This is a genomic window from Acholeplasma hippikon, from assembly GCF_900660755.1.
GTDB classification, from domain to species: Bacteria; Bacillota_I; Bacilli_A; order Acholeplasmatales; family Acholeplasmataceae; genus Acholeplasma; species Acholeplasma hippikon.
In genome coordinates this window covers 1,211,100-1,441,785 of record NZ_LR215050.1, presented here as the reverse complement: position 1 = coordinate 1,441,785, position 230,686 = coordinate 1,211,100, and the positions used below count along the sequence as shown (strand labels likewise).

The window sequence follows — 230,686 nt, the reverse complement described above, 5'->3', positions numbered from 1 at the left end:
ATCATTTTGAAGTTTTTGTAGTTCAACTTCGTATTGTTTCTTTAAATTAACTTTATAGTCTATTAGTTCTTTTTGTTCTTCTTTTTCTAACTTTCTAACTAAATCATTAATCTCTTGTGTAGTTTTCTTTCTTAAGTTTGCTAATTCAGTATCCTTAAGTTTATTTGTTTTTAGTTTAAGTTCTAATGCGTTTTTACGTTTAGTTGCTAGTTTTCTTTCATGTTTTAATGATTCAACTGAACGGACCTTTTTACTAGTTAATAGTTTGTTTTGTTTAGATGCATCAATTAGCTTCTTATCTAGTTTTGCAATCTTTGTTAACATACGCTTTTCTAAGCGAAGTGCATCATTATAATCAACTTCTTTAACTTCTCTAATCATTTTAGCTACTAAAGCTTTTTCTTTAGCTTCTCTTAATTCAACAACTGGGTCTTGATCTTTAATTAGACGTTTGAAGATGTCATCTTCTTCATCCATTTCAAAGAATGACTCATAAAGTGAATTAGTGATTTGAAGTGTATCTCTTAAAGCTCTTTTTAAAGATGTTTCATATGTTTTTGCTTGTGCTTCATGATAGATTAAACTCTTTTTAAAGTAACTCTTAAATTGTTTTAAATAATATTCATTTAATGTGTGATCTTCAACTTCAAAATCATCTGGATTATTAATCACACTATCTGCTAAACGTCTGATTACTTTAATACTTGGTCTTACATATTTTCTAGGCTTAATCGCATCATAAACTTCTTTTCTGTTTTCTTGGTTATATAAAACAGTTGCGAAGTATACGAGTGTTGATTGATATACTTCTTGTAGATAGTTTTGATCAAATGTTAAGTCTTTTTCTTTAATATCTAAATCAAATGCTAATGTATTATATCTATCTAAGAATAACCATAACATGTAGGCATTTTTATAATCAACATTCTTTAAAATAACGTTAGATTTTATGATTGGAGGATAAACTTTCTTTTGTCCTTCCATCATTCTCATAAAACTACCTGTTTTAAGCGATGTTACTAACTTATCTAAATGTTCTACACGTTGTAGTAAGTTTTGGTTATATTCATTAATTTCTTTGTTATCTAAATCTTCTTTTAAGACAATATCAATGTTAATCTTTGCATCTTTATCTTGGAACTTGAAGTCTCCCGCTAGGTTAAAGTGTTTCTTTTGGAAAGATTCAACATTGTTTTTAATAATTTCATATCGGTGACGAACAAAGTGGAATAATTTATCAATTAACGTCATCACCATTCTATTTTCATAAGTTCCGTATTCTACTTCAGCAAATGTAGTTAGAATTTTCTTTGGAATTACCCTGCCATCTTCAGTAACTTCTTTAATGTTATGGGTATTTGATGCTAAGTGACGAATTGATTGGCTATTTACTTTTCTTGCCTTTTCAACTGCAACAACTTCTTCATCATAACGTAAGACTGATTTAGGATCTAAAGCAATCTTATTTAATGATGGGAAGTATGATTCAACTGTTCTAATCCATTCTTCATCGAATGTCTTTGTTTCTTCAATATTCTTTTGGTAAATGGTTGCCTTACCAGCTAAGAATAAATCATAGAAATATTCTGGAAACGTATGATTGGCTTCAATTTCTTTAAAAGATTCTTGGTATGCTTGGTAAAATGATTGAAATATATCTTTAGTTTCCATAAATTACTCCTTAAATTTGTTTTCTTAAATCATTAATGAAGTTAATTGCTTCAGCAAATTGACCTTTACCGAATAATTTGTCTAATAATACTAATAATTCTTGTAATTCATCTTGTAGGAATGGAAGGTTTAAACTTTCAAACTTTCTTAAGATTTTTCTAGTCACAATATAATCTAGACCTTCTGTTTCATTACCACCACATGCCACAAATACAGGAACGAATAGTTTGATTTGTTTCATGATACGGTTACCGAATGTGATCTTAAATTTCTTAGCGATAAATTGGTCTAATTTATCTAAGTTTACTAATGCTGAAGGACTTAACGGATGATTTTGATGTGCTTCTTTAAATAATTTTTCTAAATAGTCATAAGACATTGTGATGTTATTTGTAGGCGGTGCATCCACGTATTCAGCACGTGAATTCATTTCAATTGAAGTTGCACGGTCATATACTTTATCAGTGATTGTAAATGTTGAGTCATCCTTATTGGCTGTACCAATGAACCAAACATTTTGTGGAAGGGTAATTTTACCTTCAATTAAATGTTTAGGGTCCCCTGGTTGTGTATCTGGAACAATATCAATCTTCCAGTCTGCTGTATTAGGCATTTCCATTACAGATAAGAATTCTGCAAAGTAATACTCAATGCGCGCTAAGTTTAACTCATCTAGTACGATAAAGTTCAAGTCTTCTCTATAAGTTGTTTCATATAATTCTTTTAAGAAATCAGTCTCATTGAATTTCTTAGTGAATTCATTTAAATAACCAATCATTTCACTACGATCACGCCAAGATGGCTGAACAGAAACGATTGCTGAATCATTATTAAAGAATTTACCCATTGCATAAGGTAAAGATGTTTTACCTGTACCAGAGATACCTTCTAAAATAAGAATCTTAGATGTTGCCATACCAGCAAAGTAAGTAGCTACAACTTTTTTATTGTAGTAAAGTTTTAACTTATAAGCTGCAAAGTTGATGAAACGGTCCACTAATTCTGGTAATGTAACCAAATCGGATTCAGGCATTGTTACAGTTGTAACTGCACCTTTATACTGCTCATCAACAGCAATTAACTTAACAAAACGAGAAGGAACTTGAGCTTTAACTTCAGCTTCAGCATTTTCATCTTTAGCTTGGAATAAATCTGGATTCATTCCAAATGATTCCATTTTTAAAGCTAAAATCTTGTTCTTTTCATCAGTTAATTCAACTGCTCTTTGACTAAGTAACGCAACTTCTTCTAATAAGTATTCTTTCTCAACTTCGGTTCTAACAAACTTAATGTATTTTTTAAGCAGTTGGTATAAACGAATGACAAGAAAGGTAATGAATGCGGTATTGATAAGAATAACAAATATTGACGCAATCCAATCTAATCCGTTAAAATACTTACTTTGTGCTGCAAAACTATTAAAATAATTGACGATGTCATTAAAAAATAAATCGGCAAATGCCTGGAATATTCTCCCAAAGAATTTGCCGATATTTGAGAACAATTCTTTAATGAAATCGATGTAATATCTAGCGAATTCAAACATTCGTTTCTACCTCGAGTTCTTAAAAATTAGTTTACTTTTTTTCTTTTTTTAATTCTTCTAATAATTCTTGTCTCATTCTTTCTTTTTCAGCTTCTAACTCAGCTTGAGCTTTCGCTTTTTCTTCAGCATGTTGTTGAATTAGTTTTTCTTTCTTAATGGCAAATACTGCAGATAGTACTTTATAACCTTGATATACTAACACTAAGAAAATTGGGAGTAAAACTAATAATGCAAAGCCTGTTTGTGATTGAATGAATAGAACGAATCCACCTAAACCTTTTGCTTTACCTGTGTAAACCGCAACGATGTCTTCTGCTTCTAATAAATAGAAATCAGGTTCATTCGTGTTATCACCTTGTGTACGGTAATAATTACCAATGATTTCTACGATACGGTGGGTATTTAATTCTCCACGTTTAGCTGGATCTTTAAAGGTCACCACTTGACCTACTTGAAATTCTTTTTCTGATTCTTTAAGAATTTTCACAAAAATTAAATCATTCTTAGAGAATGAATCCGGATTAGTTCCTTCCATAGATTCAGATTTTACTGCAAGGAAGCCATTTCCGAAAATATTTGGAATGTTATTTTCATTTCCTCTTGAAGCAATTACGATAACAGAATATAAGAGTAATGTTGCAATAATTAAATAGAATAGGACATTAAAGATGATCTTAGCAACTTTAACCCCTGTTGGTTGTTTTTTTACTTGTTCCACAAATTTTATCTCCCATCTATAGATGATAATACGCCTTTATTTCATTATATGATATTTTTGTGTGAAAATCTAACATTTATATTCTAAATATCGATTTTTGTCTTCATAGAGAGTAAGAGGCTCATATAATGAGCTTATACAAGCCTCTTGTCTACTTTATATATTTTTTATTTTAAGTAAGATTAAGCGTTTGGAGTGAAATCAAATGTTAATGCTAATCCTAATTGTGATTCAAAAATTGCGTTATACGCTTGTGCATCCCAACCTTCAACCCATACTCTTACTTTAATTGATTGAGAAACACCTGAAGCCAGAGTTAATACTGATAATGCATTTGCTCCACCAGTTGGGAAAGTTTGTGATGTTGAAGGTAATTCGATATTTCCTAATTCAGTAGTTAAAAGTGATTCATAGTCTGATGGATTAGTCACTTTTGAAATACCTAATAATGCATTACCTTTTTCTACAAAGTATGAATGTGCGCCAGCAAATGTTGGAGCATTTGTAGCGTTTGTTAATGTATTTGTTGTTGAAGCCGCTGATTCATAAACTGTTACATTAGCACCATATTCAAAACTTACTCTAATTGCATCTAATACTGATGTTATAACTTGAGTTCCTGAATGATCTTCTGCTTCTGGATCATATGATGTAACTGTATATGATCCAGAATTATTAATTGCAAGGAATGTTTGATCAGCGTTAAAAGTTCCTGGATTTGATGTTAATGCTAAATTTGATAATTTAACGACACCAGCTTGATTTGATCTAAAATGTAATTCAAAATAAATGAAACCTTCTGTTAAGTAATCTTCATCAAGAGCAGGTGATGTGGAAGCATCCACTTTTACATCATTTGGACTAAGAATTGATTTTCCATCTTTAGAAGTTAATGCTCTAAATGTGAAGTCTGGAGCTCCAGTAAATAAGAATGAGTTAATTTCAGCTGATGAAATATTGCTCTTCCAATTTGAACCATCTAATGAAATATCTAAACCTTCTGCAGATTGTACGTTTGCATCGATACGACCTACTTGTGCTTGGTTACCTAATGTGAACCACGCGAATGTTGTTGCAGCGAATGCACCAACCGTTACGATTAATGTTAATACTGATATAAATAATTTTTTTGTTAATGAACTCATTTTATATATTCTCCCTTTTTCATTTAACTTTTTTTAATTTTATTTTTAGGAACTAATACATCTCCCAAATATATTAGTTCTTGATACCTATAACTGATTTGAACTGGAATTGCATCTTTACCTGATCTCCAAATACTGCATCAAATAAATCCGCATCCCAACCTTCTACCCAAATATTCATTGTCACTTTTCCTTCATATAAGCGAAGACCACTATCGGCATGATGGCCATCGTACTTAAGTGTAAGTATATGACTACGATTATCTAGTGCATAAGGATTTTCTTTGTCGAAGTCTGATAATTTATAAATTGTATCAGGAACTTCACTTGGAAGTTGAAGTGTGCCTTTTAATGCTTCATAGTAAGCTACTGCACCATAAGGTTTTCCATAACCTCTTTCTTCATTTCCACTTAAATCAAATATTTTAACTTTACCATTATCTGAGTGTTCAACAAATGAAACTCTCATTGCATCACTCACATAATAGGTTTTAGTAACTGAACCATCGATATATTCATCAGGACCATACTGGAACCCTACATTAGATATCCAAGTTCTTCCTTTTGAAACGATATAGGTTCCAACCCTTCCCTCATTATAAGTCACCTCGTTTGAAATATTATTTGTTAAGAACACTTCATGGTAATAAGGTGAAACTGTTCTGAAGAAAAAGTCTATCGATATGTAATCTTTGTTTTTAATTGCTTCAAATTTATCATTTCTAACACCATAACTGAACTTTTTACCATCCATACTAGTGATATCTGTGAATACTAAATTTTGAATTAAACCTAATACTTCTTCACTTGGTAAGCTCGTATAGTAATTAACACCATCAACTGAGATTTCTAATTGATCTCCGTTATGTGTATTTAACCCTAAACCTTGAACGGCATTTGATGTTGCCATCGATAACCAAGCGTAGGTTGCTGTTGTGGTTGCTATGATCGCCAATGAAAAGGCAATAATTGATATATATAATTTCTTAATCATCTTATTCCACCACCGCGTTTAAGATTGAATAAGCCATATCTAATTTGATACCTCCACCAAACATTGATGCATCTGTATACTCGCCATCGAACCACATAAAGATGGTGATTTTTTTTACTGCACCTTCACTAAATCGTTCTAAGACTTCATCAATGATATATGGGTTATCACCCTTTTTCATGTAAGTCTTATCCCTTATTTCTCCGGTATCTAAATCTTCTACGATATATCTTATTTTAACTGCCTTATCTACACCCTTATAACTATCTATCACTCTTAATCGGTAACTAATGTTTACCATTTCTTTACCTGAGTTTCTTAGGTAGTATGTATAGGCGATATAATATGGAATTCGTTCATCATAGAATTGTCCATCAACATTTCTTGCTGCATCAACATCAATATCTGATTCGAGCATATCACCAATTTCATTCATCGGCTCAATTGATAATGTTGACTTTGGTTCTAAAAAATCACGTGTTACTGATAACTCAATCCCCTTATCCATTGCATCCCGCTGCATGGTTAGGGTGAATAAACCAGTAAACTGTCCATAGAATGTTACGATTGCTATCAGTCCTGATATTAAACCTGTGATTCCTGCACCAAAGAGAAAGAATTTCTTGGTCATTTTTCTAACAGGTTTAGTTGTTGAACTGACGAATACATCAGATATTCTCAAGAATACTCTCCCCTTTCTTGATTTTTGGAAACAAAAAAGCCAATTGTCATCCGAAATGACAACTGGCTACCAAATTTCATTAATTAGGCCCTATAGCTTTGCGTCACTAGGTTTCCCTAGTTTTGCCTTTAACATGTGTATTTTATTGATACGCAATAGATTGTATGTGATTAAACATGGTTTGTCAATACAAATGCTTTTAATTTAAGTTACCGAATTTTTCCATGAATTTATCGGTATAATCTTGTAACTCAATAAATGGCATCGGTGTTCCAAAATAATAACCTTGAAATAGTTCAACACCTAATTTAGCAATCTTTTTAACTTCATCTAGTGCTTCTACACCTTCTGCAACGACTAATTTACCGTTTGTTTTAACATAGTTTAAGAGTAGTTCTAAGTACTTACCATTGGTTTCGTTTTCAGTAATTGTCTTTTGTCGCATTTTGATCATATCCATATTGATTCTAGATAGTCTGTTAATAGTTGCTAAATCAATACTGAATCCATCAACAGCAATTGAGAATCCAACTTCACTTAATTTAACTAGGTTCTCAAAGATTTGTTCTTGTTTTTCAAATAACGCAAACTCTCCAACCTCTAAAATAATATTTTTAGGATTCCCCTTTAATTTTTTTACAGCTTTCGCAAAGTCAGATGCAATGGTTTCACTTAATAACTGTTTAGGACTTAAGTTGATACTGATTTTTACATCATCATACATTGAATGAATGCCACGTAATTCATAACTTGTCTTAATAATTGATTCAATACCCCAACGACCAACCCAGTGAATATCTCCTGTTTGTTCCATGATATTAATAAACTTGTCAGGTCCTAACACACCTAAAGTTGGATGGTTCCAACGCAAGAGTGCTTCATAACCATAAATCTTTTTATTTGTATAATCGATCATCGGTTGATAATATAGTTGGAACTCATGACGTTCAATAGCGTGTTTAATTTGATAATAGTACTCAATTGATTCTTCTTGATCTTTTAATTCTTCAGAATAAATCTTAAGTGAGTTTCCACCATTTTTCTTTGCTTGATAAATGGCAATCTTTAATGAATCCATTAAATTCTTTAAACTATTACCATGCATTGGGTAATAACATACGGCAACAGATGCTGTTAAATCAATTTCAGTACCACCCGCTACTTTTGTTTTATTACGTAGTTCATATAAAATCTTATACCCATATTCAGTCACTTGTTTTTGACTGTACTGGTTATTTAAAAAGATTAAAAACTCATCTCCAGTGTATCTAGCAATTTTTGCTGATGTTGGTAATAATTTTTTAATACGTTTCGCAATATTTTCTAAGATATTCTTAGATTCTTTTTCACCGAAAGCTTCACTTAAGTCACCAAATTTATCTAAATCAATATAGATTAAAGAAAATGTTGTACCCTTAGCAATTCTTGTGATATATGAAGTAATCACACTGTTAATATCAGAGCGCGTTAAAATACCGTCAATTAAAAGTGACTTTTCATCTTTTGCTGATTTAATTTCAAAAATAACTTTTCTTGCAATAAAGTATGTAATTGTAACCATGACTGCCAGTAATGCAATCATCATTAATGTTTCTAACATAATGAATTCCCCCTATTTCTTTGGCTTCTCATTATATTTGTCTAATAATAAGAGTGCTTCTTCATATGGTACTGCTTTTGAGATTAACCAACCCTGAATAATTGAAACCCCTGCTTTATTAACAGCTTGTTTTTGGGCCTCAGTTTCAACACCCTCAGCAATCACATCCACACCAATATTCTTACTTAATGAAACAATTGTATTAACAATTACTTTAGAATATTTATCGGTTGTGATTTGATCAATAAATGATTTATCAATCTTAATCATATTAATAGGTAAATCTTTTAAGTATAGAAGTGATGAATACCCCATACCAAAATCATCTAAATGAATATCAATACCTAAATTTTGAAGTAACTTTAATTTTTCACTCATTAACTGCATTGAGTTAACCATAAATGTTTCAGTTACCTCTAATGCAATCGCATGTGGATTAATTTGATATTTATCTAAAATATCTTTTAATTGATTCACAAATCCTTTTTGAATCATCTGCACAGGTGAGATGTTCATCGCGATTGTGACATGATATTTTTCTAACTTTTTAGCAAGTTTAGCAGTTTCTTCCATCACAATTTGTCCAATACGAACAATTAAATTATTTTCTTCTGCTAAACGAATAAATTCTTGTGGACTAATATGGTTATATCTTGGATTATTCCAACGAATTAATGCTTCAAATGAAACAATTCTCCCTCTGTTTGTATCCAATTGAGGTTGAAGATGCATCACGAATTCTCGTTTTTCAATTGCCTCAATTAAACTACTTTCTAAACGCTGACGTTGTGAGACAAAGTCACGTAATGTCATATCATAAACTGCATATTTAGAAGTAGTCGCTTGATTTGCATGTTTTAAGGCAATCATTACACGGTCAAATATAATTTCTGCGTTTAAATCCTCAGATACAACATTAATCAATTCATAAATACCAGCTCTTAAGTTTAATTGTAATGTTGTTCCCGCTAAGCTTGTTGATGCCTCTAAATAGGTAATTAATGTTTCTAACCAATCAAAGACTTCATCCATTTTTTCTACTTCATTAATAACTACAATGAAGTTATCCACATAGGTATTAAACATTTCATATTTAAAACCTTTAAGTGATTTTTTCACTGTACTTACAAACTCAACTAATGTTTCATTTGCTACTTTTTCACCAACTAATTTATTAATACTTCTAAAGTCTAGTAAGTTCATTCCAACCACAACATGACGCTGTTTACTAAAGTCTGTTTTTTCTAGTAATTCCTTCATGTATTGTTGGTAGAAGTTATAGTTAGGTAACTTGGTATTGGTATTTAATAGTGCTAGTGATTCGTATTCTCTTAATAACATATCATCTTTTGTTAAGTTATCTCCAACTAAGACATAATGAATTCCCATTCTTAAAGGTAAGAACATAACAAAACTTGATCCATCTACTGTGTCCAATTCCACAGTAAATGAGTATCCTCTTTTCACTCTTTCAAATAAAAGTGATGCTTCTTCTAACTGATTTGACTTAAAGTCTTTAATACGTTTAAACTTTCGATAATTTAAGATTGTTTTTCTAAATACTCGGTTGTAGTTAACAATTTTACCTTTATGATTCATTGTTATGATTAAACGTTTATTTAAGTAAATCTTTAATCTAGCATTCTCAATATCAGTAAATCTTACAAACGATGTATAGAACGTAAATAAATTAGCAATTAAAAAGGCAATTCCTATAGAAACTAATGCAGCTGATAAATATAGATTAACATTTGTAAATGAACTAATTAAATCATTCATCTTATAGAATGTTAAATAATAGATTGGTAAATCCTTTACTTGTGTAAATGAAATTAAATATTCATCGTTTTGAATGTAAATGATCTGTTTTCCTGATTTACCTTCAGAAATATAATCACTAAACAATTGTGTTGTACTTGATGAAACATAGTCATTTAAGATGATGGCTGATGTTTCTTTATAACTCTTTAAGATAAATCCATTTTGACGAATTATCATTGAATTACTTGCATGAAGTGGTAATAAATTAACCATATACTTATCAGCATCAATTAAACCAATGACATCCTGATAGATAAATGCACCATATAACGTATCATCAATTATGCCAACTAAGACATCATCTAATCTTAAAAATGATAAATTAGATTCATAATTCTTTTCAAAGAATACTTGGTCTTTGAATGGATAAGTTGTTCCATTAATCTCAATGCCAATATCATTTATTTGATAGAATCCAACAAAATCAATATCTCTACTATCAATTGAATCTAAATCTGTATTCAATTGTAATAAGGTTTTACTATCTACTAATGAGCTAAAATAAGCATAGTCTTCACTATACTTCATTTCTAAGTTATTTAAATAGATTTCATGTTGTTGATAACCTAAATCACTTGCATAGTCCTTTTCAAATGATGCGTTATACCATGTAAACATCATTAAAATTACGCTAGCTACAAATGCATAGATTACCGCAAAGATGATAAAAGACTTAATAACGTAATTTCTCATTTTAGATAACCTCTTAATTCAATTGTATCAAAATTTAAGCAATAAGGAAGAAAAAAGAAAAATGCGCGTATATGCGCATATTTCACATATCATACATTAAATTAAGTGACAATGCACGTTCTTTTACAATAAATAATTCACCTTCTGGTAAGATTGTAAATTCATTTACATCTTTACTTAATAAAGCAACTTTATTCTTTTTTATTTGATATTTTTTACCATTTAATACAATTGTTACATCACGTTTTCTAGCATATAAAATGGTATATAAATCTGTTCCATTTTTAACATACACTTCACTTTTTGGTATTACTTTATCCACAGTAAAATACTTGTTTTCAACTAAACGTTCAACATCTCCGTATTTTTTTAATTCAATTAAAGGACGTTTAACATCAAAGTCAATCACATCTAAACTTTCTTTAATATGCAGTTCACGTTTTTTACCGTTTTGATCAACTCTATCAAAATCATATAAACGATAGGTTACATCACTTGATTGTTGAATTTCTAAAATTTCAATACCTCCACCAATCGCGTGAATCGTTCCCACAGGCACATTATAAAAATCGTCCTTCTTCACAGGGACATAGTTTAAAACTTCATCCCATTTTTGATTATCAATTGCATCTTTAAAATCAGTTTTAGAGCGAACCTTTTGCCCGTAGATGATATTCGCTCCTTTTTTAGCACTTAAGATATACCAACATTCATTTTTTCCATAATCATGATGATGCTTCATCGCGTATTCATCATTTGGATGGACTTGAACACTTAACATCTTTTGTGCATCTAAAATCTTTATTAAAAGTGGAAACTTCTCATAGTTTGATGCACCAAAAAGTTGTTTTTCATTTAAATATAGGTCATTTAATGTTCTACCTTTAAAGCTCCCATTTTTAACAACACTTTCACCTTCACTATGTCCTGATAAAATCCATGCTTCACCAATTAATTTATCTGATTTTTTGCCATAGCGACTAGCAAGCTTATTTCCACCCCAAAGTCTTTCTTTTAAAACCACTGAAAAAAACAAAATATCTTGCATAATAATATCCCCTTTATTATGATTCATGATTCTTTAATATATGCTTTAAGTACTTCTGTAATTTTTTCGTATCCAATGTCATTAACGTGTAACCCATCATATGTATAAAGTGGATTAAGCATGCCATCTAAAACTAATTGACTAAACATATCAACATAAACTACATCTTTAATTTCTTTTAATAATTCGTTTAATTTAACAATATCAACATTTCTTCTTGGACGTTTTTCTACATGTTTTTTTGGCTCTATGACCGGATATACTGACTGTAATATGATTTTTGTTTCCTTTGAATGTTGTTTTATTTCTTTAACAATTTCACCAATTCGAAATGCGATTTCTTGAATTGTTGTATCTAATAGGCTTAAGTCATTAGTTCCAATTAATAAGACAACAACCTTAGGCTTTAAAACATAAACTGAACACTCTAATCTGGTTAGTAATCCAACAGTTGTGTCTCCACCAATTCCCCTGTTATAACAGTCATGATCTTTAAAATATTCATAGACATTATAGTTTTGCGTAATACTATCACCAAGAAAGACAACTCCACCTGGTTTAACATAGTTATTTTGAACTTTAAATTGATTAATTCTTTGTTCAAAACCACTTGCGATAATACTCATTAAAAAGTCATTGGCTCCTTTTTTTAAGCCAAACTTATATAGATGTAATGCGACATAAATGAGTAAAAGAACAATAATTAATAAGACAATTTCTAATGTACTCATACGCGTACCTTCGCTGTTATGATCATTGCTTCTTCATTTGGGTCTAAGGATTCAATCATAAATTCACTAACCCCTGCCGGAATGATAAAGGTTTCTGCATAATGCACCTCATATGGTTTAAAGACATTTGTAGGCGATGAAATTAAAGCTGCTTTACCTTCAACTAAATTAGCCATCATCACAGTCCCATCATTTTCAATTTTGATAGGTTTTTTAAAACGATATCTTATTGTGCTTAAAAACTCTCTTTCATGTAGTCCAGTTTTTTCACTAAATTCATTTAATTTAACAAATGGATTTACTAAGTTTTCTTTTACCCATGAAGTTGTTCTATCATATTGAAGGTTTTTAAATCCATGTTCTAAATGAACGGGTCTTGGTTTACCATCTAAACCTAAACGTCCCCAGTCCCAAAGTTTAAAGGTAAATATATAGTTACACGCTGAAATCTCTAAGACCATGGTGTTTTTACCACTACAGTGAATGGTTCCAGCAGGTATCGAATAGTGATCATGCTTTTTAGCGACAAATTTATTAATATACTTTTTATCATCTAAAATGGCTTTACCTTCATTTGCATCTATTAATGCTTGTTCAAATTCATCTTTTTTCACACCTTCTTTAAAGCCTAAATAAACAACCCCATCATCTTTCGTATCTAAAATATAGTAAGATTCATCTTGGGTATAAGTCATGCCAAATTTATCAAAGATATACTCGGTTAATGGGTGAACTTGTAAGCTTAAGTTCCCACCTTCCATTGTATCCAATAGGTCAAATCGAATTGGAAACATCTTACCAAATCTTGCGTGTACGCGTGAACCCATTAATTCTTTTGGATAAAATTGAACTAAGTCTTGTGCCGGCATATGAATTGTTTTAGAACCAAAAGTTAACTTTAAAGAATTTTCTTCTGGTACGCCATCAAAACTCCATGCATAGTTACTGTTGTTTTCATCTAAGTTACAAACTTCTTTCATCCATTGTCCTCCCCATACACCTGGGTCAAAATAAGGCACCATTCTAAAAGGACGGTAAGTTAATAACTTAAGTGTTGCTAAATATGTTTCTTTTTTAATCATTAATGGATTGTTTAAATCGTTATAATCAATAAAATATTTAAATTCATTTAAGTATGTTTCTTTAATTCTGTCTGCAATTCGCCATTCAATAAAGAATGCACGTTTATATTTTCTTAAAATATCATCATTTTCATTATTGGCTTTAAAGTTACCTAATCCACGACGGAAACGTAATTGAATTTCCCAACGTGTCAATCCAACATGAATTAAAAATCCTTTGATTAAAGATGCGCCAAATCCATAAACAACAGTTACGCCATCATTCTTATGAATCGCTTCTCTAAGCGATTTTATTTTCTCTTCATCATAAAAAACATCAACCGTATGATGTGAATAAACGCCAAATACTCTATCATCTGTAATGTTGTATTTTAATATTTCATTTATCTCTTTACTTGATTTCGTATAGTCTTCTATATGAATTAAATGTGTTGGTTTAAGTTTTAATAAAATATCTTTCTTTAATACTTCTTCATCAACACCTGGATAAGTTTCAAAGACTAAAACTTTTTCTTTTAGGTTCTTTAATTCTTCTACTAAACCTTTTTTATCAAACAATGCTTCACTATCTGTGATGTGAATTTTTGGATCTTTATCGTATAAAGATTTAAAGTTTAAATAACTCATAATCGTCTCCTTTATATTCAGATGTTTTTAATTTTTCAACATATGGGTTTAATGCATTTTTTAAGTGGAATGCAACTAAAAAACCATAAAGCGGTATTAAGACTAAAATAAAGACATTTGGTAAATATAGTATGCCTAAGATAATAATTGCTAAACTACCAATTAATTTAAGGTTAGTTAGTAAATGTCTGTTTTGAATAAGTATCGTATTTTTTAAGGTTTCAAAAATTGAATTCGATTTAAAAATTGCAATAATCGGAAATACATAGGTAAATAACATCACCACATGATATAGACAAACCATTGATGCAACTAATAAAAATAAATTTGTTTGATTAATCGCATAAAAAGTCATAAAAATAAGTGGTGTAACAATCAGTATTAAGATGAGCCACACAATGGTAGACTCTTTAAATTCTTTTACAAATGTTTCAAAGAATAACTTTGTCACTTGTGTAGGCTCATCTTTTTTAAATACTTGGAAAATCACTTTATATAGTGCTGTTGTTGCAGCACCAAAGGTAATAAGCACACCTAAAAAACTTGTTAATATCCACAAGAAATGTACATAAATCACATCAGTTACTTGACGATAAAAGTCTTTTAAGGTGTTTTCCATAATTACTCCTTATACGCTTCTTTTCTTTAACATGAAGAAGGCTAAAACGCCACCAACAACTAAGATACTACCTGCAGTAATACCAACCACAGCAAGTGTACTCATACCTGATTTAATTTCGCCTTTTCCTTTTGCTGTAAAACTTTCTGATTCAACAAAGATAACCTTACCTGTCTTACCATCAGCTTCAACACCATTTGGATCATAATGTCTTAATTCTTCAAACTTGCCATCACCAACTTGAATTTTAACGTTTGCTAAAACCCAAATATCAACTTTAGTGACATAACCAGCTAAGTCTTGTGCATCATATAAATCTTTATAAATCCCTTCTACAGCCCAGTCTAATGAAGCCTCAACTAAGACTTTAGATTCAGTGAATGTAATGTCTTTCATAGAACCACTACCTTCAACCTTAAATGTAGGTAATTCAGTTTCATCAAAATCATCCCAAGAAATTGAAGGTGATAAATTAACTAATTGTTTATACTTAGCTAAGAAATCTTCAAAACTTGTAAAATCAAATGACATCTTGAAGTAGCGATGTACACCATCTGTTGTCATTGGATGCACTGTCATAAAATCTGGTGCATTAGCTTCTAACCAATCTTGGATTTTTGATAATCCACCTTTGATGTGTTTGTCATTTACAACTGGACCTTTATCTTCGTCTTGTTCTGGGTCATCAGGGTTAATAATTGGTGTTTGCGATAACGTATCGTCCATGATGTCAATCACAAATACTCTTGTGCCAGAGCCATCAGCGTTAAATGTCGTTTCAACGCCTACTTCAGCTGGCCAACACGCTGTCAGCATAAATACTGAAACTAGCGTGATGATAACTAATAAAATCTTCTTCATTTTTCTTCCCCTTTTTTTAATTTTCTTCCCCTAAATAAACAACGTATTTATTTAGTTTCAAGGCTATTGCAGTGAACACTAATACGATAACTAGTAAAATCCATGCCATGGCAGATGCCATACCCATGTTTTGGTCAGCCATCATTAAGTCATATAAATAGTATGCGAAGTAATAAGTCGAACGACTCGGGCCACCACCAGTCATAATGTATGCTAGTGTGAAAACTTGGAACCCACCAATGATCCCCATAATGAAGTTAAAGAACATTGAAGGTGTCATTAATGGTAAAGTAATATATCTAATTTTTTGAAACCAGTTTGCTCCATCAATTTCTGCCGATTCATAAAGTGCTGTTGGTATATCTTGCATCTGTGCTAGATAGACAACCATTGACCCCCCCGCACTCCATAACCCCATAATAATTAAGGTTAGCTTAGATAAATCAGGGTCGGCATACCATCTTAATGGATTCATCCCAAATAATTTATAAACCGGTTTTAAGACTTCATTAATTATTCCAAAATTTGGATTAAATAACCAAAGCCATAAGAGTGACATTGCTACAATACTCACAACATTTGGTAAATAAAATAACGTACGATAAACACTAATACCTTTAAGTTTATTGTTAAGTAATAGCGCTAATCCAACCCCAACAATCATGCCTAATGGAATTGCGATTGCAACGTGATAAATCGTATTACCTAAACTTTGCCAAAAGATATTATCGTTAAATAGTAAAATTCTGTAGTTTTCTATACCAATAAATCGTGGAGATGCAATCATGTCATAAGAAGTAAAACTGATGTATAAGGATGCTAAAATTGGGAATGCTCCAAATACGATAAGTCCGAACATCCATGGGAAGGCAAATAAGTATCCCATGAGATTTTCTTGTTTCTTCAGTTTACTCAAAGAACCTGCTTTTTGCATAAAGCCACCTTCTTTTAATTATTTGTTAGTTGTTTCCCAGTTTTGTTTCTTTTGTAGATAATGTGCTCTTGCATCTGCAAGTGCTTGTTCAACAGTTTTCGTTCCTTCTAATGCTTGTGTATAGAAAGGTTGCCAATCATTACCATGCCAGCTTGGTGCATATGGTACATAAACTTTATCCATTGCATAATCAACTTCTGCTAATAGTTTCTTTAAGATTGGTTTATCAGCAGTGTATTCAACCATTGCTGATTTATGGCTCATTAACCAACCGTTCGCTTTTGCTAATTTAATTTGCGTTTCTTTACTCATTAAGAATTTTAAAAATTCAAATGCTGCTTCTTTTCTTGCAGTATCATTCTTACCGTTGTCATACATTTCAATTGAGAATCCACTTCCCCAGTTCACATGTATTCCGTTTTCATCTGGAACAGGAATTGGAGCAACTGAATATCTAAATGTACCGCCAGCATCTTTAATCTTTTGGTCTAAACCATCATCATGCACAATCATCGCAACTCTTTGTGCAGCAAATGGATCAATACCTAAAATATTATTGGATTCACCAAATGTTTGAAGTTGCGCTCTGGTAAACTCACTGTTAAAGTTTTTAATCCAATTTAAGACCATCACATGTGTTGCTGTGTTTAAAGTTGGATTTAATTCTTCATCAAAGAAGTCTTCACCTGTTTGCCATAACCATCCATGATAAGTCGCATTACCATAAGTAGGGTCAAATCCTAAACGAACGATTTCACCATTTTGAACTTTATCAAACTCTTTAGCAAATGCTTTTAATTCACTCCAAGTGGTAGGAATATCATCTTCGTCATATCCTTTTTCAGCTAAGATATCTAAGTTATAATAAAGCGCTCTTGCAGTTGCAGTGAATGGTAATGCGTATAAACTACCTTCATATCTAGCAAACTCTAATTGACTTTCTCTAAATTCATCTAAATCAATGTTGTTTTCTGATTCATCGTTTTCGATTAACTCAGAGATGTTATATAAAACTTTACCCTTTGCACGACCATAAACATCATCAATTGTTGATAACCCTAAGTCTGGTGCTGTTCTACCTGAAATAGAAAGACTAATTTTATCCCAGTAATCCCAAAAAGAAAAACCAGTCCCTTTCACAAAATATTTATCTTGTGAATCATTAAATTCATTAATTATTTGTTTCATTGGTGAAAAAGATGGTGACCCTACAGGGCTCATGTGCCAAAAATCAATGACAACTTTGCCTTCCATATCTTTATCTTTACAACTAGCTAACATAAAGATCATTGGAATGAGCGTAATAAATATAAATAACTTTTTCATAGACCCTCCTTTTATCCTTTTATTCCTGTAAATGAAATACCTTCTATAAATTGTTTCTGTGCTGCAAAGAAAATAATTAATGTTGGCATCATAATGAGAATACTTGCTGCCATCATTAAGTCATAACGCCCACCATATTGGGTTTGAAATGATCGTAGGCCTAAAGCTAAGGTCCATTGATCTGGATCTGTTAAGAAAATTAATGGTCCAAAATAATCATTCCAAGTTGCCATAAATACGAATAAGGCGACTGTAATCAATGCTGGTTTTGATAAAGGTAACATAATGTGCCAGAAAATCTTGAAGTGGCTGGCACCATCGATAATCGCAGACTCCGACAAGTCTTTGGGGATATTCTTAAAGAATTGTCGGAGCATGAATATGTAGAATGCGGCTCCGCCACCGAAGAACGCAGGAACTACCATCGGTAAAATGGTTCCTAACCAGCCAATTTGCACATACATAATAAATGATGGAATAAGAATGACTTGCATTGGTATCATCATGGTTCCTAACATCACTAAGAACCATTTATCTCTACCCTTCCAATTTAATTTGGCAAAGGCATAAGCGGTTAGGGTTGCTGAGAAAAGTGTCCCAGTCATGACGAGTGCGACAATCACTAAGCTATTTTTTAAATATAAGAAAAATGGAATTTTTTCGATTGCATCTTTGAAGTTGTTCCATTGTGGATTCGTTGGAAAAAAAGAATCCGTTCCAGCTAATAACTCAGCTGGCGTTTTTAATGCTGTAAATAACATCCAAATAAAAGGGAACACAAAGATGATTGCGGTTAGTGAAAGAATGATATGTAATATTGTGTTACTAACCATTCTTTTACGTTTTCTTGTCCAAAAAGGTTTAATAATTTCTTTTTCTTTATCGGTCACATTTTCACTCTCTTTCCGTGTCATTGAGTGTTAAGAATCTTGGTCGATACACTCGATAATCACTCATATTATGGTCAAACGAGTAAGTATTTGTGTTATAAGTTACTAAAACTTTTTTCGATTTTGAAAGATGTGGATGTGCTTTAGCGTTATATGTGTATGTTGTTGATTTATATATAGATTGTTCCGGTGTAATATAAATTGTTTGAGGTTTACTAAATGGCCCTACTAAACTATCACCTACGCTAAAGGCTACTTCAGGTGTATTCACATCATAAGTGAAGACACATAAGTATTTACCTTTTAGATGCCCCTCTCTAATTTCAGTAACAGATAACTCAGTTGAAACATGTTCTAATAAACCTGTTGCCTCACTAATTTCTGTTACCCATTTACCATTACTATAAAATTCATAATCATCAAAGAACTCATAGTTTTCAGCTTTAACTCTTGATACAATTAATTCTCTTAATCCCCATGTAGTCTTACATCCATATAAATAGATATAGCCATCTGGGTTTAATGAATTAGCCTGAGCTGTATTAGCAAATACACCTGCACCAAACATGTATTCAGTTAAGCCTTGTTTTTTTAATAATGGTGCTTTTTTCTGTTTGGTTGTAGAAAAATCTAACTTACCATTTTTAATCTTTGTTTGGAAAAGGGTAATATCAACAATTCTAAACTGTAACCCTTCAGGCTGATTTAAATCACTATTGACAATAAATGGATAGAAGAATAAAGTATCCCCAACAACTGCACCATCTTGAAGCCAGATCCAAGAATGTTCGTCCTCTTCTAATAATGTTGATGATGCACTTGCATAAATATCTTTATATTCTTGTTTATGGTTATAAAATCTTAATTTTTTTAACCCGAAAATACCTTCTTCAAATTGTTTATCATTATAGTTAGAAATACCTTTTAAGATTAAGTATCTATATTGACCTTTTAACTCTAATTTTTGAATTTCTTTACCAGATTCATTTGGTTTAAATGTTGTACTTTGAATGAGTGTTTCTGTCTTTAAATCATTCGACCCATAAATTTCTACTTCTTTAAAGCCTCGTTTATATAAAAAGCTAGCATCTGGATTAAAATAGTTTTCTACTTCTAAATGTGTAAATGTTCTTTCTTTATGGAAATCAAATGTTAATTTTAAATCTTTGGGATGATACCCCGATAAGTATCCAAATTTTTTTTGTGATCGATCACGAATTAACTCTTCTGCAGTTGTCCCAACTTTATCAAACTTAGGATCTAAATGATAAAATCCAGTAATACTTCCATTCGATAATTCATTGACTTTAAAATTAAGTTTTTTATCTTTATAGTAAGCAATTGAATTATTAATCATTAAATGTGGTTCTAAGCGTTTATGTGATTTTTCATCACTACGCCCAACAAACGTATCACCAAAGATAAATAATGTATTTGATTCTTTTTCCTGGTCGAAACAATCTTCTCCTGTATCTAAATTAAATGAGAAAATACCGTCTCCACCACTCCATCCATTACTTCTTAAGAACTGATTTGTCCATGTCGGTTCTTCTAAGGCAACATATCCTAAGCCTAAATAAATTTCAACTTCCGTTTCCTTATCTAGTTCTACAACGACTTTATTGGCATAATTTGAATCGGTTTTTTTCTTATTTTCTATATAAAGCGTATAGCTAGTTACACCTTTAATTTCACCAATTGGATAAATTCTATCTAAATCAATCGTATGATTCCCCTGTTTAAGTGCTAACTTTTTAATTAAATCCCCTTGTTTCATTTCGCTTCCTTTCTCTTAACCTCAATTAATTCTATAAATCTCGGATAATAAATGAGTGAATTTCTTAAACTATTCATATTTGTTGAATTGACGTTATATGTAATGATATAGCGTCCGGGTTTAGAAATACTTGGATGCATCTTTGCATTATAGGTAAAGGCATCTAAATATGTATGTTCAGTTGTTTGATAAATCATTTCAAATGGACTAAATGGTCCATATGGTGTATCACTATAACTTATAACCACTCTACCTGATGTGGTATTTTCTATCGAAACTAACATGTACTTACCCTTGTTTTCACCTTCTTCAAGGTAAGTTACGGATAATTCTGCGGAAACTCCTTTCATTAATGGCGCTGATTTTCTAATATCACGTTGGAAAGAAACACCATCAAAGAATTCATACTTATTAAAATCTTTAATATCTTCTGGCTTATAGCGAGCAACCGTTAAGAATCTACCGTTTAAGTCTTTATAACCATAAATATAAATATATCCATCTTTATCTACATGTTCCATGATGCCTGCACCATAGAAAATTTCTCCACCATCATCAGTTCTTACTTGTAGTGGTGTATTTAAATATTTTGTTTCTTCATAAACTAATCTGTTATTAACTATTGGTACTTCAATTAAATTTACTGAATGAACTTTAAATGCACCAGGTACATCTTTAACTAAAATTGGATATACATAAAATTTATTGTTTAAAACTAATCCATCTTGTAGCCAAAGTCTTGATGAGTTTTCAACTCCATTTAATTCAGTTACTGCTTCTTTTCCAAAGATAGTGCCAAAGAGTGGTGCTAAGTTATGATCTTCAATATATATTTTTCCTAATCCAATCTTTGATTCGTTATTTTTAATCAAAAACTTAACAAATCTAGCTTCTTCTGAAAGTTCAATAGATTTTGTAAGTTGTTCTTCATTTGAACCTGATGCAAGCGCTAATGTTGTTGTTTCAAATAATGTATAAGTTAAGTTGTCATTAGATAAATAAATACTTACTTCCGTTGCCCCAAAACTTACTTCATCGTTATAGTTCCAAATATTGATGCTACTTAATGTTTTTACTGCTTGAAGGTCAATTGTAAACTCTGCTTCATTACCTTCAGTTAAATATTGTTTACCAAAACTATCTTTAACTAATAAACCATCCTTACTCGCCCCTGGATTTAACCCATCATAATCAAGCAGATTTCTTAATTGTCTTCCTTGATAAGCCTCCGGTGTAAAAACAGTTTTAGGTGCACCTAATAAAGATTCTTTATAGAAAAACGTCAAGTTTTCTCCTAGTGGTTTTTTAGGATCTAAATAACCCACTGAGTTATTAATCATCACCATCGTCTTTCTGTATTCAGCTTCTTCATATAATTCACCAACAAATGTATCTGAGAAAATAAATAGTTTTTCACTATCATTATTAAGGTGATGTGTACCATCTAAGTTAAAAGAAAAAATGCCATCCGCTCCTGTCCATCCTTTTCGTTGATAAAAAGCATTGAACCAATCTTCTCTTTGTTTAGTAATCATGCCTAAGGCAAGTGTGAAGTAAACATCGTTTATGGTGTATTTTTTATCATCAGGAAAGACCAAACGTATGGCATAAGCATTTATTCCATCAAGAGAAATTCTATTTTCTCCTTTATTTAAGTCTGTTGTCTTTATTCTTGTAAATCCTTGTTTGTCAAAACTATATTCAATATGTATATAAACTAAATCTTCATTGTGGATAACCATTTCTTTTACTGGATAAACTGCATCAAATTCAAAAACGAGGTGATGGAATCTTGTAATAGATTCTTTAAAAGTAAGTGGAAATTCGTTAGGTTGTTTCTCGTAACGTGCAAAAGCTGCTAACGAACCATCAATTGTGGAGTTAGGGGCTAAAACACTTTCTACGATTAACTTATCATCTTCGGTTTCTGTAAACTTTGATGTATCATTTCCCGGTAGTACGATTTCCTTTTTTACACAAGCAATTAATAAAACACTTATGCATAGGAGTATGAAAAGTATTTTTTTCATCGATATCCCCCTCGTATGAAAACGATTTCTAATTAAATAATATCATATATTAAAACATTGTTCAATACATTTTTAATACATTTAAAAAATTTAATAAAAAAACCGCAAGTTTTTATTTGCGGTAAAAAATTTCTGTGCGATATTCATAATGTTCAGTATGATAAAAGGTTTCCGTATACTCAATTAATTTGTTGCGGTCATCATAACTAAATCTTTTACGTTTTAACTGTGGTGTATATTCATCATAAATGAGAAGCGCTTGACGAATTGGTTTTGGTGCTCTTACAGCAGTCACCACTTCTTCGAAGTGAGAAAAGAATACATTTTGTTTGGTTAAGAATGCATAAAGCGATCCTGTAAGTATTTCTTTATCATTTGGAATCTCAACAACTGGTAAAAGGTAAGTATCACAATATTGTATTGGAACAACTGTACCTCTTACACGTCTCAGATTATAGAGTTTATCTCCTGGTTGAATACCAAAAATACTTGCTAAAATAACATCTGCTTCAATCATACGAAGTTCAACTTGCATGGTTTTACTAGGTAAACCCATTTCATTCATCTCATTGGTAAATGATCTCACCAAGGTGAAGTTTGACATTGAACTTCTATTCATAGCAACCGTTGTACCAAATCCAGCTTTTCTTACTAATGTACCATCATCAACTAACGCTTTAATGGCTGTACGCATGGTCACACGACTTACCTTATAAAATTCAGCAAGTTCATTTTCCCCAGGAATAACACTGCCTTCTGGCCATTCACCTGATTCAATTCGACTCTTCATGTGACTTCTCACTTGAAGATATAAAGGACCAATACTTATCTTTTTCATACGTTACCTCACTTAAATTCTATCACAATTAAATACATTTACAATACATATGGAACAATTCATAAAAATGGTATAATGGAGTTGGGTGATTATAATGAAATATTTTTTAGGAATTGATGGTGGCGGAACAAAAACAAAAGTCATCATCATCAATGAAAACGAAAAGATCATTTATGAAAGTATCGGTGGACCATCATCAATTGATACGGTGCCACTTTATCTAACTTATCAAAACATATATGAATCCTTAAAACCATTTTTAGATAAAAACGACATTGAACTTGCTGGCGTTTTTGCTGGTTTAGGTGGGATTGTCTTTAAAGACGATAAAGAAAAAGTCAAAGATATCTTAAAACAACTGCCTTGTGTCACATCTGAAACAAAAATTAAAGTTGAAAATGATATGTATAATGCGTTATACTCAGGTCTTCTTTTTGATGAAGGTATGTGCTTAATTTGTGGAACCGGAATGGTTGCATTCGGTCTTGATAAACAAAACAATCGTCATAAAGCAGGTGGCTGGGGTTATAAAGAAGGTGAATTAGGTTCTGGATACCATTTAGGTATGGAAGCTATTCGCTACATGATTAGATGTTTTGATGGCAGATACCAAGTGGATTCATTTGCTAAAGACATCGCTTTTGAACTTAATTTAAGTGAAGCAAGCGATATTATCCCCATTATGGATGAACTTCACAACAATCGTACCAAAGTTGCATCACTAGCACCATTTGTGACAAAGTATGCAAACTTAGATCATGAATTTGCAAGTATCATTGTAGAACGTGCCACATCTGAATTAGCACTTGCAATTGAAGCAGTCTTCCATCGTTTAAAATTACATCATCCAAAAATTGTTATTGTAGGTTCTTTGGGTAATGTAGATGGCAAGTTTAAAAACTTACTACATAAAAAAATTAAACGTATCAATGAACACATTGAAATCTTAAAACCTGCAGTTGACCCAGCACTAGCAGCTGCACTATACGCAATTAAATTATAACCGATTTAACAATGAAGAGACAACTCATATATGAAGTTGTCTCTTTTTTATAAAAAAAGAGCGTGTATGATACACGCTCTTTCTTATTGTTTCTTCTTTTTAATGATGAATATAACTGCAGGAACGACTAAGACAACTATACTTCCACCAACAATTGAGATTGTTGTGATAAGTTTCTTTTGTCTATCTTTTCGATTTTGTTCTTCTCTCTCTAAATACCAATCAATATAATCGTCCGGAGCTAACGCATCACCAGAAAGTTTTCTACCATAAAACGATAGATTATCAATGTAGATATCACCATCATAAAGTAAGTGGTTTGTTACTAAACCTAAAACCAACTTTGTATGATTACTATTGGCATTATAACGAATCATGATATGTTGTTTAAGATAAACTACACCATCAATCGTTACTTCTTCTACATTAAAATATTTAATATTATGTTCATTTAAACCAATCTTCATCCAACCTGGGTCAAGTGCTGCATAATGGCGAAAGCCTGGTGCTGTATCATATGCTTCATCGGTAGGTTTTAATATTCCTTCAACTAGTTTACTCTTTTCATAATAAACATCATAACTAACACCATAGCTAGAAACTAAGAGTTGTTTATTTAAGTTCATCACTTCGAGTTTTACTTCACTCCAGAAGTGATCTCGGTTATGATTAGCTGAAACTTTAATCATCCCACCATTTTTATTTGACCATGTTGAACTTAAAAAATCTGCATTATATGCACCATAATAAACAAGTTGAACATCATTTCCGCCATACTGTGTATTAAAGTCATAGTTTTCGTTCACAAAGTAATCAAATTTTAATAAACGATTGATTTCAATTGCCTCTGATAGAATCACATTTGAACCAACATATGCTTTAAATTCTAAGAAAACGTTAGAACCTCTATAAATATGACGCATATTAAAGTTTGTTTCATAACGATTTGTATCTTTATTGAATTTAAGTGTTGTATAAAGTTCACCATCTAAATACATTTCAACTTTTTTAACATCTCGTTTTGTATCTACAATCACATGAATTGGATACATTTGATTTTCATATAAATCACTTTCGATTTGAATATATCCAGTTGTTGTATAAGGACTAATTACATGTATCTTTTCAACAAACGGAACTTCAACACCACTAAAACGTTTAGCAAAATCTTTTAAGACATCTAGTTCTTTATACTTACCTGGTATTTCAGCTAATCTAAACCCATCATAATCTGGATAGTATCCTCCATCAACAGCATTATCTGAAGTATCTAGGCTAGCATACATCCAAAACATTACCCCAGCACCACCATTTTCATAAACAGCAGTTAGCCAGTCAGTATAAATGAGTTCTCTATTTCTACCTAGATTCGCACTAATCCCAAATTCTTCTAAAACAACTGGTTTATTTAAAGTTTTCCCAACATTAATGTGGTCTATAATAAACTTTCTACCCCACTCCATATGAGAGTGATTAATTCCCCAACTTTCAGGATATAAGTGAAAGGTTCCAAAATCTATTTTTTCAAGTGCTAATACCTTTTCAAAGTCAACACCTTCACTACCATCATAAATGTGTTGAGCTTGTTTCATATAATCCCAATCTGCTCTTTTATCAAATGAACCTTCATCGCCTAAGGCAACCATATGATTCGGATCGATTGATTTAACAAATCTACTCATTTCATCAGCCCAATTGGTTACATCTTCTATTTTTCCACCTTCTAGTTTAGGGTTTCTTGGTTCATTCATTAGTTCCCATGAGAAGATGGTTGGATCTTCAATATATTTTCTACCATTAAACTGATTTGTTCTATTTAGTAAGTAACTTACATAATTTTTATAGTAAGATTTAACTTCTTCATTTGTATAGAAGTCTTTTTTATGCAAATAATTTGGATGGAATCTTGTATAACCATATTTTTCATTATACCAATTAACATATTCACTAATACCACCAAAATCATCCCAATAGTTTGTAAAAACGATAATTAATCGAATATCTCTTTTTGCAGCTTCTGATATAGCATAATCCATTTGGTCCCAGCCACTCACAAAATCATGTTCAGCCCAAGATGGCTTTGAAAAAACACCTTGTTCTGGTTGCATATAAGCTTTATTTTCAGTAATTGAGTTTGAGTCTCCATCTAAGAATCCCCACATGCGAATCACATTAAATCCAGCTTCTTTTGCATCATCTAAGACTGCATCAATCATTAATTTATCTTTATAATGTAAATAATAATTATTTGTTCCTACAAATCTAAATTCATCGTCCCTTATATAAAACTTTCCATTTTTCGCTTCAACAAATGGTGTGTTTTTAGTAATTGCACCATAGGTGATGTTTGTTGATAATAAGGTTAATACGGTTAAAAGGATAACAATACTTATTTTTCTAAATACTTTTTCAATCATTGCCCTATACTTTTAACAAGTATAATCTTTTCAATGACGATTGTTGCACTACTTGTTCCTTGTTGTAAATAACTTGCTGCGATTGATACAGCTGCCCAAGCAGGATAGCCATTCGGTCCTACAGGTAACATCCAATATTGCATAGTTCCATCTTTTGTTCCATCAAATTCAAATAAGTCTGGTGAATTCCAATCAGCTTTCGCTTTAACAATTGCACCACTTGTAATCGATAATTTAATAACCACAAATTCTACTTCATTTAAGACTAACGGATCACCTTCTGAATCTTTATCAGGTACTCTAAAGGCAACGTTTGCCCAATCATTAAAACCATTATTTTGAATAGTTACTCCAGTTTCTGCTTGATAACTAATCGTCATTAATCCATTACCCGCTTTACCTTCATCATCAAAACTATCAAATTGGTTTGATAAATCTGAAATATCTAAAGTATAAACCGTTTCAAAATCAACTTCATCATATTCTAATTTAATACTTGGTTCTTTATCACCTTCAAACCAAATACCAGAAACAGATACTGATCCTGATTGTGGTGTTGCTGTTGGTCTTGGCGCATAAATAAATAATTCTAGTGGTTTATTTAATAAATGACGTTGTGTTTCAGGAATTTCAATCACAACTTCTCTCCAAATCATTGTTGAGGCAACTTCTCTTTCCATTAATAACTTACCATCAGAAGTCATTAATTTAATATAGATTGAAACCCCGCCACCAACAACATTAAATCCTAGGTGTGTCTTTCTTAAATAATTATTTGTCGCTAACTGTAAAACATGATAAGTTTGCCAAGTTAAATCAGTTGATGCTGCTTCATTATATTCAATTGTAATTAATGGAGGTAGTGTAATTAACTCTGCTTCATCATCACCAATTGATGTATAACTACCCATATCTGCTTTAATTAATCCTTCTTTTGCTGGATAGTTTGGTTGCGTTAAGTCAACAACATCTGGTGCAGATACATTTACAGATGCTTCTTTACTACCACGGTTTCCTGATTTATCATAAGCAAAGTACGTAATGGTATATAACCCTTCTTTACCTAAGTTGACGTTTCTTGCATCAACAACTAAGCTATCGGTTACATTACCATCTGTTTCATCAAATGCTGAAACACCTTGTAAGAAATTTGGTACATCCGCACCAATTTCATGATAAATTGTTTTCACCCCATTAATCACAGGTGCAGTTTCATCTTTAGGTGGTTCTTCTGTTTGTGTAGGCGCAGTACATGCAACAAGTGCTAAACCTAACACCAATAATAAAATGATTAGACTAAGTTTCTTCATTTATTTACTCCCCCTTTTTATTTCTTTTTATTAATTCAATTCTTTGTTTTGTTGAATCATACGTATTAAATGCTTCTTTTGGATTATTTATTAAATAATCAAGCATTCGTTCAATTGGAATTGTTGCAACATGTAATCTCGTATCAGATGATGCATAGTATAAATAAATTAAATCATCCTTTAAAATCGCTCCATTAGCGAATAAGACATTCGATACATCCCCAACACGTTCTTCATTTTGTGGTGCCATGAAGTATCCACTTGGTTTATAAGTAACTTTTAATGGGTCATTCAAATCTGTCATAAATGCGTATAAAACATAACGAAGACCTGCCGCTGTATTTCTGACCCCATGGGCAATATGGATAAACCCAAATCTTGTTTTAATTGGTACACATCCACCACCATTTTTTGTTTCATAAATCGTGTGATAAATTCTTCTATCAATTAAAATTTCTTCATCAATTACTGGTTTTTCCATTGAATCTAAAAATCCAGCCGATATACCACCTGCACCACCTACATCAATAAATCCATCTTGTGGACGTGTATATAATAAATACTTTCCATTCACAAACTCCGGGTGTAAAATGACATTTCTTTGTTGTGGACTTTTGGTTTCTAAATTTGGAAGTCTTTCCCAAGTCTTTAAATCCTTCGTGCGAACAATACCTGCTTTAGCGACCGCATCCATTAATTCACGTTTTTCCGGATTAATTGATTCACTACAAAAAATACCGTAAATATATCCATCTTCATGTTCTGTTAATCTCATGTCATAAAGATTGGTTTCATCTCCAATTCGATCAAAGATAATCGGTTCAATCATTTCAAACTTATCAATTCCACTTTTAGATTTTGCTAAGGCAAAGAATGATTTTCTGTCCGTCCCTTCAATACGTGGTACTAAATAAAATTCACCTTTAAAGTAGATTGCTCCACTATTAAATACAGCATTTATCCCTAAGCGCTCAATCTCATAGGGATTCGTTTTAGGATCTAAATCAAACCTCCATGAAATAGGTATGTGTTCATGGGTAAGTACTGGGTATTTATAACGTGAAACAACCCCGTTATAAAAAGTTTTATCCACTTTGTTTTTACGTCTAACTAATTTTTTTCTCTTAACTTCTAATCTACTTAACATCCCCATGTTAAATCTCCTTTAGTAGTTCAATTAACATTCTGCCATTATGATAAGGACATTTCCAATTAGAAACCAGTGGTCTACTTAAAACTGGTTTAAAATCTTTTGTTAATTCCCAATACCATTCTTTTATTTTTTTATCTTTAAAATACACGAATATATTTTCTAAAATTTTATCTCTTGCAACTTTAAAGCAATCTTGATAAGTTTCCTCATATGCTCTATCAAATCCAATAACTGCTTCAGCTTGTGGCCACCAAACATAGGTCTCACTTTGATGTCCTAATACTTTTTCAGTTATTAAAAAGTTTCCATCAAACCCTTCATTTAACGTAACTTTGGCAAGTTGTTTAGTCACAAGTTTTAAATCATCTTTTAACTTTTTATCTTTAATAAATGCTTGTGTTAAATCAAGTAACCAACTGGCTTCAATATCATGTCCGTAAGAATGATAATCCACTAAAGATGTTAACTTTTCATCAAAGAACACCTCAAGTCTTCCTTCATCTTTATTAAAGATTTTTTCTACAACTAATCTTAAATTAAAAATTAAAGCCTCATATACTTTCTTATCTTTACTCACCTTATAAAGTTGCGTATAAGCTTCAATAATATGTAGTATAGAATTCATTGTTCTATCAGCTTTAAAACCTAAGTCTGCTAAACGATTCTCATCGTTTAATTGCTCTTTATAGCCATTTTCATCACGCATCGATTCCATAATCTTAAAAGTATTTAAAGCTTTTTTTAATGCCTCTTTATCTTTAAATGATTCATAATAAGTTGTTAACGCGTAAACCGTAAATGCTTGGTAATATATATGAATTGTATCATCAGTTACTTTAAAGTCTGATCCAACTTCCCAAATCGTTCCTTTATTTGTTATTAAATACTTACTCACAAAATCATATGCGTGTTTGGCATATGTTTTTACTTCATCTTTCGGATAGACTTGGTATAACCTACTGTAAAACCATAATATCCTTAGTTGAAGTAATGCACCTTTAGAAGCATTAATCTGAATGGTTCCATCATTTTTGACATCTCCAAAAAAGCCTCCACGTTCATCGTATAGATGATTCCAAAAAGGATATATTTCTTCTATTAAGATTTTAAATATTTCATTTTTCTGCATGGGTCTTGATATAGTCAGTGACGATATCTAGCTTTGTGAAGGCTAGTCCGATATAACTGTCTGCTGCACCATAATAGATTGCGATTCTTCCTGTTTTTTCATCAAACAATGCTGAACATGGGAAAATGACATTAGGAACAAATCCCATTTCTTCATATGGTTCACTTGGTGTAAGTAAATAGTTATTACATCTATATTTAACAATGCTTGGATCTTCTAAATCTAAAATAGCAGCCCCCATACTGTAAACAAATCCGTTTGCAGTACCTGTAACACCATGATAGAAAATTAACCATCCCTCTTTTGTTTCAATTGGTATACTGCCACCACCAATTTTAATGTTTTGCCACCAAAGATGATTTTTCCCCATTAACCATCTATGGTTTCCCCAATACATTAAATCTTTTGATTCACTTAAGAAAATATCTCCAAATGGTGTATGTCCAGAATCTGATGGACGAGACATCATAATATATTTACCATTAATCTTTCTAGGGAATAAAACGCCATTTCGATTAAACGGTAAGAATGGATCAGGTATTTTCTTAAATGTTTTAAAATCTTTTGTAGAAACTAACCCTAAGGTTGCCCCATGATTATCTGTACAGAAAATTGCATAATATGTCCCTTCTATTTCTACTAATCTAGGGTCATACATATATCTGTATTCAACTAATTGATTATTATCATCATATACTTTAATTTTTGACTCTTCAAAATCCCAATGAATCGCATCTTTAGAATATCCCACATGTAAGAATGGTACCCCATCATGTTGCTCAGCTCTAAAAATACCTACAAATCCATCATGATATGGTAATACTGCACTGTTAAAAATTCTTGCAATATTTTTAACTGGATATCTACCAATGATTGGATTTTTACTATATCGCCATACTGGCGATGTATCATTTTCTTTTCTATCTTCCCATGGAAAGTTTTTTATATTCATGCTAATTATCCCCTTTAAGTTATTCTTTTACTGATCCTAAAACCAATCCATTGTATATCCACTTTTGAGAAATCAAGAATACAATTAAGATTGGCAATGCGGTAATGACAATGCCTGCACTAATAACTTCCCATTGCGCTGCAAATGGCCCCTTGAAATTAAATAATGCGGTTGAAATCATTGCTAATTCACTTGATGGCATAAATAGATAAGGTGTAATAAAGTCATTGTATATTGCAACCCCTTTAATAATGCCTACAGTAATTGCTGCTGGCATTAAAAGTGGGAGTATGATTTTAAAGAAAATCGTAAAATAACTTGCCCCATCCATCATTGCTGATTCATCAAGTGATGTTGATATATTATCTAAAAATTGAAGCATGATATAGACTGATATAATATCTGTTCCACTAAATAATAAAATCCCTACAAATCTTGTATTAAATATACCTAAGCGTGATACGATTTGAAATGTTGCGATATTATTTGTAATTGACGGTAAAAGTGCTGCAATTAAAAACAGTGCTTTAACCTTACTATGTCCTTTAAATCTAAATCGGTGGAGAACATAAGCTACCATTGCCCCAGTTAGGATAGATACAATTAGTGATATCACTAAAATAAGCACGGTATTAAAGAATCCCAACAACATATTCCCATCGGTAAATGCGGTAACATAATTTTGTAGTGTAAAGTCTCTAGGTAACTCAAATACACCAGAAGATTGAAATTCAAATCCATTTTTAAATGATCCTAAAATAATTGGAATCAAAGGAACAATAACAATTAAGACTGCAATAATCATCACAGTGTATTTAAAGAAACTTGAAATTAAATATTTTGTTTTTAGTTTTCTTTTCATATCTTCACCTAACTTAACTTCATATCGTTTTCTTTTTCTCTAAATAAGAACTGCTGTACTAATGTCACAATGATAATGATTCCAAATAACACAAATGACATAGCTGATGCTAAACCAATTTGTAGGAATCTACCATTAATACCTAATTGTATTGTCTTAATAACAAAGGTTGAAGTATCCCATTGTCCACCTGTCATAATATAAGGTAGTTCGTAGACACTAATTGCCCCTTTAATGGATAGAATTAAATTTAATAAAATAATATTTTTTATTGATGGATAGATGATATGTTTAAAGATTTGAAATCTATTGGCTCCATCAATTTCTGCTGCTTCATAAATCTCACTAGATATTGATTGAATCGCTCCAATAAACATCACTAAGTTAAACCCCATATACTTCCAAACAGAAACCCCTGCAAGTAACGTATTGTTTAAGATATTTACTCTTAGCCAATCCGTTGTCTCATTTTTTCCAAACCAACTTAAAATTTCATTTAATACACCATTTTCTTTAAAGAAAAATGTAAAAATTAAACCTACGGCAATCCCGTTAATTAAGTAAGGAAAAAACAACATCCCTTTAAACAAATTTTTGAATTTTAATTTAAAAGATAAAATCGTAGCTAGAAACAGTGCGATAATCATCTGTATAATGGCTCCACCAAAATAATACAAACTATTTAAAAGTGGTTTAAATATATCTTGACTTAAGATAATTGCTTGATAATTTTCTAAACCAATAAATACTGCATCATCCGTACCAGACCAGCTTAATGTTGAAAAGTATGCCACCAGTGCTGTTGGAAGATAAGTAAAGGTTAAGAGTAACAGTAACGGTACACTTAAAAATAGTATGATGATTACTCTTTTTTGTTTTTTATAATTCATCCCTTATCCCCTTTTAATTTTTATCTAGCTTTTACTGACTGTTTCTCCACTAATTTAACGACTAGGTTTATTTTTTCTAATGTGTTTGATCCATTTAAAATATTATCAATCACTTTGATGGCAGATTTCGCTAACTTATCTCTACCTACTTCCATTGTGGTAATACCTATTTGATAATGATCATTTGGGAAGTTATCAAATCCAACTAAAGAGACATCTTCTGGTACTCTATAGCCTTTTTCTAGTAAAACTTTATGAAGTTTTCTAGCTGCTAAGTCAGAATTACATACAAAGGCAGTTGGCATCACTTTAGGTAATTCAGGTTCAATTAAGAATCCTTCTTCATTACGGTCATTAATATACCATTCTGTTCTTAAGTTAAGTCTATAATCTAACATTGCTTTAAAGTATCCCATACCACGGTCCATAATAGATGTGGTTGCTTGTATATCTCCTAAGTAAACTATATCTTGATGTCCTTGTTTAATTAAGTATCTTGTTAATGCATATCCACCATTGTAGTTATCAGCAATCACACTACTTACTGGGATTTCTAAATCATAGAAATCCAAGAACATAATCTTTTCTCCTGATTCTGTAAAGATATGTTTTAGATAGCTTCTTTTTAATTGACCTACAACAATAATCGCATCCACTTTATTTTCTAAAATCACACGTGGTGTAATCATTTCTTTTTCATGTTTTGCATCAACAATTTCTAGAATACCAAAGTATCCTTTCTTACTTAATTCAACTAAAAGATTTTGATATAAACTCCAATAATATGAGTCTTCTTCTAAGAATCTTTGCGCGATTAAAATACCAATGTTGTTTTGTCTGCCTGTACGCATTGCTTTAGACACAGATGAAATCTTATATCCCATTTCTTGGGCCTTATCTTTAATCTTTTGTCTAAGTTCTTCTCCAACACCTTCTTTATCTGAAAGTGCCTTTGACACCGTTACAGTGCTTACGTTTAATGCTTTTGCGATATCGCTCATTTTCACAGTTGAATTCATATAATCTTCCTCTTCTTCTTATGGTTTTTGTCCGTATGCCTTTTCGACTTCAGCTACGCCATTATTCCATTTTTGTTGTATTGCTTCTAATAATTCTTTAGCTGTTTTATTTTGTTTATTATCTCTTACATCAAATGCAGTAGTTGCAAAATCTAGAATCCAAACTGAATCCCAAATGGCAATTCTTTTTTCATCTGTGATACTGCTAGCTGCATTTTTTTCTGCTAAGCTTAATGCCCCTTCATATTGAAGTGGTGCTGGTGTTTCTTCCACTAAGATTGCACCACTATCCTGGAATGCTTGAATTTTCTCTGGATAAGTTGCATCTGCTTTAGGTGGAATATTGCCAGTTTTTTCAGCAAAATTAAATTCTTCTACGAAGAACTTAGCAAATAACTCTGCAAGGGATTTATTCTTACTATTTTTAGCTACACCAATGGTGTAATCTGCTGAAATAGATACATATAATTTTCCATCACTACCTGTAAATGGATAAGGCATGTAGCCTACATCTTTACTTTTACCCGCTTGGTAACTTTCAGCTGCTTCTTCAAACTGAACAATTGCCCAGCTACCTACAGCCATTGCGCCAATCTTACCTTGTGCAAACCACACCTTACTTTCTTCCCAAGCATCAGTTGTTGGACTTGACTCAACCACATTGCTTGTAATTAAGTTAAAGAGTAATTCATACATTTTACCAATCGTTCCTGCTTCATTTGTTGTTGAATTATAAAATGCTTTTTTATCCCATGGTAATACTAAATTCATATAATCTTTATTTCCAGCTGCAGTTGTAATACCTGCAGCCCATTGTGTTAAACCCCAACCTGTTGCTGTATGTGTATAAAATGCTGCTTTAAAGTCAGGTATATTTTGTTTTCCATAGTTATTAATTGTTACCATTGCATTTAAGAATGCTTCTGGTGTTGTTAAGGTTGCAGGATCTACATTTGCTTTTTCAAATACATCTAAGTTAATTAACATACCTGATGCTTGTAATCCAACAGGTAGTCCATAAACATGACCTTGAAAAGCTTTTGTATTAATTCCTTTCCAACCATTTGTTGTCATTTCATCCGTTTTCCCCAATGAAACAAAGTATTTATCTAAATCTTTGTTTTCAACGGTTTGTGGAATTAAAAGTACATCGCCGTAATTTTTTCCACTTATTCTTGTTGAAACGACGTTTTCATAATCTGTAATTGTTTCTATTCTGATCTTATACCCTTTATCTTCATATTTAGATTCAAAAGCTTGTGCTGCTTCTTTTAAAATGGTATTTCTTAAATCCGTTCTATTTGTTAAAAACGTAATTATCTTAGGTTCTTCACCACAAGCAACTAAGACAAATAGTGCAAATATGAAACATAACATGACAAACAATTTTTTCATCGAGACCCCCTATGAGTTAATTTATGGAGAGCAAAACGCTCTCCATAAACTGTTTAATTTTTCATTATGATGCTTTAGTAAGTGTAATTTTAGTTGCAGTTAACTCAATTTCTGTACTAATATTTGGTGTACCAACTTTAGAGATGTTAAATCCGATATAATTATAACTTCCCCATAATTCTTCAGTTAATAAAACTGTTCCTGTATAGTTATCTGTACGTAAGGCAACTTTCGCAATATTATGATCTACTGTAAAGAATATAATTCTTACTTGGTAGCCTTCTTCAATTGTTAGTGTTGTTTCTACACCTACAAAGTCTTTTGTTAAAACATTTGATCCAATAAAACTTACATGATTTGAAGAAGTTGTATCTAATCTTGAGTTACCAGCACTCCAATAACCTAAACTAAAGTCAATCGCTTCTGGTGTTTGTTCATTAACTTGTAATTCAATAATTAATGCTAAATCTTCTAATTTAGTTGATAAATCTGTTGATGGTAAAGATGAAACAGTGAGTGCTACATATTGATAATTTTTGAAGAATGATTCATCAATTTTAATCAATCCGTTCGTATTATCAGTTCTTAATAAAACTGTGTATGTACCACGGTTATCATAAGATAAGAAAACAATACGCGCTTGATGTGTTGATGGAATATAAATATGTGTGTAGTTCATTAAATAAGCTTTACTTAAGACATTTGATGCAGCAAATCCTAAATCAAATGAACCACCATTATTCGTAACTGCTGTTCCGCCATCATTCCAATAACCTGATACATATGTCAGTGCTTCATCAACGTGAGGAATAATTTCACCTTCCATGAATGTGATTTTAGATGCTAATGTATCTAATACTGATGAAAGATTAGATGATGGTACTGAAGAAATATTAAATCCTACATATTCATATGTACCCCAGAAAGTATCATCCATAAAGATTTCACCTGTAAAGTTTGCTGTTCTATATAGCACTTTCCAACCACCATTTTGAGGTGTGAAATAAACTACTCTAACTTGGAATCCTTGCGCTACAACAAATGATGTAATGTCCGCAAATTTATCTTTATGCATCGGGTTTGTTGTTGCAGCAAATCCTAAATCAAATGATGTTCCTGTATTTGTAATATTTGTTGCCGCATCTGCCCAATAACCAGATACGAAGTTGTAGTTAATACCTTCTTCATTAACTTTCTCTACAAATGTTAATTTTGATGGCAATGTTTCTAATTGACCTGATAAATCAGATGATGGAACAGATGCAATATTAAATGCGAAATATTCATAATTGCCTAAGAATGCATTATCAAGTGTAATTGTACCTTGAATATTACTAGATCTTAAAACAACTTTATAACCACCAAATCCATCATAAGTTAAGAAGATTGCTCTCACTTGATAACCTGATTCAATAATGATTTGGCTATATGCTTCAATATATGATCTACTAAATACATTAGAAGCTGCAAAACCTAAATCAAATGAACCACCCGCATTTGTTACTTTTGTTGCATTATCTGCCCAGTAACCAGAAATAAATGTTAAAGGTTTATCTTCATGTTCTACTAATGGTTGGTCACTAAATACTACTTTACTTATTAATGTTTCTAGTTCAGCTGTTAAATCAGCTGGCTCAACTTTTGTAATTTCAAATGCTACAAAGGCTTGTGCACCCCAGAAATTATTATTTAATAACACTTCTCCTGTTAATGCTTCTGACTTATGTACTGCTTTATAAGTTCCAGCACCATCATAAGTAAAGAAGACTGCTTTAACTTCATAACCTTCAAGAACTGTCATTGTTAACATACTTGATAAGTATTGACGTGTCACAATATTTGTTGTTGCATATGTGTCTTCTAGTGTTTTAGATGTTGCTTCTAATTCATAGAAACCTAATTCAAATCCTAATGGTTTATCCTCATGATCAATTAATTCTTTTTCACCAAAGACAATTTTAGATGGTAATTCTGCTAACATACCTGAAATATCTGTTGAAGGTTCTGATGAAATATTGAATCCCATGTATAAATAGTCTTCCCAGAATAATTCATCCAACATGATTGTACCTTGAACGTTAGCTGTGCGATAGAGTACTTTATAACCGCCATATCCATCATATTCAAAGAATACAACTCTTACTTTGTAACCAGTTGCGATTGTTACTTTTTCATACATTTCTAGTGAAGCTTTACTTAATACGTTAGATGCTGCAAATCCTTTATCAAATGAACCACCATTATTAGTTATTTGCGTTGCATTATCATTCCAATAACCTGAAACAAATGTTAATGGCATATCAATATGCGGACGAGGAGGTAATGTGGCATTTGGCGCTGCATAAATTTTCATCTTTGAAGCGACAGTTTGGAAAGTATTTGTAATATCAGTTGAGCTACCTCTATGTGCCACGTTAAATGCTACATAATTAAAATCCCCCCACCATGCTTCATCAATTACAACAACTGGTGCTGTTAAGTTATCTGATCGAACATTTCCTGTTGTTGGTCCTTCGATTGCTTTAAAGTAGTTAACACGATAATGATATCCATCTTCAATCATTAAAACACTACCTACCGGTAAGTTTTCTTTACTTAAGATGTAATCATGTGTCGTAAAGTACTTCGTATTTGAAGCATTGGTATAAATATTATATGAATCTGTTGATACATAATAACCTAATTGCCAATTTAATGTTAATAACGTATGTAAACTTAAGTTTAATTCCCCACCATCTTCAGTATATGTAGATAATGTAATTTCTAATGGTTTAACAATTGCGTTATTTACACCTTCCTTGATTGCTAAAGCTTGTTCATCAGATACACCCGATGGACGGTAAGTAATATTATCAATTGATAATTTAGTAATTGCTTTAAACCAAGTTAATGATGCTGTATAACGTCCAACACTACTATTTAAGTGATAACCATCATGTGTCATATTATCTCCAATAAAGCTTGTACGTACGTTTTGTACAGCTGTACCTGAAGGGATAATACCTTTAATTTCTGTATGTACTTTAACCTTTTGATTATAGGTATTTATAATTGCATCATACATCACAGATTGTTTAGACTCATAGAATGGGAATTCAGCATGTGTTGAGTTTTGTTGATAAGCCCATGTTAAGTGCCAATAAATTCTAGCCTTTTCATTTGTCTTATGTGTTTCAATATATGTTAATAAATTATCTAGATGTGGATCATAATATTCTGGACGACCACTCTTACCACTTGCTTGTTGCACAGTGATAATATCCCAATCTTCATCCTCTAAACCATATAATAAAGATTTACCACTTTGATCGACCCAAGAACCACTTGTATTTTTTTGGTATAAATAAGCATTTGAATTACTTGCTGCATTATTTGCGTGTTGACTTAATTCTGCTCCACCAATAACTAAGTTACCCAAAATAACTTCTTCAACACCATATGATTTAGCAATTTGATATAAGTAACTCATACCATCTTGGCTAAAACTATTACCAATTGCCAATACTTTAAGTGTCTTAGTAAAATCAACATCCGGATCAGGTTCTGGTTCCACATTATCACTTGTTACAGTAATCATTACATAAACTAAAACACTATCTTGTCCGATAGTTAAGTAATGTGTTCCTGCTTTAAGTGCTTTAAAACTTAATTTTTGATTGCCATTTTCACTTGTTAATTCGATTCCAGCAATATCTCCACTAGCTAGTGGTTGGAAAGTATCCCCTACTTTTTTAACAAGTGTGAACATCAAGTTTCGTGTGACATTCGTTGGTGCTACCGTAATTGTTGATGAAATAGTTTCCCCTTCTTTAAGGGTAAATACAAACGGATCTGATGCACTACCTTGACCTTCTGTATCACTTAACATGATACCCGTTGCGACAACCGTAGGTGTTTTATCACCATCGTCAGGTTTATCACAAGCAATGAGAACAAGCGCACCCACAAACAATAAAAGCACTGCTAAAAACTTCTTCATTTTTCTTCCCCCTATAGGATTTCATCATTAACTTTCCCTCGTTTAAGTTAACGATTAAGTAACTGTATTATATATCTAAATGAAAGCGCTGTCAATCAATATGAGTATTCGGACATCAAGCGCTAAAAAATAAAAAAAATGATACCTTTTAAAAGGTATCAACTTAATTTTTGTTATTTAATATGAATTGCTTCTAATGCAGCAATATTTAATAAGTTCCAAGGTTTATTAAAGTATGGTTGGAAAAAGAAATCAGAGAATGCTAGTTCTTCTACAGTCATTTTATTTTGGATAACAATTGATAAAATATTCATCTTATCTGTTAAATCATATGTTGATAATATTTGACCACCTAAAACTCTTCTTGTATCTTTATCAAATGTTAACTTTAGCATAACATCATCAAATGTAGGCATGAATTCAGGACGGTTATGATCTTTAACTGTTACCACACCATAGTTAATGCCAGCAGCTTTAGCTACCCCTTCAGTTAAACCAGTTGATGCGATTGATAAATCATAAATCTTAATACCTGAAGTACCTTGTGTGCCTTGATATTTAATCTTATTTTCTAAGATATTTAAACCAACTAAAGCACCCATTCTTACTGCATTTGTAGCAAGTGGAATATATCTGTATTCATCAGTTGGGTTGTAGTATACATTCACACAGTCGCCACAAGCATAAACATCTTTGTTAGATGTTTGCATATATTCATTGACGATAATTGCACCATTAGGTGTTGTATCTAATTGACCTTGATATAATGAAGCGTTTGGTCTAAAGCCAATACACATAATAATTAAATCTGCTTCGAATGCTTCTTTGTCAGTAATAATATGAGTAGCAATATCACCATTTGTTTTAAACCCCTTAACCTTTTGTCCTAAAGCTAATTTAATACCATGTTTTGTAAATTGATTTTCAGCTAATTCAGTAAATTCTGGATCTAAATACTTAGGCATAATTCTTGTTTCGCCGTCTACTAAGACAACTTCTTTACCATTCATTTCAAATGCTTCTGCTAGTTCAACACCAATGTAACCAGCCCCAACAACAACAATTTTCTTCGCATCTTTAGATTTAGCGATAATTTCGTTTGCTTGATTAAAGTTCTTTGATAATAATACATTTTTTGAACGAATGCCTTCAATATTAGGAACAATTGGCCAAGAACCAGTTGCTAATACTAATTTATCAAAGCTTTCAGTAAATGTTTCTTCTGTGTTTAAGTTTTTTACTGTTACTTTTTTATTATCATAATCAATTGATAATACATCATGTTCCATATTAACTTTAGCACCTAAACTTGCTAGTTCTTCTGGGTTTGAGTAGAATAATCCATTCACATCTTTTACAACACCACCAACATAAAGGGCAATCCCGCATGATAAGAATGATACGTTGTTATTTCTTTCAAAAACAACAACTTCTACGTCTTTGTTTTGTTTTAAAATATTTTTGACTGCGGCTGTACCTGCGTGTGTACATCCAATAACCACAACTTTCATATGAACTCCTTATTTATTTCCCATATTTATATGGGCTCGTCTTTAACGCACTTATTATATGCTTATAAAAGAATAAGAAAAAACCTTTGCTTCTGAAAACGTTTTTTGTATTTAGATATCTATTTTTTCCCATATAAAAAGAGAATGTGCCATGACATTCTCTTGAAATTTGTTATTTATTTACTAACTCAATGTATTTATTTTCTAAAACTTTTGCTTGTTTTTCAATATCATAATTTACTAATTTAGATAAATCAACTTCTTTTCTATTTACCTTCTTATCAACTAATTTTAATACTTCAGTAACCCAAACATTGATATCATCATGAATATTTAAATATGTAATTGTGTTAAGTAAATTAATCTCTTTTGTAATATTGTTTGAATAAAGTTGTGGAACACCATTAAATAATGCTTCTACCCCAACAACAGGTAGTCCTTCATATAATGAAGGTAAGATAAATAAATCAAGTACAGAATAATAGCGATAAATATCATCCCTAGGATCTAATACCGAAACATAGTCTTCTAAATTATCTTCAGCAACAATCCTAAATATCTCTTCTTGTAAAGCACCATGTCCAATTAAGAGTAAATGAATATCAGTTCTTGTTTTAATGATTTCCTTCATAATACTTAATAAGAATAAAGTATTTTTTCTTTCATTAAATCTACCAAAGTATCCAATCACTTTCTTGGAAGAATCAATAGCTAATTCTTCCTTAATCTCTTTTCTTAATTTTTCACTATATAAGAATAAAGCTTTATTGATTGCGTTATGTGCTAAATAGAATGGTTTTTTCTTAAAGAACTTGTGTCCTGCAATTGAACTACACGCAAATAGTTCATTTGCTGCACGAACTGTTCTAGGGATAAAGATATCATTGCGTACACGTTTAAAGAACTTTTCAGAACCCTTCATTGAGTGTGCATGGAATATTCTTACCTTAACACCCTGTTTCTTAGCTTCTCTTAAATAAGGCATACCCCAATTGAAGTCATGTGAATGAACAATATCATATTTTGTCGTGCTAAATACTTCTTTCGCATGTTTTCTAAACTGTTTGTAATGGGCATCATTAATTTTAGGTGTTTGGATAATTTTATCTTGATTGCCTTCAATGATATCAAGATACTTTTTATCTGCACCTTTAGCAATTAAAAAGTCCACACTAAATTTGGTATGGTCTAATCTTTCATAATGGTTCATTACATAACTTGTAATCCCATTAGTTAAATATAATTCTGGTAATATATAAAGTAATTTGATCATGTTAAATCCCCCTTAACCCTTTTTAATTCACTTATATATATACTTCTAAAAATAATTAAAATTGAATAAGAACTTACATTACATCGTAAGTCAATATGCCTTATATCTCCATATAAGTTTTATTGTTACTTATATTATACTCTAAAAAAAGAAAAACTCCCCTAAGGGAGTTCTAATTTTTTTATATTTTTGACTTCGTTTTTTATGTAACCCAAGTTTAATTTAAATATTATCTATTTTCAGCAACAAAGAATAAAGCTAATGTGCCTTGGCCAGCATGTGATCCAATCACTGGTCCAATCATATTAATAACTAATTCTTCAATTTCAAAGTGAAGTTTAACTTCAGCTGCTAATGCTTCAGCACCTTCTAAATCATCAGAATGTCCAATATAAACGATTTGTTTACCTGGTTTAGCTGTTTTAACCATCTCTTCAACTAAAGCTTTAATTGCGCGTTTACGTCCAATTGCTTTATGACGAGCAGCTAATTTACCTTCAGTGTTACAATGTAAGACTGGTTTAATACTAGCGAGCTTAGCAACAAACCCTGCTACTTTAGAAAGTCTTCCACCGCGCACTAAGTGACCAATATCATCTACTGTAAACCAGTGGGCTAAACGAGGCACTAAGCTTTCGGCATAAGCTTTAACTTCTTCAATAGATTTTCCAGCTTTAGCTTCTCTAGCAGCTAAAGTAACCAATAATCCTTCACCTAAAGATGCAGACTTTGTATCAACTAATAGAATTTTTCTCTCTTTAAATTCACTAGCTAACTCATCAACTGCAATTCTAGCTGAATTGAATGTACCACTTAATCCACTTGAGAATGCTAAGATTAAAATATCTTTACCTTCTTTAAGTACTGGCGTTAAAACTGAAATATAATCCTCAGGATTGATTTGTGATGTGGTTGGTTGTGCACCACCACGTACTGCATCATAGAATACCTTTGGATCTAATTCCCTGTTATCTAAATAGTTTGTATACTCTTTACCATTTAGATTAAAGCGTAATGGTAATACCATTAAACCTAATTCTTCTGCAAAACTTGCAGGTAAATCTGTTGTTGAATCTGTTACAATCACGTATTTACTCATATCTCTATCTCTCTCATTTTAAATTTTTTCGATACTTTCTTTATTGCTTGTTGTAAACTTGGAGTTCTTTTTATTATATCATGAGCATCAGATGCAATAAAATCAATTAGCCCTAGCTTAATGTATTTCATTGCTAGATGCTTATATTTAAATCCATCTTTGCCTAAGACTGCGCCTGAATTCACTTGAATCCAAGAGCCATCTGATTTAATACGTTTGACTTGATCAACTGATAAATATGTATATCTTTCAACATGAGCTAAAATTGGTTGATAGCCCTTTGAGATTAAATTGTATAATACATCAACAATGTTTTCTTCTTTTGTTTGAGAAAACTCAATTAATAAATAGTTGGTTCCCTTTATAGTGTACCTATCATAATCAGTGTCTTTAAATTCATCGTATTTAACTTCGGCACCTAGATAAAGTTTCATTTCAGGTAGATGTTTTGATACATAAGCTTTAAAATCATTAAAAAGTCTTTCAAGTTCATGACTAGATACTTTTTGTACCCTATTTTGAACATGAGGAGTCAGCACAACGCGCTTTACGCCTCCTGCCAACTCCATCTTTAACATCTCTAAAGCTTCTTCATAACTTTTTGCCCCATCATCGACGTTTGGCATGATATGTGTATGAATATCAATCATTCTTTAGTATCTTCAATTTGTTCTGAAGAAGTATATCCATATCCATAACCATATGTATATGCATATAATTCACTTTCTTTAACATCTACTAGTGTAAACATTGAACCAATAATGTTCACATTATTTTGTTTAAGAGTTGCAATTGCTTCATTAATTACTGCACGTTTCGCCTCATTTTGTGCAACTACGAAAATCACACCATCTGCTAAACGAGCAATATATAATGAGTCTGATACCGCTAAAACTGGTGGTGAATCTAGAATAACATAATCAAACTCTGCACGTAATCTTGCTATTAAGTCTTTTAATTTTTGTGCTTCTAAGACGTTAACAACTGCAGTTGTTTTTTCACCACTTACAATATAATGAATTTTGAATTTTTCATCATATCTAACTAATTTTTCATATTTAACTTTACCAGCTAAATAATCTGTAATACCATTTTCATTCGCTGCTTTGAAAATACGGTTAATTTTTGGTTTTCTTAAGTCTAAATCAAGGACAACTACTTTTTTACCTTTTTTAGCCATTAAATAAGCAATATTTGAAATAGTTGTTGTTTTACCTGCGCCAGCTAAGCTTGAAGTAAATTGTAATACCTTTAAGTTACCATCAACGTTAACGTATTCTAAGTTAACTAATGCTTTTTGGAAGGCTTCCGCATGATATGACATTGGTTGTTCATGAACAACTAAATAATCATATTGTTGTACGCGTTCTTTTTGAAAAAGTTTTTTACGTCTCATTTTCTTCTCTCCTTCACTTGGAACTCAGGAATCACACCAAGAACTTGGATACCAGTACCTTTTTCAAGTTCATCTTTTGACATATAAGTATTTCTAATTAATTGTTTTAAGAATACAATACCTACTGCTAAGATTGCCCCAGCCATTGCACCAACGATTGTGTATAAAATCTTATTGGGTGAATCATCTTCTGGTGTAGAAGCATCTGTTAACTTAATAAAGTTACCATTAAAATCTTCTTGTAGAAGTTTTACAGTGACGCTTGTAATTAAATTAGCCATGTCTTGTGCAAATGTCTCATCTTCACTAATGAAACTTACTTTGATGATAAAACTTGTACTTGAAGATGTGACTGATATATTTCTTACAATATCGCTATTTCTTAAGTAGCCTGGGATTTCAACATTGTTTTCTTCTGCATCAATTCTTACTTCATTAATAACATAATCTGATTTAATAATCCCAATTGCTGTATCAATAAATAATCTTGAAGCATTTAAGTCATAGATCGGATTATCAGGATCAACATTAGAACCAGTTGAGTACATAAATACCATCATTTCAGATGATGATTTATATTTATTTGGAACCATTGTGAAACTATAGAAACCTGCAGCTAACATTGCTACAAAAGTAAATGACACAATTAAAATCCAGTTAATTCTAAGTAACCTGAAAATATCTGCAAGACTAATCCCTTGGTCTTGACTTTCTAAATTTTCATTATTCATACTTTTCTCCTTAAGTATTTTCTATAATCTATTATAGCATACCCTATTTTATTCTAAATTTAATAATGCTATGACCTCATCGATGTCCTTTTTAATCATAGCTAAAGAATCCATCCAGAACTCTTTTTTGGTAATATCAATTCCCATTGACATGGCAACAACTTCTGCATCTTCTTTACATGTTAAAGCAAGTAATGCATCATAATTTTTTAAGAATGATTCCTTATCTTTTAGGTATTGTGCATATAAGCCTTTACCAAAGAGTAATCCGAATGCATATGGGAAGTTATAATAACCTAACCCAGCACTATAATAGTGTCCTTTAACTAACCACATGTATGGATGTAATTGATTATGGTCTAATCCTGTTGTATAAGCTTCTTTTTGTGCTTCTAACATCCATGCTTTCATTTCTTCTTTAGCAATTGGACGGTCTGCTTCGCTAAATACTTTACTTTCAAATAAGAAGCGAGAAAGAATATCAATAATCACTTGTGTATCGCCTTGTAGACTCATTTCTAAAATAGATAATCTTTCTTTTGGATCAGTAATTTGACTTAGTAAATAATTATTCATAATGGCTTCACAGAAAATTGATGCAGTTTCTGCTAGTGGCATTGGGTAATCCCAATGTAGTGGTTCATTTGCCTGAATCACATCACCATGATAACCATGTCCTAGTTCATGCGCTAATGTTGATACATTATCTAATGAACCAGTGAAATTTAGTAAGATTCTTGATTGGCCAATTTGAGGTTGGTTAGAACAAAACGCTCCACCACGTTTACCCTTCTTAGGATAAACATCAATCCAATTGTTAAGAAATGCACGACGAGCAAAATCACCTAATTTATTTGAATAACTATCAAAAGCGTTAGCTACTAAATCTTTAGCTTCTTCATAACTATATGTTTTATTTAAAGACCCAACTGGGGCAAATAAATCATACCAAGGTAATCCATTCTCATGTCCTAAATATTTTGCTTTAGCTTTTAAGTATTCTGCAAAATATGGACGATATTCTTTAATTGCTTCAATCATTGCATTTAAAGTTGCTTCAGTCATATTAGATTGTTCTAATGTTTTTTCTAAAGCTGATTTATATCCACGAAGTTCATTCATTGTATTAACTTCGCGTTTAATATTTGTTAATGCTAAAGCAACAAAGTCATCTACTTTTTCATATGCTTTTAATTCTGCTTCATAAGCAGCTTTACGTACCTCTTGGTTAGCATCATATGCTAAGTTTCTAGCATGAGAGAAAGTTACTTCTTTACCATCAATTTCAACCATTAAATTAGCAGTTGCTAAACTTTGAATTTGACTCCAAGATCTTGAGCTTAATTCACTTAACTTACCATATAGAATTTCTTCTTGTTCTGATAATAAGTGTTTAGCACTCTTTTGTTGGCGTTTGAAGATTGTTAAATAAGTTTTAATCTTACTTGATTTTTCTGCTAACTTATCTAAGTCTACTGTAGCTAAGTAACGACTAAACTTAACACTTTCAGCCGTTGTTTGTCTTAAAATATTACTTAATTTAGAAATATATCCTAATGCAACATTATTTGTTACATCAGTAGATGCAGATAATGAAGCATATGAATATAAGTTACCTACTAAGATTTGTAGTTTTTCTTCATTTTCAATATATTTTTCAATATACTTTAAATCATCTCCATCATAACTTTGAAGATGTTTGATAGATGCTTTAATTAGGCTATCTAACGCTTCTACATCTTCGTTGTATTTATCGTCAAAACCTTTATATAAATCATCTAAATTCCAGTTAATTTCTTGCATGTTCTCTCCTTTTAATTACCTGATTTTAAATCAAAGATTAAGTCTCTAATTTCCATTGCTTTTTCAAAGTCTAAATCTTTGGCTGCTTGTTTCATTAAGACTTCTAATCGTTTAATTTCTTTTTCTAATTGTTTAGCTGATAATTTTTCTTTCTTACCTTTATCTTCAATAATCTCACCTTTAATTGAGATATTATCTCTAATATCTTTAACCACTTGGTAAGGTTTAACATTATTCTTTTTATTAAACTCTTCTTGAATCTTACGACGGCGGTTTGTTTCATCAATTGCCAATTGCATTGATTCTGAAACTGTGTCAGCATACATAATAACTTTACCGTTAATATTACGTGCTGCACGACCAATGGTTTGGATTAATGACCGTTCTGAACGTAAGAAGCCTTGTTTATCAGCATCTAGAATGGCTACTAAACTTACCTCAGGTAAGTCTAGACCTTCTCTTAAAAGGTTGATACCGACTAAGACATCATATTTACCTAAACGTAAGTCTCTTAAAATAGCCGTTCTTTCTAGTGATTTAACCTCACTATGAAGATAAGCTACTTTTAATCCTAATTCTTTAAAGTGAGCCGTTAAATCTTCACTCATACGAATGGTTAATGTTGTAACTAAAGTTCTTTCATTATTTTCAATTCGTTTTTTAATTTCAAAATATAAATCATCTATTTGACCCATTGTTGGTTTAACAATAATTTCAGGGTCTAATAGATAGGTTGGTCTAATAATTTGTTCAACAATTGGTAAGCCACGTTCTAATTCATATGGACCAGGCGTAGCTGATAGATAAATTGTTTTATCTCTTCTTGCTTCAAATTCATCAAACTTTAATGGGCGATTATCTAAAGCACTTGGTAATCTAAATCCGTAGTTTACTAAGTTTTCTTTTCTTGATCTATCACCAAAGTACATACCTCTGATTTGTGGAATTGTAACGTGTGATTCATCAACTATTAATAAATAATCATTACCAAAGAAATCAACCAGTGTAGCTGGTGTTTCACCGGCTTCACGTAATGCGATATGTCTTGAATAGTTTTCAATTCCTGGAGTAAATCCAACTTCTTCTAACATTTCAATATCATACTTCGTACGCATTTCAATGCGTTGTGCTTCTAATAATTGTCCTTTTGATTGGAAATAATGAATTTGTTCTTGTAGTTCATTTTTAATTCTTCTAATACTTTCCTTTAACTTCTCTTTACTTGACATAAAGAGTGTCGCTGGGAATATCGTAGCAAATCCAGTTCTTTCTTTAGCAACACCAGTTAATGGATCAAAAATAGTTAACTCATCAATTTCATCACCAAAGAAAGTAATACGTAGTCCATTACTACGTTCATTAGCTAGAATCACTTCAATTGATTCACCACGAACTCTAAATGTTCCACGTTGAAAATCAATATCATTTCTAGCATATTGAAGTTCAACTAATTTATTTAAGAGTTTGTTTCTACCATAATCTTCACCAACTCTTAAAAAGATGGTTGCGTTTTTATAATCATCCGGATCCCCAATACCATATATACATGAAACAGATGCAACCACGATGACATCATCTCTTGTGAGTAATGATGCTACTGCACTATGTCTCATCTCATCGATTTCATCGTTAATAGATGCATCTTTTTCAATATATGTATCTGAAGATACTACATATGCTTCTGGTTGGAAGTAATCATAATATGAAATAAAATACTCTACTCTATTTTCAGGGAAAAAAGACTTTAACTCGCCATAAAGTTGTCCAGCTAAAGTCTTGTTGTGTGCTAATACTAAAGTTTTTTTACCTAATTTTTGAATCATATGTGCCATGGTAAAAGTTTTACCAGTACCAGTAGCACCAAGTAAGATTTGTTCTTTAATACCTTTATTAAAATTTTCACTCAATTTTTCGATTGCGGTGATTTGATCACCCTTTGGTTCATATGGTGCAATAAGGGTAAACATATAAACCTCCTCTTTTAATACTCTTTATTAATAAATTATACTATTACTCATTTTTTTTTAATCTTTTACAAACAACACTTATCAATTGTTTGAAATCTTTTAAAAAGTACAAGATAGAAAAACTAACAATTACAGTAATATAAAGAAATAAACCTGAAATCCAGTTAAAATTTAGTGCAATAGCATAAAAAATTAAACTAGAAATGAAAAGATATGCGATATTTTTAAAATTGTTCACATTTAATCTTTTCGATAGATATATTTCAGACATTAGGTACCAAATCACTATTCCAACTAGTGTTGACCATGATATTGATAATAAACTTCTACTTAGATTGAAATAAGAAAAACTAATAATTCCAACGAGTTCTATTATGCCTATTAATCCTACAATCAAAAATTGCTTATTATAGTTAAGTGTTTTAAAATAATTATGATTAATGACTGTTACTAATGAAGTAAATACAATAGAGGGAACCATTATGAGGAATATTCGAATTGATTCAATATAATGTGGGATAAATCTTTGAACAATATAATCTAGAGGAAAATAAGCAGCAAAAGCAATAAATAAAAAAACTGAGAGAAACCTTTGAAGTTTTTTATAATTTTCCCTTAATGTTTCTTTTGTGGATTTTTTTAAGATAGGGTAAATAACTAATCCAATTGCTGTAAGAAATACAGAAGTAAACCCCATTAGAGTAAATGCAAATGAAAAATTTGAGAATTCATTTTCAAATTGCTCTACTGGATACATTAGTTCAACAAATTGTCTAGGCAATGTATTCATAAATGTAACTACTAAATTTGAGATTAAGAGTGGTATTCCTAATTTGAACAAACCAATTAAATCACTTTTATTATTAAGGTCACTTCTTTCCCCAAACACTAGATCTCTATATGTATACAAGTACCAGCACAATAAAATATAATTGACTAAGACAGTAATTGCTAAGAATATTATGTATTCTGATACCCCAAAAATATAAAATGACAAAATTACCCCTAAGTTCAATACTGTATATATTACATTTCTAATTGCAAACTCTTTGAATCTACTTGTTATTTGAGATATAAATTGAAAATAAGAAGTGAGATTTTGTGCAAATAAATTTAAAGATACAAGCATAAATATTTGTTGCCTATCTCCGTTCATAAAAAATGAAAGACATATTCCAATCATTGAAACGATTAATTGAAAGACAAACATAAATTTAGAATATACCCTAAAATTTCCTTTAGGTAGCTCTTCTAAATCTTTTCCTCCAAATTTCAAATATATTCCATCAATAAATCCGAAATGAAACAAGCCAATATAACTTACATACAAAATAAATAGTTTGTAAAAGCCATAGTCTTGTTTTGTAAAAATCAGTGGTAAGATAAAAATTGACGCAAAACTAGAGACTAATTTTACTAAATTACTTATCACAACAAGAACAAAACTCTTAGCAGTAGATTTGTTAATCATTTTTTAATTCCTTAATATAATGATATAAAGCTTCTTGCCATGTTCGCATTTTAATATTATTTTTTTCCATCCTAGAGTTCTTTGGGCGTCTTGCTCTAGTAGGATATTGTTCAGTTAATATTGGGTTTACTTTCATGTTAACATTTGCTGTTTTAAATATTTCTACTGCAAATTCATACCATGAGCAAAAGCCCTCATTAGTCGCATGATAAATACCATATTTTTTTGTTGAAAGTATATCTTTTATATAAAAAGCTAAATCGAATGTATATGTTGGTGAACCAATTTGATCAGAAACTACATTTAATTCATTTCTAGTTTCTGCTAATTTCAGCATTGTTTTAACAAAGTTATTACCATTTATTCCGAACACCCAAGAAATTCTTATAATATAATATTTATTTATATTGTTTAAAACCTCTAGTTCTCCTAAATGCTTTGTTTCACCATAATAATTAATTGGGTTAGGTTTTGAATCCACATTAAATGGTTCAATTCCATTACCATCAAAAACATAATCAGTTGAAATATATACAAATTCAGCATCAACTTTTTTTGCACTTTGTGCTAAAAATCTAGTACCTAAAACATTTACTTTATAGCATGTTTCCTTATCGTCTTCAGCTCTATCAACTGCTGTATACGCTGCACAATGAATGATATGCGTTGGTTTATACTCAGTGATATAGCTCTCAACGGCATCTTCATTTGTAATATCAAGTTCTTGAATATCTATTCCTCTATTTTCAATATTGAACTCATTCAATACCCTAATAACATCAAATCCAAGTTGTCCATTAACTCCTGTTACAAGAACTTTCATTATCTATCCTCATACATTTTTTTATAGTAATCTTGATAATCACCTGATAGTATATTTTTCCACCAAGATTCATTTTCTAGATACCATTTAATTGTTTTTTTAATACCTTCATTAAATGGTGTTACTGGTTGCCATGCAAACTCTTTGATAGTTTTTGATGGATCAATAGCATAACGCATGTCGTGTCCTGCTCTATCCTTTACATAGGTAATTAAACTTTCCGGTTTATTTAATTCTTTTAAAATAATCTTAACAATTTCAATATTTGTTTTCTCATTATTTCCACCTATATTATATACTTCACCATCTTTTCCTTGATGAAGGATAATATCAATTGCAGCACAATGATCTTCAACATATAACCAATCTCTTACATTTTCACCTTTACCATATACTGGAAGTGGTTGATCTGCAAGTGCTCTAGAAATCATTAATGGGATTAATTTTTCTGGGAAATGATATGGACCATAATTATTTGAACATCTTGAAATCGTAACAGGCAATTTATATGTTCTGTTGTAAGCTTGAACTAAAAGATCGGCTGCTGCTTTTGATGCCGAATAGGGACTTGAAGTATGAATTGGTGTTTCTTCTGTAAATAATAAATCAGGTCTATCTAATGGAAGATCTCCATAAACTTCATCTGTAGATACTTGATGATATCTAATAATTCCATATTTTCTGCATGCATCCATTAGATTTTGAGTTCCCAAGATATTTGTTCTTAAAAAGATGCCTGGATCCACAATTGATCTGTCAACATGTGATTCTGCTGCAAAATTAACCACATAATCAAAGCTTTCATTTTCGAAAAGTTCAAAAATAAAATTTCTATCCGTTATATCTCCTTTAACAAATTTAATCTCGTTGTTTTTTAATAATGGCTCTAAGGTACTTAAATTTCCAGCATATGTCAATACATCTAAACATACTAATTCATAACTTGGTCTCTTTTTTCGCATATAATAAAGGAAATTGCTACCTATAAATCCTGCACCACCAGTTACTAATACTTTCATTTTCCATTCTCCTTGTATATAAAATTCACATCTGAATCTTTTAAATACGGGGCATTTTTATCTTTTTCAGATAAAATCGGATTCAGACCCCCCCAATTGATTCCAAAGTTAGGATCATCAAATTTAATACTTCTATCGTGCTCTTTTGAATATAAATTATCAACTTTATATTGAACTTCAGCATTATCGGTTAATGTTATGAATCCGTGAGCAAACCCAACTGGTATTAATAATTGTTTTTTATTTTCATCAGATAATTCAATGGAATAAGATTTTAAATAAGTAGGTGAGCCTTTTCTTAAATCTACAGCAACATCTAAAATTTTACCCTTAGTGCATCTAACTAATTTTGTTTGACCTTTTGGGCTTAATTGAAAATGCAATCCACGTAGTGTCCCTTTTTTTGCACTTAATGAATGATTATCCTGAATAAAATTATAATTAAATCCTATTTCCATAAATTTTTCTTTATTATAACTTTCAATGAACCAACCACGATAATCCCCAAAGACTTGTGGTTCAATAACATATAAGTCATTAATTTCTGTCTCTATTTTTTTCATCAGTATAAGATCTTTCCTTCTAATATTTTCATCAAATGTTGTCCGTATTGATTTTTCTCCATTAATTTAGCTTGTTCATATAACTGTTCTCTTGATATCCAGCCATTTTTAAATGCTATCTCCTCTGGACATGAAATTTTTAGCCCTTGGTGTTCTTCAATCATCTTAACAAAGGCAGTAGCCTCTGCTAATGACTCATGTCTTCCTGTATCTAACCACGTTAATCCTCTACCAAATGTAATAACATCTAGTGTTTCGTTCTCTAAAAATATTCTATTTAAATCAGTAATTTCTAACTCTCCACGCTTTGAAGGTTTAACTTTTTTTGCATATTCTATGACTCTATTATCATAGAAATATAGGCCAGTTACTGCATAATTTGATTTGGGATATTGTGGTTTTTCTTCAATAGAAATTGCTTTTCCATTACTATCAAACTCAACTACTCCAAAACGCTCAGGGTCATTTACATGATATCCAAAAATTGTCGCACGACCATTTTCAGCATTTTCAACTGCTTTTCTAAGACCACTCTTTAATCCATTTCCATAAAATATATTATCGCCTAAAATCATACACACAGAATCCTCCCCAATGAACCCCTCTCCTAATATGAATGCTTGCGCAAGCCCATCCGGTGAAGGTTGTATCTTATATTTTAGATTGATACCTAATTTCGATCCATCTCCTAGTAATCTCTCAAAATTTGGTAGATCATTTGGTGTTGAAATTATTAAAATCTCTTTAATTCCAGATAGCATTAATATTGATAGTGGATAATAAATCATTGGCTTATCGTACACCGGTAATAATTGTTTTGAAGTTACTTGAGTTAATGGATATAGCCTTGTCCCACTTCCTCCAGCTAAAATAATTCCTTTCATACACATAATCTCCTTTAGATTGAAATTTTTAGATTTTATATTATTAATACATCAAACGCTTTTTCTTTTCTAGCTGTAATCCCTAGGATTATCCAAAGCAGTGGAGCAACCACAATAAAATCTAATACGTTGCTTCCAATTGATTGAATTAGATAAAATATCAAAACTGTCTGAGATAAAACTATTAAATTCTTATCATAATCTTTATAAACTCTTGGCCATATTAACATCATATGTAATGCCCAAATTATAAAGCCAATTATGCCCACCTCAACTAATACTTTAATATAGTATCCATCTAAAACCTCAATTCCCAATAATTGCGATAATTCGGGAAAATGAATTAGATTAATCCCACCAACTCCTAACCCATACCCATAAATGATTCTATTCCCTCTACTCAATGCGTCAATCCAAATTTGAATTCTACCATATGATGAAGAGTTTGATAAATCTAGTAAAGAATCAAATCTTTTTTCAATTAATTGAAAATAATTTGTATCATTTATCAATAGAATTCCTGCAATAATAATTATAGGAATTAGTAAGGTTTTTATAGACTTAAATTTGAATTGCCTTATTATTATATAAATAATGCTTATGGTGGCAGCAACCCATGCCCCCCTTGACATTGAAAGAATCAATGCAACAATTCCTAATATTGCAAAAATTAATGAAAAAATTACTACTACTTTTCTTTTAGTAATGCTTAATAAATAAATTAATACAATAACAAAAACTCCTGCAAATGTTGCAAAAATATTCGGAGACAAAATAATACTTACCATTCTTGAATATTGAGCTGCATACACAGGATCATCTGTTAATGCCCTATAATAAACTAAGAGATGACCATAAATTAGCGGTTTTGAAAAATAGAAATAGAATCCAATTAGCATTACAAATCCACCAACTAAAAGGAAATTTAACAAAATAGACTTTAAATTTATTTTTTTAGGATATATTGCTAATGCAATATATAGAAGAAATGGCACTACAGTTATATGTATGCCATTAAAACCCAATGAACCATAATTACTAAAAACCGACAAAATAAATGCATAACCAAAAATTAGAAAAAAAAGAATAATAGAGGTGAATTGCTTACTATTAAATACTTTACTCCTTTTCTTAGAATATAATAATGAATAGACTGCATATACAAAAATCATAACAATTAATATATCTCTAACTAGATTAATTATTGATGATAGAAGCGATTGATTATACATAATTAAAAGTATACGTAGAGTAGGATACGCAGGTAAAAATAGTATAAGTATATTTATTAAGAAAGTAAGAATATCGTTAGACTTTACGTATATCCATAAGAGGTATGATGAAATAAGAAAATAAATCAATGAATAATTAAATGATTTTGTAGCAAAAAACACAAGTAATGAAATCAATAGATTTACCAACAAGTATATAACGTTTTTTATTTTAATCATTTTATTTATCTCCTCTAAATAGATTGACCATTTTCTTTACAATATAAAGTATGTAGATATGAATTATGTGCATTAAGAAAATCATGTTTGGAAAAAAAGAAATTCTATTTTTCTTTAATACGTATAGATAGTTTTTTTTCTCTTTTATTTTTTTCTTCAAAGAAAATGTTGATGATTTTCCATGATGATGGACCACCGTCACTTCATCAAACACATAATTATTATAACCTTGTTTTATCAATCTAGTAGATAAATCCAAATCTTCTGAATACATAAAGATATTGGGATCAAATCCGCCTATTTTGATAAAAACATGCTTATACATTATAAAGAATGCACCACTTACCCAGTCAACTTTTATCAATCCCTTATTCTTCCTACTCTTAAAACGTATTTTCTTAACAAAATTGAAATTCCAAAATAAAAAATTCAATTTGAAATCATTTATTAGTGAAGGCTTCTTAAAACCAATTGTTTGTATAGAAAGATCAGTATTTAATATCTTTACGCCCAATTGCCCAACATTTTTGATTCTTCTAAATTTCTCAACTACAAGTCTAACATCTGTATTTAACAAATTAGTATCACTATTTGTAAATATAAGGATTTCACCATTTGAATTTTCAACCGCAAGATTGTTTGCTCTTCCAAATCCTATATTTTGATTTGATTTGATAAATTGCACTGAACAATTTAATCTGAATTCTTGTCTTAAAAGTTCGTAGGAGTTATCTGTACTACCATTATCTACAATAATTATTTCGTAATTATATTCATTTGATTTATTGTTTATGATGGAGTTCACACATTCACTAGTATATGTATAAGTGTTGTAGTTTACAATTATATAACTAATTAAAAGAGGTTTTTTCATTATCTTCCTTATTCCAATTGATTAATATAATTAAACTCAAAAAGTAAATTATTAAGTTTAATTCTTCAATTTTATATTTTTTTATCCTTAATATTTTTATAGTACTTTAAATGTTCATTACCTACTCTTGAGATATCATAAAACTTTGATCTTTCATAAGCTTTATTTGAATAGAATTCTAAATTACATTCGGCAATTCTTATATTATCTACCAAATTAAATACATTTGATTTTTCAAATAGTAATCCGCTATCTAATACTGTTTCAGAGAGTCCAGGAACATTACTTGCAATTATAGGTAAACCGACTGCCATAGCTTCTACAACAGATAATCCAAACCCTTCCCAATTTGATGATTGAACATAAATATCACACTCATTTAAGAAACCATTCACATTCACAACATTGCCTTTAAATTGTATTTTTTTCTGTAATCCCAAGCGAAAAACCTCTTTTTTTACATTTTCAAAGGTTTCACCTTCACCAGCAAAATAAAGTTCATAATAATTTGGCAAATATTTCATTGCTCTTACAAGTGTTAAATGATCTTTTGACTTAGCAAATCTAGAAACCATACCAACTCTTATTTTATTATTTTTTCTAAATTCTTTTTTTACACTAAAATCACTTGTTGGTATTCCATTCTCGATTATTTCAATATTTACTTTATGATCTAACCAATCATTTAGGGTCTTTTTTACTGCTTTACTAATTGCAATAACCCCATCATATTTTTTATATATATTAATTTCAATTTTTCTTAATATTTTTTTACTTCTTCTTTTGTTGTCAGTGCTATGTTCAGTATAAATTAATTTAGCATTTTTTAATATTCTTCTTTTCAATAAGGATACATAATATAAAGCTGGAAAAAGATGAACATGAATTACATCATATTGATTATTTTTTATTTGTTTTTTGATAAATAAATAATTTCTAATATCGCGAACTTTAGTATATTTAGAAATCGAAACTTTTATATTGTTTTCTTCTATTTTATTGATTAATTCAGAAGAATTTCGATTTGATAAAAGTAATAATTCAACATCATGTTTCTCATTCTTCATATGTAACGCAAGATTGGTAACTAATCTTTCAGCGCCACCAATTGTCAATGCATTAATAATAAAAAGTATTTTCATAAAGTTATTTTTTCACCTCCTCTAAGTACTTTTCAACCACTATTTTTCTATCAAAATACGCCTCAACTTTTTTACGACCATTTATCCCCATTAAGCTTCTTTCTTTTTTATCAAGAGAAAGAAATTTTTGAACACTATCAAAAAGCATATTAGAACTTTCTGGCTCAATCATATATCCATTTATTCCATCATCAACAACTTCTTTACATCCAGGCCTATTTGTTGTAATAATTGGTCTTCCTATTGCCAAGGATTCCAATAAAATATTTGATATTCCTTCTGGATAATAAGTTGGATGAATTAAACAATCTATTTTTTTTAATACCTCTTTCACATTATCTGTCATACCGTGATAATTGATAATCCCTTCTTCAGTAAGTATTTTAAGCTTATTTTCATATGAATCTTCACAAAAACCATATACATGAAATTCTGCTTTCTTCTCATTTTTCATTCTAGACGCAACATCTAAAAATTGATCTATTCCTTTTTCTTTCATTATTCTAGAAATAAAAGCAAATTTAATAACATCATTATTAGGATATTCTTCAAGAGAAAATTCTTCAAGATTTACGCCAGAACCAGGAAGTAAAATGTGCTTATTTAAAGCAATTTTGTACTTTCGAAAAAAATTCAAATTATCTTCGTTTTGAAAAAACACGGTGTTTATGTTAGAAAAAGATACTTTATACATTATTAACGTGATTTTTTGAAGTAAGCCCGGCTTTTCTACAGCAGTGCCTAATCCAGTAATGTTTGCCGAATGTGGAATTTTTAATTTTTTTGCAGCATATGAACCATAAATATTAGGTTTAATGGTAAAGGTAAAAAGATAATCTGGCTGTAAATTTCTTAGTATTTTTTTTATTTTTTTAATTATATATATATCTTTTAAAGGATTAATGCCGTGTCTATCTATATCTATATCTATATGCTTTGCTCCAAGTTCTATTAGTAAGTCTATTTTTTTCCCTTTTGGCGAAATAATATATACATCATAGTTTTCATCGAGAAATTTTTTTACTATTTCTTTTCTAAAATTATAAATTACTAATTCATGATTTACAAAAAATGCGACTTTCTTCATTTTTCTCCCTCATAGGTTAAGGCAACTGTTTCTTCAAAACTATAGCCGTCAAAGATTAAATTATCATCATCGAAAACTTGATAATATTTGTTTCCGAAAATTTTAGTGATTTTCTTACTAAATAAAGATAGGAACCAAATAACTATATTTAAAATGCGAAGCCTAAACGTCTTTTTCTTCATTATTTTTCTAGTTTCAACAATAATATCAACCGTACTTACATAATACGAATTTTGTGGATAAAAAACACCAGATAAGCCATTATCAATTATTTTTTTTATAGCTTTAACTAAATTATCAATATATATCATGCTTTTTTGATTTTTTATTGTCGGTACAAATAAAAAATACTTTGCCATTTTTTGTAGTTTGGTAAAATTTCCTTTTGACCCTTTTCCATATACAACTGGAGTTCTAATTATAGATACATTAAATGAGTCTGATTGAAGCTTTTGAATTTCTAAATCCGCTGCAAGTTTACTTTTTCCATAGGCACTTGTAGGATTATAACTATTTCTATCAATTGGTTTTTTATTAAAATACTTGTTATCTTCACCATAAATAATCATACTGCTCATAAAAATAAAGTTTTTGACACCTGAATTTTTCGCATATAATGCAGTCTCAATAGCTAAATCTCTATTCACTTTGTAATATAAATCATCTAATTTTTTGTCATTTGATACATGAGCAATACCAGCAACATGAAATACATAGTCATACAAACTAAAATCATATTTTTTCCAATCATTATTTTTCATGTCAATTGAATCCACAGTATAATTCATAGGATATTTAATTAATTCATTCTCTATACTTGTACCAATAAAACTATTGACGCCTGTTATTAATATCCTTTTCACTTTTCAATATCCTTTTCATCTCTATTTTGTTTCCCTTCTACAACCCCATCTGATTTCAATACACTAATAATCGTTCCAAAAAAAATCTTGATATCTAACCACAAATTCATATTCTGCTTGTAGTATCCATCTAATTTTGCTTTATCTGCAATAATCAGTTCATCACGGCCTTTTATTTGTGCATATCCAGTTAATCCAGGCAGAATATCGTTTGCTCCATATTTATCTCTCTCATCAATAAGATCATATTGATTCCATAAGGCTGGTCTAGGACCAATTATCGACATTTTACCCTGTAAAATATTAAATATTTGTGGTAATTCATCTAAACTTGTTTTTCTTAAAAATTTTCCAGATTTAGTGATCCATTGATCTGGATTAGATAAAAGATGTGTGGGTGTATCAGAAGGTGTATCAATTCTCATTGTCCTAAATTTCCAAATATAGAAAAGTTTTTTGTCTTTCCCAACTCGCTTTTGCTTGAATAATACCGGTCCTTTAGAATCTAATTTTATCCATATAATACAAACTAAAAATATTGGTGATAAAATAATAATTCCAATTAAAGATAATAAAAAGTCCATTATTATTTTGAAAATTTTATAAATCATAAATTAACCTTTCTATAGTACTTTACATACCAATCTGTAAATTTAACTAATCCTTCTTGAATAGGTGTTTTAGGTTTAAATCCTATTAATTTTTCTAACTTTTCGGTTGAGGCATACGTTTTATGTACATCGCCTGGTTTTAATGGACAAAATTCTTTTATTAGTTCAACTTCTTTACCTAGAGAATGGGATAATGCATTTTCTAACGCATTAATAAATACCATTAATTTCTCAGGATTATTGTTACCTATATTAAGTACTCTATACATAGGATTATGATCTACTGGGGGAATATCAATCAATCTTTCGATTCCTTCCACTATGTCATCGACATATGTAAAGTCTCTATATAAATCATTATCAAAATTACCATTATTAAAAATTTGAATTGGTTCATTATTGAAAAATTTATTTGTAAAACTAAAATAAGCCATATCTGGTCTTCCAAGTGGTCCATATACAGTAAAGAATCTTAATCCTGTACTAGGAATTTTATAAAGATGACTATATGTATGAGCCATTAATTCATTGCTTTTTTTAGTAGCAGCATACAAAGACACAGGATTATCAACAAAATCAGTTTCCTCAAATGGAATTTTCTTGTTTGCGCCATAAACTGAACTACTTGATGCATATAACAAGTGTCTAACAGGATACTTTCTACATAATTCTAAAATATTATAAAACCCAATGATATTACTTTGAATGTAAACACTTGGGTTTTCAATTGAATATCTAACTCCTGCTTGAGCTGCAAGATTAATCACAATATCAATACTATTTTGAATGAAAAGTGATTCCATCGACGCTAAATCTGAGATATCAAACTTTTTAAAACTAAAGTTTTCAAACTGAAGTAATTCACTTAATCTCGTTTTTTTTAAGTTCACATCATAATAATCATTTAAGTTATCAACACCAATTATATTTAGCCCTTTTTCTAATAATTTTTTGGCAAGATGGTATCCTATAAATCCTGCTGCTCCCGTAATTAAAATACTTTTATTCATTCTCTCACCTAGTCTCTATTAAATATGTCTCGTGTATAAACCTTATCTTTAACTTTTTCCAATTCTTTATAAAATCTATTAGATACAATTACATCTGCTTCTGCAATAAACTTTTCAAAATCTCTTTCTACTTTAGAATTATAAAAAGTGTCTTCAGTTAAAACCGGTTCAAACACAATAACTTCAATTCCTTTAGCTTTAATTCTCTTCATAATTCCTTGGATAGATGAGGATCTAAAATTATCAGAATCATTTTTCATAACCAATCTGTAAATACCAACTTTATTGGGTTTGCGGCTTAGAATCATCTCTGCAATATGGTCTTTTCTTGTTCTATTTGCATCTACAATTGCAGTCATAATATTTTGTGGTATATCTTGATAATTAGCAAGTAATTGTTTAGTATCTTTTGGTAAGCAATAGCCTCCATATCCAAATGATGGATTATTATAATGACTACCAATTCTAGGATCTAATCCAACCCCTTCTATAATTTCCTTTGTATTTAATCCTCTTATCTCAGCATAAGTATCTAATTCATTAAAGAAAGCGACTCTTAACGCTAAATATGTATTAGAGAATAATTTAATTGCTTCAGCTTCTGTTGAACCCGTAAATAATACTGGTGTATTTTCTTTTAGCGATCCTTGAAGCAGCAAATTAGCAAACGCTTTTGCATTTTCAGAATTACTTCCAATAATTATTCTTGATGGATAAAGATTATCATACAATGCTTTACCCTCTCTTAAAAATTCAGGAGAAAAAATAATTTCTAAATTGGGATATTTCTTGCTTATTTCTTCGGTATACCCAACAGGTACTGTAGATTTAATAATTACAGTTGATTTAAGCTCTCTTTTGTTTATTTTTTCGATTGTTTGATCTACACTTGACGTATCAAAATAGTTAAGTTGAGAATCATAATTAGTTGGTGTTGCAATTATAATAAATTTTGGATTATCAAATGCGACATCTTCGTATATAGATGCCTTTAATTTTAGTTCTTTATGCGTTATATATTCTTCTAATTCTTTATCGACAATAGGAGATATTTTTTGATTAATCAAATTAATTTTTGACTCATTAATATCAAAAGCAGTTACCTCATTAAATTGACTTAATAATACTGCATTTGAAAGCCCAACATATCCAGTTCCAACAATTGTAATTTTCATTAATTCACCTCATCCAAAGTATTTTAAAATTTTGTTTTTATCATAATTATTTTTAATTAAGTTGTCATACATCTTTTCATAATATGCATAACTAGCAATTAAAACTGCATCATGTTCATGAACTTTTAAATCATTAATGCCAATAATTTTAGTGCTAAATATTTTAGATCCATGTTTTGCTGGATTATCATCAATAATCCCGCAAACTTCTAAATTAATTTCTGGTTCGCTATTAATCACTAATAAAATAATATCTGCTACATCTCCTGCGCCATATAAAAGTATTTTTCTAAATCCCTTACTCATAATGTCATTTAAGAATACTTTAATATTTGCTTTTGCATCTTGATATACATCTCTAGCAGATTCTAAATATTTAATGTTTAAATATTTTTTTCGCTGTATTCCTTTTTCTGTAATATGGTATTCCATATTTTTATTATTTAAGTAAACCTTAGATAAATATCCTTCTTTTTCATAAGTATCTAGGTATTGATTAACCATTGCCAATGAAATAGACGCGACACTTGAAATGTCACGTTGGGTTACTTTGGCATTTTTACTTAGATAGTCTAATATAATATATTCTTTATGAATTGGTGTTGTTTTAAAAAAATCTAATCTACTCATATTTCCCCTTTGTTTGTTTAGTTAGCGAACAATACAAGATTATTATTACATATTATTATAAAATTCGCAATCAAATTATTGTAATTGACAAAAAAAATAAGTTATTTTCGTTTATTTATTTATGTATTAAGTAAAAAACTTCAATTACATTTGAACTAATACACATCCTTCTGTATTTTGTTTAATATTGTTTATATATAAAGTATAGGAGAAAATTTATAAACTTGCTAAGAAAATGAATGAAACAACACTCAAACAATAGATTAACGTGTTCAATCAAATTAAAAGAGAAGACAAAAAAGTTACCCATATAATAATAAAAGTTGTCTGAAAATAAAAAAATTGCTAAAATAAATCTTTTATAATTTTATCTTAATAAAACTAAAAATAATCGAATATACTTAGAAACAAACAAAATAAAAATGATCATTCCATTAAGGAACAATCATTTTTAAAAATAGTCTGTAATATAACAGTTATTAATTTAGAGAAAACTATAGAATTAATAAATATTAAGTACTTTATAGTAATTAATTAAGTTTATTTTTTAAAGTTTCTCTTAACCATTCTGTGCGGATAATTATAAAATCTGTAATATATCTAACTTGTTTTGAATATGTATTTGCTGAGACAACTGGGTCAGGATTTGGCCATACATATTTATCCAATATATTCCATTTAGTAAAGTTTCGAATTGCGTCTTCTCTAATTCTATTAGCTTCATTATTCATGTTATTTAATAGCATTGGAACATAGAATTCAATAATTTCTAAAAATCTTGAATAGTATTTCACTCTAAATTCTATATTATATAACAATAATGATTTAAGCCACACATTTTGTGTTTCTACCCATAGTCCCTCTGGGTTGTCATTTCCATTATAATTTACATTACCTAAAGCTATATCAAAATCCCATAATGGTCCAAGCTTTATTTTTCCATTTTTCTCTTTATGAAAATAAAAACTCGAGAAAGCTGCATCATTATTCTTGAAAAGTTCTTGAATAATCCAAAAATCAATTGCAGAATCTATGTCAATATAGTTTTCATATGTTCCATCTATAAATGATTGTTCCATATCTCTAATATAAGATTTAATATAATTAATTTTTGCTTCTCTAACTAAATCTGAAAAGTCTCTCATATCTGGTGACTTAATTACATAGTATTTACCAGTAACAATTATATATTCAAAATTTTCTTCTCCCTCTTCCATAGCCCTGTCTCTAGAATCTAGTTCAATTAAAAACCCTGCATCAAATGCTTGATCTTTATCATCTATCCATAAACGATTTTCGTCAATTTGAACTTGTTCTGTTAATAAATATATTCCTTGATACTCTCCATTTAAATATACAACCACATGTTCATACTGCAATTTATAACTTGTATTTAAATATGAAGCCATTTCATGTGCTAAATAATTCCTTAATAATGATTTATCTGCATAATCCGCCAATAATACATAATTTTTTGCTGACTTCATTCCTAATAGTGATACCCTCTTGTCAAATTTAATTCTATATGGTTTTTTAGGCATACTCCAAGTTGAATTACCTCGTCCACGAATACCCATTGAGGCATAAACATCTTCATATTCATCAGCATTTGTTAAATGTACGCTTCCTGAAATATAATTTTCTTTATCCAAAATAGGAATATTATTGGTATCAATCATTAGTATTGGCAAATTAGATATAGGTTTAGCCCAAAGATAAATTGTAATTTCTTCAGAAGGATTAATGATTTCTATACGATTACCATTAAATTTATAATTAGCTCCAATCACATCATAATAGAATAGTTCATACCCAAGAGGTACGATGAAATCATATGCAGTTTTTTCATTCCATAGGAAACTTTCTTGACCTTCTATGGTAACATTTTCAATATCAAAGTTTACATTTACTAAAGTCTTTTCGTATGTTGCATAAACATACATATTAGACATAACTTCATCAAATGATTTATCCCAACCAGTAAAAGTATATCCGAGTCTTGTTTGAGGAATAGGAGCAAATGCGCTTTCACCTGGGTAGATTTGCTGGATTGATAACGGATTACCATTGTAATCAACAAAATATACAGTATAGAGTCGAGTTATGTTGTTTGAATTAATAAGTTTTCCTTCTTTATCAAATGCATATACAATACCTTCAATATTTAAAGATCTATTTATCACTAAATACCCTTGATTATCAGCAAAATATTTGTGTCCTTGATAATCAATCCATCCAGTTTGATAAATATTATTTATGTAATATCTTATACCCAAATAACTTTCAATGAAACCATTAGGATAATCTATTTTTTCAACAAATACCCCATCACTATTAAATTCTAAACTAATACCATTAATTGTTTGATTCCCTTTTACCATATAACCCAATGTATCAAAATAATAAAGTAAACCATCTATTTTTTGCCAACCAGTTACATAATTTGGCCCCCAATAGTATCGAGTACCACTAAGTTCATTCACGAAGGCTCCAATAACTAATTTACCTGTCGAATCAAATACATAATCTTTTGAACTGATTTTTGTTTGTCCAGTTCTCATCACTCCATTTGCTGTAGAAAAATAATACCAATCATCATTTAATTGATACCAACCTTTCACTTGTAATCCAAAGTAGTACTGAATACCAGAATTGCTATATACCCATCTTCCCTTTTGTAATCTCCCTAGGCTATCAAATAATTCTGTTTCTCCGTGAATGATTGTTTCTCCAAATCGCATTGTTCCATCAGCTGTTGAAAAATAATAAACATACCCTTCAATAGTTTGCCAAGAAGTTAAGTACTCCCCATTTACATAATACCTAATTTTTCCTTGATACTCTATAAACCCTGTTACACCACCTTTGAATACACCATCTTCATCAAAATACATATCAGCATTTTCAATTGTAATATTTTCAGTTGCAATAGTACCATCGTTATACGCATAATATGTTTTATTTGAAACACTAAACCAACCCTTTACTGCATTACCAGCAATGAAGTACTTCTTAGCACCAGTTGCTTCAACATAGGCAAATCCAGTATAGCTTGCTAAAGGAATAGAATATCCAGTTACTGAAGAGATTAATCTATCGCCTTCAATATAGAACCTTTCACCAGTCTTATCTACATTTTTAGTCTTTGTATATGAATCAACTAAAACACCTGTTGTTTCATATAAGTTATATGTAAATGTAGTATCAGTTGCTGTTACAGTCATGTAAACTGCATCATAATTATCTAATACAATTTCGAAATTAAATTCAGGTGTATTCCAAGCTGAATATGATTTTTCACCAATTGAACCTGAAATTACATAAACAGTACCATCTTGATTAACTACATTATTAATCATTGGTTTTGTTCTTGCATATGAGTGATCATGTCCAGAGAAGACAAAATCAATACCAGCTAAAGTTGCATATTGTGGAACAACTTCATAGAATAGTCCATTACCACCAATAATATTTGTGTAATATGTTGGTTGGTGAGCAACAAGGATTTTCCATGCAGCATCTGAATTATTAGCATCTTCAACAATCCATTCTAATGAATTGATTAAACCTGCTCTATCTTGTGTAAAGTTAATAACTGCAATATAAACACTACCATATCTTACTGAATAGTGCGTAACTGGACCATTTTCATGACCAGGTAAATTATAGTAAGCACCACTAATTCTTCCATCACCATCACCCATGTATTCATGGTTACCTAAAGCACTAATCATGTCTACATTACCAATCCATGATTCTGCAAGTACTCTTGAAGTTTGATAGAATGGATCCCACTTACTTAATTCATCAACTAAATCCCCTGTTGAAATACCAAAGTCATAACGTTTAGAATGATTAATTGATGCTAATGAGTTAGCTAATTCTTGGTAGTTATGTGTTTGAACGTCTCCTAAAATGAAGAAGTTTGTTTCTGAATTGTTAATTGATGTTGAAATTTCTCTTGTATCTGACCAATTTTGGCCATCACCAACACGGTAAACATAAGTTTTACCTGCTTGTAAATCTAAGGCTTCAGCATAGTTAATTCTAACGGCATAGCGTTGGTTAACATCTGCTGCACCAGTAAATTGTTCAATAACATTCTTACCTTCATAATTCTTAAATACTGCTACACCTCTTGAATTATAATCAGATTTAAGTGCCATTTGAAGTATTGAGTTACCTGTACCTAATGTTGGATTAGTTAACCAGCTAATATTTTTAGCTGTTGAACCATCAACTGCAGCATTCACTTTAATATTAAATGGACTTGCTGATTCACCAAATGGTAAAACAGTATGAACATTTACTTTAAATGAAATTTCATTTCCTTTAACTGCATAAATTTGTGTTTGACCAATAGTTGATGGAATCACTTCATCAGATAGTAAACCATCTGTATCAGTTAAACCTAAACTAATATCTCCACTTGGAGTTACTAAGAATACTTCCGCTTGATCAACCGGATTACCTTCTCTATCAGTTACTAAATAATGTCCTTCCACTTGATGGATAACAATACCAGTACTTAAGTTTAAGCCCGCCACCACATTTGATAGATACGGTCTTATAGAGAATGTTGATAAATAATTTGGGTTAGGATCTTGATCACGATAAGTGATTTCACCTGATTTAACACTATAACCCATTTGTGTATTTTGGTTTGCATTTGCTGGAACGTTATAAATAACTGATGCAATCACTTTATTTAGTGATTCACTTGTATCGTTTATACGTTCACCTTGAATTGTAATTGTTTTAAGAATTGAATTATAAGTATATGTACCTTCAAAGTTTTCATTAAAGATAACATCTGCTGGTTGTGTATTTGAGTTTAATACTAAATTTAAACCATCAACACTATCAACCATATCAGCAGTTACATCAACGATGAACTGTTGACCTAAAATTGGTTTTTCTGTTCTTGGAACTAATCTTACTTTATTTGCTGTTTTCGTATCAACATTAAAGTATCTTGTTACTTCCGTTTCGTTACCAAAGTTATCACGAATAATTAATTTAATTTCGTGTTCACCATCTGGTAAAACAATATCATTTAAGAATACTCTGTTTCCACCAGCATCTAATGCATAGAAATGTTCATTGCCACGGTAGTTAACACCATCGATTAAAACGTTAATCTTATCATAGTCCATACCAGTAGCATATTTATCTGTCATATCATCAGTGAAATATGATTCTAAAGTAAATGTGTTAGTAGTAAATGTTTGACCATCTACTTCTTCACCATTTAAACGAACTGATTCAACAATAGGTTGCACTAAGTCATCCGTATTAGCACCATATACCACACGGATATCATCAATGTAAATTGTACCTGCAACCATTTGACCCATTGAGTTTGGTTGACCAGAACGTAACATCATTAAACGAATCATTTGTGAGTCTAATGTTCTAAATGGACCACTATAGTTTTCTAAAGAACCTTCAACATACTTCCAACCTAACCAGTCAATACCTAGACCTTCTTTTGAGAAGTCTACTTGTTGAATTTGACCGGTAACGTCATAAACTCTCATACGTAACCAGAAGCCTTGTGCTTCAGGTGTAGCATATACCCACATACCAATGTGTGTTGGCATACCTGGAATATCAACAGAAGTTGCAACCCCTGCATAAACTCCTAAAGTTGTACCTAAAAGACCTTCAGTAAAGTCAAAGTTTAACTTAAGTGATTTATCACCAAATCTAACTGGCTCTCCACTACTGTAATCTACAACTTCAATTGAACCTTTTTCATTTCTTAAAGCTGTAGAAACATTCCAAGTACTCATCACTGTTTCCGGATCTTCAAAGTCATAAATAACAACTGGTAATTGACCAACCGTTAAGATTAACTCCCCAGATACTGGTGCATATTTATAATGCGCAACAATTGTACCAGTTAATGACGCTGAATCACTTGATGTGAACCATCTACCATTAAATGTTCCCATTGCTTGATCATATTCAAAATCAAAGTCATTATCATTAATTGTAATAGGTCTACCTTGATGGAATGCTTGTAAACCTAAATCACTTACCTTTTCAAATCCTAAACTCATTTCAGGATTTTTAAATCTTACTTCATCAGGTATTCTAATTTCATTAGTTGCAGAACCTACATTTACACCATTTCTATAAAGAGAAACTGTAAATGTTCCTTCTTTACCTGAAGACACAAAATGTCCAAATTCATTAATTGTACCAAATGTTGGATCATCAACTCTCCACTCTAAATCTGTTGGAAGATTTGCAGGTCCACCTGCTGAGTCAACACCTAACGCATTAAAATCTAATTCAGTGTATGGTGTATATAATCCGTAAGTTGGTGAAATTGATGCGTGATTAAACTTACCATCATACATTGCAGTTGAATATACTAGTAATGATGATGAAACTGTTCTTTCTACACCATCAGATGGAACGTTTCTTAATGTTAATTCACCAGTACCTTCACGTTTTGATACATAAGTTGTTGATCCACCACCATCTAAGTTTAAAGCTGTAACAGCTCCTAATGATTTCATCATTTGAGCTAAATCACCTAAACTTAAACCTACTGATTGTGGGTAATTTCTACCATCAGCTGTATAAAGAATAACTTTACCATCAGCTTTAATACCAATAGCAGTTCTTGGGTTTAATTGATCATAGTATAAATCACTTGGCACATTTAAAACGCCATTTTTAACCATGACAATACTTCCACCAACCGCTTCTTTAATGTCGTCTTTCATTGCAGCATATTCATGGTTTTCACCAATATATGCTGACCCATCTTTTAAAATCGCAAAGAATGGTTCATATGATGCACCATTGTATTGGACACCATTCATTACTAAAGCACCAATTGGTTGGCCTGTTGACATGTTATAGAAGTCAGCATTGACCCCTGCAACAATGTTTAAACCTGTTTTTCTTTCAGCAGCTGCTGCTTGTTGTCTAACAGTTTGCATACCCCAAACACTAGCATTATGGTCTTTATAGGTTGCAATAATACCTGCTGTTGGTAAATTAATATCAACCTCAAGTGCATAACCTGTTACTTGAGATTTACCATCAGCACCATTTGTTATAACTTCTGCTTCATTAATACCTGGAGCTAATCTTGATTCATTATAAGCAATCAAGAATCTACCATCTGGTGGCATATATGTTGACCCATAAGCTTTATTTGTAGTAAGTGTAAAAATTAGCATGAATGCTGCTAATACTAAAATAAATGATTTAGGTAGTATATTTTTAATTTTCATATTCTTTTTCTACCTCCATTACTGATAAATCGCATATAACGTTGTGTGTCCTTGTAGTTTATAAGGATACTTAATTAAGTTATTGCGATTATTTTGTACGGTTGACCAGCCGACAAATGTATAACCTGGTCTTGTTACAGTAACTTGAGAAATAATATCTCCATAATATTTTTGTGCAGTTGTCTTATTATATTCAACAAATGATACTTCATAATAAATTGCAAGTTCAGCTTTCATAGTGGGAATAGAGTAATAATTGTTACTATCATAAAAGAATACTGCAATCACTTCTAATCTACCAGCAAATGTTCTTGTGTTTGGTGTATATTGAACCATAACATCACTTGGTAAATTACCTGTAATTGTTAGTGTATGCAATTGACCGTCAAAGCGAATATCTTTACTTACAAATGATAAATTAGTAAGTAATGCTTTTTCTATAGTAAATGTTACCGTTACAACTTCTGGAACTAAATATGTTCCAGTAGTATCTTCAAATGAAATGGTTACTTCATAAACACCAGCATTTTTATGTGCGTTATTCGTATATGTAGCAATCACTCCTTCTGGAAGGTTTGTTAATTCATAAGTTTGAACTTCACCATTATAAGTAACTGTTAAGTCATTTACTTCAATTTCAAGTGGGTTTTCAATCCATTTAGCAGTTAATGTAACTGGTTCACTTACTAAGTAGATGTTAAATACCCATCTTTCTTCTCCTAAGTACCATCCACCAAATAAGTAACCTGGTCTTGTTGGTGTTTGAGGTTGAGTGAGTTTTTCAAATTCAAATACATATTGAACTGGAACTTCACTTCCACCATTTGAATCAAATGTAACCATATATTTAGGTTTAGTAGCTAATCTGCCATTTACTAAATCATCAATCCACTCAGATTCTGATTTTGTATAATCAGGATATTTTTCTTTATATAGTTCATAAGCAGATTTGCCATCAGCACCTTTATGACCTTCAGCACCAGTTAATAGTGATAACTCAATAAGGTCAGTCCAAGCATCTGATCCAACATAACGCCATTGAATATGTGTTTCTGTTGTTCTTAGTTCTACTTCTTTACCATCAGTACCCTTAGCACCAGTAATTAATGATAATTCAACTAGGTTCTTCCATTCTTCTTCACCTTTATATCTCCAAGTGATATGTGTTTGGGATAAACCTAATTCGACTTCTTTACCATCAGTACCATTAGCACCTGTTAATAATGTAAGAGAAACTAAATCTCTCCATAATAAATCACCTACATAACGCCATTGAATGTGTGTTTCAGAAAGATTAAATTCTACTTCTTTACCATTCGTACCGTTTGCCCCTGTAAGTAAAGCAAGTTCAATTAATTGTGTCCATTCTTCACTCCCCACATAGCGCCATTCAATATGTGTTTGTGTAACACGGAGTTCAATTTCCTTACCATCTTCACCTTTAGCACCAGTAAGTGCAGTTAATGGAACTAATTGTTTCCAAGTAGTTTCTCCTACATAACGCCACTCAATATGTGTTGCAGATAAGTTAAATTCTACTTCCTTACCATCTGCTCCTTTGGCACCTGTTAATAGACTTAATGAGATTAATTGTTTCCAAGTTTCCTCACCAACATAGCGCCACTCGATATGCGTTTCGGTAACTTGTAATTCAATTTCTTTACCGTCAGCTCCTTTAGCACCTGTTAATAAATCTAATGAAATTAACTCTCTATATGTTTCTTCATTCTTATATTTCCATTGAATGTGTGTTTCAGAAACATTAAAGTCCACAGCTTCACCATTTTCCCCAATGATCACGCCTAAATCAGTTGATTGACCATTAGAAAGGGTTACAATTAATTTTCCATCATCAGTGATTTCTACACCAATGAGACTTACCCCATTCTCCCCTTTAACTTTTCCTAGGTTTTGTTCAGACCCGTCTGAATAAACCGTTATTAAGTTTCCACTTTCATCCACTTTGACTTCTACAATAGACTTCGCACCAGAGGCAAAATCACATGCAGCAAGCACAAAAAGCGACAGAATTGCACAGACAAAAACTATCGCGCGGAAAAAAAGGGTTATTTCCCTTATAACTCTTCATCCTATATATTTCTCCTTATCCCTTTATATATATTGGCTTAATTTAAATTATAGCATATGGCTATAAGCAAATAAATATTCGTGCAGTAAAATAGTTGTGGCAACGCTTACATGTCCTTTTGAGTAGAAAAAAACCGAGATTTTATTCCCGGTTTTGTATTTTAAGATATATAAATTATTGTCGCATCATCTAATACATCTTCAATTCTTTCAACGCTAATATTTCTGCTAAGTGTTTCATTTAATATTCTATAGTTATATAGTGATTCGCTTATAGTTTTTACTTTACTAATTTTATTAGCATACAAAATATTAATCAGTAAATCTTCTGCAAATCCACTTTTCTTTATATTTGAAAATATATCATTTTCTATAACACTTTTTAAAATATTAGTTTTATAAACCTTATTCCATAAAGTGTTTAGATTACTAGATTGTGCAACCATAGCTAAATATTCATCTTTAGTTAAGTATTCATCATTTAGATCAAGTGTTTTTGTAAAGGTCTGCTTAAATAAACTGTCAAAATTAAAAACAAGTAAATCATTATCTTCTATATTACTATCGATTGTATCTAACCAATTATTTTTTACGTAATCATCTGCATCTACAAATAAAGTGTATTTACCATTTGAATGATAATAAGTTCTAATCTTGTTTTTAAAACACCTTGATTTTTCTGGTTAATGACCTTTATTCTCTTATCTTTATTTTCATAAGATAATAAGATATCTAAAGAATTATCTTTAAAACCATCATTAATAACAATTAACTCAAAGTCCTTATAACTTTGCATTAAAATGGAGTCAATTGCTTCATTAAGATATTTACTTGCATTATAGACTGGCATTAAATACTATATTTAGGTTGCATAAAGACTCCTTATTCGATTAACAAGTTTCTTTTAGGTAAGGAATTATATTACTTGCATATATTTCGTAACCTTTTTTATTTAAGTGAATTCCATCTGGTGTAATATCTTCTCTTAAGAACCCTTCACTATCTAATAAACTGTCATACTGATTGATAAATACTAAATTTTCATTATTACAATATGATTTAATGATTTCATTTATTTTTTGATTATCCTCGTTTTTTCGTCCAGCTACATATAACTTTTTATACACTTTGCTTGATGTACTTACAACAGGCGTTGTTGATAAATAATAAATCGTTGCAAATGGGTATATATACATTAGTTCATCTATTAATTTTTTTACACCTAATGCAGCTTCTTCTGGATTTTCTTCTAATAAAACTAAATTATTAGATCCAACAGATAAAAATATCTTTTTAGGATCTATTTCTCCTGTAATATCATCTAAGTTATCTAAAATAAGTTTAGATGTTGCACCTGCAACTCCTCTGTTAGAAATTTTTTGTCCCGCAAAGGCTGTAGAAGTAGAAAAATACTCTACCATGGAGTCTCCAATGAAGAGTATTTCACTATCTTTATTATTTATTTTTTTATATTTTTCTATCACGGCACTTGAAGTTTTATTAATCATATCTCTAAGTGCTTGAAGTTCTTGTATAGTTAACATATGTTTATCACCAATAGTATTTCTTAATACTATTATCTTATCATATATTAATATTTCTTAATATAATTTTCAATTTCCCAATCAGAAACATAGATTCTATAACTATCCCACTCTTTATTTTTAGCATCAATTAACTTTTCTTTTAAGTGATTTCCAATAATTGTAGGCATTAGTTCTGATTTTTTGAATGCATCAATTGCTTCTTTTAATGTTGTTGGAAGATTATAAACACCTAATTCATTTCTTTGTTCTTCATTTAATGCAAATAAATTCTTTTCAACTGGTTTAACTTCAATATTATTTTTAATACCATTTAACCCAGCACCAAGAATTGCTGAAATAGCTAAATATGGGTTAGCTGTCGCATCAACACTTCTAACCTCTACACGCGTTGCTTTACCACGACTAGCAGGGATTCTGATCATTGTTGAACGATTTGCCTCACTCCATGAAACATAGCATGGAGCTTCATAACCTGGAACTAAGCGTTTATAAGAATTAACTGTTGGATTCGTAATTAAACAAAACTCTCTAGCGTAAGTTAATACTCCACCAATAAAGTAATGTGCAATTTGACTTAACTTATTTTTAGTTGTTTCATCAAAGAATGCATTATTTCCTTCTTTATCTGCTAAGGAAGTATTCACATGCATACCAGATCCATTAATACCTGAAACAGGTTTAGCCATAAATGTTGCATGGTATCCATGACGTTTAGCAACGTTTTTAACTACTAATTTAAATGTTTGAATATTATCACACGCTTCTAATGCATTATCAAATTGGAAGTTAATTTCATGTTGACTATAGGCCACTTCATGATGACTTGCTTCAATAACAAATCCTAATTTTTGAAGTTCCAAGGCGATATCTCTACGAACATCTTCACTTGAATCTACTGGTGCTAAATCAAAGTAACCACCATTGTCTGTAAAGTTTAAAACTGGTTGTTTATCTTCATTTAATTTAAATAAGAAAAACTCAGGTTCTACACCAACGTTAAATTTGCTAAAACCTAATTTTTCCATTTCTTTTAATTGTTTCTTTAAAATATGTCTTGAATCACCTAAAAATGGTGTACCATCCGGTCTATGTACATCACAAATTAATCTAGCAACTGTACCTTCTTTTAATTTTTCCCAAGGTAAAATTAACCAAGTATTTAAATCAGGATATAAAAACATATCTGCTTCCTGGATTCTAACAAACCCTTCAACAGATGAACCATCAAACATCTGTTCATTGTTTAATACCTTGTCAATTTTAGATGTTGGTACTTCTACATTTTTCATAATACCTAACATATCAGTAAACATTAAACGAATATATCTAACGTCATTGACTTCGATACTTCTTAAAATATCTTCTTTTGTGTATTTTGCCATATTTTCCACCACTTTTCTTAACATAACGTTAAGATTTTATTCTTTTTATATATTAATGTCAAACAAAATTTAATATTTATAAACTGAAAAATATTTTTACATATAACATGTTAGAATGAAACTAGAATACCTTAATAAGGAGATATATTTTTATGAATATTTACACAATTGAAAATGACAAATTAAAAGTTATTTTAACAGATTATGCAGCATCTGTTTACCAAATCTATTTAAAAAAGGATAATGAACTAAAAGCAGTCTTATCAACACCTAAAAACATTACTGATTTTATCGATATGCAAGGTTCTTATGGTAGAACAGTCGGTAGAACCGCTGGTAGATTATTTAAATACAATGAATCTATGAAATATGTAGACTTTAAAGATGAAGCATCACTAATGCACGGTGGTACAAATAAATTTGCAGCTAAGTATTTTACTTTAGATAATATGAGTGATACTTCTATTTCATTTTCATTAAATGTAAATAGTTATGAAGATCAATATACAGGTAACTTAAGTGCGAAAGTAACTTACTCTTTAGAAGATACTAGTTTAGTTGTTAAACACGAAGCACTTGCAGATGAAGACTCACTACTTAATATGACTTTCCATCCTTACTTTAATTTAGATCAAACAGAAAATTTAAGTTCACATGAATTAGTCATTAATGCAGAATATTATTTGTCACAAAATGAAATTGGTCGTTTTGTTGAAAAGGTTAGTGTGGAAAATACCTATAGAGACTATAGAAACAAAAAACAATTGGTTATTAATGAAAACAACAAACTTGATGGTATCTTTATGTTTAATGATAATTATGCATGTACATTAAGTACTAAAGAAATCAAAATGAATGTTTTTTCTAATTATGACAGTTTAGTAGTTTACACTCAAAATAAAGGTGCAAGCCATGATTTAACTAACGCCTTAGCTAATACACTTCATGCAGGGATTGCGATTGAATGTCAAAAACCACAAAGCATATTACCAATCATTAAAGCGAATGAACCATATAACTACTATATTAAATACGAATTTGATTTTTAATAAAAAAGGGACTTAACCGCTTAAATGGTTAGGTCCCTTATTTCTTTATTTGTTATCTTTATCTGCTAATGTTTCAGTTTTTGGTTTGATTAAGTATCTAGCATAATCTTCTTTTGTTACTTGTTTACTTCTAGCAATTGCAAAACTATTTGAAGGAATACTCTTAGTAACTGTAGAACCTGCTGCAATAAAGACATTGTCTCCGATTTCAATTGGAGCAATCAGATTCGTATTACATCCGATAAATGCGTTATCTCCAATCTTTGTCTTATGTTTGTTGACACCATCATAGTTAACAGTTACGGTACCACAACCAAAGTTTACATTTGAGCCAACTTCTGAATCTCCAATATATGCTAAGTGACTTGCTTTAGTGTTATACCCAGTTGAAGATTTCTTCACTTCAACGAAGTTACCAATTCTATTATGTGCTCCAATATTTGCATGATCTCTTAAATGTGCAAATGGTCCAACTGTTGTTTCAGCACCTACTTCACTGTCATATACTAAGCTATGTTTAATTTGAGCTCGTTCATGAATTACTGAGTTATGCACTTCACTATTTGGTCCAACTACGGCACCCGCTTTAATTACTGTATTACCAGTAATTGTTGTGTTAGGGTTAATTGTTACCCCTGGTTCAATTTGAACGTTATGTCCAATGGTAATCGTATCAGGGTTAATCATTGATACACCATTTAACATATGTTCTTTATTGATGTATTCTCTTAAATACTTTTCAGCTTTACTAATACCATATAAATCATTAACACCCATCACTAAACTGTTATTTTTAACAACATATGCGCCAACTTTATAGTCCTTACGCATCATTTCAATCATGTCAGTGATGTAATATTCACCTTTAGCATTTTCATTCTTTAAATCTTTTAAGAGGTTAAAGAATTTTTTATTGTTAACAATATAAATACCTGTGTTAATTTCTTTAATTTCTTTTTGGTATTCATTTGCATCTCTATCTTCAACAATCCCTGTAATTTGACCTTGAGGATTTCTTAAGATACGTCCATAACCTTGTGGATCTTCATAAATTGCAGTAACAACTGTTAAGTCATTACCGTTTTCTTCATGAACTTTAAACATTCTGTCAATTGATTTATACCAAATTAATGGAACATCCCCTGGCATAATAAATGTATTACCTTCTAATTCACCTAAGATGGGTGCAGCCATCATTGCTGCATGTCCTGTTCCTAGTTGTTCTTCTTGGTATACATATTTTGCACGATCTCCAATAATTTCTTGTACGACTTCGCGTTTATAACCTAATACTAAATATATTTCATCAATAACACTCTTTTCAATGTTTTCAACAATATATTCAATCATTGGTTTTTTAAGAATTGGAAACGCAACTTTAGGCGTTTCACTTTTCATTCTAGTGCCTTTACCAGCAGCTAAAACTAATGCATAATTTTTCATATCAAATAGCCCCTACTTCCTTGATCTTTGAAACAATTCTATCCATTAACTTGTCTAGTTGTTGTTCATTCTTGCAACTAATTGTAACACGAACCAATGGTTCTGTTCCACTTGGTCTTACAAGTAATAGTGCATCCTGTCCTAATTCTTCTTTAACTTCGTTAAGAAGTGTTTTTATTTCTTCAGTTTTTAATACTTCTTTATTAACATTTTTGATATTTACTAATTTTTGAGGGTACATTTCAACTTCACTTGTATAGTCAATTAACCCTAAGTTATTCTCAGCTAAAACCTTTAATAAATACATTGCTGCAAATAACCCATCTCCACTAGGAAGTAGATCATTTAAAATGATGTGTCCACTATTTTCCCCACCAATTGTGTAATCATTAGTAACAATTTCATGACTTACATATTTATCTCCAACAGGTGTTTGAGATACTTTTATACCTAGGTCTCTAAATGCTTTTAAAATACCTGGGTTACTCATTTGAGTTAAAACGACCGTTTCATATTTAAGTTTTCCAACTGATTTTAAATATTTAGCAATGATGTAGACAATCATGTCTCCATCATAAACTTCCCCTTCTTTACCTACAACAAGTAAACGGTCACCATCACCATCAAAACTTAACCCAATATCTGCTCTTTCTTCACTAATTAATTTTTTAATTTCTTCTAGGTGTGTAGAACCACAGTTAAGGTTAATATTTAATCCATCCGGTGTGTTTCCAGTTTGTTTACTTTTTAAACTATACTTTTCAATTATTTTTTTAGCAATCTTATATGTTGCTCCATTTGCTGAATCATAAGCAATATTTAAATTAATTTGCGGGATATTTAATGTTTCATAAACCTTTGAATATAGGTTTTCAATTTCATCAGAAACAATAATTTTTCCAATTGTATCTGCTTTTAAGATTTTATCATCATCAATATAACTTTCTAACGCTAATTCTTCTTCATCTAGCATTTTATAACCTGATTTAAATACCTTTAATCCGTTATCTTCATGTGGGTTATGGCTTGCTGTAACCATCACACCAATCATTTGGTTAACCTTTGAGTAGTACGCAATCATGGGTGTAGAAACGACTTCTGCCATTTTTACATCGACCCCAGCTAATGCTAATCCATATGCAACACCATAAGCTAACATACTGGATGATTGTCTAGTATCTTCACCGATTACAACTTCTTTAGGATTAAACTTCTTAGCGATTGCTTGTCCTAATTTAAAAGCTAATTTTGCGTCTAAAAAATGAAACGCTTTTCCCCTAATGCCATCTGTTCCAAAATATTTTTTTTCCATTTTTTACATACTCCCCAAAAATCCTATATGATTATTTATTATATCACTTATACTCTATGTAAGATTATGAAAGCATTTGCATAATAATAAATTACAAAAAAAGATGCCTTATGGCATCCTTAATTTGGTTTCTTAAATTGATACGTTCCAACAAGTTCTGAAACCTTTTCTTTGACTTCATCATTTGTTAAATGTTCAAATTGAGTTATTAAATCTAAAAATCTTATTTCACCTAAATGTGTATCATGTGTACTTTCCTTAAAGATTCTAGTGTTTTGTGTCTTTTGAAGTTGTTCTGAATTTGTATCTACTAATAACTCTTCATATAACTTTTCACCAGGTCGTAAGCCAGTGATTTCAATATCAATATCAACATTCGGTTTAAGCCCCGCTAATTTAATCATTTTTTCAGCTAAATCATAAATTCTTACCGGTTCACCCATATCAAGAATAAATAACTCAGCTTTATCTGCATATACTGCGCATTGTAAAATTAGGCTTACTGCTTCAGGAATTGTCATAAAGTATCTTGTAATATCTTTATGTGTAACAGTTACCGGACCACCATCAGCAATTTGTTTTTTAAATAGTGGAATGACCGAACCATTTGAACCTAATACATTACCAAATCTAACTGCTGAAAATTTTGTGTTTGAACGCTTTTGTTCCATTTCAATTACCATTTCGGCTAATCTCTTACATGCACCCATTACATTTGTTGATCGAACTGCTTTATCACTTGAAATTAAAACAAACTTTTCCACACCATATTTAGTAGATAGTTGCGCTGCATTAAATGTACCTAAAACGTTTGTTCTAACAGATTCTACAGCACTATCTTCCATTAATGGCACATGTTTATATGCTGCTGCATGGAAAACTACATTTGGTTTGAACTCTTTAAATATTTCTTCTAATCTTGTTCTATTATAAACACTACCAATTCTTACTTCTAAGATTGGGTATTTATTCTCAGGATGCTTCTTAACTAATCTTTGTAATTCCATTTGTATATCATATGCATTGTTTTCATAAATATCAAAGATAACTAATTTCGTAGGATTTAAATTGAAGATTTGTCTACATAACTCACTTCCAATAGATCCCCCTCCACCAGTAACTAAAATGACTTTATCTTTAATGAATTCATTGATTCCTTCGTTATCTAATTTAATGACATCTCTATTTAATAATTCTTCAACATTTATATCAATAAGTTTAGTCTTTAGTTTGTTTGTACTAAAGTCTTCAATTAAGTTAATTTTCTTAACAGTTACCCCAAAATCAATTAAGTGATTGACTAAATCGATTTGCTTTTGTTGATTCATATGTCTTACAGCAATAATAACTTCTTCAATTTTATATTTTTCAATAACAGCATCAATTTCAGAAAGTGTTCCAACAACTTCAACGCCCATTAAACGTCTTCCAAATTTATCTTCATTATCATCAACAAATGCAACTGGTATATTATTTAGATCTTTATTCTTAAAAATTTCTTTTAATACCATCTCACCAGCTTCACCGGCTCCAATGATTAAAGTTCTAGACCCTACTGTTCTTAACCACTTAAACTGGCTCATTAGAGTTCTATATGCTCTTCTAAATACACGTGGAAGTGCTAAACCAGCAATCTCAATTGTAGTAATAAAGATATATGATGTTTTTGTTAAGAATGTAAAGTGTCCTAAAGCCATAACAACTACAATTACAACATTTGTCAAAATAGCTAAAAAGGAAAATTTTAAGATATCTTCAAAACCTGTATATTTGGTCAATATACGATATACACCAAAAATAATATAAACAACAATTTTCGCAGGAATAATTATTAATAATGCTTTTCCTACTTCTTCTAAATTAATAGAATAATCCGCAAATTGTAAGACTGCAATTGTTAAATAATAACTTAATAAAATTGTTATTATATCGAGTACAATATACTTAATCGCATTTACTACAGTCTTACCTATAAATTCTTTAAACATATTTTTTATCACCCTTAATAGACAAACAACTTAATAATCAATTACTGGATTAATATAAGTTTGTGCTAATTTTTTAATTTTTCATCTCTTTAAAGATAATTTTGAGAAAACTAAATCATTATAAATAATTGTATCATTTACAAAATATTTTTTATTTCTAGGTTTGAAATTGTCAGTTTTATCCCAATAATTAATTAATGTGTAACTTGATTTAATTATACAATAATATGTATTTTATTTCTATGACAACAGCCATAATATAACAACATAAAAAAATACCGAGTTTTCACCCGGTATTCTTTTTATTTAAATTTAATTATTTAACTTGCATTAATTTAACTTCGTCTGAGTTAACAACTACAACGAATGCTTCGTCAGCTAATCCCATTTCAGCTAATTTAGCTTCAGCAGCTTCATTGCTTAATACTGGGTATACACCAAAGTTAATTGCTAAACTTCTAGCTTCTTTAGCATCGTTAACGATAGCGATAACTGGAACAGCAGCGTGGAATTTAGAAATAGCTTTAGCAACATCTCTTCCTTCAGCGATGATTGCATCAACTTCATAGTCTAATACCATCTTAGCTGCAGCTTGAGCCATAGCATCTTCATTTGATTCACCAATGTAGAATCCATCGATAAATGAATCATAATCTACAACACCTTCAGCTTTAGCATCAATCTTAGCCATGTAAGTTACAGCTTCAACTGGATAGTCACCAGCAGCTGATTCACCTGATAACATTGTTGCTGAAGTTCCTTCTCTTACTGCGTTGAATACGTCTGAAACTTCTGCTCTTGTAGGTCTTGGGTTCTTTTGCATTGATTCTAACATTTGAGTTGCAACGATAACAATCTTACCAGCATCTAAACATTTATCGATCATTTCAGTTTGGTAAACTGGAACATTTTCTGCTGGAACTTCGATACCTAAGTCACCACGAGCAACCATGATACCGTCTACAACTTCGATGATTTCATCTAAGTTATCAACACCTTCTTGGTTTTCGATCTTAGCGATGATTTGAACATCTTTACCATCATTAGCATCTAAGATTGCACGAACGTCTTTAACGTCTTGTGCACGACGAACGAATGATGCAGCTACGAAGTCATATCCTTGTGTTGCAGCAAATTTAATATCTGATGCATCTTTTTCAGAAATGAAAGGCATATTTAATACAACGTTTGGAACGTTTACACCACGACGTGATTTAACGACGTGAGTGTTTAATGCTTTAACGATTAATTCACGATTAACTTCATCTTTACCAATTACTTCTAAAGTTAAGTAACCATCATCAACTGTTACGTATTCTCCAACTTTCATATCATCATATAAACCTGGATATGATACTGAGAACTTTTGTGCATTTCCTAATACTGGAGTAAATGCAATTCTTAATTCTGAACCTTTAACGATTTCAACTTTACCGTCGAATTCATGTGTTCTGATTTCAGGTCCTTTAGTGTCTAATAGGCATGCAACGAAAGTTCCTAATTCTTCGTTGATTTCTCTAACTGTTTTTAATCTTGCGCCATGTTCTTCGTAATCTCCGTGAGAGAAATTGAATCTAGCAACGTTCATACCTGCTTTAATTAATTTAGTCATTGTTTCTTTATTTTCAGAAACAGGTCCTAAAGTACAAATAATTTTAGTTTTTTTCATATTATATACCTTTCTTTATTATCTAATTTTATTAACTAATTCATATAATTCAGCACGATCTTTTTTATGATCGATAACTTGATCTAATGGCGTTGTGATTAATTTATCGTTTCTAACACCGATACATTGTCCACTAACACCCGCCATAATTTGCTCAATAGCAAATGCTCCCATGCGTGAAGCTAAAACTCTATCTTCCGCTACTGGGCTACCACCACGTTGAATGTAACCTAATACAGTTGCACGTGATGAGAATCCACTCTTAATGGTAATTTCTGCAGCTAACTTATGCACATCAAATTGTTGCTCAGTAACAACGATGATGGCATGACGTCTGCCTTCTTCATTATGCTTTTTAAGGGTTGCAATTAATTTTTCTTTGTTGATTGGGTTTTCTGGAGTAATGATGAATTCAGCACCACCACAGATACCAGCATATAATGCTAAGTCTCCTGAAGTCCTTCCCATAACTTCAATGATTGAACAACGTCTATGTGAAGACGATGTATCTCTTAATTTGTCGATTGCATCAACAATCGTATTTAATGCAGTATGAAAACCAATAGTAAAATCAGTTCCGTATACGTCATTATCAATTGTACCTGGAATACCAATTGTTTGGAATTCTAAGTTATGTAGAGCTAAAGCCCCTTTGTATGAACCATCGCCACCAATAACAACTAATGCTTCAATGCCACGGTTTTTCAAATTATCAACCGCAACCATTTGTACTGGGACTTCTTTGAATTCAGGAACTCTCGCAGTTCCTAACATCGTACCCCCAGCAGATAACATACCTGAAACATCTTTGCTTGTAAGTGGGAAAATCTTGTCCTCTAATAATCCGCGATATCCGTCTTGTACACCAAACATCTCATGACCATTAGAAATCCCTGTTCTAACCACTGCACGAATGGCAGCATTCATTCCTGGTGCATCTCCACCAGAAGTTAATACAGCTATTTTCATTAAAGTGTCACTTCCTATCTTGCCTTACATATTATAGCATATTTATATGCATAATCAAATTGAAATCGGTATTTCTAACACATCTATTTGCAAATACACACATAGTTTGATAAACTATTAAGTGCATAACATTAAAGAGAGGTTTTTAAATGGCTAAAAAATTAGTTGGTGCTGCTTTATTAGGTCAATCTGGTGGTCCTACATCAGTAATTAACGCTTCAGCAGCAGGCGTGTTCTTAGAGGCTTTAAAACATGAAGAAATCACTGAAGTTTACGGTGCAGCTCATGGTATCAAAGGTATCTTAGATGAAAATTTCTATGATATCAGACAAGAAGATATTGCAGAATTAGAAAGATTAAAATATACTCCATCTTCTGCTATCGGTTCAGTTCGTTATAAATTAAAGGATGTAAATGTTGATCCAACAGATTATAACAAACTATTAGAAGTATTCAAGAAATATAACATTCGTTATTTCTTCTACAATGGTGGAAATGACTCAATGGATACTTGCTTAAAGATTTCTAAATTCATGAAGAAATCTGGTTGGGAATGTAGAGTTGTCGGAGTTCCTAAAACTATCGATAACGACTTATTCGGTATCCACCACTCTCCAGGATATGGTTCAGCTGCTAAATACGTAGCAACATCAATCATGGAATTATACTTAGACGGTACAGTTTATAACACTCAACAATTCGTAATCGTTGAAGTAATGGGTAGAAACGCTGGTTGGTTAACTGCTGCTGCTCAATTAGCATCAGTAGGTGGCGTACAACCTGACTTAATCTACTTACCTGAAGTTGCTTTCGACATTGAAAAGTTCTATGAACAAGTTGGAGCATTATTAAAGACTGGTAAATCAGTAATGGTAGTTGTTTCTGAAGGTATCAAAACTAAAGAAGGCAAATACATTCCTGAATTAGAAGCAGAAATTAAGAAAGATGCATTCGGTCACGCTAACTTAGGTGGTACTGCTTCAATCTTAGCTAAACACGTAGGAGAAAAATTCGGAGTTAAGACTCGTGCAATCGAATTCTCATTATTACAACGTGCTGCTGCTCACTTAGGTTCTCAAACAGATATCGAAGAAGCATTCAAAGTTGGTAAGATTGCAGTTCAAAAAGCTGTTAAAGGTACAACTGATAAATTCGTTGGTATTGTTCGTGACGAAAAGAGCGAAACTTACAAAGCTAAGTTCCCATTATTACCATTACACATCGTTGCTAATACAGAACGTAAAGTTCCACAAGAATGGATCTTACCAGATGGTAAAGGTTTAACTCAAGACTATATCGACTACGCTTTACCTTTAATCCAAGGTGAAACTAAGTTAGAAAAAGTTAATGGTTTACCAAGATTCGCTAAATTAAAGAAAGTATTAGTTGCTAAAAAATAACTAACAACAAATAAGCTCAATCTTAACGGTTGAGCTTTTTCTTTACTATCTTCTTTAAGGACTTCTCTTTTAACTCGTGTTATAATAATCAAATATAATACATATGTTTTTTCTAATAAGCAAATACTTATATGAGGGGTTGAAAAAATGAACTTTAAATTAAAGACATTAATTGCAGTTGTTGACTATGGTAGTTTTACTAAAGCAGCTGAACAGCTTGCTTTAACCCAACCAGCCGTGAGCCAACAAATTAAATCTTTAGAAGAAGAGTTTAATATTACGATTTTTGATAAACGTAAGAAAAAATTAGAGTTAACCCCAGAAGGTGTACTACTTGTTAGATATGCTAAACGTATTGAACTATTAACTGACAACATGATTAATAGTTTTAAGTTAATGAAGAAAAATATTCAAATTAAAAACTCTTTAGTCATTGGAATTACTCACACATTAGAATCTAATATTATTGCTAAAGCAATCGCAGAGTATACTGCAGAAAATGATGCATTCCATATTAGAATCATTTCCGATTCAATTAAAAGCATTTACCAAAAGATGAAAACATATGAAGTCGACGTATGTATTATCCCAGGTAAAATTAATGATCCAAACTATTCATTTATTCCACTAGACCAAGATAGTCTAGCGATTGCAGTAAGTTATGATAATCCTTTATCAAATAAAGAAGTGCTTAGTTTAGAAGAATTAAAAACTGAAAGATTAATTCTAAGAAGTAAAACTTCTGATACGCGTTTATTATTTGAAAGTCACTTAAATACTCAAAACGATGATATTACGAACTACAACGTTATTTTAGAATTAGATAACGTTGAAGTCATTAAAGACTTAGTTAAAGATAACTATGGTCTGTCTGTATTAAGTAGAAAATCTTGTATTAGTGAAGTAAAGAAAAATAAATTTAAATTATTAGATGTTGAAAACATGGTCATGAATCGACAAATCAACCTTTACTTCCATAAAGACTTTACTTATGTAAAAGAATTAAAACGTATCATCAATATTTATAATGAACTTATCTTAAAATAATTTTTAAATATAGAAACTGGATATAGATATCAAATGCAGAAATTAGAAAAATTCTTTAAAAGTCATATATATTTAATACTTGTATCTGCCTTGACCTTTTTTGTATGGTCTTATAGGTTTTTTATACCTAGTGAGAATCTTGTTAGCTTAACATTTAATTCAATGTTTTTATTTTCAATTCCACTTGTAGTTATCCTTGTATTATTTAAATCGACAATCGCAACTGCACCACTACTTATCTCTTGTTTATTTATCATTGGATTTGATGCTGATATATCAACCATAGATTCAGCATTAAGTGGAATCTTAAATGTTATATTAATTGTTATTGGGTTTATCGTTCACTTTATACGTTTTAAACCCAAGTTTAAACTAAAGAGTTTAGGGTTAGGTTTATTACTGGCAAGTGTTTCTTATATTATTCCTTTAATCTATACTCCAGTGAATGAAGTTTCTATTTTATTAGTTTTCTTAGTACCATTTTATTTAGTAACCTACTTATTTTACGCAAATACAATTGATAAAAATGAATTAAATTATTTAATGCGTTTCTTTTTATATACATCCATCATGTTAAGTTTTCAATTGATTGCTTTAATGTCTGATGGATTTAAAGATTTTAAATTCTTACATGACTTAGCTGCTTTCCAACAACTTCATGTGGATAGTCCAGCATGGGGAAATGTCAATGATTTAACAATACAACTTGTCTTAATGTCATCATGTATGATTTTTTATTTAAAAAAATATAAAAACATCCTACCTTGGTTGTATTTAGGATGGATGGGTTTCTGGATTATTATTAGTGATTCTAGAGGTTCTATTGTCACAATTACTTTATATGCTATCGGTGTTGCGATCTATGTATTATTTAAAGGTAGACGCCATCAAAGAATAAATCTCTTAATTACAATTATCCTAACTGGAATCTTTATGTATGTCTTTAGAGACTTAGTTACGATGGTTTATCGTTCATTTATGGATACCATTAATTTTGATGATCCTAATGGTATGTTAACTGGACGCTTAACCTTATGGTTTGACCCTGAATATGGCGCAGTAACGGTATTTAAGCGTTATCCTATCTTTGGAAGTGGATGGAATACACCGCACTGGTTCTTAAATGAACAAAACAGAATTACGATATATCATTCAACCTTCTTCCAAGTACTTGCCACAGGTGGCCTTGTAGGTATTCTAATACTTATCTATCACTTCTATGAAGTAGGAAAACTATTTGTTAGAAAACGTAGATTTATTGCAGTGAAGGCTTTCTTATTCACTTATCTATTAACCCAATTTCATGGTTTAATTGATAATACACAATATATGATTCACTATTCTTTAGTAACATTAATTGCCTTCGCAGTTATTGATAACGCAAACCTCACAGATATTGAAATAGGTGTCTTAGGAGATGCTTCAGTAAATTAATTATGATAAAAAATGGCTACTTAAATGGTAGCCATTTTTCTTACCTCATTAACTTTTTTAATCGTTTTTCAGCATAATCTGATCCAAGTTCTACTGCCTTTTTATACCACTTAACTGCTTTAGTTGTGTTAGGTTTTATCTCAAAGCCAAGCTCATAAATCACACCTAAATAGATAGCAGCATCTAAATTACCATTTAAGGCTTCAATTTCGGCATCATCATTACCTGCATTATCTAATACTTTAAATAGATCTATATGTAGTGGATTCATCGTTTTATATTTAACTTTAATTTCTTCATCTAACTTTAGATAACGTTCATATGCTTCTTTATACTTTTTATCTAAATGTGCTAAATCATGAGTTTCTTCAATTCGACTAGATAATGTGTCGTTATAAACTCTTATTTTATCATCTTCATATGCTACAAATTCACTTAGAAATAAAATGAGTTCTTCTGCATCGATAACACCAGATGCTTTCGCTTTTTCTGCCCAATATAGCGCTTGGTGAATATCGTAATTTACACCAACACCATTATAGTCAAAAAAGTGAAGTTTTTGATAATACATTGAATCTGCTTTTTCTTTTACTTCATAATGTTCAATAATTTCATCAGCTAGCCCATCATAACTACCATTAAGATGATAGTAACTAGATGCTACAACATACTGTGCTCTGGGATGTCCATTTTCAGCGGCTTTTAAGAACCATTTAAATCCTTCTTTTTGATTTTCTTTAACAAATAATCCTAAACGATAAAAAATACCTAAATAAAAGTAAGCTTCCATCATACCTTCATTTGCTAGTTCTAAAAAAAGATGATAGGCTTTATCATATTTTTTATCTTTAAAATAGGTTAAAGCTTGTTTAAGTCTAACCATTCCATATCCCCCGATAATTGATTGTTTTTCAACTTCATTTTAGCATTATTTATCTTGAATAAACCACTCCTTTATTCATTTGTTATCAAAATTAAAAAATAGACCTTTAAAGTCTATTTCTCATATTTTTTATATGGTAAATTGAATAAGTCTGCAACTACCTTTAAAGTCACATAACCCTGATAGGTATTTAAGCCCTTTAAAATGGCTTCATTTGCTAATGCTTCTTTTAAATTATCCGCTATCTTTAGTCCAAAAGGAAGCGTTTGATGATTGAGCGCTAATGTTGATGTTTTAGGAACAATTCCTGGCATATTTGCTACACAATAGTGAATGATGCCTTCTTCAATAAAGATTGGGTCTTTGTGTGTTGTTGGACGACTATAGTGAAGAGAACCACCCTGATCAATTGCGATATCTACTAATACTGCACCTTTTTTAATAAACTGATAATGTTCTTTTCTAATAATTTTTGGTGCTTTTGCCCCAGGTAATAAGACCGCTGAAATAACTAAGTCAGCATCCTTTAAACCATTAACTAAATTTTCTTCATTAGAAATTAATGTATTTAATTTTGGATATTTTTCTTTTAACTCTATTAGTCTATTTTCATTAATATCTAGTAAGGTTGTTTTTGCACCTAAGTTATAAGCTAAAGAAAGTGCTGCAGTTCCACTCACCCCACCACCAATAATTAAAACATTTGCAGCATCTACCGTTTGAGTTCCTGAAAGTAAAATACCTAGTTCTCCATGTTTAGTTAAGTATCTAGCACCTTCTTGAATAGATAGTTTACCAGCAACTTCACTCATAGGTCTAAGACATGGTAATCCTGTTTCATCTTGTATGGTTTCATATGCAATTGCAGTAACTTTTCTTTCAACTAAAGCTTTCGTAAGTTCTTCATCTGCTGCTAAGTGTAAGTATGTATAAATAATCAAATTTTCTTTAAAATACGGATATTCTTTCTTGATAGGTTCTTTAACCTTTATAATCATATCACTATCTTTCCAAATATCTTTAGGATCGCTATAAATCATGCATCCAGCATTTAAATAATCTTCATTAGAAAATCCACTCGCTAAACCTGCATCTTTTTCAATAAAAACTTGATGTCCATGTTCAATATAAACTTTCGCACTTTTGGGTGTTAACCCAACTCTGCTTTCATTTACTTTAATTTCTTTTACACACCCTATATTCATTTTTTTATCCCCTTATGTTTTTATTATACAAAGAAAATAAAAAATCACGATTGCTCGTGATTAGGTTTATTGAACTGTTTAAGAAGGAGAATGTACGTAGTCCTAGTTTACGGTACTAGGGTAGAAACTTAACCACCGAAAATATCTGGTTAAATATACGATACATTGAATACACAACTATTATAACAAATCCTTTACTAATGTAAAGTGTAAAAAAATAACATCTACTAGTAAAGGGCTTTCATACCTTTCTTTTAACAAAGTTTACCAAAATGTCAGTTCTTATTTTTACAGTTACTACAAATTCCATAGAAATTTAGGTCATGATGTGTCACTTCAAACCCATATTTCTTTTTAATTTCTGCAATCATTTCATCAATATGACAATCCATTTCAAAACGATTTTGACAAACTTCACAAATCATAAAGTGATGATGATCATCATGATTTAAGTAAAAATACGCTTTATTATCTAAGTAGTTTCTACTAACCATTTGTTCTTTATAAAAGTAATCTAGTGTTCGATAAACTGTGGATAAATTTAATTTTTCATCTTTAATTAATTCATAGATATCTTCTGCAGAAAGTGGACTATCATTTTTCTTTAAAATATCATAAATTAATTGTCTTTTCGAAGTGAGTTTAACCATTTTTATTACCTCTTATTTTTAAGATCATATTACATGCAATAAAGACAATTGCATAGACGATAACAATCACACTACCTGCAGGTAAATTAAGTACGTGTGCACTAAAGATACCTACTAAGATAACTGCACTTGAAATGATACTACCATTTAAGAAAAGTGATTTAAAACTTTTCGCAAATAAGTTAGCAGTTAAAACTGGGAAGATTAATAAACTTGAAATTAATAAAACCCCAATACTTCTTACACCAATTACAACAAAGAGCCCTGTAATTGCTGCTAATACATAACTTAATAAGTTAGACTTAACCTTCATGAATTTTGAATAATCAAAATCAAATGTTAAACTTAATAGTTTTCTATAATTTACAATGATAAATACTAACGCAATAACAAATAGAATAAGCGACATTAAAACATCATTTAAATTTCTTAACCAAAGGTTACCAGAGATTAATGATTCTAACTCGATTGCACTACTTGCATATTTAATAACGATTAACCCAATAGCAAACCCAACACTTGATACCATACCAAGTGCAGCATCACCATTAACTTTACTATGCTGACTAATCCACTTCACTAATATACTTGCTAAGACAACGATAGGTAAGGCAATAAAGAATGGCTCATTACTAAAGAACATACCAATTGCTAGTGCAGTAAATGAAACATGTGCTAAACCATCAGCAATTAAACTTTGTTCATTTAATACAACAAACGGACTTAAGATAGATGCAGTTAGACCTAATAGAATAACTACCATAATACCGTATTTTAAAACGTCTAGTGTAAATAAAAGATTATCCATGATGATGTCCCTCGTGTTCAAATGCTTTATAGTCTTCATATTTACCAATAAACTGAATCGTTTGGTCAACATACATCACTTTAGAGTGGTCTAAGACAACATCTGTTAAGTCATGTGTTATATGAAGAATCGTCATATCTTTTTCTTTTTTAATATCATGTAAGATATGATAGAATTTTTCTCTAAAACTTGGATCTAAAGCTGATGCAGGTTCATCTAATATTAAGATTTCGGGATTAGAGATTAAACTTCTAATTAAATAAATTCTTTGAAGTTCTCCACCACTTAAACTATTAATTTTTTGATTTAAAATGTTTTCTTCTAAATCCATTTTATTTAAATATACTTTAATTTCTTCAATCGCATGCTTTGGTATTCTAAATTTAGGATTTGGATACCCTGTATAAATAAACTCTAATACTGTAATTGGAAAGTTTCTTTTTAACATTAACTTTTGTGGTACATACCCCATATGTTCAGTAAACATTTCAATTTTCCCACTACTTAAATTAATTTCATGAATTAAACTTTTAATGAGCGTTGTCTTTCCTGCACCATTAGGTCCAATGATATTTAAAAAATCTCCCTTTAAAACTTCAAATGAGGCATTTTTAACTGCCTCATATTTGCCGTATTTAATTGATACGTCTGTATATTTAACTAACACTTTATCCATTTTGAAGTGCCTCTTTTATATAATTAATATTTCTCAACAATAAATCATGATATGTTATACCTTGATTAAAGTCAGTTTTTGTGACGGTGTGGTATCCGTGAAGTTCATAAACTGTCAGTTCATAACCAAGTAAAGTTTCAATTGTTTTTGCAGTATTATTAGTTGCTAACTCTTCTTTAAATAAAAACTTTATCTGATTTAATTTCATTTCATTTACAAATGCCTTTAAGTCTTCACTTGTTAAATCAGTACCTGGTTGATAGGTGTTTTCTAATGCATGAATATCTAATCCAAAGTGTTCTGCAAAACCTTCTAATGCCATATGACCTGTATAATAAATTGTTTTATTTTGTATTTCATTTAAATCATTTTCAAATGCTTCAACTGCTAAGGTTAACTTATTTATATAAGATAGACTATTTTCGTTAAATGTAGTTTCATGTTCTGGATATTTAATAATTAAACTTTCAGTTAATGCTTCAATCATGTGAACTGCTTCCATTGGGTCTGTCCAGAAGTGCTCTCCATGTACATGATCATGATGATTCTCTTCATGGGTGTGTTCTTCTTCTGTTTCTACATGAAAACTACTTAAGCTAATAACCAATGCATCTTTATTTACATAAGTCTTTAGCGTTTCTTCATTATTTAACCAACTATCATATTCAATTCCTAAATAGATAAAAACTTCTGCTTTTTTAATTGAGATTAAATCTTTACTTGTTGGCTCGAAATGATGAAAGTCTGTGCCAGCTGGTGTAATCATTTTTACATTTAATGTATCTTTAACAATCGCACGTGTAAAATCATAACCAATATATGAGGTTGCAATAATTTCAGATTCATTTGAGCCATTACATGCAACTAAACTAAAAAGTGATAGTAAAATAAATAAGTAGATGAATAGTTTTTTCATTGTATGCTCCTTTTGCGAATCATTTGCAAAAGTATTATAACACAAGAAAGGATATTTGCAAATCGTTTGCAAATGTAATTGAATATGTACGCATATATTTATAATAAGTTTAGTGATTTTGATATTTTAATCCTTGCATCTGAAAAAGGATTAACCTATGTTGATATTTATAGAAATGAAGATTTAACTACTTATGAATTAAATCATCCCATCATGAATAAATATATTAAAGTTATCGATGACTTCTTTAAAGGCATGATGCCTGATCCAAGTATATTTGATATTAAAGGAACAGTCTTCCAAAGAAAAGTTTGGGATGAAGTCAGTAAGATTCCATTTGGTAAAACGATTTATTATCAAGAACTAGCAAATAAAATTGGAAGTCCTAATGGCAGTCGTGCTGTTGGTAATGCATTAGGTAAAAATCCATTAACGATTTTAATACCTTGTCACCGTGCCATTCACAAAAATGGTGATAAGAGAGGTTACTCTAGTGATGAACGTTTAAAATTTGAATTATTAGCCTTTGAGAAAAAATTATCTGATAAATAACTTTAAAACTCCTCTAATGTAGGAGTTTTTTATTTTATTATGTTGAATATTCCCAAATTTACCCATATTTTATAGTTCCTTTTTTCCCAGTTTTAACTTTTAGGGAAGAAAAATCGCCATTTACGAAGAAATAAACTATCAACTGCTTTATTTTTATATATTTGTAACTGTAATTGAATTTCTTAACACCTCTTCCATTGGTTTAAGAATACAAAATATAATTAAAGGAGAATACAAATGGGAAAAATTAAAATCGCAATCGTTGCGTTTATGGTGATGTTAGGTTCACTAGGAGTTGCATTTGCATTATTCGTATTCAACGATCCAGTAACTGCAGATGATTCATTAGGTTTAGTATTAGAAGGATATACTGAAGTAGGTACAGTTACATTATCTAGTCCAGAATATTTCTTCGCAGGTTTAGCTACAGATAAAGAAGGTATTTCAATTGATAATGCAACTGCAATGGCTAATCATTATGCAATCGTTGAAGTAACTCATAAATATGCTGAAGATTTAGCACAAGCCCCAGTAAATGGTTTTGTATACACAATGCCAACTGTTGAATTATTAAATGAAGATTTAGCAGAATACTTAACAGTATCTGTATCAGCAATCACTGAATTAGGTTCAGTTGCTGAAAATAATGAAACAACTGGTTCATATAAAGTAACACTTTCTTGGAATGCTAATAAAGTTCCTACAACTGAAGCTGAATACTTAGCTTTCAGAACAATCTTCATGGATGCAATTGCTGACGGCAATGAATTAATTTCATTCACAATTACTGTTGCTGCACAAGAATAATCTATATTAAATTAATCGATAAATAAAAAAATGAGCTCAATCATATGAGCTCATTTATTTTTAATTGTTATTTTTCTTCTTCTTTTTTCGTAACCATTTTACCAGTAGCATATCCAGCAAGTAGACTTGTTAAGTCAATACCTGTTCCTTCTTTAACTGCTGATAGAATTTGAGTTGATGAATTTACGATATCTCCAACTAATTTTGTTGAATTACCATCACCATACATTGTGATCTTATCAACCTTAGCTAAAGGTTCTGCTGCTGCAGCAACAATCTTAGGTAATACATCTGAGTTTAAGATTAATTCTAAGACAGCGGCATCTTCCATCTTCTTCATCGCTTCTGCTTTCTTTTCGATTGCCTCAGCTTCAGCAAGACCTACTGCTTGAATACCAAGCGCTCTTTGTTCATCAGCGAAACGTTGTGCTTCAGCTCTTGCTTTGATTGCTTCTGCTTGACGCTGTTCTTCAATTAACTTCGCTTCTGCTTCTTTAGAACGAACGAATAAATCAGCTTGTGCTTGTTGTTCTGCAGCATAACGATTTGCTTCAGCATTTTTCTTAACCATTGCTTCTAAGCGACGTTCTTCGACTTCAACTTCTTTAGCTTTTAATTCAATTTCTTTTGTACGTTTAGCAATTTCAGCTTCTTGAATCGCAATATTAACACTCTTTGTTTCATTCGCTTTTTGAATTTCATATGAAAGGTCGGCTGTTGCTTGTAAAGCATCAGCTTTTTGTTTTAATGCTGCTTGACGAATTGCTAAATCTGTATTTTGTTCAGCAATCTTTAATTCTGCTTGAATTCTTGCTTCGTTTGATAATTCTTTAGCATTTGCAGATGCAATCGATACTTCTTTTTCAGAGTTTGCACGAGCAATTGCAGCGTCTTTTCTAATTTGAGTAACATTATCTACCCCTAAATCTTCAATGACACCATTTTTATCACTGAAGTTTTGAATCGTAATGTTAACAATTTCAAGACCCATTCTTGCCATATCTTGCATTGCAGATGCATAAACTTGTTCAGCAAATTTATCTCTGTTTTGTACAAGTTCTTTTAACTTCATTTGACCAATGATTTCACGCATGTTACCTTCTAAAACTTCTTTAGTTACAATACGGATACCTTCTAAGTCACGTGAAAGTAAAATTTGACCGGCTAAACGAATAGAATCTTCATCTGTTTTAATTCTGATATTGGCAACCCCATCAACGAAAATGTTAATAAATTCGTTTGTTGGAACTGCTGATTCAGTTCTAATATCTGTTTGGATTAATGATAATGGAATTGTATCAATTCTTTCTAAAAAAGGAATTCTAATTGTACCTTTCCCTATGACAACTCTACTTTTCTTTGGTCCTGTGATAATATATGCTTCATTTGGTCTTACCTTTACGTAAGATGAGGCAAATAGAATAAGTAAAATAATTACTCCAACCACAATTGTTGTTAAAATTTGTTCTAATGTCATTACTTTATCCCCCTTAGTAATTTTATTTATTTTATAATTCAATTATATAGTTTTTATTCATGAAACCCTAACGTTTCTATAATTATTTATTTAAGTTTTTTGGGCTTATAAATCACATAAATCATAAAGATGAAAAATAGGTAAATTGGGATTGTAATAATTAAAACCCAATACGCATTTGGATGGTTTAATCCGAGGTAAATACTTAATGATAATGTCCATATAAATACCGTTAAATAGATAATAACATTTCGCATTCTTTGCCAGATAATATAGAATATTAAAACGACTAATGCTGCAGCTGGCATACTGTAAATCATAAAGTAGTAATTAGGATAATCTACCTCAAGCATTTGAAGAATGCCATAAACTAAAATACCTACTAATAAACATATAGATGCATAAAAATGTGCTAAAACATTTCGGTATTTAAGTATCATAAATGGTCCTTTTCTTTTCTGAGTTAGAGAATCAATTGATACTCCGAAAAATACTGATAACTCTTTTAGGACAAATATATCTGGTACTCCTTCCCCTCTTTCCCATTTAGAGATTGATTTATCAGAGTAGTTTAATTTTTCTGCTAACTCCAACTGTGTTAGATTAAGTTTTTTGCGGTAGTAACTAATGTTACTAGCAATGTTTGAAACGATTTCATTTTTTTCATTATTCATACCTTTATTTTACCATATAAAGCAATTCTACTATGAGTAGATTCGCTTACTTGTAATTCTACTCATCTCTTTTAATCAGTAGGTTTACAAAAAATACGCTTAATTTTATAATTTTAATATCAAGGGAGGGCTAAATTAATGATTAAATTTATCATAGACTCAACCATCGATTTAAGCGATGATTTACTGAAGACTTACGATGTAGACATGATCTCATTACAAGTGCTTATAGACGGTAAAAACTACAGAGATAGAAAAGAAATTAAAATTGAAGATTTATATCAAGCAATTAAAGAAAATAAAAAGGTTCAAACATCTTTACCAATTATGATGGATATGTATGAAACATTTGAAAAGTATGCAAAAGAAAATACTGATTTTATCTTCTACACTTTCTCATCAAGACTATCTGGTACATATAATGCTGGGCGTCAAGTTATTGAAGATTTAAAAGGTCAATATCCAAATGTGAATATGATTGCTATTGATTCTAAAAATGGTGGTACTCCAGGATTAATTATGGCACTAGATATTTTAGAAAAAATTAAAAGTGGTGCATCATTTAACGAAGTTGTTGATTATGCAAATATGTTAACAACTAAAATGGAAAACTTATTCTTAGTAAATGATTTAACTCAATTGAAACGTGGTGGTAGAATTTCTACTTTAAAATCATTAGTAGGTAATCTATTAAACATTAAACCAATCCTTATTTTAGATGATGGGGCAATTACTCAGTATAAGAGTTCAATTGGTCAAAAACGTGCATTAAATGACATGATAGAATTTGTAGTTAAAAACATACCAAATAAGAATGCCTTAATTGGTATAAACTATTCAGCTAATGAAGAACTACTTCATAAAGTTGAAGGTATGTTAATAGAAAAAGGATTTAACAACTTTATTAAATCTCGTATCGCAAGTACAATGACTGCACATATTGGATTAGATGCAATTTCATTATCTTTTTATAAAGCATAGATAAAAGCGTACCCTTCTTAATTGAAAGGTACGCTTTTTAATTAACTTTTTTTATAAAATCTAAGATTGGATAAAATGCGACAAGTACGATAAATGCAACCACTAAAAATATATATCCGATATAGTGTTCGCTTGCATCTTTATTAACTAATACTAAAATCCCAAATGTTGTACATACGCCAATAATGAAAATTGTCATTAATATATGCCATATAACTACAAACTTAAAGTATCTATTTCTAAATTATTTTCCTCAAAAAGATATAAATCTTTATTTATCTATTATTTTCTTAAAGTGAAGGATAACTGCCTTCACTTCATCCATGGTCTGGTTATTGATAAGATATATTGCCCCTAAGAGTGCCTCAATTGCGGTTGCTATATATTTTTTAGGGTTGCTCTTATTTTTACCCTTTTTAATGTATGCATAATCATGGTGAACTTCTTCTAATTCTTCTTTTCTAATATAGTTTAAGATTTGGTAATGCTTACCAATATCTTCAACTAATGTTCTATCCGTATTATAAAATTTAATATGTTCAGATAAGTACTTTACCTTCCCGTATAGTAAATCTGCTAATGCTAATTTTAAAACACTATCTCCTAAGGTTGCTAAATTCTTATTAATACTTGGGTTTAAAGCGAGTTTAATATATTCGTTATTTAAATTTAAGTAGTACTCGAATTTATCCATTAATCTTTTTCAACTTTCTTTTTCCCAATTTTTCTAAATCCCTTAGGCTTGTTACCGTGTGTTGAGTCATCATATTCATATGGCCAATCACCAAATTCAGTTTCTTTATACTCTCTATATGCTAATATCACTTCAGCTTCTGTATTTAAGACAAATGATCCATATCTAAACATTGGTTCATTTATTGTTATACCCTCAAGAAGAATTAGTTTATTATGTCCTTTGCTACTTTCTAAATAAACGTCCTCTTCATCTTTAAGTTTAAATGCTGCATTTTTTCTATAATGGTCACCATTTATTTTTAGTTGTAGCCCATCATCATAATAAAGTAATCTATATAAATCTTTCACTTTACTTCTTAATTTTAAGGTTGATCCTTCTTCTAAATCAATTAGCATTATTTTTACATTTCTATCAACAGCTGCATAACTTCTCTTTACAGGAGATAAAACTTCATGTTCACAGTGTTTACCCGTGATGAGTTTTAATTTAACAGATTTATGTACATCATTTGTTTCAATAATTTCTTTTATTTCATCATTAAATAAAACTTTCACTTCTGGTTTTGTTTGTTTTTTATTCTTCGGTAAGTTTAACCATAAGTGAATAGCCTTAAAGGAGTTATAACTATCTTGATTAATAAGTGGAACCATTTGACTAACAACTAATCCACTACCAGCATGAGCCCAAAGGAGATCATCCGCACTTAATCTTGCCGTATTTCCTACATGATCCGCATAATCTAAATAGCCCTCTAAAACAATTGTTAAAAGATCAAATCCTTTAAATGGTTTACGCGGAAAACCTGGAACAGATTTATCTTCATACATTCTAAATGGTTTATCCAAATTAAAATCATTACCAAACATGGTATTTTCTAAATACATATTTGGTGCTAAATTAATGTTTCCTTCTGGATAATTATCTTCATAATATCTAAGCAGCAAAAAAGGGGATTCTACTGAAACATCAAATCCATCTATTTTTTAAGCTCATATGTTTTCATGTGATACCTCCTAACTATATTTTTTAAAAATCAGCAAGCATCTAAACGTTTTGTTAACTTTATTTTAACTTAAATCTTTTAGAATACAAAAATAAAACCACTATAAAAAATAGTGGTTAGTGTTTCTTCTTTAAAAAGATGATTTTCATTAAGTACATTAAGAATAAATGTATCGGGATTGTAATTAAGAAAATAATGTACCCATTAGGAATATTAATTTCTACATAAAGGATAAGTGAAACTATCCATATAAACAAACTTAAATATAAGTACATCTCATACCTATGTTTATAAACAATACTAAAGACATATAGTGTTAATAAAGCAGCAGAAACACCATATAAAATAAAAATCCAATAATGATATTCTAATTGAAAGAGTGCTCCAAACCCAAAGAGAATAAATGATAGTAATAAACTAATTGATGCATAGAAATATGAAATCACACGTTTATTATATTTAACCGTTCTTTTAACCTTTGTTTTTGAGGTGATATCATTTAATGTAATACCAAAAAATGCAGCTAATTCTTGTAAAACAAAAACACTTGGTATTCCTTCTTTTCTTTCCCACTTTGAAATAGACTTATCAGAATATCCTAACTTTTCCGCTAGCTCGCTTTGTGTAAGATTCATTTTTTTACGATAAAATTGAATGTTTTCTGCCACAACTTCTATTAATTGTTCTTCTTTATTCATAAAAATATCAACCTTTCCTAGTCTATTGTAGCATAAAGGACCATTCTACTGTTAGTAGAATTAGGGAAAGTAACTCTATTTTTTATAGTTTAATAAGTAGGTTGGATAAATGTTCGTTATTGTATACAATAAAGTTAACCTTAAAAAGAGAAATAAAAGGAAGGTATTTTATGTCAAACTATATTATCACAACTTCATCACCAGCAGATTTAACAAATGAATTTTTAAACGAAAGAAATATTCCATACGTATCATTTACTTTTGAATTAAATAATGAAACTTATAAAGATGATTTAGGTAAAACAATCAGTGCAGATGCATTTTATGCAGCAATGAGAAAAGGCGCTTCAACAAAAACTAGCCAAGTAAATGCTGAAGCATATGTTAATTTCTTTACACCATTTTTGGAAAAAGGGTTAGATATTATTCACATCGAATTATCAAGTGGATTAAGTGGTTCTATTAACTCAGCTAGAATTGCTAAAGAAATATTACTTGAAACATTCCCAAACAGAAAAATTGCTTTAATTGATTCTTTAAGCGCATCAGCAGGTTTAGGTTTACTTGTTGATAAGGCATCTGAACTTCAAAATGAAGGTTATGCATATCTTGACTTAGTTAATTACTTAGAAACAAACAAGCTAAAATTAAACCATTGGTTCTATTCAACAGATTTATCTTATTATGTTAAGGGTGGTAGAATTTCATCTACTGCAGGTTTTGTTGGTAGTATCTTAAGTTTATGTCCAGTTCTTAATGTAGATGATAATGGTAAGTTAATACCTAAATTTAAAGTCATTGGTAAGAAACGTGCTATTAATAAAGTGGTTGAACAAATGATGGATCTTGCAAAAGATGGTATAAACTACAATGGTAAATGTTTTATCTCTCATGCAGATTGTATTGAAGATGCTAAAACTGTTGCAAGTAAAATTGAGGCAAATTTCCCTTTATTAAATGGTAAAGTTGAAATATTTAATGTAGGTTCTACAATTGGTAGTCATACTGGTCCTGGGACATTAGCTTTATTCTTCTTTGGAGAAAATAGATAAATAAAAAAAGGTTAAGTTTTAAAAGAAACTTGACCTTTATTTTTTATTTTATTCTGTTAGATTTAATGTCCATGTTTGTTTCAAAATCATAGGCATTTCATCTCTAAAGACACGCATTAATTCTTTCAAATATTTATTATTTGCGTGTGCTAAATCAAACTCTTTTTGTTCAATCAAAAATCCAAAATGAAGTTCTTTTTTATACTTAGGGAAAATTAATCTTAACTTACCTTCAATTTCATCCAATAAGCGCATTGTTTGTTCTCCACCATGGGACAACCTTTGTACAATATCAATTTCTTCTTTAATAAAGTATTCCCAAAATTCCTTTGATGCTTCTTTTGCTTTTATAATATCTTCTTCTTTAGCTCTTAATAAAAATGAAAACATAATACATATCCCCCTTATAAATATTATTTATGCCTTAATCGTCTTTATACCTTTATTATACCTCTTAATCGTATAAATCATTGATATTTATCATAAAACACAACTAAATGCCTTAGTTATGCCACTATTGATAAGTATAAAAATAACCGAAAAGTTAATCTATTCGGTTATTTTATATTTTCTTTACCTAAGTTTGTATAATAACTAATAAAATCAGTTTTATTATCTGTATAGTTATCTCTGTGATGCTTATATTTTTTAGCTAAATCTAATTTAAATGCTTCATACTTTTTTCTTGCTTCAAGATCTGTTAATAAGTAATCTCTAAAGAATATTTCAGGGGCATCATCTTTTATTCTTAAGTGAATGTGGAACACTTCTTCGGCAAACCCACTTATGGTATACCCTTTGTTTAATGTCGCTCTAGTTTCTGTTTGATTCATTAAGATATACCCCTTTTTTGTTAACCTTAAAATGGCTTCATCTAAAGAATATTCATTAAATAATACTAAAACATCTACAATGTCTTTAGCGTAAATATCAGGTAGTGCGGTACTCCCTATATGTTCAATTGATTTTATATTTAAATTAATAAAATGTTTTTTTAATAATTCACTTTCACGATTAAATTGTTCTTTCCATATATTTTTATGTTTAACTAGTTCGATTGGAAAAAGTTGCCATAATTCTTCTAAAGATAAGTCTTTTAAATCTTTCATAACAAACCTAATTTCTATATTTGATATTTCTATTTTACATGAAAAAGAAAAAACGTATAAGAATAGGGAGCTTCTTATACGTTTTATAGAGGGAGAAAATGTTACTGAAGATTCTATTGGAAACTAAAATTAATATTAATTTTGTTTTCACCTGTAGCGAGAGCTGCATTTACTGTATTAGTTAATGCAGTTAATTGTGTTTGATTAGTAATTGGTGTTATGACTTGGAATTTAATCGTAACATCACCTACATATTTATTTCCAACCTTTGTAACTGTATTTACAATAATCGGTGTAAATAATGAATTCAATGTTGCATTTTCAAATTGGACAGTCGCAATCAATGATTCATTTCCGCTAAAAGTAACTCCTTCTGATGGCGTTACCTCTAAACTAAAGACAACATGATAATATTCAGGATCATCATCAATTTTAAAGCCGTTTGTAATTGGCTTAACTGTTCCATTATCCCTGATAAATGAATTAGTAATTGTTATATTTGAACTAGTATATGGAGCGAGTTCAAGATTAAAATTAAAATCATCCTTTTTATAATTATTTAAATAAGCATAACTTATGCCAATTGCACTTGCAATAAGTGCCCATGCAATAATGAGTGGTAAAATGTATTTTTTCATGATGTCCTCCTTAACGAATCACATCGTATATTTTAATTTCTTCTATCTTAATATTTGATAATTCAAAAGTTGTTAATTCAAACGTTTTTTCATATAGTACAACTTCATTTGATAATTTAAAAGTTCGATGAAATGCGTAGTGTCCAATGTATAGTTCTTTTAAATTCTCTTCATTTAAATGAAAAGATAACTGACTTATGTTTTCTACTCCACTAAATGCACTTTCACCAATATATCTAATATCATAAAAATCAAGTGGTGTAATTAATGAATTATCATTATAAAATGCATACGCTTCAATAACTTCAACATGATCCATGTTATAGATGTATGTTAGGTTCTTCGCTTCAAAAAACGCACTTTCACCTATTTCTTTAACATTAGCACCAAAGAATATGGTTTCAATTTTTTGGTTTTGATAAAAAGCAAAACCTTTAATGGATTCTACTTTATAACCATAAAGCATATCTGGTATTAAAACCACATCTACTTCATCTAATGCTCCTGTTACAACATATGTATCTGTTGTTTCATCGAATTCAAAGTACAGACCATTTAAAGTTGCCTTTAAAGGGATATTAGATTCATTTTTTGAAATTATATTATTTTTCTCTAATCCCTCAAATAATAAGATGACTGAGTAAGTAAGTGAGATGCTTGAGATGATTAAAAGTATGAATAACATAATTGTGTTTGTTAAATATCTCATACTTATACCTTTTTTATCCTCTTTAATATCTACTTTAAGTATAATTCTTTATTTTTATCATTAAATCAAAATTCCTTGAATGACACTTTTTATACCCTAAATAGATAATTGAGCTGTTGTGAATCGTTAAATTCACAACACTTCAATTAAAAAGAATGGAAATAGCCAATTTTCTCACTCTTTTTAATTTAGGGGTTTATTTATCCAAGTTATGTCATTAAATTCAACTTGGTTTGGGGTTTATATAAGAGTTTTATTGTTTTATTTTAAATTGTTTGAAGCACTTGTTCTTGATCTAATACTGCTTCAACTTCTACCTCTTGGTTATTAAGTGATAATTCTTGAGCAGATTGTGACAATGCTTCAATCTGTGCTAAAGCTTCTTTAGCTTTCTTAAGTGAACGATGCGTTGCACCTAAAATTAATAATCGTTTATTTGCTGTATACATTTTAATTTGATATACACCACGACGGTCTTTATAGATTTCGTAACGACCTTCTTCAACCGTTTGAGCAAGTGATCTTAAACGGTATTCACATTGTTTTATTGAAGAATAAGATTCACTACGACATAATATCTCACCTTCAAAATCGTAAAGTTGGAATCTATACTTACTATCATCTTCTATAATTTCATATTTACCAGCACGCATCTTTTTTAATTCGTTTTCAATGCGCTTTTGTTCATTTAAAGTTTCAATCTGAACTTCTATTTCTGGGTCTGGAGCTTCTAATAAGTATTGGGATTCTTTCCATCTGTTTAAGAGTGCTTCGCGCGCTTTAATTGCTTTAACGATTTTTCTATAAATGATTTCTTCAAAAATTACAATATATAGAATCACAATCATCACCATCATTGCGAATGGAGAACGTGCAAATCGCACAATTGATCCTAATTTTTCATATTTTTGACCATTGTAAATTCCAATCATATCATCATATTTAACAATGACTGAATCTTTTGAGGGGTTTGCGTCTCCTTGAAAACGAAAACTTAATCCAGCTTCATTTTCAATAATCTCAACAACTCTATGAATAATCGTTTTCTTTAAATATGGATTATAGTATCCAATGATATCAAATAATTTAATATCTTCTTCTTTAGGTAAATTTTCTAAGACAATCACATCATCTTTTGTAAATTGATTACCTAAATTATTTTCTAAAACTAATGTGTTTCTTGAGTTTATTTCTGCCATTGAGTTAGAAGCAATCACCATAACTTGAGAATTAAGTAACGATTCTTTTTGATCACTGAATTGGTAGAATAGACCAAATCCAATAATACCTACTAGAATTATCATTACAATTGCCTCTAAGATATTACCAATACCATTTATAACTTTATTACTTTTATTTTCTTTTCGTATATTGCTTTTAATAATTTCATTATCTCTAACACCTTCTGTTATAAGCAATCTTTCTTTCTCATTCATATTTAGCAATAAGAGTGTAAAGACTACGATGAATGAAATTAGTGCCACTGGAGCAATAACCCATGTGATTAATTGACTTATATTCATAAAGGCACCTCGATCGTCAATTATTTAGCAGCTACTGTAATATATACAGAAATTAATGCGCTTGAGTCAGCTGTAGCAGTTAAGAATACATCTCTGAATGCTCTGTAAGCATCTGCAGTAGCTGGAGCTTTTCCATCTTTCCAAGCTAATCTTACTTCATATTTACCGTGTGTAACGTTTTGGAACGCTATTTCACCTAAAACTGTAACAGCGGTTACTCTAACTTCTAAGTACTCAGCTAATAATTCACTATTTAATGTAACAACTGGGACTGAATATTCAAATCCACTTACTGGTTCTAATGCACCATCAATTCCGTATTCATGAGTCACTATGAATGATGCATAGTGTTTAGAAATATCAGTTGGATTATCAATTAAAATTCCTACTTTATTGACTTTAACATTGTTTACAAAATATTCTGGAGCATCTAATGTTAATTTACCTACTTCAGTATATCCATCTAAGACGATTGATAAATTGTCTTCTTGTTCTACTGGATCATTGTAAACAAATAATGACCAAGCCATACCAACTACACCTACAATTGCAAATAATGCAATGATTGATAACATAATTTTTCTCATTTTTATTCTCCTTTATTTTATTTTCTTAACCCAATGAGATGATTAAGAACGATTTAACAAAATGAATTTGATCTAATAATTTTTTAAGTTGTTTATTGAATTATTTGATTAATCTGTAATTTTAATGCGATTTTTCCATTTTCATCAACTGCTGATTGAAGTACTTGATATTGTTCATATGTCAATGTACTAACGCCTATATTCCAATAAAAGTAAACCTCAAATGATCCAACTATCTTTGAAGAATTGACCATATTGATATCCATTTCAGATGAAGTTACGTTTATAAGTTCACTTACTTCTTCATTAAGAAATGAAGCCGTTAAATAGGCGTATATGCCTTCCGAAGGAAATTCTTTATCAGTTAAAATTTCATAATCTATAACAACTCTATATAAGTCTAAATCCGAATCAATTACTACATCCTCGACTATTTCATAATCTCTTTCAATTGTGATATTCGTGATTGAAACATCACCAAATACTGCATAAGCATCTAATTCAAATGCTAAGTTTGTTCTTAGATCATCTGCTTTATTAAAAGTGAATGCGTAAGCTATACCAAATGAACAGAAAACAATCATAAGTGATATAATTGCTAATTTAATAATTTTCATGATTAGCCCCCTATGTGATAATTGTGACTACAATCTTGGATGAAACAAATGAACCAGTTGATGATGTATTATCATATGTTCCAGCATATAAACGAATATTGACAGTACTACTTGATCCAGCACTTTTGAATGCACTTGCTCCAATAGATAAAGTTATTAGGTTTTCATCAGGAACTTGCCAATTAAGTTTTAATCCAAAGTCTCCTTCAAATGCACTTGCTCCAATATATTGAATATCTCTTAAAGTTATTTCCCTAAGAGAAAAACGACTTTTAAATGCACTTGCTCCAATATACTGAACACGTTCCATGCCGTTAACTGTATTTAGGTTTGATAATTTATCAAATGAATTTGCTTCAAGTATAGTGACATTCTCACCAAGGTTAACCACTTTTGTAGCATAATTTAATGAAAGTGTACCAGTGGTTGTTGAATGTACAGTTGTCACCGGATAACCATTAACAGTTGCAGGAATGGTTACTGTTTCTTGCTTTGGTATTTCCGTAACACCATATGAATTTGTAGCTGTGCTAAATTTATAAGTAATTCCATTTACTGTCACTGTAGAATTGTTAGCATATGGCGCTGGAATAGATTTTCTAAAACTACCTAAACCAGTAAATGTTGCCCTTTCAGTTAAATTAGCATTTACGCCACCTAAGACCGCATAACCTATACCTAGTGAACTTACAAAAACGACGACTGCTAAAAAGATTAATAAAAATGTTTTTTTCAAATATGTATTCCTCCTCAATCTTGGCTAATCAGTTTTTTGTTTCTCGCCAATAAATATAAATAAAAAGGGCATCATAAGCCCCTAAAATTCCCTAAATGTCACTTTTTTACCCCTAAAAAACCGTTTTTAAACAAAAAAAGGAACATACAAATGTGTAAAATTGTATGATCCCTATCTTTTCTAGTCTATATATTCTTCTATAATGATTGGTTTTTTTAAGTCTCTTGGTAGCAAAACAGATACGGTAAAAACTTCTTTTAATAGATTAGGTTCAATGGTATAAAAACCACCTAAACGTTTTGTAATGTCAATAATGTTTTCTAACCCAAACCCATGTGAGTCAACATCCTTTTTGGTCGTCATGTATTTACCATGTTCTTGCTTTAACTTACCGTTATATGAGTTTTCAATATAAATACTTGCCCAATTCTCTTGATTCGTTATTTTCATATAAATATAACGTTTTGATTCATCTTTTACTTTTAAAGTTGCTTCATAGGCATTTGAGGTTAGGTTGTGGAATAAACTTATTTTTTCTAATAAGGTTAAATGCGTATGCATTGGTTCTGACCCTTCAAATGTTAAAGTAATATTATTTTCTTTACATTTTGTTGCCAGTTCTTGCATTAATGCATCAAATATCATATTGTTAGAATAACGCTTTGGTAGTTCTAAAGCGTTATAAACTAATTGATCCATTTGTTCTAATGTATCTTTAGCTTCTTGGTTTTCACTATTATTCACCATGTTTCTTAACGTGCCAACCACACCTTCATAATCATGTTTGAATTTACGGTAACTATTATAAAAATTTTCTAACTTCTTATAGTGGCTTAATTGTTGTTCATAAGATGCTACTAGCATAGCGTTTCTTGATTCAATACGTTGTCGTTCAAAATACTTAATCGTATAATACATTACCACATACATCATATAAATTATGATTAAACAGGTTACCCCAATTGCCATATAATATTCAATAGAAAGTATTGGAGCTTGGCGATTAACCAATGAAACTGAATTAATTAATACTAAATTAACTACAGAAAATAATTGATAAATAACTACTAACCTTAATGGTGTATTAGCATATAAAAATCTTTTCATCTTTAAATCTTCGAAGATAAACGCTCTTAAGATAATAAATATTGCCATAGCAACCGGAAAGGCAAGTAATGTTACTACATGATAAACATCAGGATCATTAATTAAATAAAAGTTTCCATCATTAATGAACATAATAGAAAAGGTCGCATTAATAATGTTTCTAATACTATTTACATTAATTACCCCCATACCGGCAGCAAACGCGCCTTGAATCATATTAAGGTTAGTAACTAATCGAATGGTTACGTAAATTGCAGCTGTATTTAAAATAAAGATTGTCAGTGGAAAGTTTTTATCTCCAATGATATAAACTGCACTTTGAAAAAGAATCAATAATCCAATAATAAAATATCTATGTCTATTTTTTGCTGGTGATAATTTAATGAAGTATGCAACATAGGCAACGTTATACAAAAGTAAAACAGCTAAAGCAGCATATATCATTTAATTTCCTCCTTTATTTTTGACATGTCATGTTTACTCATATATTTAACAAAGGCAGCCTCAAAGAAATCCATATAGGTTTTACCTATTGGAATTTCTATTCCACTCTTTAATTTAATTGTGTTTTTATAAACACTCGTAATAAAGTTTAAATTAACTATAAATGAGCGATGTACTTGAATAAAATATGTTGGATCCAACTTTTCAACTGTCTCATTTAAATTACTATAGAAACTAATTTCTTCATTTCCATAATGTACGGTTACTAATTTATTAAAAACTTCAAAGTACATAATCTTATGTAAAGGAATAACATACTTATTTCCTTTATACTCACAAACAAATACTTTCTTTTGCTCAGATTCAATTTGAGAAATTGCCTTTTCTAAAACTGATTTAAATTTCTCATGTGTAAACTTATGTTTAATTAAATAGTTTAATGCCTGTACATCAAAAGCATCTAATAAGAACTCTTCACTGGATGTTACAAAAATTAAGATTGAGCGTGAACCTTTATTTCTAAGTTCAGTTGCTGCTTCTACACCAGACTTGCTCTTTAACATAATATCTAAATAGATAATTTCAAATTGATTTGGATTCTCACTTACGTAAAAAAGTAAAGCTTCGGCAGACTCAAAAAATGATAATTCAAATTTAACACCAAGTTCTTTACTACATTGATTTAATTCATCAATCATAATTTTTAGTTCATCTTTATTGTCTTCAACTATTGCCAATCTAACGACAAGACCTTCATCTCACCTGATTTGTTTCTTACTATCTGTCATCTTAATAACTCCCATTATTTGCAAATTAGCATGACCATAAGATTAATTTGAATCGCTTGTTGACTTAGTTTCTCTGGATTATACACTGTAGCAATCAAATGGATCTAACCTGGTAAATCTAAACCAAAAACCAACTTTCTTACTGAAATTATATCAAAACAGACTGCATCTATTATTGTTATTACATTTTTAATTCAAAAAAGATTTTTAATAAACTACTGGGAAAGTAAGTTTTTAAATGCTTTTAAATATCATTTATAAAATAAAAAAACTATGAAGGTATCCTCATAGTTTTTGATTGTTTATATTATGCTATGAAACTAAATACTAAGAATAAGAGTGCTAAAGACAACATAAAGATTGAACTGAATATTTCTTTATAATATATTTTCTTATCTTTCTTATCTTTTAAGAAAAATAAGTATCCAATCATTCTTAATGAATAAACCATAATGGCATACATCACCATAATAAGTGCCATGATTAGAAAGAATGGATTTAAGATGTATGAAATGCTATCAGTTTGTCCATTAGATGATTTAATTAGAAAAATTAAGAATGCAGAAAATAAGAATAAGAAAAAACTCATGAAATAACCTTTTCTAAACTTCTTCATTTCTTCATAATCATTTAATTTCTTTGGTGTTTGTTGTTTAAGATCTTGTTCAAAATATGCTTTAAAATCAATCGATAAGATATCACCAATTTTTTTAAGCATTTGAACATCAGGAATACTTGTTCCTTGTTCATAGCGAGAAACAGTTTTGTCAGATACTCCCAACTTTTCTGCTAATTCTTTTTGTGTCATATTTATTTCTTTTCTTTTTAAAATGATTTGTTCAGCAATATTCATCTTTTACACCACCTATAGTTTCATTATTTCATAAATACCTATATTTTCCAACAGAAAAAAATGAGAATCTCTCTCATATGGCAAGAATCACATGAATAAAAAAGTTGTCTTTCGACAACTTCATTAATTTACTATTTTTGGAGGCCCCGATCAGATTTGAACTGACGCGTAAAGGTTTTGCAGACCTCTGCCTTACCACTTGGCTACGGGGCCAAAACGCTTATATATTATAACGTTATAACCCAAAAAAGTCAATTGTACATTTTGATATTTTTTAATTCTTAATTATTTTGATTAATTAAACCATAACTTTCAAAAAAACATTGTAGTTCTTCTGCTTTTTTTGGCTTAGAGAAGTAATATCCTTGGGCAAGGGCAATCTGGTGTTCTTTAATAATTTGTTTTTGCACTTCTGTTTCTACGCCTTCAATGATAACTAACTTTCTTAATGCATTAGAAATATCTAAAACAAACTTTAAGAATAACTGATCTTCATAGTTTGTATCAATATTTGTGATAAATGAACGGTCTAATTTAACAATGTCGATTGGTAACTCTTTAATATATGTTAAGGTTGAATAACCAGTTCCAAAATCATCAATCGCAATCCTAAAATTATAGGCTTTAATTCTTTCTAAAATTTCTTTAACAGATTCTAGTTTTTCTAATTTACTTGATTCAGTAATTTCTAATCCAACATCTTCTGGATTAATGCCATATTCTGTTGCGTATTTAATTAAAGTATCTGGTAATGTCTTATCTAATAAGTTTTTAGGTGATAAATTAATTAATAAACGAATATCAATACCTTGTTCATTCCAAGCTTTTAGTTGTCTAAATGCTTCTTTAACCACAAAGTTAGTGATTCGATGAATATCATCTGTTAACTCTGATAAACGAATGATTTTCTCAGGATTAATGTGACCTAATTCTGGGTGTTGCCAACGAAGTAATGTTTCAACGCCTAAGATTTGGTCTTTATCAATATCCATAATTGGTTGATAAACTAAATAGAATTCATTATTTTTTAATGACGGCTTAATCGCTGACATGATTAAGACTTCATTAATTTTTTCTTGATAAAACTCATCTTTATAAATCACTACACGGTTTTTGCCACTGATTTTAGCCTGATGAAGCGCAAGCTCAGATTTAGTAAGTGTATCTGGTAGAGACTTTTCATTTGGATAATAACTTGCGACTCCAATAGATGCACTAAATAAATAAGCATGGATTTCATTATGTAAGATTACTCTGATTTGTTTTAAAAGTGATTTTGTAAATTCACTTATTGAATCTGGTGTAAACTCATTTAATGAGATTAAAACGAAACTGTCCTCATGATCTCTAGCAACTTCATATGTCTCGCTTCTTTCCTTTAGATAGTTCGCTATTTCTTTTAAAGCACTATCTGACCAAACCATCCCTTTTAAATCATTGATTAATTTGAAATCATCTAAATCAATATTGAATAATGTATATGGTTTTGATTCTTTTTGAAGGTTTTCTATAACTTCTTTGATGCCATCATCATTATATAAACCTGTTAATTCATCATACTTAATTTTCTTTTCAAGATTTTGTAGTTGCGTTTGGCTAGTTGATGTAATGTTATTTAAATACTCATCCTTTTGACTTAAGTATTGTCTTACAATTCGGTATGAAAGCATAAAGGAAGAGACAATAAGTGTCCCTACAATTAAATAACGTAATATATCAAACCAAAAAAGATGATTAAATTCATGGTTCATAAACACCATGGTTATATCAACTATTGCTAATGTTAAAAAGATTAATAAATTAATAACAATAAACACGCGATTCTTCTTACAAAATATGTGTGTATGATTGCTGTCTAAATCTTGTTGTCTCAACTTCATATCTCCTAAATACTTAAGTATGGTAAGAAGAATAACTTCTATCCTTTATTTTGATCAAGCACTTGTGCTTTTTTCTTGGCGAGTCCTTCTTTTTTAGCATCAAAAGTTTTCTTTTGTTTAGCTAATTTTTTCTCTAGCTCCAATGCCTTTTGTTTCTCTAATTTTGCTTGAATTTTTAGGCGCTCATTTTTTTCTTTAAGTGCTAACTTTTTACGCTTTTCTTTTAAGGCTTTTTCAAGCTTTAATCGTTCACGTAGAAGTTTGTCTTTTTCACGCTTCAACTCATTAGACAATTTCTTATTTTCCAAGGCAAGTTTACGTTTAATGGCCTTGTCCAATTTTTCCTTATTATCAATTGTATATTTTTTTATGCGTTCGTTTAAGGAATTTGCTTCATTTTTTTCAATTTCTTTATAGAGTTTCTTTAATTCTTCATTCCATTTACGTTCTAATGATAAATGTCTTCTTAAATCTTCTAATTTAACATCACGAACGATACTTGCGATTGCTTGTTTTTTATAAGCTATTTCTAACTTTTTATCTAAAGATTTAGCCTCATATAATTTAGTAAATAAATCCGTATCACTATTATAGGCTAAGATGTCTTCATATAAGCTATTTTGAATATTAAATATGTCTGTTAATGCCGTTTTCAAGTGAACTTTTTGACTTCTTAAGTCACCCTTATATTCTACTGAATTTTTAGATGTTTGTGACTTAATTTTTTGTAAAAAATATTCATTCATCGCCTGATTTTCTACAACATCTGCATATTTATCATCTAAAGTGATTTCAGTATGTAAATTTTTAAGTATTTTTGCAGGAACTTCTTTTTTTATTTGATACTCAATCTGATCAACTGATTGATACTGTGTATCGTTTGATAATGTTAAACTCACTGCATGCATAAACAACTTATTAATGTTTTCTTTATAATAATCAGTGAATCGTTTGTTATGTGTTTCCGCTTCAAAGTTATAGTCTAACTTATAGTTTTGATCTAAAAATAACCATAAAAAATAGGCTGATTTAAAGTCTGGGTTTTTTAAAATGACTTGCGTTTTAATAATCGGTGGTGTTACTTTTTTATACTTACTCATTTGTTTATAGAAAGTTGAGTTTGTTAACACTGTAATATGTTTGTATAAGTTTTCTGCTTTTTGATAAACAGCTTCGTTATGATCATCTTCTTTTTTCTGTCTAAACTTTTCTTCTTTTGAAACCTCAATTTTAACTTTATAGTTAGCATCAATAAACTCAAAATTATTTTCAGCTAAAAAGTTCATCTTACGGTTTGCATATAATGCTTCTTTAATTAATTTTAGACGTTCAAAAGTATAATCTTTTAAACGTGCAATCAATGTCATAATAAATCTATTTTCATAAATTCCGTATTCAATCTCACCAATATTTGTTAATACCTTTAAAGGCATTAAATCTAAACTTTCTGTTTCTCTTAAATATTTAGTGTTTGTTGATAAATGACGGATGGATTGACTATTCACACGTTTTGTTTTTTCAATTGGAATAATTTCTTCTTCAAACTTTAATTGTGATTTAACATTTCGTGTAATTTTATCAATACTTGGAAGATATGATTCAATCACATTAATCCAAGTATCATCATATTTCTTACGTTCAGTACTATGTTTTTGATAAAGTGTTTTTTCTCCACTTCTTAATGCATTATCTAAGTATTTGGCAAAGTCTGTTTCTTCATCTTGTTTTTTAAATGCCTCATACAGCATTTCATTAAATAATTCTATATCATATCTAGCGTTCATTTATTTAATCCTTAAAAACTCTTAATATAAGTTTTGATCATTTTCTTTGTATCATTGAAGTTCATTTTACCAAATAACTTATCGATTAATGACACTAAATCTTCTAATTCTTTTTGAAGGAATGGAAGATTTAAACTTTCAAACTTACGTATGATTTTTCTACTAACTAGATAATCAAGTGCTTCAATTTCATTTCCACCCGCTGCCATATAAACAGGAATAAAGGTATGAATTTGTTTGTTAATACGGTTACCAAATGCAATTTGGAATTTATCAATAATAAAATCATCTAACTTTTGTAGGTTTTCTAATGTTTTTTGAGATATTTGAAAGTTTTCAAGAGCTTCGTTAAATAACCCACTTACATAACTATAAGTTAATTCAACGTGATTTTCTCTTTCTGCATTGAAAAATACTGCTTTATCATTCATTTCAATTGACGCTACACGGTCATAAACTTTATCTGTGATAGCGAAAGTTGAATCATCTCTATTGGCTGTTCCAATGAACCAAACATTTTCTGGTATTTGCAGTTTACCTTGTTTTAAATGGAATGGATCATCTTCTTTAATATCATTTATTAACTGGATTTTCCATTCTTCTTTATTAGGCATTTCTAAAATACTTAAGAAATCAGCAAAGTAATATTCTACTCTGGCTAAGTTCATTTCATCTAAGACAATAAATGTTAAATCATCTCGGTAAGTTGCTTCATAAAGCGCTTTTAAGAACTCTGTTTCATTGAACTTCTTTGTGAATTCGTTAAAATACCCTAGCATTTCACTACGATCACGCCATGATGGTTGAACTGAAATGATTGAAGCATCATGATTAAAGAATTTACCCATTGCGTAGGCAAGTGAGGTTTTCCCAGTACCTGAGATACCTTCTAAAATCATTGTTTTAGATGTAGCCATACCCGCAAAGAAAATTCTTACTGTTTTTTCAGAATAGTAAAGATTAAGATTTGTGGCTGAAAAGTTAATAAAGCGTTTAACTAATTCATCTAATCTTAATTGATCTTCACTTTTCATTAAAGTTATTAAGTTTTTACGTTTATATTTAAGATCAATTTCAGGTAATAAGCTAAAGCGATTTTTATCTTGTTTATCTTCTTTTTTTAGATTTTGATCTGTTTCTTTTGATAAGGCTAAACTTGCGTTCTTTTCATCTAATAATTTATTGAGTTCAAAACTTAAGTTACTTACCTCTTCCATTAATGTCTCTTTATCTTTTTCAACACTTACAAATTTAAAGTACTTTCTAACTAAAAAGACAATTAAAGTAATGAGTAATATATAAAGTAATAAGATTAAGATAATCCCAATAATAGAAAATACCCAATCTAAGAAATTAAATGATTCTGACTTATGAATAAAGTCTTTTGCGTATGTAATAAAATTTCCTATAAATCCTTGATAAATAAGTGTAGAAAAACCGGTGATAAACGACCAAATATTTCTAACAATTTCTCTAAATAACCCGACAAACCATTCTGCAAATTGTTCCATATTTTCCTCCTTATTTATCTAACTTTTCTTTAAACGATAAGATCGCTTGTCCATTTAATTTCTTATCATCTTTATATTGATATAGATAAATATTTTCTATTGGCCATTCTTTTGTTGATTGCATCATAACCTTTTTAAGATGCATTAATTCTGTATTTAAGATACTTAATTTAGACTGAATAAATTCTTCTTGAACCAAGATATAATTCAAGATAAAGTCATAAGCCATGTTGGTTTTAAAATTATCATTCAACTGACTTGATATATTAAAGTTGAGTTTTTTTAAATGATTAATATGTTCATGAATTTTTATAACTTCATATGAAGTGTTTGTGTTAATGATATTTAAAACAATTCTTTCAGGCTTAACTTTATATTTAATTGCGATTCTTCTAAATCTTTCAACCAACTTTTCATTAGCTAGTTGTTGTATAGATATAGGAATAAATAGTTTAAATTCCTTTTCTACATTCACTGTTAAAACTTCAAATGCTTCTTCTATTGTTTTTTCAAATACCCAATTACCAAACCAATATGCATCTAAACTTGCTTCTAGTTGTGGAATTAGGTTTAAGTAGTTCTCATTTTCAAATTGAAGTTCAGTGTAAAAACCTAAGCATACGTCTTTTTGATAAAGTGGTGTAAAACTAAATAAAAACTTTTCCGATAAAATAGACTCTTTTAAGTTTAAATATTTATTAAAGTTTTCTGAATCTTCATAAATTCCTTCATGGAAGGTTTTTAATTCATTTCCACCAATTTTTTTAACGTTTAGTAACGTACTGTAAAGTCTAGATAATAAAGTTTCATAACTATCTGCTAGATTGGGATAACTAATATACGATATTGAAAAAGTCCGATTAATTTCTAAGCCATTATCTAAAGTAACTGGCTTTTCAAGTGACATTTTAATTTTTGATAAGGTATCAAATAATTCATCTTTACTATCTAAATTCTCACTATAAATTAAAAATGCTTCTCTCTCTTTTGTTTGGGCAAACTTCCAGTTTTTCTTTAAATGCATTTGTATTCTTTTACCTAATTGATTTAAATAAAAAGTAACTAAATGATCTGGAATATAAGATTTCACTTGAAGGAAATTATCAATTGAAATCAATGATAAACTAAATGGTTTATTTGGATCTAACTTCATTTCATGTTTGATAAAACCTTCAAGTATTTCTATTTTTAAAATATTATCTAAATTTTTATATTTTGTTAATTGATAGTTTTTATACAATAACTTAATTAAGAAATATACGCTAATCGATAAAAGAATGATTGTTAGTAAAATAAGTGTTGCATATAGAATCATGTTATCTTTCATGGTGTTTTTAATTAATGATTATTAGACAATCATTCTTTCCTTTCTATCGTTTTTATTTCTATTGATACGTTTAATTAAAAGTGCTAATACTGTAATTGCCCAAAGGATAATTGCGATAATTAATAAAACAACTACAATTAAGTTTTCTTGTTTTTCTTTTAATACATTTAAACGATAATAACTAATTGTGCCATCTTGTGCTTCTACTTTGATTAATAAAACATTATTTCCTTCAACCAAATCATCAATTTCTAACGCTAAGATACTTGAAGGATTACCAATTTCATAACCCACAACTGAGACTTTAGCTAAATCTGAGTTTGTTTTGGCATATACGCTTAACTGATTAACATCATTAGAAACATTAAGTTTATATTGATAAGTATCCCTGTCAAATGCTAATTGATATCCATCAATAACTAATAACTGTAGTTTCGCATCATTTGCTAAGATAATACGTTTAATGAAGGTAATACTATAAACTTCTGTTGTCTTACCATCTTCAGCTGTTACTTGGACATTAATTTTTTCAGTCTCTAAATTTAAGCGATATGTACCAAATCCTAATACTTTAGCACCAGCTATATTTTTCGCGCTTCCAGAGATATTTATATATCTTGTATCTGGGCTTACATAGATTGTATATTCAAAAGTTTCTGGGCTAAAGATAAAGTTTTCTGTTTGTTTTGCAGTTAATTCATTATAAATTGCTTCATTACTTTCTTTAATGCGTAAAGATTCTAATAAGGCATTTGAATCTACATAGAAAACTGTTATGGTGTATGTGTTAATAACGCCATTTTCAGCGGTAACATTGATTGGGAAAATATTTTTTCCTGGTAATAAAGTATACGTACCAAAACCACTAACTTTTGATGCACTTGTCACACCATCTAAGATAAAGGTATTTGTTTCTTTTACATCAATTGTTAACTCATAGTTATTTAGATTAGGATTAAAGTTTAATAATGCTTCATTGTTCACATATAAGTTATCTAATAAGTTATATGATGAAACTTCTTCCTTAGTTATTCTAATTGTGTAGATTTCTGAACGATTTACTTTGCTTATACTTTCTACAAAGACTTCATAAATAATTTCGTTATCTATATTAAATAATTTTTGACCAGCACCATAGACTTTACCTAAACTATTAATTTCTAAGTTCATTGAAGTTAATGTATAAGGAACTTTAAGTTCATAAGTTAAGGTTTTTATATCGAATGAAACTAAACTATTTGGACTAGTTCCTAAATAGTTAACTAAATTATTTCCATATAGATTAAAGCTCATGATTTCAAAAACATCATCTAATTTAACTTCTCTATAAAAACTAATTGTATATTTATTTTCAATACCAGATTCAGAAACGACTGTTACATTTAAAATCGTATGGTATTTACCATCAATTAAACCTTCTAAAAGTTGTAAGCCTGTTTGATATACAATTGAGGTTTCTTGATTAGCTGTTGCCTCAATGAATACTGTCATGATATTTTTATCAGATAACATAATGATATATTCTTGAGTAAATGGATCAAAGTTTTGAGTAAATGGTAGAATGTTTCCTTTTGTGTCTTTAACAACTAATGATTTTAAGGTTGCATCATGATTTGGCTCTTCTCTAATGATTGTAATTTCATAAACCTCTCCAAAAGTATTTGCTTCACTTTGAACTTTTATTTGGAATTTATTTTCACCAACCTTAAGGTTTCGTTTTGTACCTAATCCAATGATGTTACCAAAAATATTAGTCCTACCATCAATAACTACTTCTGTTTGTTGATATGGAATATTTACTTCGTATTGTAATTTATTTGGTTCAAAATCAATTGACTTACCATCAACTGTTAACTCCAGTAGTTCTGTCTCATAACTTAATGCGAAAATTTCAATTCGATAGACATTTTCACTGCCATCTTCTGCATAAACAATGAGGTCAAATGTATTTAAACCGTGTTTAATGTTCTTAATGCCTTCTCCTACAATCCTCGCTCTAAGATCACTTAATTCAGCACTCAATTGAATTTTTGACACTGCTAAGTAATCTACTTTTAGTTGATAGCTATTGATAGTACTATTAAATGAACTTAATGGTTCTTGATTGATATAAATTTGATCTAGTAAGTTATTCGTATTTGGTAGTTCTCTATAGATAGTTAAAACATATGTTTTATCGCTTACAGAGCCATCTTCCGCTTTTGCCTGAATATTAATCTCAAGTGTTTCACCTGAAACTAAACTATAAGTTTTTAGGTTATTTGTATGTAGCGTTGCACCTTTTGGTAAGTATACATTTAGATTTAAAAGATTTACCAAATAAGGTACAGTTACTTTATCTTGAATAACTTTATTTTGATCAAACATATCTTCAAAATAATTGATGCCATTATTACCAATCAATTCAATATCGATAATATGGTTTTCATTATTAAGTGTTGTTTGATTAACTTTCATGAACTTAATTTCATAAGTTCTCATTGAACCATCTTCTGCAGTAACAATCAGTTTAATAACCTCTAATATTAATCCGTTATTTTCAATTAATTCATAACGTCCTAAGTTATCCACAACGGATAGCTCACTTTGAAGATTAACTTCAATGTCTACATAAGTATATGTCGATTTTGGATCTAAAGTCACCGTGTAATTAGATAAATCTTTTCTAAGCGGTTCATTCGTTTTTAATTCTTTTTTGTTATAAACATCGTAAATCGATAAACTGTTGATAAATGTATTTTGGTCTGCTGCTAAGCGTGTGATTCTAATCTTATATTCAGTACCTTTTTGATTATCTTCACTTTCCGCATAAATTGTAAATTCATTTAAACCCACGTTTACATTAAACTTACCTGTACCAATCTTTTTTGCATATGGTGAGGTTTCAAATTCAATAACGATTTCCTTTGTTTGGAATGAAAGATTTGAAAATTCATAAACAAGTTCATCTGTTACTAATACGGTTATGCCATTAACGGTAATACTGAAAATAGTATTTGACATATCCACTAATGTAATTGTGATGGTGTAAATAATAACTGTTGAATTATCTTCAGCAGTCACAAACACTTGTAGTTTATTAACTCCTCTTGATAAAGTTTGTCTATCTAAAGAGCCCATAACTGTTTGATTTGTGTTTTCTTTATCATAAAGCACATCTACATAAGTATGTGTGTAATCTAGTTTCACTTCATAATGCTTTATATCTTTATTAAATGAAATTAAATTATTTCCATCTTTATCAAATACTTCTAAATTTTTTAAGCTTGCATCATTGCTTGCTTTATCACGGAACACTGTGATGACATATTTATCTGATAATGAACCATCTTCAGCTTTTACTTTAAACTCAATTGTTTTTGCTTGGTTTGGTGTCAGTAGATAAATAGAATCTAATGACACACTTGATTTTGCATCCACTAAGTTCACTACAATCTTGATTGCACTTATTTGGTATGACACAGTAAGTGACATTTGATTAAATGATGTATATGTTTTGATGAGTTCTTCATTCAAATCATAGACATCTATGGATGCGATATCTTTATTTGAACTTAATTGTGTTCCTCTTTTAATTTGTATTGTATATAACTTCGTAGAGCCATCTTCAGCTTTAACTGTAATTGAGATTGTCTTATTAATTGAACCATCCGCATTAAACACTAACGGGATTTCAACTTCAAGTGATGTAATTGGGAGTGTTACATCAGTTAAGTTTGTTACTTGGGTGATTTGTTTAAGGTTTGTGTTTGCTTTTGCTTCTAAGTATAGACTACTTCCATTAAATTCCTTTGTAAGATTAATCGTGAAGTTATTTTCTAATACTGTTTCTTTTTCAATAAGGTTTGTTGTGCCATCACGAACGATTAACCTATCTAAGTTATTGTCAGTTGACATGCCTTTTAATACATATTTAAATGTATAAGTTTCACCTAATGTACCGTCTTCTGCTTTCGCTCTTATCGTAAATGATAGTTCATTAAGTTTTAATTCATATGTTTGTTTTGTGTATACTTGATCGTTTAATAGAATACTTGCGTATGTTTCATCACTTAATAAAACATATAAATCAATGATTCTTTCTGAATAATTAAATTGTCCTAAGTCATATACTTTATTTTGTTTTGTTAAGTCATAACTTATTTCATTAATCATGATTTCTTGAATGGTTGTATCATTATTCTTTTGTGTAATTGACACATAATAATTCATGACTGTTTTACCATCTTCTGCAGTTACTGTTATGGTAAATAGTTTTTCTCCACCCGCTGTTAATGTTTTAGAAATATATGCGTGATTAATTGCTGCATAAGAGTGATTTGCTTCTGCAATAATATTTGTTAATATAACGTCTCTTGTTACTTTTAATGTATACGTTACTGAGTTTGTTGTTGTAACTGGTGTTATATTTTCTAATAAGTTGCCTTCGTTCGATTCAAAGACTAAGTTCTTTAAGCTTGCATCATTGCTTGCAGCTTCTCTTGTTAATCGAATACGATAAATTTGTTTTGTTTCTTTATCTTGAGCAGTAACTGTGATAACTAACTCAAGTTGTCCAGTTTGTGTTAAATGCCAGTAATTACTATTTAAAGAAGGTTGTACTGTATAAGTTGCGAATGGATCATTTAATTCAATAAATACTTCAAAACTAGACTTATGGTATTGAATATTTCCTAAATTTAAAATGTTATTTGTAAATAATCCTAAATCATAGCTAATACCATCAATTACAACTTCTTTTAATGTCGCATCTTGATTAGCACGTTTGATGTTAATTGTGTAAGTACCTTTTGTGCTTCCATCTTCTGCAACAACAATTAAAGTGACTGTAACGGTTTTTCCTTCTTCAATAAAGATTCTTTCTTGATAAGTTGTATTACCTCCTAAGAAGGTTTCACCACTTTGTTTAACACTTGCTGATAAATCAATAAATTCATATAAATTATCAATTCTAATATTGTAAGTATACGTTTGACTACTAAAGCCAATATTCATGAAGTCATTAGTTGGTAATTTAACAGTTAGACTTTCAAGTTGTGCACTTGTTCGATATGAACCACGAACTAAAGTGATTTGATAAGTTTTAGATTTTTCTTTAGATTCAGATGTTGCATAGACTTCAATTATTGTGTTTTTACCAGCAGGGTTTAATGAAATATAACCATTGCTGTCAGCACCAGTTGTGATGGTTGCATACTCATCTTTGAGTATCGTTTTAATATTTACCTTAGATAATTTTGCAGGAACATTAATCGTATATTCATAAATGTTTGCTTGATATCCAAGATTAATTTCATCATTGTTTTCATCATATAAGCGAATCGATGTAATTTCATGATTACTGCTTGCGACAGTGAATTGGAATTGGTAAATACTTTGTGTGTTTGCCTCAGAACGAACAGTAATTCTCACATCATAAACTTTTCCACGTTCAAAATTAATTGACTGTCCTGTTAGATAACTTTGACTTGTTGAAAGTTTATATTCATATGTAATTTTAGTTGTTTCTTCTAGATTTGATGCAAGAGCTTCTAAGTAAACTGTTTCGTTTACTGATTGTGGATCAATAACTGTTAATCCTAAGTTTGAACTTGGTTTTAAATCTTTGGTAAAACCTTGAACAGTTGTGTTTGATACGGTTAATTCACTTAAAGTATCTATGGTTTTTGCGCCATTTCTTGTTAAAGTAATTTCATATTCAGATGAAATATTTGTATTTTCAGCTGTTACTCTAATAACAAAGGCAACCGTTTGTTCAGCAGTTGATGTGAACTGAATATTACCAGTAATTTTATTTGCCTTTTGGCTAAATGTTCCATATCCACTTGTTTTTTCAACTTTTGCATTTGCGTGTGTTGCAATAACTTCAAAACTTAAGTTTGATAAATCATATGGTAGATTTGAAATCACATAGTTATTACCTTGTAACTCAAAATCTAAATCCGATAAAATGATGTCATTCTGTCCATAACGTCGCACTTTAAAACTTAATGAAGTATCTGATGATTGTTTTGTAATATAAAGTGGGTAAGTTTGCACTGTTAGGCCATCTTGAGCAACAACATAGATTTCAAAATCATGTTTACCTTCAGTTAGATTTGTCACATCAATTGTATTTGAAATAATTGATTGATTCATTCTAATAAAGACTGTTGAAAACTCTTTATCTTTACCAAGTGCTGTGATAACTATTTTTTCTACATCGTTATTTTTAATAATGTAATGATATGCATTGTTAACTAAATTTATGTTAAAGATATTGTTTTCTTCATTCACACTTACACTTTTTAATTCAGTGTTTGTTGATAGTTCTCTTTCAATAACATAAACATATTCATAAATCGTATTATCTTCTGCTGTTACAGTAAATGTTATGGTATGACGTTCACCTTTTTCAATTTTAATTAATGTTGCATATTTAAATTTGTTAAAGTTATTTCCATCCTTAACTAAATTTCCTTTAGCCCCATCAATTGATTCATCATTGGCATAAATAGAAACCTCAAATGAAACAGACTTAACTGTTTTTTCAATGAATAACAAATCAAATCGATAAGAAGATGAACTTTCATTTAACACAACGGAACTATGCTCATTACCTGGCTTTGTGTTATTAGATTGATCATAAAATGCGATTGAATCTAAAGTCGCTGTAGAATCATAGGTTTGTTGTGTAATTGAAATTGTATATGTTTTTGATAAATTGTTATTATGAACAATAATTTCTAAAGTATGGTTTCCTCTGGTTAAATTATTGATTGCGTAACTTCCTGTTTGAGAAGTTATTTTTTGTGAATCTAGTTTTACCTCAAATGTTGCATAACTTGAAGTTACAATTGGTTTAATGATAAATCCATGACTTACTCTAGTTGCAGGAATCGTAACTGAATAATTTAAAGTATCAGGACTAAATGTTTGGTTTAAACTAAAGTAATTATCTGCATTAAAACCTAATGATTTTATTGATGTGTCTACAGGTAAAACATCTGTAATGATAATGGTATGTCGTTTAGTTTCTACTGTATTTACCGTATCATCAGTCACATCAATATAGATTTCATCACCAGCTTTAAAGTCATTTATTTTATTACTTGTTAAATTTGATGTTGCTTGTTTTTTGCTTAATGTATACTTGACTAAATCATTTAAACTTTGTTTTGATTCATCATAAGTTAATGTAACCTCATAAAGATTATCATTAACAATCGTTAATTCATTTGAACCAACTTTTAATGTTTTTAAATTTGTATCTGCAGTTGCCTCTATTGTTTCAAATCCATTCACTTTTACACTGGACAAATCATATTCTTGATATCCTGTAAAATCTAAAGCAGCATTAAAGTACCCTACGAAATCAAGTGAAAACTGAAAATAATCATCATTCGTAAAAGTAGAGTCAAATCCAATATAGATACTTGCAATTAAGACGTCATCGGTTGTGAATTCATAACCGATGGCGCCTGTATTTGCATCTGCAAGTGCTAGGTGGTATGCGCTTGTTCCACCTAATGTGAAGAAATTCTTTTTACCATTTCGACCAAGGTCTACTAAAGTATCTCCTTCTTCAAAGGCCTCATTATATCGAGTTTTAGGATTTGGTAGTACCCATCCTGCTTGGATTGCACTAAGTTTTCTATTTTGACCTATACTCTTCATGTAAATGTCAAATCTTACATCACCATAAGCTGGATCAATTTTTGTTATTAATTCTTCTGTTGAAAGTGAACTTTTTTGCGTTGTACTTTCTACAACTGTCATTTCGAATAAGTAGTTTGTTGTCGAATAAACTTCCCTCGTAGTTACTATTGATAGGAATAAACTCAAGCATAGTAACATAACTACAATGAAATTATTTTTCTTCATCTAATATGCCTCTGTTTTCTATGCAAAAATGTTAGTTTTGCCATTGATGTAATTTAATAACACATTTAAATCTGTAACATTTACTTTATCGTCCGCATTGATTAAAGCCGCAATTAACGATGCTTTTTCAATAGGGACTCTGTTGCTAATATGGTTAAGAATTGAATTATAGTCAATACTATTTATCTTTCCATCACCATTAATGTCACCTTTTAAAACTAAGATGACCTCATCTAAGATTTCTTCTGGATAATTTTGGTCTCTGACAATCAGACTGATTCCAGTTTTTACAATCTGATTAAGATCCGTAATGATATTGCCTTTGTTATCCACAAAGTCAAATTCCGGATTCTCAATTCTTTCTTTAATTTCAGCTAATGTTTCATTTGGTTTTAATCCAATAAAGTAAACAATGTTTTCATCATTTGTTCTTTCAATAATTGGAATAATAGATGTTACATCAGCATAAACTAATTGGTTAATATCTTGGTATGCTTCTTTTATTCTTATGTAGCCATTATATTGATAACGTGCTTTAAGCATAATTGTTCCAATAAGTCCTTCAGAAATCTCAGTAACGATTGTTCCTTTATCTTCTACACCGAAATTAAGTATTCTCATCAAGTTTTCCTCTGGTAGAATAATATCTTCTAACACCCAACCAATGAAAATATGATTTGGCTTCACCGGCGTTGGAAGTATAGCAACCCCTTTTTCAATGGTGTAGAAATCTTTTTCTAGTACAGTTCCACCATCAGAGTCATAAATGACTTCAAACTGAATTGCTTCAAAATGAGCATATAAGTATAGATTATCCGTTAAGGTATATGTAAATGTTTCTAAGTCGTTATAACTTACAACATCACCATCTAAAGTTAACTTCCATCCTTTAAACTCATATCCTTTTTTCTTAAATAAATTTTTATAAAGGGTTACTTGCTCTAAGTATGAAACTATTTGATGCTCCATTGCACCAGAATCTGCATCATGTACAATATAAACAATTTCATAAGTATTCTTTTCAAAGATTGGATTTACTTCTAAATCTTTTGTGATAAATGTTAAGGATTGATCCCACTTAACGAAATGATGTCCTAGTTTTGTAGGTATTTTTAATTCATTTACATTAATTGACTCACCATAAGATTTTGTAATTAGTAATACTTCTTTTTCATAATTAAATTTGACTTTAAATTGTCTAATGCGTTCTTCATAAAGTGGATAAATATCTAAGTTTTCTTCCACACGTTCAAATGAACGAGACCATGCTAAGAAGATATATTCATATTTATCCGTCTGTGTTTTTAATGGTTGATTTGGTGCAATTGCTTGTTTACCATGTTCTATGTATTGGGTTGAAATAATATTTCTATTATCATCATAGAAATTAACTGTGTAAAGACTTGGTTTCAGTTCATAGATTGCAAAAAACTCAACATCTCGTTCTAAGTAAGAATCCAATGCTTTATTCCAGCTTACAAATCGGTAAACATTCTCTCCAATGCGTTTATCAGAAACAATTGGAGCAATGATTTCAATACCATATTGTCCTTTTACTTCTTTTAGAATCGTTGTGTGATCATCATCATAGAATGTATACGTATAGAGTCTTAAAACTGCTAAATAACGAATACGTAAGACAGTGTCTTCTGTAATTCTATTAAATTGTTTATCCCAGCCAGCATAAACATAATCAAAAGTGTTTGTTGATGGTTTCATTGGGATTAGTTCTAAACTTGGCTCAATGGCTCCTTGACCATAGAGTACCTCTTGTATCAAGATAACATTATCGAACTCATCTAAGAAGGTTACAGTATATTGTTTTAAGTATTGATTAAATACTGCATAAATTGTTGTATCTTTTGTAATATTAATTGGTTTTTTATCCCACATTCTAAATTCATATCGATACATTTGATTATCTATCTTCGTAGGGATGATGCCTGGAATTGTTCCATTGCCTTGGTATGGCACTAACTCTTCACAAATGATATTTTCATCTCCATCCACATAAGTGACTAAGTAGTATCTCAACGATTCACTAAATAGTGGTGTAAATGATGTATCTTTTGTTACAATAAGTTCTTCATTATCCCACCCAATAAAGATGTAGTTATATTGAGGAGAACTTGCCTTATGCATTTCAGTAGGAAGTATAATTTCTTCTCCATAAGGGAGTGCTAAGCGTTCATAAACTTCTCCTAATGCATCATAGATTGTGACTTGATAAAGTCTAAGTAATTTAATAATTTCAAGTTCTACAATTAAGTCTTCAGTGATATAGTCAAATGGTTTATTAAAACGTGCCTCATAACGATAAGTTTCATCATCAAGTGGAACTTGATAATTTGTTGGAGCAGTAGCACGTTTGCCATATGCTAATGTTTCAACTTTTAAGGTTTGTCCATGTTGATCAAGGAAGATAACTTGATAGTAGCGAACCTTTTCTTCAAATCTAGGAATGACAATTAAATCTCTTTCAACCCAAGTTAAGTCTTTATCCCAGCCAATAAACATGTATGTAAATTCTTTAGTTGGGCGCTTTTCAGGAATGCCATCATAATTTGATAGGTCTGTTCCATACATAACTTCTAACACATCAAAGATGTTGCCATCTCCATCTAAGAAGGTAATGGTTAATCTGTTACTTAAGGTTTCAAAGACTGCATAAACATCCATTGAACTTGTAATGTAGTTTAAGTCTTTATCCCAACCAATGAATTTATAACGTTCATATACTGTTTGTTCTTTTGTTGGGCTAATTGATGGTGTGATATCTTCTCCATAGCTTGCTAATACATTTAGCACTAATGTATCATCTACGAAGAATCTTACTTCATGATACTTATCAAAGATTTCATATTGTGCATAAATCACTCTATTTTCTTTAACATTTGTTAGTTCGCTATCCCATCCTGCAATTGCCTTAACTTTTGTATCACTGATTAATATAATTGGTAAATCATATCTAGGATCATAAGCATCTTTTCTATACTCTACACGAAGCGTCAATGATGTTTCTACTTCATTTATATCTAAGTAAATAAATGTAACATCATAATAACGTGAAACTTCTTCAAAGATTGGATAAATATTTAAATCATTTGTAATAAAGTCAGTTGGTTTATCCCAGTATGAGAAGATGAAATATGTATCACTTGTTGGTGTTTTTGTTGTTTCAAAGTTTTGATTAATACTTGTTCCGTAAGTTACTAAAAATGATTGATATACTAAGTTATTACCATCATAGAAGTTAACACTAAACTCTCGTAACAGCTCTTTATAAACTGGATAAACATCTGTATCTCTTTGAATATTAGATATATTCTTATTCCATCCTTGGAACTCATAACGATACATTTCAGTTTCTCGCTTAATTGGTTGTGCTGGTAGAGTTGCAGCTTTACCATATTCAACGATTTCAGATTTAATTAAATTGCCATATGCATCAAAGAAGTTAACTTCATTAAAACGCTGGTATGTATCAAAAATTGGATAAATTGTTGTATCTTCTTCGATGATTGTTAACACTTTATCCCAAGCTTTAAAGACATAGATATAATCAGCTGTCTTTTGTTTAGTTGGTGTTTTTGTTGGATATTGAAGTATTTCATTTTTATTCACATAAACAACTTCAAATAATTCTCCATTACCATCTAAGAAATTAACAACAAAATAATGATGAACTTCATTAAACTCTGCATAGAGTGTTAAATTGCTTGTAACATTTTTTAGTTCTGTAACAAAATTACCATTAAGTTTCCAACCAATAAATTCATAACTAATCTTATCAGTTGATGTTTTTTTACCCTCATAAAGCATATAACTTGAACCGTGTGCTAGTGTTAGTGTTTGGATTTCATCTCCATTTACTAAGGTAATTTGATAAGTCTTCACACGTTCCTCATAAATTGGTTTAACAACGATATCTTGAATTATCTTTGTAATATCTTCACTCCATGATGTAAACACATATTCATACTTTTCATTTGTATGTGTACGCTCTGGAACTAAAGGAGGGGTTGCTCCTTCTAAGTATTCAACAATTTCTGTTTTTAGAATTAATTCTCCTGTATAGTCTGTAAAGATAACTTGGTAATATCTTGGTACTTCAATAAAACTTGGCTTAATCGTTACATCTGATGTGATATGAGATAGACTGTGATCCCATGAAACAAATTGATATGCAATATTGCCAATAGGTGTTTTACGTGGTTGCGTTGGTGCGCTTGCATTCATGCCATAACGCACAATTTGTGTTTCATGGATAAATCCATCCCCATCTAAGAAGGTCACTGTAAATGGTCTTAGGTCTTCACTAAAGACTGCATATACAGTTGTATCTTCTCTAATTTCTTTATAATTATCTTCCCATTTAACAAATGTATAAGCATACTTGTCTGTTGGTGCTTTACTTGGTATAAATTCAGGAAGTTTACTATCAAATAAATACTCAGTTGTTGTTGTGAAGCAAATTTTGCCATTGCCATCAATGAATCTTACTTCAGAGTATCTAGGAATTTCTTCAAAGACTGCATAGTAAGTTTTAGGCCCTGTAACTAATTCAAATGCTTTATCTAAACCAATAAATTTGTAGGCAACTAATCCTACGGATGCTTTTCTCGGTTCATTTTCTATTGGTTTTGGATACGTTCCATATTTAACTTTTTGACTTTCAAATAACTTGCCGTTACCATCAATGAACTTCACTTCATATTCACGTAATTTTTCTTCAAAGATTGGATAAACATCTAAGTTTTTATCAATGAATGATAAATCTTTGTCCCATGAAGTAAAGATGAAGTCATGACTGACTGTTGATTGTTTTGTTACTTTAAGATCCGTATTTTGTAAATTGCTTCCATATTCAATCGTTTGAATTTGATAGATAAATCCTTCACTATCATGGAATCTAATCTCATAATAACGAGGAACACTTTCAAAGATAGAGTAAATGATTAAGTTTTCTTTCACCTTAATAATTACTGTGTCCCAACCAACAAACTTATAGGCAAATTCATCGTAAGTTTTTGTTGGTATATAACTTGTTAATAAAAGTTCCGTATCATATTCTGCTTTTTCCGTTCTAAAGAACTTAGAATCTCCATCAAGATAAGTCACTTCAAAGTAACGATTGATTTCTTTATAATTTGCATAAATATCTGTTGATTTTAAGATTACTGTGTCAAAGTCAAAGTTCCAGTTAATGAATTCATAAACTTTTGTTGAAGTTTTGTTCTTTGTTGGTGTTTGAATACTTGCTCTTGCTTTCCCACCATGTAGGACTTCAAGTTCATCAATGATTTTTCCATCACCATCAATAAATCTTACTTTATGACTTTGTAGTTCATATTTAGCAAATGCATGAATATTTTCATTAAACTCAAATGGTTTCAAACTTAAACCTGAATCATCTGTTAGTTTTGTGCCATCATTTAAGTACCAACCTTCTAATTTATGTCCATACTTAAATGGTTTTGTTAGGCTGTAATATTCATTTTTTAATACATAAACTGTTCTTTCATAGGTGAGTTCTTCATCCATGAAATCCAGTGTTACTGTATATAATTCATTTCTTGTTGATTCATAACTTAAGTTTTTTACTTGTTGGTTTTCGTGTCTTGCGAATGCTTTTAATTGAGGGTAGTTATTAAAGTCAAAAATATTGTAGTTATTTGACCAAACTTCTTTATCTAGGTTCATCTTCGTTTGAGATGTTCCTAAAGAATCTAAACCAATCATAAACATACGTACTAAACCAATATTTGAACTCAATTTATCATTTGAAATAGCATCAGTTGGTTTAATAAATTGTTGGTAGTTACTATATGCACTTAAAACAGTTAAATCATAGTAGTTATTTTCTACATTTCCTTTTTCGTTATAACCGATAACTGTTCCAACATGGTTTTCTCCATAGATAACACCGTATGAAATTGTGTTTTTAATCGTGCCTTTATTATAACCACTGATATTTCCAACATAATTTCTACCTAAAAGGCGACCATTATGATAAACGTTAGTAATAATTCCTTCATTATAACCAACTAAGCCTCCTGTGTTATCTACACCAGTAACGCTTGCTTTAGCATACGAAGTTTCTAGTTTACCTAAGTTTTTACCAATAATTGAAGCTGTGTAGTTCTTTCCTGTAATGATACCTGTTACACTTAAATTCTTAATACTTCCATTGCTACCTACATGACCAAAGAGTGCTTGGTAATCAACATTTGATTGTAAATCTAATTCAAAATTTGCATAACTTCCATCAAAAATACCCTCAAAGGCAAAGTTCTTATTACCAATCGGATTAAATTTATAAGTATTATCTTGATCACTTAAGATAAAGTTAATTTTATTTGGATCAACTTTAAAGTAAGTATTTTTATACGTATTACCACTGTTTACAGTATCAGAAAGTAAAATCATATCTATTTCATCTTTAATAATATATGGATCAGTTTCTGTACCTAAACCCGTTTTAAATGTATGTGTTTGAACACTTAAAATAGAATCACTTACAACATCATAGTTTGTATGGTTCGTAAAGAACTTAATTTGTACATAGTATGAATAACGTTCAAATGATGCTTTCGTAACAAAGAGTGCTTTATTTGTAAACTTAATTTGATTGTCATTTAAACTATTTAACCCAATCATACGTGAGTGATCTAGTCCTTTAACAGTTAAAGTATCTAGTAAATTAAAATCACCAAATGCTTTTGTTCCTACGAATAAATTATTCTCGTTATGATTATTTAAAATAGATAAATCATAGTAACTATTAGAAACATTACCATTAAAGAATTGTCCTACAATTAAACCGGTTTGACTTTGGCTATAAACACTTTCTGTTTGATAACTATCAATTAATAAACCATTATCTAATTTCCCGATAATACCCCCAGCTAAACTTTGGTAAGCATAAACTTTTGCGGTATTATAAACACTTTGTAGGATTGCATTTGTTGTTGATTGTAAACCAACTAAACCACCTGCAATATCTTTATTTGAAATAATCGTTCCGTTGTTAAATGATTCTTCAATAATATAATTATTTTCTCCGGCAATACCACCTACAGTTGAAACTGTTGCAGTAATTTGTGCCATGTTATATGTATGTTTAATTTGTTTTCTGTTAATCCCTGTAATACCACCGATGATGCTTGGTCCACTTACAATTCCTTTATTGTAAGATGCTTTAATTGAACCATCATTTTCTCCGGCAATACCACCTACAAATGATCCTAAACCTTCTATCTTACCGTGGTTAGTTACATTTTCTAATTGCCCAGCATTAACTGAAACAATACCGCCAATACTGTTACCACCGCGTTGATTAATTGATATAGATTTAACATTTGCATAGTTTTCAATATTATAAATATAACCTTCATTACGACTAGCAACTGTACCCACATAACTTAAACCAATGATTGTACCAGTTACTTTAAAATCATGAACGACTGCGTTTTTACCGAGTGTATGGAAAATACCAAGGTTTTCTTCACTCAAGTTCATATTTAAAATAAAAGTCTTCTTGTTACCATCAAAATTCCCTTCAAATGCGTTATAAGCATCTCCAATAGGACGGTAATTTAAATCTGTTAATGATAGATCAATTAAGTTTACAGTTGGACTTACCATAAAGTATTTATCCTTAAATGTATAGCCCTTAATAACAAAATCATTAATCATTAACATATCGTATCCATCATAAATAATGTATGGATTTTCTTTTGTTCCTTGACCTAATAATTTTTGATCAAGTACTGATTGATAAGAATCATTTCTTACCGTTAAAGATTTGTGTTCATTAAAGTACTTTAATTCTGGATAATGTGATGTAAAGTCAAAGCCATCTCTTAAAACATATTTATCTGGATTAAAGTCCATTTGCTCATCATTATTACCAATTGCTTGTAACCCAGTCATTTGTTTAAGGAATAATCCTTTTACATCAATCGTATCTTTTTCTTTAAAAATTGCTGATTCAACTTCTCTTAAGTTAAAATCTTTTAAGACAACACTTTCTTTATCATAATAAGATAAACTTACAGTTCCTAAATTACTTACCACAATACCTGCTACATAGTCTTTAGCTATTAAGTTTCCATAGTGATAAGTTTCTTTAATATGTCCTTCATTCGTTGCAGCAATTCCTGCTACATAATGATTAGCACTTACTTCATTGGCATTATAAGCATTTTCAATGAACCCAAAGTTTATTGTCGCAATTCCAGCTGCATAATTTTCTTTTGTTGAAATCTTTCCATCATTAAATGCAGTATGAATCACAGCGTCCAAGCCATTATATGCAGTAATACCTGCTACATAATTACTTGTTGATGAAATTTCCCCTAAATTATAGACTTGATAAATATCACCCTTCGCTTGATATGAAACAATTCCAGCTGTATATCTTCCAGTTGATTCTACTTTTCCTTTAAAGAAGACATCATGAACAATTCCATCGTTAATGCTAATGATGCCACCAACATAGTCTTTTCCTTTAACTGTCATTGTTGATGTGACATCATGAATCAAGCCTTCATTAAAAAGAACTAATCCTGCTACATAGTTTTTACCTAATAATGTACCTGTTAGGTTAACGTTTTTAAGTGAACCATCTTTTGTTAATGTGTGGAATAGCGCAAGTTCGTCTTGACCATTTTGTTGATTTAAAATAAGTGTTGCCTGATTAAAGTCAATATGACCTTCAAAATGATGATCAATTGACCCAATCGTTTTAAAGTTATTTAAGTTAAATGTTTCTTTTTCTTTAAATACTTTAAAGTAAATATTAATTAATTTTGTTTCTTTAATAAGTTTTTCTAAATAGGTAATGTCTAGTTGATCCATAAAGAAGTATGGATGATTTTCACTGCCATAACCTTGATAGATATTGGTTTTGCTTGCATCAAAACTCATTTGACTAACAATTTCATTTTCATGATCTTTAAATATTTTTAATTCAGGATAATATCCATTAAATCCATCAGGCAATTTAAATACATATATATTCTCGTCAAATAAATTTTCATTTTGATATGTAAGACTAAGTGTAGTTACACCTTTTGAATATAACGAATCTTCGACATTTGATAAAGCTCTCACTACTTTTTCATTAAATACATTTTGAACTGATAAATCATAATAAACTTTATCGACTTTTCCTGATTCTTGATAACCAATTGCTCCACCTAAATGGTGTTCTCCAGTAACTTTTGATGCAGCATAACTATTAAATAGATTACCTTGGTTATAACCAATTAATCCTCCAACATAGTATCTAGCTTTCACTAAACTTCTATTAAATGAATTTTCAATCACACCATTTTTTGTATTGAATCCTGATATACCACCCGCATAATCATAAGTGATAACTTCAACATCACCTAAGTTATAGGCATGAGTGATTTTACCTTCGTTATAACCCGTAATTCCTCCAGCATAAGCATCTGTTGATGTAATTTTTGCGAGGTTATAAACATTTAAAATCGTGCCTAAGTTTCTACCGGCAATTGCACCGACAAATCGTGTGCCTTTTAAAGACCCCTCTACACTAAAGTTATGTACAACACCATCTTTACCAATGTAGCCAAAGATACCTTCATAATATGTTGTCTTTGTGTGGTTGATTACGAATGTGACAAAACTTCCATCAAAATTACCTTCAAACTTATAGTTTTCATTTCCAATTGGAACATAAACCCTTAATAAATTATCTAAATTGATTTCAGAAACTTTAGGATCAACTTTAAAATAAATCCCTTTAAGCGTTTGACCACTTAAAATAAGATCACTAACCGCTTGCATATCATCTTCATTTCTAATGATGTATGGGTCTTTTTCTGTTCCTTCTCCTTGTTTGAAGCGTAGAGCTGTGACAGATTGAAGTGAATTTCTTACAATGTTTGCATTTTTATGTCCTGCAAAATATTTAAGTTGAGGATAATATACTTCAAATGAACTTGCCGCTTTTGTGACCCATGTATTTGAATCATCAAATGTGAAGTCAGTTAATGTACCACTGTACATTTGGTTAAAGTTAAGTGCTTTAACATCCATACTATTTTCTTCATTTGATGAGGCATGAGTTACCTTAATATAACCCGTTAGTTCAAACATTTGAAGTATTTCTTCATTATAGGCACTCATTTGTAGGGTGCCTTCATTAATACCAATTAGCGCGCCAACATGCGCTTTACCTGAAATTTTTGTTGCACTATAAGTGTTTTTAATCGTGCCTGTATTTAAACCGACTAATCCACCAATAATACTTTCACCATAAATGGTTGAAATACTATATGCATTGGTTAATGTGCCTGCATTGTGGCCAATGATTGTACCAAGGTTGTCTTTTCCATAAAGCTCACCTTTTACATGAACAGTATCAATTTGGCCAAAGTTTCTACCGGCAACTAACCCCACATAATTATTGCCTTTTATTAAGCCTGAGACACTTAAATTTTTAACAACTGCTTCTAACCCTAGATATCCAAATAAACCTTGATCATTTAAATCTTTTATTATATTTAATTCAAAATTTGCACCATTTCCATCAAAAATACCTTCAAATGGATATCCAATTGAACCAATTGCTTCAAAGTCTAATGATTCATTTGTTAAGTTAAAGTTTGTTTTATTTTCTCTAACCTTAAAGTAAGTTTCTTTAAAGTTAAATCCTTCTTTTACCATACGTGATAAAGTAACCATGTCAAACTCATTAACAATTAAGTAAGGACTTGATATTGTACCTTCGCCAGCAAAGATGTGCGTCATGGTTGATTCATAAGAATCATCTCTTATGACTTTATTTTCTGATTCATAAAAGACAAGTAATTCTGGGTAAAATGCTTTTAAGTTTTCATTTTCTTTAAAGATAAATTCACTAGGTAAACTTAATTTAGCACCACCTATTAAATCCGCTTTTAATACACCTCTAACTGTCTCTTGATTTAATAAATTGCTTACTGCAGATGTTGGTTTACTTAATGATGTGTTATCAGACTCAATAATGGTTTCATCATAATACGCATCTTTAATTGTTGATATACCACTCATTCTACCGATTAAACCACCAAGATAAGTTTTACCTCTTACATACCCTGCACTATAGGCTTGATTTAATTGTCCATTATTTATGTACCCAAATAATCCACCCACATAGTCTTGTTGACCATATACATGATTTTTATTATAGGCATTTGTTACTTTCGTTTGATTTTCAGCATTACCGATTAACCCTCCAACAAGGCGATTACCTTCGATAAGGCCGTCATTATATACGTTATACAGTGTTGATTTCACACTATAACCAAGGATACCACCTATTTGTTGTGTAGAACCTTTAATGTTTCCTCGGTTATAAACTTGATTTAATTTCACTTGATCAGCATAGCCAATCAATCCTGCAATATTACTTCTTCCTTGAACAACTGCTTTATTTGAAACATTATTGATTTCACTATTTAAAGCATACCCCGCTAAAGCAGCTATATAATCCCTACCAATAATTTTCCCTAAAATGGTTAAATTTTTAATCTTAGCATTTTCTATATATCCAAATAATCCTAAGTAATCTGAAGTTAGACGGTTAAAGTCTAAGATAAATGACGTGTGGTTACCATCAAAGTGTCCTTTAAAGTGTTTACTTGAAGAACCAATTGGGTTAAAGTTTAAACTTGATTGACTTAAATCAATTTGTGTAACACCATCAATGACTTTAAAGTAAATATTATCTAATGTTTCTTCTTTTGAAATATCAGATAAAGTTTTCATATCAAATTCATTTTCAATTAAATATGGATTTGATTCTGTTCCTTCGCCTGCTTTAAATCGAATGACTCTAACAGATAACTGAGCATTTGTCTTAATGGTTGCGTTAACGTTATTTCCAAACCCTTTGATTTGTAAGAAATAGTTATACATGCCTGTTGTTTCTTTTATCATCCAATTAAAACTACTTAATGACATATCATTAAGTGTAAACATCTTCTCTTTTTCTAAACCTAAAACATCAAATGTATCTAATTCATTACTTACTGCATAAGTTGGTTTTGAAAGTTTGCCTGGATTTAAGTAGGTAATTAAGGTTTGATTATAATAGGATTTATTTATTTCACCTAAGTTATATCCTAGAATTGCACCTACATATTGTTGACCTAAGACACTTGCACTGACATAAGTTTCATCAATTAGATATGTGTTTTCACCAGCAATACCACCAATATAGCTTCCATTAGCTTCGATACTTCCTGTGAAATAAGCTGTACGTAAAGTACCTTCATTACGACCGATTAATCCACCGACATAAGATGTTCCTTGAATATTAGTCTTGGCATATACTTCTTCAACTAATCCTTCATTCTTACCAACAATTGATCCAATATAATTTTTACCTGTCACATGACCTGTTACAGATAGACGTTTTACTGAACCATTTTGTCCAACACTACCAAAAAGCGCTTGGTAATCTAATTCATTATTGAGTTTTAAATTGAAGTTTGCGTAATTTCCATCAAAGTGTCCATTGAATGGATATGCCTCTGAACCAATTGGTTTAAACTGGGTATTTGCTAAATCAAATGTTGAAATATTTGAGCCAACTAAATAGTAAACGCCATCGGCAGTAAAATCTTTTCCTATTGAACTTGATAAATTAATTAAGTCTTGAACAGTTGAAATTAAATATGGGCTAGCTTTTGTACCATCACCAATAAATGCGTTTGTTCGAACTGATAAAATTGATTTACTTACAACTTCTTCAACTTGACTTTCATTAAAGATTTTTAATTGTGGGTAATAGGCATACATACCTTCAATTGGTGTAAATACCCAGAAGTTTTCACTAAATCCACGATTTTTTAATCCATCTTCAAACATTGAAGTTTTTAATAGACCTTGTCCACCAACGGTAATTGATGGTTTTTGGTTTCTTGGGTTTTTATAGTTTTCTAAAACAGATACGTCATAATATAAATTTGTTCGTGTATTATAACGATTATCCATTTCATTAACCACACCTGCAGCTGTGCTGTTTGCTGATACTAACCCTGCTGAATATGAGTTGGTAATTGTCGTTGTATTATAGGCTCCTCCAACAATACCTGCTGCATAATAGTTTGAAAGTATTTCCCCTCGGTTATACGTATTATTTACAGCACCTCGTTCTATGTAGCCTAATATTCCTCCTGCATAGTTTGAACTTGCTGTTACACTTGCATTGTTATAGGCGATTTCTATATTACCAGCTAAGTTATAACCGGCTATTCCTCCGACATAACTTACCCCATTTATGGTTGCGTGGTTATATACGCCTGTGATATTTCCTGATTCTTTATATCCTACGACTGCACCTGTATAACTTCCACCTTTTATACTTCCTGAAATACTTAAGTTTTTAATAGTTCCGTGTCCATATCTTCCAAACAGTCCTTGATAGTCTGCTGTTGTATTAATACTTAAGATGAACTCCACATTGTTTCCATCAAATGATCCATAGAATGGTTTTCCATTAATTCCGATTGGACTGTAGTTTCCTAACTCCATTTGGTTGATGCCATCATCCATCTTGAAGTAGAAACCTTTATATGTGTTTCCTTTATTTATCATCACTTTTAAGTTGTCTAAGTCTTCTTTTGTTCGAATGATGAATGGATACTCTTGTGTTCCCATACCATCTTCTACATCGACTCTAACACTTAATTCGCTTCGTACTTGAATTGGTTCTAAATCATTACTTTCAAACACACTTAATTGTGGATAATATGCATAATTATCTTTTGGTTCTAAAAATACCCATCCACTACCTAAGCGTGTCTTCATCTTCGTATACATCTCACCGCTATTTAAGCCTTGCGTTGATGGATCGGTTGATGGTTTTTGTGTACGTTTGTTATCGTAGTTTGCGATTACTGTAATGTCATAGTATAAGTTTGAACGTGTATTATAGCGATTATCCATCTCATTAACAACACCCGCTGCTGTACTGTTAGCTGATACTTTACCTGCTGAGTATGAGTTAGTAATCGTATTTGAATTATAAGCACCACCCACAATACCTGCTGCATAATAGTTTGCCAGTACTTCTCCTCTAAAATAAGTATTTGTGACTGTGCCTCGTTCTAGGTAGCCTAAAATACCACCCGCATAATTGCTAGATGCTGTGATATTTGCTGTTGAATATACATTCTTTATTGTGCTTCCTGTTGCCATATATCCTGCAACACTTCCTACATAGGTTCTACCTGATACTGAACCAGATATACTAAAGTTTTCTAAGGTCGCATTTCTTATATAGCCAAATAAGCCCTGGTAATCAGAACTTGTATTATTGATTGATAGAATTAGGTTTGCTCCATTTCCATCAAATGTTCCTTCAAATGGATATGTCGTATTTCCAATTGGTGCGATTGCTTCTAAATCAATCTCATCAATGTCATCGTCAATCTTAAAGTAGAATCCTAAGAACGTATTACCTGCTTTAACTTTTCTACTTAATTCATCAAAGTCATGCTTCGTTCTTAAAATGAATGGATATTCTTTTGTTCCTAATCCATCTTCCACATCATATGTGACTGATTCTTTACTTAATTTTTTGATGTTTGTTACTTCACTTGTACTGAATTTAATTAACTGTGGATAATATGCATTACTTCCTGATTTTTCTTCAAAGTACCAAATATTGTTTGGTAATTTTAATGCTTCTTTACCATATAATAATTGGCTACTTGTTACCCCGTATGAGTGATTTAAAATCTGTGGCTTATATGCACGCTTTTGATCATATGTTACTAAAATTGATACGTCATAATATAAATTTGTTCGTGTATTATAACGATTATCCATTTCATTAACCACACCTGCAGCTGTGCTGTTTGCTGATACTAACCCTGCTGAATATGAGTTGGTAATTGTCGTTGTATTATAGGCTCCTCCAACAATACCTGCTGCATAATAGTTTGAAAGTATTTCCCCTCGGTTATACGTATTATTTACAGCACCTCGTTCTATGTAGCCTAATATTCCTCCTGCATAGTTTGAACTTGCTGTTACACTTGCATTGTTATAGGCGATTTCTATATTACCAGCTAAGTTATAACCGGCTATTCCTCCGACATAACTTACCCCATTTATGGTTGCGTGGTTATATACGCCTGTGATATTTCCTGATTCTTTATATCCTACGACTGCACCTGTATAACTTCCACCTTTTATACTTCCTGAAATACTTAAGTTTTTAATAGTTCCGTGTCCATATCTTCCAAACAGTCCTTGATAGTCTGCTGTTGTATTAATACTTAAGATGAACTCCACATTGTTTCCATCAAATGATCCATAGAATGGTTTTCCATTAATTCCGATTGGACTGTAGTTTCCTAACTCCATTTGGTTGATGCCATCATCCATCTTGAAGTAGAAACCTTTATATGTGTTTCCTTTATTTATCATCACTTTTAAGTTGTCTAAGTCTTCTTTTGTTCGAATGATGAATGGATACTCTTGTGTTCCCATACCATCTTCTACATCGACTCTAACACTTAATTCGCTTCGTACTTGAATTGGTTCTAAATCATTACTTTCAAACACACTTAATTGTGGATAATATGCATAATTATCTTTTGGTTCTAAAAATACCCATCCACTACCTAAGCGTGTCTTCATCTTCGTATACATCTCACCGCTATTTAAGCCTTGCGTTGATGGATCGGTTGATGGTTTTTGTGTACGTTTGTTATCGTAGTTTGCGATTACTGTAATGTCATAGTATAAGTTTGAACGTGTATTATAGCGATTATCCATCTCATTAACAACACCCGCTGCTGTACTGTTAGCTGATACTTTACCTGCTGAGTATGAGTTAGTAATCGTATTTGAATTATAAGCACCACCCACAATACCTGCTGCATAATAGTTTGCCAGTACTTCTCCTCTAAAATAAGTATTTGTGACTGTGCCTCGTTCTAGGTAGCCTAAAATACCACCCGCATAATTGCTAGATGCTGTGATATTTGCTGTTGAATATACATTCTTTATTGTGCTTCCTGTTGCCATATATCCTGCAACACTTCCTACATAGGTTCTACCTGATACTGAACCAGATATACTAAAGTTTTCTAAGGTCGCATTTCTTATATAGCCAAATAAGCCCTGGTAATCAGAACTTGTATTATTGATTGATAGAATTAGGTTTGCTCCATTTCCATCAAATGTTCCTTCAAATGGATATGTCGTATTTCCAATTGGTGCGATTGCTTCTAAATCAATCTCATCAATGTCATCGTCAATCTTAAAGTAGAATCCTAAGAACGTATTACCTGCTTTAACTTTTCTACTTAATTCATCAAAGTCATGCTTCGTTCTTAAAATGAATGGATATTCTTTTGTTCCTAATCCATCTTCCACATCATATGTGACTGATTCTTTACTTAATTTTTTGATGTTTGTTACTTCACTTGTACTGAATTTAATTAACTGTGGATAATATGCATTACTTCCTGATTTTTCTTCAAAGTACCAAATATTGTTTGGTAATTTTAATGCTTCTTTACCATATAATAATTGGCTACTTGTTACCCCGTATGAGTGATTTAAAATCTGTGGCTTATATGCACGCTTTTGATCATATGTTACTAAAATTGATACGTCATAATATAAATTTGTTCGTGTATTATAACGATTATCCATTTCATTAACCACACCTGCAGCTGTGCTGTTTGCTGATACTAACCCTGCTGAATATGAGTTGGTAATTGTCGTTGTATTATAGGCTCCTCCAACAATACCTGCTGCATAATAGTTTGAAAGTATTTCCCCTCGGTTATACGTATTATTTACAGCACCTCGTTCTATGTAGCCTAATATTCCTCCTGCATAGTTTGAACTTGCTGTTACACTTGCATTGTTATAGGCGATTTCTATATTACCAGCTAAGTTATAACCGGCTATTCCTCCGACATAACTTACCCCATTTATGGTTGCGTGGTTATATACGCCTGTGATATTTCCTGATTCTTTATATCCTACGACTGCACCTGTATAACTTCCACCTTTTATACTTCCTGAAATACTTAAGTTTTTAATAGTTCCGTGTCCATATCTTCCAAACAGTCCTTGATAGTCTGCTGTTGTATTAATACTTAAGATGAACTCCACATTGTTTCCATCAAATGATCCATAGAATGGTTTTCCATTAATTCCGATAGGTGAGAAATTACCAAGATTGAATACTGTTCTACCGTCTGCAACCTTAAAATGGAAACCTCTAAAAGTTTCCCCATGTAATATTTTTGATTTTAAAATTTCAATGTCATCAATTGTTCTTATTAAGAAAGGTCTTTTTTCTGTTCCAATACCATTACCAATGTAAATTGTATTGGCCTCTAGTGAAGTTGCTCTTACGATTGAGTTGCCATGTAAGGCAAAATATTTTAACTGTGGATAGTATCCATAGTTTTCTTGGATTATAACAAAGGTAAAGGCAGTTCCTAAACGATCTTGCATTGATGTAAATAGTTCTTCTGAAGTAATTCCTTGTGTCGATGCTAACGCACTAGGTTTTTGATTTCTCTTATGTACATAATCTGCAATCACTGTAATATCATAGTATAAGTTTGAACGTGTATTATAGCGATTATCCATCTCATTAACAACACCCGCTGCTGTACTGTTAGCTGATACTTTACCTGCTGAGTATGAGTTAGTAATCGTATTTGTATTATAAGCACCACCCACAATACCTGCTGCATAATAGTTTGCCAGTACTTCTCCTCTAAAATAAGTATTTGTGACTGTACCACGTTCTAAGTAACCTAAAATACCACCCGCATAATTGCTAGATGCTGTTACAGTTGCAGTCGAATACACGTTTCTGATTGTGCCTCCAGTTGCCATAAAACCGACAATACTACCTACATAGCTACGTCCACTAATCGTACCTGAAACACTAAAGTTTTCTAAGGTCGCATTACGGACATAACCAAATAAGCCCTGGTAATCAGAACTTGTATTACTAATTGATAAAACAAAATTTACACCACTACCATCAAATGTTCCTTCGAACGGATAGGATGATGTACCAATAGGTTTGAAATTCCCAAGATTTAGTTCACTGATATCTGCTCCCAATACAAATACCTTGTTAGTAAATCTTTCCCCTGCTGCCACACGTCTTGATAATTCGTGCATATCATCACTGCTACCAATAACATATGGATTTGTACTTGTCCCCGATTCAGATAAGAATGCTGTTGCATAATATGGTTCTCTTCGAATAAAGTCTGGCTCTAGTCTTGGAGCATTCTGACTCATCCCAATAAATGCAATCAAACTTACAATTAATAATAGTGAAAAAATAACATGTCGAATCTTTACATTAACCTTGTTCATTAGAACCTCTTGCTGCTAAGATTTCTCCCATATACTATTCTAAAGATAACTGATATTAATTTCAAGCGTTTTCGTAAACATAATTGAAAATAGCACTAGAAGGCTAAAAAAGAAAAAGCCGATTACTCGACTTGCTTTTCTTTGATTGTTTTTTCAAACTTTTTAATCCATTTGTCCATTGACTTTGTTATTCGTTGATATGTTTCTTCAAAGTTGCCTGTAACATATGGATCTTTAACATCCTTAAATTTGTTGTACATATGGATTTTATTTCTAAAGGCGCCATCATCAAACTGTTTTAAGAAATCAATGTTTTTCTTATCCATACCAATAATGAAGTCATAATCAAGAAAGTCCAATTCTGAAATTGCTTTTGAACGCTTCGTTGTTAAATCAATTTGGTGTGGCGTTAATTTTTCCAATGTTTTTGGATGAACCGGTCTGCCTTCTTCCCACTTTGAAATTGCACGTGATTCAAAATGAAATTTATCTTCCAAACCCTTCTCTTTTACATAAGCTTTGAATACACCTTCTGCCATTGGTGAACGACAAATATTTCCTAGGCACACAAAAAGTACTTTTATCATTCCCTCATTCTCCCTCTCTCTATACAAATTATTATAGAAAAAAAACTAGCAATTTCAAATAGATTGCTAGTTTTTGTCCTTAATTTATTTCTTTTGTTTGTGCAAGCTCTAAATTTCTACGTTTAACGTCTTCAATTGTTAAGCCATGCTTAATAACCCAGCGGTTTCTAGGATGTAAACGACATGCATCACAACATGATCCCATATGCTTTTGTTCGCTTTCTTCTGAACAAATAATTTGTTCATTACAATCTGGGTTACCACAGTTAATATAACGTTCACAAGGTTCACCAGTGAAGTAGTCTTTACCCACCACAACATGTTCTACTTTGTTAATATCAACAGCGATTCTTTGGTCGAAGACATACATCTTACCATCCCAAAGTTGACCTTGAACTTCAGGGTCATTACCATATGTATGGATACCGCCATATAATTGACCAACATCTTCAAATCCTTCACGTTTTAACCAACCTGAGAATTTTTCACAACGTACGCCACCTGTACAGTAAGTTAAGATTTTCTTGCCTTCAAACTTTTCTTTATTTTGTTTAACCCATTGAGGTAATTCTCTAAAGTTTCTAATTTCAGGTTTGATAGCGCCTCTAAAGTGACCTAAATCATATTCATAATCATTACGTGCGTCAATGATAACTGTATTAGGATCTTGCATTGCTTCATACCATTCTTTAGCTGTTAAATGTTTACCAGTTAATTCAAGTGGGTTTAAATCTTCTTCTAATGAAAGGTTAACTAATTCTTTTTTTACTCTTACATGCATCTTTTTAAATGCGTGACCATCCACTGCATCAATCTTAAAGAAGATATTGTTGAATAGTGGGTGATTTTTCATATATTCAATATATTTATTTGTTTGTTCAACTGTTCCAGAAAGTGTACCGTTGATTCCCTCTTTAGCAATTAAGATACGACCTAATACACCAATTTCTTTACAAAACTTTAGATGTTCTTCTACAGTTTTTTCCGGGTTTTCAATTGTTACATATTTATAGAAAAGTAATACTCTATATTCTAAATTTTCCATTTAAATCATTCCTTTAAATTTAATCTGCATTTCATTATATATGATATTCATATATTTTCAATTAACTTGCACCCGTGGACACATATTTAACAATTATTAGCACTCTATACTTGACAGTGCCAATTTCTAGGCATATAATATTGTTGTATAAAAAAGGGAGGGATGAAAATATGCAATTCAATCCTATGGAAGATTACTCAAAAGATCCAGATATTTTGAATAAGTTTGGTAGAAATATTGTTGAGGCTGTCAAGAAAGGGAAAATTGATCCAGTCATTGGTAGAGAAGATGAAATTAGACGTATCATTAAAATACTTTCTCGTAAGACCAAAAACAACCCTGTTTTAATTGGTGAACCGGGTGTTGGTAAAACTGCAATTGTTGAAGGTCTTGCTAGAAGAATTGTTGATAAAGACGTTCCACTTACACTACAAAATAAAATAATTTACGAATTAGACTTAGCAGCACTTGTTGCTGGTGCTAAATTCCGTGGTGAATTTGAAGAAAGACTTAAAGCAGTATTAAATAAGATTAAAGAAGCTGATGGTGAAATCATTCTATTCATCGATGAATTACACACAATCGTTGGTGCCGGTCGAGCTGATGGTGCAATGGATGCATCAAATATGCTAAAACCAATGCTTGCGCGTGGTGAACTACATTGTATTGGGGCAACCACATTAAATGAATATCGCGAATATATTGAAAAGGATGCGGCATTAGAGCGTAGATTCCAAAAAATATTAGTTGAGGAACCAACTGTTGAAGATTCTATCTCCATTTTACGTGGTTTAAAAGATCGTTTTGAAGCACACCATGGTGTTCACATCTCAGATAGTGCCATTGTTGCTGCTGCTACTTTATCAAATCGTTATATTACTTCTCGCTTCTTACCCGATAAAGCAATCGACTTAGTTGATGAAGCTTGTGCTTCTATTCGTATGGAAATTGACTCTATGCCAGTTGAATTAGATGACGTCTTACGCCGTTTAATGCAACTAGAGATTGAAAAGAGTGCCTTAAGTAAAGAGTCTGATTTAATCTCAAAAGAACGTTTAACTAAGATTAATGATGAAATTAATTCACTAAAAGCCAGGGAACAAAAACTTAGAAGTCAATGGGAAAAAGAAAAATCACATCTAACTGAAATCAAAAAGAAAAAAGAAACTTTAGAAAAATTAAAATTAGAATTATCTACTGCTTACAATAGTGGGGATTATTCTAAAGCTGCTGAACTTCAATACGCAAAAATTCCACAACTTGAAAAAGAAATTAATGAAAAAGCTTTAGAAAATGATGAGAATAAACTCTTAAGTGAAGTTGTAACTGCTGAAAATATTGCTGAAATTGTTTCTAAATGGACACACATTCCAGTATCTAAACTTGTTAGTGGAGATAAAGAAAAATTAAAGAACTTAGAATCTACTTTACATAAACGTGTCATTGGTCAAGATCATGCATTAAAATTAATCAGTGACGCTATTATCCGCCAACGTGCAGGTATAAAAGATGAAAATAAACCAATTGGTTCATTCTTATTCTTAGGTCCTACCGGTGTTGGTAAAACAGAGGTTGCTAAATCACTGGCTGACTTATTATTTGATGATGAAAGTCATATGGTAAGAATTGATATGTCTGAGTATATGGAGTCTCATAGTGTCTCTCGTTTAATTGGTGCTCCTCCAGGATATGTTGGATATGATCAAGGTGGACAATTAACTGAAGCAATTAGAAGAAAACCTTATGCTATTGTTTTATTTGATGAAATTGAAAAAGCACATCCTGAAGTATTTAACGTACTTCTTCAAGTCTTAGATGATGGACGTCTTACGGATGGACAAGGTCGAACCATTGACTTTAAGAATACTGTTATCATCATGACTTCGAATATTGGTTCTGAATTCTTATTATCTGGTGATCCAGATGCATATAAGAAAGTTGATGAACTTGTCAAAAAATCATTCAAACCTGAATTTTTAAATAGAATCGATGAAATTATCACATTCAATGCCTTAGGCTTTAAAGTTCAAGTTGAAATTGCTCGTAAGATGTTAAATGAATTATCTACAAGACTTCTACAACAAAACTTACATATCAATTTCGGCGATGATGTCCTTAAGTATGTGATAAAGAATGGATTTAATGAACAATATGGTGCTAGACCATTAAAACGTTATATCCAAAGAAATATTGAAACATTCATTGCTAACCAAATTATTCAAGAAACTGTTGAACCTCATTTATCATATGATGTTTATGTTGAAAATGAATCTGAATTAAAGATTAAACATACAAATATTTAAAAGTAAAAAACTCATTCAGTATCTAACTGAGTGAGTTTTTATTTTTTATATTTATTTACGAATCCAAATTGCTTCAAAGTATAATTTGATTGGTTGATCGATATAAATATTAAAATTATATGATTTATATTCCCATTCTTTAAATTGATAAATATTACTTGTAATCTTAAATTCACTAGGTTCTATGTCTGTGGTTACACGCGTACCATCAATTATTGTATTCGGACTTGTAGTTATCGGTGTTTCATATCCAATATCATAGATGAATATGATTTCATATCCTGCATCCTTAAATTGATTGATTGCCTCTTCATAATGATTTAAGTCTAAAAGTTCTAACCCAAATATTAAAGTTGATATTTTTTTAGCATCTTTGTAATTATTTAACTCATTAAATATTTTTCTTGCTTCATCATAATTTTTGTCGTAAATATAAGATAAACCCTCTGAATATTTAATTTCTTTTTTAACATAGAACTCATTAAAGATTATAGGCACACTTATAAATAACACAATAACTAACGTACTTACTGTTACAACTATTTTTTTGTACTTATTAAATTTCTTCTTTTTTATTAATTCATATTGTTCTATATATTTTTGACTATCCTTATATTCAAAAATAATTTTAAATAATTTTATAGATTTTACTTTATCAGCTTTAAATTCTGACTTAGACAGTTCTACAGCTTTTTGATATATTCTTTCTTTTTCTGCTATTATATTTTGAGTTTTAATTTCCTCAAGTAATGCTTTTCCATCTTTATAATTTTCTAAACTACTTAAAAAATAAATAGCTAGTCTTTTATCATTATCTTCGATTGCTTTTAAAACTTCTTGATACATTGCTTCTTCTAAAGAAATATCTAAATGTTCTTTCAATTTTAAAAGATATACTGGCGTATCTTTGTATGTAATATCTTTAGCAAAATACGCGTAAGCTTTTTGATAATCATTACTAAAATAAGCTGCTAATGCGATTTTATATCCATCAATTGCATTATCTTCTTGACTGACCTTTTGATTTTCTTTCATACTAATCATTGGTTTATTTTTTCTTCTATAAGATATGTAAATTAATACTCCACCAGTTAGCATGAAAATCAATGCTGGATAAATAATTGGATCTATTTTTCCTTTAACAACATAATTAGGTACTTTTTTAGATCCATAAGTATAAAGTGTAACCTTTGATGATGCAAAACTATCTACTTCTATCATATGAAAGAAGTAATCTAGATAATCATAATAGGCAAATACTTTTCCAAGCGATCCAAAACCATTGCGTGCATATACTAAATAATAAATCTTTTCTTCATCGTAATATGCTGCCTCTATGATTTCACCATTATACTTTAAGTTATCTCTAATCGCTTCGAGTCCAATTTTATAGTTTCTTTCAACTTTTGTTGGAATCATAAAAAGCAAAAGAAATACGCCAAAAAAATACACTTAATATCCCAAATAAGTTTAATTTATCTTTATTCAACATATAATCCCCTTAATTATTTTGTCTAACATAGTGTAGCATAATTAATAGTATTTATTAATGAAAAATAATTTTTACTCAATAAATGACTTTTTATGCTCAATTTAAAAGGAAAGCACCTCATTTTACTTGAGGTGCTTTTTTGGTTTCCATAAATCCTAGTGACATTAAAGTGATTGCTCCAGCTAATAATATTGGTAATAAAATACTAAATAAAATGGTTCCAGTTTTACCCTTTTTTGCAAAAGGTTTAAAATAAGCTAAATTATTTTCAATACCTTCTTCAAGTGTTAAATAAGTTTTTCCATTCATTTTAACTTCAGCTACATAACTGTAATTATCAACTTCGAATGTTGCATCCAAATGTTTTATGAGGACATTTGTTAATTCATCTTTTTCTTCTAAATCCGTAAAGAATCCATTTTGTGTTAGAATCTCTACATTTTTATTAATGATTGGAAAGTACAAGATATCATTGTTCCCAAAAATTAAAACAACATTGCCCTCTCCATATATTTCATATGAAACTACCGTTTCCTTCGTTTCTATATAAAGTGTTTTATCTGGTGTTTGTTCATAAATCAATTGACTCGGTTCATATATATTTTGAAACACCGTCATACCTAAAAAGACAATACCTGCCACAACAAGTACTAATATGCCGAAACGTACTTTCTTCATCCTTATCTCCTCATGCTAATTTTTTATTTTATGTAAAATAAATCCTTCTCTTAATCCTTGTATTCCAACACTAATTAAGTTAACCCCTAAATATTCACAAATTTCAATTATGATAACCAGTGATGGAATCATCGTATGAACACGTTCTGGAATGATTCTAACTAAGTTCAAATACTCTTTCTCATAATCGTATAAAATTCGGCTTAAAAGGGTTTTAACATCGTTTAGGCTAAATGCATCAATAGATTCATCAAAATACTCTATAATGAGTTTTTTAAGCGCTTTAAAGCTTCCACCTACACCATATAATAAATTAATTTCTTTATTTTGTTTCTTAATTTCTTTTAATGATAAGCGAATATGATTTTTTAACATCATTATTTCTGCTTCATTTGGAATAATATGTTTAATAAACTTTAAATATGCACTTAAAGAACCTAACTTTAAAGTAAAGTAATAATCTATTTTACCTTCATAAATAAAACTAACTTCTGTGGAACCTCCACCTAAATCAGCAATGAATCCTTGTTTGGTGTTAAACTCATTTAAGATTGCATATGCTCCATAAAATGCTTCTTCTTTTTCACTTAAGATAGTTATTTCTAACCCTAAATTATTTTTTAAAAAACTTAATACTTCATTTTTATTTTTAGCTTGTCTTAACGCTTCAGTTCCTAAAACATAAAAATAGTTTAATTTAAAATTAGTTGATTCAACACTCAATTTTCTTAGCGTTTTTAACAACAACTCTTTTCCTTCAATGGTGAGTTCATTATCCTTATTTATGTACGCAATTAAACCAACTGACTCTCTTCTGTTATAGATAATTTTTAATCGATCTTGAGTTTGTTTATAAATGACTAATCTTACTGAGTTTGAACCAAGGTCAATGACGCCATAGTTCATATCATTAGTCTCCTTATTCCTTATGTTTTTATTGTAGCATGCCAACATAAAATATTATCCAAATACGTATAAGAAATACTTTAGGAGTCATCTTGATTTGGTAATTTTTAATGAATCATTTAAAATATATTCAGAAGGCGTGGTGATTCTATGTATAAGGTAAATAATTTTAAAAGTAATAATTTAAATGAAACACTTAAACATGCATTAAAAACTAATGCTTTAAGCATATATAACGATAATGATGAACTTATTATTGATTTAAGAAATAACATACTTGATGTTTTATACAATAACCATTTATTTAAAGTTGATAAAGCAAATAAAAGATATGTTTACTTACCTATCAAGTATTATCCTAAGAGTTCAAAATCAATTGAGTTAGAATATCACACTGGTGCTTATAATTACTTATATTCAAAAGTGGGATTTAATACTTTAGAAGCTTTCATTAACTTAGATAATGCTACTTATACCCTTTCTGATAACAACACCAAATATAATGGCTATGTTTTATTCAATCATAAAACAGTTGATGAACTTGATGTGGGATTAACCATACGTCATGTAAACGATGAAGTTGTTGTACAACCTTTTTATTACTATATGGGTGGGTTAAAAGAAAAAGTGTTTTATTTAGATTCTATTGTTCTTTCAAAGTTTGAATTTCTTAATGAAAAAACCTTTAAGGGTACTGATAACTTTAAAGTATTTCTTACAACAACAAAAGATGGTTGGTATTTTAAAATTGATGTATTAAATAAAGATATAAGTTATGAGAAGTATATACGCATAGAAGAAAATATGCATCAAAAAGAGGGCAGATTCTTAGTCGGATCATCTTTAGTTCCTGTAAGTGATACCTTATGGGATCCATTATGTGCTGCATCGTTTAAAAATGTCAATTTTGAAGAGATTTTGTTAAATTCTAATACTTACCTCTACCCAACGTCAAAAGCCATGGAAAAAGGCTTTAGTCAAGGTTATCCTTTTGCAAGTTACAAACTAACTAATCACTCATTTATCTTTGAAACTCAATATGAATAAATAATTAAAAGAGCGTGGTTTCCATTTAAGGATACATGCTCTTTTTGTTAATCGTAATTAAGAAATAAAAAAAGGACTGTTAAGTCCTTGTTAATTATTAAATGGAGCGGGTGAGCGGAATCGAACCGCCGTCTTCAGCTTGGAAGGCTGAAGTAATAACCATTATACGACACCCGCAGAGAATGGTCGGGAAGACAGGATTTGAACCTGCGGCCCCCTGGTCCCAAACCAGGTGCTCCACCAAGCTGAGCTACTTCCCGAAATCTTGATTGCTTTTTAATTGTATCACTGTAAGTGGCGCTTGTCAATATATTAATGGCGCACCCAAGAGGATTTGAACCCCTAACCTTTTGATCCGTAGTCAAACGCTCTATCCAATTGAGCTATGGGTGCAAAATTAATGGTGACCCGTACGGGATTTGAACCCGTGAATGCATGCGTGAAAGGCATGTGAGTTAACCGTTTCTCCAACGGGCCACTTATTAGCGCATGTATAATTATATCAACTTATTATAAAATGTCAACAACTAAATTAACTTTTTTACAATTTTTTATCGATATAAAATTCTGTCCAATAGCTCATTTGCTGCAGCTTCATTTTTAAGCCTTACAATGAGATTATACACAAAATCAATTACTGTGCCAGCACTTCGTGCCGTTACTATATTACCACAAATTATAGACTTTTTGTCAACAAAATATAAAGAATTTTTTACTTCTTTTTCTGATCCTGGGTAAGCCGTAAATTCTTTTCCTTCTAAGAGTCCTAAGCGACCTAAAAAACGTGGGGCTGCACAAATCGCTCCAATCACTTTTTCGGCCTCATTAAACGCTAAAATTGCGTTTTTAATCACTTTTTCGTCATCAATGATGTGGTTTACATAGGGTCCACCTGGAATGAGTAAAAAATCGTAATTTTTAAAGTCTACTTCATCCATGTGAAGATCACAAATAACCTTTTGTTTGTATGAGGTTTCAACAATTAAATTGTGGTTAATTGTCGCAGAATCAATCTCAAATCCTGCTCTAACAAGTAGTGCACGTGTAGATAACGCTTCGTTATCCTCCATGCCATCGGAAAAGATAAATAAACCTTTCATTTATAATACCTCCAATATTTTTCTAACTTCCTCACTCAATATTTCATCAAATGAACTTTCTAATTTCACGTAATCATCAATTTGATTATTTGAACCAATTACATCACTAACAATTTTAAGAGAAATCACATTTTTATTAAATTTATACGCAACTTGGAAAATTGCTGCACCTTCCATATCCGCTACATATGGGTTATTATTTATTAAAGTTGTTGAAAATTTATCGCCCGTGAAAAGCGGAACAAATGTAAAGTTAGAGAACTTATTCTTTAGTAGTTCGAGAACTTTAAATTTTGCTGGATATTTAGGAACTTGACCTATCTCATAATTGAACACAGTTAAATCAAAATCATGATAACTTGCTTCACTGACTAAATAAGTAGCGTGTTTTTTAACATGCGCACCTCCAGCAATCCCTGGATTAATGATTAAATCAATATTAAATTTAGTGAGTGCATAAGCTGTTGCCATACTTGCATTGGTTTTACCAACACCTGAAATCATAACTAAAACTTCGTGATTTTGAATTCTTCCTTTGTAAATTTCAAAAGGTGTTTTTTCTACTAAATTTAAATTTTTAACTAAAGCACTTGCTTCGTCCATCATTGCGCATATAATTAATGTCATTTATTTTTTTTCTCCATAAATTGTTTTAACATACCAACAATTAATTCAACAGCTACACTATGACCATCATCATTTGGAATAATAATATCTGCGTAGCGTTTTGTTGGTTTTACAAATTGATAATGCATTGGTTTAACTGTTGATAAGTATTGTTCAATCACAGATTCTAAGCTGCGTCCACGAGATACCATATCACGTTTTAAACGACGAATGAATCTAATGTCATTGTCTGATTCAACAAAGATTTTTAAATCTGCTAAATCACGTAATTTTTTATCTGTTAATGCTAAGATACCTTCAACAATAATAACAGGTTTAGAATGTACAATTTCTACTTCTTTTGCACGTGTATAATTCTTATAGTCATATGTCGGTTTAGAAATACTTTTACCGGCTAGTAAATCTTTAATATGTTGGAAAAGCAATTGATTATCTAGCGCGTTTGGATGATCATAGTTAACTTTAATTCTTTCTTCCATTGTCATATGTGACTGATCATTATAGTAATCATCTTGGTTGATATCTAAAACATCATCTAGTCCTGCGTTTTTAATAATTGATTGAACAACTGTAGATTTTCCAGATGCAGATCCACCTGCTACAATAATTAAATATGGTTTATCCATTTGGCGCCTCACTCATTTTTTTTACTCTAATATTATATATCATAACATTGTATTTATTTAAGGATGTGGTAAATAATTTTTTATTTTCCCATAAAAAACAAAAAGAGTCCTAAGACTCTTCCAATTTTAAGAATGGCGCCCACCGCCTGGCTCGAACAGGCGACCCCCTGATTAACAGTCAGGTGCTCTAACCAACTGAGCTAGGTAGGCTTCAATGCTATTTATATTATATCATAATGAGATAATGCCTGGCAACGTCCTATTTTTGCTATTTGTATTAACTATCTTCGGCGCTGAGGTGCTTAACTTCTGTGTTCGGGATGGGAACAGGTGGATCCACCTCGCCATCGTCACCAGACATATACTCTCAAAACTAGATAAATGATTTTTCAGAAATGTTTATTTGTAAATTTAATTACTTAAGGTTAAGTCCTCGACCTATTAGTATCAGTAAGCTAAACACATCACTGTGCTTACACACCTGACCTATCAACCTTGTCGTCTTCAAGGGGTCTTACTAATTGGGAAATCTCATCTTAAGGTGGGCTTCACGCTTAGATGCTTTCAGCGTTTATCCCTTCCATACATAGCTACCCAACTGTGGCACTGGAATGCCAATTGGTGCACCAGAGGTATGTCCATCCCGGTCTTCTCATACTAAGGACAGCTCCCTTCAAATTTCCAACGCCCACGATAGATAGAGACCGAACTGTCTCACGACGTTCTGAACCCAGCTCGCGTGCCGCTTTAATGGGCGAACAGCCCAACCCTTGGAACCTACTCCAGCTCCAGGATGCGACGAGCCGACATCGAGGTGCCAAACCGCTTCGTCGCTGTGAACGCTTGGAAGCGATAAGCCTGTTATCCCCAGGGTAACTTTTATCCGTTGAGTCACGGCCCTTCCATTCGGTACCGTAAGATCACTATGTCCGACTTTCGTCCCTGCTCGACTTGTTTGTCTCGCAGTCAAGCTACCTTCTGCCATTGCACTCTATAGAACGATTTCCGACCGTTCTGAGGTAACCTTCGAGCGCCTCCGTTACTCTTTAGGAGGCGACCGCCCCAGTCAAACTGCCCACCAGACACTGTCCTCCCGGATCCACTCCGGCGAGTTAGAAACTAAGTGCACGAAGGGTAGTATCCCAACGACCGCTCCATCGATACTAGCGTACCAACTTCATAGCGTCCTACCTATCCTGTACATCTTACACCCAATTTCAATATCAAGTTACAGTGAAGCTCCATGGGGTCTTTTCGTCTAATCGCGGGTAGCCGGCGTTTTCACCGGCAGCTTGATTTCACCGAGTCTGTTGTTGAGACAGTGCCCAAATCGTTACGCTTTTCGTGCAGGACGGAACTTACCCGCCAAGGAATTTCGCTACCTTAGGACCGTTATAGTTACGGCCGCCGTTTACTGGGACTTCAATTCAATGCTTTAGGTTACCCCTGACATCTCCTCTTAATCTTCCAGCACCGGGCAAGCGTCACCCTCTATACTTCACCTTACGGTTTTGCAGAGAGCTGTGTTTTTGCTAAACAGTCGCTTGGGCCTTTTCTCTGCGACTTAATTTTTTCATTTAAGTCCCCCTTTTCCCTAAGTTACGGGGTCAATTTGCCGAGTTCCTTAACAACAGTTTTCTCGCGCGTCTTAATATATTCTACTCACCCACCTGTGTCGGTTTACGGTACGGGCAGTATAATGATTAACCCTAGAAGCTTTTCTAGAGAGTCTGAACTCGTACTCCATCAAGCCTCAGCCTTATGTGTCCCGGATTTGCCTAAGACACAGCCTCGTACTCTTTTCGCTCAATCCACTAAGAGCGGGAGCCTATCCTCCTCTGTCACTCCATCAGTCATTACACTGGTACTAGAATCTCTACTAGTTATCCATCGGCTACGCTTTTCAGCCTCACCTTAGGTCCCGACTTACCCAGGGCGGACGAACCTTCCCCTGGAAACCTTGGGTTTATGACGGACAGGATTCTCACCTGTCTTTTCGTTACTCACACCGGCATTCTCACTTCCCGCCGCTCCACATGTCCTTACGATCATGCTTCTCCGCAACGGGAACGCTCCCCTACCACTTAAAATATTCTTTACTTTAAATCCGCAGCTTCGGTAATATGCTTAGCCCCGGTACATTTTCGGCGCAGAGTCACTCGACCAGTGAGCTTTTACGCACTCTTTAAATGATGGCTGCTTCTAAGCCAACATCCTGGTTGTTTGTGCATCTCCACTTCCTTTTCCACTTAGCATATATTTTGGGACCTTATCTGGCGGTCTGGGCTCTTTCCCTTTTGACCACGAACCTTATCACCCGTAGTCTGACTGCTAGACGCATTTGCCGACATTCGTAGTTTGATTGTGTTCAGTACCCCGAGGTGGGGCCATCACACATTCAGTGCTCTACCTTCGACAAATCTTTTTTCTAACGCTATCCCTAAAGATATTTCGGGGAGAACCAGCTATCTCTGAGTTCGATTGGAATTTCTCCCCTAGCCACAAGTCATCCGAGCTGTTTTCAACCAACACCGGTTCGGTCCTCCATAAGGTACTACCCTTACTTCAACCTGCTCATGGCTAAATCACCCAGTTTCGGGTCTACATCACACAACTTAGTCGCCCTATTCAGACTCGCTTTCGCTTCGGCTCCGGACCTTCATCCTTAACCTTGCTATGTAACGTAACTCGCCGGTTCATTCTACAAAAGGCATGCCATCACCCATTAACGGGCTCTGACTATTTGTAAGCACACAGTTTCAGGTTCTCTTTCACTCCCCTCCCGGGGTTCTTTTCACCTTTCCATCACTGTACTGGTTCACTATCGGTCACCAAGTAGTATTTAGCCTTAGGAGATGGTCCTCCTATCTTCAAACGGGATTTCTCGTGTCCCGCCCTACTTTTTGATAACATGGATCATACCATTTCGATTACGGGGGTATCACCCTCTATGCCCGACCTTCCCAAGTCGTTCACCTATGATATGATTTTGTAACCTTAGTTATCTGGCTCCTCCGCGTTCGCTCGTCGCTACTGACAGAATCGTTTTTACTTTCTTTTCCTGCAGGTACGTGAGATATTTCAATTCCCTGCGTGTCGCTCAGTCTTACGACTGTACCATGTCTTCCACATGGTGGGTTCCCCCATTCGGACATCCGGGGATCGTCGCTTACTTACAGCTACTCCCGGCATTTCGGTGTTAGTTCCGTCCTTCATCGCCTCTTGGTGCCAAGGCATCCACTGCATGCCCTTTCTTCCTTAACCTTTTTTAATCATTTCTGACATCATTTATCTACTTTTCAAAGACTCAATTTGATACTTTTTTCTGAGAAACATAAGTCTCTCAAAACTGAATATGATGAACATGAAGAAATTGTTTAGCTTATGCTACTAAGCTATTTTTGCTTATTATTAGTAAGCCTTTCTCCTTAGAAAGGAGGTGATCCATCCCCACGTTCCCGTAGGGATACCTTGTTACGACTTAACCCCAATCATGAACCCTACCTTAGACGGCTCCCTCCCTTTCGGGTTAGGCCACCGGCTTTGGGTATTGTTCACTTTCGTGGTTTGACGGGCGGTGTGTACAAACCCCGAGAACGTATTCACCGCAGCATGCTGATCTGCGATTACTAGCGATTCCAACTTCATGAAGTCGAGTTGCAGACTTCAATCCGAACTGAGACAATTTTTATGAGATTCGCTCCAGGTCACCCTCTTGCTTCTCTTTGTATTTGCCATTGTATCACGTTTCTAGCCCAGGTCATAAGGGGCATGATGATTTGACGTCATCCCCACCTTCCTCCAGTTTATCACTGGCAGTCTCGCTAGAGTCCCCAACTTAATGATGGTAACTAGCAATAAGGGTTGCGCTCGTTGCGGGACTTAACCCAACATCTCACGACACGAGCTGACGACAACCGTGCACCACCTGTACATCTGTTAACCTCCGAACTTATTTCTAAGCCATTGCAGAGTATGTCAAGACCTGGTAAGGTTTTTCGCGTATCGACGAATTAAAGAACATGATCCACCGCTTGTGCGGGGTCCCGTCAATTCCTTTGAGTTTCATACTTGCGTACGTACTACTCAGGCGGAGTACTTAATGCGTTAGCTGCAGCACTGACCCTTAGGGCCAACACTTAGTACTCATCGTTTACGGCGTGGACTACCAGGGTATCTAATCCTGTTTGCTCCCCACGCTTTCGTGCATCAGCGTCAGTAAAGACCCAGTAAGCCGCCTTCGCCACTGGTGTTCCTCCATATATTTACGCATTTTACCGCTACACATGGAATTCCACTTACCTCTGTCTTACTCTAGCTAACCAGTTTTTCTAGCATCACAGCGTTGAGCACTGCACTTATACCAGAAACTTAATTAACAACCTACGCACCCTTTACGCCCAGTAAATCCGGATAACGCTTGCCCCCTATGTATTACCGCGGCTGCTGGCACATAGTTAGCCGGGGCTTATTCATCTGGTACCGTCAATTTGGTTATTTTTCTTCCCAGATAAAAGAACTTTACATTCCGAAGAACTTCTTCGTTCACGCGGCGTTGCTCGGTCAGGGTTTCCCCCATTGCCGAAAATTCCCTACTGCTGCCTCCCGTAGGAGTTTGGGCCGTTCTCAGTCCCAATGTGGCCGGTAGACCTCTCAGTCCGGCTACGCATCATCGTCTTGGTAGGCCTTTACCCCACCAACTAACTAATGCGCCGCAGACCCCTCCTTACTCGATAAATCTTTAAACATATTAAGATGCCTCAATATGTCCTATCCAGTATTAGCTCCAGTTTCCCGAAGTTATCCTCGAAGTAAGGGTAGGTTATCTACGTGTTACTCACCCGTTCGCCACTCCCTATATTGCTATAGAGCGTTCGACTTGCATGTATTAGGCACGCCGCCAGCGTTCATCCTGAGCCAGGATCAAACTCTCCATTAAATGTTTTTGTTTGATTTTAGCTCTTTATTTTTTTTAATTCATTGTTCATCATCATTCAGTTTTCAAAGACTTATTTGATTGCGCTGTCGTTTGACAGCCTAATCATTCTATCACTTATTTTCAGCCTTGTCAACTACTTTTTTAACTTTTTTAAAAAGTATTTTTTATAGTCTCGAATAGGTTATCTATAAGATAAGAATTGGATTTTTTTGTTTGTCGTTTTTGGCGACTTCTTTATTGTATAACAACTCAAATATTAAGTCAACATCTTTTTTAACTTTTTTTCAAGATTATTTAAAACCTTATTTAATCAGATTTTAATCAAATATTTTGGTATTTTTCTTAAGGTTTTTAAATAATATATTAAATCCTTAAATAAATTAATTTTGATTGTTTTTTTATGCAGTTTCTCATGCTATTTAAGTTCTTTATACGGCTATTTATATATAAAGGTTACTAGATCATCTTTGCTCATAAAAAAATGAGTCAAGTGAACTCAAATTTAATCTTAATGAACATCCTCTTTTATATAAATTAGTAAATTAAATTAAATGGTGGAGGCTGACGGGATCGAACCGCCGACCCTCTGCTTGTAAGGCAGATGCTCTCCCAGCTGAGCTAAGCCTCCATAATGGTTTAAAATCTTGCCTGGCAACGTCCTATTTTTGCTATTTGTATTAACTATCTTCGGCGCTATAGGTGCTTAACTTCTGTGTTCGGGATGGGAACAGGTGGATCCACCTCGCCATCATCACCAGACATTGATTTTAAAACCATATAAATGATAATACATTATATTACTTTTGTAAAGTACAATTTTTTAGTTTCTATACTTTTCCACATTAATTTAAAAATTCTTCTCTTTTATACTTCAGATTATCATTTTTAGCTATAAAAATAAAAAAACGAGTCCTAAGACTCTTCCAATTTTAAGAATGGCGCCCACCGCCTGGCTCGAACAGGCGACCCCCTGATTAACAGTCAGGTGCTCTAACCAACTGAGCTAGGTAGGCTTCAATGCTATTTATATTATATCATAATGAGATAATGCCTGGCAACGTCCTATTTTTGCTATTTGTATTAACTATCTTCGGCGCTGAGGTGCTTAACTTCTGTGTTCGGGATGGGAACAGGTGGATCCACCTCGCCATCGTCACCAGACATATACTCTCAAAACTAGATAAATGATTTTTCAGAAATGTTTATTTGTAAATTTAATTACTTAAGGTTAAGTCCTCGACCTATTAGTATCAGTAAGCTAAACACATCACTGTGCTTACACACCTGACCTATCAACCTTGTCGTCTTCAAGGGGTCTTACTAATTGGGAAATCTCATCTTAAGGTGGGCTTCACGCTTAGATGCTTTCAGCGTTTATCCCTTCCATACATAGCTACCCAACTGTGGCACTGGAATGCCAATTGGTGCACCAGAGGTATGTCCATCCCGGTCTTCTCATACTAAGGACAGCTCCCTTCAAATTTCCAACGCCCACGATAGATAGAGACCGAACTGTCTCACGACGTTCTGAACCCAGCTCGCGTGCCGCTTTAATGGGCGAACAGCCCAACCCTTGGAACCTACTCCAGCTCCAGGATGCGACGAGCCGACATCGAGGTGCCAAACCGCTTCGTCGCTGTGAACGCTTGGAAGCGATAAGCCTGTTATCCCCAGGGTAACTTTTATCCGTTGAGTCACGGCCCTTCCATTCGGTACCGTAAGATCACTATGTCCGACTTTCGTCCCTGCTCGACTTGTTTGTCTCGCAGTCAAGCTACCTTCTGCCATTGCACTCTATAGAACGATTTCCGACCGTTCTGAGGTAACCTTCGAGCGCCTCCGTTACTCTTTAGGAGGCGACCGCCCCAGTCAAACTGCCCACCAGACACTGTCCTCCCGGATCCACTCCGGCGAGTTAGAAACTAAGTGCACGAAGGGTAGTATCCCAACGACCGCTCCATCGATACTAGCGTACCAACTTCATAGCGTCCTACCTATCCTGTACATCTTACACCCAATTTCAATATCAAGTTACAGTGAAGCTCCATGGGGTCTTTTCGTCTAATCGCGGGTAGCCGGCGTTTTCACCGGCAGCTTGATTTCACCGAGTCTGTTGTTGAGACAGTGCCCAAATCGTTACGCTTTTCGTGCAGGACGGAACTTACCCGCCAAGGAATTTCGCTACCTTAGGACCGTTATAGTTACGGCCGCCGTTTACTGGGACTTCAATTCAATGCTTTAGGTTACCCCTGACATCTCCTCTTAATCTTCCAGCACCGGGCAAGCGTCACCCTCTATACTTCACCTTACGGTTTTGCAGAGAGCTGTGTTTTTGCTAAACAGTCGCTTGGGCCTTTTCTCTGCGACTTAATTTTTTCATTTAAGTCCCCCTTTTCCCTAAGTTACGGGGTCAATTTGCCGAGTTCCTTAACAACAGTTTTCTCGCGCGTCTTAATATATTCTACTCACCCACCTGTGTCGGTTTACGGTACGGGCAGTATAATGATTAACCCTAGAAGCTTTTCTAGAGAGTCTGAACTCGTACTCCATCAAGCCTCAGCCTTATGTGTCCCGGATTTGCCTAAGACACAGCCTCGTACTCTTTTCGCTCAATCCACTAAGAGCGGGAGCCTATCCTCCTCTGTCACTCCATCAGTCATTACACTGGTACTAGAATCTCTACTAGTTATCCATCGGCTACGCTTTTCAGCCTCACCTTAGGTCCCGACTTACCCAGGGCGGACGAACCTTCCCCTGGAAACCTTGGGTTTATGACGGACAGGATTCTCACCTGTCTTTTCGTTACTCACACCGGCATTCTCACTTCCCGCCGCTCCACATGTCCTTACGATCATGCTTCTCCGCAACGGGAACGCTCCCCTACCACTTAAAATATTCTTTACTTTAAATCCGCAGCTTCGGTAATATGCTTAGCCCCGGTACATTTTCGGCGCAGAGTCACTCGACCAGTGAGCTTTTACGCACTCTTTAAATGATGGCTGCTTCTAAGCCAACATCCTGGTTGTTTGTGCATCTCCACTTCCTTTTCCACTTAGCATATATTTTGGGACCTTATCTGGCGGTCTGGGCTCTTTCCCTTTTGACCACGAACCTTATCACCCGTAGTCTGACTGCTAGACGCATTTGCCGACATTCGTAGTTTGATTGTGTTCAGTACCCCGAGGTGGGGCCATCACACATTCAGTGCTCTACCTTCGACAAATCTTTTTTCTAACGCTATCCCTAAAGATATTTCGGGGAGAACCAGCTATCTCTGAGTTCGATTGGAATTTCTCCCCTAGCCACAAGTCATCCGAGCTGTTTTCAACCAACACCGGTTCGGTCCTCCATAAGGTACTACCCTTACTTCAACCTGCTCATGGCTAAATCACCCAGTTTCGGGTCTACATCACACAACTTAGTCGCCCTATTCAGACTCGCTTTCGCTTCGGCTCCGGACCTTCATCCTTAACCTTGCTATGTAACGTAACTCGCCGGTTCATTCTACAAAAGGCATGCCATCACCCATTAACGGGCTCTGACTATTTGTAAGCACACAGTTTCAGGTTCTCTTTCACTCCCCTCCCGGGGTTCTTTTCACCTTTCCATCACTGTACTGGTTCACTATCGGTCACCAAGTAGTATTTAGCCTTAGGAGATGGTCCTCCTATCTTCAAACGGGATTTCTCGTGTCCCGCCCTACTTTTTGATAACATGGATCATACCATTTCGATTACGGGGGTATCACCCTCTATGCCCGACCTTCCCAAGTCGTTCACCTATGATATGATTTTGTAACCTTAGTTATCTGGCTCCTCCGCGTTCGCTCGTCGCTACTGACAGAATCGTTTTTACTTTCTTTTCCTGCAGGTACGTGAGATATTTCAATTCCCTGCGTGTCGCTCAGTCTTACGACTGTACCATGTCTTCCACATGGTGGGTTCCCCCATTCGGACATCCGGGGATCGTCGCTTACTTACAGCTACTCCCGGCATTTCGGTGTTAGTTCCGTCCTTCATCGCCTCTTGGTGCCAAGGCATCCACTGCATGCCCTTTCTTCCTTAACCTTTTTTAATCATTTCTGACATCATTTATCTACTTTTCAAAGACTCAATTTGATACTTTTTTCTGAGAAACATAAGTCTCTCAAAACTGAATATGATGAACATGAAGAAATTGTTTAGCTTATGCTACTAAGCTATTTTTGCTTATTATTAGTAAGCCTTTCTCCTTAGAAAGGAGGTGATCCATCCCCACGTTCCCGTAGGGATACCTTGTTACGACTTAACCCCAATCATGAACCCTACCTTAGACGGCTCCCTCCCTTTCGGGTTAGGCCACCGGCTTTGGGTATTGTTCACTTTCGTGGTTTGACGGGCGGTGTGTACAAACCCCGAGAACGTATTCACCGCAGCATGCTGATCTGCGATTACTAGCGATTCCAACTTCATGAAGTCGAGTTGCAGACTTCAATCCGAACTGAGACAATTTTTATGAGATTCGCTCCAGGTCACCCTCTTGCTTCTCTTTGTATTTGCCATTGTATCACGTTTCTAGCCCAGGTCATAAGGGGCATGATGATTTGACGTCATCCCCACCTTCCTCCAGTTTATCACTGGCAGTCTCGCTAGAGTCCCCAACTTAATGATGGTAACTAGCAATAAGGGTTGCGCTCGTTGCGGGACTTAACCCAACATCTCACGACACGAGCTGACGACAACCGTGCACCACCTGTACATCTGTTAACCTCCGAACTTATTTCTAAGCCATTGCAGAGTATGTCAAGACCTGGTAAGGTTTTTCGCGTATCGACGAATTAAAGAACATGATCCACCGCTTGTGCGGGGTCCCGTCAATTCCTTTGAGTTTCATACTTGCGTACGTACTACTCAGGCGGAGTACTTAATGCGTTAGCTGCAGCACTGACCCTTAGGGCCAACACTTAGTACTCATCGTTTACGGCGTGGACTACCAGGGTATCTAATCCTGTTTGCTCCCCACGCTTTCGTGCATCAGCGTCAGTAAAGACCCAGTAAGCCGCCTTCGCCACTGGTGTTCCTCCATATATTTACGCATTTTACCGCTACACATGGAATTCCACTTACCTCTGTCTTACTCTAGCTAACCAGTTTTTCTAGCATCACAGCGTTGAGCACTGCACTTATACCAGAAACTTAATTAACAACCTACGCACCCTTTACGCCCAGTAAATCCGGATAACGCTTGCCCCCTATGTATTACCGCGGCTGCTGGCACATAGTTAGCCGGGGCTTATTCATCTGGTACCGTCAATTTGGTTATTTTTCTTCCCAGATAAAAGAACTTTACATTCCGAAGAACTTCTTCGTTCACGCGGCGTTGCTCGGTCAGGGTTTCCCCCATTGCCGAAAATTCCCTACTGCTGCCTCCCGTAGGAGTTTGGGCCGTTCTCAGTCCCAATGTGGCCGGTAGACCTCTCAGTCCGGCTACGCATCATCGTCTTGGTAGGCCTTTACCCCACCAACTAACTAATGCGCCGCAGACCCCTCCTTACTCGATAAATCTTTAAACATATTAAGATGCCTCAATATGTCCTATCCAGTATTAGCTCCAGTTTCCCGAAGTTATCCTCGAAGTAAGGGTAGGTTATCTACGTGTTACTCACCCGTTCGCCACTCCCTATATTGCTATAGAGCGTTCGACTTGCATGTATTAGGCACGCCGCCAGCGTTCATCCTGAGCCAGGATCAAACTCTCCATTAAATGTTTTTGTTTGATTTTAGCTCTTTATTTTTTTTAATTCATTGTTCATCATCATTCAGTTTTCAAAGACTTATTTGATTTGTTGCAACTTAGTTTTCTTGTTGCTACCTGTATAATTATATACATTTAAAAATAAAAATCCAGCAAATAACACAATTTTCCTATTTATTTTGATAAAGTGCTAAAATCTAACAAAAAGAGCGAGAATAACTCGCTCAAAACGTCTTAAAATAGCCTTCCAACGTCACCAAACGTCACATAAATCATTAATGCAATTAATGCATAGAAGCTAATTTGATTAATCCAAAACTCAACTTTTGCTGGGAATTTTTTCTTTGTAATGGCTTCATAGCCTAAGAATAGAATTCTTCCACCATCAAGTGCAGGAATTGGAAGTAAATTCATTAATCCAATATTCACTGATAAAAATGCAATGAAAAGTAATAATGAGAAGATTCCTTGACTTGCCGCATTTTGTACAAGTGAGAAAATTCCAATCGGACCTGATAATTCACCAATCCCAATACCTGAGTTTGGATTGATTAATAATGCGATGGTACCAACCATTTGACTGATGGATTCACCAAAATGCACGAATGGGTAATATAAACTATATAAGAAGTTAAATTCATATCCAACATCAAATCCAACTCTAATTTGGATTGCATCTGTACCAATTGTTTCTAGTGTTTCTAAACTAAATACTTCATAACGAATATTTGGAACGACATTGCCATCTCTTAATACACTTAATGATACTTCTTTTAAATTATAAGTTCTTGCAATTGTAATAACTTCTTCCCAAGTAGTAACCGTTTGACCATTGATTGTTAAAATCTTATCTTCAAACTGTAAGCCTGCTTCTTTTGCTTTTGTACCTAAACCACCCACATATAGTTCATCGCGTTTACCTTCAACTGGGTAATTCACAATACCTAAGTTATTCATTACAACCGTTAAATAAACTTCAATTGTTTGTAATTCACCATTACGTAACACAACCATTGATACTTTATGAGAATTAATATTTGATAATGCGTTACTTACCTCAGTTAAGTTTGATACTTCAATATCACCTATTTTAGTAATCACATCACCTTTTAATAACGCAGGATTACTTGAGTTATTCACCACATTACTATTTGATGGTTTACCTTGCACTAAAGCGACGATAAAGACTAAAACTAACGCTAAGATAAAATTCATTAATGGTCCACAGAATAAAACTAAGAATCTTTGCCATAAAGTTTTGGTTTCAAATGATGATTCTGCTGGTGTAATTTGTAATTCATTTTTCACACCATATAAATATCTTGCTTTACGATCAACTTCATATCTTGTTAATGCGCCACTAACTTCTAATTCTATAAATAAAGGCGCCATGTCTCTACCGAATAAATCGAATGAAACAACTTTACCGACAACACTTGGTTTTTTTGTTGATTGATCTAATAAAATTTCTGTAACAACTTGATTTTCATTTAAGACTAAACCAACCACTTGATCTTTTTTAAGTAATTGATTTTCTCTATCTTCACCACTCATGGCTACATATCCACCAAGTGGTAATACTCTAACTGCATAGTATGTTTCGCCTTTTTTCTTACGATAAATGGCAGGTCCCATACCTATTGAATACTCATGAATTAATATACCTGCTTTTTTAGCAAGTAAAAAGTGTCCTAATTCATGTAATGACACGATTAAAGTTAATGATAATAGAAAGATAATGATATTAAATACTGTATCTAAAATTTGCATTTATGGGCTCCTTATATAATCGGATATGCTACAGTAATTGCTATGAAGATACCTAAGAATAATAACCCAATAAATAATATTGAATCAAATCTGTCTAATACTCCACCATGTCCTGGCATAATCTTACCGAAATCTTTAATTTGATAAGTTCTTTTGAATTTACTTGCAACTAAATCACCAATTTGTCCTGCAATCGTTCCTAGTAAAGTAATTGGAATAATAATCATTGCCTGTATATGAAGAGGTTCATTCCCTAAAGTGGTAAAGTTATCAAAAATTGTCATGTATCTATCCGGATTTAACAATTCACCTAAGAAACCATCTGGTGTAAAAATATTTCCATAGAATAACGCAAATGAACTTGCAATTAATGTTCCCATAATCGTTCCACCAATTGCACCTTCCCAACTCTTTTTAGGTGATATATTCGGTGCCATTTTATGTTTTCCAAATTTCACGCCTACAAAATATGCAAAGATGTCTGTCATTGAGGCAATCAGTGCGATATAAATAATAAATCTAACACCCATATATCTAAGCATCGTAATGCTTGCAAAACCTAATCCAACATAATTTACAATCGTAAATGCTTTACCAATGTCTGCCCCACTAAAATCATCTACAAAAACTAATAAAGCTAACATGATGACTGTAATAAAGGATGTAATAACAACAGGTTGTAGTGTGAATGTAATTAAGTGGAATGAAGGTTCTTTATAAAAGTTTATTTGATTAACTAATCCACCAACATTAAAGTAAGTTACGATTGTTGTTAAAACAATCACAATCTTAACCCATATATTAATCTTTTTTTCTTTTTCATACATATGAAGCATTTCATATGATGCAATAATCACTGCAGCAATTAAAACAATTTGGAAAATGATAAACACAACTGGGTGATTAATAGAAACGATGGGTACTAGCAGTAATGCAAGTATAATTCCGGTTATAATTCTTTGTTTCATTTGTTTAATCCCCCGAAACGTCTTTGACGTTTACTATATGATTTTAAAGCCTTTTCTAATTCTTTCTTTGAGAAAGCTGGCCAGTGTTTCTTTGTGAAATAAAACTCTGCATAAGCAATTTGCCATAACAAGAAATTTGATACGCGCATTTCACCACTTGTTCTAATTAATAGATCAACAGCATCTTTTACCATAAGGTTCTTTTCAATTTCTTCTATGCTAATTTCTTTAGCAAGCCTCATTGCAGTTATAAGTTCATCGTAAGCACCATAATCTAAACATACGTTTAAAACTAAACCTGTATGGTCCTTTGTGATATTTTCTAAATTAACAATACTATTTAATAATGCTTCAGGAATTCTATCACGTCTTCCTTTAACTTGAATTTTAATTGTACTTGATTTAAATTTCTCGATATTCTTTTCAATCATCTCAACGGGTTTAGTCATTAGATAATCTACTTCTTCTTTAGGACGCTTCCAATTTTCAGTAGAAAAAGCATAAACAGTCAACTGTTTAATGCCTCTTTCATTTGCATAGTTTGCGATTGTGACTAAATTAAGTGCACCTTGATAATGCCCTAATTGTCTTGGAAGTCCACGTTTCTTGGCCCAACGACCATTACCATCTAAAATGATTGCGATATGATTGGGTAAATTTGATATATTTCTCATCAGTTGCTTCGCTCCTAATGTATATTATATCAAAAATTACACCTCAATTACCCACCCATAATTCTCATTTATATCACCAAATTGTATTCCTGTCAGTAAACCATATAATTTTTCTAGTATATCATGGCTTTTAAAACGGATATCTCGGCCATGGTGATGAATTAAGCCCACTGGTGAAATGACTGCAGCTGTACCAACTGCACCGAATTCTTTTAGTCCATCTAATTCATCTAAATGTATTTCTTTTCTAATTATTTCCATCTTTAAATAATCTTTAGCTAAAATTTGTAAAGAGTTATTTGTAATGGAAGGCAAGATTGAATCAGACTGTGGTGTCATAAATTTGTTGTCATGTGTAATCACAATCACATTACTTGCCCCACACTCATCTAATTTTGTATGTGTTTTAGGATCTAAATATAAACAATCATCATATCCCATTTCTACTGCTTCTTTTTTAGCATATAAGCTACCTGCATAGTTTGCTCCTGCTTTATAACTTCCTAATCCATTTGGTGCTGCACGGTCAAAATCTGTTGCGTATAATTTGATTGGTTTAAACCCATCATTAAAATAATTTCCAACAGGACTTGCTACAACAAAAAATAAAAATTCATTTGCACTTCTAATCCCTAAGACACTTTCTGTACCTATAATACTCGGACGTACATATAATGCGCCTTTTGATTCATAACTTGGAACTAATTCACGATTTGCTTTGACTGTTTCTAAAATACCTTCATAAAATAATTCCTTTGGAATTTCAGGAATTAGTAAACGTGCTGAACTTCTTAATAATCTTTCATAATTTTTATCCACTCTAAACATTAAAGTTCTACCATCTTTTGCACGGTATGCCTTTAAACCTTCAAAAACACTTTGTCCATATTGTAATGCAGACGCTAGTGCTGATATTTCAAAATTTAATGAATCTGTTAAACTTCCATTTTCCCATTTGCCATCTTTATATTTAGCAAAAAAGACTTTCTTTGTTCCATTATACTTAAATCCTGAAGCCACCATGACCACCCCTTTTTGATTAGATGCATTATAACACGAAAATACTTTGAACATAAAAGTATTTGCCTAAAATAAAAAAACTACCCTGTTAAGAGTAGTCTTTCCAAATTCAGTTTTAAACGAGTACTGTGAACTTATCGTGTAATAATAAAGTGACAAAGTCAACAATCCAGAAAATTACGTTACCAATACCTGTAACTAATGCTAACACACCAACTACAATGACAACAACATTACCTTCAGTTGCACCTTTAATGATACGGTAAACCCCTGAGATAATACCACCAAAGAAGAATTGTAAGATTAACTTAGCGATTCTTGGTAAATCATCAAATAATTTCATGTTTTTTACTCCTTTTTCTTTTATTATACCAAATAAAAAGCGCAGTGTCCAAAACACTACGCATAATTATTAAACGCTTAATAAATCGTCTGATTTAGATTTAGTTGCATCATCAACTAACTTAATGAATTTATCAGTTAATTTTTGGATGTCTTCTAAGTATCCTGTTTCAACGTCTTCTGGTAATCCTAATTTTTTCATTTGATCATTTCCATCACGACGAACGTTTCTTACAGCAACCTTTCCACCTTCTGACATCTTTTCAACTTCTTTTACAAGTTGTTTACGACGTTCACCAGTTAAAGCAGGTAAAGTTAAGCGAATACCTACACCGTCTGATGATGGTGGTAATCCTAAATCTGATTCATTGATTGCTTTTTCAATATCTTTTAAAGCAGATTTATCAAATGGTTTGATATAAAGTTGTTGTGCTTCTGGAACAGAAATACTTGCAACTTGTTTTAATGGTGTTTCAGCACCATAGTAATTTACATGGATACGATCTAAAAGACTTGGATTCGCACGACCCGTACGAATAGTAGCGAAATCGCGCACTAATGCTTGGACGCATTTTTCCATCTTTTCTTCGATTTCCATTAATAGCATATCGGCTTGTTCAGTCATATCTTTTACTCTCCATTCGATACGATCGTTCCAATGCCCTCACCTTTTACAGCTTTAACAATATTACCTTTTGTATTCATGTTGAATACTAAGATGTTAATATTATTATCTTTGCATAAAGATGCGGCTGTTGAATCCATAATCGCAAGATTTTTTTCTAATACTTCTTGATGTGTTAATTTTGTATATAGTTTTGCATCAGCAAATTTTCTAGGGTCTTTATCATAAACCCCATCTACACCATTTTTAGCCATTAAGATAACATCACATGCAAGTTCTGCTGCTCTTAATGCTGCAGTTGTATCTGTTGAGAAATAAGGAGAACCTGTACCACCAACTAAAACAACGACGCGACCTTTTTCAAAGTGTCTAATTGCGCGACGACGGATATATGGTTCTGCAACAGCTGATGTAGGAATTGCAGACATCACACGAGTAGCTACTCCAATTTGTTCTAACGCATCTTGTAGTGCTAACCCATTCATAATGGTTCCAAGCATCCCCATATAGTCTGCTTGTGCTCTGTCCATACCTAGTTCTTCACCAGTTTTCCCACGCCAAAGGTTGCCCGCACCAACAACAATTGCCACTTCAACATTTAAGTCTCTTAAATTTTTGATTTCAAGTGCGATTTCTTTAACGGTTCTTGGATCAATGCCTGTAGGGCCATCACCTTTCATCGCTTCACCTGAAAGTTTTAGTACTACACGTTGGTACATAAAGCGTCTCCTTTAAGTTATTAATTTAATTATTTAATGTTTGCTTGAGCCATAACTTCAGCAGCGAAGTCAGTTTCAACTTTTTCGATACCTTCACCAACAGCTAATCTTACATAAGATACGATGTTGTTTTTGTGTTGTGCTAAGTATTGAGAAACTTTGATTGCTGGATCTTTAACGAATGCTTGGTCAACTAATACGAATTCTTGTAATACTTTAGCTAATTTACCAGCAGCGATACCTTCTAAAACTTTAGCAGGTTTGCTTGCTAATGAAGCATCTTGAGCCATTTGTTCGTGGATGATATGAGATTCTCTGTCGATTGTTTCTTGGTCAACAGAAGCTCTGTCCATGAATCTTGGGTTGAATACACAAACGTGCATTGCTAAGTCTTTAGCAACTTCAGCATCTTCTTTTTCAGTAACTGTTAAGACTGAAATCTTACCACCCATGTGTTTGTAAGCTCCGAAACCTTGTCCATCAGCTTTAGTTACTCTCATTACTCTACGTAATGAAATTTTTTCTCCGATTGTAGCAGTTGCTCCTAATAATAATTGTTCAACTGTTTGACCTTCTGAAACTAATGCTAAAACTTCTTCAGTGTTTGAAGCGTTTGAGTTAACAATAATGTTTCCAATTTTTTCTAATAAGTCTAAGAATTGTTGGTTTTTAGCAACGAAGTCTGTTTCTGAGTTTAATTCAAATAATACTGCATCATTACCTTTAACTAATACTGATGTTAAACCTTCTGCGGCAACTCTATCGGCTTTCTTAGCTGCTTTAGCAATTCCTTTTTCTCTTAAATAGTCGATTGCTTTTTCAATATTTCCTTCATTTTCTTCTAAAGCTTTTTTGCAATCAAGCATTCCAGCTCCAGTTCTTTCTCTTAATTCTTTAACCATTGCGGCTGTAACTACCATAATAGATCATTCTCCTTTTATTTAGTCAATTTAATTATACTATAAAACTTTATTTTCAAAATAAAGGGATGAAATAAATTCATCCCCTTGTTAATTACTTGCTTAATGCTTGAATTAATTCAAACTTCTTTAAATCAGCGTAGTTTTCGATTCCCTTTGCCTTAGCTAATTCTTTAAGTTCAGCGACTTTCAAAGTGGATAAATCTTTGTTTCCTTCTGCTTGTGCTTTAGGAGCTCTTTTTTCAAATTGCTTCTTAGCTGGTTTTTCTTCCTTTTCAGCATCGAATGAAACTTCTTCTTCTTCAAACTTTTCAACTACTCCGCCTTGAGCTTCGATAACTGCGTTACCCATTACCCAAGTGATTAATTTAACAGCACGGATTGCATCATCGTTTGCTGGAATTACATAGTCAACTAATTCTGGATCACAGTTTGTATCTACGATACCGAATACTGGGATACCTAATTTTCTTGCTTCAGCAACTGCGATTTCTTCAGTTCTTGGGTCAACAACATATAATGCTTGAGGTAATCTTTGCATATCTTTGATACCACCTAAGAACTTTTCTAATCTAGCGCGAGTCTTTAATAAACCAGCAACTTCTTTCTTAGGTAATTTAGCCCATTTACCTGCTTCTTCATCAGCATATAAGTCTGCTAATAATTTAATACGTTTTCTGATTGTCTTGAAGTTTGTTAAAGTACCACCTAACCATCTGTGATCAACATAGTATTGACCTGAACGGATAGCTTCTTCTTTAACTGCTTCTGAAGCTTGCTTCTTAGTACCTACGAATAATACTTTTCCGCCTTCTTTAACGATATCGAATAAAGCTGCATATGCTTTTTCGATTTCTTCAGCAGTCTTCTTAAGGTCGATAATGTGAATGTCCTTACGAGCTGTGAAGATGTATGGAGCCATTTTAGGGTTCCATCTTCTAGTTTGGTGACCGAAATGTACACCAGATTCTAGTAATTGTTTCATTGAAACTACTGCCATTTATATTTCCTCCGATTTTTTGTTTTTTTCCTCTGTATAACTCATACGATAACCACTACATCGTAGCACCGATTACCGAAGCATTATACATGTGTATTTAACAGCCCTTTTAATATATCATAACAGGCATATTTTTGCAACACTTTATTATATAAATTTAATTTTTACCCATAATATACTGAATTACTTATTTACCTGAACTTCCAAATCCGCCAGTTCTTTGATTATCACTTGCTAGATCGTCATCTGTTAAATAGAATTTATGGAAAATACCTTGGGCAACTCTTTCGCCTTTTTCAATAACAACCACATCTTTTGAAAAGTTTAATAAAGGAATCATTAAATGTCCTTCATTATCCTGATTATTATAGTAATCACTATCTACAACACCTACCGCATTTGAAGTAACTAATCCCTTTTTAATACCTAATGAACTTCTTGGATAAACAAATAAAGCTTCATCATGTGGCATTGAAACTTTTAATCCGGTTGGAATCTTTACAATTTCGCCTGGTTTAATTTCTACTCTTTCTGCACATTCGATATCATATCCTGCTGAGTGTTTAGTTGCTCTTTTCGGTAAGTTAATTCCTTTGTCTAAGTATGCTTTAACAACTTCGAATTTTCTCATATAAATCCCTCATCTTTAAGTTTTTCTAAGACTTTAATTTCTCTTGGTAAAACCGTACGCATGCCTTTTTTGCCTTTTTTATGTTGAAGGACAATTAAGTTTTGTTTGATGGCCTCATCAGCACTTACAAAGATTGGTTCAACACCATGCATCATTTCTCTTTCACCTAGCATTTGTTTACCGAATTTAGTAACCTCTACAAAGTAGTAGTAAGAAGTTTGAAGATAAACTGTATCTGAATTGATGCCAAATCGTTTTTCTTCAATATAACCGAATGGTTCGATATGTTTAATTTCATCCGCACCTAATTCTTCTTTAAGTTCTCTTCTTAATGCATCCATATGTGCTTCATTAACTTTCATACCGCCACCTGGAAATGTATAATCTAAAAATTCTTTAGAGTAAACTAAAAGCACTTTTTTATCTTTAATCATGATGCCGCGAACGGTTGTTCTTTGTTTTTGAATTGGAAGATTTTCGATACCTTCCTCAATAATCATTTCACTTATCTTTTTCATTGTTCATCATCCTAGGATGTGTTGTTTTATATTTTTCCTTTATGATTTCTTTTGATACATGCGTATAAACTTGCGTTGATTTTAAATGGCTATGACCCAAGAGTTCTTGTACGACTCTTAAATCAGCCCCATGATTTAGTAACGTTGTTGCAAATGCATGACGTAACATATGTGGGTGAATCTTAAAAGTTTCACCTGAATCATGAATAATTTTGACTAAAATTTCTCTTAGCCCACGCACAGTTAATTTTCCACCTTTATAGTTAATAAGTAATGCTAGTTCATTAGTGTTTTCACCTTTTGCTAACAAACTTACTCTTGTATAGGATAAATAGTGTTTTAGTTCTGCTATTAACTTATCATGTAGTGGTACGTAACGATCTTTGGAACCTTTACCATGAATTAAGATTTGTCCACTTGATAAATAAATATCCTTAATTTCTAAATTAATTAATTCTGAAGCGCGTAATCCACAACTATAAAGTAAATCTAGAATGACTAGATTTCTGTATCCTAATGGTGTTGATGTATCAATTGATTTAAACATATAGTTGATTGCTTCATCATCAAGTATATGTGGTAATTTTTTAGGTATTTTTGGACTTTTGATTGCTTGAAATATATTTATATCGATTAAGTCTCTATCCATTAAGAAAGCATAAAAGCCTTTTAATGCTGATAGTTTTCTCGCAATACTTTTTTGAGTAAAACCTTGGTTATCCATATAAGAGACATAGTTTCTTGCTAAACGTTCACGTCTAGCATCTAATAAATCTCTAGCCAACTCTTCGGTTTCTAGGAAATTAGCAAATCCTTTAATATCATTGATGTAACTTTTTACCGTTTCTATAGAATAATTCTTTTCAACTAATAAATAATCTTGATATAAAAGAATAGCGTCCATTACTTATCTCCTAAGTATCCCTTTAATGCTTCCATTGCTCGGTCATGATAATGTTGCTTGCGTTCAAACTTCTTAGCAACAACTTCATTGACTAAACCAAAGTTGGCATTCATTGGAACAAATGTTTCATGATAACTAGAAACATAACGAGCCATTGCACCAATCATTGTATCTTTTGGTAATGGTTTAATCTCACCAGTTTTAATGTAGTTATACATGTTAATTGCAGCACTTAAGCCTGATGCAGCTGATTCAACATAACCTTCAACACCAGAAATTTGTCCTGCAAAGAACCAATTCGGAATATTTTTAACTTGATATCCATTGTTTAAAACTTTAGGACTTTCAATATATGTATTTCGATGGATAACCCCGTATCTTAAGATTTCAGCATTTTCTAATCCTGGAATCATTTGAATAATACGTTTTTGGTCACCCCATTTAAGATGTGTTTGGAACCCTACCATGTTATACATTGTCTTATTCGCATCATCTTGGCGTAATTGAACAACGGCATAAGGTTTTGTTCCATCTGGTTTTCTTAATCCAACTGGTTTAAGTGGGCCAAACAGTAAAGTTTCAGGTCCTCTGCGACCCATATCCTCAACCGGCATACAGCCTTCAAACACATTGTTTTCAAAATCATGAGGAACGACTGTTTCTGCTGTCATTAATGCTTCATAAAACGCTTCATATTCTTCTTTTGTCATTGGACAGTTAATATATGCAGCTTCACCTTTATCATATCGGCTCTTTAAATAAGCAATGTCCATATTAATAGAGTCAGCCGCAATAATTGGGGCAACCGCATCGAAGAAATGTAATTCTCCTTGATTAAACTTTTTAGCGATGAATTGACTTAAGTTGCTTGAAGCTAAAGGACCAGCCGCAATAATTGTTAATTCATCTTCGTTTAATTCTGTTACTTCTTCATTAACTACTTCAATATTTGGATGATTCTTAATCTTTTCTGTCACAGCCTCTGAGAAACGAACTCTATCTACAGCTAAGCTTGACCCTGATGGCACTTGGTACTTATAACCCATTTCCATGATTAAAGAACCAATTTGCTCCATCTCTTTTTTTAATAGACCAACAGCGTTAAGCGGATCGTTTGATCTAAATGAATTAGAACATACTAATTCTGCAAAATTTTGTGTGACGTGAGCTGGCGTCATTTTCACCGGTCTCATTTCATACAATTTAACTTTAATTCCACGTTCTGCAAGATACCAAGCAGCTTCGCTACCTGCAAATCCTGCACCAATAATTTTTACCATAATTTTCACCTACTGACATTATATCATGACTTATAGTCATATCTTTTTAAAAAATCCTATTTTCCTAAATAAAAAACCAGTGTATTATTCACTAGTTTTTCTTTTAAAATCTTCATATATTGGCGTTAATCTACGGTTAACTTGATAAATAATTGATGTGATAATAATTGAATTAACTGGGACTAACGTTAATCTTACATAAAATATCTTATCTAAATATAACCAACCATACACTTCTAATGCGAGTGTATTAAAGAATGTTGCAAGTATATGTGTAATTAGTATGACAATAAATATTTTTAAGTAGTTATCTTTTGACTTGATAAGTAAACCTGGTATAACTCCCCAAACAACTGCCGCTAAAACAAAAAGCGGCATATAAGCAAATCCACTTGCCATGGTTGCAAAATAATCAGATACAATTGCCATTAATAAACCATAAATTGGTCCTAACAACATCGCTCCAATAATTAGTGGGATTGCATAAAATGGTAAACCAAATACATTTTGTATTGAAGCAGGAATAAACTGCTTAAATAAAATGTCAATCACAACACTTAACGCTGTTAATGTTGCCGCTAATGTAACTTTTCGTAACGTAATTCTATTCATTAAAAAAGACCCCCAAATTAGAGTCCACTATATTAATACAGCGGATTAAGATCATACACCGCCAATCTTTGATTGTTCGTTCTATCCATTTGTCCCCTGGATAGACACTTAACGCGTATGTCCTTCTCTGTTTTACTTAATTATATATTATTTTATTTGCCAGTCAATGATATTGACATGATTTAATTTTAAATACTCATTTGTCTTAGAAAATACCTTACATCCAAAGAATCCACGATGCGCTGAAAGTGGAGATGGGTGGTTAGCTTCTAAAACTAAATGTTTTGGGTGATTAAGTGCATTTTTATAAACTCTTGCGTTGGCACCCCATAAGATAAAAACAATTGCTTGATCAAGTTCATTTAATAAATTAATAACTTTTGAGGTAAATATTTCCCATCCCTTATTTTTATGACTTAAAGGTTTACTTGCTTCTACAGTTAAAATCGTATTTAGAAGAAGCACTCCTTGTTTAGCCCATGAAGTTAAGTTCCCCGACTTACTTATTTCAATTCCTAAATCATCTTTTAATTCTTTATAAATATTTTTTAATGATGGCGGTAGTTTAGTGTCTAATGTAGAAAAAGCCAAACCATGTGCTTGGTTTGGTCCATGATATGGATCTTGACCAATAATAACAACCTTAATATCCTCTAATTTTGCATACTTAAAGGCATTTAACCTATCTTCTTTTTTAGGATAAATGGTTTTCGTTTTTTCTTCTTCAGTTAGAAATTTTTCTAAATTAATAAAGTAGGGTTTACTACTCTCCGTCTGTATAAATTTCTCCCAAGTCATGTCGTTTTCCTTTTTTATTTTCAATAGATTGTGATACTTGATAAACGATAAAGAATGTTCCAACAAAAATCAATAGTGTAACAGTAATCCCAAGGGGTCTTGTCACTAAAAAGATAAGTGTTTCTTGCCCACTATGTAGTGGTATTGTTTCAACATGTATACCAATTAAGTCATCTTGAGTTACATAGTATGGTTCATTACCACCTTTAGACCAACTATCATAAATTATTTCACTCGGATCTTTTCCAAATTCTTTATGTGGATAAGTAATGATATACCCTTCCTCTGTTACATGTGAGAAATGATGAGTCACAATATCTTTACTATAACTTCCATTATGGTAAAAATAAGTTTCAAAGATAATAATATCGCTATCTTTTAAATTCACTGTATCATCTAGTTTTCTTGCGATAATAAAGTCATCAACCATAATGAGTGGTTCCATTGAACGACTCACAACTTTATACCAACCAACTTGAATCACATTAATTAATTCACCTGGTCTTGCAACTGAGAAAATAATAACAAATGATAAAAATAAAATCAGTACATAGTATAAAATGTCTTTAATTAAATTGAATGTCTTTTTCATATTTATCGTTCCTTTTATCATGACTTATATTCATTATATAACAAGTTCAATTCTTTACTTTATTTTATAAAGAAAAAACCTCACATCAAATGATGTAAGGTTTAATAGTTGATATACTTTTTATTTAACTTATTTGATTAATGAAGCTAATTTAGTCATTGTTCTAACAAGTTGTGAAGTATATGACATTTCATTGTCATACCAAGTCATAATCTTAACAAATTTAGGATTTGTCTTTAAGATTTGAGTTGTGTGAGCATCGTATAATGAACCGAAGCTTGTACCGATAACGTCAGCAGAAACGATTGGATCAGCCATGTAAGCTAATGTTTCGTTAGCAGCAGCTTTGAAAGCAGCATCTACTTCTTCTAATGTTACAGCTCTTGATAATTCAACTGTTAAGTCAACGATTGAACCAGTAACTGTTGGAACACGTAAAGCAGTTCCATCTAATTTACCTTTTAATTCAGGTAATACTAATCCGATTGCAGCAGCAGCCCCTGTTGAAGATGGGATGATTGATGCAGCAGCAGCACGTCCACGACGTGATAAGATACCTTTCTTATGTGGTTGGTCCATTAATGATTGGTCATTAGTGTAAGCATGAACTGTAGTCATGAAACCTTGAACGATACCGAAGTTGTCGTTTAATACTTTAGCAACTGGAGCTAAAGCGTTAGTTGTACATGAAGCACCTGATACGATAGTTTCTGAACCATCTAAGATGTTATCATTTACGTTGTAAACGATAGTCTTGATGCCTTCACCTGTAGCTGGAGCTGAGATAACAACTTTCTTAGCACCTGCTTGGATGTGTGCACCAGCTTTATCAGCTGAAGTGAATAAACCTGTTGATTCTAACACTACATCGATACCTAATTGTCCCCAAGGTAAAGTTGCTGGGTCTTTTTGAGCATAAATAGTGATAGCTTTACCATCAACGATTAATTTATCTCCTTCAAATGAAACTTCATGTCCTTTGAATTGACCTTGTGCAGTGTCATACTTTAATAAGTATGCTAAAGTTTCTGCGTCTGATAAGTCATTGATTGCAACGATATCAAATGCAGGGTTATCTGACATTAAACGGAAAGCTAATCTTCCGATACGACCAAATCCATTAATTGCTACTTTAATAGCCATAGTTTTTTTCCTCCTAAGATTAATTGGTTTTTATCCATATATATTTTATCACAGTAACGCAAGAATTAAAGTCTAAATTAACTGTAAACGTTTACTTCGGTAAAATAAGTTATTATAAATAACTGTTTTTGTTTTTATATGAAGTTGTGATATAATCATTGCGTGAGGGAATTAGTCATGAACATGAATATTGAAATTGAATTTAAAACAAAAATTGATAAAGAAAAGTATGAAGAATTACTAAAAGAATTCTCACTAGAAGAAAATGTATTTAAACAAACCAACTACTATTTTGATACAAATAATCTAGATCTTAACAATAAAAAAATGGTTTTACGTATTCGTCAAAAACGTGAAAATCAATTTAAATTAACTTTAAAATCACAAAGCGAACAGAGTTCATTTGAGTATCACGTACTCTTAACTGAAGAACAAGCAAAAGAAATGATCAAAAGTGGTTTCCATACAAAAGACTTCTTTGATCAAATTGATTTCTTTGTAAACTTCCAAACTTCTTTAGACAATTACAGAGCTTCTACACCTTATGAAGTAGGAACATTATTCTTTGATAGAAACGAATACTGTGGATTAACTGATTATGAAATTGAATATGAAGTTGATCACTTTGAAACAGGATTAGAAGAATTCAATAAATTCCTAGCAAAACATAACATTGAATTTAAATCAACAAAACGCAAGAGCGAACGCGCATTAAGCTGTATTATTCCAAGATAGTATCCAAATCGGATACTATTTTTTTATAAAAAAAGAAGAATAACCATTTAGGATTATTCTTCATCTTCTACTTCTGTGCTATCTACTGTTGCAAAATATCGACTAAGTGTCTCTTGATAGTGAGTGAAGTCCTCTTCAGAGTTTTCACGCATAATCATTTCTCTTAGTTTCTTTGGAATAAAGACTCTAATTTCCTCATCATTGTAACCAACTTGCATACGCTTAGAATCTACGATGATAGGTCTTTTTAGAACAGACGGGTGACTGATAATAAATGACTTTAATTCTGAAACAGACATATCTTCAACTTCTAACTCTTGTTCTTTAAAGATTTTAGAGCGTGTTGAAATAATATCGTCAAATCCATTTTCAGCATGATTCAACATTAACTCTATATCTAAATCACTGATACGGTGATTAAATAGGTTTTTCTCTTCATAAGGCACTTTGTGTTCGTCTAACCACTTTTTGGCCTTTCTACATGATGAGCAGCTGGGAGTCGTATAAATTGTAATCATATAATACCCCTTTCGATTGTGCAAGTCTTTTCCTACACCCTCACTATTATTATAGCCTTTTGTCAAATGTTTTACAATACTAGAATAAAACTTTTAACAGTGTTCAAAATGAAAACGTATTCAACTACCTATTTCAATTTAATATATTATTTTCTTTAAAATCATTGATTTTCTTGTTATAATATATTCAATTTATACAAAGGAAGGTACCAAAAAATGTCTAAATGGAATTTATCGGTCTTTTATCCAAACGATGAAGCATGGTTAAAAGATTTTGAATTATTAAAAACTGAAATTCAAAAGTTTAGTGAATTTGAAGGAAAACTAGGTGACTTCGAAAATTTCAAAAAATATCATGAATTTGATGAATATATCACTAAATTAATTTACAAGGTTTATCCTTATGCAAGCCTAGGTTCAGACCTAAACTTAAAAGATACAGAAAAGATGACTAAGATTAGACAAGTTTCAATTGTCTTAGGTCAACTATCTCAAATCACTTCTTTTATTTCTCCTGAAATTATTAGTTTAGGAAGAGAAAAAGTAATGTCATTTGTTGAACAAGATGAGTTCTTAAAGCCATATAAATTCCCATATGAAAAATTATTCCGTGGAGAATCACATGTCTTAAGTTCTAAAGAAGAATCAGTTATCTCTAACTATGCTCCAATTGGAAACGTTGCTGCTCAACTTTACCAATCATTAGCAGTTATTGATAGAACAGATAAAACAATTACTTTATCAAATGGTAAAGAAGTGTTAGTTACGCAAGCTGGATATCGTGCATTAATTGAAGAAGCTGACAATGCTATAGATAGAGAATTAATCTTTAAGACTTTATATGAACGCTATGTTGATAATAAATCAGCATTCGCAGAAACTTATAACTTAGTGTTACAACGTGCTAATGCTAATGTTAAAAATAGAAAATATGAATCAGCATTAGATGCTGCTTTATTTGGAAATAACATTCCTAAATCAGTATTCTTAAACTTAAAAGATGCTGCTTATGAAAATACAGCACCATTAAAACGCTATATCGAAATTCGTAAGAAAGCTTTAGGTATTAAAGATTATAAGACTTGGGATCGTTTCATTCCATTAGCTAAAAACGATAAGAAATATCCATATGAACAAGCTAAACAATTATTCTTAGAATCAATTAAAAACTTCCCAGCTGAATTTGTTAAAAATCAAATTGAAGCAGTTGCTGATGGATATGTAGATGCTTATCCACAAGATGGAAAACGTACAGGTGCTTATTCTTCAAGTATGTATGGCCATCACCCATTCATTTTATTAAATCATAACGATACATTAGATTCAGTCTTCACACTTGCTCACGAAGCAGGGCACTCAGCACACTCAATCTTCTCAGATGCTGCACAACCAATGCCAATTTCCGATTACACAATTTTTGTTGCTGAAATTGCTTCTACTTTCAATGAACATGCATTATTAGATTACTTATTAACTAAAGCTGAAACTAAAGAAGAAAAGATTGAATTATTAACAATGTCAATTGATAATATTCACTCAACATTCTATCGTCAAACATTATTTGCTACTTATGAATACGAAGCAAATAAACTTGTTGAAGAAGGTAAACCAATCAATGATGCTGTCTTAAGTAAGATTATGATTGACCTTTACCAACACTACTACGGTTTAGATATTACAAAAGAACCAGGTAAACAATATGTATGGGCATATATCCCTCACTTATTTAGAACACCATTCTACGTATATCAATATGCAACATCATTCTCAGCATCATTAAAGATTTATGAAAACATCAAAAACAATGTTCCACATGCATTCGATAACTATATTGCAATGTTAAAAACAGGTGGTTCAATGTACCCAGTCGATGAAGCTAAAATTGCTGGTGCAGACTTAACTGACAAGAACACATTCTTAGCAGTTGTTAACCGTTTAGAATCATTACTTGATCAATTAGAAGCAGTATTAAACTCTTAATTCTTGACAAAATAATTTAAATCAATATAATTAATGTAACGTTGATAAAGGAAGAGTACCTAGATTAACATATTAAAGAGACCTACTGGCTGGTGTAAAGTAGGATATGTAACTAGCGAATGGGCCTTTGGAGTTATTAACTTAATCTTAAGAGCTATTTATATAGAATTAAGGTGGCACCGCGGATATCAAATTCGTCCTTAGAAGTTTTTAATTAAACTTTTGAGGACTTTTTTATTTAAACAAGGAGGAATATTAAATGAAAAGACTTGTATCAGGTATTAAACCAACAGGAGAATTAACACTCGGAAACTACATCGGAGCAATCAAACAATTCGTTAAACTTCAAGATGAATTAGAAGATACTGAATTCTTTATTTTCATTGCTGACCTTCATGCAATTACAACCCCACAAGATAAACAATTATTAAAAAAACGTGTTCGTGACATAGCAGCAATGTATGTTGCCTGCGGCTTAGATCCTAAAAAAGTTAATCTATTCGTCCAATCTGAAGTATTAGAACACCCATTATTAGGTTATATCATGGAGTCTACTGCTTACATTGGTGAAATGGAAAGAATGACTCAATATAAAGATAAAAAACAAAAACAAACCGAAGGTATTCGTACATCATTACTAACTTATCCAGCTTTAATGGCTGCAGATATTTTATTATATGATGCAAACTTAGTACCTGTTGGACAAGACCAAGTTCAACACTTAGAGTTAACACGCACACTTGCTGAACGTTTCAACTCACAATACGGTGAAACATTTGTTGTTCCTGAAGGCTTTACACCAAAAGTTGGTGCGAAGATTAAGAGCCTTCAAGATCCTACAAAGAAAATGAGTAAATCAGATGCTGAAACACCTAAAGCTTATATCTTACTTCAAGACGATATTAATCAAATAAAGAATAAAATTCGTTCTGCTGTTACTGACTCAGATGCGAAAATCAAATTTGATGAGAAAAATAAGCCAGGTATTTCAAACCTCTTAACAATCTACTCAGCAATCACTGATATGCCAATTAAAGATATTGAAGAAAAATATAAGAATGAAACAAGTTACGCATCCTTTAAAGAAGATTTAGCCAATATTGTTGCAGACCACATCAAGCGCATACAGGATAGATATAAAGAATTAATCAACTCTAAAGAGTTAGATGAAATTCTAGACAATGGCGCTATGAAGGCATCCTTCGTAGCCAAAAGAAAGATGGCCAAAGTACTCTCTCGCATTGGCCTTCAAAGAAAAAAGTGAATCATTCGATTCACTTTTTTTATGCTTCCATTTTAATTTGATAACCATCAACTGGATAATGACATTCACCATCAGCCTGTAAGAATGAAGGTTTTGTCATTTCAACACGAATATCTTTACCACGATAGAATTTTACCCAGCGTTTAAAGATACGGTGTGCACCATTCATATAAATACTTGGGAATATTAACAGTAACACAAATCTTGGTATATTTTTAACAATCACTAATTCGATTTCTTTTTGATCACGTGACTTTGTAGGGGCAATCTTCATGCCGCCTCCAAAATACTGAGCAAACATAGCACTTGCAAACCACAACTTCTTTTCTTCATAAACCTTACCATCAACAGTAATCTTAGCCGCAACTGGTTGATATTTAATAAATGAAGCTACTGTATTAAAGAAATAGTTTGACTTATTTCTTTCACGTTTAGATTTATCCACACGGAATATAACCGCACCATCTAAACCAACACCTGCACCATTAATTACTTTAAGGCGTTTTTCTCCAATGTAAAGCGTTGGAAGATCTTTAATGTATGGCTTGATATCTGCTAAGTGATTTTTAACAGGAACAGTTCTAATAAAATCATTACCTGTGCCTGCTTTATATAAATAAACTTTAGGTCTAATTTCTAAACCTTCAATTTCATTTACAATGCGATGAAGTGTGCCATCACCACCTAAGATGATGATTTCATCTTCTTCATTAAAGCCATCTAAAAAAACTTTAACATTTGTAATGGTTAAAAGGTCAATTGTTTCTACTTTTAAACCTTGTTTAGTATATTTTTTCGCTAGTTTTTGTGCTAATTTAATATTTTTCCCTTTACTTGATAAAGGATTGTAAAGAATAGTTCTCATATATTATCGATTGATTAAAATACCCCTAAAGCGTATTTTTTCTTTCCCCTTCTTAGGATGACATATTTATTATACGCTAAAGGAATGTCATTCATCATTAAATTTGTTTCAGATACTTTAGAACCATTTACAGTAACTGCTCCAGATTGAATAAATTCACGTGCTTCTCTGTTACTGCTTGATAGTTTAGACGCGTTTAATGCTTCAACGATATTCATCTCGTTGTTTAATTTTACAACATCTAATACTTTTTCTAATTGTTGATAAGCTGATTCATCTAACTTAGAAAAATCTCCTGAGAATAATGCGTCTGTTACCATTTGAGCAACTTCTAATTCTTTTTCTCCATGGACGAATTTAACAACTTCTTCAGCTAAACGTTTTTGTGCAAATCTTAATTCTGGTTTCTCACGACTTTCTTCAAGTAAGGCAATAATTTCTTCTCTTTCAAGTAATGTTAATAATTTTAAGTAATTTTCAATATCATTGTCACTTGTGTTTAAGAAGTATTGGTACATTTCATATGGGCTAGTCATCTCTTTATCTAACCATAAAGCGCCAGATTCACTCTTACCAAATTTTGTGCCATCAGCCTTTAATAATAGTGGGCTTGATAAACCAACTGCATCATTTTCACCAACAACTTTTCTGATTAACTCTAAACCAGATGTGATGTTACCCCATTGGTCTGAACCACCAAATTGGATTTTAACATCTAATGTTTGATATAAATGTAACCAGTCCATAGATTGTAAGATCATGTATGAGAATTCAGTATATGAAATACCTGTTTCAATACGTTTTTGAACTGTATCTTTTGCTAACATGTAAGCAACATTAAAGTTCTTACCGTAATCACGTAAGAAACTAATGACATCTACTTTTGAAATCCAATCATAGTTATTCACAAAGATTGTGTTTTCAGGCATTAAACTTCTAATTTGTTTTTCAATTTTTCCGGCATTATGTAGTGAGTTTTCCACAGTTAACATCTTACGTTCAGATGTTTCTCTTGGGTCTCCAATTAAACCTGTTGCCCCACCAATTAAGACAACTGGAATATGTCCGTGTTTTTGAAGATAACGCATTCTAACAATTTGAACCATGTGTCCAACAGTTAGTGATTCTCCAGTTGGGTCATATCCTACATAGAACTTAACGCTTCTTTCATTTAACATTTTTCTTGCTTCATCTAGATTTGAGACGTCTTTAACCATCCCTCTCCATACTAATTCATCAAATAAATTCATATATTTCCTCCGTTAATAAAATAAATAAAAATCCTTAGACAAAAACATGTCTAAGGACGATTAATTCGCGGTACCACCTTAGTTCGTATAAATTTATACGCACCTTCATTATAAGTTAGTCTCCACTGATGTAATTCGAAACCTACATTAACTTTTGGTTTTCATCTACCACCAAATTTCTAGCCTAGTTGTAAGTTCTACTGCTTTCAGTTTCTTCGACCGATTAAATTGATTCTCTTTCAATGATATGGTGAGGTAATACGATTCTTGTATTTTCTACACCTTTAGTTTGCATTAACTTCGTTAACAGTCTCATTGAAACTGCACCTATATCATACACTGGAATATCAATAGAAGTCAATGCAGGACGTGAAAGTTGTGCATACTTCGTATTTTGGAATCCAGCAATCTTTAAGTTTTCAGGTACACGTTTACCATTGTTTATTGCAGTGTTTAAGAATGAAACAGCAATTGAGTCACGAACTGCGATTGCACCATCTACATTGACATTCGCGAAGAATGTTTCAAAGTGAGGTTTATTAATTGATGTATCACCAGATGTTCTAAAGATTTTTGGTTCAAGGTTAGCTTCTAGCATCGCCTTTGTATAACCTTCTTCTTTTTTATCATTTACACTATATCTTCTTGCAGTTGATAAAAGATAAATATCTTTACATCCTTTTTCAATCATCTTCTTCGTAATTTCATAACCTGCTTTTACATAATCAATTGATACAGTTGGTACAATTGGATTTGAAGTTACAACGTTAGCAAATACGAATGGAATGTTTGATTCATTGAACATACGTTTAATTAATTCAACATCGCGTTCATTTAATTCATCATTTAAATATAAAATACCGTCTACTTGTTCAGCAACAATATTTTGTAGCATATCTAAGATATCAGTATCTTCATGGATAGTGAACAATTTAATTGAGTAGTTATACTTAGCTGCAATATCAGAAATACCACCTAACATTTGTGCAACAGAAGCTCTTGTAATATCTGAAATAACAACCCCAACGGTAGTTGTTTTACGGCTAGCTAATCCTCTCGCAATAACGTTCGGACGATATCCTAATTCCTTAATTACTTTTAAAACTCGATTTCTTGTTTCTTCTTTTACTTTTTCTGGAGAGTTTAAAACTCTTGACACAGTTGCAAGTGACACACCTGCAGCTCCAGCTACATCATAAATAGTAGCATTACTCATAAAATCACCTCTTAATAGTTACAATTATAACATAAGATGGAAGTGCTTACAACAAATTATGAAACATTATGAAAACTTTTTCATAAAAAGAAAAAACCGGTAATTTTACCGGTTTTATGAGATTAAACTGTTCTCTTTTCTTTGATTCTAGCAGCTTTAGCTGATAAATTACGGATGTAATTTAACTTAGCACGACGAACGATACCTACGCGTACTACTTCTAAACGATCGATAGCTGGTGTATGAACTGGGAATGTTCTTTCCACACCCACCCCATTTGAAACCTTACGAACTGTGAAAGTTTCTGAGATGCCACCGCCTTGACGTTTAATAACTAAACCTTCGAATAACTGAATTCTTTCTTTGTTACCTTCTTTGATCTTAACGAATACTTTAACAGTATCCCCAGCCTTGAAGCTTGGACGATCTTGGATGTACTTAGAAGTAATTGCAGAAATTAAAGCTTGTCCTTTTAACTTTGCCATAAAACGATTCTCCTTATATTACGTCTGTTCATGAGTTTAAAACTCAGCGGACCAGCGTGCCTTTATTATTATACATGAAACATTATTTTGTTTCAATATCTTTTTTAACTTGGTTAAGAATCTTAGATTCTTCTTTATTTAATGTCTTTTTATCAATCAAGTCTGAACGTTTGATGAGTGTATTTTTTAAACTCATGTATAAACGCCATTTACGTATGTTTTCATGATGCCCTGATTTTAAGACTTCTGGGATTCTATATCCTTCGTATTCTTCTGGTTTAGTATACTGTGGATATTTTAACAATCCTTGTTGATGTGAATCATCAATATAAGACGCCTCATTTAAGACACCTGGTAATAATCTTGTAACTGCATCAGTAATCACCATTGCTGGGATTTCACCACCAGTTAAAACATAATCACCTATTGAAATTTCTTCATCAACAAAATTTAAGACGCGCTCATCAATACCTTCATAATGTCCACATATTAGAATAATATGTTTCTTTTCAATACTCCACTTTGTCGCAGTTTGTTGATTAAATACATTGCCTTGAGGTGATAAGAATACTGTATGTGTATCTTCCGTTTGTAATTTCTTTAATAAGTTATAAAACGGAGGAAATGTCATGAGCATTCCTGCACCACCACCATATGGTGTATCATCAACTCTTCCACCTTTAAGGTCAGAGTATTGTCTTAAATCATGAATGTTAATTTCAACTGCACCATCTTGAATTGCATGTTTGATTTTAGAAGTTGTTAAGAATTGATCGAAAAAATTCGGAAATATTGTAATAATATCTATTTTCACAGTAATCCCTCAATCACATCAATCCATATACCATCATCTGAAACTGTCTTAATAAATTCTTTAACAAATGGGATTAGAACTTTCTTCTTCTCAGTTGTTAAAACTCTTAATAAGTGTCCTTGTGGTAACTCTAAAACTGAATCAACTTCACCGACTAATGTATTATCCATTGTATAAACAGGTAATCCAATTAATGCTGGTAAATGATATTCGTTTTCTCCTAACTCAGTTGGTTCTTCTTTCGTAAAGACTTCGAAGCCTCTTAAAGTTTCAACTTCAGTTAGTGTCGGATACCCTTCAAAACTTACTAGGAAATACTCATTTTGTGTTCTTACTGTATTAATAGTTAATTCTTTACCATTAACAATCACAACAGCACCTTTAACAAAACGATTAAAGTCAGTATCAGGTAATACTTTAACTTCCCCTTTTATGCCGTGAGTTGTAACAATCTTACCAATTGAATATAGCATCATAATTAATACGCATCAATATCTAAGTGTACTCGTTTTCCTTCTTTTGAAGCACCAGCATAAACGATTGTACGGATTGCACTTGCAATTTTTCCACCTTTTCCGATTACTCTTCCAAGATCAGCTTCGTTAACAAGTAGTTGAACATGAACTAATCCGTCTTCATCGGATAAAGTTTTAACATGAACGTCATCCGGGGAAACTACTAATGGCACAACTATTTGTTTGATTAATTTGTCAAAATCAACTGCCATATGTTTTAAGCCCCCTTATAGGTTATTTGCTTGAAATGTTGAATTTTTTGAATAAGCTCTTAACTGTATCTGTTGGTTGTGCACCATTTTCAATCCATTTAGCAACTTTTTCTGAATTCACTTGAACGTCGCCTTTGATTGGTTCATAAGTACCAACGATATCTAAGAATTTACCATCTCTTGGTGCTTTAGCATCTGCTGCTACGATTCTGTAGAAAGGTCTCTTATGTTGACCAAAGCGTTGTAAACGTAATTTAACTGCCATAATATTGTCTCCTTTTAATTTAAATCCTCAATTATTTTACCATATATCTATATAGTGTCAAGTATTTTTCCTTGACATCTTTAAAATCATGTTAAATATTGGCTTCTTCATTAAATAATAAGGATGGATGGACCCCAATAAAGCCTTTTACATTCTGTAATTGTGTTAATAAAAGCTTCTCGCCCTTTGCTCTATCAAAGTATACGATTGCGTAATTAGCCTTCTTTGAAACGTAAACTAAATTGATATCCATTTTTTCTAATTTCTTTGGAACTTCTTTTCCAACGAAATCTACGATATATGCTTGTCTTTCAATTTGCATATGACACCTTCCTAAAATATATCTTCTATCGTTACTTCTTTATATTCACCTGGATTTAAATCTAATTTAAGGTTGCCAATTTGTTTTCTAACTAATCGAGTAACTTCAAATTCTACGGATTTAAACATTTTCTTCACTTGGTGGAACTTGCCTTCATCAATGACAATGCTTGCGATATTGCCATCAAATTCAAGTGATTTTGCTACTGCAATATAACTTGAGTTATCAGTATCGATTAACTCAACACCATTTAATAATTTGATTTTAGATTCCTCATTAAATACTTTATCTAATGTCACTTCATATAACTTATCCACATGATGTTTTGGATTGGTTAATCTATGAACAAGTTCACCATCAGTTGTAAGTAACATTAACCCTTCAGCATCTAAATCTAATCTACCTGCCATCTTTAATTCAAAACGGCTGTATGGTTCATTTATTAAGTCAAATAATACCGGATGCATGCGATCTGTATTTGCAGATAAATAACCTACCGGTTTATATAGTGCTAAAATAATCAATTCTTTATAGAAAACTTCTTTTCCATTAATTGATATTTTATCATATTTAGGGTCGATTTGAATATCTGCGTCTTTAACAAGCAATCCGTTCACTAAAACAGATTTTCCATTAATTAATTCTTTAATTTCTTTTCTAGACCCATACTTTAGGTTAGATAACAATTTATCAAGTCTCAAGTGATGCTCCTTATGTTATAATAATTAACGAGGTATTTTAATATGATTACAATGAGAAATATTATTCGTGAAGGTCATCCTTCACTTACCAAGAAAAGCGAATTAGTCAAACTTCCTTTATCAAAAGAAGATTTTGAAGTCGGATATAGTCTTTTAGAATATGTTAAAAATTCTCAAGACGAAGCAATGGTTAAGAAATATAAATTAAGACCATCTGTTGGATTAGCTGCTGTACAAATTAATGTTTTAAAACGTATGTTTGCAATGCATGTTGAAGATTTCGATAACGTACTTCACTCTTATGTATTTGTGAATCCTGAAATTATCGCAACCAGCCAAGAAGAAACTTATATTCCTGGCGGGGAAGGTTGTCTATCTGTTGATAGAGAAACTGAAGGATTAACTCCAAGATTCTACGCTATTAAAGTCAAAGGTCACATCATTGATTTTGATACAAAAGAAGCTAAACCAGTTGAAATGACACTTAGTGGTTATCCATCAATTGTCTTCCAACATGAATTTGATCACCTAAACGGTATCATGTTTACAACTAAATTATATCCAGAACTTCCTAAGGCATTCCCGCTTTTCGAAACTGAAGATGACTCAGAAGACTAAATTTTAAAGCATATCGGATTGATATGCTTTTTATTTTTCTATAATGTTTTTTTATTTAAGAAGACTAAATTTAAAACTAAGAGTTGAACCTTTAATACTTGGAAAACACTTGTATCTTGATTCATTTGTGTATACTCTTCATAAATTCTTAAGTCATTCTTTTTAGTTTTGCTAAATGTTTTTTCATACCATTTTAATGATTGACTTCGTTTTAATACATCATTTAATCCTGTATCTAAAACGATAAAGCCTTCAAAATTATTGGTAATAAATTTTTTAAATAATTCTTTTAATTCAATTGTTTGTCCGGTTGTAATTAATCTAGATGTTCCAAATTCATCACAGTCATCCACTAAAAACATACCTATATAATCTCTTAATAATCGGTAAGCTGTTATCTCAGCTTCTTTTAATTTATATAGATAGACTGGATGAAAGACCATCTTTACTTTATTATCTTTTAAGTTTTCAAAAATAAAGCGATAAGTTGATGCTTTATGATCATTATCAGGCATGATTAAAACATCTAGTTTGTATTTTTTAATGATTGCAATTTGTCTTTTGATAATAGTTAAAATCAATTCTCTATCTTGCATCACATCTTCAAATAACGGGATACGATAGATTAAACTTTTTGATTTTAATTGTTTAGCTTTATTGGCTGCTAAATCTAAATTTTTTTCAAAGTTTTCTAAGTAAGAAGCATCATAAATCTTTCCATTTTGAAGCAATGGGTCTACTGTTAAAACTTCTTTTACTTTTGTGAAATTCATTAAATTATTGAAGGCCAAATCATCCAAAGATAAAAATGATTTTCCATCAACTCTTCTAATCACAATCGATTGAAGTTTCAACTTCTCAACCAAGGATTCTTGGTCAAGTTGTGTTGTATTTAAATAATCAACAAATGTGGAAATACTAATCTTCATCTTACCTTCCCCCACTCATACATTAAAATACTACCAGCAACAACTACATTTAAACTTTCAACAGTTTCTGTTTTTATGTTAATAAAGCCATTTGCAAGTTCTTTAACTTCATTTGATAGTCCATTTCCTTCATTACCTAAGACTAAAATAATTGGTCCTTCTTCGGGTTGGTTTTTAGATGCATGTGCATCCGCCCCAAAAACTTGATACCCTTCATCTTTTTTAAGCGTTAAAAACTCAACTAAATTTAAACGTTCTACGTAAACATCAAAGATTGCGCCCTGACTTGCTCTTATTGTTTTTTCATTGTATAAATCAGCTGACTTTTGTGAGAGAATTACATGCTTAAAGCCAAATGCTAATGCACTTCTTAAAAGTGCTCCAACATTATCTGGATTTTGAACATCATCTAACACTAAAATCTTATCTGATTGAATTGGATTTGAAACCTTCTTACAAACTGCCATCACATCAAATGTTGTTTCAGTTTGAGATAATTCTTTCATGAGTTTTTCGGAAATCAAAGTACCTTCTATTTCAGGATTAGTTGTCACCACTTCTTCACATACACCATGTGCTAAAGCTAAATCGACAAGCTTTTTGCCATAGACTAAAAAGAGATTTGTTTCATCTCTATGTTTTTTTAGTTTAAGTTTCATCCATGATTTAAATCTTTGATTATCTTTGGACTCAATTACCATGTTTCTCTCCATAATAGTTAGTGATTGCATCACTTACTTCAAAACCGTAATTTGCGATTTCAAAGTCAGTATCAGGCTTAATAATAACTGTTCTAATACCTGCAATAGTTTCTGCTAATAATGGCTTAAAGTCAAACTTAGTTTCTTCTAATTCTGCTTTATCAATCTTAGGATGTGTTACAGGATTTTTAGGTACATAAATAGAACAGCAGTCATTAAATGCTCTAATTGAAATATCAAATGTATCAATCTTTTCAGCAATTCTTATAATATCAATTTTATCATAAGTAATCACAGGTCTTAAAATTGGAATGTTAGTAACATTTTCTACAACCTTGATTGAATCTAATGTTTGGCTCGCAACTTGACCTACTGATTCACCATTAATTAATGTTAATAAGTTTCTTTCGCTGGCAAACATTTCACCTAAACGATACATCATTCTTCTCATGATCGTAATAATATAAGAATCATCAACAAATCTTAAGATTTCAGTATGCATCTTAGTAAATGGTACTAAATGCAATTTAATACGATTATTAGGCATAAATAATGCTAATTTCTTAGCAATATCGATTACTTTTTGAACTGATTCTAATGGTGTTAATGGTGTAGATTCAAAATGGAATAACTCCACTTCAACACCTTGCTTCATCATTAAATATGCTGCAACTGGTGAATCAATACCACCAGATAACATGACTAAACCTTTTCCACCTAAACCAATTGGATATCCACCAAGTCCAGGAATTTTACCTACGTATAAATAAGCTGAATCATGTCTGATTTCAACGTTCAATACTTGTTTTGGATTTCTTACATCAACTGTTAATTCTTTTACTCTAGGTAAAATTTTAGCTGCTAATGTTTGAGAAATCTCAAGAGAACTCATTGGGAACTTTTTATCCGCTCTTTTTGTTTCTACTTTAAATGTTGTAGGCATTTCAATTTCTTTATGAATGACTTCAACAGCTAAATCAGCAATTTTATCTAGATCGTTTTCACATTTATATACAAACGAATAACTTTGTACACCAGAAACGTAACTCAATTGTTTTAATACTTGTTCTTTATTGTTTTCTTTTAAATGAATGAAAATTCTATCATGTTGATATTCAAATTCTACATTACATTCTTTTAATTTTGCTCTAAGTAATTTTTTAACTTGGTTGATAAATGTAGGTTTATTCTTACCTTTTAACACTAAATCACCAAATCTTACTAATATAATATCTTTCATTTTAATCACCATTTATAATTATATCATTAATGATATACTATTTATGGTGATAAATTATGAACTATGTGTTTTTATTAGAAAGTGCAAAGTCACTTTTACAAGATTCCCCAAACAATTTATCTTTATTAAGTAATGCATCTGCATTTATTAAAGATAATTTTGATAACCTCAATTGGGTAGGGTTTTATCTATTTGATGGAACTAAATTAACACTTGGACCTTTCCAAGGAAAGGTAGCCTGCGAAATCATTCATCCAGGTAGAGGTGTATGCGGCACTGCATACGTTACAAAAGAAACTCAAGTCATACCTGATGTTCACGCAATCGATAATCATATTGCATGTGATGCGGCAAGTATGTCAGAAACTGTGATTCCAATTATGAATCATGGAGAAGTATGGGGTGTATTTGATTTAGATGCACCAATTACCAATCGTTTTGATGAAGAATTTGTTGATTTTCTTCAAAAATATGTAGAAATCCTAACCAAATACATTGACTTTAATAAGAGTTTAATATAAAATAAATAAGCGGTTAAAAGCAGGCTGTTTTTTATATAATAAATATCCCTACATCGAATGGATGAACTTAGTAACCTTCTACTGCTTGAAGGCGAAAAGGTATAGTGGATTATATTGTAGAAAATATAGTGTGTTTGCCCCAAAAATAAAAAAGGAGGTAAATTCAATGTCACGTTTTACAGGTTCAACTTGGAAAGTTTCTAGACGTTTAGGTTATTCAATTTCTGAATCAGGAAAAGAATTAAAGAAGAGACCTTTCGCTCCAGGACAACATGGTCAACGCCGTGGTAAATTATCAGACTATGGTACACAATTACAAGAAAAACAAAAAGTTCGTTTTGTATATGGTGTATCTGAAAAACAATTCAGAAAAACTTTTGAAGAAGCTGGTAAGTTACAAGGTAAACATGGTGAGAACTTCTTAAAGATGTTAGAATCTAGATTAGATAATATCGTTTATCGTTTAGGTTTCGCAGCTACAAGAGCTCAAGCTAGACAATTAGTTAACCATGGACACATCTTAGTAGATGGTAAAAAAGTAGATATTCCATCATATCGTTTACAACCAGGACAAAAAATCTCTTTAAAAGAAAAGAGTGCAAACTTAGCAGTTGTTAAAGCTGCTTTAGAAGCTCAATTCAGTAAAGTTGATTATGTTGCTTTAGACGCAAACAATGTTGGAACATTCTCAAGATTACCAGAAAGAAATGAATTCTTACAAGATATCAACGAACAATTAATCGTCGAATTCTACAACAGATAATTTCGGAAAAGACTCTAATTTTAGAGTCTTTTTTTTATCTTTATACTTAGACAAATAAAAAATCCCTTTCATAAAGAAAGGGACTTTATTTTTTATATTACTTTTTGTTTGAAGCAGCTTCTGTGAATACTAAGAAGTTGTTTGGATCTAATGCAGCTCCACCGATTAATGCGCCATCGATGTCTGATTCTTCTAATAACACTTTAATGTTATCTGGTTTAACTGATCCACCGTATAAAATACGGATGCCATCAGCAACTTCGTTACCATATAAAGCAGCAACTTTAGCACGAACGTCTTTAATTGTTTCGTTAGCCATTTGTGGAGTAGCAGTTTTACCTGTACCGATAGCCCAAACTGGTTCATAAGCAATAATTGTATTTAAAGCTTGTTCAGCTGAGATATTTAAGAATGCTTTTTCTAATTGTTGATCTAAAACAGCTTTAGTTGCTCCTGATTCTCTTTCACTTAACACTTCACCTACGCATAGGATTGGGGTTAATTCATGTTTGAATGCAGCAACCATTTTTAAGTTAACTGTTTCATCTGTTTCATTATAGTAAGATCTTCTTTCTGAGTGACCAATTAAGATGTACTCAGCTCCAGCAGATTTTACTTGTAATGGTGAGTTTTCACCAGTATAAGCACCTTCATCTAAATAGTGCATATTTTGAGCACCAATTCTTAAGTTTTCGCCTTCGCGTTTAACTAAAAGATTTAATAAAATTGATGGTGCACAAATAATTGATTCAACTTCAGTACGCGCAGGTACTTTTTCATTTACTGCAAAGATAAAAGCTAAAGCTTCGTCTTTAGTTTTATACATTTTCCAGTTTGCAGCAATAACTGGTATTCTTTTGCTCATGTGTTTAAATTCCTTTTTTTATTTTTATCCTAAAATTGAAGCAATTTCTTTAATGGCTTCTTCTGCGTGAGGACCAGCAGCTACAATCTTAACGTTTTCGCCTTTAGGAACAGCTAAACTCATTAAACCTAAGATTGACTTTAAATCTACAGTCTTATCTTTGTAATAAAGTTTAATATCAACTGCGTATTTAGAAGCTGTTTGAACAACTTTAGCAGCTAATGTTGCGTGTAGTCCTGCAGTAGAACCAATAATGATTTCTTTTTCCATTTTTCTTTTCTCCTTTTTATTAGAACATGGGTGGCGTAGAAATCCATAATACACGAGCAACGCTTCCTCCGGTGTTAATCAAGTAGTGCTCTTTGTTTGCCATGTAGTAAAAAGTCTCGCCTTTTTTAACTATAAATCTTTTTTTATTTAATACTAGTGTAATTTGACCTTCTAGAACGTAACCAAACTCCTCACCGGGATGGGAGTCATCAATTCTTGATTGACCGCCTGGTTTAAGCTCAATCATGATAGGCTCCATTTCGTATTTTTGGGCGTTTGGCACTATCCATGAGATTAAAGATCCTAGTTCTGGAGATTCTTTTTCATAAAAATCTTCTTTTGTGAATACGATTTTTGCATCTTCGTCTTCAGGTTTTGAGAAAAATTCATGAGTTTCTACACCTAATACTTCTAGTATTGCGAATAATGTTTGTATAGATGGAGAAGTTAAATTATTTTCTAATTGAGATATGTAGCCTTTAGTAAGTTCTAATCTATTAGCAAGTTCTTCTTGAGTCAAATTATTTCCTAATCTTAGCGCCCTAATCTTCTTGCCAATGTCCATGATTAAATCTCGTGTACAGCAGCGATACCTGGTAATACTTTACCTTCTAGATATTCTAGTGAAGCTCCGCCACCAGTTGAGATGTGTGAGAAGTCTGCTTCTAAGCCGAATTGTGCTACTGCAGCAGCTGAGTCACCACCACCAACGATTGTAGTTGCTTTATCTTTGATAGCAGCTAATGCTAATGCAACTTGTTTAGTACCGTTTTCGAATGCAGGCATTTCGAATACACCTTGAGGTCCGTTCCAAACAACTGTCTTAGCAGAGGCAATAATTTCTTTGAATCTTGCAATAGTCTTAGGTCCGATATCTAATCCCATTTCATCAACAGGGATCTTATCGAAGTCTCTAATATTTGTTTCAGTATCAGCAGCGAATGCTTTACCTGTAACAACATCGAATCCTAATTCAATCTTACCATTAGCCTTAGCTAATAATTCTTTAGCTAAATCTACTTTATCTAATTCTACTAATGATTTACCAACTTCATATCCCATAGCTTTTAGGAATGTGAATGCCATACCGCCACCGATTAATACTTTATCAGCAACGTTTAATAAGTTTGTAATCACTTCGATCTTATCAGATACTTTAGCTCCACCTAAGATAGCCACGAATGGTCTTTCAGGATTTTCTAAAGCTCCACCGATGAAGTTGATTTCTTTTTCTAATAATAAACCAGCTACAGCTTCTTTAATGTTTGATGAAATACCAACGTTTGAAGCGTGTGCTCTGTGAGCTGTACCGAATGCATCATTGATGAATACGTCACCTAATGAAGCCCAGTATGCGCCTAATTCAGGATTGTTCTTAGATTCTTTGTTACCATCTAGGTCTTCAAATCTAGTGTTTTCAAACATTAAAACCTCACCAGGTTGTAATTCGTTGATTGCTGCTTCTAATTCAGCCCCTCTTGTTTCACCAACAAATTTAACAGGTTTGTTAATTAATTGGCTTAATCTTTCAGCAACTGGTCTCATTGAGTTAGTTGCTTTATCATCAGCAGTCTTAATTCTTCCTAAGTGTGAGAACAAGATTGCCTTTCCACCTTTTTCCATTACATACTTAATTGTAGGTAATGCAGCAACGATTCTAGTATCGTCTGTGATTGATCCATCTTTTGCTAATGGAACGTTGAAATCAACACGAACTAAAACTTTTTTGCCATTTAATTCGATATCTCTTAATGTCTTTTTAGCCATTGTCTAAACTCCTTTGTTGTTAATCGTTTTTTCATCTATTATTATAACATGAGTATGATGAACAATATCTAATGATAATTGATGAAAATGCATTCATACTAAACTTTCTTTATATTTATATAAACTAAATATAGTCATGACTAATCTTTTATAATTTTTAATTGATAACTTCACCTCTATTTTTTCTAGATTATTAAAGGTAATTTCAATTCCAAATTTATTACTTTTTACTTCTTTAATTTCAGTATAATTGATAAATATATTATCATAGTCTTTTAATGCTTTGGTGTAAATAAAAATATGATGGTCATTAATATAAATTGGAACCTTATAACCAAGATTAAAAGTTTTTTTAGTTGCCTTCAAATAGCCTTCTAATGTAAACAAGTTTCTCATACATAACTTTTTTATCACACCTAGTGCACTACGTTCTATTAGTTCTTTATTTGGATAAGTCATGCCACCGTCAAAATCATTTTTAATATAGTTAATCATCTTAAGATACCTCAATAAATTTTTTTCTAATGATATAATGAATAAAGAACAAAATAATAGATGGTTGATAATTATGTTGAAAAAAATACTACTAAATGAAGTTAAAGACAAAAAATTAAGATTTTTTTATGAATCTATTTATGATATGTTAGAAAATATCACACTAATTAAGGATATTGAATATTTAGAAAAATTAGAGAAAGACTTTTTAGCATTTAAAAATGGTTATACTGATAAGTCAAAATTATTTAAAAATTTAAGAAAGGCTCAAATCTTTAATAAAGAACTAGTTGTTGACTTATTTATTTTATTAATTAAACAACGCGTATTTTATTTAAATAATCCAAAAGTTAAAAGAATGGATGATCTTTTGCGCTATGCTTATGAACAATCCTTTATGTCATTTTTCTTAATGATTTCAAATCCAAGTTCCATCAAACAAATTGAACTTATTAAGTCTTTATCAACATTTGATTGTTTAAGCAATTTAATTCTCTATGCTGAAGAAAAAATAAATGAAAATGAAATTACATTTCCTTCTCAGATGCTAGAAGATTATGCCATTGAATATACATTAGATGGTAAAATCATGATGAATGATAATTACTTATTTTTAATTGATTACCTATTTAAAAAGATTAAAGAAAATTATCAGTTTTTAGAAATTAATATCAATCAATTAAATGAGCCCTTAAACTATATGTTATTGGCTTATATAAAACATCAAATGGATTTACTCCAAACTTACTTTAAAAAACTATATAATAAAAAATAAAAAGGTGCGATTTTCGCACCTTTATTGTTTATTATCCTAATGAACCTTCCATTTCAAGTTTGATTAATTGGTTTAATTCAACCGCATATTCCATAGGAAGTTCTTTTGCAAATGGTTCAATGAATCCCATAACAATCATTTCAGTCGCTTCTTCTTCAGTTAAACCACGGCTCATTAGATAGAATAGTTGTTCTTCTGAAATTTTAGAAACTGTTGCTTCATGTTGTAAGAATACATCTGAGTTTTTAATAACATTTGTTGGGATTGTATCTGATGTTGACATACCGTCTAAAAGAATGGTGTCACATTCGATATTTGCTTTAGCACCTTTAGCATTTTTACCAAAGACAACTTTACCACGATAGTTAACTTTACCACCACCACGAGCAATTGACTTAGATACAATACTTGATGTTGTATTAGGGGCAACGTGAATCATTCTTGCACCAGCATCTTGCCATTGGTTAGCGCCAGCAAAAGCAATTGAAATTGTTGTTCCTTTTGCATGTTCTCCAAGTAAAATACATGATGGATACTTCATGTTAACATTTGAACCGATGTTACCATCGATCCATTCCATGTGTCCATTTTCATAAACAAACGCACGTTTAGTTACTAAGTTAATAACGTTGTTACTCCAGTTTTGGATTGTTGTATAACGACATGTAGCATCTTTTTTAACAATAATTTCAACGATTGCAGCATGTAATGAATCTTTTGAATAAACTGGTGCAGTACATCCTTCAACGTAGTTCACATATGCACCTTCATCAACAATAATTAATGTTCTTTCAAATTGACCTGATTGTTCAGAGTTAATTCTAAAGTAAGATTGTAAAGGTTTAGTTACTTTAACGCCTTTAGGAATATAAATAAATGATCCACCACTCCATACAGCAGAGTTAAGTGCTGCATATTTGTTATCATTCATTGGTACAACTGTACCAAAATATTCTTTTACTAATTCTGGGTGTTCTCTTAAAGCTGTATCTGTATCACAGTAGATTACACCTAAATCTTCTAATTCTTTTTGTGTATTATGATAAACAACTTCCGATTCGAATTGCGTAGAAACACCTGCAAGGTAGTTTCTTTCAGCTTGTGGAATACCTAAACGTTCAAATGTATCTTTGATGTTTGTTGGTACTTCATCCCAAGTTGTTGCTGCTTTATCACTTGGTTTAATGTAGTATGTAATCTCATCAAAGTTAATAAATTCTAAGTTTGGTCCCCAAGATGGATTAGGAATTTCAACAAAGTTTTTATAAGCTTTTAATCTGAATTCAGTCATCCAAGCTGGTTCTTTTTTAATTTCTGAAATTTGTCTAACAATGTCTTCATTGATACCTTTACCGGTATCCATGACTGGCTTGCTATCAGTAATGAACCCATATTGGTATTCACCAATAATCTCATTTACTTTCTTTTTAGTATCATCCATTTGAAATCTCCTTATCTTTAACTAGGATAGCTTGTTCAAAAGCTTTCCAACCTAAGGTTGCGCATTTCACGCGAGCTGGAAACTGGTGAACAGTTTGATACGCTAAGGCATCCCCATCTAATAATTTTTCATTAAATGGATTACCTTTGATGAGTTCATAAAACTCATTAATCGTTTTGAGCCCTTCACTTAATGTTTTACCAATTAAAGTGACTGAAGCGACGCTTGCTGATGAACAACAAATTGAACATCCAATACCTTGATGACGCATATCTTTAATGATACCGTCTTTAACAAGTAACTGAACTGTGATATCATCACCACAAGTTGGGTTATTTAAATGGACTGTAAAATACGTTTCATCATTGACTAATCCCTTATTTTTTGGATTCTTATAATGATCCATAATTACTTCTCTGTATAATGCTTTTAAGTCCATGTTTTATTCCTTTCAAAAACCGATGAAGAAATCACGTGTTTCTTTTAACGCTTTAATCAATACATCACAGTCTTCAATTGTATTATATATACCTACTGAAGCACGAATAGTGGCATTTTGCTCTAAATATCTCATGGTTAATTGGTTACAATGATGTCCTGCTCTCACACAGACTTCCATGCTATCTAAGAAGCTGGCAACGTCATGTGGATGCACCCCATCAATATTTAAAGTAATTAGATTTGTGTCAAAATCTTTGTTGTAAATCGTAATTCCTTTTTCATCTTTTAAATTTTCTAAAATATAATTTCTTAAATTTAATGTGTATTGGTATTTAGCTTTGCGATTGCCTTTCTTAATAAAGTCAATTGCACTCGCTAAACCAATTGCTTCTGCAATCGGTGGCGTACCTGATTCAAATTTATAAGGCACAGCTTTATATGTTGATTCTTTATCTAGATGAACCTTATCAACCATTTCTCCACCAAATTCAGCAGGATTTATCATTTCAAGTAAGTTTTTCTTACCATATAAAACACCAATACCATTTGGTCCATACATCTTGTGTCCAGAAAATGCTAAGAAATCAATATCTAATTTCTTCGCATCTATTTCAACTTGACTCGCGCTTTGTGCACAGTCAACAAAGACATAAGCACCAACTTTATGTGCTAGTTCAATCATTTTCTTAATTGGAGCAACATATCCAAACACATTTGAGATATGATGTGTCACAACTAATTTAGTTTTTTTACTTAACACTTTTTTAAAGTTAGATATTGTAATTGAACCTTTTTCAAGGGGAATAAACTTAACAACTGCCTTTTTCTTTTCAGCTAAATTTAACCAAGGAAGTAAATTTGAGTGATGTTCTAATTCAGAAATCACAATTTCATCACCTTCATTAATTAAATCTTGAATAGCATAAGCAAGCATGTTAATCGCATGTGTTGTAGACTTTGTAAAAACAATTTCACTTACATCTGCATGAATAAAATCAGCAACTTTAGCACGTGCGCCTTCATATAAATCAGTTGCTTCCGCAGCTAATTTATAAACACCACGGTGTACGTTTGTGCCATTGTATGCTAAATAATCCGATAAACTTTTGATTGCGTCCTTATGCTTTAAACTTGATGCTGCAGAATCAAAAAAGTGAATCTCAGGATGTTTTTTAAAAATTGGAAACTGTTTTTTAATTCGATCTACATTCATATTCTATATTCTTTCGTTTACTAAATTAATAACATTTTCTTTAATGACTTCATCATCAATTTCATCAATGACTGGTCTTAAGAATCCATTAATGATTAACTTTGTGGCTTCTTCTAAAGTTAATCCTCTACTCATTAAGTAGTATAATGTTTCTTCTTCTAATTTACCAACTGTTGCAGCATGTCCTGCAGCTTGAATATCATATTCATCGATAATTAGAATTGGGTTAACATCAATTTGAGCTTTATCATTTGTGATAATCCCTCTTAATGTTTGGAATGCGCTTGAATCAACCATTCCTTTTAAGACTTCACCTACACCATTTAATCTCACAATACCATTTTCACCTGCAATGGCAATATTTGTCATTTCAGCTGTTGTATGTGGCGCATGGTGAATCATGTGAACATCTAGATTTTGAACGTTATCTTTTGCTGAGATTGTAATTGTACGAACCTTTAATGAAGCACCTGGTTCAACTAAATCTAAGTGGATAACTGCATCAATCTTATGACTTACGAAACTTGCCATAAAATTAATATTTGCATCTCTATATAAATTACCTTTTAAATGAACTACTGATTTTTCTGTTTGAATGTTGCTGATTAGTAAGAATTTTAAGTTTGCATTTGCCTTAGCAGCAAAATTAATATAATAATCAGCGCTTCCTTCTACATGATCATCAATCGATAAGATGACTTTTGCAGAAGCACTTTCTTCAACAGTTACATCAAATTTTTCTAAGGTTCTGTCTAAAACTTTAATAGTTACTGTTTCGGTTAAATGAGCATTTTTTTGAATAGTAATTCCTGAATCAGTAATAATGACTCCAGGAATTGATTGAAATGAACGGTCTTTAGAAATAATAATTTGACTCATAATTATTCCTTACCAGCTTCGAAATCGATTCCTAACTCTTCTTTAACCCATTCATAACCATTTTGATCAATCTTAGTGATTAATTCTTGTCCACCAGTTAACACGATTTTACCATTAATCATGATATGAACGTGAGTTGGTTTAATATAATCTAAAATTCTTTGATAGTGCGTAATTAAGATACAACCAAACTCTGGTGAAATCATCTTATTAACATTCTCACCAACAATTCTTAATGCATCGATATCTAAACCTGAATCGATTTCATCTAAAATTGCGAACTTAGGTTTTAAAGTCTTTAATTGAAGAATTTCATTTCTTTTTCTTTCTCCACCTGAGAAACCTTCATTTAGGTAACGGTGAGGAAGATCTTCTCTCATTTTTAATTCTTCAGCATTCTTTTCATATTCCATAATAAATTTGATTAATGGGATATCTTCACCACGAACTGCTTTTAAAGCACTTCTCATAAAGTCTGAATTTGTAACACCTGAAACTTCTTGTGGATATTGCATAGCTAAGAATAAACCTGCTCTTGCTCTTTCATCTACTTCCATTTCTAATAAATCTTCGCCATCTAATGATGCACTACCTTCTGTTACTTGGTATTTTGGGTGTCCCATTAATGAAGAAGCTAATGTAGATTTACCTGTTCCGTTTGGACCCATAATTGCGTGGACTTCACCTGAATTAACAACTAAGTCTACACCCTTAAGAATCTCTTTATCTTCGATTGAAACATGGAGATTTCTAATATTTAAAGTTGACATGTTTTACTCCTTTTGTGTATTATTTTATTCTAACTCATTATAACATCTAATACCTTCAATACTCAGTTAGAAGCCTTGTAAATTAGATTTTTACACAATCTGAGTATTTATCGAATACATTACTATTTATTTTAACCTAAAATCGTAGTTTTATAAATTATATTTATAAGTATCAATCAAAGTTATTTTTTTTAATGTGTTATAATTAATAATCAAAGAGGAGGACGAAGTATGAAAAAAATAGCATTATCTATCTTTTCATTCATCATCATATTACTTGTAACTGCCTGTCAACCTAGTGGACCAAAATCATATACAGTTACATTTAAATATGATACAGGCGAAGTATTTTTAACTTCAACTGTTAAAGAAGGCGAAAGGGTTGCCGAACCTACTACAATGCCTTCAAAACCCGATGCTGATTTCAAATATTGGTATGAAACTGACATCGAAAAATCATTTATATTTACAACACCAATCAACAAAGACACTGTTTTAACAGCTTACTTTGAAGATTATGAATTTGTTACAGTTACATTACAATCAAATTTTGGTGAAACGATTGAAACATTGAGTGTTAAAAGAGGCAACATCATCGATGAAGTCACAACACCAACCAGTACGAATGGTTTATTCAAACATTGGTATGTATTAAATGTTGATGTTCCATTTGATTTAGATGCACCAATCAATAACTCAATTACTTTAATTGCTGCTTGGACTTATAACGCTAACGTTGAAGTCAATTATGTTTCTTATTTAGGTAAAGACGGGGAATTGGTTGCTAAATTACCTGTTCTATTAAATGAGAAAGCCCCAGCAGTGCCATTTAATTATTCAGATGTTACATTTAAGTATTTCTATACAGATAATCAAAATGAGCCTTATGACTTAACTGCTTCAGTAAGCGAAAATCTAACTTTACACGCAATGTTTTCAACATATGAAATTGAAATTGCTAATAAAGTTTCAATTCCATTTGAAAACACAACAACTGAGTTTGATGTCAAAAATGGTAACTTAGATATTTTCTATGCTGAAAATGGTTCAGTGCCTTATGTAAATGTTTATGAATTCTTAGCATTACTTAAAGGTTTTATTGACCCAGAATTATTTGAAACATTCGATTTTACTTTCGAAGATGGTGTATTAGATATTACTTATCAATATTATGATGATACTGAAGATGTAATCTATGATTTAATTTGTACAATTGATTTCAATAAAAACTTAATTTCTACAAATGACCCTGCATTCTACTGGGCATACATTTATTCAACTGAAACTAACTATGGTAGAAATATTGAATATGTTTTAGATCATCCAGATAAAGAATACACTGAAGGTATTGATGTTGTTTATAACTTAAACCTTTATAATTTAGACTTAGCTGTATATGGTGATGATTACTTAGCACCTTTATACATCGTTAACCAATTATTTGCCGGTTCAAGTTACTACAATGTTTACTTTAACGGTGATAAATTATTCGGTATTTATGGTCAAGTATCTAGTTCAGATCCTGCATATAATAAAATTAGACGTTCTAGCAAGAACAACACAAAATTACCAGAAGATTTACTTCAACATAATTATGATGTCTTAGCATTTAATATGGATCATTTCTATGGATTAAAAGATTATAAAGAAATTAATTCATTCTATGATGTACTTCAAACTTATAAATCAGGTTTAATGAATAGCGACCCTAAAGTAGTCACTGCTACTGTTCAATCCATCTTAATGAAGAAATTAGATGAACTACATACCTCATATGGATTTGCCGGTTATTATAATGCATCAACTTATAACCCGCCAGTTACACAATCATCTTATGGTTCTAACGTTTTAAACTGGTATTTAAATGGTTTATATATCGTTGATGATGCAATTGCAGCAAAATGGAAAACTGGAACAACTTCTGGTTGGGCAGCAGATTCGATTCGTCGACCTAAATATTGGTTAATTGATGATAATTCAGCAGTTATTTCATTTGATGGATTTGAAACAATGGATATTGAAGAAACAACTATTTGGGATGATGAACCATATAACTATGTATTCAAACAAACAAATATTCTTCCAGCATTAAATGGTGGTAACAGATACTTTGTTTATAATCAATCAACCGGAAAAGATACAATTACTGAAACACTTATTTGGGGTATCTCACAAAACGACTTAACAAGTTATGCTTCAACCTTAATTAATGATGGTTGGGAATTTGTTAAAGAAGACACTACACAAACAGATTACCGTGCTAATGGCTATTATAAGAAGACAATTAATAATGTAACTTATATGGCTACTATCGCATATAATAACCTTTATGATACGGCCTATATTGGGCTTACAAAGGGAATTCCTACAAATTACAACAATGCTTGGAAAATAAAGAGTGACGTGGTAAACTTAATTTACAGTGACTCGGCTGTTTACATTGAAACAATGATTAGAGAAATCAAACAAAATCACCCAACTGTTAAAAATATTGGTTTAGATATTACATTCAATACAGGTGGTAATGTTGGTGCTTTATATCGTATAGTTGGTCTAATGACAAACGAACCTTTCGCAGTATCTAGCTATGATGGTGAGACAAAATCTTACTCTACTTCTTATGTAACAACTTCATACAATGCATATGATGAATATGAGTGGTTCTTACTACAAAGCGTTGTTTCATTCTCAGCAGCAAATGAATTATCAACAATTTTCAAACAAAATAACTTAGGTAAGATTATTGGTCAAACTTCTGGTGGTGGTACATCATCAATTACACCAATTTTATTACCAGATGGTACTTTCTTTACAATGAGTAGCCAAAACATGAACATGATTCGTTTAGCGGATGGCACTTATATTACAAATGAAGCTGGTATTACACCAGATTATGAAATTGCTATTGAAGATTTATATAATAATGAAATATTAGCAGGTATCTTAAATAATTAATGAACGGAGAAGCATATGAACGCACAAGCTATCTTACGAAAACGTAATCTATACTTTGGAATATTCTTAGGTATACTCGCAGTCTTTATTACCTTAATCATCGTAATTGGTGTGACTGTAACAGATTTAAATGATTTAACTTTATATTACTTAATATTATTCCTAGGTTTTCTTGTTGTTGTCTTATACTTCAAAAAACTATTAGCATCTTATAACAACTTAGCTAAAATTGCTAAAGTCATTCAAGTTCAAGCAGGTCCAATTCCTTTCAGAACAAATGTCATTGAAAACCCAAAATCATTCTATGATGCCGGTTATCAAGTACACTCAAATAATCAAGACTATACAATTTTATATAAACTTTTAGTTGAAAAAAATATTAAGTATGGAAAACATAAGCGTTTATATATCGCTTTATTAATTAAAAATAAAGGTTTCGATTTCTATAATAAAAATATGCATGATGATATTAATCGTTTAGAAAACAAATTCAAACGTAAAGAATTTCCTAACAAATATATGATTACTGCGTTTAAAGCATTTGATACAATGACTGAAGAACATATTAAAGCTATTGGAGAAGTGGTTTGTTACTCAGTATCAAAACAATCTTATGTCCAAATCAATGTTGGTCTAGCATTAGATGAAAAGTTAGCTTACTTCCTATATAGTGATTCATATGATCCAAATCGTTATTATAAAGAAGCTGTAGAAATTATTAAAAATTCAGTTAAATAAACTATAAGCATCTACTAACATAGTAGGTGCTTATTTTTTGCATAAAAAAACCAGAACAATTAAGTTCTGGTTCTTATTTATATACTGATTAAAAAGATTGCGACTAAGATATAAATCAAACAAATCACAATTATATCTAAAGTATCCTTTTTATGACTAGGTGATTTTTCATCATAGTATTCTTTAAAGTTTCCATATTCTTCTTTTGTCTTTTTTGAATTTAACCACATTTTTGATGTGTAAGAAAATCCTAAGAAAACTCTTGTTGCCCCAGTAAACATAATGACTGAAACACAAAGAACTGAAATTGCAATGACGAAGATTGAGTTAGATATATAATCTAATCTCATTTCAAATCCATAAACTAGCCAGAATATCAATGTTGATGCAAGCGCGATAGATAAGGTAATGATTGAATATCTTATAAATTTACTCATATTACTTATTTATTTGCTGCAAGTTTTTTCTTGTATTCTTCGAATTCTTTATCGTTTGCATAGATTAAGTGATCAGGTTCGATTTCTCTTAATGTTGGTTTGTCTACACTGTAATCATGAACTCTTGGATCATATTTGATAACGCCTTTACGAGCTCTTTCGAAGTCTGGGTCTGGCATTGGGATAGATGAGATTAATGATAATGTGTATGGGTGTAATGGGTTATTGAAGACTTTGTCTTTGCTTCCCATTTCAACGATCTTACCTAAGTACATAATCGCGATTCTGTCAGATAAGAATTTAACTACTGATAAATCATGGGCGATAAATAGAATTGTTAATCCTAATTTATGTCTTAACTCATTTAATAAGTTAATAACTTGAGCTTGAATTGATACGTCTAGCGCACTGATTGGCTCATCGGCAATGATTAATTGTGGTTCAGAGATGATCGCACGAGCGATACCAACTCTTTGACGTTGACCACCTGAGAATTCATGTGGATAGTGATCCGCATGGTCTGGTTGTAAGCCAACAAGTTTTAAAACTTCATATACCTTTTCTAAGACGATATCATCATGTTTGATACCATTGATGTATAAACTTTCAGCAATAATGTCTTTAACATTCATTCTTGGGTTTAATGAATCAATTGGGTCTTGGAATACCATTTGCATCTTGTTAAGAAGTGGTCTATTGAAGAATTTTGGAGAAGTAATTTGAGTTGTAATTTCTGATTGATACTCTCTAACTGCTTTGTTCTTCTTACGACGAACTTCACGATAGATTGCTAATTCTTCATTATGAATTCTTTCTTTAGTATCAGGATCAGTATTTGCTGGTAAGCTATCAGTTTGTTTGAAAGCTTGTGCTTTGAAAGCAGCAAAAGCAGCATTTTCTTTTCTAATTAATTCTTTTAATTCAGCAATTCTTTTTTTAGCAGCTTCTTTATAAGCTTCTACTTCTTCTTTAGCTGGACGATATTTTGTATTTTGATCATGATTTCTTTGTTTAATTTCAGCTTTTAACTCATCAATTCTTGATTTTGTTTGAGCCTTTAATTCAACAATTTTTGATGTCTTATCGGCTTCTGATAAGTTAACATCTAATTTAATTTCTTTGATTTTAATTGGTAATTCAGCTTTTAATTTAGCAATTTCATCCTTGCATCCTTTTGTACCTGCAACGATTCTTTTACCTAATAAATATACTTCACCATCAGTAGGTTTGTAGATTTTAATAATTGTACGACCAGTTGTTGTTTTACCACAACCAGATTCTCCAACTAAACTGAATACTTCACCACGTTTAACTTCGAAAGATACGCCATCAACAGCTTTGTTAAGCATTTTATACTTACCAACACCTGTTTTGAAATGTTGTTTAAGATTAACAACCTTTAAAATTACATCATTATTGTTTTCTGTCATGGTTATTTACCTCCTAAACGCTTGATTTCTTCTTTCATAGCGACAATTCTTTCTTTAATTACATCTGGCATTTCTAATTTAGGTGCGTCTGGATGTAACAACCAAGTTGCAGCATAGTGAGTTTCACTTACTTTAAACATTGGAGGTTGTTCTTCAAAATCGATTGCCATTGCATATTTGTTTCTTTGTGCAAATGCATCACCTTTAGGTGGGAATAACATATTTGGTGGTGTACCAGGAATTGTTTGTAATTTATCTTTAGAGTTGATATCTGGCATTGAACTCATTAATGCCCAAGTATATGGGTGTTTTGGATCATAGAAAACATCATCTAAAGTACCATATTCAACAATTTTACCAGCATACATAACCGCTACACGATCAGCAATATTAGCAACTACACCTAAGTTATGGGTAATAAATACAACACTTAGGTTACGTCTCTTCTTAATATCTTTGATTAATTCAAGAATTTGTGCTTGGATTGTAACGTCTAAGGCAGTTGTTGGTTCATCACAGATTAAGATTTCAGGTTGAGCCATTAATGCAATTGCAATAACGATTCTTTGCTTCATACCACCAGAAAATTGAAATGGATACATCTTGAAACGCTTTTCAGGTTCAGGAATTCCAACTTCTTTCATGATCTTATAAGCTTCTAATTTTGCTTCATAATGTGTTACTTTAATTTTTCTTAAATAAGCATCTTTGATTAAGAATAATTCTCTACGATATCTTGCAGTTGAATATTCATTTCTTAATTGTTTTAAGATTTCAATATATTGGGGAGTTCCCTTTTGAGATGCAGCCAACTTAGCTTGTAATTCAGCCTTACCATTCTTAAATGTAGAAATGTATAATTCTTTTTCTTTTAGATATTGTTCTTTATATTGAACATATTCTTCTTCAATTGTTTCTTTAGCTTTTTTCTTCGCTTCAATTAATTTAACTTTAGTTTCACTAATAACTGCTTTAATCTTAGCGATTTCTGCTTTCTTAGTTGCTTTATCAAATGAAGCATCCGCTTTGATTTCATTTAATCTTAGGATTGCATTTGTATAAGCAACTTCTTCAGCATTATATAATTCTTTTATTTTATTTTCTTTTCTCTTACCATTTAAAATCATCGCTTCAGTAATTTGTTTACCGACTCTCATGATTGGGTTTAAAGCTGAAGTTGGGTCTTGGAAAATCATACCAATTTTACGACCACGAATTTTGTGGAACTCTTCTTCTGGAAGCTTTAAAAGGTCTCTTCCTTCATAATGAATTTCACCATGGTTGACAACCGCATTACCGGCTAAAATACCCATAATTGATCTTGATGTTACAGATTTACCAGAACCTGATTCACCAACGATTGCTAAAGTTTCACCTTTATATAATTCATAAGATACACCACGAACAGCTTGAACCATTCCGGCATTTGTTCTAAATGATACTGAGAGGTCTTTAACTTGAATAACTACTTCTTTTTTATTCATATTATTCTTGCCCCCTTAATGATGGATTCATTGCATCACGTAAAGCATTACCGAATAAGTTGAACGCGATCATGATAATAATGATAATAATCGCAGGAATTAATACTAAGTAGAATCTTCCTGGAGTTGTCATGTTGTTTTGTCCTTCATAAAGAATGATACCTAATGATAAACCTGAAAGTTTAAATAAACCAAAGTTTAATGTTGAAGATTCACCTAGACCAAAACCTAAATAAGATAATGATGCTTCTGTTAGGATCATTGATGGAACTGATAAGATAACTGATGTAATAATATAGCCTAAACCATTTGGTAAGATATGCTTGAAGATTAATCGAGCATCACTTGCACCAAGTGTTCTAGATGCTAATACATATTCTCTACCTCTATATCGATAGAACTGGATACGAGTCATACCCGCAACGCCAATCCATCCAGAGTATGTTAAGTAGATTAATAGTAATCCAAAACCAGCACCAAATTCAATATAAAGAATTGTTAATACGGTTAACCCTGGGAATGCACTTAAGACTTCAACGAAACGTTCCATTGCAAAGTCAATTGTACCTCCAAAGTAACCTGAGATAGAACCCCAGACAATACCGATAACGATGTTAATCACTGATACAATAACACCAAGTAATAATGAAGTACGTAATGATAACCAAACTTCAGCAAATAAGTCACGGCCTTTACCATCTGTTCCAAATAGGAAGAATGGAGTTTCAGTGTAACCTGATGCTAATAAACCATTTTTAAGAACTCTATATGAGAAGTAAGGTTGACCATCTGGTCCAGTAATTGGAGTAGTATATGAAACAACTTCTACTAATTCGAAAGGACCACCTTCAAATTTCCAACCCTTCTTAGGATCAGCAGGATCGTTATAAACGATTGCATCTCGCATTTCTGGGTTTTTCTCTAAGATTGCTTCATATTCAACGTTTGAGATTGTTGCTAATCTGTTTGCAAAGATATCATTATATTTATAATATGTAAATGCAGCTTTAATAGTATACGCATTATTTCTAATCCATGTACCACCAAATCCTGTCATTGTAATTGAAGACCATTGTGATAAAGTATAGCCTTCAAATTCAATATCTTGTCCTTTACCTTCTGGGAAATCAAATGAAATTGAGTTAATTGAAACTCTATCTCTTGATTCAGGAGATTCAAAGACGATTGCTAATTTACCAGATACAGTATCTTCAACTAAAAGTTCAACTGCTTCTTCAGTTGCTTCAGTAATTTCACCTAATTTAACATAATATGCTAAACTTTCTGGGTCTGTTTCAAGCATACCTTCAGGTAATAATTCTGTTAAATTATTTGGTTTAATGTAAATAGTTAATTTACCATTTTCTGCAATTGAGTTTAATGTTACTTTAACTAATGTATTCTCAGCAAACGAAACATTTGTATTGTACATTACAATGTGTGCTTGTCTATTATTTAAGATAATATCATTTGTACCACCTAAATATTCAGGTGTTTTATTATTACCATATTCATGGAAGTTTACTAATGAACCGCTCTTAATGAAGTTTTTGTCATAGTTGTTGAATTGATCACTCTTTGGATAGAATAACCTATTTTCAAATACATCATCTTCAGCAGGATTGATTAAAACATAGTTATCAAAATCTACGTTAGCGCTCTTCACTTTAATTGTTCCATCTAAAATACCAATTTTTTCTAGTAATGGAACTCTTGGAGGTAAATATCTCATGTTTGCATTATTTGCAGATGAGTAATCCTTAGGTGTTAGGATTGGTACAAAAATTGATAGGAATATAACCATTGCTACAATTGTTGTGGCAATTAGGTTTAATTTATTTTTCGCAAAGCGAACCATCGCATCCTTTAAGAATGAACGTGGTTTTCCTTCAAACTTTGCATCGAAGATTTTTTCATTAATATCAACGAATTGGAATTTTGATTGATCAATTCTCTTATCCATTTGAAGCTCCCATCTTGATTCTTGGGTCGACTAATCCATAAGACATATCAATTAAGATACCTGTGAATAAACCGATGAACCCGAAGAATGCAGTGTCATACATGATTACGTTATAGTCTGGTTGTCCACCAAGTGTTGCTTGTAGGAAGACCCATCCAGCACCTGGGATACCATAAACTTGTTCAGTAATACCTGCACCACCAAATAAACCAACAAAGCTGAACATTAAGCCTGGTAGGATTGGTGTTAATGAGATACGTAAAGCATGTCTGTAAATTGCTTGTCTCTTTGAAAGACCTTTTGTTCTTGCAAGTAAAACGAAATCTTGAGTTAAACCATCTGCTAACTCAGCTCTAACACGTCTTGATAAACTTGCAATACCACCTAATGATAATGATGCAACCGGGATAACGTGGCTCAACATACGTTGCGCTAGTGGCATATCCTTAGCTGCCCATGTATATGGTAACCAACCTAAGTCAGAACCAAACCATTTCATTAATAACATAATAACTACGAAACTTGGTAATGAAATAAAGACCATGATAATAACAGAAACGATATTATCAAATAATTTGTCTTTCTTCATAGCTGCGGTAATACCTAAGAATAATCCAAATGGAATTTGGAAAAGAATAACTAAAAGGTTAATACCAATTGTGTAACCAAATGAACGATTTAAAACTGTAGTTGCATCAACATTCATTTGAATCTTCGTTGAAACACCCCAGTCAAATTTAGTGAATACGTTTCTTAACCATTCACCATATTGTTTAGCCACAGGAACACGTTCAAAAACCCAGAGTACTCTGATTGGTTTATTTATGTCTTGATCTGTATAGATTGTATATAATTTTGGATTAGCCTCATATTGTGCTTGTAAAGCTTTTAACTCTGCCGGAGTTAATGGCTCTGAATCTGGCGTAGGTTTATAATCTATGTCAATTACTAATCTAGTCATATAACCATCGTTCCAGTTTCTTACTAACCATGCCTTTTTATCGTCATATTTAGTAGGCGGATATTCTGGTTGGATTTTTAAGAATACGAATGTAATTGTTAAGATGGACATTAAGACTATAAACACCCATAATAATCTTGTAAGAAAATATCTTAACATGTGAATCTCCTATCTATTTTTATATAATATTATATATTATATCAAAATTTCATTTATTTTAAAAATATATAATGTATAATATTAAAAAAACATAATTTCATATAAATTTTGTATTTTTTATACAACGAAACCACCCTTCGTTTGAAGAGTGGTTTTTTCTTGTTGTATAACTCTATTAATTATTTACTTTTAATCTTAGTAAAGTAAGATTGATGGTAATAAGTTACCTTCAGCATCTGTTGGAGCAACTAAGCCGTATTCTGCTGCCCAGTCAGCACTATCTCCACCTTCAGCCCAGTCTGGACCATAGATAACATATGTGCTTCCTTTAGCAAATTCAGCTCCCCACTCACCTTCATAATCTTCAGCCGAGAAGTAAGTGTATCCTAAATCTTCGAATAATGCTTTAACTTCAGCAAATGTGTAGTTAGCTGGTAATACTACCCAGATTCCACCTAATGCTGATTCATCTTCTAAGATTTGGAATCCTTCACCTGCAAATGTAGGTAAAACAGTCACATCAACGAAGTCTTCTAAGTGATTCTTAACATCTGTCCAAGTTGCATAATCACCAGGTACTAATACTGGTGGAACATCATCACCATCAACGATTGTAGCTTTACCATTTAAGGCTGTAGCAATCGCATCAAATGAGAATAATTGAGTGATCTTTGGAGTATTTGGATTTCCGTCATGATCCCATTCAACTGGAATTACTGGTAATGAAGTATCAACACCCCAGTTAATTGTGAATCCACCACGGTTGTCTGATGAGAATACATCTAAGAATGAAGATGCATCTAATGCTGAACCTGAGATACCATCGATAGCAACATCGAATTCACCAACCATCATGTAATCATAGTAGATTCCAGGGAATGGAGTATCTAAGATTTCTACTGCAATCTTAACATGGTTAGTTGAATCATATAGTTTTTCAAATTCTTGTTTCACGAAGTCTGCACGTAATTGTGTAGCTTGTGAAGTTGATAATTGCATGAATCTAACTTCTAAGTTAATAACTGTTGGGTTAGCTGCTGTACCTGCAGTGTAGAAACCTTCAGCGATTGCTTTTTCTACTGCTGCATTGAAGTAAGCTTGTGCTAAACCTGCGTTGAAGCCCCAAGATTCGAATTGATATTCGTCAGCTACTGCTTGACCTTGAGGAGTTGAACGGTAAGGAATACCTGATTCTGGATCTACATAGTATGCAGATGAGAAGTAAGTATGACCTAAACCTGAAGCTGGTACCCAGTCTTCTTGTAGCGCTTGTCTATCTAAGATGAAGTACATAGCTTTTCTCATTTCAACATAGCCTAAGATTGGTTCTGGAACATAAGTTGAACCAGGGAATTGAGCTTGTTGAGCTTCAACAGTCTTAAGACCGTTTACGTTTAATCTCCAAGTTGTAGCATCTGGAGTTTGTAATAATCTTGGATCTGAGATAAATTCAGATAAACGAGCATTTGGAATTGCTGCTGATTCTAATTTACCATCTAAGAATGCTTGGAACGCAACTTCTGATGAGTTGTAGATATAGATATCCCAACCAGTCCATTGAGTTTCTGAAGCATGAGGATATTTCTCATTCTTAATGTATCTTGTTACTTTACCTGATTCGTGTGAATTCATGATGTATTCACCAGATGAAGCAACTGTTAATTCGTTTGTACCATATTGGTTGCCATGTTTTTTATATAAATCTTCGTTCATTGCTGGCCATCCCATTAAGTAGTACACATCGAATAATGCTTTAGCATTCTTAGTTGTGAACTCTAATGTGTAGTCATCAATCTTCTTGATACCAACTTTAGCCCATTCAGCGTCTAATGCAGCTAATTGATCAGCTGTTGGAGTACCACCAGCACCATAGATTTCAGAAGCTAATTTAGAATAACCTTCTGCTCCTTGGATTTCTGATACGAAGTCACCACCACCTGAAATTGCACGGAAGAAGTTTCTTGTTAATGCTTCTCTGTATGTCCAGTAGAAGTCATTAGCATCAATCTTTAAGTCAAATCCTGTAGTATTAATATTTGAGTTGAATGCCCATTCTAAGTCTTGTCTTAATGTAACTCTCCATACTTTAGATGTTACTTTACCGTTAACGATTTCTTGGCTAGCAGCTGGAGCTTCAGGAGCTTTAGCAGCTAATGCTGGAACGAATTCCCAACCGTTTCTAGCATCGTTTAATGTAGCACGGAAGAATGTACCTTCGATAAAGTCTAAGTATGTAGCTGAAACTGAGTCATCATAGATCCAGTAGTTTAATGTTGAGAAGTCTTGGTTATTCCAGTCACGGTAAGTATATTTACCAGCTTGACCATAAGTACCGTCAACACCTAAAACTTGTGAGTCATCTTTAGTGATCTCAGCTAATCTTGTACCCCAACCATATGATGGGATGTAATCTGTTACAGGTAATGTAACACGATCAGCTAATAAACTGAATGAGTTAGCAACGTAGTACGGAATACCACCAGCCATGTAGTCTAATAGGTATTTTTCTGCAGCTGCGAAGAATGTATGTTTAGTGTCCGCATCTGCAAACTTAAGATTTAGTACGCCATTATATTTTGTACCATCTAAGTTTGGTTCTGTTACTGTCACTTTTCTAATTTTTTCTGTTGTTTTGTCGCCACTGTCAGTTACTGAGTAAGTAAGTGTATAAGTAGCTACTGTATTAACATCTACTGTGCCTGTTACAACAATTTTGTCAGTTAGATTGCCGTCTTCTTTATCTGAAGCAGTAACGCCTGCTTTAGGGTCGAAGGCTGTGCCTACAACGATAGATGTATCGTTAGCACCGCTAATCACTGGAGCATTGTTTGTCTTAGTACATGCAACTAGTAATGTTAATGATAAAAGTAAGAATCCGTATAATACTTTTTTCATTTTTTCTCTCTCCTTAAAAAATATTTAATAGTATTTTACCAAAAAATAACAAAAATCAACAATAATACGTATTGAAAACGTTTTCAAATGTTTTTTTATGCTTTTCGTCCCCCTTTTTGAACAAAAACACCCTGTTTCAAGCATTTTTTATGCCTCAACAGGGTGTTATTCTTAAGTTTTCTTATTTTGACTTGTTTGCATTACGCTTTAATGCATTCACAATTGGAAGAATTAAAGCAATAACTAAAATTGCAGTAAGTAATAATCCTAGATCAACAAGTGTTCTACCTTTAACAAATAGTGTAATGAATGTTGGTAGTAATGCAATAACAATAAGTGAAATAGCAAGGATTAGGTCTTTTTTAGCTTTAAGGAAATTTTTCATGGTTTGACTCCTTTTAAATTTATGTTATCAATACTATATCATGGTTTTTATATTTTCGCAATTTTTTGATTAACTTTTATCTATTTTCTCACACATACGTGCATACACATGCGTATATTTATATGTATTATTCACGATTTGTTTGACAAAGTAGTTTTCTATGACTAAAATGTAGTTAGTTATCAATCGTATGGAGGATTATTATGACAACTAAAGAACTCATCTACAAGAACGCAATTGAATTATTCTCACAATATGGTTATCAAAATTTAGGTATGCGTGATCTTGCAAAAAGCGCAGGAATCAAAGCTTCTTCTATTTACAATCACTACAAATCTAAGGAAGATATTCTCTTAGATATTGCTAATGAATTAGTAAATGAATTAAAAGAAAATGTTTATCCTCTATATAAGGTAACTGATTTAAGTCCAAAAGAGTTTTTTAAAAACATCTCATTAAAGACAAATCAATTTTTTGAACAAAAACATATTAATACACTAACAGGAATACTAATTCCAGAAGAATTTTCAAGTCAACGTTTAAAAAAATTATTACATGAAGAATTTATCGTTAAACCTAGAACCGCTTATACTTATTACTTTAAATCATTAATGGATAAGGGTTTAATGCGTACTGAAGATCCAAAACTTGCTGCGAAGATGTATCATTCATTCTTCGTTTACCACTTCTATGAAAAATACTTAACTAACGATCCAGAAGGATTCTTGGTTAAAGATGAATCAATCTTTGTGAATCATATTGATTTATTCATGAAATACTTCGATATCAAGTAAACCCAGTCTTAATGATTGGGTTTTTTCATGCAAATAAATATTGATATTTTATTTTAACTATATAATGAAACTGTGGAGGTATGACATGGAATTATTAGGAAAAAAAGTCTTAACCATTGTTTCAAATGATTTTGACGATTTAGAATTCTTCTATCCAATGATTCGATTAAAAGAAGCTGGATGTGAAGTAACAATTGCTGCTGAAGAAGCAAACAAAGATTATAAAGGTAAATACGGTTTACATACAAAATCAGATGTTGCCTTTAAACAAGTGGATATTAAATCATACGATGGTATCATTATCCCCGGTGGATGGGCACCAGATTATTTAAGACGTCTTCCAGAAGTTTTAAACTTTGTAAGATACATGCATGATAATAAAAAGATTATTGGTGTGATTTGTCATGCTGGTTGGGTATTAAGTTCTGCCGGTATTTTAAAAGATGTCCGTATGACTTCAACCCCCGGTATTAAAGATGATATGATGTATGCTGGTGCACTTTGGGCAGATGAACCTGTTGTTAGCGATGGACACATTATTAGTGCACGTCGTCCACCAGATTTACCACTTTATTTACCTGAGTTAATCAAAGCACTCAAAAAGTAAAAATAAAGCAGATGACTATTCATCTGCTTTTTCTTTATCTATATATATTTCATTTTTTCTTAATATAAATACTTCAAGTAAATATATAATTAATAATCCAAAAAGTACACCAGCACCATCAATTGCAACATCGAAAATACTTGATGCTCGGCCTGGGATGAAATACTGAATAAATTCATCAATTAAAGCAACCAATAATCCATAAATAAATGTTATTGGGTATCTATAATTATACTTTTTAAAAATAAAAACCCAAGTAATTCCTAGGATAAAAAACTCCGTAAAATGAGCAAGTTTTCTAATCATTAGCGACAATAAATCGATACTTATACCGATATTTAATTTATTTAAAATATGATAGATGAACTCAGTGATACCACCACTTAAGTTTGCACTATCGTTGCCCGGTAAAATCGAGTTAATCCAAATAAACAAATTGATTGCTATCCCAAGTGAAATCAGTGCTTTTCTTTTTATCATTAAATACTTCTCTTTCTCTTTCAATGCTTTTATTAAGATGTTTTATTAAATAAGTATCCCACACCTAGTAGTGGATTTCTTACTTATCTAAAATCAGTATAACTAAATTATCTTACACTTTACTAATTTATATTATAAACTACCTTTTATTCCGTTTTTAAAGTCAGTATCCTTCATATAAAGACTAACCATCTTAATTTTAATCATCAGACACTCTTTAACAAACAAATAACGATAATAACTTTCATAATCTTCAATGTTTTTTACATTAATAATATCTCTTAGTGTTTCTATTGTAATTACTTTTATTTTTTGATCAAGTTCTTTTTTTATTTTTTCTAATTTATTTTTAATCTCTTTATTTAAATCATATAAATAATCTAAGTAACTTCTCTTATCATAAAAGATTTTATCTATATTTTTTGCTAATATGTTTTCCATACATTCCTCTTTCTACCAAAAAAAGAAAAATGCCATCGTTTGATGGCATATAAATAACTAGGATTATATATAACCATCAATCAAGCATTAGCACCTTACCTTAGGCAGGTTGCTGAAGGGTCATAGAGCTTGTCTCTCTCCTTCTCTTTATGGTAATTCTATTGTATATAATATTCAATATATAATCAACTATTCTTTCTTATAAACACAACAATACTTTGCATATAAATTCCTTTAATTCAAATCTAAATAAGAAAAGTGGACAATACGACATTGTCCACTTTTTTTTAATTAGTTAAGTGATGAAATTTGTCCACTTGCATATTGTAAGACTTTTAATACTTCCCAAGTTGATAAGTTACCACTATTATCTAAGTCTGCTTTTAAGAATTGTTCTGCTGTCAAGTTTAAACGTCCATTAATTGCTTGAAGCATCATTAATGCATCTAGTGTTGATACGATGCCATCACCATTCACATCTCCCTTAGCACTGCTGTCAACCGCAAGTTGAACAACTGTGTTAATTGGATTTTCGGCATTTCCATCTCGAGTATAGTTAATGCCATCGAATGCTTCGATATAGTACTCTAATCCAGCAAGTGTAATATCACTTGAAGAAATAACTGCAGTATACTTATCATTATTGTTTGTCATTGTTAAAACTTTCCATGTATCAGCGCCTGTAATTCTGTAGTAAACCTTAGCCGAGTTTACAGCAATATTATCATTAATAATTGCAGAAATAACTAAGTTTGAATTTGTAAATGCTTGATAAATTCTTGTATGGTAAATATTTGGAGCCATTTTATCAAACGCTCTTACAATCACTTTGCCGGAAGGTTCTGATTCTGTAAGATCTGTCTTAACAACAGTAAAGTTATAGTAATACATCTTTCCTGGTTGTACAGAAGTATCTAATAATGTCGTTTCATCAATACCTAAAACATATTGATTAATCCTTGTATATAAACCATGTTCTTGTTCACTTCTATAAATATTAAATCCTGCTAATGTATCAAAGTCATCTTGGAACCAAGTTAATCTAATACCTTCATAAGTAGCTTCTGCTTGCATTAACATAGCTTGTGCAGCGGTTGTATCAATTTCAAATCTAAATCTTGCTGTATCAGGCATTAATCTAAAGAACGATTGCCCTTCTACGTGTCCATTTTGAATACTAAAGAATTGATTACCATTTTCAATAATAGTAGTTAATTGATATGTTCCAACCCACATGCGTGGTGTTTCATATGAACCTTCAATTAAACGTTCAGCATATGGTGCACTTGAACCAAAGGCAACTCTTAATGGAATGGATGTTTCCATGTCTTTATTAAAGTGAACTTTAACCGTGATTAATTCATTACCAACTTTATCTACTTTTAAGCCGGATTCATTATAAACTTCAACATCAACTACAAACGGGAATGCAGTTTCTGGTGCTTCAGTTAGGAATTCACCAATAATAATATCCTCTAATGATGGGAAGATGTCAAAATCAATAATGTGTTTTTGAATTAAGTTTAAATCGATTGTTCCCCAGAAGTTACCAGCAACCCCATTGATTGCAGTGTAACTATCTGTAGATTGACCTTGGATTCTAAACCATAAATCAAGATTAGTTAAATTGAAATTATTTAAAATAGCATTTCCAGTAAATGAAGTATTATATCCAGATAGGTATAATTTACGAATGATTTCATCAATATCTTCTCTACTAATCGCTTTTCTATTATTTGTATATGTTTCAAAATTCACTTCAATTAATTCATTTCCTATGCCATTTTCGTCAATTAGTGCATTTTCAGGAATGACTAATTGATACTCAGTTCCTTGTTTAAGTACGCCTGTTGACCATACATTAAGTACGCCTTTATTGAGTGATTTATTAATTGAAACACTTTGCTCTGTCTTCTCTGTTAACTTGATTTGTTGATACGCTGGTCCTATTTGAGCGTAATTAAAATAGAATTTGAAATCTTGTCTTGTAGATATATTAGTTGCTTGATCTAATATTGACTGACCTAATAATTCAATAGGTTGGTATGTTTCAAATCTAAATTCAAATTTCTCATTGACCAAACCAAGTGAGTCTACAATTCTATTTTCTAAAATAACTACTTGATAGTTCATGCCATGAACTAATGTTGGTTTAATGATTAATTGATTTTCTATAACTTCAGTATCAAATTCAACCAAATTGCCATCACTTGTTAAGATACTGATGCCATTTACATCCAGAGTAATATCATTTGCGAATGTTAGTTTAATTTCCTCATCAATTGCTTTTCTTAGGTTGTTTTCATGTGAGTTTGTTTGATAAACTAGCTTCTTATCCACACTGAAACTAAATTCTAACGCTTCACTTGATCTTCCATGATAGTTAGCAAACGCATCTTCTGGAATAATTAAACGATATGTTCCATTTAACAATGTTCCTCGTACGATTAATTCATTGTTAACTAAGGATAGCGTAATTGAATCAATAACTTCATTACCTTCATTTAAAAGATGAATGTTTCCAAAATTATTTGACATGATTACTAAATTAAATTTAACTTTATATTCGATTTTATCTTGTTCAAACACTTTTGAATCATCCACATTTGGACTGATAACTTCAATTGGTCGATCAATACCATAATAATTGAATGATTGAGAATAATAAGTGTTTTGTTTTCCATTAACGTTTCTTACTGAGTAATCTTGAACGACCACGTAATAGTATTGTCCATGAACAAATGATGATGAAGTAATAATCAATTTATTACCATCAATTCTTGTGTTTATAGGAATACTTCTTCCTGTTGATCCATTATTGACATAAATTCTTGTAAAGTTTCTATCTTTAAAAATTTCCTGATTAAATTCAATAACAATCGAATCGTCTTCTAATCTAGAATGATAAATATTTGAATTTTCAATTTGAAGATTTGGAGTAGTTATACCTGATTTAAGAATAATATTAGAAATACCTGTGTTTGAGCGTGTGTTATTTAACAGATGCATGTTGTAGTCATTTCGTCCAATCATGTAAATTTCATTTTCTGTTATAACAACCATATCACGATAACTTTGTTTAACATCAATGATATTTGATTCAAACGTATAAATCATTTCTTTTTCAATTGGCGAGATTCTATTTCCGTCGCCTAAATATAATGTATTACCTTCAATAATCATTTGGAATTTTTGGTATGATTCACTATTTACATATAAGTATTCTGTAATAGTTGGTTCATAATCATAAATGCCAAAATTGTAGTAGTTTTGATCGTCATAGAACGAAACCGAATGATAAAATTGATATACTTGTTTAATATTTCTATAGATTAACGTTGGTTTATTACCAGTATTATTACTTCCACCAATTCTATATAAATCATTGGTCTTTGTTAAGATAAATGTGTAGTAATTAGTAGAGTAAACTTCTTTAACATTATTCATTAGTTTATATGGAACATTTACGTTTGTTGTTGTACCATCGCCGATTAAGCCATAATAATTATTTCCGATACTAAATAATTCATCTTTATCATTAATAAGATAATATGTGTCCTGGTATCTTGCTCTAAAAATATGCTTGATATTTGTTATTTGATTAAAATCAAAATTACTATTAGTTTGATTTAAGGTACCATTACTTGAAAGATAACTCATTAAGGTTGTTCCATTTTCATCAATTAATATTAAAGTATAATCATGCGCATAAAAATCTACTATTTTCATTTCTGTATTCGAAGTAATCTTTCTTGGAATAGATATATACTCTCCCCAAGCATAAATTTCATTATTAGATAAAACAAAGACATGTGAGTATGTAGCTACTACTTTATCTATTTCGTTTGAAATCACTTCATCAACTACTTCTAAGTATAACTCTGCTGCAAGATCAGTTCCCTTAACATATGCTTCAATTAATGTATATCCATTTTGAACCTTAACAAGTTTTTCTCCGTCAAAATAAGCAACTTCTGGGTTTGTACTTGTAATGACTAAATCCTCTTTATCACCGTAAATTGGATTAATAATTAATTGAATATCATCATCATTTGCTAATGTTGTTTGAAGTTTATTTCTAGTAAATTGTAGAGACTTAATTTTATTTGAAACCTTAAAGTTTACTTCATTAAGCACATCACCCTGCTGGTTTTTAATAAAGATTGTTACATCACCAACATCTTTAGTTATGATATATCCATGTTCATTAACACTCGCAACTGATGGATTACTTGATTCAAAAATAAGTTTTCTTTCAGTCGTATTATATGGATATAATTCATATTCTAATTGGAACGCTTGATTAACATCCATAATCTCATCAATTGGATAAACAATAACTTCTTCAAGTGATAATTGATGTGATACATTAACTGTTATTTCTGTACTAAAACCAAAGTCTTCTGTATAAATAATAACTTTTGCTTGCCCGATATTATTTGGCTTAATTAAACCATTATCATCGACTGTTAGTATATAGTTATCTGATGATTCATATATTAAATTAGTTGCGTCATATTGTGAGATTTGAATTTGATGATTATCTTCTAAATCAAGATAAATATTACTATCAATCACATTAAATGAAGAAATATAGTTTTCTTTTGTAAACTCAAAATATGCATAATTTACTGCCTGAGATGGTAATGCGTGAGCTTTATAATTACTATTAAAATATCCATGATATGGGTAATTTGAATCACTACCAATAACTGAGCCATCATCAAAAGTTAGATTTCCATTTATTTTTTTGGCACTAAAGTAAGCTAAATCATAATAATTTCCAAAGAGTCTTTCAATCGTTTGTACATTTTCAAAAGTGGCAACTTTAGCATCTAATCTTTCAGCAAGTTTATCCCAACTTTCTGGGAGTTTACTTGAATTTGAATATAACCTTATGTATGTTTTTCCAGTATAGTTATCAAAAGTAATGTTATTTACTGATACACCGTTTGATGAAGCATAATACGTTGATGCAATAGAATCATATTCGCCTTCTTTATAATTATTTAAAATAACATTATTTTCAAGTACTCCTGATCTGAAATTAATTGTACTTTGAACAATGATACTATCATAAAGATTTCCATAGAATTGAGGTTTATAGTAATAGTAATATCCAGTCATTCCATAGAAAATTGATTGATACACATTATTAATAGATAACTCTAAGCCACCGTATGATTCATGAATCTTACCTTCACTTAAGTATCTATAATAATCTGGCATATTTGGATATATTTTTGTAAAGTATGTATGACGTGCTTCAGTAATTCTTAAGTGTGGGTTAGAAATTTCAACATAATCAAATGAAACGAATCCAGCACTCGATTCTCTGATTTCTACACGGAATTGATTCATCAATTCACTTGGAAAAATCTTGATTTTTTCTTCCTCAGTTCCATGTACAATCATTCTACCTTGAACATTAATATATGCCATAGAATTTTCAGCATACGCATCATTTGGATCGTTTGACCAAAATTGTATTTGTGTTCCTGGTTCAACCGTCAAGGTTACACCAGGTAAAACTGTCATAGTATTTGCTAAAATATAGAAATTATCTTTTGTTAATGTTGTATCTTCTCTAACAACAGAAGGTAGAATTGTACCTCTTCTAACATTGAAGATGATGTATTCATCTTTATTTCTATACGCTGTTTGGTCTTCCTCATCAAGTCCATTTTTATACGTGATATTAACATTTAGTTTAACAACATAGTCATTCGGAGTATCTTCTCTTAACTTAATTCTTAATGATTCTTCTACCCCTTTAATTTCGGAACCATTTCTTTCTAAGTTATCTTTTGTTGAATATGTTCCTACACCTTGGAAATTATATTCACCTTTAATGATTTCAACATATGGGTCAGTTACACCGCCTGGCGTTAGTGTGTCTATTGTTACAATGGTATCTTTACTCATACCCCAACGATTTCTAATGACCACGCCAACATCAATGATTTCGCCTGCATCCACATAGCCATCACCATTATTTTTTGAACTTAATTTCTTAGAATCAAATAAATAGTAATCATTTAAATTAATTTGTGGTTTTGGTAATGTTGTAAATGCTGACAAACTATCAACAATCATTGGAACATTGATTTGAACTGGAATAAATGTCCATGCTTCAAGTTTAGAAGCTCCATTGATTTGACCCATAATAAATTTATTTGTATAGATTTCTCTATCTGTATATTTCGATCTTAAAAGTGCTGCAACTGCTGATACATAAGGTGCAGCCATTGATGTTCCTGACCATGCACCATATCGATCATTAGGTAAAGTTGATAAAATTGCTTCACCTGGTGCGTACACTTCATACTCAATATTTGAATAAGCGTAACCATCCCAGTTAGAGAACCCTGATTGTAAGCCTGATGGCCCAACACTCATAACCCCAATAACATAAGGAACCGCAGCTGGATAATTCGGAATAACTGGGCCAAACCACCCAGGAATTAATTCATTTGGTAAACCATCATTCCCTGCCGCTGCGACTAAAACCGATCTTGTATAAGCTAGTGATAAAGCATCTTGAACAGCAAGTGAAAGACTTGAGCCACCAAAACTCATGTTAATCACATCTGCTCCATTTTCATAAGCATAGATAATTGCTTGCGCAATACTTGATTGTGTAAAGAAGCCGCTAGACATACCTGCTTTGATAGCCATAATCTTTGTTTGGTAGGCAATACCTACAATACCTTCTTTATTATTTGCTGCAGCGATAATACCTGCAACGTGGGTACCATGTCCATGGTCGTCTAAGACTTCCGTATTATTTGCGATTGTATTAATCCCATAATAATCATCTATATATCCGTTGCCATCATCATCAATACCGTTATTTGGAATTTCTCTAGCATTTACCCACATATTAGCAGCTAAATCTTTATGATTATAGTCTACCCCTGTATCAATAACTGCTACAACAACTGATGAATCTCCACCCGAATTCATATTTTGTTCTTCTAAATAATCCCATGTATCTTTCACTCCAAAGGCATCTAAATACCATTGTTCTCCAATTCTTGGATTATTTAAAACATCATCAATGTCTACTTCGTTATAACTGCCCACAGTCTCAGTTTTATGTAGATAGTTATAGTCAACAAAGATGAATCCTTCTACTTGTCTTGCTGCTTTAATAAAATCTTTTGGTTTTTTATCATCTTGTAATTTTATTAAGTACCAAGCTTCATTTCCTAAATTGACGTTTTGCTCAATTTCTAAAGCACCTAGTTCATACAGTTTATGTTGAAGGCGACCAAGATCGTATTTTTTCATTTTAACAAGTGCCGTATGACTGTCATATGATGCTTCATCAACCTCTAGTTGATATGCAACATCAAAAGGAACTAATAAGTTACCATCTTTATCAAAATGCGTAACTTCTTCTCTATCTTTTCCGTTATATACATATTCTGAGTCACCTTTGTCTTTGACATTACATGCCACCAAGAACAATAAGCTAACGATGAACATTACCGAAAGAAATATTTTTTTCATTTTTATCCCCTTTCCTAATAAAATACAATTTTAATTTGCGTAGATGTTTTTGCTTGTTTGTAATTTATTTTTATTTGCTTTATATTATTTGAAAATACAATTTCAATTTGAACATTACTAACTTCAGAAACCACTAAGTCTAATGCTTCCTTAACCTTATCATCTTGAAGATTCCCTTTAAAAATACCATTTTCAATCGAGTAAAAAACGAAGTATTCTTTTGAGATTGATTTAACAATTAAATTAAATTGCATATATGCTTCAGTGGTAATCTCTTCTATAACTTCATCAGTTAAATCATCCAAAAGCAATTCATTTTTAAAAATGTATTTATTTAACGTCTCGCTAAATTGTGCTTCTTCACTTAGATCATTTAGTCTTCGTTCGTTAATCGTGAAGTACGAAACTACTTCACTACCTACTATCTCAAATGTTTTTTGTTCTTCATATCGATTAACGATTGTTTCTTCATAAGTTTGTTCAATTATCAATTGATAACCTAAAGTTTTTCTCAAACTAAAGTCTGAAATTACTTTATTGACTGCGTCCAGTTCATTATTTGGTGCTGTTGTGAAATTACATCCCATAAGAAGGAGTGATGTCAACAATAAACTCAAAATCATTAAAATCTTTTTCATTGTTTTCTACCTCTTCTCCAAATGATTGGAGCCGCAAGCATTGTAAGTGCTGATAAGCCAATATATGCGTATGCGAAGCCATTTTGTCTTGTTTCTTTATATTCATTATTAATGTCTAGAACCAAATTATTATATAAATGGATTAGTTCATCTAGTCTTGCTTTAGCACCTTCATATGAACCATCTTTGACGCCAACAATTCTTCGATTAAAGTCTTTAAGTTTATCAAAATCACTTAGTTTTATGTCATTAATTTGATTCATCTCATTAATTAGTTTGATTCCATCAACTGTTGTTGTTAATGTAACTAAAATCGATTCACTTTCTAAATAGTTATTCGTTTCAATGAACTTTAGATGTACTTGATAAGTAGTAAATTCTACTAAGTTATCGATGATTTCTTTTGCAACAAAACTCACATTATTTAATGAATATGCAAACGCCTTATCAGCATTTAATCTAATTTCATATGAACCTATCTCAAAACTAAAATCACTTAAGTTAATTGATTGTTCAGCTTTATGAACTATGACTTCAATTAAATTATTATCTAGCACATAATTATTTTTGATGAGTTCATTTAATTCAAACTCCACTAAATAATTTCCAGAATCAATGATTGAATATGGTTTGATAATAACTAACTCTTTAGAAAAATTATCATAAACTCTATAATCTAAGTTAATTTCATTACCACTATAAACAAAACTATTTTGTTCAAGTGAAATTGAAATGATTTTTGGTTTAACTTCAACTTCAAATTCCCTTACATAAGTAGTGTTTTCATCACCATACTGAACATTAAGTACTAATTTATAAATACCTGATTCATTAACTTCTTTAATGATGATCTCATCTTTTATCATCATCTCATTTAAATGATTAATCCAATAATAAGCTACTTCTACACCTTGATATGGAGCAATTATTTCAGGTTTAATGATTAGTTCTTCTCCATAAATCAAATTGTAATGATCTTTTAAATCAACTTCCGGTTCTTTTATGACATACGTTGCCTTAGTATATAGATTCATCGCAGGCATTATCTTATAATCAATGTCCCATAAGTATGCATATAATTCACTTTCTAAATTTGGATAGATAATCGGCATGCCATAAACTACTTGGTGAGTTTCAATTATGCCATCGTATTCAAAAGTAATTTCATACGTATTTACTTCTAAAACTAACTCTAATGATATATCTGATAAAATTTCACTTAAGTTTAATTTTTCTACAAACTCTCCATTGTATTTCCAGCCTATAAATGTGTGTCCTTCTTTTTCTAATCCGGGAATCACATAGTCATCGGTCAATATAGTGTATGTGGTTAATGCATTTTTTGGTGTTTCTGAATATATAATCTTATATTCAATCGCACTATAAATAGGATATATTTCTAAATTTTTATTTATATTGGTAGTTTCTTCACTAAAACCTATAAAGTTATATCCCATTCTAGTATCTATCTCTGGTTCAATTGAATCATTTGATTTACGTATCATTTGAGTCGAAATTAAGTTTCCTAAATAATCAAAATATTTTACAGTGTAGAACTTAAAAACTTTGATTTCTTCATTCATATAAATTAAATTAATCGGATAGAAATCTTTATCAACAATACCACTTCCTTCAATCGAAATTAAAGTGGTTAGTTCTTCTTCTTTATTGATTGCCTCGAAAATAATTTCAATCATATCTAAGGCTTCTTTTAATCCTTCTTGATTTATAAATGAGAACTTAATTTCACCCTGATCATAAATATTATGTGTCATAATTAAGCTATTTGTCTCATCAACACCAGATAAGATTTTAATTGATTTGACACTTAATTTATTTTTATCATATTTGACAATAAAATCAGCTGCAGCTATATTTGATGCTGCATCAAGATGAATGATTGTCTTAATATCATTATCTAGCCCTTCATTTTCTGTAACGATGCTTATCTTTTTGTTTTCAAAAATAACGAGTTCAAAGAAAATATCTTCATAAATCTTACTTAAATCTATTTTTTTGTAAATAACATCTTTATACTTCCACCCCATATATGTATAACCAGGCATATTAACTTGAGGTAGTTCATATATTCCTTCTTCATTTGTAAATGTATATTTTGCATTATTTACACTATGAGAATATTCAATACGATATGATTCCATTGAATATATAGGATATATATCTAAATTACTTGTAATATTGTAAGGCGAATGCGTAAACCCAATAAATAGATGTCCTGGTCTTTGTGGGATTTCAGGTTCAATTGCGTGATTGTATTCTTTAATACGTTGTTCAGAAATTACATTTCCTTCATAATCAAAATATCTAACTGTGTAAAATGGATAGGTACTAAAGATTTGGGTTTTACTTAGTTGTTTGATTCTATTTCCACTCGAATTATAGACTTGTGAAGCAGAAACTACTATATACGAAGTTAACGGATTTGGTTCATTTGACATAAATGTAATTTCCACTAAATTTATGTCAACATCACTGACTTCCTCACCTCGAACCTTAAATGTTAATATTCCATTTTCTAACAATTCAATTGCGAATAATTCATAATTTAAATTGTTTGCTGTATCAGTTAACTTGATTTTATTAAATGTTAATACTTTTGAATCAAATCTCACCTCATAGGTTGCTTCTTTAAGTAAAGATGCTTTATTTGCTCCAATAGTAACTGTAATATTTTCCATCGGATCGAATGCATTCACATCTAAAACAATTGTTTGGCTAGGCATCATCACTAGTTCAAAATAAATATAATCTAGAATTTCACTTAAATTTATCTCTCTATAAATTTCTCCATTATATCTCCAGCCAATATAGTCATATCTTTCCCAATCCACACTTGGTAACACATAATTTCCTGTCTCAATTGTGTATTCGTATAAAGCTCCTGGTAGATAATCTGAATACCCAATAGAATATCTTCTCGCTTCATATATTGGATAGATATCCATATCTTCTACAACAGGAATATACTCCTTAGAATACCCTACGAAGTTATATCCTGGAATATCTTCAGGTGTTGGTATTGATATATAATTGTACTTTTTCACCTGTTCTTCATATATCTTATGTCCATAAAAATCATAATAAGTGACCGTATAATATTTGCCTAAATCAAAAGACGTATAAAACGCTTGTAAACCGATTTTATTTCCCTTGTGATCTTTTACTTGTGTTGGTGTAACACTTAAATAAATCAATATATTATCCTCAGTATTTACTGCTTCAAAAATAATGGTTGCTAAGTAAATATCTTCAGTTATACCTTTTACACCTGTAACAGTAAAAATAATTTCACCGTTATAATTGTATTTTTCAAAAGTAACTTCAAACCCAGCATTTAAAGCTTCTTCTGTTGCCTTCATCTCTTTAACATTTAATTTAAAGCGGTCAAACTGCACAATAAACTTACCGTCTTTAAAGTTTGATTTTCCATCAACACCAATATAGGTGACTGTTTCACTTTCAATATCATCTGTGCTAAATTGAACTAGTGTGTTTTCTCCTTGAACATACACGACTTCTAAATAAATGTCAGATAAAATTTCACTTAGGTTTATTTCTTTATAAATTTCATTGTTATATTTCCAACCAAGATATGTAACCCCATCCCACTCTAATTCAGGTAAGACATACATTCCAGTTTCAATTGTGTAATAGTAAAGTGCATTTCTTACATAAGTATCGTATGTAATTCTATATG

At 31.5% G+C, this 230,686-nt stretch carries 172 protein-coding genes, 8 tRNA genes, 7 rRNA genes, 4 pseudogenes, 4 riboswitches and 1 other annotated feature (2 of these 196 only partly in view); of the genes and pseudogenes, 22 read left to right on the top strand and 169 right to left on the bottom strand.

What is annotated here, in order from left to right; translation table 11 throughout:
- The 19 genes from EXC59_RS06920 to EXC59_RS06830 form a co-directional block, all read right to left on the bottom strand.
- Positions 1 to 1,671: the 5' portion of a hypothetical protein gene (locus EXC59_RS06920; RefSeq protein ID WP_162163949.1), read on the bottom strand. Its footprint begins 225 nt before the window's first position; the window shows 1,671 of its 1,896 coding nt (coding positions 1–1,671); the start codon lies at positions 1,669 to 1,671; the stop codon falls past the left edge of the window.
- Positions 1,672 to 1,681: 10 nt separating this feature from the next.
- Positions 1,682 to 3,217, bottom strand: coding sequence for a hypothetical protein (locus tag EXC59_RS06915; RefSeq protein ID WP_035368804.1), 1,536 nt, complete (start codon positions 3,215 to 3,217; stop codon positions 1,682 to 1,684).
- A gap of 31 nt (positions 3,218 to 3,248) precedes the next feature.
- Positions 3,249 to 3,935 carry a signal peptidase I gene (locus EXC59_RS06910; RefSeq protein ID WP_035368803.1) on the bottom strand — a complete coding sequence of 229 codons (687 nt, stop codon included), beginning with the start codon at positions 3,933 to 3,935 and terminating at the stop codon, positions 3,249 to 3,251.
- A gap of 182 nt (positions 3,936 to 4,117) precedes the next feature.
- Positions 4,118 to 5,080, bottom strand: a complete 963-nt coding sequence (locus EXC59_RS06905) for a hypothetical protein (protein WP_035368802.1) — start codon at positions 5,078 to 5,080, stop codon at positions 4,118 to 4,120.
- A 73-nt stretch (positions 5,081 to 5,153) separates the two neighbouring features.
- Positions 5,154 to 6,074 (bottom strand): hypothetical protein, encoded by a 921-nt coding sequence (locus EXC59_RS06900; protein ID WP_035368801.1) that lies wholly within the window; start codon positions 6,072 to 6,074, stop codon positions 5,154 to 5,156.
- Between the two features lies 1 nt (position 6,075).
- Positions 6,076 to 6,756, bottom strand: coding sequence for a hypothetical protein (locus EXC59_RS06895; protein WP_035368800.1), 681 nt, complete (start codon positions 6,754 to 6,756; stop codon positions 6,076 to 6,078).
- A gap of 54 nt (positions 6,757 to 6,810) precedes the next feature.
- Positions 6,811 to 6,893, bottom strand: a riboswitch (cyclic di-GMP riboswitch).
- A gap of 62 nt (positions 6,894 to 6,955) precedes the next feature.
- Positions 6,956 to 8,356 carry a bifunctional diguanylate cyclase/phosphodiesterase gene (locus EXC59_RS06890; RefSeq protein ID WP_035368799.1) on the bottom strand — a complete coding sequence of 467 codons (1,401 nt, stop codon included), beginning with the start codon at positions 8,354 to 8,356 and terminating at the stop codon, positions 6,956 to 6,958.
- A 12-nt stretch (positions 8,357 to 8,368) separates the two neighbouring features.
- Positions 8,369 to 10,870, bottom strand: a complete 2,502-nt coding sequence (locus EXC59_RS06885; RefSeq protein WP_035368797.1) for a putative bifunctional diguanylate cyclase/phosphodiesterase — start codon at positions 10,868 to 10,870, stop codon at positions 8,369 to 8,371.
- 82 nt (positions 10,871 to 10,952) lie between these two features.
- Complete coding sequence (locus EXC59_RS06880) at positions 10,953 to 11,918, bottom strand: type I phosphomannose isomerase catalytic subunit (RefSeq protein WP_162163948.1); 966 nt, start codon at positions 11,916 to 11,918, stop codon at positions 10,953 to 10,955.
- Positions 11,919 to 11,941: 23 nt separating this feature from the next.
- Positions 11,942 to 12,649: a GDSL-type esterase/lipase family protein gene (locus EXC59_RS06875; protein WP_162163947.1), complete on the bottom strand. Its 708-nt coding sequence runs from the start codon at positions 12,647 to 12,649 to the stop codon at positions 11,942 to 11,944.
- A complete protein-coding gene (locus EXC59_RS06870) occupies positions 12,646 to 14,358 on the bottom strand; it encodes a class I mannose-6-phosphate isomerase (RefSeq protein ID WP_162163946.1) in 1,713 nt (570 codons plus the stop codon). The genes EXC59_RS06875 and EXC59_RS06870 overlap by 4 nt, the downstream gene beginning before the upstream one ends.
- On the bottom strand, positions 14,339 to 14,977 hold the full coding sequence (locus EXC59_RS06865) for a YesL family protein (RefSeq protein WP_035368795.1): 639 nt from the start codon (positions 14,975 to 14,977) through the stop codon (positions 14,339 to 14,341). The genes EXC59_RS06870 and EXC59_RS06865 overlap by 20 nt, the downstream gene beginning before the upstream one ends.
- A 9-nt stretch (positions 14,978 to 14,986) precedes the next feature.
- Positions 14,987 to 15,838: a hypothetical protein gene (locus tag EXC59_RS06860; RefSeq protein ID WP_035368794.1), complete on the bottom strand. Its 852-nt coding sequence runs from the start codon at positions 15,836 to 15,838 to the stop codon at positions 14,987 to 14,989.
- A gap of 16 nt (positions 15,839 to 15,854) precedes the next feature.
- Complete coding sequence (locus tag EXC59_RS06855) at positions 15,855 to 16,772, bottom strand: carbohydrate ABC transporter permease (protein ID WP_035368793.1); 918 nt, start codon at positions 16,770 to 16,772, stop codon at positions 15,855 to 15,857.
- A gap of 18 nt (positions 16,773 to 16,790) precedes the next feature.
- A complete protein-coding gene (locus EXC59_RS06850; protein WP_035368792.1) occupies positions 16,791 to 18,098 on the bottom strand; it encodes an extracellular solute-binding protein in 1,308 nt (435 codons plus the stop codon).
- A gap of 11 nt (positions 18,099 to 18,109) precedes the next feature.
- On the bottom strand, positions 18,110 to 19,012 hold the full coding sequence (locus EXC59_RS06845; RefSeq protein ID WP_197723489.1) for a carbohydrate ABC transporter permease: 903 nt from the start codon (positions 19,010 to 19,012) through the stop codon (positions 18,110 to 18,112).
- The gene (locus EXC59_RS06840; RefSeq protein ID WP_162163945.1) at positions 18,993 to 20,765 is read right to left on the bottom strand and encodes a DUF4185 domain-containing protein; all 1,773 of its coding nucleotides are present in this window, start codon (positions 20,763 to 20,765) and stop codon (positions 18,993 to 18,995) included. Before EXC59_RS06840 ends, EXC59_RS06845 begins: the two co-directional genes overlap by 20 nt.
- Entirely contained in the window at positions 20,762 to 22,795 is a 2,034-nt protein-coding gene (locus EXC59_RS06835) for a DUF4185 domain-containing protein (protein WP_162163944.1), read from the bottom strand. The genes EXC59_RS06840 and EXC59_RS06835 overlap by 4 nt, the downstream gene beginning before the upstream one ends.
- A 112-nt stretch (positions 22,796 to 22,907) precedes the next feature.
- Positions 22,908 to 23,633 (bottom strand): GntR family transcriptional regulator, encoded by a 726-nt coding sequence (locus tag EXC59_RS06830; protein ID WP_035368788.1) that lies wholly within the window; start codon positions 23,631 to 23,633, stop codon positions 22,908 to 22,910.
- A 94-nt stretch (positions 23,634 to 23,727) separates the two neighbouring features.
- Between EXC59_RS06830 and EXC59_RS06825 the strand changes: the two genes are divergently transcribed.
- Entirely contained in the window at positions 23,728 to 24,636 is a 909-nt protein-coding gene (locus tag EXC59_RS06825) for an N-acetylglucosamine kinase (RefSeq protein ID WP_035368787.1), read from the top strand.
- An 83-nt stretch (positions 24,637 to 24,719) separates the two neighbouring features.
- On the opposite strand, the gene EXC59_RS06820 is transcribed toward EXC59_RS06825, so the two are convergent.
- From EXC59_RS06820 to glnA, 38 genes are all read right to left on the bottom strand, one after another.
- Positions 24,720 to 27,053 (bottom strand): cellulase family glycosylhydrolase, encoded by a 2,334-nt coding sequence (locus EXC59_RS06820; protein ID WP_051658976.1) that lies wholly within the window; start codon positions 27,051 to 27,053, stop codon positions 24,720 to 24,722.
- Positions 27,050 to 28,363 (bottom strand): immunoglobulin-like domain-containing protein, encoded by a 1,314-nt coding sequence (locus tag EXC59_RS06815; RefSeq protein WP_162163943.1) that lies wholly within the window; start codon positions 28,361 to 28,363, stop codon positions 27,050 to 27,052. The genes EXC59_RS06820 and EXC59_RS06815 overlap by 4 nt, the downstream gene beginning before the upstream one ends.
- A 4-nt stretch (positions 28,364 to 28,367) precedes the next feature.
- Positions 28,368 to 29,516 carry a glycoside hydrolase family 130 protein gene (locus EXC59_RS06810; RefSeq protein WP_197723488.1) on the bottom strand — a complete coding sequence of 383 codons (1,149 nt, stop codon included), beginning with the start codon at positions 29,514 to 29,516 and terminating at the stop codon, positions 28,368 to 28,370.
- A 1-nt stretch (position 29,517) separates the two neighbouring features.
- Positions 29,518 to 30,645, bottom strand: coding sequence for an AGE family epimerase/isomerase (locus tag EXC59_RS06805; RefSeq protein ID WP_035368785.1), 1,128 nt, complete (start codon positions 30,643 to 30,645; stop codon positions 29,518 to 29,520).
- Positions 30,632 to 31,597 (bottom strand): glycoside hydrolase family 130 protein, encoded by a 966-nt coding sequence (locus EXC59_RS06800; RefSeq protein WP_162163942.1) that lies wholly within the window; start codon positions 31,595 to 31,597, stop codon positions 30,632 to 30,634. The genes EXC59_RS06805 and EXC59_RS06800 overlap by 14 nt, the downstream gene beginning before the upstream one ends.
- Before the next feature lie 19 nt (positions 31,598 to 31,616).
- Positions 31,617 to 32,459, bottom strand: a complete 843-nt coding sequence (locus EXC59_RS06795; protein ID WP_035368783.1) for a carbohydrate ABC transporter permease — start codon at positions 32,457 to 32,459, stop codon at positions 31,617 to 31,619.
- Positions 32,460 to 32,467: 8 nt separating this feature from the next.
- The gene (locus tag EXC59_RS06790; RefSeq protein WP_035368782.1) at positions 32,468 to 33,349 is read right to left on the bottom strand and encodes a carbohydrate ABC transporter permease; all 882 of its coding nucleotides are present in this window, start codon (positions 33,347 to 33,349) and stop codon (positions 32,468 to 32,470) included.
- A 20-nt stretch (positions 33,350 to 33,369) separates the two neighbouring features.
- Positions 33,370 to 34,368 (bottom strand): LacI family DNA-binding transcriptional regulator, encoded by a 999-nt coding sequence (locus tag EXC59_RS06785; RefSeq protein ID WP_035368781.1) that lies wholly within the window; start codon positions 34,366 to 34,368, stop codon positions 33,370 to 33,372.
- 18 nt (positions 34,369 to 34,386) lie between these two features.
- Entirely contained in the window at positions 34,387 to 35,763 is a 1,377-nt protein-coding gene (locus EXC59_RS06780) for an ABC transporter substrate-binding protein (protein ID WP_035368780.1), read from the bottom strand.
- 64 nt (positions 35,764 to 35,827) lie between these two features.
- Positions 35,828 to 39,742 (bottom strand): DUF4886 domain-containing protein, encoded by a 3,915-nt coding sequence (locus tag EXC59_RS06775; RefSeq protein WP_051658975.1) that lies wholly within the window; start codon positions 39,740 to 39,742, stop codon positions 35,828 to 35,830.
- Positions 39,743 to 39,915: 173 nt separating this feature from the next.
- Positions 39,916 to 41,253, bottom strand: coding sequence for an FAD-dependent oxidoreductase (locus tag EXC59_RS06770; RefSeq protein ID WP_035368779.1), 1,338 nt, complete (start codon positions 41,251 to 41,253; stop codon positions 39,916 to 39,918).
- A 172-nt stretch (positions 41,254 to 41,425) separates the two neighbouring features.
- A complete protein-coding gene (locus EXC59_RS06765; protein WP_035368778.1) occupies positions 41,426 to 42,526 on the bottom strand; it encodes a glycosyltransferase in 1,101 nt (366 codons plus the stop codon).
- Positions 42,527 to 42,755: 229 nt separating this feature from the next.
- A complete protein-coding gene (locus EXC59_RS06760; RefSeq protein ID WP_035368777.1) occupies positions 42,756 to 43,625 on the bottom strand; it encodes a DegV family protein in 870 nt (289 codons plus the stop codon).
- Positions 43,622 to 44,275: a tyrosine-protein phosphatase gene (locus EXC59_RS06755; RefSeq protein WP_162163941.1), complete on the bottom strand. Its 654-nt coding sequence runs from the start codon at positions 44,273 to 44,275 to the stop codon at positions 43,622 to 43,624. The genes EXC59_RS06760 and EXC59_RS06755 overlap by 4 nt, the downstream gene beginning before the upstream one ends.
- The gene (locus EXC59_RS06750; RefSeq protein WP_162163940.1) at positions 44,272 to 45,021 is read right to left on the bottom strand and encodes a CpsD/CapB family tyrosine-protein kinase; all 750 of its coding nucleotides are present in this window, start codon (positions 45,019 to 45,021) and stop codon (positions 44,272 to 44,274) included. The genes EXC59_RS06755 and EXC59_RS06750 overlap by 4 nt, the downstream gene beginning before the upstream one ends.
- Positions 45,018 to 45,752 (bottom strand): YveK family protein, encoded by a 735-nt coding sequence (locus EXC59_RS06745; RefSeq protein ID WP_162163939.1) that lies wholly within the window; start codon positions 45,750 to 45,752, stop codon positions 45,018 to 45,020. The genes EXC59_RS06750 and EXC59_RS06745 overlap by 4 nt, the downstream gene beginning before the upstream one ends.
- Positions 45,753 to 45,800: 48 nt before the next feature.
- Positions 45,801 to 47,555, bottom strand: a complete 1,755-nt coding sequence (locus EXC59_RS06740) for a M3 family oligoendopeptidase (RefSeq protein ID WP_035368772.1) — start codon at positions 47,553 to 47,555, stop codon at positions 45,801 to 45,803.
- 11 nt (positions 47,556 to 47,566) lie between these two features.
- The gene (uvrB, locus tag EXC59_RS06735; protein WP_035368771.1) at positions 47,567 to 49,522 is read right to left on the bottom strand and encodes an excinuclease ABC subunit UvrB; all 1,956 of its coding nucleotides are present in this window, start codon (positions 49,520 to 49,522) and stop codon (positions 47,567 to 47,569) included.
- A 43-nt stretch (positions 49,523 to 49,565) separates the two neighbouring features.
- Positions 49,566 to 50,993: an MATE family efflux transporter gene (locus EXC59_RS06730; protein WP_035368770.1), complete on the bottom strand. Its 1,428-nt coding sequence runs from the start codon at positions 50,991 to 50,993 to the stop codon at positions 49,566 to 49,568.
- Positions 50,986 to 51,816: a dTDP-4-dehydrorhamnose reductase gene (rfbD, locus tag EXC59_RS06725; RefSeq protein ID WP_035368769.1), complete on the bottom strand. Its 831-nt coding sequence runs from the start codon at positions 51,814 to 51,816 to the stop codon at positions 50,986 to 50,988. The genes EXC59_RS06730 and rfbD overlap by 8 nt, the downstream gene beginning before the upstream one ends.
- A complete protein-coding gene (rfbB, locus tag EXC59_RS06720) occupies positions 51,816 to 52,835 on the bottom strand; it encodes a dTDP-glucose 4,6-dehydratase (RefSeq protein ID WP_035368768.1) in 1,020 nt (339 codons plus the stop codon). The genes rfbD and rfbB overlap by 1 nt, the downstream gene beginning before the upstream one ends.
- Positions 52,832 to 53,398, bottom strand: a complete 567-nt coding sequence (rfbC, locus tag EXC59_RS06715; protein ID WP_162163938.1) for a dTDP-4-dehydrorhamnose 3,5-epimerase — start codon at positions 53,396 to 53,398, stop codon at positions 52,832 to 52,834. The genes rfbB and rfbC overlap by 4 nt, the downstream gene beginning before the upstream one ends.
- A complete protein-coding gene (gene rfbA, locus EXC59_RS06710; RefSeq protein ID WP_162849182.1) occupies positions 53,398 to 54,282 on the bottom strand; it encodes a glucose-1-phosphate thymidylyltransferase RfbA in 885 nt (294 codons plus the stop codon). Before rfbA ends, rfbC begins: the two co-directional genes overlap by 1 nt.
- Positions 54,283 to 54,317: 35 nt before the next feature.
- Complete coding sequence (locus EXC59_RS06705; RefSeq protein WP_162163936.1) at positions 54,318 to 55,454, bottom strand: O-antigen ligase family protein; 1,137 nt, start codon at positions 55,452 to 55,454, stop codon at positions 54,318 to 54,320.
- Positions 55,455 to 55,734: 280 nt separating this feature from the next.
- Positions 55,735 to 56,607, bottom strand: a complete 873-nt coding sequence (locus tag EXC59_RS06700; protein ID WP_035368763.1) for a glycosyltransferase family 2 protein — start codon at positions 56,605 to 56,607, stop codon at positions 55,735 to 55,737.
- 71 nt (positions 56,608 to 56,678) lie between these two features.
- Positions 56,679 to 57,749 carry a glycosyltransferase gene (locus EXC59_RS06695; protein WP_035368762.1) on the bottom strand — a complete coding sequence of 357 codons (1,071 nt, stop codon included), beginning with the start codon at positions 57,747 to 57,749 and terminating at the stop codon, positions 56,679 to 56,681.
- Positions 57,750 to 57,753: 4 nt separating this feature from the next.
- Positions 57,754 to 58,836, bottom strand: coding sequence for a glycosyltransferase family 4 protein (locus EXC59_RS06690; protein ID WP_035368760.1), 1,083 nt, complete (start codon positions 58,834 to 58,836; stop codon positions 57,754 to 57,756).
- Positions 58,833 to 59,699: an NAD-dependent epimerase/dehydratase family protein gene (locus tag EXC59_RS06685; protein WP_162163935.1), complete on the bottom strand. Its 867-nt coding sequence runs from the start codon at positions 59,697 to 59,699 to the stop codon at positions 58,833 to 58,835. Before EXC59_RS06685 ends, EXC59_RS06690 begins: the two co-directional genes overlap by 4 nt.
- Positions 59,696 to 60,307, bottom strand: coding sequence for a sugar transferase (locus tag EXC59_RS06680; RefSeq protein ID WP_162163961.1), 612 nt, complete (start codon positions 60,305 to 60,307; stop codon positions 59,696 to 59,698). Before EXC59_RS06680 ends, EXC59_RS06685 begins: the two co-directional genes overlap by 4 nt.
- Positions 60,307 to 61,320 (bottom strand): GDP-mannose 4,6-dehydratase, encoded by a 1,014-nt coding sequence (locus tag EXC59_RS06675; protein WP_162163934.1) that lies wholly within the window; start codon positions 61,318 to 61,320, stop codon positions 60,307 to 60,309. The genes EXC59_RS06680 and EXC59_RS06675 overlap by 1 nt, the downstream gene beginning before the upstream one ends.
- An 8-nt stretch (positions 61,321 to 61,328) precedes the next feature.
- Positions 61,329 to 62,495, bottom strand: a complete 1,167-nt coding sequence (locus EXC59_RS07155; protein ID WP_035368861.1) for a nucleotide sugar dehydrogenase — start codon at positions 62,493 to 62,495, stop codon at positions 61,329 to 61,331.
- A gap of 9 nt (positions 62,496 to 62,504) precedes the next feature.
- Positions 62,505 to 63,125 carry a winged helix-turn-helix domain-containing protein gene (locus EXC59_RS07150; protein ID WP_162163933.1) on the bottom strand — a complete coding sequence of 207 codons (621 nt, stop codon included), beginning with the start codon at positions 63,123 to 63,125 and terminating at the stop codon, positions 62,505 to 62,507.
- Positions 63,126 to 63,655: 530 nt separating this feature from the next.
- The gene (locus EXC59_RS06665) at positions 63,656 to 70,381 is read right to left on the bottom strand and encodes a CotH kinase family protein (RefSeq protein WP_035368757.1); all 6,726 of its coding nucleotides are present in this window, start codon (positions 70,379 to 70,381) and stop codon (positions 63,656 to 63,658) included.
- Positions 70,382 to 70,399: 18 nt separating this feature from the next.
- Positions 70,400 to 72,397 (bottom strand): InlB B-repeat-containing protein, encoded by a 1,998-nt coding sequence (locus EXC59_RS06660; RefSeq protein ID WP_129614272.1) that lies wholly within the window; start codon positions 72,395 to 72,397, stop codon positions 70,400 to 70,402.
- Between the two features lie 233 nt (positions 72,398 to 72,630).
- Positions 72,631 to 72,915 carry a hypothetical protein gene (locus EXC59_RS06655; RefSeq protein ID WP_035368754.1) on the bottom strand — a complete coding sequence of 95 codons (285 nt, stop codon included), beginning with the start codon at positions 72,913 to 72,915 and terminating at the stop codon, positions 72,631 to 72,633.
- Positions 72,916 to 73,076: 161 nt separating this feature from the next.
- Complete coding sequence (locus tag EXC59_RS06650; RefSeq protein WP_035368753.1) at positions 73,077 to 73,319, bottom strand: glycosyltransferase family 2 protein; 243 nt, start codon at positions 73,317 to 73,319, stop codon at positions 73,077 to 73,079.
- Positions 73,320 to 73,359: 40 nt separating this feature from the next.
- Positions 73,360 to 74,013, bottom strand: coding sequence for an SGNH/GDSL hydrolase family protein (locus tag EXC59_RS06645; RefSeq protein ID WP_035368751.1), 654 nt, complete (start codon positions 74,011 to 74,013; stop codon positions 73,360 to 73,362).
- A gap of 47 nt (positions 74,014 to 74,060) precedes the next feature.
- The gene (gene glnA / locus EXC59_RS06640) at positions 74,061 to 75,398 is read right to left on the bottom strand and encodes a type I glutamate--ammonia ligase (RefSeq protein WP_035368750.1); all 1,338 of its coding nucleotides are present in this window, start codon (positions 75,396 to 75,398) and stop codon (positions 74,061 to 74,063) included.
- A gap of 152 nt (positions 75,399 to 75,550) precedes the next feature.
- On the opposite strand from glnA, the gene EXC59_RS06635 reads away from it, so the two are divergent.
- Positions 75,551 to 76,447, top strand: a complete 897-nt coding sequence (locus tag EXC59_RS06635; protein WP_051658974.1) for an aldose epimerase family protein — start codon at positions 75,551 to 75,553, stop codon at positions 76,445 to 76,447.
- Positions 76,448 to 76,492: 45 nt separating this feature from the next.
- Here the strand turns inward: EXC59_RS06635 and glmU are convergent, their stop codons facing one another.
- The 5 genes from glmU to pfkA all read right to left on the bottom strand — a co-directional run bounded on the left by glmU (position 76,493) and on the right by pfkA (position 83,828).
- Entirely contained in the window at positions 76,493 to 77,890 is a 1,398-nt protein-coding gene (gene glmU / locus EXC59_RS06630; RefSeq protein WP_035368749.1) for a bifunctional UDP-N-acetylglucosamine diphosphorylase/glucosamine-1-phosphate N-acetyltransferase GlmU, read from the bottom strand.
- 1 nt (position 77,891) lies between these two features.
- Positions 77,892 to 79,202, bottom strand: coding sequence for a phosphohexomutase domain-containing protein (locus EXC59_RS06625; protein WP_162163932.1), 1,311 nt, complete (start codon positions 79,200 to 79,202; stop codon positions 77,892 to 77,894).
- 119 nt (positions 79,203 to 79,321) lie between these two features.
- A complete protein-coding gene (locus EXC59_RS06620) occupies positions 79,322 to 81,190 on the bottom strand; it encodes a polysaccharide biosynthesis protein (RefSeq protein ID WP_051658972.1) in 1,869 nt (622 codons plus the stop codon).
- Between the two features lie 316 nt (positions 81,191 to 81,506).
- The gene (gene pyk / locus EXC59_RS06615) at positions 81,507 to 82,859 is read right to left on the bottom strand and encodes a pyruvate kinase (protein ID WP_035368747.1); all 1,353 of its coding nucleotides are present in this window, start codon (positions 82,857 to 82,859) and stop codon (positions 81,507 to 81,509) included.
- 18 nt (positions 82,860 to 82,877) lie between these two features.
- Positions 82,878 to 83,828: a 6-phosphofructokinase gene (gene pfkA / locus EXC59_RS06610; protein ID WP_035368745.1), complete on the bottom strand. Its 951-nt coding sequence runs from the start codon at positions 83,826 to 83,828 to the stop codon at positions 82,878 to 82,880.
- A 149-nt stretch (positions 83,829 to 83,977) separates the two neighbouring features.
- Here pfkA and EXC59_RS06605 point away from each other — a divergent pair, with 149 nt between their 5' ends.
- From EXC59_RS06605 to EXC59_RS06595, 3 genes are all read left to right on the top strand, one after another.
- Positions 83,978 to 85,228 (top strand): 6-phosphofructokinase, encoded by a 1,251-nt coding sequence (locus EXC59_RS06605; RefSeq protein ID WP_035368744.1) that lies wholly within the window; start codon positions 83,978 to 83,980, stop codon positions 85,226 to 85,228.
- A 147-nt stretch (positions 85,229 to 85,375) separates the two neighbouring features.
- Positions 85,376 to 86,275, top strand: coding sequence for a LysR family transcriptional regulator (locus tag EXC59_RS06600; protein ID WP_035368743.1), 900 nt, complete (start codon positions 85,376 to 85,378; stop codon positions 86,273 to 86,275).
- A 162-nt stretch (positions 86,276 to 86,437) separates the two neighbouring features.
- Entirely contained in the window at positions 86,438 to 87,709 is a 1,272-nt protein-coding gene (locus tag EXC59_RS06595) for an O-antigen ligase family protein (protein WP_035368742.1), read from the top strand.
- A gap of 40 nt (positions 87,710 to 87,749) precedes the next feature.
- On the opposite strand, the gene EXC59_RS06590 is transcribed toward EXC59_RS06595, so the two are convergent.
- From EXC59_RS06590 to EXC59_RS06565, 6 genes are all read right to left on the bottom strand, one after another.
- Complete coding sequence (locus tag EXC59_RS06590) at positions 87,750 to 88,592, bottom strand: SEL1-like repeat protein (protein WP_035368741.1); 843 nt, start codon at positions 88,590 to 88,592, stop codon at positions 87,750 to 87,752.
- Between the two features lie 113 nt (positions 88,593 to 88,705).
- Positions 88,706 to 89,797 (bottom strand): alanine dehydrogenase, encoded by a 1,092-nt coding sequence (gene ald, locus EXC59_RS06585; protein ID WP_035368739.1) that lies wholly within the window; start codon positions 89,795 to 89,797, stop codon positions 88,706 to 88,708.
- A gap of 77 nt (positions 89,798 to 89,874) precedes the next feature.
- Positions 89,875 to 89,979: riboswitch (purine riboswitch) on the bottom strand.
- A 93-nt stretch (positions 89,980 to 90,072) separates the two neighbouring features.
- Positions 90,073 to 90,447 carry a Fur family transcriptional regulator gene (locus EXC59_RS06580; RefSeq protein WP_162163931.1) on the bottom strand — a complete coding sequence of 125 codons (375 nt, stop codon included), beginning with the start codon at positions 90,445 to 90,447 and terminating at the stop codon, positions 90,073 to 90,075.
- Positions 90,440 to 91,255 carry a metal ABC transporter permease gene (locus EXC59_RS06575; RefSeq protein ID WP_035368738.1) on the bottom strand — a complete coding sequence of 272 codons (816 nt, stop codon included), beginning with the start codon at positions 91,253 to 91,255 and terminating at the stop codon, positions 90,440 to 90,442. The genes EXC59_RS06580 and EXC59_RS06575 overlap by 8 nt, the downstream gene beginning before the upstream one ends.
- Positions 91,248 to 91,931, bottom strand: a complete 684-nt coding sequence (locus tag EXC59_RS06570) for a metal ABC transporter ATP-binding protein (protein ID WP_035368737.1) — start codon at positions 91,929 to 91,931, stop codon at positions 91,248 to 91,250. Before EXC59_RS06570 ends, EXC59_RS06575 begins: the two co-directional genes overlap by 8 nt.
- The gene (locus EXC59_RS06565; RefSeq protein ID WP_035368735.1) at positions 91,924 to 92,847 is read right to left on the bottom strand and encodes a metal ABC transporter substrate-binding protein; all 924 of its coding nucleotides are present in this window, start codon (positions 92,845 to 92,847) and stop codon (positions 91,924 to 91,926) included. The genes EXC59_RS06570 and EXC59_RS06565 overlap by 8 nt, the downstream gene beginning before the upstream one ends.
- 84 nt (positions 92,848 to 92,931) lie before the next feature.
- Between EXC59_RS06565 and EXC59_RS06560 the strand changes: the two genes are divergently transcribed.
- Entirely contained in the window at positions 92,932 to 93,399 is a 468-nt protein-coding gene (locus tag EXC59_RS06560; protein WP_051658970.1) for a methylated-DNA--[protein]-cysteine S-methyltransferase, read from the top strand.
- 237 nt (positions 93,400 to 93,636) lie between these two features.
- On the top strand, positions 93,637 to 94,206 hold the full coding sequence (locus tag EXC59_RS06555; RefSeq protein WP_035368733.1) for a hypothetical protein: 570 nt from the start codon (positions 93,637 to 93,639) through the stop codon (positions 94,204 to 94,206).
- A gap of 67 nt (positions 94,207 to 94,273) precedes the next feature.
- On the opposite strand, the gene EXC59_RS06550 is transcribed toward EXC59_RS06555, so the two are convergent.
- Together EXC59_RS06550 and EXC59_RS06545 are read right to left on the bottom strand one after the other, a co-directional pair.
- A complete protein-coding gene (locus EXC59_RS06550) occupies positions 94,274 to 95,683 on the bottom strand; it encodes a flotillin family protein (RefSeq protein ID WP_035368732.1) in 1,410 nt (469 codons plus the stop codon).
- Between the two features lie 86 nt (positions 95,684 to 95,769).
- Positions 95,770 to 96,357: a helix-turn-helix domain-containing protein gene (locus EXC59_RS06545; RefSeq protein WP_051658969.1), complete on the bottom strand. Its 588-nt coding sequence runs from the start codon at positions 96,355 to 96,357 to the stop codon at positions 95,770 to 95,772.
- A gap of 138 nt (positions 96,358 to 96,495) precedes the next feature.
- On the opposite strand from EXC59_RS06545, the gene EXC59_RS06540 reads away from it, so the two are divergent.
- Positions 96,496 to 97,338, top strand: a complete 843-nt coding sequence (locus EXC59_RS06540) for a DegV family protein (protein ID WP_035368731.1) — start codon at positions 96,496 to 96,498, stop codon at positions 97,336 to 97,338.
- Positions 97,339 to 97,375: 37 nt separating this feature from the next.
- On the opposite strand, the gene EXC59_RS07145 is transcribed toward EXC59_RS06540, so the two are convergent.
- The 4 genes from EXC59_RS07145 to EXC59_RS06525 form a co-directional block, all read right to left on the bottom strand.
- Positions 97,376 to 97,537, bottom strand: a complete 162-nt coding sequence (locus tag EXC59_RS07145; RefSeq protein WP_162849181.1) for a hypothetical protein — start codon at positions 97,535 to 97,537, stop codon at positions 97,376 to 97,378.
- Positions 97,538 to 97,609: 72 nt separating this feature from the next.
- A complete protein-coding gene (locus EXC59_RS06535; protein ID WP_035368728.1) occupies positions 97,610 to 98,032 on the bottom strand; it encodes a ribonuclease III domain-containing protein in 423 nt (140 codons plus the stop codon).
- A complete protein-coding gene (locus tag EXC59_RS06530; protein WP_035368727.1) occupies positions 98,032 to 98,979 on the bottom strand; it encodes a pirin-like C-terminal cupin domain-containing protein in 948 nt (315 codons plus the stop codon). The genes EXC59_RS06535 and EXC59_RS06530 overlap by 1 nt, the downstream gene beginning before the upstream one ends.
- Positions 98,980 to 99,154: 175 nt before the next feature.
- Positions 99,155 to 99,736 (bottom strand): helix-turn-helix domain-containing protein, encoded by a 582-nt coding sequence (locus EXC59_RS06525; protein ID WP_051658968.1) that lies wholly within the window; start codon positions 99,734 to 99,736, stop codon positions 99,155 to 99,157.
- A gap of 170 nt (positions 99,737 to 99,906) precedes the next feature.
- On the opposite strand from EXC59_RS06525, the gene EXC59_RS06520 reads away from it, so the two are divergent.
- Positions 99,907 to 100,788 carry a DegV family protein gene (locus tag EXC59_RS06520; protein WP_035368726.1) on the top strand — a complete coding sequence of 294 codons (882 nt, stop codon included), beginning with the start codon at positions 99,907 to 99,909 and terminating at the stop codon, positions 100,786 to 100,788.
- A gap of 48 nt (positions 100,789 to 100,836) precedes the next feature.
- On the opposite strand, the gene EXC59_RS06515 is transcribed toward EXC59_RS06520, so the two are convergent.
- The 20 genes from EXC59_RS06515 to trhO form a co-directional block, all read right to left on the bottom strand.
- Positions 100,837 to 101,178, bottom strand: a complete 342-nt coding sequence (locus tag EXC59_RS06515; protein WP_035368725.1) for a hypothetical protein — start codon at positions 101,176 to 101,178, stop codon at positions 100,837 to 100,839.
- Between the two features lie 167 nt (positions 101,179 to 101,345).
- On the bottom strand, positions 101,346 to 101,897 hold the full coding sequence (locus tag EXC59_RS06510; protein WP_035368724.1) for a GrpB family protein: 552 nt from the start codon (positions 101,895 to 101,897) through the stop codon (positions 101,346 to 101,348).
- Positions 101,898 to 102,010: 113 nt separating this feature from the next.
- On the bottom strand, positions 102,011 to 102,535 hold the full coding sequence (locus EXC59_RS06505) for a hypothetical protein (protein ID WP_035368723.1): 525 nt from the start codon (positions 102,533 to 102,535) through the stop codon (positions 102,011 to 102,013).
- A 10-nt stretch (positions 102,536 to 102,545) separates the two neighbouring features.
- Complete coding sequence (locus EXC59_RS06500; RefSeq protein WP_035368721.1) at positions 102,546 to 103,244, bottom strand: leucine-rich repeat protein; 699 nt, start codon at positions 103,242 to 103,244, stop codon at positions 102,546 to 102,548.
- 266 nt (positions 103,245 to 103,510) lie between these two features.
- Positions 103,511 to 104,767: a S26 family signal peptidase gene (locus EXC59_RS06495; protein WP_035368719.1), complete on the bottom strand. Its 1,257-nt coding sequence runs from the start codon at positions 104,765 to 104,767 to the stop codon at positions 103,511 to 103,513.
- Positions 104,768 to 104,787: 20 nt separating this feature from the next.
- On the bottom strand, positions 104,788 to 105,354 hold the full coding sequence (locus tag EXC59_RS06490) for a hypothetical protein (RefSeq protein WP_035368717.1): 567 nt from the start codon (positions 105,352 to 105,354) through the stop codon (positions 104,788 to 104,790).
- A gap of 92 nt (positions 105,355 to 105,446) precedes the next feature.
- Positions 105,447 to 105,971: a hypothetical protein gene (locus EXC59_RS06485; protein ID WP_035368715.1), complete on the bottom strand. Its 525-nt coding sequence runs from the start codon at positions 105,969 to 105,971 to the stop codon at positions 105,447 to 105,449.
- 10 nt (positions 105,972 to 105,981) lie between these two features.
- Positions 105,982 to 106,707: a leucine-rich repeat protein gene (locus EXC59_RS06480; protein ID WP_035368714.1), complete on the bottom strand. Its 726-nt coding sequence runs from the start codon at positions 106,705 to 106,707 to the stop codon at positions 105,982 to 105,984.
- Between the two features lie 180 nt (positions 106,708 to 106,887).
- Positions 106,888 to 108,258 (bottom strand): ATP-binding protein, encoded by a 1,371-nt coding sequence (locus EXC59_RS06475; RefSeq protein WP_035368712.1) that lies wholly within the window; start codon positions 108,256 to 108,258, stop codon positions 106,888 to 106,890.
- Positions 108,255 to 108,995, bottom strand: a complete 741-nt coding sequence (locus tag EXC59_RS06470) for a LytR/AlgR family response regulator transcription factor (protein ID WP_162163930.1) — start codon at positions 108,993 to 108,995, stop codon at positions 108,255 to 108,257. The genes EXC59_RS06475 and EXC59_RS06470 overlap by 4 nt, the downstream gene beginning before the upstream one ends.
- 358 nt (positions 108,996 to 109,353) lie before the next feature.
- Positions 109,354 to 109,899, bottom strand: a complete 546-nt coding sequence (locus EXC59_RS06465; protein ID WP_035368710.1) for a helix-turn-helix domain-containing protein — start codon at positions 109,897 to 109,899, stop codon at positions 109,354 to 109,356.
- Between the two features lie 138 nt (positions 109,900 to 110,037).
- Positions 110,038 to 110,112 (bottom strand) — tRNA-Cys (locus EXC59_RS06460).
- Between the two features lie 68 nt (positions 110,113 to 110,180).
- Positions 110,181 to 111,773 carry a putative bifunctional diguanylate cyclase/phosphodiesterase gene (locus EXC59_RS06455; protein WP_035368709.1) on the bottom strand — a complete coding sequence of 531 codons (1,593 nt, stop codon included), beginning with the start codon at positions 111,771 to 111,773 and terminating at the stop codon, positions 110,181 to 110,183.
- A gap of 44 nt (positions 111,774 to 111,817) precedes the next feature.
- The gene (locus EXC59_RS06450; protein ID WP_035368708.1) at positions 111,818 to 113,563 is read right to left on the bottom strand and encodes a hypothetical protein; all 1,746 of its coding nucleotides are present in this window, start codon (positions 113,561 to 113,563) and stop codon (positions 111,818 to 111,820) included.
- A gap of 11 nt (positions 113,564 to 113,574) precedes the next feature.
- Positions 113,575 to 115,074, bottom strand: a complete 1,500-nt coding sequence (locus EXC59_RS06445) for an ATP-binding protein (RefSeq protein WP_051658967.1) — start codon at positions 115,072 to 115,074, stop codon at positions 113,575 to 113,577.
- A gap of 10 nt (positions 115,075 to 115,084) precedes the next feature.
- Complete coding sequence (locus EXC59_RS06440; RefSeq protein WP_084145109.1) at positions 115,085 to 116,401, bottom strand: EAL domain-containing protein; 1,317 nt, start codon at positions 116,399 to 116,401, stop codon at positions 115,085 to 115,087.
- A 21-nt stretch (positions 116,402 to 116,422) separates the two neighbouring features.
- The gene (locus EXC59_RS06435) at positions 116,423 to 124,159 is read right to left on the bottom strand and encodes a cadherin-like beta sandwich domain-containing protein (protein ID WP_035368705.1); all 7,737 of its coding nucleotides are present in this window, start codon (positions 124,157 to 124,159) and stop codon (positions 116,423 to 116,425) included.
- 123 nt (positions 124,160 to 124,282) lie between these two features.
- Entirely contained in the window at positions 124,283 to 142,657 is an 18,375-nt protein-coding gene (locus EXC59_RS06430) for a dockerin type I repeat-containing protein (RefSeq protein WP_129614269.1), read from the bottom strand.
- 122 nt (positions 142,658 to 142,779) lie between these two features.
- Positions 142,780 to 143,244, bottom strand: coding sequence for a low molecular weight protein-tyrosine-phosphatase (locus tag EXC59_RS06425; RefSeq protein ID WP_035368292.1), 465 nt, complete (start codon positions 143,242 to 143,244; stop codon positions 142,780 to 142,782).
- A gap of 79 nt (positions 143,245 to 143,323) precedes the next feature.
- Positions 143,324 to 144,289: an oxygen-dependent tRNA uridine(34) hydroxylase TrhO gene (gene trhO / locus EXC59_RS06420; RefSeq protein ID WP_035368295.1), complete on the bottom strand. Its 966-nt coding sequence runs from the start codon at positions 144,287 to 144,289 to the stop codon at positions 143,324 to 143,326.
- Positions 144,290 to 144,441: 152 nt separating this feature from the next.
- Between trhO and EXC59_RS06415 the strand changes: the two are divergent.
- Positions 144,442 to 146,592, top strand: a pseudogene (locus EXC59_RS06415) (ATP-dependent Clp protease ATP-binding subunit); the annotation flags it as partial.
- Positions 146,593 to 146,643: 51 nt separating this feature from the next.
- On the opposite strand, the gene EXC59_RS06410 reads toward EXC59_RS06415, so the two are convergent.
- The 3 genes from EXC59_RS06410 to EXC59_RS06400 all read right to left on the bottom strand — a co-directional run bounded on the left by EXC59_RS06410 (position 146,644) and on the right by EXC59_RS06400 (position 149,668).
- Positions 146,644 to 148,011 (bottom strand): hypothetical protein, encoded by a 1,368-nt coding sequence (locus tag EXC59_RS06410; protein ID WP_035368296.1) that lies wholly within the window; start codon positions 148,009 to 148,011, stop codon positions 146,644 to 146,646.
- Positions 148,012 to 148,201: 190 nt separating this feature from the next.
- On the bottom strand, positions 148,202 to 148,762 hold the full coding sequence (locus tag EXC59_RS06405) for a hypothetical protein (RefSeq protein ID WP_162163879.1): 561 nt from the start codon (positions 148,760 to 148,762) through the stop codon (positions 148,202 to 148,204).
- Between the two features lie 15 nt (positions 148,763 to 148,777).
- The gene (locus EXC59_RS06400; protein WP_035368299.1) at positions 148,778 to 149,668 is read right to left on the bottom strand and encodes a Ppx/GppA phosphatase family protein; all 891 of its coding nucleotides are present in this window, start codon (positions 149,666 to 149,668) and stop codon (positions 148,778 to 148,780) included.
- A 150-nt stretch (positions 149,669 to 149,818) separates the two neighbouring features.
- Between EXC59_RS06400 and EXC59_RS06395 the strand changes: the two genes are divergently transcribed.
- Positions 149,819 to 150,715 (top strand): hypothetical protein, encoded by an 897-nt coding sequence (locus EXC59_RS06395; protein WP_035368301.1) that lies wholly within the window; start codon positions 149,819 to 149,821, stop codon positions 150,713 to 150,715.
- A 102-nt stretch (positions 150,716 to 150,817) separates the two neighbouring features.
- Here EXC59_RS06395 and EXC59_RS06390 read toward each other — a convergent pair.
- The 34 genes from EXC59_RS06390 to gap all read right to left on the bottom strand — a co-directional run bounded on the left by EXC59_RS06390 (position 150,818) and on the right by gap (position 178,256).
- A tRNA-Gly gene (locus EXC59_RS06390) sits at positions 150,818 to 150,892 on the bottom strand.
- Between the two features lie 6 nt (positions 150,893 to 150,898).
- Positions 150,899 to 150,975, bottom strand: a tRNA-Pro gene (locus tag EXC59_RS06385).
- A gap of 56 nt (positions 150,976 to 151,031) precedes the next feature.
- A tRNA-Arg gene (locus tag EXC59_RS06380) sits at positions 151,032 to 151,108 on the bottom strand.
- A gap of 8 nt (positions 151,109 to 151,116) precedes the next feature.
- Positions 151,117 to 151,192 (bottom strand) — tRNA-Glu (locus tag EXC59_RS06375).
- A 74-nt stretch (positions 151,193 to 151,266) separates the two neighbouring features.
- A complete protein-coding gene (locus EXC59_RS06370; protein ID WP_035368302.1) occupies positions 151,267 to 151,815 on the bottom strand; it encodes a DJ-1/PfpI family protein in 549 nt (182 codons plus the stop codon).
- Positions 151,816 to 152,442 (bottom strand): 5'-methylthioadenosine/S-adenosylhomocysteine nucleosidase family protein, encoded by a 627-nt coding sequence (locus tag EXC59_RS06365; protein ID WP_051658924.1) that lies wholly within the window; start codon positions 152,440 to 152,442, stop codon positions 151,816 to 151,818. It lies immediately after the preceding gene.
- A complete protein-coding gene (gene udk / locus EXC59_RS06360) occupies positions 152,439 to 153,080 on the bottom strand; it encodes a uridine kinase (protein ID WP_345694208.1) in 642 nt (213 codons plus the stop codon). Before udk ends, EXC59_RS06365 begins: the two co-directional genes overlap by 4 nt.
- Before the next feature lie 121 nt (positions 153,081 to 153,201).
- Positions 153,202 to 153,278 (bottom strand) — tRNA-Asn (locus EXC59_RS06355).
- A gap of 36 nt (positions 153,279 to 153,314) precedes the next feature.
- Positions 153,315 to 153,426, bottom strand: a 5S ribosomal RNA gene (rrf, locus tag EXC59_RS06350).
- A 63-nt stretch (positions 153,427 to 153,489) separates the two neighbouring features.
- A 23S ribosomal RNA gene (locus tag EXC59_RS06345) occupies positions 153,490 to 156,332 on the bottom strand.
- Between the two features lie 168 nt (positions 156,333 to 156,500).
- A 16S ribosomal RNA gene (locus EXC59_RS06340) occupies positions 156,501 to 158,007 on the bottom strand.
- 552 nt (positions 158,008 to 158,559) lie between these two features.
- Positions 158,560 to 158,635, bottom strand: a tRNA-Val gene (locus tag EXC59_RS06335).
- Between the two features lie 18 nt (positions 158,636 to 158,653).
- Positions 158,654 to 158,766: ribosomal RNA gene (rrf, locus tag EXC59_RS06330) — 5S ribosomal RNA — on the bottom strand.
- A 177-nt stretch (positions 158,767 to 158,943) separates the two neighbouring features.
- Positions 158,944 to 159,020: transfer RNA gene (locus EXC59_RS06325), tRNA-Asn, on the bottom strand.
- A 36-nt stretch (positions 159,021 to 159,056) separates the two neighbouring features.
- Positions 159,057 to 159,168: ribosomal RNA gene (gene rrf / locus EXC59_RS06320) — 5S ribosomal RNA — on the bottom strand.
- Between the two features lie 63 nt (positions 159,169 to 159,231).
- A 23S ribosomal RNA gene (locus tag EXC59_RS06315) occupies positions 159,232 to 162,074 on the bottom strand.
- A 168-nt stretch (positions 162,075 to 162,242) separates the two neighbouring features.
- Positions 162,243 to 163,749 (bottom strand): 16S ribosomal RNA (locus tag EXC59_RS06310).
- Together the 16S, 23S and 5S rRNA genes with 3 tRNA genes alongside form the textbook arrangement of a ribosomal RNA operon.
- Before the next feature lie 225 nt (positions 163,750 to 163,974).
- The gene (rseP, locus tag EXC59_RS06305) at positions 163,975 to 165,510 is read right to left on the bottom strand and encodes an RIP metalloprotease RseP (protein ID WP_035369976.1); all 1,536 of its coding nucleotides are present in this window, start codon (positions 165,508 to 165,510) and stop codon (positions 163,975 to 163,977) included.
- Positions 165,511 to 165,521: 11 nt separating this feature from the next.
- Complete coding sequence (locus EXC59_RS06300) at positions 165,522 to 166,478, bottom strand: phosphatidate cytidylyltransferase (protein ID WP_035369977.1); 957 nt, start codon at positions 166,476 to 166,478, stop codon at positions 165,522 to 165,524.
- Positions 166,475 to 167,152 carry a polyprenyl diphosphate synthase gene (gene uppS, locus EXC59_RS06295; RefSeq protein ID WP_162164075.1) on the bottom strand — a complete coding sequence of 226 codons (678 nt, stop codon included), beginning with the start codon at positions 167,150 to 167,152 and terminating at the stop codon, positions 166,475 to 166,477. Before uppS ends, EXC59_RS06300 begins: the two co-directional genes overlap by 4 nt.
- A 36-nt stretch (positions 167,153 to 167,188) precedes the next feature.
- The gene (locus EXC59_RS06290) at positions 167,189 to 168,226 is read right to left on the bottom strand and encodes a branched-chain amino acid aminotransferase (protein WP_269471625.1); all 1,038 of its coding nucleotides are present in this window, start codon (positions 168,224 to 168,226) and stop codon (positions 167,189 to 167,191) included.
- Positions 168,227 to 168,287: 61 nt separating this feature from the next.
- The gene (locus EXC59_RS06285; RefSeq protein ID WP_035369980.1) at positions 168,288 to 168,515 is read right to left on the bottom strand and encodes a hypothetical protein; all 228 of its coding nucleotides are present in this window, start codon (positions 168,513 to 168,515) and stop codon (positions 168,288 to 168,290) included.
- A 69-nt stretch (positions 168,516 to 168,584) separates the two neighbouring features.
- Positions 168,585 to 169,139 (bottom strand): ribosome recycling factor, encoded by a 555-nt coding sequence (gene frr / locus EXC59_RS06280; protein WP_084145265.1) that lies wholly within the window; start codon positions 169,137 to 169,139, stop codon positions 168,585 to 168,587.
- A gap of 5 nt (positions 169,140 to 169,144) precedes the next feature.
- Positions 169,145 to 169,858 carry a UMP kinase gene (pyrH, locus tag EXC59_RS06275; protein ID WP_035369981.1) on the bottom strand — a complete coding sequence of 238 codons (714 nt, stop codon included), beginning with the start codon at positions 169,856 to 169,858 and terminating at the stop codon, positions 169,145 to 169,147.
- Positions 169,859 to 169,887: 29 nt separating this feature from the next.
- Entirely contained in the window at positions 169,888 to 170,778 is an 891-nt protein-coding gene (gene tsf / locus EXC59_RS06270) for a translation elongation factor Ts (protein ID WP_035369982.1), read from the bottom strand.
- Between the two features lie 94 nt (positions 170,779 to 170,872).
- Positions 170,873 to 171,778 carry a 30S ribosomal protein S2 gene (gene rpsB, locus EXC59_RS06265; protein ID WP_035369983.1) on the bottom strand — a complete coding sequence of 302 codons (906 nt, stop codon included), beginning with the start codon at positions 171,776 to 171,778 and terminating at the stop codon, positions 170,873 to 170,875.
- A gap of 187 nt (positions 171,779 to 171,965) precedes the next feature.
- Positions 171,966 to 172,415 (bottom strand): dUTP diphosphatase, encoded by a 450-nt coding sequence (gene dut, locus EXC59_RS06260; protein ID WP_345694210.1) that lies wholly within the window; start codon positions 172,413 to 172,415, stop codon positions 171,966 to 171,968.
- Positions 172,406 to 172,927, bottom strand: coding sequence for an NUDIX hydrolase (locus tag EXC59_RS06255; protein WP_162164076.1), 522 nt, complete (start codon positions 172,925 to 172,927; stop codon positions 172,406 to 172,408). Before EXC59_RS06255 ends, dut begins: the two co-directional genes overlap by 10 nt.
- A complete protein-coding gene (locus tag EXC59_RS06250) occupies positions 172,911 to 173,831 on the bottom strand; it encodes a tyrosine-type recombinase/integrase (RefSeq protein WP_162164077.1) in 921 nt (306 codons plus the stop codon). Before EXC59_RS06250 ends, EXC59_RS06255 begins: the two co-directional genes overlap by 17 nt.
- Positions 173,831 to 175,111, bottom strand: coding sequence for a methylenetetrahydrofolate--tRNA-(uracil(54)-C(5))-methyltransferase (FADH(2)-oxidizing) TrmFO (gene trmFO, locus EXC59_RS06245; RefSeq protein ID WP_084145269.1), 1,281 nt, complete (start codon positions 175,109 to 175,111; stop codon positions 173,831 to 173,833). Before trmFO ends, EXC59_RS06250 begins: the two co-directional genes overlap by 1 nt.
- Before the next feature lie 84 nt (positions 175,112 to 175,195).
- Positions 175,196 to 175,723 (bottom strand): folate family ECF transporter S component, encoded by a 528-nt coding sequence (locus EXC59_RS06240; RefSeq protein WP_035369987.1) that lies wholly within the window; start codon positions 175,721 to 175,723, stop codon positions 175,196 to 175,198.
- Between the two features lie 36 nt (positions 175,724 to 175,759).
- A riboswitch (THF riboswitch) is annotated at positions 175,760 to 175,855 on the bottom strand.
- Positions 175,856 to 175,870: 15 nt separating this feature from the next.
- On the bottom strand, positions 175,871 to 176,521 hold the full coding sequence (gene ung / locus EXC59_RS06235; RefSeq protein ID WP_035369988.1) for a uracil-DNA glycosylase: 651 nt from the start codon (positions 176,519 to 176,521) through the stop codon (positions 175,871 to 175,873).
- The gene (locus EXC59_RS06230) at positions 176,487 to 177,113 is read right to left on the bottom strand and encodes a S26 family signal peptidase (protein WP_035369989.1); all 627 of its coding nucleotides are present in this window, start codon (positions 177,111 to 177,113) and stop codon (positions 176,487 to 176,489) included. Before EXC59_RS06230 ends, ung begins: the two co-directional genes overlap by 35 nt.
- Positions 177,114 to 177,242: 129 nt before the next feature.
- On the bottom strand, positions 177,243 to 178,256 hold the full coding sequence (gene gap / locus EXC59_RS06225) for a type I glyceraldehyde-3-phosphate dehydrogenase (protein WP_035369990.1): 1,014 nt from the start codon (positions 178,254 to 178,256) through the stop codon (positions 177,243 to 177,245).
- A gap of 177 nt (positions 178,257 to 178,433) precedes the next feature.
- Between gap and EXC59_RS06220 the strand changes: the two genes are divergently transcribed.
- A complete protein-coding gene (locus EXC59_RS06220) occupies positions 178,434 to 178,991 on the top strand; it encodes a CYTH domain-containing protein (protein ID WP_051659074.1) in 558 nt (185 codons plus the stop codon).
- Between the two features lie 53 nt (positions 178,992 to 179,044).
- Here EXC59_RS06220 and spx read toward each other — a convergent pair whose 3' ends face one another.
- Entirely contained in the window at positions 179,045 to 179,509 is a 465-nt protein-coding gene (gene spx, locus EXC59_RS06215) for a transcriptional regulator Spx (RefSeq protein ID WP_035369991.1), read from the bottom strand.
- A gap of 216 nt (positions 179,510 to 179,725) precedes the next feature.
- On the opposite strand from spx, the gene pepF reads away from it, so the two are divergent.
- The gene (pepF, locus tag EXC59_RS06210) at positions 179,726 to 181,489 is read left to right on the top strand and encodes an oligoendopeptidase F (RefSeq protein ID WP_051659075.1); all 1,764 of its coding nucleotides are present in this window, start codon (positions 179,726 to 179,728) and stop codon (positions 181,487 to 181,489) included.
- Positions 181,490 to 181,521: 32 nt separating this feature from the next.
- Positions 181,522 to 181,694, top strand: a binding site (T-box leader).
- A 54-nt stretch (positions 181,695 to 181,748) separates the two neighbouring features.
- The gene (gene trpS / locus EXC59_RS06205; RefSeq protein ID WP_035370042.1) at positions 181,749 to 182,753 is read left to right on the top strand and encodes a tryptophan--tRNA ligase; all 1,005 of its coding nucleotides are present in this window, start codon (positions 181,749 to 181,751) and stop codon (positions 182,751 to 182,753) included.
- Positions 182,754 to 182,772: 19 nt separating this feature from the next.
- Here trpS and EXC59_RS06200 read toward each other — a convergent pair whose 3' ends face one another.
- From EXC59_RS06200 to EXC59_RS06155, 10 genes are all read right to left on the bottom strand, one after another.
- A complete protein-coding gene (locus EXC59_RS06200; RefSeq protein ID WP_035369993.1) occupies positions 182,773 to 183,618 on the bottom strand; it encodes a diacylglycerol/lipid kinase family protein in 846 nt (281 codons plus the stop codon).
- Between the two features lie 14 nt (positions 183,619 to 183,632).
- A complete protein-coding gene (gene tyrS / locus EXC59_RS06195; RefSeq protein ID WP_035369994.1) occupies positions 183,633 to 184,868 on the bottom strand; it encodes a tyrosine--tRNA ligase in 1,236 nt (411 codons plus the stop codon).
- 223 nt (positions 184,869 to 185,091) lie between these two features.
- Positions 185,092 to 186,084, bottom strand: a complete 993-nt coding sequence (locus EXC59_RS06190; protein WP_035369995.1) for a LacI family DNA-binding transcriptional regulator — start codon at positions 186,082 to 186,084, stop codon at positions 185,092 to 185,094.
- 122 nt (positions 186,085 to 186,206) lie between these two features.
- Complete coding sequence (rplS, locus tag EXC59_RS06185) at positions 186,207 to 186,569, bottom strand: 50S ribosomal protein L19 (RefSeq protein ID WP_035369996.1); 363 nt, start codon at positions 186,567 to 186,569, stop codon at positions 186,207 to 186,209.
- An 82-nt stretch (positions 186,570 to 186,651) separates the two neighbouring features.
- Positions 186,652 to 187,383, bottom strand: a complete 732-nt coding sequence (trmD, locus tag EXC59_RS06180; RefSeq protein ID WP_035369997.1) for a tRNA (guanosine(37)-N1)-methyltransferase TrmD — start codon at positions 187,381 to 187,383, stop codon at positions 186,652 to 186,654.
- Complete coding sequence (gene rimM / locus EXC59_RS06175) at positions 187,380 to 187,859, bottom strand: ribosome maturation factor RimM (RefSeq protein WP_162164078.1); 480 nt, start codon at positions 187,857 to 187,859, stop codon at positions 187,380 to 187,382. The genes trmD and rimM overlap by 4 nt, the downstream gene beginning before the upstream one ends.
- Positions 187,860 to 187,861: 2 nt before the next feature.
- Positions 187,862 to 188,110, bottom strand: a complete 249-nt coding sequence (locus tag EXC59_RS06170; RefSeq protein WP_035369999.1) for a KH domain-containing protein — start codon at positions 188,108 to 188,110, stop codon at positions 187,862 to 187,864.
- Between the two features lie 22 nt (positions 188,111 to 188,132).
- Entirely contained in the window at positions 188,133 to 188,375 is a 243-nt protein-coding gene (rpsP, locus tag EXC59_RS06165) for a 30S ribosomal protein S16 (RefSeq protein WP_035370000.1), read from the bottom strand.
- A gap of 91 nt (positions 188,376 to 188,466) precedes the next feature.
- Positions 188,467 to 188,697, bottom strand: a complete 231-nt coding sequence (locus tag EXC59_RS06160; RefSeq protein WP_035370001.1) for a DUF2129 domain-containing protein — start codon at positions 188,695 to 188,697, stop codon at positions 188,467 to 188,469.
- A gap of 11 nt (positions 188,698 to 188,708) precedes the next feature.
- Positions 188,709 to 189,398 carry a pseudouridine synthase gene (locus EXC59_RS06155; RefSeq protein WP_035370002.1) on the bottom strand — a complete coding sequence of 230 codons (690 nt, stop codon included), beginning with the start codon at positions 189,396 to 189,398 and terminating at the stop codon, positions 188,709 to 188,711.
- A gap of 42 nt (positions 189,399 to 189,440) precedes the next feature.
- On the opposite strand from EXC59_RS06155, the gene def reads away from it, so the two are divergent.
- On the top strand, positions 189,441 to 190,016 hold the full coding sequence (def, locus tag EXC59_RS06150; RefSeq protein WP_035370003.1) for a peptide deformylase: 576 nt from the start codon (positions 189,441 to 189,443) through the stop codon (positions 190,014 to 190,016).
- Positions 190,017 to 190,054: 38 nt separating this feature from the next.
- On the opposite strand, the gene EXC59_RS06145 is transcribed toward def, so the two are convergent.
- The 3 genes from EXC59_RS06145 to thiI are packed head-to-tail and all read right to left on the bottom strand — an operon-like array spanning position 190,055 to position 192,886.
- Positions 190,055 to 190,945, bottom strand: coding sequence for a hypothetical protein (locus tag EXC59_RS06145; RefSeq protein ID WP_035370005.1), 891 nt, complete (start codon positions 190,943 to 190,945; stop codon positions 190,055 to 190,057).
- Positions 190,942 to 191,646: a TrmH family RNA methyltransferase gene (locus EXC59_RS06140; RefSeq protein ID WP_162164079.1), complete on the bottom strand. Its 705-nt coding sequence runs from the start codon at positions 191,644 to 191,646 to the stop codon at positions 190,942 to 190,944. Before EXC59_RS06140 ends, EXC59_RS06145 begins: the two co-directional genes overlap by 4 nt.
- Positions 191,636 to 192,886 (bottom strand): tRNA uracil 4-sulfurtransferase ThiI, encoded by a 1,251-nt coding sequence (thiI, locus tag EXC59_RS06135; protein WP_232034481.1) that lies wholly within the window; start codon positions 192,884 to 192,886, stop codon positions 191,636 to 191,638. The genes EXC59_RS06140 and thiI overlap by 11 nt, the downstream gene beginning before the upstream one ends.
- Before the next feature lie 56 nt (positions 192,887 to 192,942).
- On the opposite strand from thiI, the gene EXC59_RS06130 reads away from it, so the two are divergent.
- Positions 192,943 to 193,407 carry a GAF domain-containing protein gene (locus EXC59_RS06130; protein ID WP_051659079.1) on the top strand — a complete coding sequence of 155 codons (465 nt, stop codon included), beginning with the start codon at positions 192,943 to 192,945 and terminating at the stop codon, positions 193,405 to 193,407.
- A gap of 166 nt (positions 193,408 to 193,573) precedes the next feature.
- Positions 193,574 to 194,170 carry a 30S ribosomal protein S4 gene (gene rpsD / locus EXC59_RS06125; protein WP_035370007.1) on the top strand — a complete coding sequence of 199 codons (597 nt, stop codon included), beginning with the start codon at positions 193,574 to 193,576 and terminating at the stop codon, positions 194,168 to 194,170.
- 97 nt (positions 194,171 to 194,267) lie between these two features.
- Here rpsD and tpiA read toward each other — a convergent pair whose 3' ends face one another.
- The 5 genes from tpiA to EXC59_RS06100 all read right to left on the bottom strand — a co-directional run bounded on the left by tpiA (position 194,268) and on the right by EXC59_RS06100 (position 197,567).
- Positions 194,268 to 195,035: a triose-phosphate isomerase gene (tpiA, locus tag EXC59_RS06120; RefSeq protein WP_035370008.1), complete on the bottom strand. Its 768-nt coding sequence runs from the start codon at positions 195,033 to 195,035 to the stop codon at positions 194,268 to 194,270.
- 24 nt (positions 195,036 to 195,059) lie between these two features.
- A complete protein-coding gene (locus tag EXC59_RS06115) occupies positions 195,060 to 195,305 on the bottom strand; it encodes an HPr family phosphocarrier protein (protein ID WP_035370010.1) in 246 nt (81 codons plus the stop codon).
- A gap of 19 nt (positions 195,306 to 195,324) precedes the next feature.
- Positions 195,325 to 195,870 carry a helix-turn-helix domain-containing protein gene (locus EXC59_RS06110; RefSeq protein WP_035370011.1) on the bottom strand — a complete coding sequence of 182 codons (546 nt, stop codon included), beginning with the start codon at positions 195,868 to 195,870 and terminating at the stop codon, positions 195,325 to 195,327.
- 2 nt (positions 195,871 to 195,872) lie between these two features.
- Positions 195,873 to 197,072 carry a phosphoglycerate kinase gene (locus EXC59_RS06105; RefSeq protein WP_035370013.1) on the bottom strand — a complete coding sequence of 400 codons (1,200 nt, stop codon included), beginning with the start codon at positions 197,070 to 197,072 and terminating at the stop codon, positions 195,873 to 195,875.
- A gap of 93 nt (positions 197,073 to 197,165) precedes the next feature.
- Positions 197,166 to 197,567 carry a competence protein ComK gene (locus EXC59_RS06100; RefSeq protein WP_162164081.1) on the bottom strand — a complete coding sequence of 134 codons (402 nt, stop codon included), beginning with the start codon at positions 197,565 to 197,567 and terminating at the stop codon, positions 197,166 to 197,168.
- Between the two features lie 73 nt (positions 197,568 to 197,640).
- Here EXC59_RS06100 and EXC59_RS06095 point away from each other — a divergent pair, with 73 nt between their 5' ends.
- Entirely contained in the window at positions 197,641 to 198,342 is a 702-nt protein-coding gene (locus EXC59_RS06095) for a hypothetical protein (protein ID WP_035370015.1), read from the top strand.
- A 31-nt stretch (positions 198,343 to 198,373) separates the two neighbouring features.
- On the opposite strand, the gene sufB is transcribed toward EXC59_RS06095, so the two are convergent.
- The 5 genes from sufB to sufC are packed head-to-tail and all read right to left on the bottom strand — an operon-like array spanning position 198,374 to position 203,086.
- The gene (gene sufB / locus EXC59_RS06090) at positions 198,374 to 199,783 is read right to left on the bottom strand and encodes a Fe-S cluster assembly protein SufB (protein ID WP_035370016.1); all 1,410 of its coding nucleotides are present in this window, start codon (positions 199,781 to 199,783) and stop codon (positions 198,374 to 198,376) included.
- On the bottom strand, positions 199,776 to 200,222 hold the full coding sequence (gene sufU, locus EXC59_RS06085) for a Fe-S cluster assembly sulfur transfer protein SufU (protein WP_162164082.1): 447 nt from the start codon (positions 200,220 to 200,222) through the stop codon (positions 199,776 to 199,778). The genes sufB and sufU overlap by 8 nt, the downstream gene beginning before the upstream one ends.
- A 12-nt stretch (positions 200,223 to 200,234) precedes the next feature.
- Entirely contained in the window at positions 200,235 to 201,437 is a 1,203-nt protein-coding gene (locus tag EXC59_RS06080; RefSeq protein WP_162164083.1) for an aminotransferase class V-fold PLP-dependent enzyme, read from the bottom strand.
- A 3-nt stretch (positions 201,438 to 201,440) separates the two neighbouring features.
- Positions 201,441 to 202,316, bottom strand: coding sequence for a SufD family Fe-S cluster assembly protein (locus EXC59_RS06075; RefSeq protein WP_035370019.1), 876 nt, complete (start codon positions 202,314 to 202,316; stop codon positions 201,441 to 201,443).
- A gap of 2 nt (positions 202,317 to 202,318) precedes the next feature.
- A complete protein-coding gene (gene sufC, locus EXC59_RS06070) occupies positions 202,319 to 203,086 on the bottom strand; it encodes a Fe-S cluster assembly ATPase SufC (RefSeq protein ID WP_035370020.1) in 768 nt (255 codons plus the stop codon).
- A 231-nt stretch (positions 203,087 to 203,317) separates the two neighbouring features.
- Between sufC and EXC59_RS06065 the strand changes: the two genes are divergently transcribed.
- Together EXC59_RS06065 and EXC59_RS06060 are read left to right on the top strand one after the other, a co-directional pair.
- Complete coding sequence (locus EXC59_RS06065) at positions 203,318 to 206,041, top strand: S41 family peptidase (protein ID WP_035370021.1); 2,724 nt, start codon at positions 203,318 to 203,320, stop codon at positions 206,039 to 206,041.
- Between the two features lie 15 nt (positions 206,042 to 206,056).
- Positions 206,057 to 206,779, top strand: a complete 723-nt coding sequence (locus EXC59_RS06060; protein ID WP_035370022.1) for a hypothetical protein — start codon at positions 206,057 to 206,059, stop codon at positions 206,777 to 206,779.
- 77 nt (positions 206,780 to 206,856) lie between these two features.
- Here the strand turns inward: EXC59_RS06060 and EXC59_RS06055 are convergent, their stop codons facing one another.
- From EXC59_RS06055 to EXC59_RS06020, 9 genes and pseudogenes are all read right to left on the bottom strand, one after another.
- On the bottom strand, positions 206,857 to 207,216 hold the full coding sequence (locus tag EXC59_RS06055) for a DUF3899 domain-containing protein (RefSeq protein WP_035370023.1): 360 nt from the start codon (positions 207,214 to 207,216) through the stop codon (positions 206,857 to 206,859).
- 5 nt (positions 207,217 to 207,221) lie between these two features.
- Positions 207,222 to 207,917, bottom strand: a pseudogene (locus tag EXC59_RS07275) (ATP-binding cassette domain-containing protein); the annotation flags it as partial.
- Between the two features lie 360 nt (positions 207,918 to 208,277).
- Positions 208,278 to 208,565: pseudogene (locus EXC59_RS07270) on the bottom strand (ATP-binding cassette domain-containing protein); the annotation flags it as partial.
- Positions 208,566 to 208,648: 83 nt separating this feature from the next.
- A complete protein-coding gene (locus tag EXC59_RS06040) occupies positions 208,649 to 209,773 on the bottom strand; it encodes an oligopeptide/dipeptide ABC transporter ATP-binding protein (RefSeq protein ID WP_408608875.1) in 1,125 nt (374 codons plus the stop codon).
- A gap of 168 nt (positions 209,774 to 209,941) precedes the next feature.
- Positions 209,942 to 210,064: pseudogene (locus tag EXC59_RS07265) on the bottom strand (ATP-binding cassette domain-containing protein); the annotation flags it as partial.
- Positions 210,065 to 210,131: 67 nt separating this feature from the next.
- On the bottom strand, positions 210,132 to 212,093 hold the full coding sequence (locus EXC59_RS06035; protein WP_051659080.1) for an ABC transporter permease: 1,962 nt from the start codon (positions 212,091 to 212,093) through the stop codon (positions 210,132 to 210,134).
- Positions 212,086 to 213,213: an ABC transporter permease gene (locus tag EXC59_RS06030; protein WP_035370025.1), complete on the bottom strand. Its 1,128-nt coding sequence runs from the start codon at positions 213,211 to 213,213 to the stop codon at positions 212,086 to 212,088. The genes EXC59_RS06035 and EXC59_RS06030 overlap by 8 nt, the downstream gene beginning before the upstream one ends.
- Before the next feature lie 195 nt (positions 213,214 to 213,408).
- Entirely contained in the window at positions 213,409 to 216,108 is a 2,700-nt protein-coding gene (locus EXC59_RS06025) for an ABC transporter substrate-binding protein (protein WP_035370026.1), read from the bottom strand.
- 181 nt (positions 216,109 to 216,289) lie between these two features.
- Positions 216,290 to 216,493: a hypothetical protein gene (locus EXC59_RS06020; protein WP_035370027.1), complete on the bottom strand. Its 204-nt coding sequence runs from the start codon at positions 216,491 to 216,493 to the stop codon at positions 216,290 to 216,292.
- A gap of 203 nt (positions 216,494 to 216,696) precedes the next feature.
- Between EXC59_RS06020 and EXC59_RS06015 the strand changes: the two genes are divergently transcribed.
- On the top strand, positions 216,697 to 217,287 hold the full coding sequence (locus tag EXC59_RS06015) for a TetR/AcrR family transcriptional regulator (RefSeq protein ID WP_035370029.1): 591 nt from the start codon (positions 216,697 to 216,699) through the stop codon (positions 217,285 to 217,287).
- An 85-nt stretch (positions 217,288 to 217,372) separates the two neighbouring features.
- A complete protein-coding gene (locus EXC59_RS06010) occupies positions 217,373 to 217,894 on the top strand; it encodes a type 1 glutamine amidotransferase domain-containing protein (protein ID WP_035370030.1) in 522 nt (173 codons plus the stop codon).
- Between the two features lie 15 nt (positions 217,895 to 217,909).
- On the opposite strand, the gene EXC59_RS06005 is transcribed toward EXC59_RS06010, so the two are convergent.
- The 5 genes from EXC59_RS06005 to EXC59_RS05985 form a co-directional block, all read right to left on the bottom strand.
- Positions 217,910 to 218,374 carry a VanZ family protein gene (locus tag EXC59_RS06005; RefSeq protein WP_051659081.1) on the bottom strand — a complete coding sequence of 155 codons (465 nt, stop codon included), beginning with the start codon at positions 218,372 to 218,374 and terminating at the stop codon, positions 217,910 to 217,912.
- 132 nt (positions 218,375 to 218,506) lie between these two features.
- Complete coding sequence (locus EXC59_RS06000) at positions 218,507 to 218,815, bottom strand: hypothetical protein (RefSeq protein ID WP_035370031.1); 309 nt, start codon at positions 218,813 to 218,815, stop codon at positions 218,507 to 218,509.
- Positions 218,816 to 218,885: 70 nt separating this feature from the next.
- Positions 218,886 to 218,971, bottom strand: a riboswitch (SAM riboswitch).
- A gap of 135 nt (positions 218,972 to 219,106) precedes the next feature.
- Positions 219,107 to 226,330 (bottom strand): S8 family serine peptidase, encoded by a 7,224-nt coding sequence (locus tag EXC59_RS05995; RefSeq protein WP_084145275.1) that lies wholly within the window; start codon positions 226,328 to 226,330, stop codon positions 219,107 to 219,109.
- Between the two features lie 14 nt (positions 226,331 to 226,344).
- A complete protein-coding gene (locus EXC59_RS05990) occupies positions 226,345 to 226,968 on the bottom strand; it encodes a hypothetical protein (protein WP_035370033.1) in 624 nt (207 codons plus the stop codon).
- A protein-coding gene (locus tag EXC59_RS05985) for a cohesin domain-containing protein (RefSeq protein WP_162849179.1) crosses the window boundary here: on the bottom strand, positions 226,965 to 230,686 show its 3' portion. Its footprint extends 1,471 nt past the window's final position; only the last 3,722 of its 5,193 coding nucleotides appear in the window; its start codon lies off the right edge, out of view; it ends in the stop codon at positions 226,965 to 226,967. Before EXC59_RS05985 ends, EXC59_RS05990 begins: the two co-directional genes overlap by 4 nt.

Excerpts from the sequence above, each read along its gene's own strand:
- EXC59_RS06915 (WP_035368804.1), bottom strand. The coding sequence starts at position 3,217 with ATGTTTGAATTCGCTAGATATTACATCGATTTCATTAAAGAATTGTTC.
- EXC59_RS06905 (WP_035368802.1), bottom strand. The coding sequence starts at position 5,080 with ATGAGTTCATTAACAAAAAAATTATTTATATCAGTATTAACATTAATC.
- EXC59_RS06900 (WP_035368801.1), bottom strand. The coding sequence starts at position 6,074 with ATGATTAAGAAATTATATATATCAATTATTGCCTTTTCATTGGCGATC.
- EXC59_RS06890 (WP_035368799.1), bottom strand. The coding sequence starts at position 8,356 with ATGTTAGAAACATTAATGATGATTGCATTACTGGCAGTCATGGTTACA.
- EXC59_RS06885 (WP_035368797.1), bottom strand. The coding sequence starts at position 10,870 with ATGAGAAATTACGTTATTAAGTCTTTTATCATCTTTGCGGTAATCTAT.
- EXC59_RS06880 (WP_162163948.1), bottom strand. The coding sequence starts at position 11,918 with ATGCAAGATATTTTGTTTTTTTCAGTGGTTTTAAAAGAAAGACTTTGG.
- EXC59_RS06875 (WP_162163947.1), bottom strand. The coding sequence starts at position 12,649 with ATGAGTACATTAGAAATTGTCTTATTAATTATTGTTCTTTTACTCATT.
- EXC59_RS06870 (WP_162163946.1), bottom strand. The coding sequence starts at position 14,358 with ATGAGTTATTTAAACTTTAAATCTTTATACGATAAAGATCCAAAAATT.
- EXC59_RS06865 (WP_035368795.1), bottom strand. The coding sequence starts at position 14,977 with ATGGAAAACACCTTAAAAGACTTTTATCGTCAAGTAACTGATGTGATT.
- EXC59_RS06860 (WP_035368794.1), bottom strand. The coding sequence starts at position 15,838 with ATGAAGAAGATTTTATTAGTTATCATCACGCTAGTTTCAGTATTTATG.
- EXC59_RS06855 (WP_035368793.1), bottom strand. The coding sequence starts at position 16,772 with ATGCAAAAAGCAGGTTCTTTGAGTAAACTGAAGAAACAAGAAAATCTC.
- EXC59_RS06850 (WP_035368792.1), bottom strand. The coding sequence starts at position 18,098 with ATGAAAAAGTTATTTATATTTATTACGCTCATTCCAATGATCTTTATG.
- EXC59_RS06845 (WP_197723489.1), bottom strand. The coding sequence starts at position 19,012 with ATGACACGGAAAGAGAGTGAAAATGTGACCGATAAAGAAAAAGAAATT.
- EXC59_RS06840 (WP_162163945.1), bottom strand. The coding sequence starts at position 20,765 with ATGAAACAAGGGGATTTAATTAAAAAGTTAGCACTTAAACAGGGGAAT.
- EXC59_RS06835 (WP_162163944.1), bottom strand. The coding sequence starts at position 22,795 with ATGAAAAAAATACTTTTCATACTCCTATGCATAAGTGTTTTATTAATT.
- EXC59_RS06830 (WP_035368788.1), bottom strand. The coding sequence starts at position 23,633 with ATGAAAAAGATAAGTATTGGTCCTTTATATCTTCAAGTGAGAAGTCAC.
- EXC59_RS06825 (WP_035368787.1), top strand. The coding sequence starts at position 23,728 with ATGAAATATTTTTTAGGAATTGATGGTGGCGGAACAAAAACAAAAGTC.
- EXC59_RS06820 (WP_051658976.1), bottom strand. The coding sequence starts at position 27,053 with ATGATTGAAAAAGTATTTAGAAAAATAAGTATTGTTATCCTTTTAACC.
- EXC59_RS06815 (WP_162163943.1), bottom strand. The coding sequence starts at position 28,363 with ATGAAGAAACTTAGTCTAATCATTTTATTATTGGTGTTAGGTTTAGCA.
- EXC59_RS06810 (WP_197723488.1), bottom strand. The coding sequence starts at position 29,516 with ATGGGGATGTTAAGTAGATTAGAAGTTAAGAGAAAAAAATTAGTTAGA.
- EXC59_RS06805 (WP_035368785.1), bottom strand. The coding sequence starts at position 30,645 with ATGCAGAAAAATGAAATATTTAAAATCTTAATAGAAGAAATATATCCT.
- EXC59_RS06800 (WP_162163942.1), bottom strand. The coding sequence starts at position 31,597 with ATGAATATAAAAAACTTTCCATGGGAAGATAGAAAAGAAAATGATACA.
- EXC59_RS06795 (WP_035368783.1), bottom strand. The coding sequence starts at position 32,459 with ATGAAAAGAAAACTAAAAACAAAATATTTAATTTCAAGTTTCTTTAAA.
- EXC59_RS06790 (WP_035368782.1), bottom strand. The coding sequence starts at position 33,349 with ATGAATTATAAAAAACAAAAAAGAGTAATCATCATACTATTTTTAAGT.
- EXC59_RS06785 (WP_035368781.1), bottom strand. The coding sequence starts at position 34,368 with ATGAATTCAACTGTGAAAATGAGCGATATCGCAAAAGCATTAAACGTA.
- EXC59_RS06780 (WP_035368780.1), bottom strand. The coding sequence starts at position 35,763 with ATGAAAAAATTGTTTGTCATGTTATGTTTCATATTTGCACTATTTGTC.
- EXC59_RS06775 (WP_051658975.1), bottom strand. The coding sequence starts at position 39,742 with ATGAAGAAGTTTTTAGCAGTGCTTTTATTGTTTGTGGGTGCGCTTGTT.
- EXC59_RS06770 (WP_035368779.1), bottom strand. The coding sequence starts at position 41,253 with ATGAAAGTTGTGGTTATTGGATGTACACACGCAGGTACAGCCGCAGTC.
- EXC59_RS06765 (WP_035368778.1), bottom strand. The coding sequence starts at position 42,526 with ATGATCAAATTACTTTATATATTACCAGAATTATATTTAACTAATGGG.
- EXC59_RS06760 (WP_035368777.1), bottom strand. The coding sequence starts at position 43,625 with ATGAGTAAATACGTGATTGTAACAGATTCAACAACAGATTTACCTGCA.
- EXC59_RS06755 (WP_162163941.1), bottom strand. The coding sequence starts at position 44,275 with ATGATTGATATTCATACACATATCATGCCAAACGTCGATGATGGGGCA.
- EXC59_RS06750 (WP_162163940.1), bottom strand. The coding sequence starts at position 45,021 with ATGAGACGTAAAAAACTTTTTCAAAAAGAACGCGTACAACAATATGAT.
- EXC59_RS06745 (WP_162163939.1), bottom strand. The coding sequence starts at position 45,752 with ATGAATAATGAAAATTTAGAAAGTCAAGACCAAGGGATTAGTCTTGCA.
- EXC59_RS06740 (WP_035368772.1), bottom strand. The coding sequence starts at position 47,555 with ATGCAAGAAATTAACTGGAATTTAGATGATTTATATAAAGGTTTTGAC.
- uvrB (WP_035368771.1), bottom strand. The coding sequence starts at position 49,522 with ATGTTTACCCTTATTGCACCATATGAACCAAAGGGTGATCAAATCACC.
- EXC59_RS06730 (WP_035368770.1), bottom strand. The coding sequence starts at position 50,993 with ATGATTAACAAATCTACTGCTAAGAGTTTTGTTCTTGTTGTGATAAGT.
- rfbD (WP_035368769.1), bottom strand. The coding sequence starts at position 51,816 with ATGAAAGTTCTTGTAACAGGAGTTAATGGACAACTTGGATTTGATGTT.
- rfbB (WP_035368768.1), bottom strand. The coding sequence starts at position 52,835 with ATGAAAGTATTAGTAACTGGTGGTGCAGGATTTATAGGTAGCAATTTC.
- rfbC (WP_162163938.1), bottom strand. The coding sequence starts at position 53,398 with ATGAAAAAAATAGAGACAGAAATTAATGACTTATATGTTATTGAACCA.
- rfbA (WP_162849182.1), bottom strand. The coding sequence starts at position 54,282 with ATGAAAGGAATTATTTTAGCTGGAGGAAGTGGGACAAGGCTATATCCA.
- EXC59_RS06705 (WP_162163936.1), bottom strand. The coding sequence starts at position 55,454 with ATGATTTTTGTATATGCAGTCTATTCATTATTATATTCTAAGAAAAGG.
- EXC59_RS06700 (WP_035368763.1), bottom strand. The coding sequence starts at position 56,607 with ATGAAAAAACCTCTTTTAATTAGTTATATAATTGTAAACTACAACACT.
- EXC59_RS06695 (WP_035368762.1), bottom strand. The coding sequence starts at position 57,749 with ATGAAAATACTTTTTATTATTAATGCATTGACAATTGGTGGCGCTGAA.
- EXC59_RS06690 (WP_035368760.1), bottom strand. The coding sequence starts at position 58,836 with ATGAAGAAAGTCGCATTTTTTGTAAATCATGAATTAGTAATTTATAAT.
- EXC59_RS06675 (WP_162163934.1), bottom strand. The coding sequence starts at position 61,320 with ATGAATAAAAGTATTTTAATTACGGGAGCAGCAGGATTTATAGGATAC.
- EXC59_RS07155 (WP_035368861.1), bottom strand. The coding sequence starts at position 62,495 with ATGAAAATTACAATTGTTGGAACTGGATATGTTGGGCTTTCAAATGCA.
- EXC59_RS07150 (WP_162163933.1), bottom strand. The coding sequence starts at position 63,125 with ATGAGTAGATTAGATTTTTTTAAAACAACACCAATTCATAAAGAATAT.
- EXC59_RS06665 (WP_035368757.1), bottom strand. The coding sequence starts at position 70,381 with ATGAAAATTAAAAATATACTACCTAAATCATTTATTTTAGTATTAGCA.
- EXC59_RS06655 (WP_035368754.1), bottom strand. The coding sequence starts at position 72,915 with ATGGTTGCACAATCTAGTAATCTAAACACTTTATGGAATAAGGTTTAT.
- EXC59_RS06650 (WP_035368753.1), bottom strand. The coding sequence starts at position 73,319 with ATGCCAGTCTATAATGCAAGTAAATATCTTAATGAAGCAATTGACTCC.
- EXC59_RS06645 (WP_035368751.1), bottom strand. The coding sequence starts at position 74,013 with ATGTTAACTATACAAGAACTTCAAGCACTTAGAGATATGATTAATAAA.
- glnA (WP_035368750.1), bottom strand. The coding sequence starts at position 75,398 with ATGGCAAAATACACAAAAGAAGATATTTTAAGAAGTATCGAAGTCAAT.
- EXC59_RS06635 (WP_051658974.1), top strand. The coding sequence starts at position 75,551 with ATGAATATTTACACAATTGAAAATGACAAATTAAAAGTTATTTTAACA.
- glmU (WP_035368749.1), bottom strand. The coding sequence starts at position 77,890 with ATGAAAAATTATGCATTAGTTTTAGCTGCTGGTAAAGGCACTAGAATG.
- EXC59_RS06625 (WP_162163932.1), bottom strand. The coding sequence starts at position 79,202 with ATGGAAAAAAAATATTTTGGAACAGATGGCATTAGGGGAAAAGCGTTT.
- EXC59_RS06620 (WP_051658972.1), bottom strand. The coding sequence starts at position 81,190 with ATGTTTAAAGAATTTATAGGTAAGACTGTAGTAAATGCGATTAAGTAT.
- pyk (WP_035368747.1), bottom strand. The coding sequence starts at position 82,859 with ATGAAAAAAACTAAAATTATTTGTACTTTAGGACCTGTTTCTGAAAAT.
- pfkA (WP_035368745.1), bottom strand. The coding sequence starts at position 83,828 with ATGAAAATAGCTGTATTAACTTCTGGTGGAGATGCACCAGGAATGAAT.
- EXC59_RS06605 (WP_035368744.1), top strand. The coding sequence starts at position 83,978 with ATGGCTAAAAAATTAGTTGGTGCTGCTTTATTAGGTCAATCTGGTGGT.
- EXC59_RS06600 (WP_035368743.1), top strand. The coding sequence starts at position 85,376 with ATGAACTTTAAATTAAAGACATTAATTGCAGTTGTTGACTATGGTAGT.
- EXC59_RS06595 (WP_035368742.1), top strand. The coding sequence starts at position 86,438 with ATGTTTTTATTTTCAATTCCACTTGTAGTTATCCTTGTATTATTTAAA.
- EXC59_RS06590 (WP_035368741.1), bottom strand. The coding sequence starts at position 88,592 with ATGGTTAGACTTAAACAAGCTTTAACCTATTTTAAAGATAAAAAATAT.
- ald (WP_035368739.1), bottom strand. The coding sequence starts at position 89,797 with ATGAATATAGGGTGTGTAAAAGAAATTAAAGTAAATGAAAGCAGAGTT.
- EXC59_RS06580 (WP_162163931.1), bottom strand. The coding sequence starts at position 90,447 with ATGGTTAAACTCACTTCGAAAAGACAATTAATTTATGATATTTTAAAG.
- EXC59_RS06575 (WP_035368738.1), bottom strand. The coding sequence starts at position 91,255 with ATGGATAATCTTTTATTTACACTAGACGTTTTAAAATACGGTATTATG.
- EXC59_RS06570 (WP_035368737.1), bottom strand. The coding sequence starts at position 91,931 with ATGGATAAAGTGTTAGTTAAATATACAGACGTATCAATTAAATACGGC.
- EXC59_RS06565 (WP_035368735.1), bottom strand. The coding sequence starts at position 92,847 with ATGAAAAAACTATTCATCTACTTATTTATTTTACTATCACTTTTTAGT.
- EXC59_RS06560 (WP_051658970.1), top strand. The coding sequence starts at position 92,932 with ATGTACGCATATATTTATAATAAGTTTAGTGATTTTGATATTTTAATC.
- EXC59_RS06555 (WP_035368733.1), top strand. The coding sequence starts at position 93,637 with ATGGGAAAAATTAAAATCGCAATCGTTGCGTTTATGGTGATGTTAGGT.
- EXC59_RS06550 (WP_035368732.1), bottom strand. The coding sequence starts at position 95,683 with ATGACATTAGAACAAATTTTAACAACAATTGTGGTTGGAGTAATTATT.
- EXC59_RS06545 (WP_051658969.1), bottom strand. The coding sequence starts at position 96,357 with ATGAATAATGAAAAAAATGAAATCGTTTCAAACATTGCTAGTAACATT.
- EXC59_RS06540 (WP_035368731.1), top strand. The coding sequence starts at position 96,496 with ATGATTAAATTTATCATAGACTCAACCATCGATTTAAGCGATGATTTA.
- EXC59_RS07145 (WP_162849181.1), bottom strand. The coding sequence starts at position 97,537 with ATGACAATTTTCATTATTGGCGTATGTACAACATTTGGGATTTTAGTA.
- EXC59_RS06535 (WP_035368728.1), bottom strand. The coding sequence starts at position 98,032 with ATGGATAAATTCGAGTACTACTTAAATTTAAATAACGAATATATTAAA.
- EXC59_RS06525 (WP_051658968.1), bottom strand. The coding sequence starts at position 99,736 with ATGAATAAAGAAGAACAATTAATAGAAGTTGTGGCAGAAAACATTCAA.
- EXC59_RS06520 (WP_035368726.1), top strand. The coding sequence starts at position 99,907 with ATGTCAAACTATATTATCACAACTTCATCACCAGCAGATTTAACAAAT.
- EXC59_RS06515 (WP_035368725.1), bottom strand. The coding sequence starts at position 101,178 with ATGTTTTCATTTTTATTAAGAGCTAAAGAAGAAGATATTATAAAAGCA.
- EXC59_RS06510 (WP_035368724.1), bottom strand. The coding sequence starts at position 101,897 with ATGAAAGATTTAAAAGACTTATCTTTAGAAGAATTATGGCAACTTTTT.
- EXC59_RS06505 (WP_035368723.1), bottom strand. The coding sequence starts at position 102,535 with ATGAAAAAATACATTTTACCACTCATTATTGCATGGGCACTTATTGCA.
- EXC59_RS06500 (WP_035368721.1), bottom strand. The coding sequence starts at position 103,244 with ATGAGATATTTAACAAACACAATTATGTTATTCATACTTTTAATCATC.
- EXC59_RS06495 (WP_035368719.1), bottom strand. The coding sequence starts at position 104,767 with ATGAATATAAGTCAATTAATCACATGGGTTATTGCTCCAGTGGCACTA.
- EXC59_RS06490 (WP_035368717.1), bottom strand. The coding sequence starts at position 105,354 with ATGAGAAAAATTATGTTATCAATCATTGCATTATTTGCAATTGTAGGT.
- EXC59_RS06485 (WP_035368715.1), bottom strand. The coding sequence starts at position 105,971 with ATGAAAATTATTAAATTAGCAATTATATCACTTATGATTGTTTTCTGT.
- EXC59_RS06475 (WP_035368712.1), bottom strand. The coding sequence starts at position 108,258 with ATGATATATGCTGCTTTAGCTGTTTTACTTTTGTATAACGTTGCCTAT.
- EXC59_RS06465 (WP_035368710.1), bottom strand. The coding sequence starts at position 109,899 with ATGAATATTGCTGAACAAATCATTTTAAAAAGAAAAGAAATAAATATG.
- EXC59_RS06450 (WP_035368708.1), bottom strand. The coding sequence starts at position 113,563 with ATGAACGCTAGATATGATATAGAATTATTTAATGAAATGCTGTATGAG.
- EXC59_RS06445 (WP_051658967.1), bottom strand. The coding sequence starts at position 115,074 with ATGGAACAATTTGCAGAATGGTTTGTCGGGTTATTTAGAGAAATTGTT.
- EXC59_RS06440 (WP_084145109.1), bottom strand. The coding sequence starts at position 116,401 with ATGAAAGATAACATGATTCTATATGCAACACTTATTTTACTAACAATC.
- EXC59_RS06435 (WP_035368705.1), bottom strand. The coding sequence starts at position 124,159 with ATGACAGTTGTAGAAAGTACAACGCAAAAAAGTTCACTTTCAACAGAA.
- EXC59_RS06430 (WP_129614269.1), bottom strand. The coding sequence starts at position 142,657 with ATGAACAAGGTTAATGTAAAGATTCGACATGTTATTTTTTCACTATTA.
- EXC59_RS06425 (WP_035368292.1), bottom strand. The coding sequence starts at position 143,244 with ATGATAAAAGTACTTTTTGTGTGCCTAGGAAATATTTGTCGTTCACCA.
- trhO (WP_035368295.1), bottom strand. The coding sequence starts at position 144,289 with ATGGAAAATTTAGAATATAGAGTATTACTTTTCTATAAATATGTAACA.
- EXC59_RS06410 (WP_035368296.1), bottom strand. The coding sequence starts at position 148,011 with ATGATTCCAACAAAAGTTGAAAGAAACTATAAAATTGGACTCGAAGCG.
- EXC59_RS06405 (WP_162163879.1), bottom strand. The coding sequence starts at position 148,762 with ATGAAGAAAGTACGTTTCGGCATATTAGTACTTGTTGTGGCAGGTATT.
- EXC59_RS06400 (WP_035368299.1), bottom strand. The coding sequence starts at position 149,668 with ATGAACTATGGCGTCATTGACCTTGGTTCAAACTCAGTAAGATTAGTC.
- EXC59_RS06395 (WP_035368301.1), top strand. The coding sequence starts at position 149,819 with ATGTATAAGGTAAATAATTTTAAAAGTAATAATTTAAATGAAACACTT.
- EXC59_RS06370 (WP_035368302.1), bottom strand. The coding sequence starts at position 151,815 with ATGAAAGGTTTATTTATCTTTTCCGATGGCATGGAGGATAACGAAGCG.
- EXC59_RS06365 (WP_051658924.1), bottom strand. The coding sequence starts at position 152,442 with ATGACATTAATTATATGCGCAATGATGGACGAAGCAAGTGCTTTAGTT.
- rseP (WP_035369976.1), bottom strand. The coding sequence starts at position 165,510 with ATGCAAATTTTAGATACAGTATTTAATATCATTATCTTTCTATTATCA.
- EXC59_RS06300 (WP_035369977.1), bottom strand. The coding sequence starts at position 166,478 with ATGAAACAAAGAATTATAACCGGAATTATACTTGCATTACTGCTAGTA.
- uppS (WP_162164075.1), bottom strand. The coding sequence starts at position 167,152 with ATGAGAAATATATCAAATTTACCCAATCATATCGCAATCATTTTAGAT.
- EXC59_RS06290 (WP_269471625.1), bottom strand. The coding sequence starts at position 168,226 with ATGTTCAAAGTATTTTCGTGTTATAATGCATCTAATCAAAAAGGGGTG.
- EXC59_RS06285 (WP_035369980.1), bottom strand. The coding sequence starts at position 168,515 with ATGAAATTATTTGATGATTTACCAAGAATCGCTAAGTTAATCTTACAA.
- frr (WP_084145265.1), bottom strand. The coding sequence starts at position 169,139 with ATGACTGAACAAGCCGATATGCTATTAATGGAAATCGAAGAAAAGATG.
- pyrH (WP_035369981.1), bottom strand. The coding sequence starts at position 169,858 with ATGTACCAACGTGTAGTACTAAAACTTTCAGGTGAAGCGATGAAAGGT.
- tsf (WP_035369982.1), bottom strand. The coding sequence starts at position 170,778 with ATGGTAGTTACAGCCGCAATGGTTAAAGAATTAAGAGAAAGAACTGGA.
- rpsB (WP_035369983.1), bottom strand. The coding sequence starts at position 171,778 with ATGGCAGTAGTTTCAATGAAACAATTACTAGAATCTGGTGTACATTTC.
- EXC59_RS06255 (WP_162164076.1), bottom strand. The coding sequence starts at position 172,927 with ATGAAAAAGATAAGTGAAATGATTATTGAGGAAGGTATCGAAAATCTT.
- EXC59_RS06250 (WP_162164077.1), bottom strand. The coding sequence starts at position 173,831 with ATGGACGCTATTCTTTTATATCAAGATTATTTATTAGTTGAAAAGAAT.
- trmFO (WP_084145269.1), bottom strand. The coding sequence starts at position 175,111 with ATGGTAAAAATTATTGGTGCAGGATTTGCAGGTAGCGAAGCTGCTTGG.
- EXC59_RS06240 (WP_035369987.1), bottom strand. The coding sequence starts at position 175,723 with ATGAATAGAATTACGTTACGAAAAGTTACATTAGCGGCAACATTAACA.
- ung (WP_035369988.1), bottom strand. The coding sequence starts at position 176,521 with ATGACTTGGGAGAAATTTATACAGACGGAGAGTAGTAAACCCTACTTT.
- EXC59_RS06230 (WP_035369989.1), bottom strand. The coding sequence starts at position 177,113 with ATGAAAAAGACATTCAATTTAATTAAAGACATTTTATACTATGTACTG.
- gap (WP_035369990.1), bottom strand. The coding sequence starts at position 178,256 with ATGGCTATTAAAGTAGCAATTAATGGATTTGGTCGTATCGGAAGATTA.
- EXC59_RS06220 (WP_051659074.1), top strand. The coding sequence starts at position 178,434 with ATGAACATGAATATTGAAATTGAATTTAAAACAAAAATTGATAAAGAA.
- spx (WP_035369991.1), bottom strand. The coding sequence starts at position 179,509 with ATGATTACAATTTATACGACTCCCAGCTGCTCATCATGTAGAAAGGCC.
- pepF (WP_051659075.1), top strand. The coding sequence starts at position 179,726 with ATGTCTAAATGGAATTTATCGGTCTTTTATCCAAACGATGAAGCATGG.
- trpS (WP_035370042.1), top strand. The coding sequence starts at position 181,749 with ATGAAAAGACTTGTATCAGGTATTAAACCAACAGGAGAATTAACACTC.
- EXC59_RS06200 (WP_035369993.1), bottom strand. The coding sequence starts at position 183,618 with ATGAGAACTATTCTTTACAATCCTTTATCAAGTAAAGGGAAAAATATT.
- tyrS (WP_035369994.1), bottom strand. The coding sequence starts at position 184,868 with ATGAATTTATTTGATGAATTAGTATGGAGAGGGATGGTTAAAGACGTC.
- EXC59_RS06190 (WP_035369995.1), bottom strand. The coding sequence starts at position 186,084 with ATGAGTAATGCTACTATTTATGATGTAGCTGGAGCTGCAGGTGTGTCA.
- rplS (WP_035369996.1), bottom strand. The coding sequence starts at position 186,569 with ATGGCAAAGTTAAAAGGACAAGCTTTAATTTCTGCAATTACTTCTAAG.
- rimM (WP_162164078.1), bottom strand. The coding sequence starts at position 187,859 with ATGATGCTATATTCAATTGGTAAGATTGTTACAACTCACGGCATAAAA.
- EXC59_RS06170 (WP_035369999.1), bottom strand. The coding sequence starts at position 188,110 with ATGGCAGTTGATTTTGACAAATTAATCAAACAAATAGTTGTGCCATTA.
- rpsP (WP_035370000.1), bottom strand. The coding sequence starts at position 188,375 with ATGGCAGTTAAATTACGTTTACAACGCTTTGGTCAACATAAGAGACCT.
- EXC59_RS06160 (WP_035370001.1), bottom strand. The coding sequence starts at position 188,697 with ATGCAAATTGAAAGACAAGCATATATCGTAGATTTCGTTGGAAAAGAA.
- def (WP_035370003.1), top strand. The coding sequence starts at position 189,441 with ATGATTACAATGAGAAATATTATTCGTGAAGGTCATCCTTCACTTACC.
- EXC59_RS06145 (WP_035370005.1), bottom strand. The coding sequence starts at position 190,945 with ATGAAGATTAGTATTTCCACATTTGTTGATTATTTAAATACAACACAA.
- EXC59_RS06140 (WP_162164079.1), bottom strand. The coding sequence starts at position 191,646 with ATGGTAATTGAGTCCAAAGATAATCAAAGATTTAAATCATGGATGAAA.
- thiI (WP_232034481.1), bottom strand. The coding sequence starts at position 192,886 with ATGAAAGATATTATATTAGTAAGATTTGGTGATTTAGTGTTAAAAGGT.
- EXC59_RS06130 (WP_051659079.1), top strand. The coding sequence starts at position 192,943 with ATGAACTATGTGTTTTTATTAGAAAGTGCAAAGTCACTTTTACAAGAT.
- rpsD (WP_035370007.1), top strand. The coding sequence starts at position 193,574 with ATGTCACGTTTTACAGGTTCAACTTGGAAAGTTTCTAGACGTTTAGGT.
- tpiA (WP_035370008.1), bottom strand. The coding sequence starts at position 195,035 with ATGAGCAAAAGAATACCAGTTATTGCTGCAAACTGGAAAATGTATAAA.
- EXC59_RS06115 (WP_035370010.1), bottom strand. The coding sequence starts at position 195,305 with ATGGAAAAAGAAATCATTATTGGTTCTACTGCAGGACTACACGCAACA.
- EXC59_RS06110 (WP_035370011.1), bottom strand. The coding sequence starts at position 195,870 with ATGGACATTGGCAAGAAGATTAGGGCGCTAAGATTAGGAAATAATTTG.
- EXC59_RS06105 (WP_035370013.1), bottom strand. The coding sequence starts at position 197,072 with ATGGCTAAAAAGACATTAAGAGATATCGAATTAAATGGCAAAAAAGTT.
- EXC59_RS06100 (WP_162164081.1), bottom strand. The coding sequence starts at position 197,567 with ATGATTAACTATATTAAAAATGATTTTGACGGTGGCATGACTTATCCA.
- EXC59_RS06095 (WP_035370015.1), top strand. The coding sequence starts at position 197,641 with ATGTTGAAAAAAATACTACTAAATGAAGTTAAAGACAAAAAATTAAGA.
- sufB (WP_035370016.1), bottom strand. The coding sequence starts at position 199,783 with ATGGATGATACTAAAAAGAAAGTAAATGAGATTATTGGTGAATACCAA.
- sufU (WP_162164082.1), bottom strand. The coding sequence starts at position 200,222 with ATGGACTTAAAAGCATTATACAGAGAAGTAATTATGGATCATTATAAG.
- EXC59_RS06080 (WP_162164083.1), bottom strand. The coding sequence starts at position 201,437 with ATGAATGTAGATCGAATTAAAAAACAGTTTCCAATTTTTAAAAAACAT.
- EXC59_RS06075 (WP_035370019.1), bottom strand. The coding sequence starts at position 202,316 with ATGAGTCAAATTATTATTTCTAAAGACCGTTCATTTCAATCAATTCCT.
- sufC (WP_035370020.1), bottom strand. The coding sequence starts at position 203,086 with ATGTCAACTTTAAATATTAGAAATCTCCATGTTTCAATCGAAGATAAA.
- EXC59_RS06065 (WP_035370021.1), top strand. The coding sequence starts at position 203,318 with ATGAAAAAAATAGCATTATCTATCTTTTCATTCATCATCATATTACTT.
- EXC59_RS06060 (WP_035370022.1), top strand. The coding sequence starts at position 206,057 with ATGAACGCACAAGCTATCTTACGAAAACGTAATCTATACTTTGGAATA.
- EXC59_RS06055 (WP_035370023.1), bottom strand. The coding sequence starts at position 207,216 with ATGAGTAAATTTATAAGATATTCAATCATTACCTTATCTATCGCGCTT.
- EXC59_RS06040 (WP_408608875.1), bottom strand. The coding sequence starts at position 209,773 with ATGATTTTAAATGGTAAGAGAAAAGAAAATAAAATAAAAGAATTATAT.
- EXC59_RS06035 (WP_051659080.1), bottom strand. The coding sequence starts at position 212,093 with ATGGATAAGAGAATTGATCAATCAAAATTCCAATTCGTTGATATTAAT.
- EXC59_RS06030 (WP_035370025.1), bottom strand. The coding sequence starts at position 213,213 with ATGTTAAGATATTTTCTTACAAGATTATTATGGGTGTTTATAGTCTTA.
- EXC59_RS06025 (WP_035370026.1), bottom strand. The coding sequence starts at position 216,108 with ATGAAAAAAGTATTATACGGATTCTTACTTTTATCATTAACATTACTA.
- EXC59_RS06020 (WP_035370027.1), bottom strand. The coding sequence starts at position 216,493 with ATGAAAAATTTCCTTAAAGCTAAAAAAGACCTAATCCTTGCTATTTCA.
- EXC59_RS06015 (WP_035370029.1), top strand. The coding sequence starts at position 216,697 with ATGACAACTAAAGAACTCATCTACAAGAACGCAATTGAATTATTCTCA.
- EXC59_RS06010 (WP_035370030.1), top strand. The coding sequence starts at position 217,373 with ATGGAATTATTAGGAAAAAAAGTCTTAACCATTGTTTCAAATGATTTT.
- EXC59_RS06005 (WP_051659081.1), bottom strand. The coding sequence starts at position 218,374 with ATGATAAAAAGAAAAGCACTGATTTCACTTGGGATAGCAATCAATTTG.
- EXC59_RS06000 (WP_035370031.1), bottom strand. The coding sequence starts at position 218,815 with ATGGAAAACATATTAGCAAAAAATATAGATAAAATCTTTTATGATAAG.
- EXC59_RS05995 (WP_084145275.1), bottom strand. The coding sequence starts at position 226,330 with ATGAAAAAAATATTTCTTTCGGTAATGTTCATCGTTAGCTTATTGTTC.
- EXC59_RS05990 (WP_035370033.1), bottom strand. The coding sequence starts at position 226,968 with ATGAAAAAGATTTTAATGATTTTGAGTTTATTGTTGACATCACTCCTT.